This window comes from Pseudomonas sp. PVC-5-1 (assembly GCF_057444345.1).
Genome location: NZ_CM172024.1, coordinates 4,622,294 through 4,849,103 on the forward strand (window position 1 = coordinate 4,622,294; position 226,810 = coordinate 4,849,103).

The 226,810-nt window shown below is 63.1% G+C and carries 211 protein-coding genes, 1 other RNA gene and 1 pseudogene (2 of these 213 cut by a window edge); 92 read left to right on the plus strand and 121 right to left on the minus strand.

The window, feature by feature from the left end; all coding sequences use genetic code 11:
• A protein-coding gene (locus tag AC2T3R_RS21145; protein WP_410951811.1) for an MDR family MFS transporter crosses the window boundary here: on the plus strand, positions 1–1,338 show its 3' portion. It extends 114 nt beyond the left edge of the window; the window shows 1,338 of its 1,452 coding nt (coding positions 115–1,452); the start codon falls outside the window, past its left edge; the stop codon is at positions 1,336–1,338.
• 221 nt (positions 1,339–1,559) lie between these two features.
• On the opposite strand, the gene ttgR is transcribed toward AC2T3R_RS21145, so the two are convergent.
• The gene (gene ttgR / locus AC2T3R_RS21150) at positions 1,560–2,192 is read right to left on the minus strand and encodes an efflux transport transcriptional regulator TtgR (RefSeq protein WP_013974034.1); all 633 of its coding nucleotides are present in this window, start codon (positions 2,190–2,192) and stop codon (positions 1,560–1,562) included.
• A gap of 258 nt (positions 2,193–2,450) precedes the next feature.
• Between ttgR and ttgA the strand changes: the two genes are divergently transcribed.
• The 6 genes from ttgA (at position 2,451) to AC2T3R_RS21180 (ending at position 11,595) form a co-directional block, all read left to right on the plus strand.
• On the plus strand, positions 2,451–3,605 hold the full coding sequence (gene ttgA, locus AC2T3R_RS21155) for a toluene efflux RND transporter periplasmic adaptor subunit TtgA (RefSeq protein ID WP_013974035.1): 1,155 nt from the start codon (positions 2,451–2,453) through the stop codon (positions 3,603–3,605).
• 3 nt (positions 3,606–3,608) lie between these two features.
• Complete coding sequence (ttgB, locus tag AC2T3R_RS21160) at positions 3,609–6,761, plus strand: multidrug efflux RND transporter permease subunit TtgB (RefSeq protein WP_015271645.1); 3,153 nt, start codon at positions 3,609–3,611, stop codon at positions 6,759–6,761.
• Positions 6,758–8,215, plus strand: coding sequence for an AdeC/AdeK/OprM family multidrug efflux complex outer membrane factor (locus tag AC2T3R_RS21165; RefSeq protein WP_013974037.1), 1,458 nt, complete (start codon positions 6,758–6,760; stop codon positions 8,213–8,215). The genes ttgB and AC2T3R_RS21165 overlap by 4 nt, the downstream gene beginning before the upstream one ends.
• 299 nt (positions 8,216–8,514) lie before the next feature.
• Positions 8,515–9,771, plus strand: a complete 1,257-nt coding sequence (locus tag AC2T3R_RS21170; protein WP_015271646.1) for an OprD family porin — start codon at positions 8,515–8,517, stop codon at positions 9,769–9,771.
• A gap of 183 nt (positions 9,772–9,954) precedes the next feature.
• Positions 9,955–10,878: a LysR family transcriptional regulator gene (locus AC2T3R_RS21175; protein ID WP_015271647.1), complete on the plus strand. Its 924-nt coding sequence runs from the start codon at positions 9,955–9,957 to the stop codon at positions 10,876–10,878.
• A 192-nt stretch (positions 10,879–11,070) separates the two neighbouring features.
• A complete protein-coding gene (locus AC2T3R_RS21180) occupies positions 11,071–11,595 on the plus strand; it encodes an Mpo1 family 2-hydroxy fatty acid dioxygenase (protein ID WP_015271648.1) in 525 nt (174 codons plus the stop codon).
• 113 nt (positions 11,596–11,708) lie between these two features.
• On the opposite strand, the gene pcaC is transcribed toward AC2T3R_RS21180, so the two are convergent.
• The 9 genes from pcaC to pcaR form a co-directional block, all read right to left on the minus strand.
• Positions 11,709–12,104: a 4-carboxymuconolactone decarboxylase gene (gene pcaC / locus AC2T3R_RS21185; protein WP_054571991.1), complete on the minus strand. Its 396-nt coding sequence runs from the start codon at positions 12,102–12,104 to the stop codon at positions 11,709–11,711.
• A 10-nt stretch (positions 12,105–12,114) separates the two neighbouring features.
• A complete protein-coding gene (gene pcaD / locus AC2T3R_RS21190; protein ID WP_102083286.1) occupies positions 12,115–12,906 on the minus strand; it encodes a 3-oxoadipate enol-lactonase in 792 nt (263 codons plus the stop codon).
• 11 nt (positions 12,907–12,917) lie between these two features.
• Entirely contained in the window at positions 12,918–14,270 is a 1,353-nt protein-coding gene (locus tag AC2T3R_RS21195; RefSeq protein ID WP_054571992.1) for a 3-carboxy-cis,cis-muconate cycloisomerase, read from the minus strand.
• 9 nt (positions 14,271–14,279) lie between these two features.
• On the minus strand, positions 14,280–15,569 hold the full coding sequence (locus AC2T3R_RS21200) for an MFS family transporter (RefSeq protein WP_013974043.1): 1,290 nt from the start codon (positions 15,567–15,569) through the stop codon (positions 14,280–14,282).
• A 189-nt stretch (positions 15,570–15,758) separates the two neighbouring features.
• Positions 15,759–16,964 (minus strand): 3-oxoadipyl-CoA thiolase, encoded by a 1,206-nt coding sequence (gene pcaF, locus AC2T3R_RS21205; RefSeq protein ID WP_169774743.1) that lies wholly within the window; start codon positions 16,962–16,964, stop codon positions 15,759–15,761.
• Positions 16,961–17,740 (minus strand): CoA-transferase subunit beta, encoded by a 780-nt coding sequence (locus AC2T3R_RS21210; RefSeq protein WP_123084928.1) that lies wholly within the window; start codon positions 17,738–17,740, stop codon positions 16,961–16,963. Before AC2T3R_RS21210 ends, pcaF begins: the two co-directional genes overlap by 4 nt.
• Positions 17,737–18,597 carry a CoA transferase subunit A gene (locus AC2T3R_RS21215; protein WP_015271654.1) on the minus strand — a complete coding sequence of 287 codons (861 nt, stop codon included), beginning with the start codon at positions 18,595–18,597 and terminating at the stop codon, positions 17,737–17,739. The genes AC2T3R_RS21210 and AC2T3R_RS21215 overlap by 4 nt, the downstream gene beginning before the upstream one ends.
• A 230-nt stretch (positions 18,598–18,827) precedes the next feature.
• On the minus strand, positions 18,828–20,174 hold the full coding sequence (gene pcaK, locus AC2T3R_RS21220; protein ID WP_023660978.1) for a 4-hydroxybenzoate transporter PcaK: 1,347 nt from the start codon (positions 20,172–20,174) through the stop codon (positions 18,828–18,830).
• A 328-nt stretch (positions 20,175–20,502) separates the two neighbouring features.
• Complete coding sequence (gene pcaR / locus AC2T3R_RS21225) at positions 20,503–21,393, minus strand: pca regulon transcriptional regulator PcaR (RefSeq protein WP_013974048.1); 891 nt, start codon at positions 21,391–21,393, stop codon at positions 20,503–20,505.
• A gap of 488 nt (positions 21,394–21,881) precedes the next feature.
• On the opposite strand from pcaR, the gene AC2T3R_RS21230 reads away from it, so the two are divergent.
• A complete protein-coding gene (locus AC2T3R_RS21230; protein WP_003259583.1) occupies positions 21,882–22,082 on the plus strand; it encodes a hypothetical protein in 201 nt (66 codons plus the stop codon).
• Between the two features lie 311 nt (positions 22,083–22,393).
• Positions 22,394–23,866: an inorganic phosphate transporter gene (locus AC2T3R_RS21235; RefSeq protein ID WP_013974049.1), complete on the plus strand. Its 1,473-nt coding sequence runs from the start codon at positions 22,394–22,396 to the stop codon at positions 23,864–23,866.
• A 224-nt stretch (positions 23,867–24,090) separates the two neighbouring features.
• Here the strand turns inward: AC2T3R_RS21235 and AC2T3R_RS21240 are convergent, their stop codons facing one another.
• On the minus strand, positions 24,091–25,566 hold the full coding sequence (locus AC2T3R_RS21240; protein WP_015271656.1) for a helicase HerA-like domain-containing protein: 1,476 nt from the start codon (positions 25,564–25,566) through the stop codon (positions 24,091–24,093).
• 169 nt (positions 25,567–25,735) lie between these two features.
• On the opposite strand from AC2T3R_RS21240, the pseudogene AC2T3R_RS21245 reads away from it, so the two are divergent.
• From AC2T3R_RS21245 to gpgF, 5 genes and pseudogenes are all read left to right on the plus strand, one after another.
• Positions 25,736–26,752, plus strand: a pseudogene (locus AC2T3R_RS21245) (cache domain-containing protein); the annotation flags it as partial.
• A gap of 93 nt (positions 26,753–26,845) precedes the next feature.
• Positions 26,846–27,610 carry a methyl-accepting chemotaxis protein gene (locus AC2T3R_RS21250; RefSeq protein ID WP_370464237.1) on the plus strand — a complete coding sequence of 255 codons (765 nt, stop codon included), beginning with the start codon at positions 26,846–26,848 and terminating at the stop codon, positions 27,608–27,610.
• A 251-nt stretch (positions 27,611–27,861) separates the two neighbouring features.
• Complete coding sequence (gpgS, locus tag AC2T3R_RS21255) at positions 27,862–28,983, plus strand: N-acetylglucosaminyl phosphatidylglycerol synthase (RefSeq protein ID WP_015271658.1); 1,122 nt, start codon at positions 27,862–27,864, stop codon at positions 28,981–28,983.
• Positions 28,976–29,740, plus strand: coding sequence for an N-acetylglucosaminyl phosphatidylglycerol deacetylase (gpgD, locus tag AC2T3R_RS21260; RefSeq protein ID WP_015271659.1), 765 nt, complete (start codon positions 28,976–28,978; stop codon positions 29,738–29,740). Before gpgS ends, gpgD begins: the two co-directional genes overlap by 8 nt.
• The gene (gene gpgF, locus AC2T3R_RS21265) at positions 29,737–30,729 is read left to right on the plus strand and encodes a glucosaminyl phosphatidylglycerol flippase (RefSeq protein ID WP_015271660.1); all 993 of its coding nucleotides are present in this window, start codon (positions 29,737–29,739) and stop codon (positions 30,727–30,729) included. The genes gpgD and gpgF overlap by 4 nt, the downstream gene beginning before the upstream one ends.
• A gap of 286 nt (positions 30,730–31,015) precedes the next feature.
• Here the strand turns inward: gpgF and purU are convergent, their stop codons facing one another.
• Complete coding sequence (gene purU, locus AC2T3R_RS21270) at positions 31,016–31,867, minus strand: formyltetrahydrofolate deformylase (protein ID WP_015271661.1); 852 nt, start codon at positions 31,865–31,867, stop codon at positions 31,016–31,018.
• A 284-nt stretch (positions 31,868–32,151) separates the two neighbouring features.
• Here purU and mvaT point away from each other — a divergent pair, with 284 nt between their 5' ends.
• Positions 32,152–32,529: a histone-like nucleoid-structuring protein MvaT gene (gene mvaT, locus AC2T3R_RS21275; protein ID WP_015271662.1), complete on the plus strand. Its 378-nt coding sequence runs from the start codon at positions 32,152–32,154 to the stop codon at positions 32,527–32,529.
• 85 nt (positions 32,530–32,614) lie between these two features.
• Here mvaT and sbcB read toward each other — a convergent pair whose 3' ends face one another.
• The 3 genes from sbcB to AC2T3R_RS21290 all read right to left on the minus strand — a co-directional run bounded on the left by sbcB (position 32,615) and on the right by AC2T3R_RS21290 (position 34,989).
• A complete protein-coding gene (gene sbcB / locus AC2T3R_RS21280; RefSeq protein ID WP_486744223.1) occupies positions 32,615–34,048 on the minus strand; it encodes an exodeoxyribonuclease I in 1,434 nt (477 codons plus the stop codon).
• A gap of 71 nt (positions 34,049–34,119) precedes the next feature.
• Entirely contained in the window at positions 34,120–34,479 is a 360-nt protein-coding gene (locus tag AC2T3R_RS21285) for a PilZ domain-containing protein (protein WP_003259592.1), read from the minus strand.
• Between the two features lie 123 nt (positions 34,480–34,602).
• Positions 34,603–34,989: a tol-pal system YbgF family protein gene (locus tag AC2T3R_RS21290; protein WP_003259593.1), complete on the minus strand. Its 387-nt coding sequence runs from the start codon at positions 34,987–34,989 to the stop codon at positions 34,603–34,605.
• Between the two features lie 179 nt (positions 34,990–35,168).
• On the opposite strand from AC2T3R_RS21290, the gene pyk reads away from it, so the two are divergent.
• On the plus strand, positions 35,169–36,623 hold the full coding sequence (pyk, locus tag AC2T3R_RS21295) for a pyruvate kinase (RefSeq protein WP_013974057.1): 1,455 nt from the start codon (positions 35,169–35,171) through the stop codon (positions 36,621–36,623).
• Between the two features lie 140 nt (positions 36,624–36,763).
• On the opposite strand, the gene AC2T3R_RS21300 is transcribed toward pyk, so the two are convergent.
• On the minus strand, positions 36,764–37,684 hold the full coding sequence (locus AC2T3R_RS21300; RefSeq protein WP_486744224.1) for an iron-sulfur-binding ferredoxin reductase: 921 nt from the start codon (positions 37,682–37,684) through the stop codon (positions 36,764–36,766).
• A gap of 248 nt (positions 37,685–37,932) precedes the next feature.
• Between AC2T3R_RS21300 and AC2T3R_RS21305 the strand changes: the two genes are divergently transcribed.
• Entirely contained in the window at positions 37,933–39,456 is a 1,524-nt protein-coding gene (locus AC2T3R_RS21305) for a fumarate hydratase (RefSeq protein ID WP_013974059.1), read from the plus strand.
• A gap of 121 nt (positions 39,457–39,577) precedes the next feature.
• On the opposite strand, the gene AC2T3R_RS21310 is transcribed toward AC2T3R_RS21305, so the two are convergent.
• Together AC2T3R_RS21310 and AC2T3R_RS21315 are read right to left on the minus strand one after the other, a co-directional pair.
• A complete protein-coding gene (locus tag AC2T3R_RS21310; RefSeq protein ID WP_486744225.1) occupies positions 39,578–40,450 on the minus strand; it encodes a carbon-nitrogen hydrolase family protein in 873 nt (290 codons plus the stop codon).
• A complete protein-coding gene (locus AC2T3R_RS21315) occupies positions 40,447–41,037 on the minus strand; it encodes a GNAT family N-acetyltransferase (RefSeq protein WP_013974061.1) in 591 nt (196 codons plus the stop codon). Before AC2T3R_RS21315 ends, AC2T3R_RS21310 begins: the two co-directional genes overlap by 4 nt.
• Before the next feature lie 115 nt (positions 41,038–41,152).
• On the opposite strand from AC2T3R_RS21315, the gene AC2T3R_RS21320 reads away from it, so the two are divergent.
• Complete coding sequence (locus AC2T3R_RS21320) at positions 41,153–41,551, plus strand: nuclear transport factor 2 family protein (protein WP_015271666.1); 399 nt, start codon at positions 41,153–41,155, stop codon at positions 41,549–41,551.
• A 124-nt stretch (positions 41,552–41,675) separates the two neighbouring features.
• Here the strand turns inward: AC2T3R_RS21320 and AC2T3R_RS21325 are convergent, their stop codons facing one another.
• From AC2T3R_RS21325 to AC2T3R_RS21350, 6 genes are all read right to left on the minus strand, one after another.
• On the minus strand, positions 41,676–42,254 hold the full coding sequence (locus AC2T3R_RS21325; RefSeq protein WP_015271667.1) for a DJ-1/PfpI family protein: 579 nt from the start codon (positions 42,252–42,254) through the stop codon (positions 41,676–41,678).
• Between the two features lie 51 nt (positions 42,255–42,305).
• Positions 42,306–43,463, minus strand: coding sequence for a phospholipase D-like domain-containing protein (locus AC2T3R_RS21330; protein WP_015271668.1), 1,158 nt, complete (start codon positions 43,461–43,463; stop codon positions 42,306–42,308).
• A gap of 1 nt (position 43,464) precedes the next feature.
• Entirely contained in the window at positions 43,465–44,046 is a 582-nt protein-coding gene (locus tag AC2T3R_RS21335; protein WP_015271669.1) for a YceI family protein, read from the minus strand.
• 44 nt (positions 44,047–44,090) lie between these two features.
• Positions 44,091–44,387, minus strand: coding sequence for an amidase (locus AC2T3R_RS21340; protein WP_486744226.1), 297 nt, complete (start codon positions 44,385–44,387; stop codon positions 44,091–44,093).
• Complete coding sequence (locus AC2T3R_RS21345) at positions 44,384–45,463, minus strand: serine hydrolase domain-containing protein (RefSeq protein ID WP_486744227.1); 1,080 nt, start codon at positions 45,461–45,463, stop codon at positions 44,384–44,386. The genes AC2T3R_RS21340 and AC2T3R_RS21345 overlap by 4 nt, the downstream gene beginning before the upstream one ends.
• A 172-nt stretch (positions 45,464–45,635) precedes the next feature.
• Positions 45,636–46,541 (minus strand): acyl-CoA dehydrogenase, encoded by a 906-nt coding sequence (locus AC2T3R_RS21350; RefSeq protein ID WP_486744228.1) that lies wholly within the window; start codon positions 46,539–46,541, stop codon positions 45,636–45,638.
• Between the two features lie 160 nt (positions 46,542–46,701).
• Between AC2T3R_RS21350 and olsB the strand changes: the two genes are divergently transcribed.
• Complete coding sequence (gene olsB / locus AC2T3R_RS21355) at positions 46,702–47,457, plus strand: L-ornithine N(alpha)-acyltransferase (protein WP_015271672.1); 756 nt, start codon at positions 46,702–46,704, stop codon at positions 47,455–47,457.
• On the plus strand, positions 47,457–48,245 hold the full coding sequence (locus AC2T3R_RS21360; protein WP_410951825.1) for a lysophospholipid acyltransferase family protein: 789 nt from the start codon (positions 47,457–47,459) through the stop codon (positions 48,243–48,245). Before olsB ends, AC2T3R_RS21360 begins: the two co-directional genes overlap by 1 nt.
• A 122-nt stretch (positions 48,246–48,367) precedes the next feature.
• On the opposite strand, the gene AC2T3R_RS21365 is transcribed toward AC2T3R_RS21360, so the two are convergent.
• Complete coding sequence (locus tag AC2T3R_RS21365) at positions 48,368–48,952, minus strand: acyl carrier protein phosphodiesterase (protein ID WP_410951826.1); 585 nt, start codon at positions 48,950–48,952, stop codon at positions 48,368–48,370.
• Positions 48,953–49,102: 150 nt separating this feature from the next.
• Here AC2T3R_RS21365 and AC2T3R_RS21370 point away from each other — a divergent pair, with 150 nt between their 5' ends.
• Positions 49,103–49,405, plus strand: coding sequence for an ArsR/SmtB family transcription factor (locus AC2T3R_RS21370; protein ID WP_486744229.1), 303 nt, complete (start codon positions 49,103–49,105; stop codon positions 49,403–49,405).
• 17 nt (positions 49,406–49,422) lie between these two features.
• Entirely contained in the window at positions 49,423–50,472 is a 1,050-nt protein-coding gene (locus tag AC2T3R_RS21375) for an alkene reductase (RefSeq protein WP_013974072.1), read from the plus strand.
• A gap of 108 nt (positions 50,473–50,580) precedes the next feature.
• Here the strand turns inward: AC2T3R_RS21375 and AC2T3R_RS21380 are convergent, their stop codons facing one another.
• The 3 genes from AC2T3R_RS21380 to AC2T3R_RS21390 all read right to left on the minus strand — a co-directional run bounded on the left by AC2T3R_RS21380 (position 50,581) and on the right by AC2T3R_RS21390 (position 53,469).
• Positions 50,581–51,450, minus strand: coding sequence for an ATPase (locus AC2T3R_RS21380; RefSeq protein ID WP_397460946.1), 870 nt, complete (start codon positions 51,448–51,450; stop codon positions 50,581–50,583).
• 87 nt (positions 51,451–51,537) lie between these two features.
• Positions 51,538–52,533: an NAD-dependent epimerase/dehydratase family protein gene (locus AC2T3R_RS21385; protein WP_013974074.1), complete on the minus strand. Its 996-nt coding sequence runs from the start codon at positions 52,531–52,533 to the stop codon at positions 51,538–51,540.
• 45 nt (positions 52,534–52,578) lie between these two features.
• Positions 52,579–53,469 (minus strand): LysR family transcriptional regulator ArgP, encoded by an 891-nt coding sequence (locus AC2T3R_RS21390; protein ID WP_486744230.1) that lies wholly within the window; start codon positions 53,467–53,469, stop codon positions 52,579–52,581.
• A 97-nt stretch (positions 53,470–53,566) separates the two neighbouring features.
• Here AC2T3R_RS21390 and AC2T3R_RS21395 point away from each other — a divergent pair, with 97 nt between their 5' ends.
• Positions 53,567–54,166, plus strand: coding sequence for a LysE/ArgO family amino acid transporter (locus AC2T3R_RS21395; protein WP_003258234.1), 600 nt, complete (start codon positions 53,567–53,569; stop codon positions 54,164–54,166).
• A 309-nt stretch (positions 54,167–54,475) separates the two neighbouring features.
• Positions 54,476–55,072: a superoxide dismutase gene (locus AC2T3R_RS21400; protein WP_013974076.1), complete on the plus strand. Its 597-nt coding sequence runs from the start codon at positions 54,476–54,478 to the stop codon at positions 55,070–55,072.
• A 115-nt stretch (positions 55,073–55,187) separates the two neighbouring features.
• Here the strand turns inward: AC2T3R_RS21400 and AC2T3R_RS21405 are convergent, their stop codons facing one another.
• On the minus strand, positions 55,188–55,937 hold the full coding sequence (locus AC2T3R_RS21405) for a hydroxypyruvate isomerase family protein (RefSeq protein ID WP_247846527.1): 750 nt from the start codon (positions 55,935–55,937) through the stop codon (positions 55,188–55,190).
• Between the two features lie 93 nt (positions 55,938–56,030).
• Here AC2T3R_RS21405 and AC2T3R_RS21410 point away from each other — a divergent pair, with 93 nt between their 5' ends.
• The 9 genes from AC2T3R_RS21410 to AC2T3R_RS21450 all read left to right on the plus strand — a co-directional run bounded on the left by AC2T3R_RS21410 (position 56,031) and on the right by AC2T3R_RS21450 (position 72,052).
• A complete protein-coding gene (locus AC2T3R_RS21410) occupies positions 56,031–56,933 on the plus strand; it encodes a GntR family transcriptional regulator (RefSeq protein ID WP_123085003.1) in 903 nt (300 codons plus the stop codon).
• Between the two features lie 212 nt (positions 56,934–57,145).
• Positions 57,146–59,602: a membrane-bound PQQ-dependent dehydrogenase, glucose/quinate/shikimate family gene (locus AC2T3R_RS21415; RefSeq protein ID WP_486744231.1), complete on the plus strand. Its 2,457-nt coding sequence runs from the start codon at positions 57,146–57,148 to the stop codon at positions 59,600–59,602.
• A 437-nt stretch (positions 59,603–60,039) separates the two neighbouring features.
• Positions 60,040–62,094 (plus strand): putative bifunctional diguanylate cyclase/phosphodiesterase, encoded by a 2,055-nt coding sequence (locus tag AC2T3R_RS21420; protein WP_486744232.1) that lies wholly within the window; start codon positions 60,040–60,042, stop codon positions 62,092–62,094.
• Positions 62,095–62,251: 157 nt separating this feature from the next.
• Complete coding sequence (locus AC2T3R_RS21425; protein WP_013974080.1) at positions 62,252–63,589, plus strand: imelysin family protein; 1,338 nt, start codon at positions 62,252–62,254, stop codon at positions 63,587–63,589.
• Between the two features lie 410 nt (positions 63,590–63,999).
• The gene (locus AC2T3R_RS21430; RefSeq protein ID WP_486744233.1) at positions 64,000–65,427 is read left to right on the plus strand and encodes a di-heme oxidoreductase family protein; all 1,428 of its coding nucleotides are present in this window, start codon (positions 64,000–64,002) and stop codon (positions 65,425–65,427) included.
• A 20-nt stretch (positions 65,428–65,447) separates the two neighbouring features.
• A complete protein-coding gene (locus AC2T3R_RS21435) occupies positions 65,448–66,512 on the plus strand; it encodes an imelysin family protein (protein WP_013974082.1) in 1,065 nt (354 codons plus the stop codon).
• 2 nt (positions 66,513–66,514) lie between these two features.
• A complete protein-coding gene (locus AC2T3R_RS21440) occupies positions 66,515–67,612 on the plus strand; it encodes a DUF1513 domain-containing protein (protein WP_486744234.1) in 1,098 nt (365 codons plus the stop codon).
• Between the two features lie 234 nt (positions 67,613–67,846).
• Positions 67,847–68,995, plus strand: a complete 1,149-nt coding sequence (locus AC2T3R_RS21445) for an efflux RND transporter periplasmic adaptor subunit (RefSeq protein ID WP_015271689.1) — start codon at positions 67,847–67,849, stop codon at positions 68,993–68,995.
• A 12-nt stretch (positions 68,996–69,007) separates the two neighbouring features.
• On the plus strand, positions 69,008–72,052 hold the full coding sequence (locus AC2T3R_RS21450) for a multidrug efflux RND transporter permease subunit (protein ID WP_039612987.1): 3,045 nt from the start codon (positions 69,008–69,010) through the stop codon (positions 72,050–72,052).
• A 168-nt stretch (positions 72,053–72,220) separates the two neighbouring features.
• Here the strand turns inward: AC2T3R_RS21450 and AC2T3R_RS21455 are convergent, their stop codons facing one another.
• The 5 genes from AC2T3R_RS21455 to colR all read right to left on the minus strand — a co-directional run bounded on the left by AC2T3R_RS21455 (position 72,221) and on the right by colR (position 75,933).
• Positions 72,221–72,454, minus strand: coding sequence for a hypothetical protein (locus tag AC2T3R_RS21455; protein ID WP_085721018.1), 234 nt, complete (start codon positions 72,452–72,454; stop codon positions 72,221–72,223).
• Positions 72,451–73,152, minus strand: coding sequence for a lipopolysaccharide kinase InaA family protein (locus tag AC2T3R_RS21460; protein ID WP_013974087.1), 702 nt, complete (start codon positions 73,150–73,152; stop codon positions 72,451–72,453). The genes AC2T3R_RS21455 and AC2T3R_RS21460 overlap by 4 nt, the downstream gene beginning before the upstream one ends.
• A 6-nt stretch (positions 73,153–73,158) precedes the next feature.
• Positions 73,159–73,842 carry a class I SAM-dependent methyltransferase gene (locus tag AC2T3R_RS21465; protein ID WP_410951832.1) on the minus strand — a complete coding sequence of 228 codons (684 nt, stop codon included), beginning with the start codon at positions 73,840–73,842 and terminating at the stop codon, positions 73,159–73,161.
• A 107-nt stretch (positions 73,843–73,949) separates the two neighbouring features.
• Entirely contained in the window at positions 73,950–75,260 is a 1,311-nt protein-coding gene (locus AC2T3R_RS21470; protein WP_182328992.1) for a sensor histidine kinase, read from the minus strand.
• Positions 75,250–75,933 carry a two-component system response regulator ColR gene (colR, locus tag AC2T3R_RS21475; RefSeq protein WP_003255215.1) on the minus strand — a complete coding sequence of 228 codons (684 nt, stop codon included), beginning with the start codon at positions 75,931–75,933 and terminating at the stop codon, positions 75,250–75,252. The genes AC2T3R_RS21470 and colR overlap by 11 nt, the downstream gene beginning before the upstream one ends.
• Positions 75,934–76,116: 183 nt before the next feature.
• Between colR and AC2T3R_RS21480 the strand changes: the two genes are divergently transcribed.
• Positions 76,117–76,845 (plus strand): phosphatase PAP2 family protein, encoded by a 729-nt coding sequence (locus AC2T3R_RS21480; protein ID WP_015271693.1) that lies wholly within the window; start codon positions 76,117–76,119, stop codon positions 76,843–76,845.
• A 201-nt stretch (positions 76,846–77,046) separates the two neighbouring features.
• Here AC2T3R_RS21480 and groL read toward each other — a convergent pair whose 3' ends face one another.
• The 5 genes from groL to AC2T3R_RS21505 all read right to left on the minus strand — a co-directional run bounded on the left by groL (position 77,047) and on the right by AC2T3R_RS21505 (position 81,698).
• Complete coding sequence (gene groL / locus AC2T3R_RS21485) at positions 77,047–78,687, minus strand: chaperonin GroEL (RefSeq protein ID WP_013974091.1); 1,641 nt, start codon at positions 78,685–78,687, stop codon at positions 77,047–77,049.
• A 48-nt stretch (positions 78,688–78,735) separates the two neighbouring features.
• The gene (locus AC2T3R_RS21490; RefSeq protein WP_003260750.1) at positions 78,736–79,029 is read right to left on the minus strand and encodes a co-chaperone GroES; all 294 of its coding nucleotides are present in this window, start codon (positions 79,027–79,029) and stop codon (positions 78,736–78,738) included.
• A gap of 248 nt (positions 79,030–79,277) precedes the next feature.
• The gene (locus AC2T3R_RS21495) at positions 79,278–79,739 is read right to left on the minus strand and encodes an FxsA family protein (RefSeq protein WP_039612990.1); all 462 of its coding nucleotides are present in this window, start codon (positions 79,737–79,739) and stop codon (positions 79,278–79,280) included.
• A 67-nt stretch (positions 79,740–79,806) separates the two neighbouring features.
• Entirely contained in the window at positions 79,807–80,538 is a 732-nt protein-coding gene (locus AC2T3R_RS21500) for a HugZ family pyridoxamine 5'-phosphate oxidase (RefSeq protein ID WP_039612991.1), read from the minus strand.
• A gap of 149 nt (positions 80,539–80,687) precedes the next feature.
• On the minus strand, positions 80,688–81,698 hold the full coding sequence (locus tag AC2T3R_RS21505) for a DUF481 domain-containing protein (protein WP_023662443.1): 1,011 nt from the start codon (positions 81,696–81,698) through the stop codon (positions 80,688–80,690).
• Positions 81,699–81,864: 166 nt separating this feature from the next.
• Here AC2T3R_RS21505 and AC2T3R_RS21510 point away from each other — a divergent pair, with 166 nt between their 5' ends.
• Complete coding sequence (locus AC2T3R_RS21510; protein WP_003260756.1) at positions 81,865–82,218, plus strand: MGMT family protein; 354 nt, start codon at positions 81,865–81,867, stop codon at positions 82,216–82,218.
• 43 nt (positions 82,219–82,261) lie between these two features.
• Complete coding sequence (locus tag AC2T3R_RS21515; RefSeq protein WP_013974096.1) at positions 82,262–83,809, plus strand: AmpG family muropeptide MFS transporter; 1,548 nt, start codon at positions 82,262–82,264, stop codon at positions 83,807–83,809.
• A 115-nt stretch (positions 83,810–83,924) separates the two neighbouring features.
• On the opposite strand, the gene AC2T3R_RS21520 is transcribed toward AC2T3R_RS21515, so the two are convergent.
• The 3 genes from AC2T3R_RS21520 to AC2T3R_RS21530 form a co-directional block, all read right to left on the minus strand.
• Positions 83,925–85,169, minus strand: a complete 1,245-nt coding sequence (locus tag AC2T3R_RS21520; RefSeq protein ID WP_486744235.1) for an MFS transporter — start codon at positions 85,167–85,169, stop codon at positions 83,925–83,927.
• A gap of 245 nt (positions 85,170–85,414) precedes the next feature.
• On the minus strand, positions 85,415–86,257 hold the full coding sequence (locus AC2T3R_RS21525; RefSeq protein ID WP_015271698.1) for a mechanosensitive ion channel family protein: 843 nt from the start codon (positions 86,255–86,257) through the stop codon (positions 85,415–85,417).
• Positions 86,258–86,371: 114 nt separating this feature from the next.
• A complete protein-coding gene (locus tag AC2T3R_RS21530) occupies positions 86,372–86,857 on the minus strand; it encodes a YajQ family cyclic di-GMP-binding protein (RefSeq protein WP_013974099.1) in 486 nt (161 codons plus the stop codon).
• 100 nt (positions 86,858–86,957) lie between these two features.
• On the opposite strand from AC2T3R_RS21530, the gene AC2T3R_RS21535 reads away from it, so the two are divergent.
• Genes AC2T3R_RS21535 through AC2T3R_RS21545 form a run of 3 tightly spaced genes read left to right on the plus strand, consistent with a single transcriptional unit; the run spans position 86,958 to position 90,512 of the window.
• Positions 86,958–87,875, plus strand: coding sequence for a putative 2-dehydropantoate 2-reductase (locus AC2T3R_RS21535; RefSeq protein ID WP_486744236.1), 918 nt, complete (start codon positions 86,958–86,960; stop codon positions 87,873–87,875).
• Between the two features lie 38 nt (positions 87,876–87,913).
• Positions 87,914–89,944: a sensor histidine kinase gene (locus tag AC2T3R_RS21540; protein ID WP_013974101.1), complete on the plus strand. Its 2,031-nt coding sequence runs from the start codon at positions 87,914–87,916 to the stop codon at positions 89,942–89,944.
• A gap of 1 nt (position 89,945) precedes the next feature.
• Positions 89,946–90,512 carry a cob(I)yrinic acid a,c-diamide adenosyltransferase gene (locus AC2T3R_RS21545; RefSeq protein WP_410951835.1) on the plus strand — a complete coding sequence of 189 codons (567 nt, stop codon included), beginning with the start codon at positions 89,946–89,948 and terminating at the stop codon, positions 90,510–90,512.
• 125 nt (positions 90,513–90,637) lie between these two features.
• On the opposite strand, the gene AC2T3R_RS21550 is transcribed toward AC2T3R_RS21545, so the two are convergent.
• The 4 genes from AC2T3R_RS21550 to secA form a co-directional block, all read right to left on the minus strand.
• A complete protein-coding gene (locus AC2T3R_RS21550) occupies positions 90,638–91,582 on the minus strand; it encodes a Nudix family hydrolase (protein WP_410951836.1) in 945 nt (314 codons plus the stop codon).
• Positions 91,579–92,211 carry a glutathione S-transferase family protein gene (locus AC2T3R_RS21555; RefSeq protein ID WP_013974104.1) on the minus strand — a complete coding sequence of 211 codons (633 nt, stop codon included), beginning with the start codon at positions 92,209–92,211 and terminating at the stop codon, positions 91,579–91,581. The genes AC2T3R_RS21550 and AC2T3R_RS21555 overlap by 4 nt, the downstream gene beginning before the upstream one ends.
• Positions 92,212–92,354: 143 nt before the next feature.
• On the minus strand, positions 92,355–93,572 hold the full coding sequence (gene argJ / locus AC2T3R_RS21560; RefSeq protein WP_023662147.1) for a bifunctional glutamate N-acetyltransferase/amino-acid acetyltransferase ArgJ: 1,218 nt from the start codon (positions 93,570–93,572) through the stop codon (positions 92,355–92,357).
• A gap of 154 nt (positions 93,573–93,726) precedes the next feature.
• Positions 93,727–96,462: a preprotein translocase subunit SecA gene (secA, locus tag AC2T3R_RS21565; protein WP_015271704.1), complete on the minus strand. Its 2,736-nt coding sequence runs from the start codon at positions 96,460–96,462 to the stop codon at positions 93,727–93,729.
• Positions 96,463–96,854: 392 nt separating this feature from the next.
• Between secA and AC2T3R_RS21570 the strand changes: the two genes are divergently transcribed.
• Positions 96,855–97,310 (plus strand): DUF721 domain-containing protein, encoded by a 456-nt coding sequence (locus AC2T3R_RS21570; RefSeq protein WP_023661964.1) that lies wholly within the window; start codon positions 96,855–96,857, stop codon positions 97,308–97,310.
• Positions 97,311–97,357: 47 nt separating this feature from the next.
• On the opposite strand, the gene lpxC is transcribed toward AC2T3R_RS21570, so the two are convergent.
• From lpxC to rsmI, 18 genes are all read right to left on the minus strand, one after another.
• Entirely contained in the window at positions 97,358–98,269 is a 912-nt protein-coding gene (gene lpxC, locus AC2T3R_RS21575; RefSeq protein WP_023661965.1) for a UDP-3-O-acyl-N-acetylglucosamine deacetylase, read from the minus strand.
• 112 nt (positions 98,270–98,381) lie between these two features.
• Positions 98,382–99,578: a cell division protein FtsZ gene (ftsZ, locus tag AC2T3R_RS21580; RefSeq protein WP_003260772.1), complete on the minus strand. Its 1,197-nt coding sequence runs from the start codon at positions 99,576–99,578 to the stop codon at positions 98,382–98,384.
• 55 nt (positions 99,579–99,633) lie between these two features.
• Positions 99,634–100,890, minus strand: a complete 1,257-nt coding sequence (gene ftsA / locus AC2T3R_RS21585) for a cell division protein FtsA (protein WP_015271706.1) — start codon at positions 100,888–100,890, stop codon at positions 99,634–99,636.
• Positions 100,891–100,904: 14 nt separating this feature from the next.
• A complete protein-coding gene (locus AC2T3R_RS21590) occupies positions 100,905–101,774 on the minus strand; it encodes a cell division protein FtsQ/DivIB (protein ID WP_012274056.1) in 870 nt (289 codons plus the stop codon).
• 4 nt (positions 101,775–101,778) lie between these two features.
• Positions 101,779–102,735: a D-alanine--D-alanine ligase gene (locus tag AC2T3R_RS21595; protein ID WP_023661967.1), complete on the minus strand. Its 957-nt coding sequence runs from the start codon at positions 102,733–102,735 to the stop codon at positions 101,779–101,781.
• Positions 102,732–104,180: a UDP-N-acetylmuramate--L-alanine ligase gene (murC, locus tag AC2T3R_RS21600; RefSeq protein ID WP_003260781.1), complete on the minus strand. Its 1,449-nt coding sequence runs from the start codon at positions 104,178–104,180 to the stop codon at positions 102,732–102,734. The genes AC2T3R_RS21595 and murC overlap by 4 nt, the downstream gene beginning before the upstream one ends.
• Positions 104,173–105,252: an undecaprenyldiphospho-muramoylpentapeptide beta-N-acetylglucosaminyltransferase gene (murG, locus tag AC2T3R_RS21605; RefSeq protein WP_015271708.1), complete on the minus strand. Its 1,080-nt coding sequence runs from the start codon at positions 105,250–105,252 to the stop codon at positions 104,173–104,175. Before murG ends, murC begins: the two co-directional genes overlap by 8 nt.
• Positions 105,242–106,456, minus strand: a complete 1,215-nt coding sequence (ftsW, locus tag AC2T3R_RS21610; RefSeq protein ID WP_013974112.1) for a putative lipid II flippase FtsW — start codon at positions 106,454–106,456, stop codon at positions 105,242–105,244. Before ftsW ends, murG begins: the two co-directional genes overlap by 11 nt.
• A complete protein-coding gene (gene murD / locus AC2T3R_RS21615; protein ID WP_486744237.1) occupies positions 106,453–107,799 on the minus strand; it encodes a UDP-N-acetylmuramoyl-L-alanine--D-glutamate ligase in 1,347 nt (448 codons plus the stop codon). The genes ftsW and murD overlap by 4 nt, the downstream gene beginning before the upstream one ends.
• A gap of 6 nt (positions 107,800–107,805) precedes the next feature.
• Positions 107,806–108,888, minus strand: a complete 1,083-nt coding sequence (mraY, locus tag AC2T3R_RS21620; RefSeq protein ID WP_023661969.1) for a phospho-N-acetylmuramoyl-pentapeptide-transferase — start codon at positions 108,886–108,888, stop codon at positions 107,806–107,808.
• The gene (locus AC2T3R_RS21625) at positions 108,888–110,255 is read right to left on the minus strand and encodes a UDP-N-acetylmuramoyl-tripeptide--D-alanyl-D-alanine ligase (RefSeq protein ID WP_410951839.1); all 1,368 of its coding nucleotides are present in this window, start codon (positions 110,253–110,255) and stop codon (positions 108,888–108,890) included. The genes mraY and AC2T3R_RS21625 overlap by 1 nt, the downstream gene beginning before the upstream one ends.
• Positions 110,248–111,738: a UDP-N-acetylmuramoyl-L-alanyl-D-glutamate--2,6-diaminopimelate ligase gene (locus AC2T3R_RS21630; protein ID WP_410951840.1), complete on the minus strand. Its 1,491-nt coding sequence runs from the start codon at positions 111,736–111,738 to the stop codon at positions 110,248–110,250. The genes AC2T3R_RS21625 and AC2T3R_RS21630 overlap by 8 nt, the downstream gene beginning before the upstream one ends.
• Complete coding sequence (locus AC2T3R_RS21635) at positions 111,735–113,477, minus strand: peptidoglycan D,D-transpeptidase FtsI family protein (RefSeq protein WP_322491628.1); 1,743 nt, start codon at positions 113,475–113,477, stop codon at positions 111,735–111,737. The genes AC2T3R_RS21630 and AC2T3R_RS21635 overlap by 4 nt, the downstream gene beginning before the upstream one ends.
• Positions 113,477–113,770, minus strand: a complete 294-nt coding sequence (gene ftsL / locus AC2T3R_RS21640) for a cell division protein FtsL (RefSeq protein WP_346642470.1) — start codon at positions 113,768–113,770, stop codon at positions 113,477–113,479. Before ftsL ends, AC2T3R_RS21635 begins: the two co-directional genes overlap by 1 nt.
• Positions 113,767–114,714, minus strand: coding sequence for a 16S rRNA (cytosine(1402)-N(4))-methyltransferase RsmH (gene rsmH / locus AC2T3R_RS21645; RefSeq protein WP_013974118.1), 948 nt, complete (start codon positions 114,712–114,714; stop codon positions 113,767–113,769). The genes ftsL and rsmH overlap by 4 nt, the downstream gene beginning before the upstream one ends.
• Positions 114,711–115,166, minus strand: coding sequence for a division/cell wall cluster transcriptional repressor MraZ (gene mraZ, locus AC2T3R_RS21650; RefSeq protein ID WP_004575120.1), 456 nt, complete (start codon positions 115,164–115,166; stop codon positions 114,711–114,713). Before mraZ ends, rsmH begins: the two co-directional genes overlap by 4 nt.
• A gap of 308 nt (positions 115,167–115,474) precedes the next feature.
• Positions 115,475–115,834: RNase P RNA component class A (gene rnpB / locus AC2T3R_RS21655), an RNA gene on the minus strand.
• A gap of 67 nt (positions 115,835–115,901) precedes the next feature.
• Positions 115,902–116,777, minus strand: coding sequence for a 16S rRNA (cytidine(1402)-2'-O)-methyltransferase (gene rsmI / locus AC2T3R_RS21660; RefSeq protein ID WP_024087707.1), 876 nt, complete (start codon positions 116,775–116,777; stop codon positions 115,902–115,904).
• 186 nt (positions 116,778–116,963) lie between these two features.
• Between rsmI and AC2T3R_RS21665 the strand changes: the two genes are divergently transcribed.
• From AC2T3R_RS21665 to AC2T3R_RS21685, 5 genes are all read left to right on the plus strand, one after another.
• Positions 116,964–118,781, plus strand: a complete 1,818-nt coding sequence (locus AC2T3R_RS21665; protein ID WP_410951841.1) for a penicillin-binding protein activator — start codon at positions 116,964–116,966, stop codon at positions 118,779–118,781.
• Positions 118,781–119,152, plus strand: coding sequence for a YraN family protein (locus AC2T3R_RS21670; protein ID WP_410951842.1), 372 nt, complete (start codon positions 118,781–118,783; stop codon positions 119,150–119,152). The genes AC2T3R_RS21665 and AC2T3R_RS21670 overlap by 1 nt, the downstream gene beginning before the upstream one ends.
• Positions 119,153–119,238: 86 nt before the next feature.
• Positions 119,239–119,832 (plus strand): phosphoheptose isomerase, encoded by a 594-nt coding sequence (locus AC2T3R_RS21675; RefSeq protein ID WP_012274070.1) that lies wholly within the window; start codon positions 119,239–119,241, stop codon positions 119,830–119,832.
• A complete protein-coding gene (locus tag AC2T3R_RS21680) occupies positions 119,829–120,407 on the plus strand; it encodes a BON domain-containing protein (RefSeq protein WP_023662826.1) in 579 nt (192 codons plus the stop codon). The genes AC2T3R_RS21675 and AC2T3R_RS21680 overlap by 4 nt, the downstream gene beginning before the upstream one ends.
• Before the next feature lie 164 nt (positions 120,408–120,571).
• Positions 120,572–120,790, plus strand: a complete 219-nt coding sequence (locus AC2T3R_RS21685) for a YgdI/YgdR family lipoprotein (protein WP_003260792.1) — start codon at positions 120,572–120,574, stop codon at positions 120,788–120,790.
• A gap of 51 nt (positions 120,791–120,841) precedes the next feature.
• Here the strand turns inward: AC2T3R_RS21685 and AC2T3R_RS21690 are convergent, their stop codons facing one another.
• The 7 genes from AC2T3R_RS21690 to rplM form a co-directional block, all read right to left on the minus strand.
• On the minus strand, positions 120,842–121,273 hold the full coding sequence (locus AC2T3R_RS21690) for a ClpXP protease specificity-enhancing factor (protein ID WP_410951843.1): 432 nt from the start codon (positions 121,271–121,273) through the stop codon (positions 120,842–120,844).
• Between the two features lie 10 nt (positions 121,274–121,283).
• Positions 121,284–121,907 (minus strand): glutathione S-transferase N-terminal domain-containing protein, encoded by a 624-nt coding sequence (locus tag AC2T3R_RS21695; RefSeq protein ID WP_486744238.1) that lies wholly within the window; start codon positions 121,905–121,907, stop codon positions 121,284–121,286.
• A gap of 117 nt (positions 121,908–122,024) precedes the next feature.
• Positions 122,025–122,804: a cytochrome c1 gene (locus tag AC2T3R_RS21700; protein ID WP_013974125.1), complete on the minus strand. Its 780-nt coding sequence runs from the start codon at positions 122,802–122,804 to the stop codon at positions 122,025–122,027.
• On the minus strand, positions 122,804–124,015 hold the full coding sequence (locus AC2T3R_RS21705; RefSeq protein WP_003260795.1) for a cytochrome b: 1,212 nt from the start codon (positions 124,013–124,015) through the stop codon (positions 122,804–122,806). The genes AC2T3R_RS21700 and AC2T3R_RS21705 overlap by 1 nt, the downstream gene beginning before the upstream one ends.
• Positions 124,015–124,608, minus strand: coding sequence for a ubiquinol-cytochrome c reductase iron-sulfur subunit (gene petA, locus AC2T3R_RS21710; RefSeq protein WP_015271723.1), 594 nt, complete (start codon positions 124,606–124,608; stop codon positions 124,015–124,017). Before petA ends, AC2T3R_RS21705 begins: the two co-directional genes overlap by 1 nt.
• A gap of 263 nt (positions 124,609–124,871) precedes the next feature.
• On the minus strand, positions 124,872–125,264 hold the full coding sequence (gene rpsI, locus AC2T3R_RS21715) for a 30S ribosomal protein S9 (RefSeq protein ID WP_003260797.1): 393 nt from the start codon (positions 125,262–125,264) through the stop codon (positions 124,872–124,874).
• A gap of 14 nt (positions 125,265–125,278) precedes the next feature.
• The gene (rplM, locus tag AC2T3R_RS21720) at positions 125,279–125,707 is read right to left on the minus strand and encodes a 50S ribosomal protein L13 (protein WP_003260798.1); all 429 of its coding nucleotides are present in this window, start codon (positions 125,705–125,707) and stop codon (positions 125,279–125,281) included.
• A 257-nt stretch (positions 125,708–125,964) separates the two neighbouring features.
• On the opposite strand from rplM, the gene AC2T3R_RS21725 reads away from it, so the two are divergent.
• Positions 125,965–127,005 carry an NADP(H)-dependent aldo-keto reductase gene (locus AC2T3R_RS21725; RefSeq protein ID WP_486744239.1) on the plus strand — a complete coding sequence of 347 codons (1,041 nt, stop codon included), beginning with the start codon at positions 125,965–125,967 and terminating at the stop codon, positions 127,003–127,005.
• Between the two features lie 275 nt (positions 127,006–127,280).
• Positions 127,281–128,201, plus strand: a complete 921-nt coding sequence (locus AC2T3R_RS21730; RefSeq protein ID WP_169774643.1) for a GlxA family transcriptional regulator — start codon at positions 127,281–127,283, stop codon at positions 128,199–128,201.
• A 117-nt stretch (positions 128,202–128,318) separates the two neighbouring features.
• Here AC2T3R_RS21730 and zapE read toward each other — a convergent pair whose 3' ends face one another.
• The 3 genes from zapE to AC2T3R_RS21745 form a co-directional block, all read right to left on the minus strand.
• Positions 128,319–129,413, minus strand: coding sequence for a cell division protein ZapE (gene zapE / locus AC2T3R_RS21735; RefSeq protein ID WP_486744240.1), 1,095 nt, complete (start codon positions 129,411–129,413; stop codon positions 128,319–128,321).
• A 166-nt stretch (positions 129,414–129,579) separates the two neighbouring features.
• Positions 129,580–130,929 (minus strand): tryptophan--tRNA ligase, encoded by a 1,350-nt coding sequence (locus tag AC2T3R_RS21740; protein WP_003257163.1) that lies wholly within the window; start codon positions 130,927–130,929, stop codon positions 129,580–129,582.
• A gap of 25 nt (positions 130,930–130,954) precedes the next feature.
• Positions 130,955–131,590, minus strand: a complete 636-nt coding sequence (locus tag AC2T3R_RS21745; protein ID WP_350012749.1) for an alpha/beta hydrolase — start codon at positions 131,588–131,590, stop codon at positions 130,955–130,957.
• Positions 131,591–131,725: 135 nt separating this feature from the next.
• Between AC2T3R_RS21745 and AC2T3R_RS21750 the strand changes: the two genes are divergently transcribed.
• Positions 131,726–132,160 (plus strand): Z-ring associated ZapG family protein, encoded by a 435-nt coding sequence (locus AC2T3R_RS21750; RefSeq protein ID WP_003257164.1) that lies wholly within the window; start codon positions 131,726–131,728, stop codon positions 132,158–132,160.
• 162 nt (positions 132,161–132,322) lie between these two features.
• Here AC2T3R_RS21750 and AC2T3R_RS21755 read toward each other — a convergent pair whose 3' ends face one another.
• Positions 132,323–133,519 carry a methionine gamma-lyase gene (locus AC2T3R_RS21755; protein WP_486744241.1) on the minus strand — a complete coding sequence of 399 codons (1,197 nt, stop codon included), beginning with the start codon at positions 133,517–133,519 and terminating at the stop codon, positions 132,323–132,325.
• Positions 133,520–133,646: 127 nt separating this feature from the next.
• Here AC2T3R_RS21755 and AC2T3R_RS21760 point away from each other — a divergent pair, with 127 nt between their 5' ends.
• The 3 genes from AC2T3R_RS21760 (at position 133,647) to AC2T3R_RS21770 (ending at position 136,736) form a co-directional block, all read left to right on the plus strand.
• Positions 133,647–134,126 (plus strand): Lrp/AsnC family transcriptional regulator, encoded by a 480-nt coding sequence (locus AC2T3R_RS21760; RefSeq protein ID WP_016488989.1) that lies wholly within the window; start codon positions 133,647–133,649, stop codon positions 134,124–134,126.
• Positions 134,127–134,238: 112 nt separating this feature from the next.
• The gene (locus tag AC2T3R_RS21765) at positions 134,239–136,476 is read left to right on the plus strand and encodes an S-type pyocin domain-containing protein (protein ID WP_486744242.1); all 2,238 of its coding nucleotides are present in this window, start codon (positions 134,239–134,241) and stop codon (positions 136,474–136,476) included.
• The gene (locus tag AC2T3R_RS21770) at positions 136,473–136,736 is read left to right on the plus strand and encodes a bacteriocin immunity protein (protein ID WP_486744243.1); all 264 of its coding nucleotides are present in this window, start codon (positions 136,473–136,475) and stop codon (positions 136,734–136,736) included. Before AC2T3R_RS21765 ends, AC2T3R_RS21770 begins: the two co-directional genes overlap by 4 nt.
• A 218-nt stretch (positions 136,737–136,954) precedes the next feature.
• Here AC2T3R_RS21770 and cysN read toward each other — a convergent pair whose 3' ends face one another.
• From cysN to AC2T3R_RS21785, 3 genes are all read right to left on the minus strand, one after another.
• Positions 136,955–138,856: a sulfate adenylyltransferase subunit CysN gene (gene cysN, locus AC2T3R_RS21775; RefSeq protein ID WP_054573306.1), complete on the minus strand. Its 1,902-nt coding sequence runs from the start codon at positions 138,854–138,856 to the stop codon at positions 136,955–136,957.
• 16 nt (positions 138,857–138,872) lie between these two features.
• Complete coding sequence (gene cysD, locus AC2T3R_RS21780; protein ID WP_013974136.1) at positions 138,873–139,790, minus strand: sulfate adenylyltransferase subunit CysD; 918 nt, start codon at positions 139,788–139,790, stop codon at positions 138,873–138,875.
• Between the two features lie 239 nt (positions 139,791–140,029).
• Positions 140,030–140,788, minus strand: a complete 759-nt coding sequence (locus AC2T3R_RS21785) for a Nif3-like dinuclear metal center hexameric protein (protein ID WP_015271733.1) — start codon at positions 140,786–140,788, stop codon at positions 140,030–140,032.
• A gap of 167 nt (positions 140,789–140,955) precedes the next feature.
• Here AC2T3R_RS21785 and algW point away from each other — a divergent pair, with 167 nt between their 5' ends.
• Entirely contained in the window at positions 140,956–142,116 is a 1,161-nt protein-coding gene (gene algW, locus AC2T3R_RS21790) for a Do family serine endopeptidase AlgW (protein ID WP_015271734.1), read from the plus strand.
• Between the two features lie 315 nt (positions 142,117–142,431).
• Here the strand turns inward: algW and AC2T3R_RS21795 are convergent, their stop codons facing one another.
• The 5 genes from AC2T3R_RS21795 to AC2T3R_RS21815 all read right to left on the minus strand — a co-directional run bounded on the left by AC2T3R_RS21795 (position 142,432) and on the right by AC2T3R_RS21815 (position 147,845).
• Positions 142,432–143,490 (minus strand): IS110 family RNA-guided transposase, encoded by a 1,059-nt coding sequence (locus AC2T3R_RS21795; protein ID WP_085665802.1) that lies wholly within the window; start codon positions 143,488–143,490, stop codon positions 142,432–142,434.
• 197 nt (positions 143,491–143,687) lie between these two features.
• A complete protein-coding gene (locus tag AC2T3R_RS21800; RefSeq protein ID WP_003251792.1) occupies positions 143,688–144,452 on the minus strand; it encodes an amino acid ABC transporter ATP-binding protein in 765 nt (254 codons plus the stop codon).
• Between the two features lie 10 nt (positions 144,453–144,462).
• Complete coding sequence (locus tag AC2T3R_RS21805; RefSeq protein WP_013974139.1) at positions 144,463–145,560, minus strand: amino acid ABC transporter permease; 1,098 nt, start codon at positions 145,558–145,560, stop codon at positions 144,463–144,465.
• Between the two features lie 10 nt (positions 145,561–145,570).
• Positions 145,571–146,749 carry an amino acid ABC transporter permease gene (locus AC2T3R_RS21810; protein ID WP_015271735.1) on the minus strand — a complete coding sequence of 393 codons (1,179 nt, stop codon included), beginning with the start codon at positions 146,747–146,749 and terminating at the stop codon, positions 145,571–145,573.
• Between the two features lie 67 nt (positions 146,750–146,816).
• Positions 146,817–147,845, minus strand: coding sequence for an amino acid ABC transporter substrate-binding protein (locus AC2T3R_RS21815; protein WP_015271736.1), 1,029 nt, complete (start codon positions 147,843–147,845; stop codon positions 146,817–146,819).
• A 331-nt stretch (positions 147,846–148,176) separates the two neighbouring features.
• Between AC2T3R_RS21815 and AC2T3R_RS21820 the strand changes: the two genes are divergently transcribed.
• Together AC2T3R_RS21820 and rhlB are read left to right on the plus strand one after the other, a co-directional pair.
• Positions 148,177–148,833, plus strand: coding sequence for an alpha/beta hydrolase (locus tag AC2T3R_RS21820; RefSeq protein ID WP_013974142.1), 657 nt, complete (start codon positions 148,177–148,179; stop codon positions 148,831–148,833).
• 101 nt (positions 148,834–148,934) lie between these two features.
• Positions 148,935–150,398 carry an ATP-dependent RNA helicase RhlB gene (gene rhlB, locus AC2T3R_RS21825; RefSeq protein ID WP_054573302.1) on the plus strand — a complete coding sequence of 488 codons (1,464 nt, stop codon included), beginning with the start codon at positions 148,935–148,937 and terminating at the stop codon, positions 150,396–150,398.
• Between the two features lie 128 nt (positions 150,399–150,526).
• On the opposite strand, the gene moaE is transcribed toward rhlB, so the two are convergent.
• The 5 genes from moaE to AC2T3R_RS21850 form a co-directional block, all read right to left on the minus strand.
• The gene (moaE, locus tag AC2T3R_RS21830) at positions 150,527–150,973 is read right to left on the minus strand and encodes a molybdopterin synthase catalytic subunit MoaE (protein WP_013974144.1); all 447 of its coding nucleotides are present in this window, start codon (positions 150,971–150,973) and stop codon (positions 150,527–150,529) included.
• Positions 150,974–150,975: 2 nt separating this feature from the next.
• The gene (moaD, locus tag AC2T3R_RS21835) at positions 150,976–151,221 is read right to left on the minus strand and encodes a molybdopterin converting factor subunit 1 (RefSeq protein ID WP_003251777.1); all 246 of its coding nucleotides are present in this window, start codon (positions 151,219–151,221) and stop codon (positions 150,976–150,978) included.
• Positions 151,221–151,691, minus strand: a complete 471-nt coding sequence (gene moaC / locus AC2T3R_RS21840; RefSeq protein WP_013974145.1) for a cyclic pyranopterin monophosphate synthase MoaC — start codon at positions 151,689–151,691, stop codon at positions 151,221–151,223. Before moaC ends, moaD begins: the two co-directional genes overlap by 1 nt.
• 116 nt (positions 151,692–151,807) lie before the next feature.
• Positions 151,808–153,202, minus strand: coding sequence for a PhoH family protein (locus tag AC2T3R_RS21845; protein WP_013974146.1), 1,395 nt, complete (start codon positions 153,200–153,202; stop codon positions 151,808–151,810).
• A gap of 461 nt (positions 153,203–153,663) precedes the next feature.
• On the minus strand, positions 153,664–154,791 hold the full coding sequence (locus tag AC2T3R_RS21850; RefSeq protein ID WP_486744244.1) for a polysaccharide deacetylase family protein: 1,128 nt from the start codon (positions 154,789–154,791) through the stop codon (positions 153,664–153,666).
• Positions 154,792–154,927: 136 nt separating this feature from the next.
• On the opposite strand from AC2T3R_RS21850, the gene yaaA reads away from it, so the two are divergent.
• The 13 genes from yaaA to AC2T3R_RS21915 all read left to right on the plus strand — a co-directional run bounded on the left by yaaA (position 154,928) and on the right by AC2T3R_RS21915 (position 172,783).
• Positions 154,928–155,707 carry a peroxide stress protein YaaA gene (gene yaaA, locus AC2T3R_RS21855; RefSeq protein WP_085721000.1) on the plus strand — a complete coding sequence of 260 codons (780 nt, stop codon included), beginning with the start codon at positions 154,928–154,930 and terminating at the stop codon, positions 155,705–155,707.
• 864 nt (positions 155,708–156,571) lie between these two features.
• On the plus strand, positions 156,572–157,888 hold the full coding sequence (locus AC2T3R_RS21860; RefSeq protein WP_023660654.1) for a nucleotide sugar dehydrogenase: 1,317 nt from the start codon (positions 156,572–156,574) through the stop codon (positions 157,886–157,888).
• A gap of 73 nt (positions 157,889–157,961) precedes the next feature.
• Positions 157,962–159,443, plus strand: a complete 1,482-nt coding sequence (locus tag AC2T3R_RS21865) for a glycosyltransferase family 2 protein (RefSeq protein ID WP_031324250.1) — start codon at positions 157,962–157,964, stop codon at positions 159,441–159,443.
• A gap of 36 nt (positions 159,444–159,479) precedes the next feature.
• Positions 159,480–160,646 (plus strand): alginate biosynthesis protein Alg44, encoded by a 1,167-nt coding sequence (locus tag AC2T3R_RS21870; RefSeq protein WP_013974151.1) that lies wholly within the window; start codon positions 159,480–159,482, stop codon positions 160,644–160,646.
• Positions 160,647–160,811: 165 nt separating this feature from the next.
• Entirely contained in the window at positions 160,812–162,191 is a 1,380-nt protein-coding gene (gene algK / locus AC2T3R_RS21875; protein WP_486745298.1) for an alginate biosynthesis TPR repeat lipoprotein AlgK, read from the plus strand.
• Positions 162,188–163,666 carry an alginate export family protein gene (locus tag AC2T3R_RS21880; RefSeq protein ID WP_013974153.1) on the plus strand — a complete coding sequence of 493 codons (1,479 nt, stop codon included), beginning with the start codon at positions 162,188–162,190 and terminating at the stop codon, positions 163,664–163,666. Before algK ends, AC2T3R_RS21880 begins: the two co-directional genes overlap by 4 nt.
• Positions 163,667–163,681: 15 nt before the next feature.
• A complete protein-coding gene (algG, locus tag AC2T3R_RS21885; protein ID WP_410951853.1) occupies positions 163,682–165,241 on the plus strand; it encodes a mannuronan 5-epimerase AlgG in 1,560 nt (519 codons plus the stop codon).
• A gap of 13 nt (positions 165,242–165,254) precedes the next feature.
• Positions 165,255–166,697 (plus strand): alginate O-acetyltransferase, encoded by a 1,443-nt coding sequence (locus AC2T3R_RS21890; RefSeq protein WP_486744245.1) that lies wholly within the window; start codon positions 165,255–165,257, stop codon positions 166,695–166,697.
• 7 nt (positions 166,698–166,704) lie between these two features.
• Complete coding sequence (locus AC2T3R_RS21895; RefSeq protein ID WP_367244649.1) at positions 166,705–167,808, plus strand: mannuronate-specific alginate lyase; 1,104 nt, start codon at positions 166,705–166,707, stop codon at positions 167,806–167,808.
• Positions 167,809–168,003: 195 nt separating this feature from the next.
• Complete coding sequence (locus tag AC2T3R_RS21900; protein WP_013974157.1) at positions 168,004–169,461, plus strand: MBOAT family O-acyltransferase; 1,458 nt, start codon at positions 168,004–168,006, stop codon at positions 169,459–169,461.
• Positions 169,462–169,471: 10 nt separating this feature from the next.
• The gene (locus tag AC2T3R_RS21905; RefSeq protein WP_023660658.1) at positions 169,472–170,629 is read left to right on the plus strand and encodes an alginate O-acetyltransferase; all 1,158 of its coding nucleotides are present in this window, start codon (positions 169,472–169,474) and stop codon (positions 170,627–170,629) included.
• Between the two features lie 16 nt (positions 170,630–170,645).
• Complete coding sequence (locus tag AC2T3R_RS21910; RefSeq protein WP_013974158.1) at positions 170,646–171,293, plus strand: alginate O-acetyltransferase AlgF; 648 nt, start codon at positions 170,646–170,648, stop codon at positions 171,291–171,293.
• 35 nt (positions 171,294–171,328) lie between these two features.
• The gene (locus tag AC2T3R_RS21915; RefSeq protein ID WP_486745299.1) at positions 171,329–172,783 is read left to right on the plus strand and encodes a mannose-1-phosphate guanylyltransferase/mannose-6-phosphate isomerase; all 1,455 of its coding nucleotides are present in this window, start codon (positions 171,329–171,331) and stop codon (positions 172,781–172,783) included.
• Between the two features lie 81 nt (positions 172,784–172,864).
• On the opposite strand, the gene AC2T3R_RS21920 is transcribed toward AC2T3R_RS21915, so the two are convergent.
• Positions 172,865–174,022 carry an NHL repeat-containing protein gene (locus tag AC2T3R_RS21920; RefSeq protein ID WP_410951855.1) on the minus strand — a complete coding sequence of 386 codons (1,158 nt, stop codon included), beginning with the start codon at positions 174,020–174,022 and terminating at the stop codon, positions 172,865–172,867.
• A 227-nt stretch (positions 174,023–174,249) separates the two neighbouring features.
• Between AC2T3R_RS21920 and AC2T3R_RS21925 the strand changes: the two genes are divergently transcribed.
• Together AC2T3R_RS21925 and AC2T3R_RS21930 are read left to right on the plus strand one after the other, a co-directional pair.
• Positions 174,250–174,714: a hypothetical protein gene (locus AC2T3R_RS21925; protein WP_015271749.1), complete on the plus strand. Its 465-nt coding sequence runs from the start codon at positions 174,250–174,252 to the stop codon at positions 174,712–174,714.
• Between the two features lie 151 nt (positions 174,715–174,865).
• Positions 174,866–175,678, plus strand: a complete 813-nt coding sequence (locus AC2T3R_RS21930; protein WP_486744246.1) for an SDR family oxidoreductase — start codon at positions 174,866–174,868, stop codon at positions 175,676–175,678.
• A 125-nt stretch (positions 175,679–175,803) separates the two neighbouring features.
• Here AC2T3R_RS21930 and AC2T3R_RS21935 read toward each other — a convergent pair whose 3' ends face one another.
• The 5 genes from AC2T3R_RS21935 to AC2T3R_RS21955 form a co-directional block, all read right to left on the minus strand.
• Entirely contained in the window at positions 175,804–176,598 is a 795-nt protein-coding gene (locus tag AC2T3R_RS21935; protein ID WP_410951857.1) for an SDR family NAD(P)-dependent oxidoreductase, read from the minus strand.
• A gap of 139 nt (positions 176,599–176,737) precedes the next feature.
• Positions 176,738–178,189: an efflux transporter outer membrane subunit gene (locus tag AC2T3R_RS21940; protein WP_410951858.1), complete on the minus strand. Its 1,452-nt coding sequence runs from the start codon at positions 178,187–178,189 to the stop codon at positions 176,738–176,740.
• On the minus strand, positions 178,186–179,247 hold the full coding sequence (locus tag AC2T3R_RS21945) for an HlyD family secretion protein (RefSeq protein ID WP_486744247.1): 1,062 nt from the start codon (positions 179,245–179,247) through the stop codon (positions 178,186–178,188). Before AC2T3R_RS21945 ends, AC2T3R_RS21940 begins: the two co-directional genes overlap by 4 nt.
• Positions 179,248–179,275: 28 nt before the next feature.
• Complete coding sequence (locus AC2T3R_RS21950; protein WP_486744248.1) at positions 179,276–180,817, minus strand: MFS transporter; 1,542 nt, start codon at positions 180,815–180,817, stop codon at positions 179,276–179,278.
• A gap of 281 nt (positions 180,818–181,098) precedes the next feature.
• Entirely contained in the window at positions 181,099–182,007 is a 909-nt protein-coding gene (locus tag AC2T3R_RS21955) for a LysR family transcriptional regulator (protein ID WP_015271755.1), read from the minus strand.
• A 272-nt stretch (positions 182,008–182,279) separates the two neighbouring features.
• On the opposite strand from AC2T3R_RS21955, the gene AC2T3R_RS21960 reads away from it, so the two are divergent.
• Positions 182,280–182,729 carry a universal stress protein gene (locus AC2T3R_RS21960; RefSeq protein ID WP_410951860.1) on the plus strand — a complete coding sequence of 150 codons (450 nt, stop codon included), beginning with the start codon at positions 182,280–182,282 and terminating at the stop codon, positions 182,727–182,729.
• Positions 182,730–182,834: 105 nt separating this feature from the next.
• On the opposite strand, the gene AC2T3R_RS21965 is transcribed toward AC2T3R_RS21960, so the two are convergent.
• From AC2T3R_RS21965 to AC2T3R_RS21980, 4 genes are read right to left on the minus strand one after another with little or no spacing between them, the layout of a single operon-like run.
• Entirely contained in the window at positions 182,835–183,695 is an 861-nt protein-coding gene (locus AC2T3R_RS21965) for an efflux RND transporter periplasmic adaptor subunit (protein WP_013974168.1), read from the minus strand.
• Positions 183,696–183,705: 10 nt separating this feature from the next.
• Positions 183,706–183,906, minus strand: coding sequence for a DUF1656 domain-containing protein (locus AC2T3R_RS21970; protein WP_003257154.1), 201 nt, complete (start codon positions 183,904–183,906; stop codon positions 183,706–183,708).
• Positions 183,907–183,910: 4 nt separating this feature from the next.
• On the minus strand, positions 183,911–186,088 hold the full coding sequence (locus tag AC2T3R_RS21975; RefSeq protein WP_015271757.1) for an FUSC family protein: 2,178 nt from the start codon (positions 186,086–186,088) through the stop codon (positions 183,911–183,913).
• On the minus strand, positions 186,085–187,614 hold the full coding sequence (locus AC2T3R_RS21980) for an efflux transporter outer membrane subunit (protein ID WP_486744249.1): 1,530 nt from the start codon (positions 187,612–187,614) through the stop codon (positions 186,085–186,087). The genes AC2T3R_RS21975 and AC2T3R_RS21980 overlap by 4 nt, the downstream gene beginning before the upstream one ends.
• Before the next feature lie 191 nt (positions 187,615–187,805).
• On the opposite strand from AC2T3R_RS21980, the gene AC2T3R_RS21985 reads away from it, so the two are divergent.
• Positions 187,806–188,753: a LysR family transcriptional regulator gene (locus AC2T3R_RS21985; protein WP_015271759.1), complete on the plus strand. Its 948-nt coding sequence runs from the start codon at positions 187,806–187,808 to the stop codon at positions 188,751–188,753.
• Between the two features lie 178 nt (positions 188,754–188,931).
• Positions 188,932–189,906 carry a 2-hydroxyacid dehydrogenase gene (locus tag AC2T3R_RS21990; protein ID WP_486744250.1) on the plus strand — a complete coding sequence of 325 codons (975 nt, stop codon included), beginning with the start codon at positions 188,932–188,934 and terminating at the stop codon, positions 189,904–189,906.
• Between the two features lie 134 nt (positions 189,907–190,040).
• On the opposite strand, the gene AC2T3R_RS21995 is transcribed toward AC2T3R_RS21990, so the two are convergent.
• Complete coding sequence (locus tag AC2T3R_RS21995) at positions 190,041–190,943, minus strand: DMT family transporter (protein ID WP_486744251.1); 903 nt, start codon at positions 190,941–190,943, stop codon at positions 190,041–190,043.
• A 273-nt stretch (positions 190,944–191,216) separates the two neighbouring features.
• Here AC2T3R_RS21995 and AC2T3R_RS22000 point away from each other — a divergent pair, with 273 nt between their 5' ends.
• A complete protein-coding gene (locus AC2T3R_RS22000) occupies positions 191,217–192,092 on the plus strand; it encodes a helix-turn-helix domain-containing protein (protein ID WP_410951865.1) in 876 nt (291 codons plus the stop codon).
• A gap of 117 nt (positions 192,093–192,209) precedes the next feature.
• Here the strand turns inward: AC2T3R_RS22000 and AC2T3R_RS22005 are convergent, their stop codons facing one another.
• From AC2T3R_RS22005 to AC2T3R_RS22030, 6 genes are all read right to left on the minus strand, one after another.
• Entirely contained in the window at positions 192,210–194,600 is a 2,391-nt protein-coding gene (locus AC2T3R_RS22005; protein ID WP_486744252.1) for a TonB-dependent siderophore receptor, read from the minus strand.
• A 136-nt stretch (positions 194,601–194,736) separates the two neighbouring features.
• The gene (locus AC2T3R_RS22010; RefSeq protein WP_486744253.1) at positions 194,737–195,720 is read right to left on the minus strand and encodes a FecR family protein; all 984 of its coding nucleotides are present in this window, start codon (positions 195,718–195,720) and stop codon (positions 194,737–194,739) included.
• Positions 195,717–196,274 (minus strand): RNA polymerase sigma factor, encoded by a 558-nt coding sequence (locus AC2T3R_RS22015; RefSeq protein WP_015271766.1) that lies wholly within the window; start codon positions 196,272–196,274, stop codon positions 195,717–195,719. The genes AC2T3R_RS22010 and AC2T3R_RS22015 overlap by 4 nt, the downstream gene beginning before the upstream one ends.
• A gap of 22 nt (positions 196,275–196,296) precedes the next feature.
• Positions 196,297–196,623 (minus strand): DUF3325 domain-containing protein, encoded by a 327-nt coding sequence (locus tag AC2T3R_RS22020; RefSeq protein WP_015271767.1) that lies wholly within the window; start codon positions 196,621–196,623, stop codon positions 196,297–196,299.
• Positions 196,623–198,197, minus strand: a complete 1,575-nt coding sequence (locus tag AC2T3R_RS22025) for a PepSY-associated TM helix domain-containing protein (protein WP_486744254.1) — start codon at positions 198,195–198,197, stop codon at positions 196,623–196,625. The genes AC2T3R_RS22020 and AC2T3R_RS22025 overlap by 1 nt, the downstream gene beginning before the upstream one ends.
• The gene (locus AC2T3R_RS22030) at positions 198,194–198,499 is read right to left on the minus strand and encodes a DUF3649 domain-containing protein (RefSeq protein ID WP_486744255.1); all 306 of its coding nucleotides are present in this window, start codon (positions 198,497–198,499) and stop codon (positions 198,194–198,196) included. Before AC2T3R_RS22030 ends, AC2T3R_RS22025 begins: the two co-directional genes overlap by 4 nt.
• Before the next feature lie 232 nt (positions 198,500–198,731).
• Here AC2T3R_RS22030 and AC2T3R_RS22035 point away from each other — a divergent pair, with 232 nt between their 5' ends.
• Positions 198,732–199,079 carry an HPF/RaiA family ribosome-associated protein gene (locus AC2T3R_RS22035; RefSeq protein WP_003260689.1) on the plus strand — a complete coding sequence of 116 codons (348 nt, stop codon included), beginning with the start codon at positions 198,732–198,734 and terminating at the stop codon, positions 199,077–199,079.
• Positions 199,080–199,200: 121 nt separating this feature from the next.
• On the plus strand, positions 199,201–199,491 hold the full coding sequence (locus tag AC2T3R_RS22040) for a DUF3509 domain-containing protein (protein ID WP_024087728.1): 291 nt from the start codon (positions 199,201–199,203) through the stop codon (positions 199,489–199,491).
• Between the two features lie 3 nt (positions 199,492–199,494).
• On the opposite strand, the gene AC2T3R_RS22045 is transcribed toward AC2T3R_RS22040, so the two are convergent.
• The gene (locus AC2T3R_RS22045; protein ID WP_025340608.1) at positions 199,495–199,965 is read right to left on the minus strand and encodes a phosphate-starvation-inducible protein PsiE; all 471 of its coding nucleotides are present in this window, start codon (positions 199,963–199,965) and stop codon (positions 199,495–199,497) included.
• 449 nt (positions 199,966–200,414) lie between these two features.
• On the opposite strand from AC2T3R_RS22045, the gene AC2T3R_RS22050 reads away from it, so the two are divergent.
• The 3 genes from AC2T3R_RS22050 to AC2T3R_RS22060 all read left to right on the plus strand — a co-directional run bounded on the left by AC2T3R_RS22050 (position 200,415) and on the right by AC2T3R_RS22060 (position 201,452).
• A complete protein-coding gene (locus AC2T3R_RS22050; RefSeq protein WP_486744256.1) occupies positions 200,415–200,657 on the plus strand; it encodes a hypothetical protein in 243 nt (80 codons plus the stop codon).
• A 157-nt stretch (positions 200,658–200,814) separates the two neighbouring features.
• Complete coding sequence (locus AC2T3R_RS22055; protein ID WP_085617830.1) at positions 200,815–201,078, plus strand: DUF3077 domain-containing protein; 264 nt, start codon at positions 200,815–200,817, stop codon at positions 201,076–201,078.
• 110 nt (positions 201,079–201,188) lie between these two features.
• Entirely contained in the window at positions 201,189–201,452 is a 264-nt protein-coding gene (locus AC2T3R_RS22060; protein WP_003260692.1) for a YebG family protein, read from the plus strand.
• 239 nt (positions 201,453–201,691) lie between these two features.
• Here AC2T3R_RS22060 and AC2T3R_RS22065 read toward each other — a convergent pair whose 3' ends face one another.
• A complete protein-coding gene (locus AC2T3R_RS22065; protein WP_015271770.1) occupies positions 201,692–202,711 on the minus strand; it encodes a Leu/Phe/Val dehydrogenase in 1,020 nt (339 codons plus the stop codon).
• A 124-nt stretch (positions 202,712–202,835) separates the two neighbouring features.
• Between AC2T3R_RS22065 and AC2T3R_RS22070 the strand changes: the two genes are divergently transcribed.
• Positions 202,836–203,642: a SirB1 family protein gene (locus AC2T3R_RS22070; protein ID WP_486744258.1), complete on the plus strand. Its 807-nt coding sequence runs from the start codon at positions 202,836–202,838 to the stop codon at positions 203,640–203,642.
• Here the strand turns inward: AC2T3R_RS22070 and maiA are convergent.
• From maiA to hmgA, 3 genes are read right to left on the minus strand one after another with little or no spacing between them, the layout of a single operon-like run.
• Positions 203,636–204,268: a maleylacetoacetate isomerase gene (gene maiA / locus AC2T3R_RS22075; protein ID WP_486744259.1), complete on the minus strand. Its 633-nt coding sequence runs from the start codon at positions 204,266–204,268 to the stop codon at positions 203,636–203,638. The genes AC2T3R_RS22070 and maiA overlap by 7 nt on opposite strands.
• Positions 204,269–204,280: 12 nt before the next feature.
• Positions 204,281–205,573, minus strand: coding sequence for a fumarylacetoacetase (gene fahA, locus AC2T3R_RS22080; RefSeq protein ID WP_410953148.1), 1,293 nt, complete (start codon positions 205,571–205,573; stop codon positions 204,281–204,283).
• Positions 205,574–205,576: 3 nt separating this feature from the next.
• Positions 205,577–206,878, minus strand: a complete 1,302-nt coding sequence (gene hmgA, locus AC2T3R_RS22085; protein ID WP_039613039.1) for a homogentisate 1,2-dioxygenase — start codon at positions 206,876–206,878, stop codon at positions 205,577–205,579.
• A 173-nt stretch (positions 206,879–207,051) separates the two neighbouring features.
• Here hmgA and AC2T3R_RS22090 point away from each other — a divergent pair, with 173 nt between their 5' ends.
• Positions 207,052–207,834, plus strand: coding sequence for an IclR family transcriptional regulator (locus AC2T3R_RS22090; RefSeq protein WP_061552474.1), 783 nt, complete (start codon positions 207,052–207,054; stop codon positions 207,832–207,834).
• Positions 207,835–208,187: 353 nt separating this feature from the next.
• Here AC2T3R_RS22090 and AC2T3R_RS22095 read toward each other — a convergent pair whose 3' ends face one another.
• The 4 genes from AC2T3R_RS22095 to AC2T3R_RS22110 all read right to left on the minus strand — a co-directional run bounded on the left by AC2T3R_RS22095 (position 208,188) and on the right by AC2T3R_RS22110 (position 211,467).
• Complete coding sequence (locus AC2T3R_RS22095) at positions 208,188–209,102, minus strand: SDR family oxidoreductase (RefSeq protein ID WP_024087730.1); 915 nt, start codon at positions 209,100–209,102, stop codon at positions 208,188–208,190.
• Between the two features lie 220 nt (positions 209,103–209,322).
• Positions 209,323–210,228, minus strand: coding sequence for an alpha/beta fold hydrolase (locus AC2T3R_RS22100; RefSeq protein WP_039613040.1), 906 nt, complete (start codon positions 210,226–210,228; stop codon positions 209,323–209,325).
• Between the two features lie 176 nt (positions 210,229–210,404).
• Positions 210,405–211,091 carry an LrgB family protein gene (locus AC2T3R_RS22105; RefSeq protein ID WP_015271777.1) on the minus strand — a complete coding sequence of 229 codons (687 nt, stop codon included), beginning with the start codon at positions 211,089–211,091 and terminating at the stop codon, positions 210,405–210,407.
• Positions 211,081–211,467 (minus strand): CidA/LrgA family protein, encoded by a 387-nt coding sequence (locus AC2T3R_RS22110; protein WP_015271778.1) that lies wholly within the window; start codon positions 211,465–211,467, stop codon positions 211,081–211,083. Before AC2T3R_RS22110 ends, AC2T3R_RS22105 begins: the two co-directional genes overlap by 11 nt.
• Before the next feature lie 96 nt (positions 211,468–211,563).
• On the opposite strand from AC2T3R_RS22110, the gene AC2T3R_RS22115 reads away from it, so the two are divergent.
• Positions 211,564–212,460, plus strand: coding sequence for a LysR family transcriptional regulator (locus AC2T3R_RS22115; protein WP_486744260.1), 897 nt, complete (start codon positions 211,564–211,566; stop codon positions 212,458–212,460).
• Positions 212,461–212,587: 127 nt separating this feature from the next.
• On the opposite strand, the gene AC2T3R_RS22120 is transcribed toward AC2T3R_RS22115, so the two are convergent.
• Positions 212,588–213,043, minus strand: a complete 456-nt coding sequence (locus tag AC2T3R_RS22120; RefSeq protein WP_013974195.1) for a flavodoxin — start codon at positions 213,041–213,043, stop codon at positions 212,588–212,590.
• A gap of 128 nt (positions 213,044–213,171) precedes the next feature.
• Between AC2T3R_RS22120 and AC2T3R_RS22125 the strand changes: the two genes are divergently transcribed.
• Positions 213,172–213,600 (plus strand): PAS domain S-box protein, encoded by a 429-nt coding sequence (locus tag AC2T3R_RS22125; protein ID WP_486744261.1) that lies wholly within the window; start codon positions 213,172–213,174, stop codon positions 213,598–213,600.
• A gap of 56 nt (positions 213,601–213,656) precedes the next feature.
• Positions 213,657–214,274: a hypothetical protein gene (locus tag AC2T3R_RS22130; protein ID WP_015271782.1), complete on the plus strand. Its 618-nt coding sequence runs from the start codon at positions 213,657–213,659 to the stop codon at positions 214,272–214,274.
• On the opposite strand, the gene AC2T3R_RS22135 is transcribed toward AC2T3R_RS22130, so the two are convergent.
• A complete protein-coding gene (locus AC2T3R_RS22135; RefSeq protein WP_486744262.1) occupies positions 214,259–215,191 on the minus strand; it encodes a MerR family transcriptional regulator in 933 nt (310 codons plus the stop codon). The genes AC2T3R_RS22130 and AC2T3R_RS22135 overlap by 16 nt on opposite strands.
• A 219-nt stretch (positions 215,192–215,410) precedes the next feature.
• On the opposite strand from AC2T3R_RS22135, the gene AC2T3R_RS22140 reads away from it, so the two are divergent.
• From AC2T3R_RS22140 to AC2T3R_RS22155, 4 genes are read left to right on the plus strand one after another with little or no spacing between them, the layout of a single operon-like run.
• Entirely contained in the window at positions 215,411–215,971 is a 561-nt protein-coding gene (locus tag AC2T3R_RS22140; RefSeq protein WP_015271784.1) for a putative antibiotic biosynthesis monooxygenase, read from the plus strand.
• Positions 215,972–216,004: 33 nt separating this feature from the next.
• Positions 216,005–216,742: a dihydromonapterin reductase gene (gene folM, locus AC2T3R_RS22145; protein WP_486744263.1), complete on the plus strand. Its 738-nt coding sequence runs from the start codon at positions 216,005–216,007 to the stop codon at positions 216,740–216,742.
• Between the two features lie 9 nt (positions 216,743–216,751).
• Complete coding sequence (locus AC2T3R_RS22150) at positions 216,752–217,048, plus strand: DUF1244 domain-containing protein (protein WP_003260708.1); 297 nt, start codon at positions 216,752–216,754, stop codon at positions 217,046–217,048.
• Complete coding sequence (locus AC2T3R_RS22155; RefSeq protein ID WP_003260709.1) at positions 217,041–217,382, plus strand: HopJ type III effector protein; 342 nt, start codon at positions 217,041–217,043, stop codon at positions 217,380–217,382. The genes AC2T3R_RS22150 and AC2T3R_RS22155 overlap by 8 nt, the downstream gene beginning before the upstream one ends.
• Positions 217,383–217,507: 125 nt before the next feature.
• Here AC2T3R_RS22155 and AC2T3R_RS22160 read toward each other — a convergent pair whose 3' ends face one another.
• The 3 genes from AC2T3R_RS22160 to AC2T3R_RS22170 form a co-directional block, all read right to left on the minus strand.
• The gene (locus AC2T3R_RS22160; protein ID WP_486744264.1) at positions 217,508–218,416 is read right to left on the minus strand and encodes an alpha/beta hydrolase family protein; all 909 of its coding nucleotides are present in this window, start codon (positions 218,414–218,416) and stop codon (positions 217,508–217,510) included.
• 167 nt (positions 218,417–218,583) lie between these two features.
• A complete protein-coding gene (fabV, locus tag AC2T3R_RS22165; protein WP_015271787.1) occupies positions 218,584–219,795 on the minus strand; it encodes an enoyl-ACP reductase FabV in 1,212 nt (403 codons plus the stop codon).
• 251 nt (positions 219,796–220,046) lie between these two features.
• Positions 220,047–220,907 carry a LysR substrate-binding domain-containing protein gene (locus tag AC2T3R_RS22170; protein ID WP_410953154.1) on the minus strand — a complete coding sequence of 287 codons (861 nt, stop codon included), beginning with the start codon at positions 220,905–220,907 and terminating at the stop codon, positions 220,047–220,049.
• A gap of 135 nt (positions 220,908–221,042) precedes the next feature.
• Here AC2T3R_RS22170 and AC2T3R_RS22175 point away from each other — a divergent pair, with 135 nt between their 5' ends.
• The 4 genes from AC2T3R_RS22175 to AC2T3R_RS22190 are packed head-to-tail and all read left to right on the plus strand — an operon-like array spanning position 221,043 to position 225,177.
• Positions 221,043–222,083, plus strand: coding sequence for an agmatine deiminase family protein (locus tag AC2T3R_RS22175; RefSeq protein ID WP_410953155.1), 1,041 nt, complete (start codon positions 221,043–221,045; stop codon positions 222,081–222,083).
• Complete coding sequence (gene aguB, locus AC2T3R_RS22180) at positions 222,080–222,976, plus strand: N-carbamoylputrescine amidase (RefSeq protein ID WP_123084210.1); 897 nt, start codon at positions 222,080–222,082, stop codon at positions 222,974–222,976. The genes AC2T3R_RS22175 and aguB overlap by 4 nt, the downstream gene beginning before the upstream one ends.
• 2 nt (positions 222,977–222,978) lie before the next feature.
• On the plus strand, positions 222,979–224,064 hold the full coding sequence (locus tag AC2T3R_RS22185; RefSeq protein ID WP_397461990.1) for an extracellular solute-binding protein: 1,086 nt from the start codon (positions 222,979–222,981) through the stop codon (positions 224,062–224,064).
• 3 nt (positions 224,065–224,067) lie between these two features.
• Positions 224,068–225,177 (plus strand): agmatine deiminase family protein, encoded by a 1,110-nt coding sequence (locus tag AC2T3R_RS22190; protein WP_410953156.1) that lies wholly within the window; start codon positions 224,068–224,070, stop codon positions 225,175–225,177.
• Between the two features lie 117 nt (positions 225,178–225,294).
• On the opposite strand, the gene AC2T3R_RS22195 is transcribed toward AC2T3R_RS22190, so the two are convergent.
• Positions 225,295–225,828 carry a cytochrome b/b6 domain-containing protein gene (locus AC2T3R_RS22195; protein WP_486744266.1) on the minus strand — a complete coding sequence of 178 codons (534 nt, stop codon included), beginning with the start codon at positions 225,826–225,828 and terminating at the stop codon, positions 225,295–225,297.
• On the minus strand, positions 225,825–226,091 hold the full coding sequence (locus AC2T3R_RS22200) for a PepSY domain-containing protein (protein WP_191472140.1): 267 nt from the start codon (positions 226,089–226,091) through the stop codon (positions 225,825–225,827). Before AC2T3R_RS22200 ends, AC2T3R_RS22195 begins: the two co-directional genes overlap by 4 nt.
• Positions 226,092–226,267: 176 nt before the next feature.
• On the opposite strand from AC2T3R_RS22200, the gene AC2T3R_RS22205 reads away from it, so the two are divergent.
• A protein-coding gene (locus AC2T3R_RS22205) for an acetyl-CoA C-acetyltransferase (protein ID WP_410953157.1) crosses the window boundary here: on the plus strand, positions 226,268–226,810 show its start. Its footprint extends 636 nt past the window's final position; only the first 543 of its 1,179 coding nucleotides appear in the window; the start codon lies at positions 226,268–226,270; the stop codon falls past the right edge of the window.

The window sequence follows — 226,810 nt, forward strand, 5'->3', positions numbered from 1 at the left end:
TCGGCGCAGTTCAACGATGTCGGCCTGCTGGCCTGGGTCATCTCCGGCTACATGGTGGCGATGACCGTGGCCGTGCCGATCTACGGCAAGCTGGGCGACCTGTACGGGCGGCGCAGGATGATCCTCACCGGCATCAGCCTGTTCACCCTGGCCTCGATCGCCTGCGCCCTGGCCCAGGACATGCAGCAACTGGTGCTGGCCCGGGTACTGCAGGGCATTGGTGCCGGCGGCATGGTCTCGGTGAGCCAGGCGATCATCGGCGACTTCGTGCCCCCGCGAGAGCGCGGCCGCTACCAGGGCTATTTCAGCAGCATGTACGCGGTGGCCAGCGTCGCCGGGCCGGTGCTGGGCGGCTGGCTGACCGAATACCTGTCATGGCGCTGGGTGTTCTGGATCAACCTGCCGCTGGGGCTGGTTGCACTGTGGGCGATCCGCCGCGCCCTCGGCGGCATGCCGGCGCAGCGCCGCGAGGCGCAGGTGGACTACCTTGGCGCCGTGCTGCTGATCCTCGGCCTGGGTAGCCTGTTGCTGGGCATTACCCTGGTCGGCCAGGGCCACGCCTGGGCCGACCCGGCCGTGCTGGCCCTGTTCGCCTGCGCCGCGCTGGGCCTGATGCTGTTCATCGCCCATGAACGCCGCTGCCGGGATCCACTGCTGCCACTCGGCCTGTTCGGCAACCGCGTGGCGGTGCTGTGCTGGGGCGTGATCTTCTTCGCCAGCTTCCAGTCGATCTCCCTGACCATGCTCATGCCGTTGCGCTACCAGGGCATCACCGGTGCCGGCGCCGACAGTGCTGCCCTGCACCTCCTGCCGCTGGTGATGGGGCTGCCCATGGGTGCCTTCACCGGCGGGCGCATGACCAGCCTGACCGGGCGCTACAAGCCGCAGATCCTGGCCGGCGCACTGCTGATGCCACTGGCCATTTTCGCCATGGCGCTGACCCCGCCGCAGTCGGTCTTGCTCAGTGCACTGTTCATGCTGCTGACCGGCATCGCTTGCGGGCTGCAGTTCCCGACCTCGCTGGTAGGCACGCAAAGCGCGGTGGACAGCAAGGACATCGGCGTGGCCACCAGCACCACCAACCTGTTCCGCTCGCTGGGCGGGGCCATGGGAGTGGCGTGCATGTCCAGCATGCTGCTGGCGCTGCTGCACCAGGGCGGGTTCGAGTCGCTGGGTAATCCGTTGCTGGGGAGCCTGAAGGCCGGTGAAGTGGACCTGGTGACACAGGGGCGGTTGCTCGAGACGTTCCGGCAGTTGTTGATGGGGAGTGCCGGGGTAGCCGTGCTGGGACTGTTTGCAGCGTTTGCATTGCCCGACCGGCAACTGCGCGGACGCTAGAAGCTACGCGATCTCTGTGGGAGCGGCCTTGTGTCGCGAAAGGGCCGCGACGCGGCCCCAGGATTTCAGCAGTGATGCACAAATTGCCGGGGCTGCTGCGCAGCCCTATCGCGACACAAGGCCGCTCCCACAGGATCTGTGATTTGTTCAAGGTCATCCGGAAGCATTAATCCCCCCTTAACACAAAGGGGTAACACTCCCTCACAATCCTTAACAAAGTGTCATTTGCGCAGAGCCGGGCTCAAGCGCAGCATATCCAGCCCGGTGTCGACCCATTTTTCGACATCCTTCAACAAATCGACACTGTCAGGCAGCAACAGCCAGCGCCCGATCAGGCCATCGACATAGGCGAACATGGCCACCGCCGCGCGCTCGACATCAAGCTCGCCTGGCAACTGGCCCCGGCGCACGGCATTGGCCAACGCCAGGGTGATGCCCTTGTGGCAATCCAGCACAGCAGCCTGGCGCTGCTGGCGAATTTCACACATGTCATCGGTGAACTCGCACTTGTGATGCAGGATTTCGTTGATACGCCTGGTTCGGGCATCGAGCACCAGCTCGTTGAACACTTGCAGCAACAGCTTGCGCATGCAGCCAAGCGGGTCCACTTCGTCCTCGCTTTCGCTCGCCCGCGCCAGGTGGTCATGGGTTTCATGCAGGCTGTCGAGCAACGCCTGCACCAACTCGGCCTTGTTGTTGAAATGCCAGTAGATCGCTCCTCGCGTCACACCCGCCAGTTCGGCGATGTCGGCCAGGGTGGTTCGCGCAACCCCGCGCTTGTAGAAGGCCTTTTCCGCCGCCTCGATGATCTGGGCGCGGGTTTCCTGGGCTTCTTCTTTGGTTCGACGGACCATGGCAGTACAAACCTCATCTGCCCCGAACGCGCGGCGCGTGCGGGGAACACTCCGGGGGCACCTCTGCAGGGCGCCTCGCGGGGGAGCTAATCAAGAGCTGTGGCAGTACCCGAGTACAACCCAGCGGTATTTACAAACAACCATGAATGTAAGTATATTCCTTAGCAAGCTATTTATCCACCGGATAGCAATTTTTCCAGATCAAGACTCTTCCATTACTCTTGAGCGTCTCCCAGCTCCAGCGACCCGAGGATCCTCATGCAATTCAAGCCAGCCGTTACCGCTCTGGTTTCCGCCGTCGCCCTGGCAACCCTGCTCAGTGGCTGTAAGAAAGAAGAAGCAGCGCCAGCGGCGCAGGCTCCTCAGGTCGGCGTCGTGACCATCCAGCCCCAAGCCTTCACCCTGACCTCGGAATTACCGGGGCGTACCACTGCCTACCGCGTCGCCGAAGTGCGCCCGCAGGTCAACGGCATCATCCTCAAGCGCCTGTTCAAGGAAGGCAGTGAGGTCAAGGAAGGCCAGCAGCTGTACCAGATCGACCCTGCCGTGTACGAAGCCAACCTGGCCAATGCCCAGGCCAACCTGCAGGCCACCCGCTCGCTGGCCGAGCGCTACAAGCAGCTGATCGACGAACAGGCTGTCTCCAAGCAGGAATACGACGACGCCAATGCCAAACGATTGCAGGCCGAGGCTTCGCTCAAAAGCGCGCAGATCGACCTGCGCTACACCAAGGTCCTGGCACCGATCAGCGGCCGTATCGGCCGTTCTTCGTTCACCGAAGGTGCACTGGTGAGCAATGGCCAGGCCAACGCCATGGCTACCATCCAGCAACTCGACCCGATCTACGTCGACGTAACCCAGTCCACCGCCGAACTCCTCAAGCTGCGCCGTGACCTGGAAAGCGGCCAGCTGCAAAAGGCCGGCGACAACGCCGCCTCGGTGCAGCTGGTGCTGGAAGACGGCAGCCTGTTCAAGCAGGAAGGCCGCCTGGAGTTCTCCGAAGTCGCGGTCGACGAGACCACCGGCTCGGTCACCCTGCGCGCCCTGTTCCCCAACCCCGATCACACCCTGCTGCCAGGCATGTTCGTGCATGCGCGGCTCAAGGCCGGGGTCAACGCCAACGCCATCCTGGCCCCGCAACAGGGCGTGACCCGCGACCTGAAAGGCGCGCCGACCGCGCTGGTGGTCAACCAGGAGAACAAGGTCGAACTGCGCCAGCTCAAGGCCAACCGTACCCTGGGCAGCGACTGGCTGATCGAGGAAGGCCTGAACCCGGGCGACCGCCTGATCACCGAAGGGCTGCAGTACGTGCGCCCGGGCGTCGAGGTCAAGGTCAGCGAAGCCACCAACGTCAAGAAGCCGGCCAGCCCTGTTCAGGCCAACGCGGCGAAAGCAGACGCCAAAGCGGAGTAAACCATGTCGAAGTTCTTTATCGATCGCCCGATCTTCGCCTGGGTGATCGCCTTGGTGATCATGCTGGTCGGCGCCTTGTCGATCCTGAAGCTGCCGATCAACCAGTACCCCAGCATCGCGCCGCCGGCCATCGCCATCGCCGTGACCTACCCGGGCGCCTCGGCGCAAACCGTGCAGGACACCGTGGTACAGGTGATCGAGCAGCAGCTCAACGGTATCGACAACCTGCGTTATGTGTCGTCGGAGAGTAACTCCGACGGCAGCATGACCATTACCGCCACCTTCGAGCAGGGCACTAACCCAGACACTGCGCAGGTGCAGGTGCAGAACAAGCTGAACCTGGCTACCCCGCTGCTGCCGCAGGAAGTGCAGCAGCAAGGTATCCGCGTCACCAAGGCAGTGAAGAACTTCCTGCTGGTGATCGGCCTGGTGTCCGAAGACGGCAGCATGACCAAGGACGACCTGGCCAACTACATCGTTTCCAACATGCAGGACCCGATCTCGCGTACCGCGGGTGTGGGTGACTTCCAGGTGTTCGGTGCGCAGTACGCCATGCGTATCTGGCTCGATCCGGCCAAGCTGAACAAGTTCCAGCTGACCCCGGTCGACGTCAAGACCGCCGTGGCCGCGCAGAACGTGCAGGTGTCCTCCGGCCAGCTCGGCGGCCTGCCGGCCATGCCGGGTACCCAGCTGAACGCCACCATCATCGGCAAGACCCGCCTGCAGACTGCCGAGCAGTTCGAGAAGATCCTGCTCAAGGTCAACAGCGACGGTTCGCAGGTGCGTCTGGGTGATGTCGCCCAGGTTGGCCTGGGTGGTGAAAACTATGCCGTCAGCGCCCAGTTCAACGGCAAGCCGGCCTCCGGCCTGGCAGTTAAACTGGCTACCGGTGCCAACGCCCTGGACACCGCCAAGGCCCTGCGCCAGACCATCGCCGACCTGGAACCGTTCTTCCCGCCTGGGGTGAAAGCGGTATTCCCGTATGACACCACCCCGGTGGTCACCGAATCGATCAGTGGCGTTATCCACACCCTGATCGAAGCCGTGGTCCTGGTGTTCCTGGTGATGTACCTGTTCCTGCAGAACTTCCGCGCCACCATCATCACCACCATGACCGTACCGGTTGTGTTGCTGGGTACCTTCGGCATCCTTGCCGCTGCCGGCTTCAGCATCAACACCCTGACCATGTTCGCCATGGTCCTGGCCATCGGCTTGCTGGTGGACGACGCCATCGTCGTGGTGGAGAACGTCGAGCGGGTGATGTCCGAGGAAGGCTTGCCGCCCAAGGAAGCGACCAAGCGCTCGATGGAGCAGATCCAGGGTGCCCTGGTGGGTATCGCCCTGGTGCTGTCGGCGGTACTGCTGCCCATGGCGTTCTTCGGCGGCTCCACAGGTGTGATCTACCGGCAGTTCTCCATCACCATCGTCTCGGCCATGGGCCTGTCGGTGCTGGTGGCGCTCATCTTCACCCCGGCCCTGTGCGCCACCATGCTCAAGCCGCTGAAGAAGGGCGAGCACCATGTGGCCAAGCGCGGCTTCTTTGGCTGGTTCAACCGCAACTTCGACCGCAGCGTAACCGGCTACGAGCGCAGCGTGGGCACCATCCTGCGCAACAAGGTACCGTTCCTGCTGGCCTACGCGCTGATCGTGGTCGGCATGATCTGGCTGTTCGCCCGCATCCCTACCGCATTCCTGCCGGAAGAAGACCAGGGCGTATTGTTCGCCCAGGTACAGACCCCGGCCGGCTCCAGTGCCGAGCGCACCCAGGTGGTGGTCGACCAGATGCGTGAGTACCTGCTCAGCGAAGAGGCCGACACCGTGGCTTCGGTGTTCACCGTCAACGGCTTCAACTTCGCCGGCCGTGGCCAGAGCTCGGGTATGGCATTCATCATGCTCAAGCCGTGGGATGAACGCTCCAAGGAAAACAGCGTGTTCGCCCTTGCCCAGCGCGCTCAGCAGCACTTCTTCACCTTCCGCGATGCGATGGTGTTCGCCTTTGCCCCGCCTGCGGTGCTCGAACTGGGTAACGCCACCGGCTTCGACGTGTTCCTGCAGGACCGCGGCGGTGTCGGCCATACCAAGCTGATGGAAGCGCGCAACCAGTTCCTGGCCAAGGCCGCGCAGAGCAAGATCCTCAGCGCCGTGCGCCCGAACGGCCTGAACGACGAGCCGCAGTACCAGCTGACCATCGATGACGAGCGTGCCAGCGCCCTGGGTGTGACCATCGCCGACATCAACAACACCCTGTCGATTGCCTTGGGTGCCAGCTACGTCAACGACTTCATCGACCGTGGCCGGGTCAAGAAGGTGTACATCCAGGGCGAGCCGAACGCGCGGATGAGCCCGGAAGACCTGCAGAAGTGGTACGTGCGCAATGGCGCCGGCGAAATGGTGCCGTTCTCCTCCTTCGCCAAGGGCGAATGGACCTACGGTTCGCCGAAACTGTCGCGTTACAACGGCGTCGAGGCAATGGAAATCCTCGGTGCTCCGGCCCCGGGCTACAGCACCGGTGAAGCCATGGCCGAGGTCGAGCGCATTGCTGGCGAACTGCCAAGCGGCATCGGCTTCTCCTGGACCGGCATGTCCTACGAGGAAAAACTCTCCGGTTCGCAGATGCCGGCACTGTTCGCCCTCTCGGTACTGTTCGTGTTCCTGTGCCTGGCAGCCCTGTACGAAAGCTGGTCGATCCCGATCGCCGTGGTACTGGTAGTACCGCTGGGTATCATCGGTGCCCTGATCGCCACCAGCCTGCGCGGGTTGTCCAACGACGTGTACTTCCTGGTCGGCCTGTTGACCACCATCGGCCTGGCGGCGAAAAACGCCATCCTGATCGTCGAATTCGCCAAGGAACTGCACGAGCAAGGCCGCAGCCTGTACGACGCGGCGATCGAGGCGTGCCGCATGCGTCTGCGCCCGATCATCATGACCTCGCTGGCGTTCATCCTCGGCGTGGTACCGTTGACTATCGCCAGCGGCGCCGGCGCCGGCAGCCAGCATGCCATCGGTACTGGCGTGATCGGCGGCATGATCAGTGCGACCGTGCTGGCTATCTTCTGGGTACCACTGTTCTTCGTCGCAGTGTCGTCACTGTTCGGCAGCAAAGAGCCGGAAAAAGACGTCACCCCTGAAACTCCACGTTATGAGGCTGGGCAATGACCAAGTCTTTGTTGTCCCTGGCAGTAACCGCTTTCATTCTTGGCGGCTGCTCGCTGATCCCTGACTACCAGACCCCGGAATCGCCGGTGGCTGCGCAGTGGCCGCAAGGCCCGGCTTACTCGCCGACGCAGTCGGCGGAGGTTGCCGCCGCCGAACAGGGCTGGCGTCAGTTCTTCCACGACCCGGCCCTGCAGCAGCTGATCCAGACCGCGCTGGTGAACAACCGCGACCTGCGCGTTGCCGCGTTGAACATCGACGCCTACCGTGCGCAGTACCGCATCCAGCGTGCCGACCTGTTCCCTGCGGTTTCGGCCAACGGTAGCGGCAGCCGCCAGCGCGTACCGGCGAACATGTCGCAGACGGGCGAAGCGGGCATCACCAGCCAGTACTCGGCCACCCTGGGCGTCAGCGCCTATGAGCTGGACCTGTTCGGCCGCGTACGCAGCCTGACCGAGCAGGCCCTGGAAACCTACCTGTCCAGCGAACAGGCGCGTCGCTCCACGCAGATCAGCCTGGTGGCCAGCGTGGCCAACGCCTACTACACCTGGCAGGCCGACCAGGCGCTGTTCAAGCTGACCGAAGAAACGCTGAAGACCTACGAGGAAAGCTACAACCTCACCCGTCGCAGCAACGAAGTCGGCGTAGCCTCGGCACTCGACGTCAGCCAGGCGCGTACCGCCGTGGAAGGCGCCCGGGTCAAGTACTCGCAGTACCAGCGCCTGGTCGCCCAGGACGTCAACAGCCTGACCGTGCTGCTGGGCACCGGCATTCCCGCCGACCTGGCCAAGCCGCTGGAGCTCAATGCCGACCAACTGGCCGAAGTACCGGCCGGCCTGCCGTCGGACATCCTCCAGCGTCGCCCGGACATCCAGGAAGCCGAGCACCTGCTCAAGGCCGCCAATGCCAACATTGGCGCGGCCCGCGCAGCGTTCTTCCCGAGCATCAGCCTGACCGCCAATGCCGGCAGCCTGAGCCCCGACATGGGCCACCTGTTCTCGGGCGGCCAGGGCACCTGGCTGTTCCAGCCGCAGATCAACCTGCCGATCTTCAACGCCGGCAGCCTGAAGGCCAGCCTGGACTACTCGAAGATCCAGAAGGACATCAACGTCGCCAAGTACGAAAAGACCATCCAGACCGCGTTCCAGGAAGTCTCCGATGGCCTGGCGGCGCGCAAGACCTTCGAAGAGCAGCTGCAGGCGCAACGCGACCTGGTGCAGGCGAACCAGGACTACTACCGCCTGGCCGAACGCCGCTATCGCATCGGTATCGACAGCAACCTGACCTTCCTCGACGCGCAGCGCAACCTGTTCAGCGCCCAGCAGGCACTGATCGGCGACCGCTTGTCGCAGCTGACCAGCGAGGTCAACCTGTACAAGGCGCTTGGCGGTGGTTGGTACGAGCAGACCGGGCAGGCCAACAACCAGCAGGCAGCGGTGGAAGCACCGAAGAGCTGATTGAAGCTGTCAAAGCATCAAGCCCACCCTCGCGGTGGGCTTTTTGTTTTGTGTTGCCTGGACCAGCCTCTTCGCGGGCTCGCCCGCGAAGAGGCCAGCACAGGAAAAACAATTAACCAACCAGAACATTCCGTTCGATTATCGCCCGTTTCCGTTTGTGGCGAATTGCCTCACCCCTGCCCTACCCCGCACCATCCTCCCCACGCAACGTTGCCCCGGTTCATCCCAAAAGACCCGCACCTGCAGGCCGCATCCTGCAGCGTACCGGCTCGCCCATAAAAACAAGAGATCCACGACAGATGAGCACTTTGCAACCCGCACGCCAGCTGCTGCCCGGCCTGTTGGCCATGTCCTGCGCACTCCCCGTGTTCGCCGCCGACGAAGGTGGTTTCCTGGAGGACGCCAAGGCCACCCTCAACCTGCGCAACTTCTACATCAACCGCAACTTCGTCGACCCGGCCCACCCGCAGGCCAAGGCCGAGGAGTGGACGCAGAGCTTCATCCTCGACGCCCGTTCCGGCTTCACCCAGGGCACCGTCGGTTTCGGCGTGGACGTACTGGGCCTGTACTCGGTCAAGCTCGACGGCGGCAAAGGCACCACCAACACCCACCTGCTGCCGGTGCACGATGATGGCCGCCCGGCCGATGACTTCGGCCGCCTGGGCGTGGCACTGAAAGCCAAGCTGTCCGAAACCGAGCTGAAAGTGGGTGAATGGATGCCGGTACTGCCGATCCTGCGCTCGGACGATGGCCGCTCGCTGCCGCAGACCTTCCGCGGCGGCCAGCTGACCTCGAAGGAAATCGCCGGACTGACCCTGTACGCCGGCCAGTTCCGCGGCAACAGCCCGCGCAACGACGCCAGCATGGAAGACATGTCGATGAACGGCAAGGCAGCGTTCACCTCCGACCGTTTCAACTTTGGCGGCGGCGAATACACCTTCAACGACAAGCGCACCATGATCGGCCTGTGGAATGCTCAGCTCAAGGACATCTACCGCCAGCAGTACCTCAACCTGGTGCACAGCCAACCCCTGGGCGACTGGACCCTGGGCGCCAACCTGGGCTACTTCATCGGCAAGGAAGACGGCGCCGAACGCGCTGGCGAACTGGACAACCGCACCGCCTCGGCCATGCTCTCGGCACGCTATCAGGGCCACACCATCTACGTCGGCCTGCAGAAAGTCAGCGGCGACGACGCCTGGATGCGGGTGAACGGCACCAGCGGCGGCACTCTGGCAAACGACAGCTACAACTCCAGCTTCGACAACGCCAAGGAACGCTCATGGCAGGTGCGCCATGACTTCAACTTCGCCACCGTCGGCGTGCCAGGCCTGACCCTGATGAACCGCTACATCAAGGGTGACAACGTGACCGCAGGCGGTGTGGACGATGGCAAGGAATGGGCGCGGGAAACCGAGTTGGCCTATGTGGTGCAGTCGGGCAGCTTCAAGGACCTGTCGGTGAAGTGGCGCAACTCCACCATGCGCCGGGACTTCAGCACCAACTCGTTCGATGAGAACCGGTTGATCCTGAGTTACCCGCTGAATCTCCTCTGAATTCTTCGCGGGACCGCACCAGCCTTGAAACCTGTGCGGTCCCTGTGGGAGCGGGCATGCCCGCGAAGAGGCCAGAAGCTACAACAAATAACCCTAAGCTATAAACAAATCAATAAACCTTCTTTGACGACATATGCAGCAACCGCTTGAATAGGCCCCTGATCCCCGCCCCAGAGCTATGACATGGACCTCCGTCAGCTGCGCTACTTCATCGCCCTCACCGAATACCGCAGCTTCGTCCGTGCCGCCGAGGCCATGGGCATCACCCAACCCGCCTTCAGCCGTGCCATACAGAGTCTGGAACACAGCTTCGGCTGCCCACTGGTCGACCGCGCCAGCAAAGCCCTGCCGCCCACCCCCGAAGGCCTGGTGGTGCTGCAACATGCCCGGCGCCTGGTACAAGGTGCCGCGCAGCTGAGCAACGAAGTGCTGCAGATGACCAAGCTCGACGCCGGCGAGTTGCATTTCGGCAGCGGCCCGGCGCTGGCCGTGCGCCTGGTGCCCGATGCCCTGCGCCACTTTCTCGAACGCCACCCGGGCATCCGCACCTCACTGCTGGTAGACAACGCCGAACGCCTCGGCCAGGCCCTGCGCCGCGAGCAGATCGAATTTTTCGTCGACGATATCCGACCGTTCGAAGCCGATCCCAACTTTCACACCGAGCCCCTTTCAACGCGCCCCGGCCTGTTCTTCTGCCGCCCGGGGCACCCATTGCTGGCCAAGGACAGCCTGTCGACCAACGACCTGTTCAGCTACCCGCTGGCCAGCGCCCTGCTCGCCCCCGGTGTGCGCAAGCGCCTGGCCAACCTGAGCGGGCGCAGCGATTTCACCCCGCACCTGCAAACCGAGCACCTGGCCGTGCTGCGCAGTGTGGTGCAGGCCAGCGATGCCATCGGCACCGCCAGCGAGGAAGCAGTTGCCGAAGACCTGGCCAGCGGCCGGCTGGTGCGCCTGCACTGGCGCAACCTGCCACCGGCGCTGGAAGTGCTGAGTGTGCGCTGTGGCGTGGTCAGCCGCAGCGGTTACCGGCTGTCGCCGGCGGCGCGAGCGATGATCGAGACGCTGGTGGGGCTGGATATGCCAGTGCGGGCTGCTGCCATTCGCTGAGCTGATGATGGTGGCAGGAGCGGGCTATCCTGAGCTATATCGGTCGCCTGTACCGCCCCATTCGCGGGTGAACCCGCTCCCACAGGTACAGCGCAGCCCTCAGGAGTTGTAGTGACTCTGTGGGAGCGGATTTACCCGCGAAGAGGCCGGAACAGCAATACACCTCGATCAGGCAACCAGGGAGGCACAACAATGAAAACCCTCGTCGACCACCTGAGCCAATACGCCAGCTACCACCGCGACCCACGCAACATCGCCACCCACTTCGTCGGCATCCCGATGATCGTGCTGGCGGTCACTATCCTGCTGTCGCGCCCAGGCTGGGAGGTAGCCGGCATGTGGCTGTCCCCTGCCCTGCCTGCGGCGGCGGCCTCGGTCTGGTTCTACCTGCGCCTGGACCTGCGCTTCGGCCTGGTGATGGGGTTGTTGCTTGGGCTATGCCTGTGGGTCGGCCAGGTGCTGGCGATGCAGACGACAGCGCTGTGGCTCGGCACCGGGCTGGGAGCGTTCGTGGTGGGCTGGATCATCCAGTTCGTCGGCCATTACTACGAAGGCCGCAAACCGGCGTTTGTCGACGATGTCAGCGGATTGATCATCGGGCCGTTGTTCGTGGTGGCAGAAGCGGCATTCATGCTCGGCCTGTGCCCGGCCCTGAAGCAAGCCGTGGAAAGCAACGCCGGCCCAGTGGCCATGCGGCAGAAGAATGCGGCCATGTAAACATTCCATGGCCCAATCGCCGGCAAGCCAGCTCCCACAGGAACTGCACTGCCCTCAAGCCTGATGCAATCCCTGTGGGAGCTGGCTTGCCGGCGATTGGGCCGGTACAGCCATTACTGCTGTCGCGACTCCACACCCAGCTCATCCCACACCGACTCAGCCATGTGGAAGGTGGCATTGGCCGCCGGAATGCCGCAATAGATCGCGCTCTGCATCAGCACTTCCTTGATCTCGTCGCGGGTCACGCCGTTGTTGGCCGCCGCGCGCAGGTGCAGCTTCAGCTCGTCGTTGCGGTTCATGCCAATCAGCATGGCGATGGTGATCAGGCTACGGGTATGGCGCGGCAGGCCCGGGCGGGTCCAGATGTCACCCCAGGCGTGGCGGGTGATCATCTCCTGGAACTCGCCGTTGAATTCGTTGAGCTTCTCCAGGCTGCGGTCCACGTGGGCATCGCCAAGCACTGCGCGGCGTACTTGCATGCCGGCGTCGTAACGTTGTTTCTCGTCCATGGCGGTATCCTCAGTGAGCCAGCAGGAAGTCGAGCACACGGCGGCTGAACGCCTCGCCGATCTCGACGTTGGACAGGTGCGCCGCCGGGAAGTCGACGTACTCGGCACCCGCGATACCGGCCTGCATGAAGCGGCCGTGCTCCGGAGTGGTCACCACGTCCTCGGTACCGGCAACGATCAGCGCCGGCACCTGGATACGGCCCAGTTGCTCGCGGTAATCGGCATCACGCACCGCCGCGCAGTTGCCGGCATAACCTTGCGGGCTGGTTTGCGCCAGCATCTGGCAGATGCGCTGGGCCTGCGCTGGCTGGGCCTGGGCGAAGCCTGGGGTGAACCAGCGGGCGATGGAGGCATCGCGCAGGTCGACCATGGCCTGCTGCCCGCCCTTGAGCACGGTGTCGATACGGGTGTTCCACACCTCGTCGTTGGCGATCTTGGCGGCGGTGTTGCACAGGGTCAGGCTGTGCAGGCGCTCGCCTGCGTTGATGCCCAGCCACTGGCCGATCAAGCCGCCCATCGACAGGCCGACGAAGTGCGCCTTGGCGATATCCAGGCCATCGAGCAGGGCCAGCACGTCACGGCCCAGCTGTTCCATGCTGTAGGGGCCTTCAGTGACCAGCGACCCACCGTGGCCACGGGTATCGTAGCGCAGCACGCGCAAGTGCTGGCTCCACAGTGGAATCTGCGTGTCCCACATGCCCAGGTCGGTGCCCAGCGAGTTGGACAGGACCAGCACCGGGGCGTTTTCCGGGCCATCGATCTGGTAATTCAAAACGCCATCGGCCAGTTGCAAGTGCGCCACAGCGGTCTCCTTCAGGCAGTGAAACGTTGATGTTCGGACACGGCGCGCGCCACCCAGACGCGGGCCTGGCCCAGGTAATGGGCAGGGTCGAGCAAGCGATCGAGTTCTTCGGCAGACAGCTCGGCACTGACCTGCGGCTCTTCACCCAGCACGGTGCGCAGGTGGCGCTGTTCGGCCACAGCGCGCTGGCAGCACTGCTCCAGCAGGTGATGGGCGTGGTCGCGGCCCAGGCGCTGGGCGAGGACGATGCTCACCGCTTCGGCCAGCACCAGGCCCTGGGTCAGGTCGAGGTTACGGCGCATGCGCGCGGCATCCACTTCCATGCCCTCGGCAATCACCTGGGCCTGGCGCAGCGCACCAGATACCAGGCAGCAGATGTCCGGCAGGGTTTCCCATTCGGCATGCCACAGACCGAGGCTGCGCTCGTGCTCCTGGGGCATGGCGGCGAACAGCGTAGAGACCAGCCCCGGCACGCGGGTCGCGGCGCCGATCAGCACCGCGGCGCCGACAGGGTTGCGCTTGTGCGGCATGGTCGAAGACCCACCCTTGCCCGGCGCGGAAGGCTCGAACAGTTCCCCCGCCTCGGTCTGCATCAGCAAGCTGACATCGCGGCCGAACTTGCCCAGGCTACCAGCGATCAGGCCCAGCACCGAGGCAAACTCCACCAGGCGGTCGCGCTGGGTGTGCCAGGGCTGCTCGGGCAGGGTCAGCTTGAGCTGCTCGGCCAGGGCTTCGGCTACCGGCATCGCCTTGCTGCCCAACGCCGCCAGGCTGCCCGAGGCGCCGCCGAACTGCAGCACCAGCAAGCGTGGGCGCAGCTCCTGCAAGCGCTGGCGGTGACGGGTCAAGGCGCCCAGCACGCCGGCCAGTTTCATCCCCAAGGTCACGGGGGTGGCGTGCTGCAGCCAGGTGCGCCCCACCAGCGGCGTGTCGGCGTGCTGCAAAGCCTGGCGCGACAGGGTATCGGCGAGCTTGCCTAGATCGGCTTCGATCAGGTCGAGGGCAGCACGCAGCTGCAGGACCAGCCCGGTGTCCATCGCGTCCTGGCTGGTGGCGCCCAGGTGCACATAGCGCTCGGCTTCGGGCACGCCACTGGCAATCACCTTGCCCAACGCCTTCACCAGCGGGATCGCCGAGTTGCCAGCAGTGGCGATGGCATTGGCCAGCGCGCCAACGTCATAGCGCTCGGCGTGGCACGCCGCCTCGATGGCCGCTACAGCGCTATGCGGGACCAGCCCGGCAGCAGCCTCGGCCCGCGCCAGCGCCGCCTCGAAATCGAGCATGCCCTGCAGGCGGCCACGGTCGGAGAAGATCTCGCGCATGGCCGGTGCGGTGAAGTAGGCGTCGAACAGTTGGTTGGTCATGCCACGTCCTTAATTATCGTGGTGCAGGTACGCGGCCTGCTTCGGCAGGCGCAGGCTGAACAGGAAGGCAATCGCCATCATCGCCGTCACGTACCAGTAGAAAGTGTTTTCCATGCCCAAGGTCTTCAGGCCCAGGGCCACGTACTCGGCCGAACCGCCGAACGCCGCGTTTGCCACTGCATAGGCCAGGCCCACACCCAGTGCGCGCACCTGCGGCGGGAACATCTCGGCCTTCACCAGGCCGCTGATCGAGGTGTAGAAACTGACGATACACAACGCCAGGGAAATCAGCACGAAGGCCATGAAAGGGCTGCTCACGGTCTTCAGCGCCATCAGCAACGGCACGGTGAACAGCGTACCCAGGGCACCGAACAGCATCATCGAGTTACGCCGGCCGATGCGGTCGGAGAGCATGCCGAAGAACGGCTGCAGCACCATGAACAGGAACAGCGCGCCGGTCATCACGTAGCTGGCGTTTTTTGCGGTCATGCCAGCGGTGTTGACCAGGTACTTCTGCATGTAGGTGGTGAAGGTATAGAAGATCAGCGAACCGCCCGCGGTATAGCCGAGCACGGTGATGAAGGCCGCCGCATGGTCGCGGAACAGGCCCTTGATGGTGCCTGCATCCTTGTCCTGGCGGGTTTCGGCGCTGCTGGTCTCATGCAGCGAGCGGCGCAGCATCAGCGAGATCAGTGCAGCAATGGCACCGACCACGAACGGAATGCGCCAGCCCCAGGCGCGCAGCTCTTCTTCGGTGAGCAACTGCTGCAGGATCACCACCACCAGCACCGCCAGCAACTGGCCGCCGATCAGGGTCACGTACTGGAACGAGGCGAAGAAACCGCGCTGGCCGCGCAGGGCTACTTCACTCATGTAAGTGGCAGTGGTGCCGTACTCGCCGCCTACCGACAGGCCCTGGATCAACCGGGCCAGCAAAAGCAGCGCCGGGGCCCAGGTGCCGATGCTGGCATAGGTAGGCAGGCAGGCGATCATCAGGGAGCCGAAGCACATCATCAGCACCGAGATCATCAGGGAATTCTTGCGACCATGGCGGTCAGCGAGGCGGCCGAAGATCCAGCCACCGATGGGGCGCATCAGAAAGCCCGCGGCGAACACGCCTGCCGTGTTCAACAACTGCACGGTGGGGTCGTCGGAGGGGAAGAAAGCCGGGGCAAAGTAGATCGCGCAGAAGGCATAGACGTAGAAGTCGAACCATTCCACCAGGTTGCCTGAAGAGGCACCAACGATAGCGAAGATGCGTTTGCTGCGTTCTTCGCCGGTGTAATAGGTTGAGGTCATGGTGAGTTTACTCCTGGAGGGTCGCAGGTAATTCTAGACACACCTGGTAACACACTCGTTCCGCTATCTGGCTGGCATCTGGCCTTGAGTCTGGCAGGACCGGCCTCTTCGCGGGCAAGCCCGCTCCCACAGCGGGAGGCGTGGTTCCCCCTGTGGGAGCGGATTTACCTGCGAAGAGGCCGGTACAAGTCAAACCCGCTCGATGGCCAGCGCCAAACCTTGGCCTACGCCCACACACATGGTCGCCAGGCCCTTACGCCCACCGCTCTTCTCCAGCTGGTGAAGCGCAGTCAACACCAGGCGCGCACCGCTCATGCCCAGCGGGTGGCCCAGGGCGATGGCACCGCCGTTGGGGTTCACCTGCGGTGCATCGTCGGCCACACCCAGCTCACGCAGCACCGCCAGACCTTGGCTGGCAAAGGCTTCGTTGAGCTCGATCACATCGAAATCATTCACCGCCACACCCAGGCGCTCGGTCAGCTTGCGCACTGCCGGCACCGGACCAATGCCCATCACTCGCGGTGCAACACCGGCGCTGGCCATGCCCAGTACGCGGGCACGTGGGGTCAGGCCGTGTTTCTTCACAGCCTCGGCCGAAGCCAGGATCAACGCCGCGGCACCGTCGTTCACGCCCGAGGCATTGCCAGCGGTGACGGTCTTGTCCGGGCCGTTGACCGGCTTGAGCTTGGTCAAGGCTTCCAGCGTGGTTTCCGGGCGCAGGTGTTCGTCACGCTCGACGATGGTCTCGCCCTTCTTGTGCGCGATACGCACCGGCACGATCTCTTCGGCGAAGAAGCCGGCAGCCTGGGCCGCAGCTGCCTTCTGCTGGCTGCGCAGGGCGAAGGCGTCCTGGTCGGCACGCGAAACCTGGTAATCGTCGGCCACGTTGTCGGCGGTTTCCGGCATGGAGTCCACACCGTACTGGCTCTTCATCAGCGGGTTGATGAAACGCCAGCCGATGGTGGTGTCTTCGAGCTTCATGTTGCGCGAATAGCCGCTTTCGGCCTTGCCCATGACGAACGGGGCACGCGACATCGACTCGACGCCTCCGGCAATCGCCAGCTCCATTTCGCCGCTGGCAATGGCGCGGAAGGCAGTGCCGATGGCATCCATGCCCGACGCGCACAGGCGGTTCAAGGTGACACCCGGAATGCTCTCCGGCAGGCCGGCCAGCAGCAGCGCCATGCGTGCCACGTTGCGGTTGTCTTCACCTGCCTGGTTGGCGCAGCCGAAGAACACTTCGTCAACCTGATCCCACTGCACGGTCGGGTTGCGCTCGATCAGCGCCTTCAGTGGCACAGCGGCCAGGTCGTCGGCCCGCACGCCGGCCAGGGCGCCACCGAAGCGGCCGATCGGGGTGCGAATGGCGTCACAGATGAATACGTCGCGCATCAGGCTTCTCCTGCGACCTGGCCATGGGCCGCGGCGGTACGGGCTTCGAGGTCACGCAGGGCGGACAGCTCGACTTCGGTCGGTTCGGCGGTGGTCTGCACATTGTCGGCAAAGCGGATCGCCCAGCCAGTGGCGGCGATGATTTGCTCGCGGGTCACACCCGGGTGGATCGCAGTGACGACGAATTCGTGGGTGCCGGCTTCCGGCTCCATGATGCACAGGTCGGTGATAATGCCGACCGGGCCGTCGCCTGGCAGGCCCAGGCGTTTGCGCGAGTCGCCGCCTTCACCGTGGCCAACCGAGGTGATGAAGTCCAGCTTGTCGACAAAGGCACGCGGCGACTGCTTGAGGATGATCAGTACCTGCTTGGCGGAACCAGCGATTTCCGGTGCGCCACCAGCACCTGGCAGGCGGGTTTTCGGGGCGTGGTAATCACCGACGACGGTAGTGTTGATGTTGCCGAAGCGGTCGACCTGGGCAGCGCCGAGGAAGCCGACGTCGATGCGCCCACCTTGCAGCCAGTAGCGGAAGATCTCGCCAGTCGGCACCACGGTGTCGGCGGTTTCGGCCAGCTCGCCGTCGCCGATAGACAGCGGCAGCACGCTTGGCTTGGCGCCGATCGGGCCGGATTCGTAGATCAGCACCACGTCTGGCGAAGATGTCAGGCGCGCCAGGTTGGCAGCCTTGGACGGCAGGCCGATGCCGACGAAGCACACAGCACCGTTGCGCAGGCGACGGGCTGCAGCGACGGTCATCATTTCGGAAGTGGAGTAGCTCATTGTGCGGCCTCCGCAGTGCTGGCCAACTTGGCCTTGAATTCGTTGAAATCGGCAGTGCCACGGATGTAGGTGTCGATCCAGGCGGTGAACGATTCGCGGCTACGCGCGATCGGGTCCCAGGCCTGGTAGAAGCGGTTGTCACGCTCGTAGTAGCCGTGGGCATAGGACGGGTGCGCACCGCCAGGTACCAGGCACACCGCGCTCAGGGCCCAGGTCGGCAGCACACAGGCGTTCATCGGGGCCTGCAGGTCGTCGACGATTTCCTCGACGGTGACGATGCAGCGCTTGGCGGCCAGGGCGGCTTCCTTCTGCACGCCGAGGATGCCCCACAGCAGCACATTGCCTTTGCGGTCGGCCTTTTGCGCGTGGATCACGGTCACATCCGGGCGCACCGACGGCACGGCTGCCAGCACTTCACCGGTGAACGGGCAGGTGACGCTCTTGATCAGCGGGTTGACCTTCGGCAGGTCGGAGCCGGCGTAGGCACGCAGCACGGCGAACGGCAGGCCAGAAGCACCGGCGACATAGGCGTTTGCCAGGTCGGCATGGCTGTGTTCTTCGATTTCGATGGCGTGTGGCCACTGCTTCTCGACGGCATCACGCAGGCGGTGCAGCGAACCGACACCTGGGTTACCACCCCAGGAGAAGATCAGCTTGCTGGCGCAGCCGGCGCCGATCAGCTGGTCGTAGATCAGGTCCGGAGTCATGCGCACCAGGGTCAGGTCGCGCTTGCCCTGACGGATGATCTCGTGGCCGGCGGCAGTCGGGATCAGGTGGGTGAAACCTTCGAGGGCGACGGTATCGCCATCCTGGATGAACTGCTTCACGGCTTCGTGAAGCGGGAGAATTGCAGCCATTTGGAGACTCCTGGTCAGGGTGCTTCGGTGAGCTCAGATTAAGGAGACTGGTGGGTGGCTTACAATCCGATAATCGACTATTTGTGCGATTATCGAACCATTTGTTGTCCTGCTACTCATTCACTAACGTGTCGAATTCTTCGCAGCACAAGGCTGCTCCTACAGCGGGCGGCGTCGCCTTTGTAGGAGCAGCCTTGTGCTGCGAAGGGCCGCAAAGCGGCCCTCGGGCTTCAGGTCGCGTCAGCGTGGCTCACCAGCCCTTTCACGATCACACCCACGGTCGCCAACCCCGCCGGCACCAGCAATGCCGTCAGCACCTGTTCGAAGTTCCAGCCCAGCCCGAGCAGCGTCGCACCACTCCAGGCCCCGAGAATCGCACCGAAGCGGCCGATACCCAGCATCCACGATACCCCTGTGGCGCGGCCCTGTGTCGGATAGAAGCGCGCCGCCAGCGAAGGCATCGCCGATTGGGCACCGTTCACGCACATGCCGGCAACCAGCACCAGCGTGGCCAATACGGTGATGTTGCCCAGGCTCTGCCCCACGGCGTAGGCGAACACCCCGGCCAGCAGGTAGAAAATGCCGATCACCTTGTGCGGATTGAAGCGGTCCATGGCCCAACCCACACCGACGGCGCTCAGCACGCCACCGAACTGGAACAGTGCGCCGATGAAGGCAGCCTGTTCCATGCTCGCGCCGCTGTCGCGCATCAAGGTTGGCAACCAGCTGGTCAGCAGATAGACGATCACAAGGCCCATGAAATAGGTCAGCCACAACAGCATGGTGCCCATGCCGTAGGTACCGGAGAAGATCAGCGCAAACACGTTGCGCGCAGCCACTGCCTTCTGCTCCGGCACGCTGAAGCTGCCCGCCTCGGCCACCACCTGTGGCGCGATGGGCGACAAGGTCTTGCGCACCTTGTCGGTCCCCCGGTTGCGCACCACCAGGAACCGCGCTGACTCCGGCAGCCACACCATCAGCACAAGCGCCAGCAGCAACGGCAGCACGCCACCGATCACCAGCAGGCTGTGCCAGCCGTAGGCCGGGATCATCTTGGCGGAAATGAAACCACCACCGGCCATGCCCAGGTTGAAGCCGCAGAACATGCTGGTCACCAACAGCGACTTGAGGCGCTCGGGGGTATATTCAGACAATAGCGTGGTGGCGTTGGGCATACCTGCACCAAGGCCCAGGCCAGTCAAGAAGCGCAAAACCAGCAACTGATCGACGTTGGTGGCGTAGGCCGAGGCCAGGCTGAAGCCACCGAATACCAGCACTGCGCCCACCAGCACGCCCTTGCGGCCAAAACGGTCCGCCAGCGGGCCGGAGCCGAGGGCACCGAAAACCATACCGATCAATGCAGCACTCATGACCGGGCCGAGGCTGGCGCGGTCTATCCCCCACTCCTGCGAAAGGGCCGGGGCGATGAAGCCCATGGCGGCGGTGTCCAGGCCATCGAGGAAGACGATCAGGAAGCACAGCAACACTACCCGCCATTGGTAGCGGGACAGCGGCTGCTGATTGATGAACGACTGGACGTCGAGGCTATTGCCGACGTTGGTTTGCGCTTGATTCATTATTGTTTTCCAGAATGAGGGGCACAGCCAGCCCACTGCACGCGATCAAACGGTACAGAGGACGATGATTTGGGGAATGCAGCCGGCGTCAGCCTGGATATAACGGTACTGCGCGCGGGTGCGGCCGCGGCAGCGAGGGGACAGTATTCATGTTAAGTGCCTCTTATGTTTTTCTTGTTCGGTCGGCACAGCCGACCGTTGCGAGAGACATTAATCAGCGAGCGGAGGCGGCGCAATTCACCGCGAACGACACTGTGCGTTTATCGCACAGGAAAGGGTTTTGCCTGTTCTAAATTTGAAAGTGGCGCGCTGTACGCCCCCGCGGGGCTCAGCCAAACAACTGATGGCAAAGGTCCCGGCTGGCTGCGAGCAGGATCGGCAAGAACCGCTGCTCCAGCTCACTGCGCGTCACCCGCCCGACATGGGTACTCACATTCAACGCCGCCAGCACCTGCCCCGAGGCGTCATACACCGGCACCGCAATCGAGCGCAGCCCCTGCTCCAGCTCCTGGTCTACCACGCACCAGCCCTGGGCACGCACCTGCTGGATACAGGCGAACAGCGACTCGGGGTCGTGCAAGGTACGGCTGGTACGCGCCTTCAGGTCGGCACGCTCCAGGTATTCACGCAGGCTGGTGTCGTCCATGGCCGCTAACAGAATACGCCCCATCGATGTGCAATAGGCCGGTAGGCGCCCGCCCACCGACAGGTCGACCGAAATCAACCGCTCCACGGTCGCCGAACGGGCTATATAAAGGATGTCGTCACCTTCGAGCGTGGCCATGTTGGCCGCCTCGTGCAGCTGGTCGCTGATGCGGTCCAGGTAAGGCTGGGCAGAAATCGCCAGCGGCGTCGACGACAGGTACGCATGCCCTAGCGTCAGCACCTTGGGCAACAGCGAATAGGTACGCCCGTCGGTGGTGGCGTAACCCAGCTTGATCAACGTGTGCAGGCAACGCCGTACCGCCGCACGGGGGATTTCGGTGCGGTGGCTGATCTGGGCGATGGTCAGGTGGCGCTTGCGTTCCTGAAAGGCCTGGATGACTGCCAGGCCTCGCGCCAGGGAGGTCATGAAGTCCGGGTCGCCGGTAAAGGCCTGGATGCGCTTGGCCGGTGACGCCACGATCGGCGGTGCCAGGGCTGCCGAGGCAGGTCGCCCCTGCTCCAGGTTGACCGACTCTGGATTGACGGAATCGCTGGCCAAGGTTTCGTCACTCATCGCACACCTCAAAAAAAACGCCCACTCGTGCGATTATCGAACAAACGGCCGATAATCGCAATTGACCGCTGACACTTTTACTTATACCTTTCTCATGCCACTTGTGGCTTCTTTGGAGAGACTGGTCAGGTACCCACCGTAGAAGTCCCCAGGCAACGGCCTCGCCTTTTGGCGAGGCCGTTTTTCATTACCCTCCCGGTCGACGGTCCCGCTGCTGCACTGCAACGAACTTTTGTCCGTATTGCCTTTCAAACTTGTACGAAAGGCCCAAACTGTCATCGAATGCATTCCCTTACTTGCGTCTTGTGATGTCAGGGTTGGGTAAATTACGATGTTCGGCGAATATCGATTGCTATAATCGATTGCGCAGGCCTCGACGATGCCGTGGTAATGGAACCCTCCGCTGTATCAAGCCGTTGCGGCCAGCAAGGCATGTGCACGCTGCACAACGCATAACAACTGTCATCAAACTTAATTCAGGTACTACTGTGACGAAAGATGAACTGCGCGCGGAACTCGAGCGCCAGGCTGAACGTTACAAGGATGTTTATGGTGGTGAAGTCACCACTTACGCCGCACAACCGGATCCGGAACGCAAACCTTGGCGCAAGCGCGCCAGCGTGCGCGACCAGGCCTTCAGCCAGGAACTGGAACGTATGGAAAAGGAACTGCGCAGCGACACTCCCTGACCCGGGACCACGCCAGCGCGTCGTCGCCCGGCCAGCCCGGGCGCGGTCGATCTTTACTGTCCGGCCGAAGGTGAAATGGAATTACACAAATTTCATACGCCCGTTTGAAAAGAAGCGAAGCGGCTTTTTTTCCAGCTTTTTGCCGGTTTTCGCCAGCTTTTACGCGCTTTAGCGGATATTTCCCTGCCGGCACGTCGCACCGTGCACATCACGCTCGCGTCAGGAAGATTGCCGTCGGTCTGTCGCAAATGCATCGATTGCCAACGTTTTCTGGCATAATCCCGCCCCCCTAAGACCGCCAGACAACCTTCATGATCGAATTATTCAGCGGACTGGATGCCTGGGTGTTGGTGAGCCTGCTGCTCGCCTTGACCTTCGTGCTCGCCTTCGAGTTCATCAATGGCTTTCATGACACCGCCAACGCGGTAGCTACCGTCATCTATACCAAAGCCATGCCGCCGCACCTCGCCGTGTTCTTCTCCGGCGTGTTCAACTTCCTTGGCGTTCTGCTCGGCGGTGTCGGGGTGGCCTATGCCATCGTGCACCTGCTGCCAGTAGAGCTGCTGATCAATGTGAACACCGGACACGGCCTGGCCATGGTCTTCTCGCTGCTGGCTGCGGCCATCACCTGGAACCTGGGCACCTGGTACTTCGGTATCCCCGCCTCCAGCTCGCACACGCTGATCGGCTCCATCCTCGGCGTCGGCCTGGCCAACGCCCTGATCAACGACATCCCGCTGGGCGACGGTGTCAACTGGCAGAAGGCTATCGACATCGCCATGTCGCTGGTGGTCTCGCCGATGGCCGGCTTCGCCGTTGCCGCTATGGTGCTGATCGGCCTGAAGTGGTGGCGCCCGCTGTCGAAGATGCACAAGACCCCCGAGCAGCGCCGCAAGCTCGACGACAAGAAGCACCCACCGTTCTGGAACCGCCTGGTACTGGTGGTTTCGGCCATGGGTGTGAGCTTCGTGCACGGCTCCAACGACGGCCAGAAAGGCATCGGCCTGATCATGCTGGTGCTGATCGGTATCGTCCCGGCCAAATTCGTCCTCGACCTGAACAGCACCACCTACCAGATCGAGCGTACCCGCGACGCCACCTTGCACATGAGCCAGTTCTACCAGCGCAACGCCGCCACCCTGGGCGAGTTCCTGGCACTGGGCAAGGCCAAGTCCAGCGACCTGCCGGAGCAGTTCAGCTGCAACCCGCAGCAGACCGAGCCGACCATTGCCGCGCTGCAGTCCTCGCTGCAGGGCGTGACCGACTACCACAGCCTGAGTGCCGACAAGCGTGTCGAAGTGCGCCGCTACCTGCTGTGCCTGGACGACACGGCGAAGAAGGTCGGCAAGCTGCCAGGTCTGGAAGCCCGTGAAAAGGCCGATCTGGAAAAACTGCGCAAAGACCTGACCGCCACTACCGAGTACGCCCCGTTCTGGGTGATCGTGGCCGTCGCCCTGGCCCTGGGCCTGGGTACCATGGTCGGCTGGAAGCGCGTGGTACTGACCGTTGGCGAGAAGATCGGCAAGCAGGGCATGACCTATGCCCAGGGCATGTCGGCACAGATCACCGCGGCCTGTGCCATCGGCATGGCCAACATCTTCGCCCTGCCGGTATCGACCACCCACGTGCTGTCGTCCGGTGTGGCCGGCACCATGGTCGCCAACAAGAGCGGCCTGCAAGGCGGCACCGTGAAGACCATCCTGCTGGCCTGGGTACTGACCCTGCCTGCGTCGATGGGCCTGGCGGCCGGCCTGTTCTGGCTGGCGTCCAAAGCCATTGGCTGAGTGATACCGCAATAAGAAGAAGGCGCCCTCGGGCGCCTTTTTCGTATCCGCAAACACACACGCCTCTTGTAGGAGCGGCCTTGTGTCGCGAAAGGGCTGCAGAGCAGCCCCGGCAATTTGCGCATCTGCGCTGAAATCCCGGGGCTGCTTCGCAGCCCTTTCGCGACACAAGGCCGCTCCTACAGGTACAGCGCAGGCCTGTGGATGGGGCCGGTACAGGCAACCTACCTTTTCTTGCCCCCCAGCAACGACCCCATCAACCCTCGCACCAACTGCCGCCCCAACTGGTTGGCCGCCTGGCGCACCGCCGACTTGATTGCCTGCCCTGCCGCACTCTGCAAGAACTCACCAGCCTTGTCGGCAAAGCTCTCTTCATCCGCCTTGGGTTGCGGCACGGGCTCCACCGGCTCGCCCTTGCGCTGGGTCAGCATCTCATACGCCGACTCACGGTCCACCGGCTTGTCGTAACGCCCCGCCAGCGGCGAATTGGCAATCAGCGCACTGCGCTCAGCCGCGCTCAACGGCCCGATACGCGACTGCGGCGGTGCAATCAGCACACGTTGCACCATCGCTGGCGTGCCCTTCTCTTCCAGTGTCCCCACCAGCGCCTCGCCAATACCCAGATCGGTCAGCACCGCCAGGGTGTCGAACACCGGGTTGGGGCGGAAGCCATCAGCCACCGCCCGCAGCGACTTCTGCTCCTTGGCGGTAAACGCCCGCAAGCCATGCTGAATGCGCAAGCCCAACTGGGCCAGCACCGCATCTGGCAAGTCCCCCGGCGACTGGGTGACGAAGTACACACCCACGCCCTTGGAACGAATCAGCCGCACCACCTGCTCCAGGCGATCCTGCAATGCCTTGGGTGTATCGTTGAACAACAAGTGCGCTTCATCGAAGAACAACGCCAGCACCGGCTTATCGGCATCACCGCGCTCGGGCAGTTGCTCGAACAACTCGGCCAGCAGCCACAACAGGAAGGTCGCGTACACCTTCGGTGCATCGTGAACCAACCGGCTGGCGTCCAGCAGGTGGATACGCCCACGGCCATCCGGGTCTGGCCGCAGGAGGTCCTCGAGCTGCAACCCCGGTTCACCGAACAACGCCTCGGCGCCCTGCTGCTCCAGGGTCGCCAACCGGCGCAAAAGCGCCTGAGTGGAGGCCGTTGTCATCAGCGCGCTGTCTTCGCCCAGCAGTTGCGGGTTGTCCTTCAGGTGCGCGAGCAGCGCCTTGAGGTCCTTGAGGTCCAGCAGCAGCAGGCCTTCACGGTCGGCTACCTTGAACGCCGCATACAGCGCCGCCTGTTGGCTGTCGGTCAGTTCCAACAGGTTGCCCAGCAGCAGCGGCCCCATTTCACTGAGGGTGGTACGCAGCGGGTGGCCGGACTGCCCGGCAATGTCCCACAGGCTCACCGGGTAAGCCTGGGGCCTGTGCCCCAGCCAGGGCATGCCGGCGATGCGCTCGGCCACCTTGCCTTGCGGCGCACCAGCAGCGCCCAGGCCGCACAGGTCGCCTTTGACATCGGCGGCGAACACCGCAACCCCCGCGTCACTGAACGCTTCCGCCAGATGCTGCAAGGTGACGGTCTTGCCAGTACCCGTAGCGCCCGCTACCAGGCCATGGCGGTTGGCCAACCTCATAGCTTGCCCAACCGGCTGGCCATCCGGGCCAGCACCTACAACGATGGTCGAAATTTCCGACATCTCTTAAATCCTCTGCTCAAGCTTTACCGTAATTCGGCCGATACCTGTGGGTGATATTCGCCTTAATAGAGAGGAACAACCGAAAAGGGACTTTTCGGGATATTGCACTGCTTTGCGACTCCACGCGTGCAAACGCCTGATATGAAACCTTAGCGGAACCGATTACGCCATGAACAAAAGCCTTCGTTTCAGCCACAAGATTCTTTTGGCAGCATCACTGATCGTGATACTCGCCTTCAGCCTTTTCACGCTCTACAACGATTACCTCCAGCGTAATGCGATCCGCGAGGACCTCGAGAACTATCTGGCTGAAATGGGCGCTTCCACTTCGACCAATATCCGCAACCTGTTCGAAGGCCGTATCAAGCTGGTGGAAAACCTGGCACAGAACATAGCCCAGGACCCGACCAACGCCGAAACCCTGATGGGCCAGAATGCGCTGATCTCGAGCTTTCTCACGGTTTACGTGGGCAAGGTCGACGGTGGCTTCAGCGTGCGTCCTGACACGAAGATGCCTGACGGCTACGACCCACGTATCCGTCCCTGGTACAAGGACGGCATGAACGCCGCAGGCCCGATCCTGACCGAGCCATACATCGACATGGCCACCAACAGGATGGTCATCGGCATCATCAACAAAGTGTCCGGCAGTGTCGGTGTCGTCGGTGGCGACCTGGCCCTGGACGGCCTGGCGCAGATCATCAACTCGCTGAACTTCGGCGGCATGGGCTATGCCTTCCTGGTCAACGATCAAGGCAAGATCTTGGTGCACCCGGACAAAGACCTGGTGATGAAGTCGCTGTCGGACCTGTTCCCGCAGCACACGCCGAAACTGAGCGGTGAGCTGACCGAAGTGCAGAGCGACGGCCAGGCCCGCCTGCTGACCTTCACCCCGATCACCGGCCTGCCGTCGGCCAACTGGTACATCGGCCTGTCGGTGGACAAGGACAAGGCCTTCTCGATGCTGAGCACCTTCCGCACGTCAGCGGTGATCGCCACGCTGGTGGCGGTGGTGATCATCATCGGCCTGCTCGGGCTGCTGATCCGCGTGCTGATGCAGCCGCTGCACACCATGACCCGTGCCATGGAAGATATTGCCGAGGGTGAAGGCGACCTGACCAAGCGCCTGCGCATCCACAACCATGACGAGTTCGGCGTCCTGGGCAGCGCCTTCAACCGTTTTGTCGAACGTATACACAGTTCGATCCGCGAAGTGTCCTCGGCCACCGAGCAGGTCAACGAAGTTGCCCTGCGGGTCATCAGTGCCTCGAACTCGTCGATGACCAACTCCGACGAACAGTCCAACCGTACCAACAGCGTGGCCGCCGCCATCAACGAACTGGGCGCCGCCGCCCAGGAAATTGCCGGCAACGCCGCCCAGGCCTCGCAGCACGCCAGTTCGGCGCGGTTGCTGGCCGAAGAAGGGCAGCAGGTGGTGGAACGCAACATTGCGGCAATGAACCGCCTGTCCGACCTGATCGTCACTTCCAGCGCGCACATCGAGACGCTGAACAGCAAGACCGTCAACATCGGTCAGATCCTTGAGGTGATCACCAGCATTTCCCAGCAGACCAACCTGCTGGCGCTGAACGCGGCCATCGAAGCGGCCCGTGCCGGTGAAGCCGGGCGTGGTTTTGCCGTAGTCGCCGATGAAGTACGCAACCTGGCGCACCGCACCCAGGAGTCGGCGCAACAGGTGCAGACCATGATCGAAGAACTGCAGGTCGGCGCGCGCGAATCGGTCGAGACCATGGACCAGAGCCAGCGCCACAGCCAGGACAGCATGCAGATCGCCAACCAGGCCGGTGAACGGCTGGACAGCGTTACCGTGCGCATCGGCGAGATCGACGGCATGAACCAGTCGGTAGCCACCGCCACCGAAGAGCAGACCGCCGTGGTCGAAGCGATCAACATGGACATCAACGAAATCAACATGCTCAACCAGGAGGGCGTGGAAAACCTGCAGGCCACCCTGCGCGCCTGCTCCGACCTGGAGCAGCAGGCCGGCCGCCTGAAGCACCTGGTGGGCAGCTTCCGCATCTGACAAGTGCTACTCCTCTCTTTGTAGGAGCAGCCTTGTGCTGCGAAGAGGCCAGTACAGGCAATACAACTGTGTTGCCTTCTCTGGCCCCTTCGCAGCACAAGGCTGCTCCTACAACGCTTGTGCAGCCTACCCTCTTCCCAACCCCACCCAACCCCGATCGAACAAACTATCCTTCTGATAGGTCAACCTTTAGGCGCGTCATCGCCGGCCCGTTAACGCCGGATGACAGACCCGAAGACGATCCCGGAGGGATGCTGATCGTGCACATCGCCGACATCACCATGTTCTACGCCCCCGCCAGTGGTGGCGTACGTACCTATCTTGATGCCAAACACCACCGCCTCGACGCCATCCAGGGCGTCCGCCACAGCTTGCTGATACCCGGTGCCAGCGCCCAGCACGCCGATGGCATATACCAGGTGCCCGCACCGCCACTGCCGTTCGGCAATGGCTACCGCTTCCCGGTACGCCTGGCCCCTTGGTGCAATGTGCTGCGCAGGCTCAAGCCCGACCTGATCGAAGTCGGCGACCCCTACCTGACCGCCTGGGCTGCGCTGGAAGCGCGGCGCAAGCTCGATGTGCCGGTAATCGGCTTCTACCATTCCGACCTGCCGCTGCTGGTCAGCAACCGCATGGGCAACTGGTTCACCCCCAATGTCGAGGCCTATGTCAGCAAGCTGTACGGCAATTTCGACCGGGTCCTGGCCCCCAGCCAGGTCATGGCAGACAAGTTGCGCCGCCTGGGCGTGCGCGATGTGCACGTGCAGCGCCTGGGCGTCGACCTGGCCACCTTCCACCCCAACCAGCGCGACCCGCAGCTGCGTGCCGAACTGGGTATTGCCGAAACCAGTCGCCTGCTGATCTACGCCGGCCGTGGCTCGCGAGAAAAGAACCTGCCGGTGCTGCTCGACTGCATGCAGCACCTGGGCCACCCCTACCACTTGCTGTTGGTGGGTTCGAACATGCCGGCCAACGTACCGCGGAACGTCAGTGTGATCGATCACTTCTGCCCGGCACCGGAAGTCGCCCGGCTGATGGCCAGCGCCGACCTGCTGGTGCATGCCGGTGACCAGGAAACCTTCGGCCTGGTCATTCTCGAAGCGATGGCCAGCGCCACGCCGGTAGTGGCCGTGCGCGCAGGTGCTTTCGGCGAAATCGTCAACGAACAATGCGGGCGCTTGTGCCGCCCCAACGATAGCCAGGCCATGGCGACGGCCGTGCAAGAGGCGTTCGAAGCCGGTGTGCGCACGCTTGGGGTACAGGCCCGTCGCCATGCCGAGCAGCACTATTCGTGGGACAACGTCGTCGCCGGCCTGCTGCAACACTACCAGGCTGTGCTCGGCCACCAGCCACAGGTACGTGCCCATGGCTGAGCCGCTACCGGCATCGCGCAGCCTGATGCTGGTGCTGCACGATGTCGCGCCCGAAACCTGGCCCGACTACCAGCCCTTCGTCCAGGCCGTCGACGCCATCGGCGGCATCCCCATGACCTGGCTGGTGGTGCCGGACTTTCACCACCGCAACCCGCTGCAACGCTCGCCTACCTTCTGCCGCTTGCTCGAACGGCGCCTGGCCCAGGGCGACGAGCTTGCCCTGCACGGCTTCTACCATGCCGACAGCGGGCCACCACCGCGCACACCCGGCGAATACTTCATGCGCCGCATCTATACCCACGAAGGGGAATTCTACGCCCTTGACCAGCAGCAGGCCCTGCAACGACTGGAGCACGGCCTGGCACTGTTCGCCCAGCAGGGCTGGCCAGTGGCAGGCTTCGTCGCGCCTGCCTGGCTGATGAGCGAAGGCACCCGCCAGGCACTGCGCCGTCTGCCGCTGCGCTACACCAGCACGCCACAGCACCTGTATCGTTTACCGGACTTCACCGCGATCAAGGCCCCAGGGCTTGTCTGGAGTGCACGCAGCGCCTGGCGCCGTGGCCTGTCACGGGTGCTGTGCGACTGGCAATGCCGGCGCTGGCGCGACGCCCAGACCCTGCGCCTGGGCCTGCACCCGGTGGACATGCGCCATCGCGCGTCCCGCGACTATTGGCTGAACACCTTGCACACGCTACTGGCACAGGGCCGAGAGCCGCTGACCAAATCCACCTGGCTCGACCGCCAGGCCAGCGTATGAACCGCCTGGCCTGGCTGGCCCTGGCACTGCTGGGTGCCATGCTGGTACCGGCACTGCTCGGTGGCAGCGAGCTGCTACCGAGGCTGCAGCGCTTCGCCCCCAGCCTCATGCTGACCCTGCTGGGCATGATCCTGCTTTGCTGGGTCATCAACGCCATCCGCTTGCGCCTGTTGCTCGGCCAGCAAGGAGCAAGGCTTGGGCGCCTGCGCAGCCTGGGTGTGGTGATGGCTACCGAGTTCGCCATCTGTACCACCCCCGGCGGCAGCGGCGGCCCCTTGACCCTGATGGCCCTGCTGGCACGTGACCGGATAGGCCCGGCGCGCAGCGGCGCGGTGTTTGCCATGGATCAGCTGAACGACCTGGTGTTCTTTTTCTGCGCGATGCTGGCTATTGCCGGTTATGCACTGTTCCACAGCCTGGGCCGCAGCCAGGAGAGCATGTTGCTGGGCAGCGCGTTGCTGCTGTGCACGGCACTGGCCGGAGTGATCGGCCTGCTGCGCTACCGGCGCACGGTGATGCGCGTGAACGGCAGGTTGCTGCGCCGCCTGGGCATGAGCCGCCAGCGCAAGCGGCGCTGGGCACGCAAACTGCTACGCTTCATCGATGCACTGGCGCAGACTTGGCGCCTGCCCAAGCGTACGCTGACCTTGGTGTTCACCCTGACCTGCGCCCACTGGGGCCTGCGCTACAGCGTGTTGTACCTGGTATTGAGGGGGTTGGGGGTAGACCTGGCGTGGATCCCCAGCTTTTTGGTGCAGATGCTCTCGCTCAGTGCCGGCCAGTTCAGCCTGCTGCCTGGCGGTGCCGGTGCCGCCGAGCTGACTTCGGCCAGCTTGCTGACGCCACTGGTGGGCAGTTCGACCGCGGCTGCGGCGATCCTGATATGGCGGGCGGTCACTTACTACTTTTATCTGCTGGCGGGTGGGCCGGTGTTTGTGTGCCTGCTGGCGCGCCCGCTGCTGGCGCGTTGGCGGCGTCAGGCGGGTTGAGCTGCTGCCAAAGTTCCGCAGCGCCGGGGAAATCGGTGCCATCGGTGTCGGCCAGGGCTTCGGGGTCGTAGCGGGCCAGGCAGCCTTCACCGAGGGTGGGTGGGGGTGAGGCGGTGGGGTTGTTGCGAGTCTTCGCCATTACGTATCCCTCAAGATTGCCGGGGGGCGCTTTGCGCCCCTTTCGCCGGCAAGCCAGCTCCCACACCGACCGCATCGACCTCAAGCCATGTGCAAACCTGTGGGAGCTGGCCTGCCGGCGATGGGCTGCAAAGCAGCCCCAAGGCCGTCAATCAAAAACTACAGTCTTGTTGCCATGCACCAGCACCCGGTCTTCCAGGTGATAACGCAGGCCACGGGCCAACACCATCTTCTCCACATCACGGCCAAAGCGGACCATGTCATCGATGCTGTCGGCATGGCTGACACGCACCACGTCCTGCTCGATGATCGGGCCGGCGTCCAGCTCTTCGGTAACGTAGTGGCAGGTCGCGCCGATCAGTTTCACACCACGCAGGGCCGCCTGGTGATACGGCTTGGCGCCGACGAACGACGGCAGGAAGCTGTGGTGGATATTGATCACCTTTTCAGCATAGTCCTGGCACAGTTGCGGCGGCAGGATCTGCATGTAGCGGGCCAGCACCACCACGTCGGCGGCGTGCTCCTGCACCAGGCGCGAAACTTCGGCAAAGGCCGATGCCTTGTCCTTGGGGTCGACCGGTACATGGAAGAACGGAATACCGTGCCACTCGACCATGCTGCGCAGGTCGTTGTGGTTGGAGATCACGCAAGGGATCTCGCAGTCCAGTTCATCGGTGTGCCAGCGGTGCAGCAGGTCCGCCAGGCAGTGCGACTCGCGGCTGGCCATCAGTACCACGCGCTTTTTCTGCGCCGAGTCGGTAATGCGCCAGGTCATGGAGAACTCTTCGGCGATCGGCGCAAACGCCTCGCGGAAGGCTTCGATACCGAACGGCAGCGATTCGGCGCGGATTTCATGGCGCATGAAGAACCAACCGCTCTGCTCATCGGAGTGGTGGCTGGCTTCGTTGATCCAGCCATTGTACAAGGCCAGGAAATTACTGACTTTCGCCACGATGCCAACACGGTCGGGGCAGGCGATCACCAGACGATAGGTGCGCATGAATGAGACTCCAGAACTTCGCAAAGGCGCTCATTCTAGCGGCCCGCCAGGAAAAACGCAGTATTGATCGCAGCGGCCGTGGCCTGTGTTCCTGACGAGATGCACTACCGGCATTCTCTGACAGACATGACGAAATGCAGGGTTAATTGTAAATTTTTGTTCACGTAGAGAAATGGTTGTCACAGCTTAGTTAACAGTTAATTGCCCAACAATATGTTTACTTGCGAGTATTGCCTGTCTATTATTGCCCCACACATTTCTGAACACGCATTAAGGAACACTCCATGTCCCTGATCAACGAGTACCGCGCTACCGAAGAAGCCATCAAGGAACTTCAGGCCCGCCTGGCCAACCTGTCGCAGGATGACAAGCTGAAGAAAGAACTGGAGTTCGAAGGCAAATTGCGCGCACTGATGGGCGAGTACTCCAAGTCGCTGCGCGACGTGATTGCCCTGCTCGACCCAGAGTCGAAACTGAGCAAGGCCCCTCGTGGTGCAGTCAAGACTACCGCCACCAAGCGTGCGCGCAAGGTCAAGCAATACAAGAACCCGCACAACAATGAAGTGATCGAAACCAAAGGCGGCAACCACAAGACCCTGAAAGAATGGAAAGCCAAGTGGGGTGGCGATGTGGTTGAAAGCTGGGCGACCCTGCTGGACTGATTGTCCGCACACGCCTGCTGCTTATCGCAACAAGAACGCCGGCATATTGCCGGCGTTTTTGTTTGTCCGCGTTTTGTGTCAGCGCTCAGCCAACTGCATACTGTGCCTGCAATTGCCGGGCATGTACCTGCCAGGCATCCAGCACCAGCCGCCCCGCATCGTCAGCGCCCTCCCAGGCCTGCTGCCGCGCCTGTTCGAAGTCGCCCAGCGTATTCGGCGCGCCCCACTGCGGGTCGCTCAGGCGCTGCTGGCAGAAGCTGAACCAGCGTTGCCGCTCTTCGCCGGTCAGGGTCTCGGGGAAGTTGCGTGCCCTATAGCGGAACAACAATTCAGGCAAGCGCAGGTCATCGAACATCCACTGCCCATGGCTCAACTGCGCCGGTTCCAGTGCACGAACTTGCTCGCATAAGCGGCGGTCACGGTCCCCCAGAAAACCGTCATACAACTGTTGTTCCGGGTCTTCACTCGGGGCGAAGTCTTCCTTGCCGTAGATGTGTTCCAGCTTGTCTTGCCATTGCGCCTGTTGCTCGGCCAATTCTTCGCCGCGCAATTGTAACAACGTCAAGTCCAGACCCAACCGCTGTTGATCGGCCGGGCGTAATACCGAAAGTGGCGCCACTACCGGGCAGCGATTGACCTGCACCAATTTGAGCGGCACGGGTAATTCGCCTTCGGCCAGTTCTTCATGGCGGGTATACAAACGCCGGCGTAGAACTTCAGCACTTTCCCGTAGTAACGGTAGGGTTTCCTGATGCAGGTCGCACACAATCAGTGCATTGCGATTACGCGGGTGCCAGGCCAGCGGCAATACGACACCAAGGTAATTGCGTGCCGCCGAGAAGCGCCCGGATATATGCACCAGTGGCTGCAACAAACTGATCTGCTCCATCACTTTATGCTTGCTGCGCAACTGGAACAGCCAGTCATACAACTTGGGCTGTTTCTGTCGGATCAGGCGGGCCAGGGCGATGGTTGCCCGCACGTCGGAAAGCGCTTCGTGGGCATGCCCGTGGTCGATGCCATTGGCCTTGCTCAGCAGTTCAAGACGCAGGCTGGTGCGCCCGTCCTGTTGCGGCCACTCGATGCCGTCCGGGCGCAGTGCATAGGCCGTGCGCACGATGTCGATCAGGTCCCAGCGGCTGTTGCCGCCCTGCCACTCTCGGGCATAAGGGTCGAAAAAGTTGCGGTACAGGCTGTAGCGGGTCACTTCGTCGTCGAAGCGCAGGGTGTTGTAGCCGGCACCGCAGGTACCAGGGTGCGCGAGTTGCGCATGCACCCGGGTCATGAACTCCGCTTCGCACAAACCCTGCTCGGCCAGCAGGTGCGGGGTGATGCCGGTCACCAGGCAAGCCGCCGGGTGCGGCAGGATATCGTCGGAGGGCCGACAATAAAGGCTGATCGGCTCGTCGATTTCGTTGAGGTCGAAGTCGGTGCGCACGCCGGCCACCTGCAGCGGCCGGTCGCAACGCGGGTTGATGCCGGTGGTTTCGTAGTCGTGCCAGAAAATGCTGGAGGTCACGGGGTCGTCCTGTATCGAGGTCGACCCGATTCTAGCGCGATTCCAGTAGCTGGGCCCGGGGCTCAGCAGGTTCAGGCAGATGCGTTGGCGGGGCGGAAACTGAAATAGTCGCGCAACGAACGGACGAATTCATCGTACTCGCGGGGGGCCTGCAGCAGCATGAAACCGGAATCGTAGTGCCCGGGAGTCTGGTCTTCACGACACCACAGGCAGCTGGCGGTAAGGTTGACGAATTGATGCCCGCCACCAAGCAGCGGCAGGCGTAATTGCAGATCGTAGTCGGGCCCGACCAGCACAGGTAGCTGGCTTATCAGCATCAGCCCGTCTTCAGAGGCGTTACCCAGCTGGCCGATGGCCTGGCCGGTAATGCGATTGAACACCTTGAGTACACAAGGCAGCTGATGGCGTTCGATGTGGCGCTTGTTGAACATGATCGCAAGTGCAGTCCGTATCCGATGCCAGGAATACGTGGAACTGGCGGTTGTTGTAACAACTGAGTTACAGATTAGCGCAGCGCGCGCGGCAAATCCCGTGAAATAAATCACACCTTGGTGTTAACGCCAAGGTGCGGCGGTCACCGGGTTCGCCACGGCGGCTTCGGTGCCGCGCAAATGGCCGAGTTTCTCCAGGGTCTGCAGGCGTGCCTGGGCACGATAGGCGTATTCATTGCCCGGGTACTGCTGGATCAGGTACTGGTAGGTCTGCGCCGCATCCACGTACAAGGCCTGGCGCTCCAGGCACTGACCGCGCAGCAGCGACACCTCGGGGTGGATGAACGGTCGTGCACGGCTGGTGCGGTCGACCTGCGACAGCTCGAGCATGACCCGCGCGCAATCGCCACGGTCGTAGGCACGGTAGGCATTGTTCAGGTGGTGGTCCATGGACCAGCGGGTGCAGCCGACGGCGCTGGCCGCCAGGGCTAAAACGATCAGGGCTCGCATGGGGGTCTCCTTTGATGCCAGTGTATCGGCCTTTGCCGGCAAATCTTCACACCCTTTTGCAAGGATGCCCTGCCCGTTCAAATGCCACCCTGCCTCGGTCGCAGGTAGTGCAACGGAACAATGACTACAGCGAGATTCAGGAGTAGCCTTTCGCTGCGCTTCACTATAGGAGTCTGTGCATGAGCATCCGCCGTACCAAAATCGTCGCCACCCTTGGCCCCGCCAGCAACTCGCCGGAAGTGATCGAACAGCTGATCCTCGCCGGCCTGGACGTGGCACGCCTGAACTTCTCCCACGGCACTCCGGACGAGCACAAGGCCCGCGCGCGCCTGATCCGTGACATCGCCGCCAAGAACGGCCGCCATGTTGCACTGCTGGGCGACCTGCAGGGTCCGAAGATCCGCATCGCCAAGTTCGCCAACAAGCGTATCGAATTGAAGATCGGTGACAAGTTCACCTTCTCCACCGCCCACCCGCTGACCGAAGGCAACCAGGACATCGTCGGTATCGACTACCCCGACCTGGTCAAGGACTGCGGCGTTGGTGACGAACTGCTGCTCGACGATGGCCGCGTGGTGATGCGCGTCGAGACCGCCACCGCAGATGCCCTGCACTGCGTGGTGATCATCGGTGGCCCGCTGTCCGACCACAAAGGCATCAACCGTAAAGGTGGCGGCCTTACCGCACCGGCCCTGACCGAGAAAGACAAGGCCGACATCAAGCTGGCCGCGGAAATGGACCTGGACTACCTGGCCGTGTCCTTCCCGCGTGACGCCAGCGACATGGAATACGCGCGCAAGCTGCGTGACGAAGCTGGCGGCAGCGCCTGGCTGGTGGCCAAGATCGAACGCGCCGAAGCGGTGGCCGACGACGAGACCCTCGACAAGCTGATCCTCGCATCCGACGCCGTCATGGTCGCCCGTGGCGACCTGGGCGTGGAAATCGGCGACGCCGAGCTGATCGCCATCCAGAAGAAGATCATCCAGCACGCCCGCCGCAACAACAAGGCAGTGATCGTGGCGACCCAGATGATGGAGTCGATGATCCAGAACCCGATGCCGACCCGTGCCGAAGTGTCCGACGTAGCCAACGCCGTGCTGGACAACACCGACGCGGTGATGCTGTCGGCCGAGAGCGCCGCCGGTGCCTACCCGATCGAAGCTGTCCAGGCCATGGCCCGCATCTGCCTGGGTGCCGAAAAGCACCCGACCAGCCAGAAGTCCAGCCACCGCCTGCACACTACCTTCGAGCGCTGCGACGAGAGCATCGCCCTGGCGGCCATGTACACCGCCAACCACTTCCCGGGCGTGAAGGCGATCATCGCCCTGACCGAGAGTGGCTACACCCCGCTGATCATGTCGCGCCTGCGTTCGCACGTGCCGATCTTCGCCCTGTCGCCGCACCGCGCCACCCAGGCCCGTGCCAACATGTTCCGCGGCGTGTACCCGATCGCCTTCGATCCGGCCTCGCTGCCGGCCGACAAGGTGAGTCAGGCAGCGGTCGACGAACTGCTCAAGCGTGGCCTGGTGGAGCAAGGTGACTGGGTAATCCTGACCAAGGGTGACAGCTACCACACCATCGGTGGCACCAATGGCATGAAGATCCTGCATGTCGGTGATCCGCTGGTCGGTTGATCTGCTCCAAACGGGGCCGCACTGCGGCCCCATCGCCGGCAAGCCAGCTCCCACAGGGTTAGCAACAAGCCTGAGGCTAGCGCTGTACCTGTGGGAGCGGGCGTGCCCGCGAATGGGCCGGCACGATCAACACAAATGCCTCAGGCATGCTCGACAAACACATCGGCAAACACCTGCCCCCGTGGCACCCCGGCAATGAACAACCGCCGGGCAAACCGCTCGACACTCCCCGGCGCCCCGCACACCAGCGCTACCGTCTGCCGCGATGACGGCCGCAACCCGGCCAACGCTTCATCCAGCCGCTCTGCCAGTACCAACTCGACACTCACATCCGCCATCTGGCGCAACGGCTCGGCCAGATAATGCCCAACGCCCTCGCGCGCCACATGCATGACCCTGATTTCCCCTTGGTGCCCCTGCCGCAGAGCCTCGCGCAAGATGCCCCACAACGGCGCCAGCCCGGTCCCCGCCGCCAGCAACCACAGCGGCCGCTGTTGCCAGTCCGGGTCGTAGTGCAAGGCCCCTCCCCTGAGCTCGCCCAGGCGCAGCACATCACCCAGCTGCAAGCCACGGGCCTTGTCACAAAAGGCGCCGGGGTGCTGGCAGTCGATATGAAACTCGAGGAAATCATCTTCGCCCGGCAGGCTGGCCAAGGAGTAAGGCCGCGCCACCGCGCCATTCCACAACACCACATGCTGCCCCGCCTGGTAACGCATTGCCCGTTCGGGCCGCAGCCGCACGCGCAGCACATCGCCGAACCAGTCCAGGGCACAGACCTGCGCCGGCAGGCCATCCTGCTGCGGGTCGAACAGCGCCACGCGCAGATCTTCGACTACCCGACACTGACAGGCCAGCCGCCAGCCCTGGGCATGCTTGTCCGGCGCCAGGGCCTCGGGCATGGCATCCAGCGGTTGCCCGCCCAGGCAGTGCACCAGGCAGGCATGGCAACTGCCGGCGCGGCAACTGAAGGGTACGTTCAGCCCGGCCTCGTTCAAGGCATCGAGCAGGTTGCTGCCGGTCGGCACCGCCCAGCGGCGCTCGCCCACGCAAAGTACGGGCATGGTCGGTCTTTCTCCACATATTACAGTGCACTTTAAGCCAAGCACGCAACGGCAGCAAAAAGGATGCCCAACCACTGCCGACCATGGTCCAGACCGACCGCAGGTGTGCCCGGCACGGATGCGCGCTATACTGCCGCGCCTTTTTCCGTCGGCCTGACCTGCCGGCGCCTTGCAAGGCGCTTCGACACGCTGGTCGGCACCGTCGAGCGCCGTAATGAATGTTCCCGTCTTTAAGAGGAGCGCGCTGCATGACCGTGATCAAGCAAGACGACCTGATTCAGAGCGTCGCCGACGCCCTGCAATTCATCTCGTACTACCACCCCGTCGATTTCATCCAGGCCATGCACGAGGCCTATCTGCGTGAAGAATCGCCTGCTGCGCGCGATTCCATCGCCCAGATCCTGATCAACTCGCGCATGTGCGCCACTGGCCATCGCCCGATCTGCCAGGACACCGGTATCGTCACCGTGTTCATCCGCGTGGGCATGGACGTGCGCTGGGACGGCGCCACCATGAGCGTCGACGACATGATCAACGAAGGTGTGCGTCGCGCCTACAATCTGCCTGAAAACGTCCTGCGCGCTTCGATCCTGGCCGACCCGGCCGGTGCCCGCAAGAACACCAAGGACAACACCCCGGCAGTGATCCACTACTCCATCGTCCCCGGCGACAAGGTCGAGGTCGATGTCGCAGCCAAGGGCGGCGGCTCGGAGAACAAGTCGAAGATGGCCATGCTCAACCCGTCCGACTCGATCGTCGACTGGGTACTGAAGACCGTCCCGACCATGGGCGCTGGCTGGTGCCCGCCTGGCATGCTCGGCATCGGCATCGGCGGTACCGCCGAGAAGGCCGCCGTCATGGCCAAGGAAGTGTTGATGGAGTCCATCGACATCCACGAACTGAAAGCCCGTGGCCCGCAGAACCGCCTGGAAGAAATCCGTCTGGAGCTGTTCGAGAAGGTCAACCAGCTGGGCATCGGCGCCCAGGGCCTGGGTGGCCTGACCACCGTGCTCGACGTCAAGATCATGGACTACCCGACCCACGCCGCTTCGCTGCCGGTGTGCATGATCCCCAACTGCGCCGCCACCCGCCACGCCCACTTCGTGCTCGATGGCTCCGGCCCGGCCGAGCTGGAAGCGCCGTCGCTGGACGCCTACCCGGAAATCGTCTGGGAAGCCGGCCCGAGCGCCCGTCGCGTCAACCTCGACGCCATCACCCCGGAAGAAGTCGCGAGCTGGAAGCCGGGCGAAACCATCCTGCTCAACGGCAAGATGCTGACCGGCCGCGATGCCGCGCACAAGCGCATGGTCGAAATGCTCAACCGTGGCGAAGAGCTGCCGGTGGACCTGAAAGGCCGCTTCATCTACTACGTTGGCCCGGTCGACCCGGTCGGTGACGAAGTGGTAGGCCCAGCCGGCCCGACCACCGCCACCCGCATGGACAAGTTCACCCGCCAGATCCTCGAGCAGACCGGCCTGCTCGGCATGATCGGCAAGTCCGAGCGCGGCCCTGCCGCCATCGAAGCGATCAAGGACAACAAGGCCGTGTACCTGATGGCCGTCGGCGGTGCTGCCTACCTGGTGGCCCAGGCCATCCGCAAGTCGAAGGTCCTGGCCTTCGCCGAGCTGGGCATGGAAGCGATCTACGAGTTCGAGGTCAAGGACATGCCGGTGACCGTCGCCGTGGACAGCAACGGTGAGTCGGTACACATCACTGGCCCTGCCCTGTGGCAGAGCAAGATTGCCCAGAGCCTGGCAGTCGAAGTGAAGTAAGCCTGATGTAACAGCGGCGGCCTCTTCGCGGGCTTGCCCGCTCCCACAGGTAACGCGTAGCCCTCGGGCTTGCGCTGTACCTGTGGGAGCGGGCAAGCCCGCGAAGAGGCCGCCGCTGTTTTCACAGGACTCTGTCAAACTGCTCCGGCCAGTCCCTGCGGGTAAACACCTGCCCTTCCCGCCTCACCCGCCGTACTTCCTCAAGGTCCACCTCACAGACCAGCCACTGACTAGTGGCAGGGCTCGATTCTTCACTCAAGGCCACCACCCCATCCCCCGGCATCCCATGATCCGGCGGCACGAACAGCCCTGCCCGGCCGATATTCTCGTCCAGCGCCGGCGACCAGGGCGCCAGCCCGACCGTGGGGCTCTGCAACACCGCAATCTGGTTCTCCAGCGCCCGCGCCTGGGCACCGATGCGCACCCGGTGGTAACCCGCCTCGGTGTCGGTACAGCTCGGCGCCAGGATCAGGTCGGCACCACCCTCCGCCAGGCGCCGCGCCAGCATCGGGAATTCGTTGTCGTAGCAGATCAGGATCCCCAGGCGCCCCAGTTCGGTGTCGAACACCTGCAGCCCCTGGCCCGCGGCTATGTCCCACTGCTCCCGTTCGAAACGGGTCATCATCAGTTTGTCCTGGTAGCCCAGCACACCTTTGGGGCCGAACAGCCAGGCACGGTTGCGGTAGCGCCCATCGCTGTCCAGCACCGGTACGCTACCCGGTTGCAGGTAGATACCCCAGCGCCGGGCAAGGCTCTCGCACAAGGCCCTCCAGGGTTCGATCAGCGGCTGGATACCGGCGATGGAGGCCTTCAGGTCACCCCGCTGCTCGGCACTCAGTTGCCCGCTGAGCACCAGGCCGGCGTACTCCGGCAACAGCAGCAAGCGGGCCCCCGCGTCCACCGCCCCGGCGCACAGGGCTTGCAGATGATCGGCGTAGGCCTCCCAGGTTTCATGCAGCTCGATGGCGTACTGGCAGGCCGCCAGGCGGATCATATCGGCAGTTCCTTGAGCCAGAACGACATCAGCTTGTCGGAGCTTTCCTGCTCGTCCAGGTCGCGCCAGGCGTAGCTGGTGCGCAGCGACGGGTCGTGCAGGAAGCCGCGGTTACGCCAGAAGCCATGCAACGGCTTGTAGTCCGCAGGCCGCCGCGGATGCACACCTGGCCGCTCGACCGCACAGAACGCGCAATAGTCGAACTCGGCCAGCTTGTGTGCGTAGGACTCGCGCTCGATGAAAAAGCGCACCCCCAGGCCCTGGCCACGGTACTCGGGCAGTACCACCGATTCACCGAAGTAATACACGCTGGCCGGGTCGCGCCCCTGGGCCAGGAACGGCTGCTGGAACTCGGGGGCGACATCCACCAGCGGCAGGCCGGTGGAGGCGCCGACCACCTTGCCGTCGTCCAGCGCCAGCACCACCAGGCTGCGACCGGAGCGGGCATAAGTGGCCAGGTAGTCGGCCTCGTACTCCGGGGTGCCGTCATAAAGGTAGGGAAACTCGCGAAACACGGTAAGGCGCAGGCGAGCGAGGTCATCGATGTAAGGCGCGATAGCGGCGCCGTGCAACAGGCGTATTTCCATGCTTGGCGGTCGTTTTGTCGATGTGGATGACGCGCTCGGCTAAGCCGGGCTTGAGGGGAAACCCTATCATCCGGAGCGACGACCCGCCTTTTCCCTCCACGACAGGTATTGTTCCATGACCGCTACCGAACTGGTAAATGCTTACTACGCCGCCTTCAATGCGGGCGACATGCCGGCCTTTCTCGCCCTGCTCAGCGAGGATGTGATCCACGACATCAATCAGGGCGAGCGGCAGATGGGCAAGGCCCGGTTTGCAGCGTTCATGGACAAGATGAACCGCTGCTACCGCGAGCGCCTGGCCGATATCGTGGTGATGCAGAACGCCGACGGCAGCCGCGCGGCGGCGGAGTTCACCGTGCATGGGGAATATCTGGCCGATGACGAAGGGTTGCCGGCGGCCAACGGGCAAACCTATGTGCTGCCGGCAGGAGCGTTCTTCTATATCCACTGCGGAAAGATTGCCCGGGTGACCAACTACTACAACCTCAATGACTGGGTCGAGCAGGTGGGTTAAGCCTGGTTGAGCTGTGTTGCCTGCACTGGCCTCATCGCCGGCAAGCCAGCTCCCACAGGTACTCCACAGGTCTTGAAACCTTCGCTAAACCTGTGGGAGCTGGCTTGCCGGCGATAAGGCCGTATCAGGCAATACGGGTACCAAGCACCTTGAGGAATGCCGCCAACCACGCCGGATGCGCCGGCCATGCCGGTGCCGTCACCAGGTTGCCGTCCACATGCGCCTGGTCCACCGCGATATCGATGAATGTCCCGCCCGCCAAGCGCACTTCCGGGGCGCACGCCGGGTACGCACTGCATTCGCGCCCTTCCAGCACGCCGGCCGCCGCCAGCAACTGGGCACCATGGCAAACCGCCGCGATCGGCTTGCCGGCCTGGTCGAACGCCCGCACCAGCTCCAGCACCCGCTCATCCAGGCGCAGGTACTCCGGTGCACGACCACCCGGGATCAGCAGCGCGTCGTAACTCTCGGGCCGTACACGCACGAAGTCATAATTCAAGGCAAAGTTGTGCCCCGGCTTTTCGCTGTAGGTCTGTTCGCCCTCGAAATCATGAATCGCGGTACGCACCGTCTGCCCCGCGACCTTTTCCGGGCATACCGCATGCACCGTGTGCCCGACCATGCTCAGCGCCTGGAACGGCACCATGACTTCGTAATCTTCGACGTAGTCGCCGACCAACATGAGAATTTTCTTTGCCGTCATCGCACCCACTCCTTCGATTGCCTTGAGCCAATCACTGCACGATAGCTGGTCTCAGTCGCGACGGTCGAGCAAGTTGACCACCAACCGGTCCAGCCACCCCCACAACCGCTGCTTCACCCGGCGCCACAGCGGCCGGGCATTCCAGTGGCCCAGGTCGACCACCTCGCTCAAGGCGAAATCACGCTCGAAACTGGCCTGCACGGCAGCCGTCAGCGGCGGGTCGAGTGCCTCGATATTGGCCTCGAGGTTGAAGCGCAGGTTCCAGTGATCGAAGTTGCATGAGCCGATACTGACCCAATCGTCGATCAACACCATCTTCAGGTGCAGGAAACACGGCTGGTACTCGTAGATACGCACCCCGGCGCGCAGCAGACGCGGGTAATAGCGATGCCCGGCGTAACGTACCGATGGGTGATCGGTGCGCGGCCCGGTCAGCAGCAGCCGCACATCGACCCCCTTCCCGGCAGCCCGGCGCAGCGACCGACGCACGCTCCAGGTCGGCAGGAAGTAAGGCGTGGCCAGCCACACTCGCTGCTTGCCGCTGTTGATCGCGCGCACCAGCGAATGCAGGATGTCCTGGTGCTGGCGGGCGTCGGCATAGGCTACCCGGCCCATGCCCTGCCCCTGTGCAGGCACCTTGGGCAGGCGCGGCAGGCCAAAGCCCTCGGCGGGGCGCCAGGCTGTGCGACGGTTGTTGGCGTGCCACTGGCGGTCGAACAGCAACTGCCAGTCGCTTACCACCGGCCCCTGCATCTGCACCATCACCTCGTGCCATTCACTGGTCGCCTCGCCCGGCGTCCAGAACTCGTCGGTGACGCCCGTGCCGCCCACCACTGCCCAGCGTTCGTCCACCAGCAGCAACTTGCGGTGATCGCGGTACAGGTTGCGCAAGCCACGCTTCCAGCGCAGGCGGTTGTACCAGCGCAGGTACACACCTGCGTCCAGCAGGCGCTGACGCAACTTGCTGTTGAAGGCCAGCGAGCCATAGTCGTCGAACAGGCAGCGCACCCGCACGCCACGTCGGGCGGCCTGCTCCAGCGCTTCGACCACCGCATCCGCGCAGTCACCGGCCTCAACCAGGTACAGTTCCAGGTCGACCTGGAATTCGGCGCGCATGATCGCCAGGAGCATGCGCGGAAAAAACTCGGGGCCGTCGATCAGCAGTTCGAACTGGTTGCCATCCCGCCAGGGAAAGACCGGCCCCGGCATGTCAGCGGGCGGTGAAGATCAGCACCGCGCTAACCGGCACCGACGGGTTGATGGACTTGAGCCCGGCGAACTTGCGCAGGCGTTGCAGCCCCGGCAGCAGGCCGAAATCCTCGGCGCGCAGCACCAGGGGCTCCAGGGTCACCACCTGGAAGCGTCGCTCGTCCAGGCGGGTGGCCAGCAGCAGGGCGTTGTAGCTGTGGGACTGGCCATGCAGGGTCACGGTCAATGGCAGGCGCAGTTCGATCTGGGCACCGTTGGCCAGGTCGTTGATCGGCCGTAGGTCCAGTTGCGCCTGCACCTTGGCTTCGGCAAAGCGCTCGACCTCGAACAGGTCCTCGCGCATGCGTTCATCACGCAGCGGAATACCGCTGCTCACCGAGTCCATCTCGATGCTCAACGCGGCCACTCCCTTGCGGTCGACCGTGCCATGCAGCACCAGGAAGCGGTGCACTTCGGCGGTGTTACCGTTCTTGCCGGTAATGAACGAAAGGCGCGAAGACTCGCCATCGAGGTGCCAGTTGGCGTGGGCGGGCAGGCAAAAAGCCAGCAACAAAGCGGGCAGCAGGCGGGGCAGCTTGAACATGACAGATCTCGTGAAACCAGGCCGCCAACCTTACCCGCCCGCCTTCACGGCAGCAAGCGGCAGCCCTCGCGCGGGCCTTGCCAGGCAGCCTGATTGCGACGGCCCAGGCCTTCGGCGGTGACCTGCCGCTGTTGGCTGTCTTCCTCCAGCAGGCTCAGCGGCAGCCATTGCTTCACGTAGCCTTGGCAATACGCCGGCTCGAACCCCATGACGAAGCGGCACGAGCAATATTCCTTGGCCGAGTAGGCCGAAAGGATACCGGGGAAGTCCGCCAGGGCCTGGCGCTCATGCCAGGCCCAGTAGACCACCCCCAGCAACACCACCAGCAGCGCCCGCTTCATGCCCCCTCCCCAGCCAGCGCCGCGAGTATCCGCTTGAGCAGTTCATCGTGCTGGTAGCTGCCGTCGCGGTCATCGGCGTAACGCACGATCACCAGCTTTTGCGCGGGCAGCACGTACAGCGCCTGGCCCCAGTGGCCAAGGGCGGCATAGGTGTCTGCGGGGGCACTCGGCCAAGGCCGGGCAGCACCGGGCAGCGGCTGGTTGAGCCACCAGTGGCCACCGGGGTTGGCCTCGCCGGGCAGTGCTTCGGCTTCGGCAAACGGCGTGCGGTTGAAAGCCACCCAGGGCATGGGCAGCAATTGCCGATCCTGCCAACGCCCGTCGCGCTGCATCAGCAGGCCGATGCGCGCCAGGTCGCGAGCGCTGAGGTACAGGTAGGACGAACCCACATAGGTACCCGCGCGGTCCCGCTCCCATACCGCGCTGTCGATCCCCAACGGAATGAACAGCGCATGCCAGGGGTAGTCTGGGTACTGACCGGCATCGAGCATGCCGCGCAACGCGGCGGCCAGCAGGTTGCTGTCGCCACTGGAATAGAGAAACCGCTGGCCCGGGCTGGCCACCGCTTCCCGCGCCGCCGTATAGGCCGCCATGTCCTCGCGGCCACGGGTATACAGCATGGCCACCACCGAGGACTTGAGCGGGGCGTACTCGTAGTCTTCCTGCCAGTCCAGGCCGCTGGCCCAATGCAGCAGATCGGCCATGCGCACGCCGGGATGGGCGTGCATGGCCGGGTAGAAACGGGTCACCGGGTCCTGCAGCTGGAAGCGGCCTTCGCCCTGGGCTACGCCCAATAGCGTGGCGAGTACGCTCTTGCTGATCGACCAGGTGAGGTGGGCGGTGGCGGCAGTGCTGGGGGCGGCGTAGCGTTCGTGGAGGATGCGGCCGTCGCGGATGATCAGCAGGGCGTCGGTGCGGATGCCGCTGCGTTCGGGGGTGGTGCGTGCGGGGAAGGCGTAGGCGTCGACGGCTTGCCAGTCGAGGGGGGTGTTGTCGATTGGCCAGTCGGGTTCAGGCCAGTCTTCGGCCCGGGCACAACCCGCAACCATTATCAGGATGATCAACAGTACCTTCATCGTGATCGCCGTTATTGGGGCCGCTGCGCAGCCCTATCGCGACACAAGGCCGCTCCTACAGGTACAGCGTCAGCCTGAACTTGACGCGTTCCCCTGTAGGAGCGGCCTTGTGTCGCGAAAGGGCCGCAAAGCGGCCCCAGGATTCATCGGATCACACAAACCTATCAGGCATTCATGACAATCCCGCAGCAGCCCAAGCCTTGTTCAGCCGCTTCTCCCGCGCCGCCGCCGCCAGCGCCATCACCCCCTGGTCACGCTGCCAGATCTGCGCCCACTGCGCCGGCCCCGCCGCCAACGCGGCATCGATCTCCCCTCGCAGCGCCTGGAACTGTGCAAACAATCCCCCCAGCAACAAATGGCAGCCAACGCTATCGGCACACTGCCGACTACCCTCGGCACACCCGGCCAGCAGCCCAAGCAGCTGCAGGCGCAGGGCCTGCGGCCAGGCGCACTCCTGCCCCACGCCATATAACCAGGCGGTCAACGCCGTAAGCACATACAAGTCCTCCAGCGAACGGAACGGCTTCACATAGGCATCCCAACCATCACCGGCCAACAACTCGCACGCCGCGTGCTCCAGCACCAGTCGCCCATGGCCTACCTCCGGCATCAGCGGCAGCGTCGGCAGCGTCGGCAGCGTCGGCAGCGCTTCCAGCGTCACACCTGGCTCCCCGGGGTAGACCACCGCCAGGTTCAACTGCGGCGCCGCGCCCGTCGCCTCGCAGCGCGCCGCCACCAGCAGCCATTCCGCCTCCAGGCCGGCAGTGACGAAGTCCTTGCTGCCGGTCAGCCGCAAGCCGTCCAGGCGCGTGCGCATGTCCGCCGGCCGCACGCTACGCCGTTCGGTGGCGCACAGGGCGCCGAGGCTGGGTGGAGCACTGGGCCACAGCACGCGCAAGGCGGCCTGGTAGCCGACCAGGAAGGCCAGGCCGGGGGTGGCCATCGCGCGCCCACCGAGCACCGCCAGCTCAAACGGGGCAACAGGGCCAAGGCGCTCGAGCAGCGCGGCATAGGTTTCGCCCAGAGTGCCCGCCAGCGCTTGGCGAAGCGGGTCGTTGAGTCGTTGCAACCAGGCCATCGGTCGGCTCCTTGCTGAAGGGCTTTCAGTTGTGGCTCAGGGGGTGTCACGCAAGCATCACCAAAGATTCACAGGGGTGACACCCCATCTACCTAGGCTGACTTTGCACAACAAAGCCGACCGGCCGCAACCCTTCATGGCTGGCTTATGGAGACTCGTAATGACTCGGATCGCTCACGCTGGCGACAACAGCACCGAACGCCGTCTGCAAGCCGAACGCCTGGTTGGCGCCGCGGCCCTGCAGGAAGCCCAGGCCCTGCGCTACAAAGTGTTCAGCGCCGAATTCAAGGCCAAGCTCAAAGGAGCCGAGCAAGGCCTGGACATGGACGACTACGACGTGCACTGCCGCCACATTGGCGTACGCGACCTGAGCACCGGCGAGCTGGTTGCCACCACCCGCCTGCTCGACCATCAGGCCGCCAGCAGCCTGGGCCGCTTCTATAGCGAAGAAGAATTCAGCCTGCATGGCCTGTTGCAGCTGCAGGGCCCGATCCTGGAGCTGGGCCGAACCTGCGTAGCTCCCGACTACCGCAACGGCGGCACCATCGCCGTGCTCTGGGGCGAACTGGCCGAAGTGCTCAACGAAGGCCGCTACAGCTACCTGATGGGCTGCGCCAGCATCCCCATGCAGGATGGCGGGGTACAGGCCCATGCGGTGATGCAGCGCCTGCGTGACCGCTACCTGTGCACCGAGCACCTGCGCGCCGAGCCGAAGAACCCATTGCCCAACCTGGCACTGCCGAACAACGTCATCGCCGAGATGCCACCGCTGCTCAAGGCGTACATGCGCCTGGGCGCGAAGATCTGCGGCGAGCCGTGCTGGGACGAAGACTTCCAGGTGGCCGACGTGTTCATCCTGCTCAAGCGCGACGAACTGTGCCCACGCTACGCCCGCCACTTCAAGGCAGCGGTCTGATGCCGAAGCTGCGGGTAATGGCCCGCCTGACTCGACTGCTGCTGGTACTGCTGCTGGGCATGCTGATGGCCAGCGTGATCGCCCTGGGCGAACGCCTGGGGTTCAAGACGCCCATCGAGCGCCGCCAGCGCTGGACCTGCCTGTTCATGAAGCGCCTGGTCGCGGCCCTGCCCTTCGATGTGCGGGTGATCGGAGAGCTGCCCCACCGGCCAATGCTGTGGGTCAGCAACCACGTGTCCTGGACCGATATCCCGTTGCTTGGCATGCTGCTGCCGCTGTCGTTCCTGTCCAAGGCCGAAGTGCGGCACTGGCCGGTGGCCGGCTGGCTGGCGGAAAAGGCCGGCACCTTGTTCATCCGCCGTGGCGGGGGCGACAGCCAGCGCCTGCGTGAGCAGATCGCCAGGCAACTGGGTCTTTCCCGGCCGCTACTGATCTTCCCGGAGGGCACCACCACCAGTGGCCGTACCCTGCGCACCTTCCATGGTCGCCTGCTGGCAGGTGCCATCGACCGTGGCGTGGCGGTGCAGCCGGTCGCCATCCAGTACCTGCGCGATGGCCAGATCGACCCGATTGCACCGTTTATTGGTGACGATGACCTGGTGTCGCACCTGATGCGCCTGTTTGCCCTGCCGCGGGGCGAGGTATGCATTCACCTGCTGCAGCCGATCGGCAGCGTGGGCAAGGAGCGAGCGGTGCTGGCGTTGCAGGCGCAGCAGGCGATTCACCTGGCGTTGTTCGGGGTTGAGGAAGTTGAGCTGGCGCCACGGCGGCAGGCGCGGGCTGCCTGAACTCTTGCACTGCCAGTACCGGCCTCTTCGCGGGCTTGCCTGCTCCCACAGGGACCGCGCATATCTTGAGAACTGCGCCAACCTGTGGGAGCGGGCAAGCCCGCGAAGAGGCCTGCGCAGGACTAACTGCCAGACAACCGGCCAGCCGCTGCAAACGCCTGCAACTGTGGATAAAACTCCCTGAAGTCCGCCAGCAATGGCTCATACAGCCGCTCCAGCTCCCCCATCACCCCAACCATGCCCTCCGGCCTCGACAAGCGCCGCGCAATACCGTTGAACACCTGCTCCAGCGTGGCAAAATCGCCATACGCCCCCAGCCAGTCATCCGCCGCCATGAACGGCGCTATCCGCGCCAGCCGCCCCGGCAACTCGGCCTCCGCAAGCAATACCCGATAAAAGTCCCCGGTGAACTGCTCCAGCGGCTGCTCGGCATAATCCTGCCAATGCCGGGCCAGGCAATGGTCGAAAAACACATCCAGAACGATGCCGGCAAAGCGCCGCCGCTCCCGCGGAAAACGCGCAAGAGCCGCCAACACCAACGGGTGCTGGTCGGTGTAGCTATCGATATGCCGGTGCAGCCGGATGGCCGCCTCCAGCGCTGGCGGGAAGCGCCCTTCCAGCGAGCCTTTGACGAAGTCGCCATACAGGCTGCCAAGCAGTTGTTGCGGCGCCGGGCCGCCAAGGTGCAGGTGTGCGAGGTAGTTCATGAGCGCAGTCTAGCACCGCCGGCCCATATATCGTTATAACGCGATATAGCGATTCGTGCTCAGCTCAGAACCTCTTCATATTTGTATATCGGGAAAACACGATTTACATTTCGTCCTATCGCGATATACCGCTACAACGAGCCTCAACCCATGCCTCTCGATCTCGACGAAATCATAAAAGCGCTGGCCCACCCGGTCAGGCGAGAAATCCTCAGCTGGCTGAAGGACCCGGCAACGCAATTCCCCGATCAGTACCACAGCACCGAGAACGGTGTGTGTGCCGGGCAGATCGACCAACGCTGCGGCCTGTCGCAGTCGACCGTCTCCGCCCACCTGGGCACCTTGCAGCGCGCCGGGCTGATCAGCAGCCAGAAGATCGGCCAATGGCATTTCTTCAAACGCAACGAAGCCACCATCCAGGCGTTTCTCGAACAACTGCGCCAAGCACTCTGAACAGGCAGGTAACCGTAATGACCACGCTTTTCGATCCGATCACCCTGGGCGACCTGCAACTGCCCAACCGCATCATCATGGCCCCGCTCACCCGCTGCCGGGCCGACGAAGGCCGCGTGCCCAACGCGCTGATGGCCGAGTATTACGTGCAGCGCGCCAGCGCCGGGCTGATCCTCAGCGAGGCGACCTCGGTCAGCGCCATGGGCGTCGGCTACCCGGATACCCCTGGTATCTGGAACGACGAACAGGTGCGTGGCTGGAACAACGTGACCAAGGCCGTGCATGCCGCCGGCGGGCGCATCTTCCTGCAGCTGTGGCATGTTGGCCGCATCTCCCACCCCAGCTACCTGAACGGCGAGCTGCCGGTGGCCCCCAGCGCGATCCAGCCCAAAGGCCATGTAAGCCTGGTGCGCCCGCTCAGTGACTACCCCACCCCACGTGCGCTGGAAACCGAAGAAATCATCGACATCGTCGAGGCCTACCGCAGCGGTGCCGAGAATGCCAAGGCTGCCGGTTTCGATGGCGTGGAAATCCACGGCGCCAACGGCTACCTGCTCGACCAGTTCCTGCAGAGCAGCACCAACCAGCGCACCGACCGCTACGGCGGTTCACTGGAAAACCGTGCGCGGCTGCTGCTGGAAGTGACCGATGCGGCCATTGAGGTGTGGGGCGCAAACCGCGTGGGCGTGCACCTGGCGCCGCGGGCCGATGCCCATGACATGGGCGATGCCGACCGTGCCGAAACCTTTACCTACGTGGCCCGTGAGCTGGGCAAGCGTGGTATTGCCTTCATCTGCTCGCGGGAAAAGGAAGCCGATGACAGTATCGGCCCGCTGATCAAGGAAGCGTTCGGCGGCCCGTACATCGTCAACGAGCGCTTTGACAAGGCCAGTGCCAATGCAGCCCTGGCCAATGGCAAGGCCGACGCCGTGGCGTTTGGCGTGCCGTTCATCGCCAACCCTGACCTGCCGGCGCGGCTGGCGGCGGATGCGCCGTTGAACGAGGCGCGGCCAGAGACTTTCTATGGCAAGGGGCCGGTGGGGTACATCGACTATCCGCGGTTGTGATTCAAGGCCATTCGCGGGCACGCCCGCTCCCACAAGTACAGCGACAAGCTTGAAGATTGTGCTGACCCTGTGGGAGCGGGCGTGCCCGCGAAGAAGGCCCAGATGATCTCACGGCCGGGCATTGATCTGCTGCTGCAGGTTCTGGATCTGGCTCTGCAAGGTATTCAGGTTGCGTGTCGTCTGCGCCCGGAAGGCGTCGAATTCCTGCACCGAAGCACCACTGGACGCCGCCGCGGCCGGGCGGTTGTCGATCTGGCTCTTGAGCACCAGGATGTCCTGCTCCAGGTCCTGGATGGCCGCGCTCGGGTTACCCTGCTTCTTCAGCGCAGCAACCTCGCTGCCCAGGCTCTTGAGCTGCGCATCCAGCTTGGCGCCATCCACCTGTGCGGCCTTCAGCGCAGCAACCTGTTCGTTCAGGCCCTTGAACTGGGTATCCAGCTTGCCACCATCGACCTGGCCCGAGCGCAACGCGGCCAGCTCGCCATTCACCGCCTTCAACTGCGCCTGCAACTGGGTTTGCAGTTGGGTCACGACCTTCTGCTGTTCACGGGTATCAGCCAGTACCTGCTCCAGGCGCTTGCCCAGGTCGCCGGTCTGCCCGGCCACACCCTTCTGCAACTGGCGCAACTGCAGCTTCAACGCCTCGCTGTTGGTAGTCGCGCCGGATTCGCTGGCCGCCACCTTGCCGCTGATCGCCTGCAGGCGCCCGGCAGCCTCTTCGCTGATGCGAGCGAAGCTTTCCTGGGTCGCCACCAGTTGCTGCTCCATCAGCGAGATCTGCTGGAAGCTCCACCAGCCAAGGCCCGCCAAGGCGATGAACGAGGCCCCGAGCAATGCCCACAGCGGCGCCGTGCTGGCACCGCGAGCGGCCTTCTGGCGGCTGCGCACCACGTGCGCCGGCATCAGTTCGTCATCGTCATGGGTGCCCGCCCGCAGGCTAGGCACGTCATCGTAGTCATCGTGAGCATGGTTACGCATGGATACATTCAACCGCGGTAGTCGCAAAGAGGCACGAGTATAAACCGCCAGCGCGGCGCGTTGATGACCATTGTCGGCCGGCCGGCTTTACTGCCCCGGCGGCTGGTGCTTCCACCAGGCACAGAATTCATCCAATGCCGTCCACAGGCTGACCTTGGGCTGGTAGTCCAGGTACTGTCGGGCGCGGCTGATATCCAGGGTGAAATCGCGGCTCATCACCTGCATCCCCAGGCGCGACAGGGTCGGTTGCGGGCGTCCCGGCCACAACATGCAGGCCGCCTCGTTCAGCGCGGCCAGGCTGTAGGCCAGGCCGTAGGAACGGTAACGGGTAACCTGCGGCAGCTGCATCTGGCGCATCACGTAGTTGACCACATCCCACAGCGGCAGCGGCTGGCCGTTGCTGATGTTATAGGCTTGGCCCAGCGCCCGGTCATCGGCGAACAGGGCACTGAGCAGCGCTTCGTTAAGATTGTGCACGCTGGTGAAATCGACTTTGTTCAGGCCATTGCCGATGATCGCCACGCGCCCCTTGCGCTGCATCTGCATCAGCCGCGGGAAGATACTGGCATCGCCAGCGCCGGTGACGAAGCGTGGGCGCAGCGCCAGCACCTCGAGGCCGAACTCCTGGGCACCGAACACTTTCTGCTCGGCCATGTACTTGGTCTGCCCGTAGTGGTCGTGGAAGCGGCGCGGCACCTGGTCTTCACGGATTTCCAGGCGCGAGCGGCCATTGAAGTAGATCGACGGCGACGACAGGTGTACCAGCCGCCGTACGTGCTCCTTCAAGCAGCCCTCGACCACGTTTTCAGTGACCACCACATTGCCTTGATAGAAGTCCTGGTAGCGCCCCCAGTTGCCCACTGCGCCGGCGCAGTGCACTACCGCCTCGACGCCCTGGCACAGGCGGCGGGCCAGCTCGGCATCCCCCAGGTCGCCGGGGATGAACTGGGCGCCGCGCTTGACCAGGTGCTCGACCCCTTCGGCTCGACGGCCGCTGACCCGCACGTCCAGGCCCTGCTCCAGGGCAAAGCGCGCAAAGCGCCCGCCAATGAAGCCACTCGCGCCGGTGACCAGAATTCGCATGTAAGACTCCGTCTAGATTTCAGATGCAACTGACGCCAGCCGTGGCTACAAGGGCACCAGCCATTGCCGTGCGGTGTGCCGCAGGTGGTCGGTCAGTTGCGCGAGCAGTTGCCCGCCATTGCGCCAATGATGCCAGTACAGCGGCACATCGATGGGGGTATCGCTGCAGATTTCCACCAGCCGGCCGCTGGCCAGTTGCTCGCGGGCCTGCAGTTCAGGCACCAGGCCCCAGCCCAGGCCAGCTTCGGTCATGCGCAGGAAGCCTTCGGACGACGGGCACAAGTGGTGCAGGAAGCCATCCTCGATGCCCAGCGATGCCAGGTAGCGGTGTTGCAGGAAGTCGTCCGGGCCGTAAACGATCGCCGGGGTACGGGCCAGGCGGCTGGCAGCGAAGCCCTGCGGAAAATGCCGCGCCATGAACCCGGGGCTGGCCAGCGCCCGGTAGCGCATGGCGCCCAGCGGCAGGCTGCGCGCGCCGGCCACCGGCCGCTCGCTGCCACACAGGCAGGCCGCAACTTCGCCCGCACGCATACGCTTCAGACCCACTTCCTGGTCTTCCACCACCAGGTCGGTCAGCACATTCTGCTGCGCGCAGAAAGTGCCCACTGCCCCGGCCCACCAGGTGGCCAGGCTGTCGGCATTGAGAGCAATGCGCAGGCGCTCCGGCATGCCCTCCTCGTCCAGTGCCGGCACCTGGCGCTGCAGGTCGCGTTCGAGCAGGCGCACCTGCTGCACATGGTTGAGCAACTGGCGGCCGACTTCGGTCGGGCTTGGCGGTGTGGCACGCACCAGCACCGGCTGACCGACCCGCGCCTCGAGCAGCTTGATGCGCTGGGAAATGGCCGACTGCGATAAGCCCAGCACCTGCGCCGCGCGTTCGAAACCACCCTGCTCGATCACGGCGGCGAGGGCGGCCAGCAGCTTGTAGTCGAACATCGATTTTCCTAATGACGGATCAGCTCTATTTGTTTTTCTTATACAGCGTGGTTCATCACAATGGCCAGCATCTTTTAGACGCTTTGGAGAGCGCGCCATGTGGCAAAGCTATCTCAACGGCATGCTCGTGGCCTTCGGCCTGATCATGGCCATCGGTGCACAGAACGCTTTCGTCCTCGCCCAGAGCTTGCGCCGCGAGCATCATTTGCCGGTGGCGGCACTGTGCATCGTCTGTGACGCCATCCTGGTGGCTGCCGGAGTGTTCGGCCTGGCCACCGTGCTGGCGCACAACCCGACCTTGCTGGCGATCGCCCGCTGGGGCGGCGCGGTGTTCCTGATCTGGTACGGCGCCAAGGCTTTGCGCAGCGCCTGCTCCAGGCAGAGCCTGCAGCACCAGCAAGGCCAGGGTGCGCGCTCACGCCGCGCGGTGTTGCTCAGTGCCCTGGCGGTGACCCTGCTGAACCCGCACGTGTACCTCGACACGGTGCTGCTGATCGGCTCGCTGGGCGCCCAGCAGGCTGCGCCTGGCGCCTACGTGGCCGGCGCTGCCAGCGCCTCGCTGCTGTGGTTCTCGACCTTGGCGATCGGTGCGGCCTGGCTGGCACCGTGGCTGGCCCGGCCGGCGACCTGGCGCATGCTCGACCTGATGGTGGCGGTGATGATGTTCGCGGTGGCGGCGCAGTTGATCTTCAACTGACATCAAGGGCCCTATCGCCGGCAAGCCAGCTCCCACAGAGATGACACCAGGCCTGAGGGCGGTGATATCCCTGTGGGAGCTGGCTTGCCGGCGATGAGGCCCTTGCAGGCAATAGCTGACGCCACTGGTCGGCACAGCCCAACCGCTCTGGAACCTCTATTCCCTATCTTTGTTGCGTGGTTATGCGCCGGGCCCGGTGCTATGATCCAGCCCTTGCGTCGCAAAGAGTACAAACTCGCCGACGCTCATCGGGCCGCCCGTGATCGGCCTTGCGCAAACCGCAAACAGACCTGAATCAGGAGATCCACCATGGCTTTTGAATTGCCGCCGCTGCCGTACGCCCACGATGCCCTGCAGCCGCACATCTCCAAGGAAACCCTGGAGTATCACCACGACAAACACCACAACACCTATGTCGTGAACCTGAACAACCTGGTCCCAGGCACCGAATTCGAAGGCAAGACCCTGGAAGAGATCGTCAAGAGCTCTTCGGGCGGCATCTTCAACAACGCCGCTCAAGTCTGGAACCACACCTTCTACTGGAACTGCCTGGCACCAAACGCCGGTGGCCAGCCGACCGGTGCCCTGGCTGACGCCATCAACGCCGCTTTCGGTTCCTTCGACAAGTTCAAGGAAGAGTTCACCAAGACTTCGGTTGGCACCTTCGGTTCCGGCTGGGGCTGGCTGGTGAAGAAGGCTGACGGTTCCCTGGCCCTGGCCAGCACCATCGGCGCCGGCTGCCCGCTGACCAGCGGCGACACCCCGCTGCTGACCTGCGACGTCTGGGAACACGCCTACTACATCGACTACCGCAACCTGCGTCCGAAGTACGTCGAGGCGTTCTGGAACCTGGTCAACTGGGCCTTCGTTGCCGAACAGTTCGAAGGCAAGACCTTCAAGGCCTGAGTCATCCAGCCTTGAGACAGAACCCCGGCGCCACGCCGGGGCTCTTCGAAAATCCGATGCCAGTCCCCTGGTATCGGATTTTTCTGGGCATGCGAGGGGCCAGAACGCCCTGTTTTCAGGAAGCGTACCGATCAAGCCAGCCAAGGCTATCTACGGTGGCACCCGTAGGCCGATACTCACATCCAACCCACCCCGCATACCCGCGCTGCTCCAGCGCCGCCAACAACCCCGCAACATCCATCTGTCCCGTTCCCGGCTGATGCCGCCCCGGACAGTCGGCTACCTGCACATGCACCGTCCGCTCAAAGAACTGCGCCAACACATCGGCAGCATTTCCAGTCAGCAACTGTGCATGATAAAGATCAAGGATCAGCCCCATACCGGGATGCGCCTCCAGTACCTGCTGCGCCTTGCCGAAATCGGACATGTAATACCCCGGCATTGCCTGCGTGCAGATCACCTCGATCAATGGCCGCAGCCCCTGGTCCTCAAAATACTTCACGGCATAGTCCAGATTGCTCGCATACACCTTGTCGGCGCCATCCTCGTGGGTTACCCCAGACATCAGGTGCACATCCGCACACGCCAGTGCGCGGGCATAGCTGACGGCCTGGCGTAACCCGTCACGGAATTCGAGCTCCTTGCCCGCCACAGCAGCAATGCCCTTGGAAACGCCGGCCGGCGCGGCAAACTGGACCAATGGCAACGCATATTGCGCCAGTTGATCAGCCAACAAACTCGCGTCGAATTCATAGGGTGACGGGAATTCCACCGCGCGAAATCCGGCGGCGGCAGCGGCTTCGATACGCTGCAGAAAAGGCAGTTCATTGAACTGGAAGCCGAGATGAGCATTGAATTTGAGCATACGTATAGATCCATCCGTGTGTGGTATTTTCCTGTCCCCAGTCCGACCCGAATCTGCTGGATCGACTGAAGATAACCATTCGGAATACAGCCTGTGATAAAGAAAGATCTCGCCCTGCAGTTGGCCCCTCGCGTCATCGAGATGATCCGCGCCCGGTCGATGAAGGCCGGCGAGCCATTGCGCGAGCAGACCTTCGCTCAAGCCTTCGATGTCTCCCGCTCCCCCATTCGCAGGGTATTTGCCCTGCTCGCCGAGTGGAACATCGCGGTGCAGGAGCCCAATCGCGGCTACTTTCTGAAACAGGACGCCGGGCAGATCCAGGAAACCACTGTACCGCCCACCTGCGACCCATTCGAAGACTTCTACCTGCGCGTGGTGGACGACATCCTCAGCGGAGAAATCCCTGCCGAATTCTTTGAGGCCCAATTACTGCGACGCTACTCCGTGCCCCGCGGGCAACTGCTCAAGGTCCTCAACCGGCTGGCAAGCGAAGCCATGGTCGAGCGCAAGCCCGGGCAAGGCTGGAGCCTTAACGAATTCGTACACAACGCCCAGACCCACATCCAGAGCTACCGCTTCCGCATGGCCATCGAGCCGGCCGCACTGCGCGAACCAGGCTACAAGGTCAACCAGGCCGCATTTGCCAAAGCCCGGGAGCAACAGCAGGCCATGCTCGACGGCGAAATTCACCAGCTGTCACGTGCCCAACTGTTCGAAATTGGCGCCCAGTTTCACGAAATGATCGTGCAGTGCTCGGGCAATCTATTCTTCATAGATGCCATACGTCGGCAAAACCAGCTCAGACGCTTCATGAGCTACAAAGCCAACGTCGACCGCAGTCGCCTGATGACGCAATGCCTGGAGCACCTGCACCTGCTCGACTTGATCGAGTCCGGTCGGCGTGAAGAAGCCGCTCAGTTTCTCTGGAAACATCTGGACGAAGTCGGCCGGCTCAAGACCCGTCAGGATGCCTTGCTGGAAAGCCAGCAGGCGTAACCCCTTCCCCCGCCTACCTTTCATTACCCGCGCGTTCAGATCAGGGAAGGCAGCTTAGACATTGCCTTCTTTTTACGCAAGATACAAAACCGCCCTGAGATTCAGCGCCAGAAGTAAATTTCGCGCCACTTATTGTATTTCATTGTAAGAATAAGCAATTATGCGCGCCGCTCGGACGCACTGTGGCACCGAATCACACAGGGATGATTGCAATGAAACAAGGAACGTTGGCTAACGGGACGGGGGTCTCCAGCCTGCTGTTCGGGGTGTACACGATTCTGCTGGCCCTGCTTGGCCTGACGCTGGCCTGTCAGGGAAGCACGCTGGTCAGTGCCGGCGGCTCGCCTTACTACGCAATGATGGGTACCGCATTGCTGCTGTCAGCCGCACTCATGGGCCTGAAGAAGTCGCTCGGCATCTATCTCTACGGTGCAGCATCCCTGGCCACCTACGGCTGGGCAATCTGGGAATCCGGCTACAACGGCTGGGCCTATATCCCACGTCTGGCATGGCTGGTACTTCTCAGTGTGATCTTCCTGGCCTTCTGGCCTCTTGTCCGGCGCGACTTTGCCAAAGTCAACAAGGCACTGTATTTCAGCATCATGGGGGGGCTGCCGCTGCTGATGGCGGCCACCATCCTGACACCGCTGTTCTTCCCCAACACCGTTCAACTGGCCGACTCGCCCGCTATCACCGCGCATACACAGCAACCCTTCAGCCGCAGTACCGTGACCTCACCGGACGCCAATGTCGCCGCGTCCCACGACAAGACCAGCTGGACCGCCTATGCCGGCTCCAACCTCGGCAACCACTATTCCGCTGCGGCGCAGATTACCCCAAGCAACGTTTCCGGCCTGGTCAAGGCCTGGGAGTATCATCATGGCGATGTGAAACAGCCTGGCGAAAAAACCAAGTATCTGAACGAGGCCACGCCAATCAAGGTTGGCGACTCGCTGTATACCTGCACGCCCAAGCAAATCATCATTTCGTTGAGCGCCACTACCGGCAAAGAGAACTGGCGCTACGACTCGAAAGTCGACCCGGACTATTTCGCCAACGGTGGTGCCTATTGCCGTGGTGTCTCGTACTACGAAGTACCCAATGCCAGTGGCCTATGCGCCAAACGCATCATCTGGGGCACCAACGACATCCGCCTGGGTGCAGTTGATGCGCTCACCGGGCAGGCCTGCCCAGATTTCGGCACGGCAGGCTTTGCCGACCTCAAGGACGGCCTGGGCACGTTCCGCAAAGGCTCCACCGGCATCACTTCTGCACCACTGGTAATCCGCGGTGTGGTCATTACCGGTGGCCGCGTGCTTGATTCGGATGTGCGCCCAGCGCCATCAGGTGTGGTTCGCGCCTACGACGCAGTCAGCGGCAAACAGAAGTGGGCCTGGGACCTCGGTCGCCCCGACAGCACTGCGCCTGCCGACGCCGATGAAACCTATACGCTCAGCACGCCCAACTCATGGGCGCCGATTTCCGCCGACGACGAACTGGGGCTGGTCTACATCACCACCGGCAATGCTGCAGGCGACTTCTATGGCGGTACCCGTACCGAACAGGAAGACAAGTTCAGCTCTTCACTGGTGGCCCTGGATGCGCTCACCGGCAAGGTCAAATGGCATTTCCAGACCGTCCATCACGACCTCTGGGACTACGACCTGAGCCCACAGCCGGCGCTGATCGATTTCCCCACGAGCAGCGGCCCACGCCCGGCCGTCATTCAAGCGACCAAATCGGGCCAGTTGTTCGTCCTCGACCGCGCCACCGGCGCACCGCTGGTCGACGTGGTGCAGGCTGCCGTCCCGCAGGGTACTGCCCCTGGAGACTACACCGCGGCGACGCAGCCGCTGTCACCAAGCATGCCGAGCACCATGGGCCGCCCATCGAAAAGACCGGAAGTGCTGAACGAAGCCGACGCCTGGGGCCTGACGCCGTTCGATCAGTTGCAATGCCGCATCGAGTTTCGCCAGGCGCGTTACGAAGGGATCTTTACACCGCCGGTAGTCGGCCAGCAAAGCCTGATCTTTCCCGGCCATCACGGCGGCCTGAACTGGGGCGGAGTGATGGTGGACCTGCAGCGAGGCCTGCTGATCATCAATAACCAGCGGTTGCCGTACATGCAGGGGCTGGTTCCACGCGAACAGCTCGATGCGATCAATGCCAAGTCGTTCCAGGAGTCGCCGGGCAATAACCAGGGGTTCCGCGTCCAGGCCGGTCTGCCGTTCGGGGCAATCAAGGACCCATGGATGTCAGCGCTGGAACAGCCGTGCATCGCACCACCCTGGGGGTTCATCTCCGCTATCGACCTGCGCACACGTGAAGTGCGCTGGAGCCGCCCGTTCGGCACCGGCTATGACAGTGGGCCCTTGGGCATCCCCTCGAAACTGCGCTTCGAAATCGGCACTCCGAGCGACGCCACTGGCGTAGCTACAGCAGGAGGCGTGACCTTCATTGGCGCTGCCATCGACCGTTTCATGCGCGCCTACAACAGCGAAAGTGGTGAATTGCTGTGGGAAGAGCGCCTACCGGCCGGCAATCAGGCTTCGCCCCTCACCTACATCAGCCAAGGACGCCAGTACGTGGTTGCCGTGGTTGGCGGGCATGACCGGATTCCGACCAAGCTGGGTGACAGCATCATTGCCTGGGCGCTGCCGGAAAAATAGCGCGCGCGCTGCCTAAAGGCGCTGGTCGGCACTGAAGGCCAGGCGCCGCCATACCCGCATTCAACCAATCATCGACAGCCGATGGCGCGCCGTGCGCCGTCGGGTGGTAGTTGCCGTTCATCGCAGGGACCCGTCCGCTTCTCCAGCGGCGTGCAAATCAGACCCGCCCCACAGGCGCTACTCTATTTGGAGGAATGTGCCATGCCTGAGGGGGCGGGCTTGCCCGCGAAGCGGTCGACACGGTTTTCATCCACGCCCCACCCGCAAAACGCTTGCTCAGCCCGCATACCACGCTAACATCAAACCTCTGGAAGATTGTCACGGCGCATTCAAGTTGCGGGGTCAGGCAACCGATACACTTCTGATGGTCGGCCGATAGTGTATCGTCATCGTTGATGGCAAAATGATGCCATGCGCATGGATTAAGGAAACCCCCATTGAAGCTGGAATTGCGGAACAGCTTGTCGGTCAAGTTGCTCAGGGTCGTGCTGCTGTCGGCGCTAGCGGTCGGTGTCGTGCTCAGCTGTGCGCAAATCGTCTACGACACCTACAAGATCCGCCAAGCCGTGAACAGCGATGCCCAACGCATCCTCGACATGTTCCGCGACCCCTCGACCCAGGCGGTATATAGCCTCGACCGCGAAATGGGCATGCAGGTGATGGAAGGCCTGTTCCAGGACGAATCGGTACGCATGGCCTCCATTGGCCACCCCAACGAAACCATGCTCGCAGAAAAGTCCCGCCCGCTGCAGGACATGTCCATGCGCTGGCTGACCGACCTGATCCTCGGCCAGGAACGTACCTACAGCACGCAACTGGTCGGCCGCGGCCCCTACAGCGAATATTACGGCGACCTGAGCATCACCCTCGACACCTCGTCCTACGGCGAAGACTTCCTGATCAACGCTGTGATCATCTTCATCTCCGGTGTGCTGCGGGCCCTGGCCATGGGCCTGGTACTGTACCTGGTCTACCACTGGCTGCTGACCAAACCGCTGTCGAAGATCATCGAGCACCTCACCCAGATCAACCCCGACCGCCCAAGCCAGCACCAGCTGCCGCTGCTCAAGGGCCACGAGAAGAACGAGCTGGGCCTGTGGGTAAATACCGCCAACCAGCTGCTGGCCTCGATCGAGCGCAACACCCACCTGCGTCACGAGGCGGAAAACAGCCTGCAACGCATGGCCCAGTATGACTTCCTCACCGGCCTGCCCAACCGTCAGCAACTGCAGCAGCAACTGGACAAGATCCTCGTCGACGGTGGCCGCCTGCAACACCGCGTGGCGGTGTTATGCGTAGGCCTGGACGACTTCAAGGGCATCAACGAGCAGTTCAGCTACCAGGTCGGCGACCAGTTGCTGCTGGCCCTGGCCGACCGCCTGCGCGCCCACAGCGGCCGACTGGGCGCCCTGGCACGCCTGGGTGGTGACCAGTTCGCCCTGGTGCAGGCCAATATCGAGCAGCCCTACGAGGCCGCCGAACTGGCGCAGAGTATCCTCGACGACCTGGAAGTGCCGTTCGACCTCGACCACCACCAGCAGATCCGCCTGCGCGCCACCATCGGCATCACCCTGTTCCCGGAAGACGGCGACAGCACCGAGAAGCTGCTGCAGAAAGCCGAACAGACCATGACCTTGGCCAAGGCCCGTTCGCGCAACCGCTACCAGTTCTACATCGCCAGCGTCGACAGCGAGATGCGCCGCCGTCGCGAACTGGAAAAGGACCTGCGCGAAGCCCTGCCACGCAACCAGCTGTACCTGGTGTATCAGCCACAGATCAGCTACCGCGACCACCGCGTGGTCGGTGTCGAAGCACTGCTGCGCTGGCAACATCCGGAGCTGGGCATGGTGCCCCCGGACCAGTTCATCCCCCTGGCCGAACAGAATGGCAGCATCATCGGCATCGGCGAATGGGTGCTCGACCAGGCCTGCCGGCAATTGCGCGAATGGCACGACATGGGCTTCAGCGACCTGCGCATGGCGGTCAACCTGTCCACCGTGCAGCTGCACCACAACGAGCTGCCGCGGGTGGTCAACAACCTGCTGCAGGCTTACCGCCTGCCACCACGCAGCCTGGAGCTGGAAGTCACCGAGACCGGCCTGATGGAAGACATCAGCACCGCTGCCCAGCACCTGCTGAGCCTGCGCCGCTCCGGAGCACTGATTGCCATCGACGACTTCGGCACCGGCTACTCGTCGCTCAGCTACCTGAAATCGCTGCCGCTGGACAAGATCAAGATCGACAAGAGCTTCGTCCAGGACCTGCTGGACGACGATGACGACGCCACCATCGTCCGCGCCATCATCCAGCTGGGCAAGAGCCTGGGGATGCAGGTAATCGCCGAAGGCGTGGAAACCGCCGAACAGGAAACCTACATCGTCGCCCAGGGCTGCCACGAGGGCCAGGGCTACCACTACAGCAAGCCGCTGTCGGCCCGTGAGCTGACCAACTTCCTCAAGCAGGCACAGCGAAACCAGGTTTCGATGTTCTGAGCCGCCTGCCCGATTACAGCCCGTGACCGGCATTTACACGAATTGCATGCCCGCCCCCTTTACAGCAAATGCAAATCTTTCGCATGATGTTGTCGTTTCGCGTGCCACGGCGCACCGTCCACCCCTTGGTCCAACCACACGACGCAGGAAACCAATAATGATTCGAATGCCTCTGGCCTCCGCCAGTCTGCTGGCCATTGCCATCGCTCTCGCCGGTTGCGGTGAAGGCAAGGACGACAAGGCCGCCGCGCCGCAAGCCCAGGCACCTGCTGCCGCCAGCACCACCGCTGCAGCGCCCGGGGCTGTCGACGAAGCCGCCGGCAAAGCCGTGGTCAAGCATTACGCTGAGCTGGTCTACGCCGTGTACAGCGACTCGCTGAGCACCGCCAAGACCCTGCAGACCGCAGTCGACGCGTTCCTGGCCAAGCCGAACGACGAAACTCTGAAAGCAGCCAGGGAAGCCTGGGTCGCCTCGCGCGTACCGTACCTGCAGAGCGAAGTATTCCGCTTCGGCAACACCATCATCGACGACTGGGAAGGCCAGGTGAACGCCTGGCCGCTGGACGAAGGCCTGATCGACTACGTCGACAAGAGCTATGAGCACGCCCTGGGCAACCCGGCGGCCAACGCCAACATCATCGCCAACACCGAGATCCAGGTGGGCGAAGAGAAGATCGACGTCAAGGACATCACCCCCGAGAAGCTGGCCAGCCTGAACGAACTGGGCGGCTCTGAAGCCAACGTCGCCACCGGCTACCACGCCATCGAGTTCCTGCTCTGGGGCCAGGACCTGAACGGCACCGGCCCGGGCGCGGGCAACCGTCCGGCGTCGGACTACCTGGAAGGCAAAGGCGCCACCGGTGGCCACAACGACCGCCGCCGTGCCTACCTGAAAGCGGTCACCGACCTGCTGGTCAAGGACCTCGAAGAGATGGTCGGCAACTGGGCACCGAACGTTGCCGACAACTACCGCGCCAAGCTGGAAGCCGAGTCGGTCAACGACGGCCTGCGCAAGATGCTGTTCGGCATGGGCAGCCTGTCGCTGGGCGAACTGGCTGGCGAGCGCATGAAGGTTTCGCTGGAGGCCAACTCGCCGGAAGACGAGCACGACTGCTTCAGCGACAACACCCACTACTCGCACTTCTACGATGCCAAGGGCATCCGCAACGTCTACCTGGGCGAGTACACCCGCCCGGACGGCAGCAAGGTGACCGGCCCGAGCCTGTCGTCGCTGGTGGCCAAGGTAGACCCGGCTGCCGACGCCACCCTCAAGGCCGACCTGGAAGCCACCGAAGCCAAGATCCAGGTGATCGTCGACCACGCGCTCAAGGGCGAGCACTACGACCAGCTGATCGCTGCCGACAACGCAGCCGGCAACCAGATCGTGCGTGACGCCATCGCCTCCCTGGTCAAGCAGACCGGTGCGATCGAGCAGGCCGCGGGCAAGCTGGGCATTGCCAACCTGAACCCGGATACCGCGGATCACGAGTTCTGATCCTGCTGTAGCGGTTCTGAAAGAGGCGGCCTTCGGGTCGCCTTTTTTGCTTCCGGCCCTATCGCCGGCAAGCCAGCTCCCACAGGTTCCCAACTGGGCTCAGAGGCTGTGGGGTACCTGTGGGAGCTGGCTTGCCGGCGATAGGGCCCAACCAGGCAACCACAAACCATGGCCAACTGACACCGATTTCATCCAGCAATTGCAAATTGCTCCCACAGGTTCCCCACTGGGCTCAGAGGCTGTGGGGTACCTGTGGGAGCTGGCTTGCCGGCGATAGGGCCCAACCAGGCAACCACAAACCATGGCCAACTGACACCGATTTCATCCAGCAATTGCAAATTGCTCTTATTCAAACTCCCTCACCCTGCTAAGCTTGCACGCCGGTTTTTCGCTCACGCCCAGGATTTTCGATGTCCTTGTCGCTGTCCCGACTCTCCCCCCTGCTGCTGGCCTTTGCCCTTGCCGCCTGCGATGACGCCCCGCGTTTCACCCAGGCCGAGCCCGGCGAAGCGTTGTCGGGCGGCAAAGCCACCGTGCAGCGCACTGACCGCAATGCCTATTCCCTGCCCTCGGCCAACCTCTCGCCCGAGCGGCGCCTGGATTTCGCCGTAGGCAACAGTTTCTTCCGCAACCCCTGGGTGATCGCCCCGTCCACTACCACCGCCCGTGACGGCCTGGGGCCGCTGTTCAATACCAATGCCTGCCAGAACTGCCACGTGCGCGACGGCCGCGGCCACCCGCCAGAGCCGGGCGACAGCAACGCCGTATCGATGCTGGTACGCCTGTCGATCCCCGACCAGCCCTACCTGGCCAAGGTGGTCGAACGCCTCGGCGTGGTGCCGGAGCCGGTCTATGGCACCCAGCTGCAGGACATGGCCATCCCCGGCGTGACGCCGGAAGGCAAGGTGCGGGTGAGCTACACCAGCGAAACGGTGTCGTTCGAGGATGGCCACCAGGTCGAGCTGCGCAAGCCGGCCCTGCAGATCACCCAGCTCGGCTATGGCGTGATGCACCCCGACACGCGCTTTTCGGCGCGGGTGGCGCCGCCGATGATCGGCTTGGGCCTGCTCGAAGCCATCCCCGAAGCCGACCTGCTGGCCAACGAGGATCCCGACGACCGCAACCGCGACGGCATCCGCGGCCGGGCCAACCGGGTGTGGGATGACGCCCAGGGCAAAACCGTGGTCGGCCGCTTCGGCTGGAAGGCCGGGCAGCCCAACGTCAACCAGCAGAACGTGCATGCCTTTGCCGGCGACATGGGCCTGACCACCACCCTGCAGCCCAACGACGACTGTACCCCGGCGCAGGCCGACTGCCTGGCCGCGCCCAACGGCGACGGTGCCGATGGCGAGAAGGAAGTCAGCGATAATATCCTGCGCCTGGTCACTTTCTACACCCGCAACCTGGCCGTGCCGGCCCGCCGCGATGTTGGCTCGCCGCAGGTGCTGGCGGGCAAGAACCTGTTCTACCAGGCCGGCTGCCAGGGCTGCCATACACCGCAGTTCACCACAGCCGCCAATGCCGCCGAGCCGGAGCTGGCCAACCAGTTGATCCGCCCTTACAGCGACCTGCTGTTGCATGACATGGGCCCGGGCCTGGCCGACGAGCGCACCGAATTCGCCGCCAACGGCCAGGACTGGCGCACCCCGCCACTGTGGGGCATCGGCCTGAGCGAAACGGTCAGTGGCCACAGCCAGTTCCTGCACGACGGCCGCGCCCGCAACCTGCTCGAGGCCGTGCTCTGGCACGGTGGCGAGGCCGAGTCGGCACGCAATTTCGTACTCACTTTCAATGCCGAGCAGCGTGCCGCGTTGCTGGCTTTCCTGAACTCACTTTAAAAAGCGCAAAGGAGCCGGGCATGTTCCGACCCAAACTGTTGTTCACCAGCCTCGCCGCACTCGCCCTCGGCGCCTGCTCGCCGCAGGACCCGCAAGCCGTGACCTCCGCTGCCATCGCCAAGCAGGTGATCCTGCCCACCTACAGCCGCTGGGTCGAAGCCGACCGCACGCTGGCCGCCAGCGCCCTGGCCTACTGCGAAGGCAAGGAAACCCTGGACAAGGCCCGTGCCGACTTCCTCAACGCGCAAAAGGCCTGGGCCGAGCTGCAACCGCTGCTGGTCGGCCCGCTGGCCGAAGGCAACCGCGCCTGGCAGGTACAGTTCTGGCCCGACAAGAAGAACCTGGTCGGCCGCCAGGTCGAGCAGCTGGTCAACGCAGACCAGCCGGTCGATGCCGCGGCCTTGGGCAAGGCCAGCGTGGTGGTGCGTGGCCTGTCGGCCTACGAATACATTCTGTTCGACAGCAAGCCGGACATCGCCACTGCCGAGCAGAAAGCCCGCTACTGCCCGTTGCTGGTGGCCATCGGTGAACACCAGAAAACCCTGGCAGAAGAGATCCTCAAGGGCTGGAACAGCACCGACGGCATGCTCTCGCAGATGACCAAGTTCCCCAACCAGCGCTACGCCGACTCCCACGAGGCCATCGCCGACCTGCTGCGCGCCCAGGTCACCGCCCTGGACAGCCTGAAGAAAAAGCTCGGTGCGCCGATGGGCCGCCAGAGCAAGGGCATTCCACAGCCACTGCAGGCCGAAGCCTGGCGCAGCCACAGCTCGCTCAAGAGCCTGGAGGCCAGCCTCAAGGCCGCCGAAGCGGTCTGGGTCGGGGTCGACAACCAAGGCCTGCGCGGCTTGCTGTCCAGCGATCAGAAAGCCCTGGCAGACAAGATCGACGCCGCCTACGCTGCCTCGCTCAAGCTGCTGGCCGACAACCAGAAAACCTTGGGCGAGCTGCTGGCCGACGACGCTGGCCAGCAAACCCTGAACCAGATCTACGACAGCCTCAACGCCGTCCACCGCCTGCACGAAGGCGAGCTGGCCAAGGCGTTGAACATCCAGCTGGGCTTCAATGCCAACGACGGTGACTGATCATGCTGCGACGCCAGGCCCTCAAACTCGGTAGCGTATTGCTCAGCGCCCTCACCCTGGGCGGCTGGAGCCTGTTCCGCAACAAAGGCAGCGAGCCCCTGCTGCTGTCGGCGCGTGACGACGGCGACGGCAAGCACTATGCGGTCGGGTTCCGCCTGGACGGCACCCAGGTGTTCAGCACCCAGGTCGCCCAACGTTGCCATGCCATCATCCATCACCCGGACCTGCCGATCGCCCTGTTCGTCGCCCGCCGTCCCGGCACCGAAAGCTACCTGGTCGACCTGCGCGACGGGCGCCTGCTGCAAACCGTCACCTCGCAGCCGAACCGGCACTTCTACGGCCACGCGGTCATCCACAAGGGTGGCGAATGGCTGTATGCCACCGAGAACGACACCACCGACCCGGGGCGTGGCGTACTCGGCGTGTACCGCTTCGAAGGCGAGCGCCTGGTGCACAGCGGGGAGATTCCGACCCACGGCATCGGCCCGCACGAAGTGGCCTGGCTGCCGGACGGCGAAACGCTGATCGTGGCCAACGGCGGTATCCGCACCGAAGCCGAAAGCCGGGTGGAGATGAACCTCGACGCCATGGAACCGAGCCTGGTGCTGATGCAGCGCGACGGCACCCTGCTGAGCAAGGAAACCCTGGCCCAGCAGATGAACAGCGTGCGCCACCTGGCGGTGTGCAGCGATGGCACCATCGCCGCCTGCCAGCAGTTCATGGGCGATGCCGATGAAACCGCCGAATTGCTGGCGATCAAGCGCCCTGGCGAGCCGTTCAAGGCCTTCCCGGTACCGGAGCGGCAGTTGCAGGCCATGGCTCAGTACACCGCCAGCGTGGCTATCCACAGCGAGCTGCGGCTGGTCGCGCTGACCGCGCCACGGGCCAACCGCCTGTTCGTCTGGGACCTGGACAGCGGCGCGGTGCGGCTGGATGCGCCAATGCCCGATTGCGCGGGGGTGGGCGCGGTACAGGACGGCTTTGTCGTCACCTCCGGGCAGGGCCGCTGCCGGTTCTATGATTGCCGCAAGGCCGAGCTGGTCGGGCAACCGATGAACCTGCCGTCCGGTTTCTGGGACAACCACCTGCATCTGGTCTGATTTTTCTGCTGCCTTCATCGGCCTCTTCGCGGCTAAAGCCGCTCCCACAGGGGGCCGCGCAACCCACTGACTGCGCGGTCCCTGTGGGAGCGGCTTTAGCCGCGAAGGGGCCGGCCCAGGTATTCCGCTCCCCTTCCCTCCAAAAACAGTCAATACTTCCCCCATCCACACGTGGGCAGGATCGCCCGTTGTCGTGTCTAAGCGAATAACAACCGCATCCAAGGAACCGGACCTATGCTGCGCCGCCGCATGCTGATCATGTTGGCCGTGGTTCTGCTGATCGTGCTGGCCCTGGGGGGCTACAAAGCCTTTTCGATCTACCAGCAGATCCAGATGTTCACTGCCCCCAAGCCGCCCATCACCGTGGCGGCCGCCTTGGCCGAACAGCGCCCGTGGCAAGAGCGCCTGCCCGCTGTCGGCAGCCTCAAGGCGCTACAGGGCGTTGAGCTGAGCCTGGAAGTGGAAGGCATCGTCAAGGCCCTGCATTTCGACTCAGGCCAGCAGGTCAAGGCCGGGCAACTGTTGCTGCAACTCAACGACGACCAGGAAACCGCCCTGCTCGGCACCGCCCAGGCCGACCTGGGCCTGGCCAAGGTAGATTTCGGCCGTGGCAGCCAGCTGGTCGGCGACTCGGCCATCTCCCGCGGCGAATTCGACCGCCTCACCGCCCAGTACCGGCGCAATCAGGCGGTGGTCGACCAGCTCAAGGCATCGAAGACCAAGAAGAGCATCAGCGCTCCGTTCAGCGGCACCATCGGCATTCGCCAAGTGGACGTCGGCGACTATCTGGCCGCCGGCACGGTGATCGCCACCCTGCAGGACACATCCAGCCTCTACGTCGACTTCAACGTACCGGAACAGGCCCTGCCGCACCTCAGCCTGGGCCAGCAGGTGCTGGTGCAGGTGGCCGCCTACCCGGGCCAGACCTTCCCCGCCAGCCTCAGCGCCATCAACCCCAAGGTCGAGGAAACCACGCGCAACCTGCTGGTGCGCGCAACCATGGCCAACCCGGACAGCAAGCTGCTGCCGGGCATGTTCGCCAGCCTGCTGATCCTGTTACCCAACCCGCAGCCACAAGTGGTGGTGCCGGAAAGCGCCATCACCTACACCCTGTATGGCAACTCGGTGTATGTCGCAACGCCGAAAAAGGACAAGGACGGCAAGCCACTAAACGACGACAAGGGCCAGCCGCAGCTCACCGCCGAGCAGCGCGCGGTGCAGACCGGCGAGCGCCGTGACGGCGTGGTGGTGGTCAGCAAGGGCCTGCAGGCCGGGGAACAGGTGGTCACCGCCGGCCAACTGAAGCTCACCCCCGGCGCCGCGATCCGCATCGGCCAGGACAAAGCCCTCAAGCCCGCACAGGGCACGCCGGGCAAGGACTGACAGGAGGCTGGCATGGCGTTCACCGACCCGTTCATCCGCCGCCCGGTGCTGGCCAGCGTGGTGAGCCTGCTGATCCTGCTGCTGGGCTTCCAGGCCTGGAACAAGCTGCAGATCCGCCAGTACCCGCAAATGGAAAATGCCCTGATCACGGTAACCACCGCCTACCCCGGCGCCAACGCCGAGACCATCCAGGGCTATATCACCCAGCCGCTGCAGCAAAGCCTGGCCAGCGCCGAAGGTATCGACTACATGACCTCGGTGAGCAGACAGAACTTCTCGATCATTTCCATCTACGCCCGCATCGGCGCCGACAGCGACCGGTTGTTCACCGAACTGCTGGCCAAGGCCAACGAAGTGCGCAACAAGCTGCCCCAGGACTCCGAAGACCCGGTACTGAGCAAGGAAGCCGCCGATGCTTCGGCGCTTATGTACATCAGTTTCTACAGCAAAGAGATGAGCAACCCGCAAATCACCGACTACCTGTCGCGGGTGATCCAGCCCAAGCTGGCGACCCTGCCGGGCATGGCCGAAGCGGAAATCCTCGGCAACCAGGTGTTCGCCATGCGCATCTGGATCGACCCGGTGAAACTGGCGGGCTATGGCCTGTCTGCCATCGACGTGACCAATGCCGTGCGCCGCTACAACTTCCTTTCCGCGGCCGGCGAGGTGAAGGGTGAATACGTGGTCACCAGCATCAACGCCAGCACCGAGCTGAAGTCGGCCGAGGCGTTCGCCGCCCTGCCGGTCAAGACCAGTGGCGACAGCCGCGTGCTGCTTGGCGATGTGGCGCGGGTCGAGATGGGGGCGGAAAACTACGATACGGTCAGCTCGTTCGACGGCACCCCATCGGTGTACATCGGCATCAAGGCCACACCAGCCGCCAACCCGCTGGACGTCATCAAGGAAGTGCGGCGCATCATGCCCGAGCTGGAAAGCCAGCTGCCCTCGGCGCTGAAGGTATCGATCGCCTATGACGCCACGCTTTTCATCCAGGCCTCCATCGACGAAGTGATCAAGACCCTCGGCGAAGCTGTACTGATCGTCATCGTGGTGGTGTTCCTGTTCCTCGGTGCCCTGCGTTCGGTGCTGATTCCGGTGGTGACCATTCCGCTGTCGATGATCGGCGTGCTGTTCTTCATGCAGATGATGGGCTATTCGCTCAATCTGCTGACCCTGCTGGCCATGGTGCTGGCCATCGGGCTGGTGGTGGACGACGCGATCGTCGTGGTGGAGAACATCCACCGGCACATGGAAGAAGGCAAGTCGCCGTTCGACGCCGCCCTCGAGGGCGCCCGCGAAATCGCCATGCCGGTGGTGTCGATGACCATCACCCTGGCGGCGGTGTATGCACCGATCGGCTTCCTCACCGGGCTGACCGGCGCATTGTTCAAGGAATTTGCCCTGACCCTGGCGGGTGCGGTGATCATATCCGGCATCGTTGCCCTCACCCTGTCACCGATGATGTGCGCGCTGCTGCTGCGTCAGGAACAGAACCCCAGCGGCCTTGCCCACCGCCTGGACGTGCTGTTCGAACGCCTGAAGGTGCGCTACCAGCGCCTGCTGCACACCACCCTCGACAGCCGGCCCGTCGTGCTGGTGTTTGCCGTGATCATTCTGTGCCTGATTCCGGTACTGCTGAAGTTCACCCAGAACGAACTGGCGCCCAACGAAGACCAGGGGGTGATTTTCATGATGAGCAGTTCGCCGCAGCCGGCCAACCTTGATTACCTCAACGCCTATACCGACGAATTCACCCCGCTGTTCAAGGCTTTCCCGGAGTATTACTCGTCGTTCCAGATCAACGGTTTCAATGGCGTGCAGACCGGCATCGGCGGCTTCCTGCTCAAGCCCTGGAACGAGCGCGAGCGCACGCAGATGGAGCTGCTGCCGCTGGTGCAGAGCAAGCTCGAAGAAATCAGTGGCCTGCAGATCTTCGGCTTCAACCTGCCGTCGCTGCCCGGCACCGGCGAGGGCCTGCCATTCCAGTTCGTGATCAACAGCGCTGGCGACTACCCGGCACTGCTGGATGTGGCCCAGCGCATCAAGGCCCGCGCCCAGGAATCCGGCAAGTTCGCCTTCCTCGACATCGACCTGGCCTTCGACAAGCCCGAGGTGGTGGTGGATATCGACCGGGCCAAGGCGGCGCAGATGGGGGTGTCGATGGACACCTTGGGCAGCACCTTGGCGACATTGCTGGGCGAGGCGGAAATCAACCGCTTCACCCTCGAAGGCCGCAGCTACAAGGTGATTGCCCAGGTCGAGCGGCCTTACCGCGACAACCCCGGCTGGCTGAACAACTACTACGTGAAGAACGACCAGGGCCAACTGCTGCCGCTATCCACCCTGATCACCCTTACCGACCGCGCCCGCCCGCGCCAGCTCAACCAGTTCCAGCAGCTGAACTCGGCGATCATCCAGGGCGTGCCCATGGTCAGCCTGGGCGAGGCGCTGCAGACCGTACAGGGCATCGCCCGCGAGGAGGCTCCGGAAGGTTTCGCCTTCGACTATGCCGGCGTGGCGCGCCAGTACGTCCAGGAAGGCAGCGCGCTGTGGGTGACCTTCGGCCTGGCATTGGCGATCATCTTCCTGGTGCTGGCGGCGCAGTTCGAAAGCTTCCGCGACCCACTGGTAATACTGGTGACGGTGCCGTTGTCGATCTGTGGCGCGCTGCTGCCACTGTTCCTTGGCGTATCGAGCATGAACATCTACACCCAGGTCGGGCTGGTGACACTGATTGGGCTGATCAGCAAGCACGGCATCCTGATTGTCGAGTTCGCCAACCAGTTACGTGAGGAGCGCGGCATGAGTGTGCGCGAAGCGATCGAGGAAGCCGCGGCGATTCGCCTGCGGCCGGTGCTGATGACCACGGCGGCGATGGTTTTTGGCATGGTACCGCTGATCCTGGCGACTGGTGCGGGGGCAGTCAGCCGCTTTGACATCGGTACGGTGATTGCCACCGGGATGTCGATCGGCACGCTGTTTACCCTGTTCGTGTTGCCTTGTATCTACACCCTGCTGGCGCACAAGGCGGTTGCCAGGGAAACATCGGTTGCCTGAACAGGCCTCTTCGCGGGCTCGCCCGCTCCCACACGTGCGGCACCAGTTTCAGGACCGGTGCCATACCTGTGGGAGCGGGCAAGCCCGCGAAGAGGCCGGCGAGGCAAATGCAAAAATGCCAGAGGCCCCGCAATCCCGAGGCCTCTGGCATTTCCATCTACACCGGGTTCAACCGAACGGCCGCAACCCCTGGCGCATGCCGAACAGGAACAGCAACAGGTCCTGATCCGGCGCGGCCTCGGCTTGTTGCTGCGGTTTCATTTCCCGCGGCAACGCGCACTGGTCGGCCAGTTCGGCCTTGCTGAACACCGTCGGCCTCGGCTCCTCCCAGGCAGCCACCGCCACGGTGGTCACCGCCAGGCCAGCTACCAGGAACAAAGCTCGAGCTATTTCTAGTTTCATTGCCCTAACCCTTTGACAGCGCTGCCAAACGCCATCTGGTAAAAATAGAGCAGTGTTTGCCATTCCGCGTCATTCATCGACGAATGGCGGCGCAGCTGGCGCAGGTCATTGCCCGCCGCACGCTGGCAGCTGATGCGCCGACGGCATTTTTCCAGGTCCAGCAGCGCGACTTCGACCCGGGCCTGCTCGCCCTCGCCAATCACCTTGACGAACACATGCTTGCCATACAGGCAACCGTGCTGCCAGTGCCCCAGGTGCATGCGCGCCAGGTTGTCCGCCAGGTCCTTGAGCATGCGCTCATGCACCACCTGCGGGTAACGCTCGCGGGCACCTTCGGCATGCCAGGTATCGAGTTCGACGAAACCGTCGAGTGCTTCGCTCACCAATAGCGCACGCCACTGCTTGTCGGCACCACGTTCGGCGCCACAGAAGACGATGCGTGGTACACGCACGCCCAGTTGCTCGAAGCTGTTCAACGCATCGAGCTCACGCAATACGGTCGGCCGGCCGAAAGGGTGCAGCAGGCTACGGTAGATATGCCCGACCTGGCGCTTGGCATACAGCAGCTTGCCATTGCCATCGTCGAGGCGTTGCACACCGCTCTCGCCACCACGGCGCTGGTTAGGCTCCTCGACCCACTCGCCCTGCTGGCGCCAGTAAAAATCGAACCGCGACTCCCCGCTCTGGGCTACAGCCATCAAACACTACCCCTTACGCAATACATATACCCGCCACATGGCATAGAACGGTAGGAAGTCGAGGCGTTCCTGGATTCTGAAGCCGGCGGCTCGGAATTCTTCTTCGACCGTGTCGGCCGGTAACACAAACCGGTTCTGGTAATTGTCCTCGTCGCCCTTCCTGGACCTGCGGCGCTGTTCCAGTTTTTTCCGGCGCCATGCTTTGAAATTACCATCCACCCACAATGACAGGATCACACTATCACGGCTAACCCGTTGAAATTCCGAAAGAATGGTCTTTCTGTGCGCCGCTTCGCCGATGTGGTGGAACAAGCGCATGCAGAAGATGCTGTCCACCGAATTGTCCGGCAAGTCGATGGCAAATGCCGAAGTCTGCAAAGGGCGTACCCGTGCCACCACCTCTGGCGCTTGCGCGGTACAGGCTGTCTCGATCATCGCTTCTGAGTTGTCGGCGCCGATGATTACCCGGTTGGGCTTTTCTGCCAGCAACGGCCAGAAGCGGCCAGCACCGCATGGCAGGTCGAGGACCAGCCCAGGCTCACCAGCCAATGCCAAGGCACGACGCGCCAGTTGCTCATCACGCTTGTGAGAAAGGCGTCGCGCAAGGCCATCCTGGTGCTTGAGAAAGTACTCGCGGGCATGTTCTTTGTCGTACTTCTCGGAAAATTCAAGCTTGATGGGGCTACGCATTGGGCATCTCCTGACTCCATTCCACCCACATTAGGTAAGTAAGCGTAGGAATCAGGTCATGCTGATGTGAAAAATATGTTGAGCGGCGAATGGCCTGTAACAACAGATTACTCGACCAAAGCCTCCGGATCGCCCTTGACTGCGGTATTGCTCAGGTCGACCACGAAACGGCAGCCGTGTGGCAAGGTTGATGTCAGGGTGACATGCCAACCTTGGTCATCGCAGATGCGCTGTACCAACGACAGGCCCAGGCCCAGGCCCTCACCGCGCCGCTCATCGCCGCGCACGAACGGCCGGAACATCGCCTCGCGCTGTTCCTCCGGGATACCCACGCCACTGTCCTCCACGCTGAAGCCGTTGGCTTCCAGGCTCAGGCGGATGTAGCCGCTGTCGGTGTAGTGCGCGGCATTACGCAGCAGGTTGCCCATTACCGACTGCAGGAAGGTGGCGTTGTACAGTACCGGGCTGGCACTGACGCGGCCATCGTAATACAAGGCCAGGCCCTTCTGCTCGATGGTGTCGCGCCAAACCCCGACCAGTTCGTCAGCCACCTCCCGCAGGGTGGCCCGCGATGCCACCGCACCCTCGTCGCGCTGTGCCCGGGCCAGCATCAGGAAGGTCTTGACCAGCTCGCGCATTTCTTCCGTGGCCCGCGCCACACGCTCCACCTGGCTGCGCGAGCGGGCGTCCAGCGTCGGGTTTTCCATCAGCAGCTCACACGAGGTGGCCAGCACCATCAAGGGTGTGCGCAATTCATGGCTGACGTCGCTGGTGAACAACCGTTCGCGGGTCAGGGCATCGCGCAGGCGGCCCAGGGTATCGTCGAAGGCTACCGCCAGCTGGCCGACTTCGTCCGCGGCATAGTCCGGTGCCAGCGGCGGGGCCAGCCCCAGCAACTGGTCACGGTGGCGTACCTGGCGCGCCAGGCGGATCACCGGCGCCATCACCCGGCGCGCCACCAGCCAGCCGAGGATCACCGCCAGTACCAGGCTGAGCACGAAGCCCACCACCACCACAGCGAACAGCAAGCGCTCGCGCTCTTCGAAGTCGCTCTGGTCCTGCAACAGCACATAGCGACGGCCATCAACGATCTCGACCATGGCGTGGTACGACAATTGATCGCGGAATACCTCGTGGAAGCCGCGGTCAAGATGGCGCAGGTCCTTGGGAAGTTCGAAGTCGTCGCGCCCGCCGCTGAAATAGAACAGCTGGTCGGGGCGGGGGCGGTGGCTCCAGTCGCTGACGCTGTCCATGCGCAGCAGGCGCTGCAGGTCACCGCCCAGCACCGACGAAATCAGCCGCTCTTCGACCAGGTGCACGGTGCCGACGATGCCAAAGGCGAAGGCCCCGGCCACCAGCGCGCTCATCAGGGCAAAGGCGATGATGATGCGCTGGGCAAGGCTTTGCTTAAACTCCATCACGGCCCTCGGCGAGGCGATAGCCGACGCCATGGACGGTATGCAGCAGCGGTTTTTCAAACGGCTTGTCGATCACCTGGCGCAGCTGGTGCACGTGGCTGCGCAGGCTGTCGCTGTCAGGGCAATCATCTCCCCAAAGGGCTTCTTCCAGCACTTCGCGACGCAATACGTGCGGGCTTTTCTGCATCAGCACCGCCAGCAGCTTGAGGCCGACAGGGTTGAGCTTGAGCAGGCGGCCCTGGCGGGTGACTTCGAGGGTGTCCAGGTCATAACTGAGATCGGCCACCTGCAAGGTGCGGCGCCCGCCGCCCTGGGCCCGGCGCAACACCGCTTCGATGCGGGCAGCCAGCTCCGACAGGGCGAAGGGCTTGAGCAGGTAATCGTCGGCACCGGAGCGGAAGCCCTGCAGGCGGTCGTCCAGTTGGTCGCGGGCGGTGAGCATGATCACCGGCGTGTCGCGGCGGGCGTCTTCGCGCAGGCGCTTGCACAGGGTGTAGCCGTCGATGCCCGGCAACATGATGTCGAGCACGATCAGGTCGTAGTGCTCGGTGGCAGCCAGGTGCAGGCCGGACAGGCCATCCTGGGCGCAATCGACGGTGTAGCCCTTCATGCCCAGGTAATCGGCCAGGTTGGCCAGGATATCGCGGTTGTCTTCAACCAAAAGAATGCGCATCGGTTTCTCCTGTGCGGCGCTTCTCGCTGTGGTGCGCGGCAGGCGCAGCTTAAGGCCTATGCCTGCAGGGTGCCAGCCCCAGGGAAAATTCAGCGCACTTGACGGTTTTTTCACTGATCCTTCACGGACACAGGATAGCGGGCGGCCGACAATGCCCGATCTTTTTCGCGCCCTGGAGCCGCCATGCAGCAACCAAATCGCCCCCGCCCGATCAATTTCTGGCTTTACCTGGGGCTACCCCTGGCGACCGCAATCGGCCTGATTCTGCTGGAACTGACATCGGTCGACATGGACATTGCCAACCTGTTCTTCGACCCTGCTGCCGGGCAGTTCATCGGCCGCCACAGCTATTTGCTGGAGAACATCCTGCATGACCGGGTCAAGCAGGGGGTGATCCTGCTGGGGGTGATGTCACTGGTGACCTTTGCTGCCAGCTTCTTCTGGAAGCGCCTGTTCGGCTGGCGCCGTGAGCTGGGCTGCCTGGTGCTGGCACTGGGCCTGTCCACGGCGTTTGTCACACCGCTGAAGAAAGTGACCCAGGTGCAATGCCCGTGGAGCCTGACCCAGTTTGGCGGCAAGGAAACCTACAGCAAGCTGCTGGAGCCGCGGCCGGCGACCGACAAGCCCGGGCTGTGCTGGCCGGGCGGGCATGCCGCCACCGGGTTCTGCCTGTTCGGGCTGTTCTTCATGTTGCGTGATCGCAAGCCGAGGCTGGCGCGGGTGGCGTTGACGGTGGCCTTCGTCGCCGGGTCGGTGCTATCGCTTGGGCGGATGATGCAGGGGGCGCACTTCCTGTCGCACAATGTGTGGACGGCGGTGTTCTGCTGGTTGATCGGCTTGGGGTCGTATTACCTGGTTCTGTATCGTCGGGGAATGGCTGAGGTGCCTGCTGCCGAGCGTAGCGTCGCCTGACCCAGGGGCCGCTTTGCGGCCCTTTCGCCGGCAAGCCAGCTCCCACAGGTACAGCGCAAGTCCCAGTGTTGGCGCAATCCTGTAGGAGCGGCCTTGTGTCGCGATGGGCTGCAAAGCAGCCCCAATGGCCCTCACAGGAAAACAAAAAAGCCCCGGTTCTCGCGAACCGGGGCTTTTCATGGTGCAGGGGGTAAGGCTGGCTTACATCATGCCGCCCATGCCACCCATGCCGCCCATGTCAGGCATGCCAGCAGCTGGCTTGTCTTCTGGCAGGTCAGCAACCATGGCTTCGGTGGTGATCATCAGACCGCCGATCGAAGCAGCAGCTTGCAGCGCCGAGCGGGTCACCTTGGCTGGGTCCAGGATACCCATCTCGATCATGTCGCCGTATTCGCCGGTAGCAGCGTTGTAACCGAAGTTACCCGAACCTTGCTTGACCTTGTCAGCGACAACGCTTGGCTCGTCGCCGGCGTTGGCAGTGATCTGGCGCAGCGGCGCTTCAACAGCGCGACGCAGCAGGGCGATACCGACGTTCTGGTCTTCGTTGTCGCCTTTGAGGTTGGCAATGGCAGCCAGGGAGCGAACCAGGGCTACACCACCGCCAGGTACCACGCCTTCTTCAACGGCTGCACGGGTAGCGTGCAGGGCGTCTTCAACGCGGGCTTTCTTCTCTTTCATTTCAACTTCGGTGCCGGCACCGACCTTGATCACGGCAACACCGCCAGCCAGTTTGGCCAGACGCTCTTGCAGCTTCTCACGGTCGTAGTCCGAGGAAGTCTCTTCGATCTGGGCACGGATCTGCTTGACGCGTGCTTCGATCTCGGTGTCGGCGCCAGCGCCGTCGATGATGGTGGTGTTTTCCTTGGACAGGATGACGCGCTTGGCGTTACCCAGGTGCTCCAGGGTAGCGGTTTCCAGCGACAGGCCGATTTCTTCGGAGATGACCTGGCCGCCAGTCAGGACGGCGATGTCCTGCAGCATGGCCTTGCGGCGGTCGCCGAAGCCCGGAGCCTTGACCGCAGCAACCTTGACGATGCCGCGCATGTTGTTGACTACCAGGGTAGCCAGGGCTTCGCCTTCAACGTCTTCGGCAACGATCAGCAGTGGGCGGCCGGCCTTGGCAACGGCTTCCAGAACTGGCAGCAGCTCACGGATGTTGGAGATCTTCTTGTCGACCAGCAGCAGCAGCGGGCCTTCCAGCTCGGCAACCATGGTGTCCGGCTTGTTGACGAAGTACGGGGACAGGTAGCCGCGGTCGAACTGCATGCCTTCAACGACCGACAGTTCGTTTTCCAGGCCCGAGCCTTCTTCAACGGTGATCACGCCTTCTTTACCGACTTTTTCCATGGCTTCGGCGATGATTTCACCGATGGAGTTGTCGGAGTTGGCGGAGATGGTACCTACCTGGGCGATGGCCTTGGAGTCGGCGCATGGCTTGGACAGGTTCTTCAGCTCGGCGACGACGGCAGCGGTGGCCTTGTCGATGCCGCGCTTCAGGTCCATCGGGTTCATGCCGGCAGCGACGGCTTTCAGGCCTTCGTTGACGATGGCCTGAGCCAGGACGGTAGCGGTGGTGGTGCCGTCACCGGCAGCGTCGTTGGCCTTGGAAGCAACTTCCTTGACCAGCTGGGCGCCCATGTTCTCGAAGGCGTCTTTCAGCTCGATTTCCTTGGCGACGGAAACGCCGTCCTTGGTGATGGTCGGAGCGCCGAAGCTCTTGGCCAGCACCACGTTACGGCCTTTCGGGCCCAGGGTCGCTTTTACCGCGTCAGCCAGAACGTTGACACCAACCAGCATTTTCTTACGAGCGGAATCGCCGAATTTTACGTCTTTAGCAGCCATGATCGTTTAATCCTTGGAATTCTTTGGAGTAACGGGAAGTCGGGGAAATCAGCCTTCGATAACGGCGAGGATTTCGTTCTCGGCCATGACCAGCAGGTCTTCGCCATCGACTTTCACGGTGTTGCTGCCCGAGTAAGGGCCGAAAACCACTTTGTCACCCACTTTCACGGCCAGTGCGCGAACTTCGCCGTTGTCCAGGATGCGACCGGTGCCGACGGCGACAACTTCGCCGCGGTTTGGTTTTTCAGCGGCCGAACCCGGCAGGACGATACCGCCAGCGGTTTTCGATTCTTCTTCGCTGCGACGGATAACGACGCGGTCATGCAGAGGACGAAGCTTCATTGTCGATCTCTCCCAAATTGTGGTTTTCATCGGCCGGTGTCGACACCGGCGGGTTGTTGCTGTCCGGCGTTGCCGGGGTGGCCCGCAATGGGCGAACCACCTGAGTTATGCCTGGTGTTGCCACCAGAAACCTTGCGGTGACCACATACATGAGGCCGCCATATTCAATTACAAGGCTTGCTTCAGAAAATTTTTCATTAGCGCCTTGGCCCCGCAAAAAGCTGGGGCCGCAAAGCGGCCCCCGGTTATTACTTGTCGCGGCGCTCGTACTCGCCTTCGATCACATTCGGCCTATGCCCGCCATCACGCGGCCGGGCCTGGAACGGGTCGTCCTGGAAGGCGCGCTGTCGCATGGCCTGGGCCTCGGCACGCTCGCGCATCTTGCGCGCGGCCAGATGACGGGTGAATGGCAGCAGGCACAGCAGGCCCAGCACGTCGCTGATGAAACCTGGCAGCAACAGCAGGCCACCACCAACGGCCAGCATCATGCCCTGGAACATGTCCTCGGCGGGCAGTTCGCCACGCTGCAGGCTTTCACGGGCGCGCAGTGCGGTTGCCAGCCCGGCCACGCGCATCACCAGCACACCCAGGGCGGAGCCGGCGATGATCAGCAGCAGTGCCGGGAAGAAACCGATGGCGGCACTGACCTTCACGAAGACGAACAGCTCCAGCACGGGAAACAGGAGAAACAGCAGTAGAAAAGCACGCATCAAAGCATTCCTCGTCGGAAGAGAACCTTCCTGTAAGACCAACAGATGGATGCGTGCGCTCGGGTTTTCAACCCTCGACCTCCGTCGCAACCGGCCACTGGTCGGCGCGAGCCAGCAAAACCAGGGCTTCGCGGACTTGTGTCGGCGTGTTGCAAGTACTTGGGAAGGGCAACCAGTAAACCGCCTGGCCAATACGCAGGTGCATGCCTTCACTGTCCACCCCGACCATCTGTGCTGGCGCATGGCGTGGCAAATCGGTCAGCTCCACATAATGGGCGATGGCGTTGGCGTGGTCGTTGTTCATGTGCTCGACCATGCTCGTCTCGGCCTTGCCGGCGAACGGGTTGGCCAGGGTCACCTGATCGAGCCAGTGGATCGCGCCGAAGCCGCCGATGTAGCGGTGGCGCACCGGCTGCAGCACCCAGAAGTCGAAGTCGTGGGCCTTGTGGTAGTTGGCCGCGTCCGGGAAATAGCGGTAGTAACGCTCGGCGGCAGCCTCGATGGCGGCCTCCTCCACCAGCTTGTGCGCCTCGGCCATCACCGTCAGGCGCCCCACGGCCTGCACGTCCTCGGCTTCGCGCTCACCTACCAGCAGCGAGCACTTGGGATCCTTCTGCAGGTTGTGCGTGTGCTGGGCGATGCGGCTGATGAGGATCAACGGGTTGCCTTGGGCGTCCAGGCAGTACGGCACGACCGAGCCGAAGGGGTAGCCGGGCATCGACTTGGAATGGGTCGAGAGCACGCCGCGGTATTCCTTGAGCAGCAGCTCCCGGGCGGGACGGATGGCATTGGTACTCACTTGGGGGCGGCTCCTGATATCGGGCTGGATGGGACAAGATAAGCATTATCAGATCCAGTGCCAATGGGGCTGCTTTGCAGCCCATCGCGACACAAGGCCGCTCCTACAAGGGATCGCGTACATCCTGTGTCGCGATGGGCCGCAAAGATTTACCAGGTAACGCCGAAGCCTGCGGTATAGCGGGTCTTGTCCAGGTCACTCTCACGGGTACCGGTGATGATGTCCTTCTCCGCCTTGAGGTTGAGCGAGGCCCATTCAGTGACCTTGTAGCGCAGGCCAACCTCGGCATCCAGCGCGTAATCGGCCACGCCACCCAGTGGCTTGGCGAACTCGCCGTTGGTGAACAGTTGCACATTCTTGCCAATCAGGTAGCGGGTGTAGTCCCACTTCACCGCCGCAGAATAGAAGTTGTCCTTGGCGCCATCCTGGTATTCGAAGTCGGTGCGGTTGATCAGCGACCCCAGCGAAAACGCGCCCAGTTCGTTGTCCCAGAACTGGTAACCCGGGCCGGTACCCACGGTGCGCTGGCGAGCAAGGTCTTCGATGCGGTCGCGCTTGTACTCCATGCGCCCTTGCCAGAACCACTTCTCGGTGAGGAAGCGGTCCAGGGCATACTCGGCACTCCAGTTGTCTGTGGTGGTGACGTCGTCCTTGGTCTCGCGGTTGTATTCGCCTTCGGCATTGTGCCGCCAGCGGCCATGGCGGGCGCTGGTCTTGAAGCCGACGTCGTAGTCGTCGGTGTCGTTCTCGGCGCGCTTGTAGTCCAGCGCCACGTCGACGTTGCCCTTCCACACGAAGTCCTCGACCAGGGGCTTGGGCTTCATGATCTGCTCGATGCTGGCCAGCTCCACGGTCTTTGGCGCCTCGCCATTGGCCAAGGTCACCTTGCCGGGCTCGGCGGCCTTCAGCGACTTGGCGCGCTCACCGCTGTAGGCGTCCTGCTTGACCAGCATCTCCTGGTCGCTCTCCAGGGTCTGGACCTCTTTCCAGTCCAGGGCGATGGAACCGCCATAGGGGGTTTCCAGCAGCAGCTTGCCGCCGTCGAAGACTTTGATCTTGCCGCTGAGACGGTCACCGTTCTTCATCCATACGGTGTCGGCGAACACCGGGGAGGCGCAGAGGGAAACAGCAAGCAGGCACAACAAGGATCTAGAATACATAAGCGGGCTATGATTTTCGGACTACAGGTTCGATTTGGCGAAAAAAGCCGGGCATTATCCGGATAACGACGACCAGAGCAAGAAAAGACCGGGAGCATGCCGTTGAGTTCAACTCTCATTTGCCAGACCGCCGGTCCGGTTTCATCTGCAGCCCAGAGGGGGCCTGATGTCTGACGGATATGAGCACGCCCTCGACTCCGCCGAGGGCCGACGGACGGTGCTGTATTCGGTACTTGGCCAAGTTCCGGCCGGCAAGGTGGTCAGCTATGGCCAACTGGCCGAACTGGCAGGGCTTGGGCGGGCGGCACGCTGGGTCGGACGTACCCTCGGGCAACTGCCCGCGGACACTCGCCTGCCCTGGCACCGGGTGCTCGGCGCAGGCGGCCGCCTGAGCCTGGCACTGGGTACCCCGTCTGGGGATGAACAACGGGCGCGCCTGCGTGCGGAGGGTGTAAATGTAACCAACAATCGTGTGGATATGACGCGCCATGGCTGGCGCCCGATGGAGCACAGCGGTTAGAGTGCGCGCTTTGTTTTCGCAAACTTGAGGCAGATGTTGGCCCATGCCCCGTAAAACCTGGCGCGCTGCGCTTGCTGCCTATGCCAGCCCGTCAACCTTGGTACTTTTGCTGCTCGGCTTCGCCGCCGGTCTGCCCTACATGCTGGTGTTCTCCACCCTTTCGGTGTGGTTGCGCGAAGCTGGCGTGGCCCGCGAGACCATTGGTTACGCCAGCCTGATCGGCCTGGCGTACGCCTTCAAGTGGGTGTGGTCGCCACTGCTCGACCAATGGCGCCTGCCGCTGCTCGGCAGCCTGGGGCGCCGGCGTTCGTGGTTGCTGCTGTCGCAAGCGCTGGTGGTGATCGGGCTGGTCGGCATGAGCCTGTGCGACCCGCAGCAGCATCTGTCTTGGCTGATCGCCCTGGCGGTGTTGGTGGCCTTCGCTTCGGCCACCCAGGACATCGCGGTCGATGCCTACCGCCTGGAAATCGCCGACGACCAGCGCCAGGCTGCACTCGCCGCCAGCTATATGGCCGGCTACCGCGTGGCGGCCCTGCTGGCCACGGCTGGTGCCCTGTTCTTCGCCGAGTGGTTCGGCTCCACTGGCTTCAGCTACCTGCACAAGGCCTGGGCCGGCACCTACGTCATGTTCGCGGTGATGATGCTGCCCGCCGTGTTCACCACCCTGATCATGCGCGAACCGCCCGTACCCATGCGTACCCAGCTGTCGGCAGCGCGCTATGGGCTGGTGCACCAGCTGGCCTCGGTGTTCGTGCTGATAATCTTGCTGGTATCGGTACCGGCCAGCTTCACCCAGATGTTCAATACCGGCTGGTCCAGCGTCATCTCCGGTGATGCAACGCCACTGGACCTGCTGCTGGAAGACCGCGCCTTCCTGCGCCTGATCCTCTATGTGCTGCTGACATGGGCGTGCCTGTCGAGCCTGGGCCGTCGCGGCCTCGCGCCGGTGCTGACCCCGGTCAACGACTTCATCGCCCGCTACCGCTGGCAGGCCCTGCTGTTGCTCGGCCTGATCGCCACCTATCGCATGTCGGACACGGTAATGGGCGTGATGGCCAACGTGTTCTACATCGACATGGGCTTCACCAAGGACCAGATCGCCAGCGTCAGCAAGATCTTCGGCCTGATCATGACCCTGGTCGGCGCCGGTGTTGGCGGCCTGCTGATCGTGCGCTTCGGCATCATGCCGATCCTGTTCATCGGCGGTGCGGCCTCCGCGGGCACCAACATCCTGTTCCTGATGCTGGCCGACATGGGCCCGAACTTGCAAATGCTGGTGGTGACCATCTCGCTGGACAACTTCAGCTCCGGCCTGGCCACCTCGGCCTTCGTTGCCTACCTGTCGAGCCTGACCAACCTGAAGTTCTCGGCTACCCAGTACGCGTTGCTCAGCTCGATCATGCTGCTGTTGCCAAGGCTGATCGGGGGTTATTCGGGGGTCATGGTGGAGAAGTTCGGTTACCACGACTTCTTCCTGATCACTGCCCTCCTTGGCGTGCCGACCCTGATCCTGATTGCCCTGCAGTGGCGCCAGGAAGCCGGGCCGGGCAAACCGGTTGCAGAGGAAGGTTCGGCGGCCGAGCGGCCCTGACAGGTTTGTATTGCCTGTACCGGCCTCTTCGCAGCACAAGGCTGCTCCTACAGATACACCACAGCTCTGTAGGAGCAGCCTTGTGCTGCGAAGAGGCCGGTACAGGCAATAAAGTTTACTGAGCAACAGCCCCCTCACCAGGCCGTCCACCCACCACAAACCACAGCGGCCACAGCGCCAAGGCCCCCACCACACCCGCCGCCAGGGCAAAGTGCAGCAAGCTGGCCCCGGCCCCAATCATCGCCAGCAGCGCCCCACCCAACCCCAGCAAGGCAATGGTGATCATCCCCAGCATGGCCGAGACCAGGCCCTTGCTCTGCTCGCTGGCGAACAGCGTCATGCGATACAGCACCGCGTTGGCCACGCCCAACCCCAGCGCGTACAGCGACATGCCCGCCACCACGCTGGTCACACTCGGCCAGTACCATGTCGCCAATCCCATCAGGCACAGGCCGGCCAGGTATGGCCACAATGCACCACGCACCAGCGCCGCCAACGGATAGCGATCGGCAATGCGGTTGATGATCAGGTTGCCCAGGATCAGCCCGCCAAACACCGGCAACTGCCACAAGGCGTACTCCATGGTGCTCAGCCCCTCGTCGTGGATCAGCAGCACCGGCGACAGGCCGATCCAGCCAATCAGCGGCAGACCGACCAGGCCCAGGGCCGCGCTGCCAGCGACAAAGCGGCGGTTGCCCAGCAACTGGCCGTAGCCGGCCAGCAGTGGCAGCAGGTGGATCGGCGTGAATGCCAGGCGCGAGCCGTCACGGCGCTCCACGCCCAAGGTCTCCGGCATCAGCCGGTACAGCAGCAGCCAGGCCACAACCGCACCAATGGCGAAGGCCACGAACAGCCAACGCCAGTCCAGCCACTGCAGCAGCAAGGTGCCCACCAACGGCCCGAGCAAAGGCGAGAGCAAGGCGATATTGGCCAGCAGAGCCATCATGCGCACGGCGTCGGCTTCGCTGAAGGCTTCGTTCAGGGCCGGGTAGCTCACCGTGACCACAAACCCCAGGCCGATGCCTTGCAGCAGGCGCAGCAAGTTGAACAGGCCGATGTCGTGGACCCAGAAGGTGGCCAGGCAGGCCAGGCCGAAGAACGCGCAGCCGATCAGCAGCAACGGGCGCCGGCCATAGCGGTCGGCCAGCGGGCCGATCAGCCATTGCAGCACCACGCCCCCCAGCAGGTACAGGTTGAGGGCGTGGGGAATGTATTCGGGGCTGGCATTCAGGTCGCCGACCACCACCGGCATGGCCGGCATGACGGCATCGCTGGCCAGGTAGGTGAGCAGCTCGAACAGGGCCAGGGTCAGGCCGAACAGCAAGGCACGCAGGGGGGTGATGTACAGCAGTGGTTTCATGATGGCGTATCGGGTGTGGCAGGTGGGGTCAGGCTATATGCCAGAAATGGCGGGGTATTGCTGTGAACAAGTGTAATCAGGGCAGAAAAAGCTGGGGCCGCTTTGCGCCCCTTCGCGGCGGTTCGGCGTCCCGACGCGCCCGCTCCCACAAGTTCGGCGCCGCTCTCGAACCCGGCGCTCGACCTGTGGGAGCGGGCAAGCCCGCGAAGGGGCGCGAAGCGGCCCCAACCGATGACAACGCGGTATTACTGCGCTGCAGTCTCCTGCACCACGCGAATCACCCGCTGCGGGAACGGAATGTCGATCCCTTCGGCCTTCAACCGGTCACGCGCATGCTCGTTGAGCATGAACATCACATCCCAGTAATCGGCGGTCTTGGTCCACAAGCGCAAGGACACTGTGATCGAGCTGTCGCCCAGGGTCGCGACCACCGCCTGCGGCGCCGGGTCGGGCAGCACGCGCGGGTCCTGCGCCAGCTCCAGCAGCACGTTGCGGGCCTTCTGCAGGTCTGCCTCGTAGTCCACGCCCACATCGAACACCACCTTGCGCGTCGGCTGGCGGTTGGTGTTGGTGATGATGCCGTTGGACAGGCTGCCGTTGGGCATGATCACCGTCTTGTTGTCACCAGTGCGCAGCACGGTGTGGAAGATCTGGATGCTGTCGACGGTGCCGGCCACGCCTTGCGCCTCGATCCAGTCACCGATGCGGAACGGGCGAAACATCAGGATCAGCACACCGCCGGCGAAGTTCGCCAGGCTGCCCTGCAAGGCCAGGCCGATGGCCAGGCCCGCGGCACCGATGGCGGCAACGAACGAGGTGGTCTCGATACCGATCATCGACGCCACGCTGACGAACAGCAGCACCTTCAGCACGATATTCGACAAGGTGCTGATGAAGCCCTGCAGCGCCAGGTCGGCGTTGCGCAGGCCAACCAGCTTGCCCAGGCGGGCGCTGACCTTGTTGATGATCCACCAGCCGACCGCCAGGGTCAGCAGCGCCAGCAGCACACGGCTGCCATATTCCATGATCAAGGGGATCCAGGTCTGGGATTGGCGGACCAGCTGATCGACTTCAGCGTTCAAATCCATATTCATCTCCTGATGCCGAGCGGCAAGTACACGGTAGAACTGGCCACGCGCGATGGCGCAGCCCCGGTCCCCATGGACATCATTTGGCCATCGGGGTTCCGGGCGATGCCCACATCAGTCGCGGAAGTTGTTGAACTGCAATGGCATGTCGAATTCCTTGGTACGCAGCAGCGCAATGGCTTCCTGCAGGTCGTCGCGCTTTTTGCCGGTAACGCGTACCTGCTCGCCCTGGATGGCGGCCTGCACTTTCAGCTTGGCATCCTTGATGGTGGCGACGATCTTCTTCGCCAGATCCTTGTCGATACCTTCGCGGAACTTGGCTTCCTGTTTCTTTTCCTTGCCCGAGGCGTACGGGTCCTTGGTTTCCAGGCACTTCACGTCGATCTTGCGCTTGACCAGCGCCAGGCGCAGGATTTCCAGCATCGCTTCGAGCTGGAACTCTTCCTCGGCGGTGAGCATCACGGTCTGCTCTTTGTCCTTGAACTCGAAGGTGCCCTTGCCCTTGAGGTCGTAGCGACGGTCCAGGTCCTTGATGGCGTTGTCGACCGCGTTCTGCACTTCGTGCTTGTCCAGTTCCGATACCACGTCGAACGAAGGCATGGTTGTTCTCCCAAAATAAAAGCGCGCTCAGGCTGAAGATGGAGCGCGCTGGGTTTGACGGTTAAAATGCGGGCTCATTATAACGGGTTGCGAAACGCATATGAGCAGCACCTGGCATATTCTCGGCGCCGGTAGCCTGGGCAGCCTGTGGGCTTGCCGCCTGGCGCGCGCGGGCAAGGCAGTGCGCCTGATCCTGCGTGACGGGCAGCGGCTGCAGGCCTACCAGCAGGCCGGCGGCCTGACCCTGGTCGAACAGGACCAGTCCCGCCACTACGCCATCCCCGCCGAAACCGCGCAGGCACACGGCCCGATCCATCGCCTGCTGGTGGCCTGCAAGGCCTACGACGCCGCCCAGGCCATCGCCGGCGTGGCACCTCGCCTGGCCGCAGACGCCGAGGTGGTTCTGCTGCAGAACGGCCTGGGCAGCCAGGACGAGGTCGCCGACCTGGTGCCCCATGCACGCTGCATCTTCGCCTCCAGTACCGAAGGCGCGTTCCGCGAGGGAGATTGGCAGGTACGCTTTGCCGGCCACGGCTTCAACTGGCTGGGTGACCCACGCAACCCGACGGTCCCGGCCTGGTTCGATGACCTGCATCAGGCTGGCATCCCTGCCGAGTGGACGGTGGATATCCTTACCCGTCTGTGGCGCAAGCTGGCACTCAATTGCGCCATCAACCCGCTGACCGTGCTGCACGACTGCCAGAACGGCGGGCTGCTGGGGCACCTGGGCGAAGTGGATGCGCTGTGCGCCGAACTGGCCCAACTGCTGCGCCGCTGTGGCCAGCCAGAAGCGGCAGACGGGCTGAACGAAGAAGTGCAGCGGGTGATCCTCGCCACTGCGGCCAACTACTCTTCCATGTACCAGGATGTACGCGCAGGCCGGCGCACCGAGGTGCACTACCTGCTTGGCCATGCCTGCCGCGCCGCCGGCCGTCATGGCCTGCAACTGCCAGAGCTGGAACGCCTGCTGCAGCACCTGGTCGATAACCTGCGTGTGCGTGGTTTGCCCTGCGACTGACGCAGCCCTTTCAACCGGATACGGATATTGCCTAGCCCATGACCTTGCGCCAACGCCTGGAAAACCTCCCGGTCGGGCAGAAGCTGCTGGCAGCCCTGCTGGTGTTGCTGGTGACTATCTTGTTGGTGGCCAACCTCACCTTCATCAGCGCCGCCTACTGGATCACCCAGGAAAGCATGGCGCCACAGGCGCTGCACACCATCGGCCGGCTGGTGGCCAACCCGCAACTGGCGGCGCGCGCCGGCGATACACCGGACACCGCCAGCGCCCTGCTGAAAGAGCTGGACAGCTACACGCCGCTGCGCGCCGCTGCAGTCTACGGTGGCGATGGCCGCATGTTGGCGCAGCTGCAGCATGGCGAGCCGCTGGCACTGCCCAAGCGTTTTCGCAACATCGACGGCTGGCGCCTGATGGAGTTTCGCAGCACCCAGCTGATCCGCATGCCACGTGACGCCAACCCGCCCGCACACCTGCTGCTGGTGGCCAGCAGTGAACTGCCCACGGCTTTCTATACCGGCACCCTCAGCGCCAGCCTGGGCATCCTGGTGTTCAGCATCCTGCTGTGGATCGTCATCGCCCGACAGATAAAACGCCTGATCACCCAGCCGATCAACCAGCTCGAAGAGCTCAGCCGCCAGGTCACCCGCGAAGAGAGCTATGCCTTGCGTGCGCAGCGCGGTAACGACGACGAAATCGGCAGCCTGGCCGAAGCGTTCAACACCATGCTCTCGCGCATCGAAGCCCGCGAACAGCAACTCAAGCGCACCCGCGACGAGTTTCAGGAGGCCTACGACCAGGCCCAGGGCCTGGCCGAGGAAACCCGCCACACCAACCGCAAGCTGGAGCTGGAAGTCCAGGTGCGCAGCAAGATCGAGAAAAAACTCACCGGCTTCCAGAACTACCTCAACAGCATCATCGACTCGATGCCCTCGGCACTGATCGCCCTCGATGAGCAGCTCTACGTGACCCAATGGAATCACGAAGCCACGGTACTTTCCGGCACGCCTCTGGACGAGGCTCTGAATCAGCCGATCTTCATTGCCTTCGAACCGCTCAAGCCGTTCCTGCCGCAACTGAAGGAAACAGTGGAAAAGCACCGGGTGGCGAAGATCGAGCGGGTCACCTGGCCCAAGGGTGACGACCTGCGCCACTACGCCCTGACCTTCTACCCGCTGACCGGTGGCGGCGGCCGTGGCGTTGTCATCCGTATCGACGACATCACCCAGCGCCTGTCGCTGGAAGAAATGATGGTGCAATCGGAAAAGATGCTTTCGGTCGGCGGCCTGGCCGCCGGCATGGCCCACGAGATCAACAACCCGCTGGGCGCGATCCTGCATAACGTGCAGAACATCCGCCGGCGCCTGTCACCAGAACTGCCGCGCAATCAGGAACAGGCAGAGGAGCTGGGCATCGACCTGCCCACGGTCAACCGCTACCTGGAGAGCCGCGAAGTGCCACAATTGCTCGACGGCATCCAGCAGGCGGGTGCCCGGGCAGCGAAGATCGTCACCCACATGCTCAGCTTCAGCCGCCGCAGCAACCGTCAACTGGCGCCGTGCGACCTGCCGGCGCTGATCGATCAGGCGGTGGAAATTGCCAGCAACGACTTCGACCTGGCCATAGGCTTCGATTTCAAGGGCCAGGCCATCGTGCGTCAGTTCGACCCCGACCTGGGGCCGGTGCCGTGCACCGCCAACGAATTGGAGCAGGTGCTGCTCAACCTGCTGAAAAACGCGGCCCAGGCCATCCACCAGCGGCCGCAGCCGAGCGAGCCCGGGCGCATCACCCTGCGCACCCGCTTGAGCCCGCCATGGGCGGAAATCCAGGTCGAGGATAACGGCGTCGGCATGCCCGAAGGGGTGCGCAAGCGCACCTTCGAGCCGTTCTTCACCACCAAGGAAATCGGCCAGGGTACCGGGCTGGGGCTGTCGGTCTCGTACTTCATCATCACCAACAACCACAAGGGGCAGATGGAAGTGCAGTCCACTCCCGGCCAGGGCACCTGCTTCACCCTGCGCCTGCCCCTTGGCCAGCCGGCAGCGGTGGCGCCGGCCAAAATGGAGAAATGACATGGGCTACCGCCTGTCGAAGATCTACACCCGCACCGGCGACAAAGGCGAAACCGGCCTGGGCGACGGGCGCCGGGTGCCCAAGGATCACCCGCGGATCGAGGCGATTGGCGAGGTGGACAGCCTGAACAGCCAGCTGGGTTTGCTGCTGGCGGGGCTGGCCGAACAAGGGCTGGATGAAGTGAGCGCGGTTTTGGCGCCGTGTCAGCACCGTCTGTTCGACCTGGGCGGTGAGCTGGCGATGCCCAGTTATCAGGCGTTGGACCTGGCGGAGGTGGCGCGGCTTGAGGCAGCGATCGATGTGTGGAATGAAGAGCTGGGGCCGTTGAAAAACTTCATCTTGCCCAGTGGCTCGGCGCTGGTGGCGCAGGCGCATGTGTGCCGGAGCCTGGCGCGCAGTGCGGAGCGGCGGTGCCAGCAGCTGAATGCGCTGGAGCCGTTGGCGGGCGTTGGTTTGGCGTATATCAACCGGCTTTCGGATCTGCTGTTCGTGGCGGCGCGGATCATTGGGCGGCGGCAGGGGGTGGCTGAGGTTTTGTGGCAGCCTGCTGAAAAGCCGCAGGGCTGATATTTTTGGGGCTGCTGCGCAGCCCATCGCCGGCAAGCCAGCTCCCACAGAGCCCGGTCTGTGCTGTCTCTGTGGGAGCTGGCTTGCCGGCGATGGGCCGCAAAGCGGCCCCAATTTCAGGCGGCTCAGATCTCAGGCCAGAACGCCCGGATCCCGGCCACACCCTGCGCCCCTGCTTCCCAGGCCTGCTCGCGCTCACCCGGCCCTACCCCACCCAACAGGTAGACCGGCTTGTTGAACCCGGCAATCAAACGTTGCGCCTCGTCCCACCCCAGCGGCACCGCCTCAGGGTGCGTCCGGGTCGCCTGCACCGGCGACAAGGTGACGAAGTCCACGCCCATCTGCTCCGCCAGCGTCAGCTCTTCGGCACTGTGGCAGGACGCCGCCAGCCAGCGCTCCTTGGGGAACGGCCGGCCGTTGGCGGCATACTTGCGCAGTTGTGCAGCCGTCAGGTGCCAACCCGCGGCTGGGAAGTCACCCAGCCACTCCAGCGGCCCCTTGAGCATCAGCTGCGCCTTGCCCGCGCAAAGGCCGACCGCATCCACCGCCACATCACGATACTTGGGATCGTACATGTCGGGGGCACGCAACTGGATCAGGCGAATGCCACTGGCCACTGCCTTCTGGATGCCCTTGAGCATCTGCGGCACTTCCAGGCCATCGGGGGTGATCAGGTACTGGTCCGGCAGGCGCGCGGCTGCAACGATCGGCTTATTGGCCTCGGGGAATTCGTACTGGGGCAAATCACGTGGGGCAACCCATTCCAGCGGCTGGCCCTCGGCTCCATGCGGCTCTCCAGTGAACGCCTCGACTTCGCGCACGTCCAGCAGCACCTGCTTGTCCGGGTAGTCGTGGCTGACCTTGATCAGCGCGCGCGAACGGCTCACCTCGATGCCAAGCTCCTCGCGCAGCTCGCGGGCCAGCGCCGCCTCGACGCCCTCACCCTCTTCTACCTTGCCGCCCGGGAATTCCCACAGACCGCCCTGGTGCTGGGTATCGGCGCGCCGCGCGATCAGAATACGGCCGTCAGTACCGCGAATGACAGCAGCTACAACATGAATCCGTTTCACCCTTCACGCTCCGCCAGGCCAGCCTTTTGCCAGGCCTGGAAGGCTGGCCACTGATAAATGGTTTCGATATAAGCCGCTGCCTCTGCAGGCACTTCCACACGGTAGGTGCGCAGGCGCACCGCCACCGGGGCGAAGAAGGCATCAGCCAGGCTCGGCCTGCCGAACAGGAACGGGCCGCTGTCCTTGGCCGCAAGGCGACATTCCGACCATAGTGCAACGATACGGTCGATATCGATTTGAACCTCCAGCGGCACACCGTCCAGCGCCTGGTCGCGGGACAGGTCGAACGGCATCGCGCCGCGCAGGGCGAAGAAGCCGCTGTGCATCTGCGCGCAGGCCGAACGGGCCTGGGCCCGGGCCGCCACGTCGGCAGGCCACAGCTGCGCGTCGGGGTGGCGTTCGTTGAGGTATTCGGCAATGGCCAGCGAGTCGGCGATCACACCGTGCTCTGTCTTGAGCAGCGGTACCTTGCCGGTAGCCGAGAAAGCGAGGATGCGCTGACGGGTGTCAGGCTGGTTCAGCTTGATCAGTGTTTCTTCGTAAGGCACGCCAGCCAGCTCGAGGGCCAGGGCGCCACGTAGCGACCAGGAGGAATACAGCTTGTCGCCGATGATCAGGTGATAGCTCATGGTTCGGCTCCATCGTTTGGGAATTCTGGGGCTGCTCTGCAGCCCTTTCGCGACACAAGGCCGCTCCCACATGGGGCGGTGTACGCAGGTCCTTGTGGGAGCGGCCTTGTTTCGCGATGGGCCGCAAAGCGGCCCCAATTACATCAGGTACGGTACTCGGCGTTGATCTTCACGTACTCGTGGGACAGGTCGGTGGTCCAGATGGTTTCGCTGCACTGGCCACGGCCCAGCTCGATACGGATGGTGATCTCTTCCTGGGCCATTACCTTGGCACCCTGGTCTTCGGTGTAGCTCGGGCTACGGCCGCCTTTGCTGGCAATGCACACGCTGTCCAGGTACACATCGATCAGGCTCACGTCCAGCTCCGGTACGCCGGCACGGCCGACGGCGGCGAGGATACGGCCCCAGTTGGGGTCGGAGGCAAACAGCGCAGTCTTGATCAGCGGCGAGTGGGCCACGGCGTAGCCGACGTCCAGGCATTCCTGGTGGTTGCCACCGCCGTTGACCTGCACGGTAACGAACTTGGTGGCGCCTTCGCCGTCACGGACGATGGCCTGGGCCACTTCCATGCACACTTCGAACACTGCCTTCTTCAGCGCTTCGAACAGTGCGCCGCTGGCTTCGGTGACTTCCGGCAGGTTGGCCTTGCCAGTGGCAATCAGCATGCAGCAGTCGTTGGTCGAGGTGTCGCCATCGATGGTGATGCGGTTGAACGACTTGTTGGCGCCGTCCAGCATCAGGTCCTTGAGCACCGCCGGGGCAACCTTGGCGTCGGTGGCGATGTAGCCGAGCATGGTGGCCATGTTCGGGCGGATCATGCCTGCACCCTTGCTGATGCCGGTGACGGTAACCGTCACGCCATCGTGCTGGAACTGGCGGCTGGCCCCCTTGGGCAGGGTGTCGGTGGTCATGATGCCGGTGGCAGCTTCAGCCCAGTGGTTTTCCGACAGGTTGTCGAGGGCGGCCTGCAGTGCGCCTTCGATCTTCTCGACCGGCAGCGGCTCGCCGATCACGCCGGTGGAGAATGGCAGTACCGACTCGGCCGGTACGCCGGCCAGTTCGGCCAGCTTGGCGCAGGTGCGCTCGGCGGCGGCCAGGCCTGGCGCGCCGGTGCCGGCGTTGGCGTTACCAGTGTTGGTCAGCAGATAGCGCACAGTGCCCTGCACACGCTGCTTGGACAGGATCACCGGCGCTGCGCAGAAGGCGTTGAGGGTGAACACGCCAGCCACGCTGGAGCCTTCGGCGCAGCGCATGACCACCACATCCTTGCGCCCCGGGCGCTTGATGCCGGCAGAAGCGATGCCGAGTTCAAAACCCGGAACCGGGTGCAGGGTGGGCAAAGGACCAAGACCAACAGCCATTAGAGCGCTCCTAGAAAATACGGTTGAGTTGCAAAAAGCGGGGCCGCTTCGCGCCCCATCGCGACACAAGGCCGCTCCTACAAGAGTACTGCGATTCCTGTAGGAGCGGCCTTGTGTCGCGACAGGGCCGCAAAGCGGCCCCATTCAGGTCAGATCACTCGATCTGCCCGTGGCAATGCTTGAACTTCTTGCCCGAACCACACCAGCACGGCTCGTTGCGGCCCAGCTTCTGCTCGTTGCGCACCGGTGCCGAGGCAACAGCCACTTCGGCGCCCTCCTCGTTCAGCTGCTCGCTTTCCAGGCCCGGAGCAGCGGCATGCTGGAACTGCATGCGGCTGGCCAGTTCCTCGGCCTCGCGGCGCAGGCGGGCTTCCTCTTCGACCGGGTCTTCGCGGCGTACCTGAACGTGCGACAGCACGCGGATGGTGTCGCGCTTGATCGACTCGAGCAGCTCCTGGAACAGGCTGAAGGATTCGCGCTTGTACTCCTGCTTCGGGTTTTTCTGCGCATAACCACGCAGGTGGATACCGTGACGCAGGTGGTCCATGGTCGACAGGTGGTCTTTCCACAGGTCATCCAGCACACGCAGCAGGATCTGCTTCTCGAAGGTACGCAGGGCTTCGATACCGGCCTGGTCTTCCTTCTCGGTGTACGCGGTGGTGATTTCGTTCAGCAGCTTCTCGCGCAGGGTCTCTTCGTAGAGGTGATCGTCCTCGTCGAGCCACTGCTGGATCGGCAGCTTCATGGCGAAATCGCTGGCCAGCGAAGCCTCCAGGCCGGCCACGTCCCACTGTTCCGGCAGCGACTGCGGCGGAATGTGCTGGCTGATGGTAGCGTCCAGGACTTCCTTGCGGAATTCGACGATGGTGTCGCCGATGTTCTCGGCGGCCAGCAGGCTGTTGCGCATGTGGTAGATCACCTTGCGCTGCTCGTTGGCCACGTCGTCGTATTCCAGCAACTGCTTGCGGATGTCGAAGTTGCGGCCTTCGACCTTGCGCTGGGCCTTCTCGATGGCGTTGGTGACCATGCGGTGCTCGATGGCCTCGCCGGACTGCATGCCCAGCGCCTTCATGAAGTTCTTCACCCGGTCAGAGGCGAAGATACGCATCAGGCTGTCTTCCAGCGACAGGTAGAAGCGGCTGGAGCCCGGGTCGCCCTGACGGCCGGAACGGCCACGCAGCTGGTTGTCGATACGGCGCGATTCGTGGCGCTCGGAAGCGATCACGTGCAGGCCACCCGACTCGATCACCTGCTGGTGACGCTTCTGCCAGTCGGCCTTGATCTGGGCGATCTGCTCGGCGGTCGGGTTTTCCAGGGCTGCCACTTCGGCTTCCCAGTTACCGCCCAGCAGGATGTCGGTACCACGGCCGGCCATGTTGGTGGCGATGGTCAGGGCACCTGGCGCACCGGCTTGCGCGATGATCTCGGCTTCCTTCTCGTGGTACTTGGCGTTGAGCACCTTATGGTCGATACCTTCCTTCTTCAGGAGGTTGGACATGTGCTCGGAGGTTTCGATGGTCGCAGTACCCACCAGCACCGGGCGACCCTGCTTCATGCTTTCTTTGATGTCGGCGATGATCGCGGCGTATTTCTCGTCGGCGGTCAGGTACACCAGGTCGTTGAAGTCTTTACGTGCCAACGGTTTGTTCGGCGGAATGACCATCACGTTGAGACCATAGATCGACTGGAACTCGAACGCTTCGGTGTCAGCGGTACCGGTCATGCCGGACAGCTTGGTGTACAGGCGGAAGTAGTTCTGGAAGGTAGTCGAAGCCAGGGTCTGGCTCTCGGCCTGGATGTTCAGGTTCTCTTTGGCTTCGATGGCCTGGTGCAGGCCTTCGGACAGACGGCGGCCCGGCATGGTACGGCCGGTGTGCTCGTCGATCAGCAGGACCTGGCCGTCCTGGACGATGTACTCGATGTTGCGGTGGAACAGCTTGTGCGCGCGCAGGCCAGCATAGACGTGGGTCAGCAGGCTCAGGTTATGCGCCGAATACAGGCTCTCGCCCTCGGCCAGCAGGCCGGACTGGGTGAGCATCTCTTCGATGAACTGGTGACCGGCTTCGTTCAGCTCGACCTGACGGCTCTTTTCGTCAATGGTGAAGTGGCCTTCCTGGGTGACCTGGCCTTCCACTTCCTCGATGTGCTGGGTAAGGCGCGGGATCAGACGGTTGATCTCGATGTACAGCTTGGAGCTGTCCTCGGCCTGGCCGGAAATGATCAGCGGGGTACGCGCTTCGTCGATGAGGATGGAGTCGACTTCGTCGATCACGGCGAAGTTCAGTTCACGCTGGAACTTCTCCTCCTGGCTGAACGCCATGTTGTCGCGCAGGTAGTCGAAACCGAATTCGTTGTTGGTGCCGTAGGTGATGTCGGACGCGTAGGCGGCACGCTTTTCTTCCGGAGGCTGGAAGGCCGAGACGATGCCGACCGACAGGCCAAGGAACTCGTACAGCGGGCGCATCCAGTTGGCGTCGCGGCGGGCCAGGTAGTCGTTGACGGTGACCACGTGCACGCCCTTGCCGGACAATGCGTTGAGGTACACGGCCAGGGTACCGACCAAGGTCTTGCCTTCACCGGTACGCATTTCTGCGATCATGCCCTCGTGCAGGGTCATGCCACCGATCAGCTGCACGTCGAAGTGGCGCATGCCCATCACGCGCTTGCCGGCCTCACGGGCCACGGCGAAGGCTTCAGGCAGCAACTGGTCCAGTGTCTCGCCTTTGGCCAGGCGCTCCTTGAACTCTGCGGTCTTGCCCCGCAGTTGCTCGTCGGAGAGGGCCACCATCTTCTCTTCGAGAGCATTGACGATGTTCACCGTCTTGAGCATGCGTTTGACTTCACGCTCGTTCTTGCTTCCAAAAAGTTTCTTTAACAAAGGCGCAAACATATCGGCAGGATCTTCCACACGTAGGGATGGAGGGCGGCCCCATGAGTCGCCCGTGCAGCCCTGAGGCCGCATGCGAACGAGCATTCTACCCGGAAACGATGGTGAGGAAAGTGGTGGATTTCCACGATGCTTGGACAGCGTTTTGGCGGGGGCTTGTTTTAGATAGGGGCATTTTCCCTGAGTTCAAGGTTCGGGAAGATGAAACGTATCGAGAATGAGTCTTGTCCTTGGTTGCCTGTGCCAGCCTCTTCGCGGGCTTGCCCGCTCCCACAGGATCACCACAGGTCTCAAGTGTTGCGTAATACCTGTGGGAGCGGGCAAGCCCGCGAAGAGGCCGGTGCAGGCCACAAGAGGTGTTAAACTGCCGATCTTGTAACCTCATGCACATACCCATGGCCTACAAACCCTCCCCCGCCCAGCCGCCCTCGGCCCTGCTCCGCCAGGTCCGCCCGCTGCGCCTGCTGCTGAACCAGGCCGAACGCCTGGAGCACCTGCAGCGCCTGCTAGAAAGCCAGCTGCAACCGGCCGCCCGCGAGCATTGCCATGTGGCGTCGTGGCGCGATGGCACATTGTTGCTGGTGGTGACAGACGGCCATTGGGCAACCCGCCTGCGCTATCAGCAGAAACGCTTGATGTCTGCATTACAGGCCATGGAGGCATTCGCCAACCTCAGGCGCATCCTGTACAAGGTCCAGCCACCGCTGGTGCCAGCCAAGCGTGGTGGCAATGCCGCAGAACTGTCCAATAACGCAGCCGAGAGCCTGCGCGATACCGCCGAGGGCATCACTGACCCCAAGCTGCGCGCAGCACTGGAACGATTGGCCGCCCACGCCCGGGACAAGCCATAAAAAAGGCCACCCGAAGGTGGCCTTAATGAACTAGAGAGTGTTCGAACTTACACGGCCGCAACAGGGCGCATGTACGAGATCGGTGCCGTGCTGGCATCTTCGAAGGTGACCACTTCCCAGGCATCGGTTTCGGCAATCAGCTTGCGCAACAGCTGGTTGTTCAGCGCGTGGCCGGACTTGTAGCCCTTGAACTCGCCAATCAGGCTGTTGCCCAGCAGGTAGAGGTCGCCGATAGCGTCGAGGATCTTGTGCTTGACGAATTCGTCTTCGTAACGAAGGCCGTCTTCGTTGAGCACGCCGTCCTCATCGACCACGATGGCGTTCTCGACACTGCCACCCAGCGCAAGGTTGTGCTTGCGCAGGTACTCGATGTCACGCATGAAACCGAAGGTACGCGCGCGGCTGACTTCCTTCACGAACGAGGTGCTGGAAAAGTCGACGCTCGCGCTCTGGGTCCGGTTGCGAAGCACCGGATGATCGAAGTCGATCTCGAAGCTCACCTTGAAACCGTCGAAAGGCAGGAAAGTGGCGCGCTTGTCGCCCTCTTCCACGGTTACCTCACGCAGGATGCGGATGAACTTCTTGGCTGCGTCCTGTTCTTCCAGGCCGGCAGACTGAATCAGGAATACAAAGGGTCCGGCGCTGCCATCCATGATCGGCACTTCCGAGGCGGAGAGCTCGACGTAGGCGTTATCGATGCCCAGGCCCGCCATGGCGGAGAGCAGGTGCTCGACCGTATCGACCTTGACGTCACCGTTGACCAGCGTCGTCGACATGGTTGTCTCGCCGACGTTGGCCGCGCGCGCCGGGATTTCGACCACAGGGTCGAGGTCGGCGCGGCGGAAGACGATGCCGGTGTCAACAGGTGCAGGCTTGAGGGTCAGGTAAACCTTCTCCCCGGAGTGCAGACCGACACCTGTGGCACGGATGGTATTCTTCAGGGTGCGTTGTTTAATCATGGCATTGGCCGCTTCAGCGCAAATTGCGAACAGGTATCAACAAAGGCTGGGGATGATAACAGACCCAACCTTTGATGAATACCAATCACCTTTATACCCCTGATAAATTCCATTAATCAGCCTGACGACGCAGGAATGCCGGGATATCGAGGTAGTCCAGGTCATCCTGAGGGTTCAGTTTAGCGGCTGCAGCAGCACCTGCATGGGCCTGGTTGCGCATTACGGTCGGGCGCTCCAGGTCACGGTAGTTGACCGCAGGCTGCTCCTGGCGAACCGGCGCCGGGTTGGAGGCCTCGTACACCTGCTGGGCAGTCTGCAGGGTGTTGTCGACCACCTTCACAGGCTTCTCGATGCGCGCGCCCAGGCCAGTAGCCACCACGGTCACGTGCAGCTCGTCACGCATGTCCGGGTCGATCACGGTGCCGACCTTGACCATGGCGTGGTCGGAGGCGAAGGCTTCGATGATGCTACCCACATCGGAGTACTCACCCAGCGACAGGTCAGGGCCTGCGGTGATGTTCACCAGGATGCCGCGGGCGCCCTGCAGGTTGACGTCTTCCAGCAGCGGGTTGCGGATCGCTGCCTCGGTGGCTTCACGCGCACGGTTCGGGCCGCTGGCACAGCCAGTACCCATCATGGCCATGCCCATTTCACCCATCACGGTACGCACGTCGGCGAAGTCGACGTTGATCATGCCCGGGCGCTTGATGATATCGGAGATACCGCGCACGGCACCGGCCAGTACGTCGTCGGCCTTGGCGAAGGCGGACAGCAGGCTGGCATCCTTGCCCAGGATGGTCAGCAGCTTCTCGTTGGGGATGGTGATCAACGAGTCGACGCTTTCGGCCAGCATGCGGATGCCTTCATCGGCGATCTGCATGCGCTTGCGGCCTTCGAACGGGAACGGACGGGTCACCACGGCAACGGTGAGAATGCCCATTTCCTTGGCCACTTCGGCGATGATCGGCGCTGCACCGGTACCGGTACCGCCGCCCATGCCAGTGGTGATGAACACCATGTTGGTGCCCTGCAGCACTTCAGCGATGCGCTCACGGTCTTCCAGCGCGGCCTGGCGGCCGACTTCCGGATTGGCACCGGCACCCAGGCCCTTGGTCACGCCAGTGCCCAATTGCAGGATGGTGCGCGCGCCGATGTTCTTCAGCGCCTGGGCATCGGTGTTGGCGCAGATGAATTCCACGCCTTCGATGCTGCTCTTGACCATGTGGTTGACGGCGTTGCCGCCACCACCACCAACACCGATCACTTTGATGACCGGGCTTTGCGGGACGTTGTCTACGAGCTCGAACATTTTCCCTCTCCTTACAGTTCTCTAGTTGTCGCGCCTACCACTACTGCTTTGAAACTTAGAAATTGCCCTGGACCCAGCGCTTGAAGCGTTCAAGCACTGGAGCCTTCGGTTCATCGCCATAGCTGTTGTTGCTGCTGTTACCGGTCAGGGGCAGGTCTTCGGTCTGCTTCTGCAGGCCGTAGGTGAGCAAGCCCACGCCGGTGGAATAGATCGGGTTGCGAACCACGTCGCTGAGCCCCCGAACGCTGTGCGGTACGCCCAGGCGTACCGGCATGTGGAAGATTTCCTCGGCCAGTTCCACGGCGCCTTCCATCTTCGCGGTGCCGCCGGTGAGAACGATGCCGGCCGGCACCAGGTCCTCGTAGCCACTGCGGCGCAGTTCGGCCTGGATCAGGGTGAAGAGCTCGTCGTAACGTGGCTCCACCACCTCGGCCAGGGCCTGGCGCGACAGCTCGCGCGGTGGGCGATCGCCCACGCTCGGCACCTTGATGGTCTCGCCGGCGCCAGCCAGTTTGGCCAAGGCGCAGGCGTAGCGGATCTTGATTTCTTCGGCGTACTGGGTCGGGGTACGCAGGGCCATGGCGATGTCGTTGGTCACCTGGTCGCCGGCAATCGGGATCACCGCGGTGTGACGGATCGCGCCCTCGGTGAAGATGGCGATGTCGGTGGTGCCACCACCGATGTCCACCAGACACACGCCCAGCTCTTTTTCATCGTCGGTCAGCACCGAGTAGGCCGAGGCCAGCTGCTCGAGGATGATGTCGTCGATTTCCAGGCCGCAACGGCGTACGCATTTCTCGATGTTCTGCGCCGCGTTTACCGCGCAGGTGACCACGTGGACCTTGGCTTCCAGACGTACGCCAGACATGCCCAGCGGCTCGCGCACGCCTTCCTGGTTGTCGATCACGTAGTCCTGCGGCAGGGTGTGCAGCACGCGCTGGTCGGCCGGGATGGCAACGGCCTGGGCGGCGTCGAGTACGCGCTCCAGGTCGGCCAGGCTGACTTCGCGGTCGCGGATGGCGACGATGCCGTGGGAGTTCAGGCTGCGGATGTGGTTGCCGGCCACGCCGACGAAGGCCGAGTGGATACGGCAGCCGGCCATCAGCTGCGCTTCTTCCACGGCGCGCTGGATCGACTGCACGGTGGACTCGATGTTCACCACCACGCCTTTTTTCAGGCCGCGGGACGGATGAGTACCAATCCCGACGATTTCCAGGGTGCCGTCCTCGCCCACTTCACCCACCAGCGCCACCACCTTGGAGGTGCCGATGTCCAGCCCGACGATCATTTTGCCGCTATGCGCGTTTGCCATGGTCCTGCCTCTCTCTAATTCTTCGCAACGGCGGGTTGGGCCGTCGTCGGTGCAATCGGTTCCCGCCAACCAACGGCAAGTCCGTTGGAGTAACGCAGATCAATGCGGGCGATAGTGGTGATCTGGTCTTTGAGTGTCTTGTCGTAAATGGCAATGAAACGGCGCATCTTCTCCACCAGATGGTCGCGCCCCAGCAGCAGCTCGATGCCCGGCCCGGCGCTGCTCGCGCCCGTGGTCAGGAACCAGCTGCCTCGCTCGCGCAGCTCCAGGCGAGCGATGGAAAAGCCCAGGGGGCGCAGCATCTGGCTCAATACCTGATACTGCTGCATGACTTGTTGCTGAGCACGCTGCGGCCCGGCCAGCTGCGGCAGGTGCTCGTAGTTGGCCAGTTCGCGCGGGGTGAAAGCCTGGCCCTGGTTGTTGAGCAAGGCTTCGTCACCCCAGCGCGCCACCGGCAACTGTTCTTCCAGGCGGATCACCACCTCGTCTGGCCACACCCGGCGCACTTCTGCATGGGCGATCCACGGCATCTGCTCGAGTTCTGCGCGCATCGCCGGCAGGTCGACGCTGAAGAAGCTCGCTGCCACGTAGGGCGCGATACGCTGCTGCACCGACTGCTGGCTGATGTAGCTGAGGTCGCCCTGCACGTCGATCTTGGTGATCGGCCGGTCGGCATATGGCATCAGGCGAATGGCGCCCTCGTAGGCGCCAAAACCGGCCGCCACCAACAGCACTGGCCACAACAGGCGCTTGAGGCCACCCAGGCTTGGCCGCGGCAGGCGCGCCGATACGGGCTCGTCGGCCACCAGCCTGCTGGCACCACGCGGCACCGGCTTACTACGGCCGGTAACGGGTTGCTGCTGACGTATCATCGCGCCTTGCATGGTTTTAACCTCGCGTCGCCACGCTCTCGGCCAGGATTGCCAGCACTAGTTGCTGGAAGTCCAGGCCGGCCGCGCGGGCCGCCATGGGCACCAGGCTATGGTCGGTCATGCCGGGTGCGGTGTTGACTTCGAGCAGCCAGAACCGGCCCTGCTCGTCCTGCATCACGTCCAGCCGCCCCCAGCCTTCGATACCGATGGCATCGCAGGCACGCGCGGTCAGGTCGATCAGTTCTTGTTCCTTGACGCTGTCCAGGCCGCACGGAATGCGGTACTGGGTATCGTTGGCGATGTACTTGGCGTCGTAGTCGTAGAACACGTGCGGCGTACCCAGGGCGATCGGCGGCAGCACCTGGCCGCGCAATACCGCGACGGTGAACTCCGGCCCGTGGATCCACTGTTCCACCAGTACCTGGGAATCGTATTTAGCTGCGTCCTGCCAGGCGGCGACCAGTTCCTGGGCGCTGTTCACCTTGGCCATGCCGATGCTGGAACCTTCATGGGCGGGTTTGACGATAAGCGGGAAGCCCAGTTCCGTACTGGCCTGCAAACAATCGCTTTCGCTCGCCAGCACCGCGTGGCGCGGGGTCGGAATACCCAGGCTTTGCCACACCTGCTTGGTGCGCAGCTTGTCCATGGCCAGTGCCGAGGCAAGGATGCCACTGCCGGTGTAGGGGATGCCCAGGCACTCGAGCAGGCCTTGCATGCTGCCGTCTTCACCGCCACGACCGTGGAGGATGATGAAGGCGCGGTCGATCTTCTCGCTTTGCAGGCGGTCGAGCAGGTCGTCACCCACGTCGATGGCGACCACGTCGACACCGGCGGTGGTCAGCGCGTCGATCACTGCGGCACCGGACTTGAGCGACACTTCGCGCTCGGCGCTCTTGCCGCCGTACAGCACCGCGACGCGGCCGAACGCCTTGACGTCCAGGGTCGAGTGCAGCTTGTCGTAGGCGCTGGTCATTTCGACTTCTCCTGCTTGGCGCCAGCGAACAGCGGGCTTTTCATCAATTGAGGGGCCAGGCCGCCGACATCACCGGCACCTTGGCAGATCAGGATGTCGCCAGCGCGCAGCAGTGGCTTGACCAGCGGCGCAAGGTCGACACCACGTTCGATGTAGATCGGGTCCAGCTTGCCGCGCTGGCGGATGCTGTGGCACAGCTGGCGGCTGTCGGCGCCGGGGATCGGCTCTTCGCCAGCCGGGTAGACTTCCATCAGCAGCAGCACGTTGGCATCGCCCAGCACCTGGACGAAATCGTCGTACAGGTCGCGGGTACGGCTGTAGCGGTGCGGCTGGTAGACGATCACCAGGCGACGGCTTGGCCAACCGCCGCGCACGGCCTGGATCACCGCAGCCACTTCGGTCGGGTGGTGGCCGTAGTCGTCGACCAGCATCACGCTGCCGCCTTCGACCGGCAGTTCGCCGTACACCTGGAAGCGGCGGCCGACGCCCTGGAACCCGGACAGGCCCTGGACGATGGCTTCGTCGGTGATGCCTTCGTCAGTGGCGATGGCGATGGTGGCCAAGGCGTTGAGCACGTTGTGGTTACCGGGCATGTTCACCGACACCTCCAGCGGCTCGCGATCACGACGCAGCACGGTGAAGTGGGTCTGCATGCCCATCTGGCGAACGTTGATGGCGCGGACGTCAGCCTCGTCGCTGAAGCCATAGGTCACGGTCGGGCGCTTGACCTGTGGCAGGATCTCGCGCACCACCGGGTCGTCCAGGCACATAACGGCCAGGCCGTAGAACGGCAGGTTGTGCAGGAATTCGACAAAGGTTTTCTTCAACTTGTTGAAGTCACCTTCGTAGGTCGCCATGTGGTCGGCGTCGATGTTGGTGACCACGGCCACCATCGGCTGCAGGTGCAGGAAGCTGGCATCGCTCTCGTCCGCTTCGGCAATCAGGTAGCGGCTGGTACCCAGCTGGGCATTGGTGCCGGCAGCGGTCAGGCGGCCACCGATGACGAAGGTCGGGTCCAGGCCACCGGCGGCGAACACCGAGGCCAGCAGGCTGGTGGTGGTGGTCTTGCCATGAGTGCCGGCAACGGCCACGCCATGGCGATAGCGCATCAGCTCGGCGAGCATCTCGGCACGCGGCACCACCGGAATGCGCCGCTCGAGAGCGGTGGCGACTTCCGGGTTGGCCGGGTTGATGGCGCTGGACACCACCAGCACATCGGCGGTGGCGGCGTTCTCGGCACGGTGGCCGACGAAGATCTCGGCGCCGAACGACTCCAGACGCTCGGTGACCGGCGAAGCCTTCAGGTCGGAACCGGACACTTCATAGCCCAGGTTCAGCAACACTTCGGCAATGCCGCACATGCCCACGCCGCCGATACCGACGAAGTGGATACGGCGGATACGGCCCATCTTTGGCTGGGGCATGGCTTTCTGGCTTTCAACCATGGGCCACCTCCAGGCAGATATCGACCACGGTGCTGGTTGCGGCAGGTTTGGCCAGGCGCCGTGCGGTGCCTGCCATGACGTTGAGTTTCTCGGGTTGCATCAGCACCTCGTTCAGGCGTTCAGCGAGCTGCGCTGCGCCAGTTGTCGCTTGTGGCATCAGGAAGGCAGCGCCTTCCCGGGCCAGATATTGGGCGTTGTGGGTCTGGTGGTCGTCGATCGCATGGGGCAATGGCACCAGCATCGAAGGCAGGCCCGCTGCCGCCAGCTCACTGACGGTCAAGGCGCCGGCCCGGCACACCACAATGTCGGCCCAGCCATAGGCTTGGGCCATGTCCTTGATGAAGGGCTCTACCTGAGCCTCGACGCCCGCCTCGCGATAACGCTCGGCGGTGGCTGGCGCGTGTTGCTTGCCGGCCTGGTGGAATACCTCTGGCCGCAGCGCGGGGGGCACTTCGGACAGGGCCTTAGGCAACAATTTGTTCAATGGTTCCGCCCCCAGGCTGCCGCCCATCACCAGCAGGCGCGCACGGCGCTCGGCCAGCGGCGCGCGCAGGGCGTCCATGAACAGCTCCGGGCGCACCGGGTTGCCGGTGGTGCGCAGTTTGTCGCTGGCGGCGAAGGTGGCCGGGAAGGCTTCGCAAACACGCGCAGCCAGCGGCAGCAGCAGGCGGTTGGTAGTACCGGCGCGCGCGTTCTGCTCGTGGATCACCAGCGGTACGCCGCACAGGCGTGCGGCCACGCCGCCTGGGCCGGTCACATAGCCACCGAAGCCGACCACGCATACCGGCTTGAGCTCACGCACGATACGCCGCGCCTGCAGCACGGCCTTGACCAGGGTGAACGGCGCCTTGAGCAACGACAGCTTGCCCTTGCCGCGAAGGCCGCTGACCTGGATCAGATGCAACGGCAGGCCGGCCTGGGGCACCAGTTCGTTCTCGATGCCACGCGGGGTGCCCAGCCAGTGCACGCTGTAACCGCGCGCCTGGAATTCACGGGCGCAGGCCAGGGCCGGGAATACGTGGCCCCCGGTGCCGCCCGCCATGATCAGTACGTTCCTGCCGTCAGCGGCCATGATTGGTCTCCTCGGCAAAATCGCTTTCGCTGAATTCGTGCTCCTCACTGCCCAGGTGCGTACGGCTTTCCCACTCGATACGCAGCAACAGGCCCACGCAGGCACAGCAGATCACCAGCGAGCTGCCCCCGTAGCTGAGGAACGGCAGGGTCAGGCCCTTGGTCGGCAGCAGGCCGACGTTCACACCGATGTTGATCAGGAACTGGCCGATCCACAGGAAGGCCAGGCCGAACGCAACATAAGCGGCAAAGAACTGTTTGGCTTTTTCCGCCCACAGGCCGATATACAGGGCACGCACAGTCACGAATACGAACAGCGCGATAGTCAGCAGCGAGCCGACCACGCCGAGTTCTTCGGCCAGAACCGAGAACACGAAGTCGGTGTGCGCTTCAGGCAGGTAGAACTGCTTCTGCACGCTGTTGCCCAGGCCAACGCCCAACCACTCGCCACGGCCGAAGGCAATCAGCGCCTGGGTCAGCTGGTAGCCCGAGCCGAACTGGTCGGACCACGGGTCGGTAAAGGTAATCAGGCGCGCCATCCGGTAAGGCTGCGCCTGTACCAGGACGAACACCGCGACCACCGCCAATACCACCATCAGGCTGAAGCGGAACAGCCCCACCCCGCCGAGGAACAGCATGGCCGCCGCCGCACCCATCATCACCACGGTGGCACCGAAGTCCGGCTCCATCAGCAGCAGGGCAGCCATGGGCAGCAGCACGATGAATGGCTTGAAGAAGCCCATCCAGGTTTCGCGTACCTCGGTCTGCCGGCGCACCAGGTAGCCGGCCAGGTAGATGACCACGAACACCTTGGCAATTTCCGAAGGCTGCACGTTGAAGAAGCTGAAGCCGATCCAGCGCATGGAACCGTTCACTTCGCGGCCGATACCCGGCACCAGCACCAGCACCAGCAGGCCGAAGGCCCCCAGCAGCATCAGGAAGCCCATGCGCTGCCAGGTGGCGATCGGCACCATCATGGTGGCGCCACAGGCGACCAGGCCGAGGAACACGTACACCAAGTGGCGGAACATGTGGTAAAGCGGGTTGCCAGACTGCACCGCAGCCACTTCCGAGGACGCCGAGGTGATCATCACCAGGCCCAGGCCCAGCAAAGCCAGGCAGCCGGCGAGCATCGCGAAGTCCAGGTCGATGCCACGGCCGCTGATCAGCGGCGACGGATAGGGCTTGAGGATGCCAAAGATCATGCAAGGCCTCCCGCTGCCTGGGCGAACAGGCGCCCGCGCTCTTCGAAGTTCTTGAACATGTCGAGGCTGGCGCACGCCGGCGACAGCAGCACGGCATCACCCGCCCGGGACAGTTCGGCGCATTGCTTTACAGCCTCGTCGAGAGACTTAACGCGGACCAGTTGCACGCCATCACCCAGGGCTTCGGCCAGGCGCTCGGCATCACGGCCAAGCAGCACCACGGCGCGGCAGAAGCGCTTGACCGGCTCGCACAACGCGGCGAAGTCGGCGCCCTTGCCGTCGCCACCGGCGATCAGCACCAGTTTGCCTTCGATGTCGGAACCCAGGCCTTCGATCGCGGCCAGGGCAGCACCGACGTTGGTGGCCTTGGAATCGTCGTACCAGTTCACGCCGTTGCGCTCGCGCACCCACTGGCAACGGTGGGCCAGGCCGCCGAACTCGCGCAGTGCCTCGAGCATCGGTTCAAACGGCAGGCCGGCAGCGTGCCCCAGAGCCAGAGCCGCCAGGGCGTTGCTCTGATTGTGGGCGCCACGAATCTTCAGCTCACGTGCCGGCATCAGCGCCTGGAACTCGAACGCCAGGTATTTTTCGCCGTCCACTTCACGCAGGCCGAAGGCCTTGAAATCCGGTTGGTTGAGACCGAAGGTCCAGCATGGGCGGCCTTCCACCGGCAGTGGCCGGGACAGGGCATCCTGGCGGTTGACCACGACCTGGCGGGCACCACGGAAGATCCGGTGCTTGGCCAGGTGGTAGGCCGGCAGGCCGCTGTAGCGGTCCATGTGGTCTTCGCTGATGTTCAGCACGGTGGCCACTTCGGCGTTGAGCTGATCGGTGGTTTCCAGCTGGAAGCTGGACAGTTCCAGCACGTACAGCTCGACATCATCGGCCAACAGGTCCAGCGCCGGGGTACCGAGGTTGCCGCCCACCGCCACGCGCTTGCCTGCCTTGGCGGCCATTTCACCCACCAGGGTGGTGACGGTGCTCTTGGCGTTGGAGCCGCTGATGGCAATGATCGGGGCCTTGGCGTGGCGGGCGAACAGTTCGATGTCACCGGACAACTTCACCCCACGCGCGGCCGCCTGCTGCAGGGCCGGGGTGGCAAGGGCCAGGCCGGGGCTGACGTACAGCTCGTTGGCGCGGCACAGGAAGTCCACGTCCAGTTCACCACAGCGCACTTCCACCTGCGGGTAATCACGGCGCAGGGTGTCCAGTTCCGGCGGTTGCTCGCGGGTGTCTGCGACCGCAAAGGCAATGCCCCGGCTCGCCAGGAAGCGAACCAGGGACATGCCGCTCTTGCCGAGGCCGACAACGATGCGGAATTGGTCGGAAGCGATCAAGGACACGCTCATCTACCTCAGTTTCAGGGTTGCAAGGCCGATCAGCACCAGGATCACGGTGATGATCCAGAAGCGGACGATCACCCGTGGCTCTGGCCAGCCCTTGAGTTCAAAGTGGTGGTGGATCGGCGCCATGCGGAACACGCGCTTGCCGGTCAGCTTGAAGGAGGCAACCTGGATCACCACCGACAGGGTTTCCATGACGAACACGCCGCCCATGATGAACAGCACGATTTCCTGGCGGACGATCACGGCGATGGTGCCCAGCGCGGCGCCCAGCGCCAGCGCACCGACGTCACCCATGAATACCTGCGCCGGGTAAGTGTTGAACCACAGGAAGCCCAGGCCGGCACCGATCAGCGCGCCGCAGAACACGATCAGCTCGCCCGAGCCCGGCACATAGGGGATCAGCAGGTATTCGGCGAACTTAACGTTGCCCGACAAGTAGCAGAAGATGCCCAGAGCGCCGCCGACCATCACCGTCGGCATGATCGCCAGGCCGTCGAGGCCGTCAGTGAGGTTGACCGCGTTGCTCGAACCGACAATGACGAAGTAGGTCAGCACGACGAAGCCGATGCCCAGCGGAATGGTGACATCCTTGATGAACGGCAGGATCAGCGTGGTTTCGACGCTGGTCGGCGCGGTCTTGTACAGGAAGATGGCTGCAGCCAGGCCGAATACCGACTGCCAGAAGTACTTCCAGCGACTTGGCAGGCCACGCGAGTTCTTTTCGATCACCTTGCGGTAGTCGTCGACCCAGCCGATGGCACCGAATGCCAGGGTAACGATCAGCACCACCCACACGTAGCGGTTGGTCAGGTCGGCCCACAGCAGCGTGCTGACGGCGATGGCGGACAGGATCAGCGCCCCACCCATGGTCGGGGTGCCGGACTTGGACAAGTGCGATTGCGGGCCGTCGTTACGCACGGCCTGGCCGATCTGGCGGATTTGCAGGGTACGGATCATCCACGGCCCCAGCCACAGCGCCAGGGACAACGCGGTCAGCACACCCAGAATCCCGCGCAGGGACAGGTACTGGAAGACCGCGAAGCCTTTGTGGAACTGTTGCAGATACTCGGCCAACAGCAGCAGCATTAATGTTTCTCCCCGCTGGCACCGCACAATGCCGCCACGACGTTTTCCATCGCAGCGCTGCGCGAGCCCTTGATCAAGATAGTGGTGTCGCTGGCATTCTCGGCGCCAACCGCGTCGATCAGCTCAGCTTGAGTAGCGAAATGGCGGCCATTGGCTCCGAACGCCTTGACCGCGTGTGTCATGTTGGAACCCACTGCGTACAGGGCGTCGACCTTGCCACGCGCGTAGTCACCCACCTGACGGTGGCCTTCTTCCGCCCATTGCCCCAGTTCGCCGATATCCCCAAGCACCAAGACGGTGCGCCCGGAAAAGCCGGCGAGTATATCAATGGCCGCGCACATGGAGGTGGGATTTGCGTTGTAACTGTCGTCGATCACCCGCACGCCGTTCGGCGCGATCTGCGCCACGGTACGGCCCTTGACCGGTTGCACGGCAGCCAGGCCTGCGGCGATGCCGCTCAGGCTCAGACCAACGGCATGGGCAGCGGCAGCGGCGGCCAGGGCATTGCTGACGTTGTGCTCACCGAGCACATTGAGTTGCACGTCTACCGTGTCGCCAGCGCCATGCAGCTTGAACGAAGGGCAACCACGGGCATCGCGGCCGATGTCAGAGGCATGGAAATCGGCCTTTGGATTGTTGCGGGCAAAGCTGAAGACCTTGTGCGCGCCGGCACGTGCCTTCCATATATCAAAGGCCTTGTCGTCCAGGTTGAGGATGGCGATACCCCCCTCGCCCAGGCCTTCGAGAATCTCGCCCTTGGCTTCGACGATCTTTTCCGGGCCGCCGAACTCGCCAACGTGGGCGGTGCCGGCGTTGTTGATGATGACCACCTGGGGCCGGGTCAGGCCGACGGTGTAGCGGATCTCGCCAATGCGCGAGGCGCCTAGCTCGATCACCGCGGCGCTGTGCTCGGGAGCGATCTCCAGCAGGGTCAGCGGCGCGCCGAGGTCGTTGTTCAGGTTGCCGCGGGTGGCGTGCACCAGGCCACGGGTGCGCAGGATGCTGGCGAGCATCTCCTTGACCGTGGTCTTGCCGCTGGAACCGGTGATGGCCACCACCGGCTTGTCGAAGGCAGCACGGTTCAGCGCGCCAAGCTGGCCGAGGGCCAGGCGGCAATCGGTGACCAGCAGCTGCGGCAAGTCGACATCGGCTACTTCACGCTCGACCAGGGCCGCGACAGCGCCCTTGGCCTTCACATCGGCCAGGTAGTCGTGGCCATCGAAGCGCGGGCCGGCCAGGGCGACGAACAGTTGCCCGGCGCCAACACTGCGGCTGTCGATGCTGACGCCGGTGAAGGTGGCGTCAGCACCGATTTGTTGACCACTCAGTGCTGTGGTCAGCTGGCTGAGTGACATCGGCTTAAGCATGTGGAGCCTCCCAGGCTGCAAGTGCCTTTTCGGCCTCGGTCAAATCGGAGAAATCATGGCGCTCGCCATTGATCTCCTGGTAATCCTCGTGCCCCTTGCCGGCCAGCACGATCACATCGTCGGCAGCGGCGGTGGCGATCAGGTGCGCGATGGCTTCGCCACGACCGGCAACGAACTCGACTTCGACAGGCTTGGTGAAACCCGGGCGGATGTCGTCAAAGATGCGCAGCGGGTCTTCAGTACGCGGGTTGTCGTCTGTTACCAGCACGCGGTCGGCCAGGCGCTCGGCCACTTCAGCCATCAGCGGGCGCTTGCCGCGGTCTCGGTCGCCGCCGCAGCCGAACAGGCACAGCAGCTTGCCGTGCGCATGCGGGCGCAGGGCTTCGAGCACTTTCTCCAGGGCGTCCGGGGTGTGCGCATAGTCGACCACCACCAACGGCTTGTCGCCCCCACCCAGGCGCTGCATGCGGCCGATCGGCCCCTGCAGCTGCGGGGTAACCTTGAGGATTTCGTCCAGCGCGTAGTCCAGCGCCAACAGAGTCGCCACGGCGGCGAGCATGTTGCTCAGGTTGAAGCGGCCCAGCAACTGGCTGCGCAGGGTACGTTCGCCCTGGGCGGTGACCAGGGTGGCGCGCACGCCATCGTCATTGAACAAGGCTTCACGGCAGTAAAGCGAGGCCTCCGGGTTCTCCAGGCTGTAGCTGAGCAACCGGGTCTCGATATGGTCGACACTCGGGCGGCGGGCAAAATCGGCGGCCAGGCGACGGCCGAAATCGTCATCCAGGTTGACCACCTGGCAACGCAGGCTCGGCCAGGCGAACAGCTTGGCCTTGGCGGCCTCATAGGCCTCCATGCTGCCGTGGTAGTCCAGGTGGTCGCGGGACAGGTTGGTCATGACCGCGATGTCGAATTCCAGAGCGGCGACCCGGCCCTGCTCCAGTGCGTGGGAGGAAACCTCCATGGCCACGGCTTTGGCGCCACCTTTCTTGAGGTCATTGAGGGTCGACTGTACGGCGATCGGGTCGGGCGTGGTCAGGCGGCCACTCTGCAGCTCACCATAGAAGCCGGTACCCAAGGTGCCGATCAGGCCACAACGCTGGCCAAGCAAATCCAGCGCCTGAGCCACCAGCTGGGTGACGCTGGTCTTGCCGTTGGTACCGGTAACGCCCACCAGGTTCAGCTGGCGGCTTGGTTCGCCATAGAAGCGACCTGCGATATCCGAAAGCTGGGCGATCAGGCCCTTGACCGGGATGAGCGGCACATCGGTGATTGGCAGGACGCTCGCGCCCTGCTCTTCATAGGCTACGGCGGCAGCGCCACGCGCCAGGGCATCGGCGATATGCTCGCGGCCATCGACCTTGGCACCCGGAACAGCCAGGAACAGATCACCCGGGCGCACATTGCGGCTGTCCAGCGTCAGCTCACGGATCAACGGGTCACGGCTGGCGTGAGCGAAAAGCTTGCTCAATGGCATTGTCATCATCCACGCCCTCCCTTGGCGGTTGCAGCTGCATTGACTTGCGATTGTTCGACGGGTGCCGGTGGCGGCAGGTTGTCTGGCGGAACGTTCATCAGGCGCAGGGTGCCGGACATGACCTTGCTGAATACCGGTGCCGAAACCAAGCCACCGAAGTAACCGCCCTTGCCAGGCTCATCGATCACCACGACGATGGCGTAGCGCGGGTCGCTCATCGGCCCGAAGCCGGCGAACAGCGAGCGGTAGGCGTTTTCGGTGTAGCCCTTGGAGCCCACGGTGGCTTTACGCGCGGTACCGGACTTGCCGGCCACGTGGTAGAACGGCACCTGGGCGCGGAACACGCCGCGCGGTGCTTCGATCACCTGTTGCAGCATGCCCTGAATGGTTTCGGCGGTTTCCTTCGGAATGGCCTGCACCGCTTCCGGGGCCTTGTCGACCTTGAGGATCGACAGCGGCACCATCTTGCCGTCGTTGGCCAGCGCCGCGTATGCATGCACCAGCTGCAGAGCGGTCACCGACACGCCATAGCCATAGGACAGGGTCGCAGTCTCGGCCTTGCGCCACTCGCGATGGTTGGGCAGGTTGCCGACGCGCTCGCCGGGGAAGCCAAGGCCGGTGTACTGGCCCAGGCCGACCTGGGACATGACCCGGTAGATGGCCTCGCCGCCGATGTCGAAGGCGATCTTGCTCATACCGACGTTACTGGAGTTGATCAGGATACCGGTCAGGTCGAGGATCGGGCCTTCGCTCTTGGACACGTCCTTGATGGTGTAGCGACCAATTTGCAGGCTGCCCGGGTACACCTCGACCTTGTCGGTCGGCTTCCAGCGACCACTTTCCAGAGCCGCGCTCATGGAGATCGGCTTGACCGTGGAGCCCGGCTCGAACACGTCGATGATCGCGCGGTTACGCATGGCGGCCGGGAACATGCTGCGGCGGTTGTTGGGGTTGTAGGTCGGCTGGTTGACCATGGCCAGGACCTCACCGGTCTTGACGTCCATGATCACCAGGCTGCCGGCCTTGGCGTCCTGTTCGGCAATGGCGTTGCGCAGCTCGCGGGTGGCCAGGTACTGCAGGCGCAGGTCTATCGACAACGCCAAGGTCTTCCCGGCCTTGGCGTTCTTGGTTACCTGGATGTCCTTGATCAGCCGGCCGCGCCGGTCCTTGATCACCTGCCGCTTGCCGGGTACGCCAGCCAGCCATTCGTCATAGGCCAGCTCCACCCCTTCGCGACCGTGGTCGTCGAGGTCGGTGAAGCCGACCATGTGCGCGGTGACATCACCGGCCGGGTAGAAGCGGCGGAATTCTTCCAGGCCATACACGCCCGGCACTTTCAGGTCGAGCACATGCTGGCCCTGCTCCGGGGTCAGGCCGCGGACCAGGTAGATGAACTCTTTGCTGGCCTGCTGGGTCAGGCGCTCGGTCAGCTGCTGCGGGTTCTGCCCCAGTGCTGCTGCCAGCTGCGGCCAGCGGTCCTTGGAGGCCTGCATTTCCTTGGGGTTGGCCCACAGGGTGGTGACCGGGGTACTGACCGCCAACGGTTCACCGTTACGGTCGGTGATCAGGCCGCGGTGAGCCGGGATAGGGATGTGACGCAGGCTGCGCGCATCGCCCTGCCCCTTGAGGAAGTCACGGTCGACTACCTGCAGGTCGATGATGCGCCAGCAGATGGCACCGACCATCAGCGCCAGCAAGCCGATCACCACGCGGAAGCGCCAGGGGTAGAGTGCGCCTTCGAGCTTCATCATGGCGCCACCATCCGCACTTCGTCAGCCGAAGGTACGCGCATCTTCAGTTGCTCGGAAGCCAGGTTCTCGATGCGACTGGCGGCGGTCCAGGTGCTTTGTTCGAGGATCAGCCGGCCCCATTCGGCCTGGGCCTTGTCACGTTCGCTCAATTCGCCGTACAGCGTGTTGAGCAACTGACGGTTCCAGTGCGCGCTGTAGGACACGGCGATGGCCGAAACCAGCACAGCAACGAACAGCAGAAGCATCAGGAAGCTTCCGCCTGGCAAAGGTTTGGCAAACAGCCTGCTCACCGCAGTTTCTCCGCCACCCGCATCACGGCGCTGCGCGCCCGCGGGTTGGCCTTGAGCTCGGCGTCGGAAGCGAACTGAGCCTTGCCGATGAGCTTGATTTTCGGCTCGAAGACCTTGTGCTGTACTGGCAGGTTGCGCGGCAGGTTGTCAGCCTCGCCCTTGGCCAGCTTGCGCATGAACAGCTTGACGATGCGATCTTCCAGCGAATGGAAGCTGATCACTGCCAGGCGGCCGCCCACTTCCAGCGCATCGATCGCGGCCTCCAGGCCTGCCTCGAGATCACCCAGTTCGTTGTTGACGTGAATGCGCAGACCCTGGAAGGCGCGGGTCGCCGGGTTCTTGCCCTTCTCCCAGGCCGGGTTGGCCACCTTCAGCACCTCGGCGAGGTCGCCGGTGCGCGTGAACGGTTGCTGTTCGCGGCGCTGCACCACGGCACGAGCCATGCGCTTGGCGAAACGCTCTTCGCCGTACTCCTTGAACACACGGGCTATTTCTTCTTCAGGTGCAGTGGCGATGAACTCGGCGGCGCTGATGCCCTGGTCCGGGTTCATGCGCATGTCCAGCGGGCCATCATTGAGGAAGCTGAAGCCCCGCTCGGGGTCATCCAGCTGCGGCGAGGAAACGCCCAGGTCCAGCAATACGCCGCTGACCTTGCCATCCAGGCCACGCTCTGCCACTTCCGCGCCCAGCTCGGCAAAGCTGCGCTGCACAATGACAAAGCGGCCGTCTTCGGCCGCCAGCGCTTGCCCCGTGGCAATCGCCTGTGGATCTTTGTCGAAACCCAGCAGCCGCCCTTGCGGCCCGAGCTTGCTGAGAATCAGCCGGCTGTGCCCGCCACGGCCGAAAGTGCCGTCCAGATAGCAACCGTCGGCGCGCAGGGCCAATGCCTCGACAGCTTCGTCGAGCAGGACGGTAATGTGGTTGAAGCCGCTATCTATGGTCACAGGATCAGATCACGCAATTCGTCGGGCATGGCGCCCGGTTGTTGAATAGCTGCAAGGTCGGCTGCCGAAACCGCGTTCCAGGCATCTTCATCCCACAGCTGGAATTTGTTCAGTTGCCCCACCAGCATCGCCTTCTTGTCGAGCTTGGCGTACTCACGCAGACGGGGCGGCACCAGGAAACGCCCACTGCCATCGAGCTCCAGGTCAACCGCGTTACCGATCAGCAAACGCTGAAGGCGGCGGTTTTCCTCACGCAACGATGGCAAGGCACGCAACTTGGCTTCTATCTGTTCCCACTCATCGAGGGGATAAACACACAAGCAGGGGTCAACGGCGTCGATGGTCACGATCAGCTGACCATTGCAACGCGAATCGAGCTCGTCACGGTACCGGCTCGGCATGGCGAGACGGCCCTTGGCATCGAGGCTGACGGCGTTGGCTCCGCGGAACACGGCTGCGATTCCCCACAATGTTAGCTTTTTTGTGTCAGAAAACCCACTTCATCCCACTTTCTGCCACTTGCGCACACTATAGGAATCCGCCCGCAGCACCGTCAAGGCACGTTCGGAAGGAAAAGCCTTACAGGACCGAGATTTAGCGCAATAAAGGAATGCGGAAGGACTACCGAGCAGAAAAAAATACGAGAAAAATCAAACCCACGCAGGCGAATGGAGTTCGAAGTTAAAGTGATTTATTAAGAGTAAGATTTTTTCGGTATTACCAGAGGGCATCTGCTATCGAATAAAGCAGGGAGGGAAAGGTGGAGAGTCGATCTGTAAGCCGGGTTTTGTCGAGGACAGTCATTCCTCTACGACGGCCATCACTGGACGCCTCTAGCAACCTACCCGGTTCCGACGCGGGCCACGCCTGATGGAACCCTATTTGGTCTTGCTCCGAGTGGGGTTTACCTAGCCACGAACTGTTGCCAGCCGTGCGGTGCGCTCTTACCGCACCTTTTCACCCTTACCGGCACCGAAGTGCTTAGGCGGTTATTTTCTGTGGCACTTTCCGTAGGCTCGCGCCTCCCAGGCGTTACCTGGCACTCTGCCCTATGGAGCCCGGACTTTCCTCCCCCTGCTATTGCGGAACAAAAGCAGGCAGCGACTGTCCGATCGACTCTCCGCCGCCAAGATTAACGGCACGCGCGCCCAAGAACAAGCAATACCGGCATTTATATCAATATGCCACTATTCGGCTTTCTGCTTTTCCAGTGCAAGTTGATACAGCAGGTTCTTGCGCACCCCGGTAATTTCCGCAGCCAGCGCCGCCGCCCGCTTGAGTGGCAGCTCGGCCAGCAGCAGGTCGAGCACCCGTTGCGCCTCGGCACTGACCGCCTGTTCGCCCTCCGGCGCACTCCAGCCACCAACCAGTACCACGCACTCACCGCGCTGCTGGTTGCTGTCACCAGCAACGAACGCGCGAAGCTCGGCCAGGGGCAGGCCCTTGAGGGTCTCGAAGGTCTTGGTCAGTTCACGCGCCAACAGCGCCGGGCGCTCGCCACCGAATACCGCCTCCATGTCTTCAAGGCATTCCAGGATACGGTGCGGGGCCTCGTAGAAGATCAGCGTGCGCGGTTCTTCCTTTACCTGCTCCAGGCGCGCCCGCCGTCCCGCCGCCTTGGCCGGCAGGAAGCCTTCGAAGATGAAGCGGTCCGACGGCAGGCCGGCTGCCGACAGCGCGGCGATCAGAGCGCAGGCGCCCGGCACCGGCACCACATTTACCCCCGCAGCACGCGCCTGGCGCACCAGGTGGTACCCCGGATCGGAAATCAGCGGCGTGCCGGCATCGGAAACCAACGCCACGTTCTCGCCCGCCAGCAGCTTGGTGAGAAAACGCCCGCCCTCGTCACGCTCGTTGTGCTCATGGCATGCCGCCAGCGGCGTGTCGATGCCGAAGTGCTGCAGCAGACGGATCGAATGACGGGTATCTTCCGCCGCGATCAGGGCCACGTCCGCCAGCACCTTCAGCGCCCGGGCACTCATGTCGTCGAGGTTGCCGATAGGGGTTGCGACCACATACAGCGTCCCCACCGTGGATTTCGAAGCCCCTGCCACATCAGTCACTGCGCACACCTGTCGTTCGGATCAAAGGCGCCATTGTAGCCCGAGCGCCTGCAACAGGGCGCAAAGAACTTCGCCGGCGACCGATGGCAGGCCTCCTATAGTGAAGGATCGACACGGCAACATCGCGCCCCGGCCATCGCTTGGGTACAATTGCCGGCCACCTTGATCGAGTAACAGGACCTTTACATGATCGCTTGCCTGCGGCTGTTCACAGCCCTCTGCCTTGCTGCCTTGCTGGCAGCCTGCGCCAGCTCGCCCTCATCCAGCCTGGGCGAACTGCCACGCACCCCGGACGCCAGCATCGAGCAACTGCTCGAAAAGGCTGCTTCCAGCAAGTCCGCGGAAGACGCCGCCCTGCTGCGCCTGAGCGCAGCCGACCTGGCCTACAGGCAGAAGGACTTCCCACGCGCCGCACGCATCCTCGAGCAGGTGCCGCTGGACACGCTCAAGCCGGCCCAGCAAGTGTTCGCCAGCACCCTCGGTGCCGAGCTGGCCATGAGCCGCAACCAGCCCAAGGCTGCCCTGGCCGCCCTGGCCCACCCCAGCCTGCAGCGCGTCGCCGAACTGCCGGAAGAACAGCAAGCGCGCACCTACAGCGTGCACGCGGCTGCCCTCGAAGCCGATGGCCAGGCTCTCGCCGCCGCGCAACAGCGCGTGCTGCTGGCCCCGCTGCTCAGCGGCCAGGCCGCCAGCGCCAACAATGACGCCATCTGGGCACTGGTCGCCGCGCTGCCGGCAGAGCAACTGCAGCAGCCTGGCAACGACCAGACCCTTGCCGGCTGGACCAGCTTGGCCTTCGCGGTAAAAAGCGCCGGCACCCTGGAGCAGCAGCAAGCGGCGATCGACGCCTGGGTCAAGCAGCACCCGGACCACCCGGCCGCCCAGCAACTGCCGCAGGCTCTGACCAAGCTCAAGGAGCTGGCCAGCCAACCGCTGACCAAGATTGCACTGCTGCTGCCTCAGGAAGGCCCGCTTGCTGGTGTTGCCCGCGCCCTGCGTGACGGTTTCATGGCTGCACACTTCCAGGCCCAACAAGCCGGCCAGCAGGCGCCAGCCGTGCAGGTATTCGACAGCTCGCGCATCGGCTCGCTCGACGACTTCTATCGCCAGGCCCAGGCCGCAGGCGTACAGCTGGTCATCGGCCCGCTGGAAAAACCGCTGGTCAAGCAACTGGCTGCCAAGCCACAACTGCCGATCACCACCCTGGCCCTGAACTACGCCGACGCCGGCCAGAAGGCTCCACCGCAGCTGTTCCAGTTCGGCCTGGCTGCCGAAGACGAAGCCCGTGAAGTAGCCCGCCGCGCCCGCGCCGATGGCATGGTCCGCGCAGTTGCCCTGGTACCGAGCGGCGAATGGGGCGATCGCGTGCTTGCCGCCTTCCGCCAGGACTGGGAAGGCAACGGTGGCACTCTGCTCGCCGCCGAACGCATTGCCCAGCCGGTCGCACTGGCCCAGCAGATTGCCGACCTGTTCCAGCTGCGCCAGAGCGAAGGCCGCGCCAAGAGCCTGCAGAGCACGGTAGGTGGCAGCATCGCCGCGCAGCCGTCGCGCCGCCAGGACATCGACTTCATCTTCCTCGCCTCGACCCCGCAACAGGCCCAGCAGATCAAGCCGACCCTGAACTTCCAGTACGCCGGTGACGTACCGGTCTACGCCACCTCGAACCTGTACAGCGCCAGTGGTGACGTCAACCAGTACAACGACATGAACGGTATCCGCTTCTGCGAAACCCCGTGGCTGCTGGACACCAGCAACAGCCTGCGCCAGCAGGTCGTGCAGCAGTGGCCGCAAGCGGCCGGCAGCCTGGGCCGCCTGTATGCCATGGGCGTCGACGCCTACAGCCTGGCGCCGCGCCTGGACCAGCTGAAAGCACTGCCGGACAACCGCGTACTGGGCCTTTCAGGCAGCCTGAGCATGAACGCCAACCAGCGTGTCGAGCGCCAGCTGCCTTGGGCCGAGTTCGTCCGCGGCCAGGTCCAGCGCCTGCCTGACACCGCCCGCTGATGGCAGCAGCGTCGCCCACCAGCGCCGGGCAGGCAGCGGAAGCCCAGGCCCTTGAGTACCTTCAAGGGCAAGGCCTGCAACTGCTGGCGCGCAACTGGCGATGCAAAGGCGGTGAGCTTGATCTGGTCATGCTCGACGCCGATACAGTAGTATTCGTCGAAGTCCGCTACCGGTTGCACGCGGGCTTCGGTGGCGCCCTCGGCAGTATCGACGGGCGCAAGCAGAAACGGTTGGTGCTCGCCGCCAGCCTGTTCCTGCAGAAGGAGCCCCACTGGGGCAACCACCCCTGCCGCTTCGACGTAGTCGCCCTGCAGGGCAGCCACCATGCAGGCAGACCGCTTCAATGGCTGAAAAACGCCTTCGAATGCTGAACCCATTCCGATTTTTTTGCTCTATGTTTCGCGGGCTGGTCGTTGTTGCGCGTAGCAAAGGCCACCGCCCCATTTAAGGTCACCAGATGGACATGCAATCCCGAATTCGCCGGCTATTCCAGGCCAGCATCGATACCAAGCAACAGGCAATGGACATCCTGGCACCGCACATCGAGCAGGCCAGCCTGGTCATGGTCAACGCGCTGCTCAACGAGGGCAAGATGCTCGCCTGTGGCAACGGCGGCTCGGCCGGCGATGCCCAGCACTTTTCCTCCGAGCTGCTCAATCGCTTCGAGCGCGAACGCCCGAGCCTGCCGGCCATCGCGCTGACCACCGACAGCTCGACCCTGACCTCGATCGCCAACGACTACAGCTACAACGAAGTCTTTTCCAAGCAGATCCGCGCGCTGGGCCAGCCCGGTGACGTTCTGCTGGCGATCTCCACCAGCGGCAATTCGGCCAACGTGATTCAGGCGATCCAGGCCGCACATGACCGCGAAATGATTGTCGTAGCATTGACTGGTCGCGATGGCGGCGGCATGGCTTCGCTGCTGCTGCCCGAAGACGTGGAAATCCGCGTGCCTTCGACGGTTACCGCGCGTATCCAGGAAGTCCACCTGCTGGCGATCCACTGCCTGTGTGATCTGATCGACAGCCAACTGTTCGGGAGTGAAGAATGACCCCTACGCGCCTCGGCCTTATGGCCCTGACCCTATGCCTGAGCGTCACTGGTTGCAGCTCGGTGCTGACCTCTACCCGCAATTCGCCGATCGAGGACGATCGCGGAACGCGCACCATCGGCAGCAAGATCGACGACTCGCTGATCGAAACCAAGGCCTCGGTCAACATCGCCAAGGCCAGCCCTGACCTGGACAAAGGTTCGCACATCGTTGTCAGCAGCTACAACGGCATCGTCCTGCTGGCCGGCCAGACACCGCGCGCCGACCTCAAGAGCCTCGCCGAGCAGACTGCCAGCCAGGTACAGCGCGTCAAGAAAGTGCACAACGAGCTGCAGGTGATGCAGCCCTCCTCCATCCTGGCGCGCAACAACGACGCCTGGCTGACCACCAAGATCAAGACCCAGATGCTGACCGACAATGCCGTGCCCAGCTCGCGCATCAAGGTAATTACCGAGAACGGCATCGTTTACCTGCTTGGCCTGGTGACCCAACAGGAGGCCAACTCGGCCACTGCCGTGGTACAGGGCGTTTCGGGTGTGCAGAAGATCGTCAAGCTGTTCGAGTACATCGACTGATTCACTGATTACCTGCACCGGCCTCTTCGCGGGTAAACCCGCTCCCACACGAATCTCACAGCGTTCGAGGCTTGTTGTATTCCTGTGGGAGCGGGTTTACCCGCGAAAAGGCCAGCACAAGCAACAACACTGCCCCACGTTTCAGAAAACCCAGGAAACACCGCATGAAAAAGCTTCTGCTGCCTGCCCTGCTGTTCGGCACTTTCGCCACCCTGGCCGGCTGCTCTACACCAAGCCTGATCACCCTCAACGATGGCCGTGAAATCCAGGCCGTCGACGTACCGAAGTTCGACCGTGACGCCGGCTTCTATGAGTTCCAGCAACTCGACGGCAAGCGTACCCGCATCAACAAGGACCAGGTACGTACCATCAGCGACCTGTAAGCAGGGCTGGCGTAATTAAAAAAAGGCGATCCGGTTGGATCGCCTTTTTTATTACTTGACCACTTTCAGACTTGGTCGACCAGTCGGGCGTGGCGGCTGGCCACCCCCCTCTGGCGGGCCATCGTCATCGGGCTGCACATCATCATCTTCCTGCTCATCGTCCTCCATCGAGGACGACTCCAGCTCGAAGACCATACCCTGGCCATTCTCGCGGGCGTAAATACCCAGGATGGCGCCAACCGGCACGTACAGCGAGTGAGCCACACCACCGAAGCGGCCCTCGAAGCTGACCGCGTCGTTGTCCATGTGCAGGCTGCGCACGGCACTTGGCGAGATGTTCAAGACGATCTGGCCATCACTGGCGAAACCGTCCGGCACCTGGACCTTCGGGAATTCGGCATTGACCAGCATATGGGGCGTGCAATCGTTGTCGACGATCCACTCGTACAGTGCTCGAACCAGATAGGGGCGACTGGAGTTCATCAACGGCTCCTTAAAGCTTGCGCATTTCACGTTCTACGGAGGACAGGCTCGCCTGGAAAGGCTCGCGGGCAAACTGCCGCTCCATGTAATCCAGCAGCGGCTTGGCTTGCCGCGGCAACTCGATGCCCAACACCGGCAGACGCCAGAGTATGGGCAGTAGACAACAATCGACCAGGCTTTGCTCCTCACTCATGAAGCAGGCGAACTCGCCGAACAACGGCGAGACCCCGGTCAGGCTTTCACGCAATGCCTTACGCGCTTCGGTTCGGGTAGCCTCGCTACTGCGCGGGTCGAGCACAATATCGGCCAAGGAGCACCAGTCGCGCTGGATGCGGTGCATCAGCAAGCGACTGTTCCCCCGCGCAACCGGGTACACCGGCATTAGCGGCGGATGTGGATAACGCTCCTCGAGGTACTCCATCACCACGGTCGATTCATATAGCGTCAGGTCACGGTCGACCAGGGTCGGCACGCTGCCGTAAGGGTTCACTTCGACCAACTTGGGCGGCAGGCGGCCGGGATCGACATCGATGACCTGAACGCTGATGCCCTTCTCGGCGAGCACGAGGCGTACCCGATGAGAATAGTAATCAGCGGGGTCGGAATAGCAGGCTAACCTGTTGGTTGCGCCCATGTAGCGCCTCCTCGCACGGGATGCTTGTAAAACTGTAAATGAAAACGCGCCCGTGGGGACCTGGCAGATCTGCCAGGCCACCACGGGCGCGTTCAACAACCAGAAACTACTGCGTGATCAGTGCACGTCCTTCCAGTATTCACGCTTGAGCAAATAGGCGAATACGAAGAAGAAAGCCAGGTACAGCAACACGTAGGTACCGATGCGCTGGCTTTCCAGTTTGACCGGGTTGGCCGAATAGGCCAGGAAGGTCACCAGGTTCTTGACCTTCTCGTCGAACTGCTCGGTCGTCAGGGTACCGGAATTCGGCGTAATGGTCAGCTGGTCGCAGGCTTCATGGGTCAGCGGGCTACCAGTCAGTGGGTCGAATTGCTTCTTGCCATCGGTTACGGTCTGCACCTGCTTGCAGCCAACCACCTGGTTACCCTGCAAGCCGACCAGCACGTTAGGCATGCCGACGTTCGGGAACACCTTGTTGTTCACCCCATAAGGCCGCGACGGGTCCTCATAGAAGCTGCGCAAGTAGGTGTACAACCAGTCGGTACCACGCACTCGGGCCACCAGGGTCAGGTCGGGCGGTGCAGCGCCGAACCAGGTCTTGGCGTCACTGGGCTTCATGCCGATCTGCATGTGGTCACCGATCTTGGCACCGGTGAACACCAGCTTCTCGAGCATCAGCTCGTGGGGGATGCCCAGGTCATCAGCAACCCGCTCGTAACGCTGGAACTTCGCGCTGTGGCAACCCATGCAATAGTTGGCAAAGGTACGCGCACCGTCCTGCATGGCGGCCTTGTCACTCAGGTCGATGTCGACCTTGTCCAGCTCCAGGCCCGTTTCGGCAGCGAAGGAAAAGGCAGGCATCACTGCCAGCAAAAATACTGCAATCAACTTTTTCATCAGCCAGTCACCCTTTCCGGAACCGGTTTGGTCTTCTCGAGCCTTGTGTAGAACGGCATCAGCAGGAAGTAGGCGAAGTACAACACCGTGCACACCTGCGACAGCAAGGTACGCCCAGGTGTCGGCGCCAGCACGCCCAGTATGCCGAGGATGACGAAGGCCACACAGAACACCAGCAGGAAGAGCTTGCTGATCCAGCCCTTGTAGCGCATGGAGCGGACCGGGCTGCGGTCGAGCCAGGGCAAGACGAACAACACGGCAATGGCCGCACCCATGGCAATGACGCCCATCAGCTTGTCAGGCACCGCACGCAGGATCGCGTAGAACGGCGTGAAGTACCACACAGGCGCAATGTGCTCGGGGGTCTTGAAGGCGTTCGCCTGCTCGAAGTTAGGTTTCTCCAGGAAGTAACCGCCCATTTCCGGGAAGAAGAACACCACGGCGCAGAACACGAACAGGAACACCACCACGCCGACAATATCCTTGACGGTGTAGTACGGGTGGAACGGGATACCGTCCAGCGGGATACCGTTTTCGTCCTTTTTCTTCTTGATGTCGACGCCATCGGGGTTGTTCGAACCCACTTCATGAAGGGCGAGGATGTGCAGGACCACCAGGCCGAGAATCACGATCGGCAAGGCAACCACGTGCAGGGCGAAGAAGCGGTTCAGAGTGATACCCGAGATCAGGTAGTCACCACGGATCCACTGGGTGAGGTCGCCACCGATCACCGGAATGGCACCGAACAGCGAGATGATCACCTGGGCACCCCAGTACGACATCTGGCCCCACGGCAGCAGGTAGCCCATGAAGGCTTCGGCCATCAGCGCCAGGTAGATCAGCATGCCGAACAGCCACACCAGTTCACGCGGCTTCTGGTAGGAACCGTAGAGCAGGCCGCGGAACATGTGCAGGTAGACGACGATGAAGAACGCCGATGCACCGGTGGAGTGCAGGTAGCGCAGGATCCAGCCGTATTCCACATCCCGCATGATGTACTCGACCGAGGCGAACGCCTCTTCTGCCGAGGGCGTGAAGCTCATGGTCAGCCACACACCGGTGACGATCTGGTTGACCAGCACCAGCAACGCCAGCGAGCCGAAGAAGTACAGGAAGTTGAAGTTCTTGGGTGCGTAATACTTGCTCAGGTGGTCTTCCCACATCTTGGTCGCGGGGAAGCGAGCATCAATCCAGTCCATGAACTTGCTCATCATGCGTTCTCCTGGTCAACGCCGATGACGACGATCTCGTCCGACTCGTAAGAGTGCGGTGGCACGGGCAGGTTGAGTGGCGCCGGCTGCGACTTGTAGACACGGCCGGCCAGGTCGTAGTGGGAACCGTGGCACGGGCAGAAATAGCCACCGACCCATTTCGGGCCAAGGTCGGCGGGTGCGACTTCCGGGCGGAAGGTGGGCGAGCAGCCCAGGTGTGTGCACAGGCCAACAAGGATGAGGATTTCCGGCTTGATCGAACGAACCTGCGGATCGACGTAGGTGGGCTGCACCGAGGCCTTGGACTCGGGGTCAGCCAGATCACCTACGACCTTTTTCAGGTTACCGAGGATCTCGTCCGTTCGCCGCACGATGAACACTGGCTGACCGCGCCACTCGGCCACCATCTGCTGCCCGGCCTCGACCTTGGCGATATTGACCTTCACCGGTGCACCCGCGGCTTTCGCCTTGGCACTGGGAAACCATGACCCCACGAACGGTACCGCAGCCCCCACTGCCCCCGCCGCCCCGACTACGGATGTCGCGGCTACGAGGAAGCGGCGCCGGCCTGCGTTGACGCCGTCATTGCTCATTCAGTCCTCTCCCATCAGCTTGCTTGACCAGTTGGACCTGGCCTGTACTTAGGTAATGTCTGTGGCACTAAAAATTGGCCGCCATGGTAAGAAACAAATCCACACACTGACAAGGTGATTACCCGGGGAACGGGCTACAACCCTCGCTTTGCTTGATCTGCGTCTATGCGGCAAGTCGTCACGGACATGCTGACAGGTTAGTTCAAGACATAAAAAAAGCCCGGTTCCAAAGAACCGGGCTTTTTTCGACTGCCGAAGCGGTATTAACGCTTGGAGTACTGAGGACGCTTACGCGCTTTACGCAGACCCACTTTCTTACGCTCGACTTCACGAGCGTCGCGGGTGACGTAGCCAGCACGACGCAGAGCGCCACGCAGGGTTTCGTCGTATTCCATCAGAGCGCGGGTGATACCGTGACGGATCGCACCGGCTTGACCGCTGACACCACCACCGGAAACGGTGACGTAGATGTCGAACTTCTCAACGGTTTCGGTCAGCTCGAGCGGCTGACGAACAACCATGCGAGCGGTTTCGCGACCGAAGAACACGTCCAGAGAACGGTTGTTGATGGAAATGTTACCAGTACCCGGACGCAGGAATACGCGAGCGGTTGCGGTCTTGCGACGGCCAGTGCCGTAGTTTTGAGTCGCCGACATAATGAACTATCCCGTTAGATCTTCAGTTCTTGAGGCTGCTGAGCAGTGTGTGGGTGAGCAGCACCCGCGTACACTTTCAGCTTGCGGTACATGTCGCGACCCAGCGGGTTCTTCGGCAGCATGCCTTTGACCGCAGTTTCGATAACACGCTCAGGGGCCTTGGCGATCAACTTCTCGAAGTTGATTTCCTTGATACCGCCCGGGAAACCGGAGTGGGAGTAGTACATCTTGTCGGAAGACTTGGCACCAGTCACACGAACCTGCTCGGCGTTGATAACGACGATGTAGTCGCCGGTGTCAACGTGAGGGGTGTATTCTGGCTTGTGTTTGCCACGCAGACGGCTAGCGATTTCGGTAGCCAGACGACCCAGGGTCTGGCCAGCGGCGTCGACTACGAACCACTCGCGCTTTACTGTTTCCGGTTTAGCAGTAAAAGTTTTCATTCTCTAAAGCCTCAGAGGCCGCCCAGCGAAAAATAGACGGCGAATCTTACTGGATAGTGCACAGCTTGCCAAGGGCAAGCGCGCAGCCGAACGCTGACGCTTTTGGGGGCTCGGGTCAGGCACGCCAATGTTCGACGGGGTTCTTCCTGCGTGGTGGTGCATCACTTCCGCCACACGGAGAGGTGCCGAATTATCCAGATTGCGCGAAAAATTTCAACCTGCTTTGATGGGCTTCTTTGCCAAGGAGTGTCTATCCGATGGAATACCGCCAGCTCGGCCGTACCGACCTCAATGTCAGTGCCCTGTGCCTTGGAACCATGACCTGGGGCGAGCAGAACGTTCAGGCCGAGGCCTTCGAGCAGATTGCCCGGGCCAAGGCCGCCGGGGTCAACTTCATCGACACCGCCGAAATGTACCCGGTGCCGCCCCGCCCCGAAACCTACGCCGCCACCGAGCGCATCATCGGCAACTGGTTCCGTGACAATCGCGATCGCGACGACTGGGTGCTGGCCAGCAAGGTCGCCGGCCCCGGCAACGGCATCAGCCACATTCGCGACGGCCAGCTCAAGCACAACCGCCAGCATATCGTCGCGGCGCTGGACGAGAGTCTCAAGCGCCTGCAGACCGACCGCATCGACCTGTACCAGCTGCACTGGCCCGAGCGCAGCACCAACTTCTTCGGCAAGCTAGGCTACCAGCATTTGCCACAAGGCCACTTCACCCCGCTGGAAGAAACCCTCGAAGTGCTCGACGAGCAGGTACGCGCGGGTAAGATCCGCCACATCGGCCTGTCCAACGAAACGCCGTGGGGCACCATGAAGTTCCTGCAACTGGCTGAAAGCCGCGGCTGGCCGCGAGCGGTATCGATCCAGAACCCTTACAACCTGCTCAACCGCAGTTTCGAGGTGGGCCTTGCGGAAGTGGCCATCCGCGAGCAATGCGGCCTGCTGGCCTATTCGCCGCTGGCGTTCGGCATGCTCTCCGGCAAATACGAGAACGGCGCACGCCCGGAAAACGCACGCCTGACCCTGTTCAGCCGCTTTGCCCGTTATTCCAACCCACAGACCGTGGCGGCCTGCAGCCGCTATGTGCAGCTGGCCCGCAAGCACGGCCTGGACCCGGCACAGATGGCCCTGGCGTTCGTTACCCGGCAGCCGTTCGTGACCAGCAATATCATTGGCGCGACCAGCCTCGAACAGCTGGACAGCAACCTTGCCAGCCTCAAGCTGAGCCTGAGTGATGAACTGCTGGCGGCGATCGAGGCGATTCACCAGGAGCAACCGAACCCGGCGCCTTGAGCCGGACCCTGTGCTGGTTTCTTCGCGGGCTCGCCCGCTCCCACAGGGACCGTACACAGTTCAGGGCCTATGCAGTACCTGTGGGAGCGGGCGAGCCCACGAAGAAGCACGCGCGGTCCGGCAGGCTAGACACAATCGCCAAAAAATAAGACGATCCAGCCGGTGATTGACCACTCTACCCTATAAGAACAATGACAATGATGTTTACCCAACCCTCCGCGTCGCTGCGGCGCGTCAGCATCCTGGCCATTGACAAGGTGTTCGCTTCGACCTTGATGCAGGCCAAGGATTTCTTCCACCTCGCCAGCTTGCGCTACAGCAAGCAACTGGGCCTGGGCCTGCAGCCCATGTTCGAGATTCGCCTGGTGAGCCCGGACGGCCAGCCCGTGGACAGCTTCAGCAATGTGCAGTTGCCAGTCGAAGGCGGCCTTGACGACGCAGACGTGATCATCCTTCCGGCCTTCTGGGATGACTTCGACAACCTGCTGCAACGTTATCCACAGGTACTGCCTTGGCTGCGTGAACAGCATGCCCGTGGCTCGGTGCTGTGCGCCGAGGCCAGTGGCGTATTCTGGCTGGCCGAGTCCGGCCTGCTCGATGGCAAGGAAGCGACCACCTACTGGCGCTTCTTCAACAGCTTTGCCGAACGCTTCCCGAAGATCCGGCTGAACCAGGACAAGCATCTGACCGATGCAGACAACCTCTATTGCGCCGGCGGGACCACTTCAGCCTGCGACCTGTACATCTACCTGATCGAACGCTTCTGCGGCGCCAACGTGGCCCGCGCCGTGTCCCGCGACATCCTCTACGAAGTGCAGCGCAATTACACCCCGGGACGCATGGGCTTTGGCGGGCAGAAGCTGCACCAGGACCTGATCATCCTGCAGATACAGCACTGGCTGGAAGAACACTTCGCCGACAAGTTCCGCTTCGAGGACGTGGCTCGCAACCACGGCATGAGCATTCGCAATTTCATGCGGCGTTTCCAGAGCGCTACGGGTGACAAGCCGCTGCACTACCTGCAACGGTTGAGGATCGAGACGGCCAAGGGCTTGTTGTCGAGCACGCGCAAGAGCATCAAGACCATCAGTTATGAGGTGGGCTATGACGATGCCAGTTTCTTTGCGCGGCTGTTCCGTCAGCATACCGAGCTGTCGCCGAACCAGTATCGGCAGCAGTTCATGCAAGAGGCTTGAGGCCAATGGGGCTGCCCTGCAGCCCATCGCGACACAAGGCCGCTCCTACAGGGAATCGCTTAATCCTGTAGGAGCGGCCTTGTGTCGCGAAAGGGCCGCAAAGCGGCCCCGGCAATTTCAAGGCTTGTGCGCCCGCGCCAGGAACTCGTGCGACTGCATCTCCAGCAAGCGGCTAAGGGTACGCTGGAACTCGAAGGCCAAGCGCCCACCGGTATACAGGTCCTTCAGCTCCACCTCGGCCGAGATGATCAGCTTGACGTTGCGGTCGTAGAACTCGTCCACCATGTTGATGAAGCGGCGGGCGATGTCGTCGGTGGTGACGCCCATCTGCTCCACGTTGCTCAACAGCACGGCATGGAAGATCTTGCCCAGTTCGATGTAGTCGTTCTGGCTACGAGGGCCGTCGCACAGGGCGCGGAAGTCGAACCAGGCCACGTCGTCACAGGTAAGCAGGGCATTGATCGGGCGATTCTCGATCATCAGCACGTCGTTCTGGACCGCCTGGGTGCACTCGGGGGTCAGTGCCTTGAAGCTTGCGCGCAGGCTCTGGTGAGCCGCTTCATCGAGCGGGTAATGGTAAAGCTCGGCCTGCTCCAGGTGACGCAGGCGGTAGTCGACCCCGCTGTCGACGTTCACCACCTCGGTGTACTGCTTGATCATGGCGATGGCCGGCAGGAAACGCGCGCGCTGCAGGCCGTCCTTGTACAGGCCGTCCGGCACGATGTTGGAGGTAGCCACCAGCGATACGCCGTTCTTGAACAACTCTTCCATCAGGGTGCCGAGAATCATCGCGTCGGTAATGTCCGACACGAAGAATTCGTCGAAACAGATGACCTTGGCTTCTTCGCTGAAGCGCTTGGCAATGATGGTCAGCGGGTTCTTCTCGCCCTTGAGGGTTTTCATTTCCTCGTGCACACGCTTCATGAAGCGGTGGAAGTGCGTGCGCATCTTCTGCTTGAACGGCAGCGCCTCGAAGAAGGTATCGACCAGATAGGTCTTGCCGCGCCCTACCCCACCCCAGAAGTACAGGCCCTTGACCGGGGTCTGCTCCTTCTTGCCGAACAGCTTGCCGAACATACCCGGCTTGTTGTTCTGCGCGTGTACCAGGTCATCGTACAGGCGCTGCAGGTGACGCACCGCAGTTTCCTGCGCCGCGTCATGGAAGAAGTCGGGACGTTTCAGATCTGCTTGATATCGTTCTAGGGGCGTCATGATTCGTTAGCGGGGCAACAAAAAACGGGCCGTCACTGTAGCGACAGGCCCGCTTAATGGCAATCAGTCTGTGGGAGCGGGCGTGCCCGCGAACACCGGCAAAGCCGGTGCCATGCAACGCGGCGCCTGTTTCGCGGGCACGCCCGCTCCCACAGTTTCACCATCTTCAGTCCGGTTGTGGCGCAAGCGCTGCACGCAGGCTTTCGATGGCCGAATCACGGGCTTCGGCGCTGTCGAACTGCGGCCCCTCGGCAACCTGTTCACCGTTCAGCCACAGACCGAAACCCAGGCCTTCGACGCGTACATCCGCCTCGCCACCTTGCTGCAGCTGCTTGCTCACGGCGCCGGCGCTCTTGCCGTCGGCGAAGCTGCGCGACAGCAGCAGTTGCTCGCCATCAGCGGCAAGCAGGCGGAAGCGGAAGCTGCCGTCTTCATCGCGGAAGCTGACGAAACGCGCACTCTTGGCGGCCTTCTTCTTCACTTCGGTGCTGGCCTGCACGCTGCTACGGAACGAACGCAGGCCAACGGCCTCGCGCAGCTGCTCGAGGAATGGCGTGGCGATCTTGCGAGCCTTGGCAGCGCCGGCCAGCAGGATGTCTTCCAGGTCCGCCGGGCGGGCGATCAGCTGGTGGTAGTACTCGCGCTTCTCGGCCAGCTGGCCGTCCAGCAGCTGGAACAGCCGCTGCTTGGCCTCGCCCCAGCCTAGGCCCTGCAGCAGCTCTTCACGGAACTCGGCGCACTGCGCCGGCGTCGAGAAGGCCTGGAACAGGGTGAACAGGTGAGCGTTGTCCGGGTCTTTCGCCTCGCCAGGCGCACGCGAGTCGGTGACGATGCGCGAGATGGCGTCTTTCATCTCCTTGGCGCTGGTGAATAGCGGGATGGTGTTGTCATAGCTCTTGGACATCTTGCGCCCGTCCAGGCCCGGCAGGGTCGCGACGCTCTCCTCGATCACCGCTTCCGGCAGGGCGAAGAAGTCCTTGCCCTGGCCGAACAGGTGGTTGAAGCGCTGACCGATGTCGCGGGCCATTTCCACGTGCTGGATCTGGTCACGACCGACCGGCACCTTGTTGGCGTTGAACATCAGGATGTCCGCAGCCATCAGCACCGGGTAGCTGTACAGGCCCATGGTCACGCCGGCATCCGGGTCCTCGCCATTTTCCAGGTTCTTGTCCACCGAGGCCTTGTAGGCGTGTGCACGGTTGAGCAGGCCCTTGGCGCTGACGCAGGTCAGCAGCCAGGTCAGCTCGGGGATTTCCGGGATATCGGACTGGCGGTAGAAGGTCACCTTGTCCGGATCTAGGCCACCGGCCAGCCAGGTGGCGGCAATTTCCAGGCGCGAACGCTGGATACGCAGCGGGTCGTCGCACTTGATCAGGGCGTGGTAGTCGGCCAGGAAGTAGAACGAGTCGACACCGGGCTGCTGGCTGGCACGGATCGCCGGGCGGATGGCGCCGGCGTAGTTGCCCAGGTGCGGAGTGCCGGTGGTGGTGATACCGGTGAGAATGCGCGTGGTCATGGGTGTTCGCTTATTCAGGCTTGGCTCAGTTCGAAAGGCGCGGCAGCAGCAGATCCTTCAGATCGGTCAGCTTGCCATGGAAGAAGTGTCCGCATTCTGCCACTTTCAGCAGCTCATGGGGGCGCGACAGGCTGTCGGACCAATCGTAAACCAGCTGCGGCGCGACGACTTCGTCGGCGTCCGGCTGCACCACGGTGATCGGGCAGCGCTGCGGCAGCGGGAAATCCGCCGTCAGGCGCATGACCGCCGGGGCGATCATGAACAGCTGTTGCAGCTCTACTCCAGTAGCCTCCAGGCGGCCGGCCAGGCTGGTGGCGACGAAGCCGCCGAACGAGAAACCCATCAGCACCAGCGGCAGGCCCAGGTGCTTTTCGCGCAGCCAGGCCGCAGCGGCTTCGGCATCAGCCACCTCGCCAGCGCCCATGTCATGGGTGCCTGCGCTCTGCCCGACGCCACGGTAGTTGAACCGCAAGGTCACGTAGCCGGCGTCACGGGCGGTGCGTTGCAAGGTCGAGACCACCTTGTTGAGCATGGTGCCGCCCTGGACCGGGTTGGGGTGGCAGATCAGCACCGCGCCACGTGCATTGGCCACGTCCAGGTACAAGGCTTCCAGCTGGCCGCTGGGGCCATCGATGAACAAGGGGGTTTCGCGGACAAGCAAGGCACTACTCCGTGACCTCGGGAGGGGTCGATTCGTCTAGATGAGGAATTCTGTTCTGATTTGCGATCGCTCGCGGTATACAGCGCAGGTCTGAGCCGTTAACGTAAAGCAAAGCCGTTTATAGAGGAAGGACTCGTGGAACTCTCGCTCCTTGTTTGGTTGTTGCCGACCCTGGCCCTGGTCATCGGCGTGGTGGTTGGGTTCGTCGTCGCTCGCCTGCTGCCCAATGCCGCGCCGAGCAGCACCCAGCGTCAACTGGATGATATCCAGAAGCGCTTCGACAGCTATCAGAACGAAGTGGTTACTCATTTCAACAGCACTGCCGTGCTGGTCAAGAAACTGACCCAAAGCTATCAGGACGTGCAGGACCACCTGGCCGAAGGCGCCAACAGCCTGGCCCTGGACGACGTCACTCGCCAACGCTTGCTGGCAGCCCTGCACTCCGAGGCAGCGCAAGGCCCACGCGACCGTTTGACCCCGCCGAAGGACGCCGAAGTGCCACGCGACTACGCGCCGAAAGCACCGAACTCGCCGGGCATGCTCGACGAGAGCTACGGGCTCAAGCGCTGATCTGCAGAAAATGACAAAGGCCTCGCAAGAGGCCTTTTTCATGGGCTGGATTCACTGGCCTCTTCGCGGGTGAACCCGCTCCCACAGGGGCGGCGCAGGTTTCAAATACTGCGCCTGACCTGTAGGAGCGGGTTTACCCGCGAAGAGGTCGGCCCAGGCAACCTAGCTGCAGGCCTGCAATGCCTGCTCGACATCCGCCAGCAGGTCCTCCACGTCCTCCAGCCCCACCGACAGGCGCACCAGCCCCTCCGATATCCCGTGATGCGCCCGCTCCTTCGCGGTATAGCTGGAGTGCGTCATGCTCGCCGGATGCTGCGCCAGCGACTCGGCATCGCCCAGGCTCACCGCCCGCGCAAACAGTTGCAGGGCATTCATGAATCTGCGCCCGGCCTCGATCCCCCCCTTGAGCTCGAACGCGATCATCCCGCCCGGCAAACGCATCTGCCGCTGCGCCAGCTCGTACTGGGCAAACGACGGCAAACCCGGGTAGTGAATCAGCTCCACCTGCGGCTGCCGCGCCAGAGCCTCGGCCACCTGCTGGGCATTTGCGCAATGGCGGTCCATGCGCAGGGCCAAGGTCTTGATACCGCGCATCAGCAGCGACGCATCGTGGGGTGACAGCACAGCCCCGGTCATGTCCTTCAGCCCTTCCAGGCGAATGCGGTCGACCAGCGCCTTGCGCCCCACCACCAGACCGGCAGTGATATCGCCGTGGCCACTCAGGTACTTGGTCGCCGAATGCACCACCAGGTCCGCTCCCAGCTCCAGCGGCCGCTGCAGGTAGGGCGTGCAGTAGGTGTTGTCGACCACGACATGCACATCATGCCCGCGCACCGCCTCGGCCACCGCGGCGATATCCACCAGCTGCATGTTGGGGTTGGCCGGCGTTTCGAAGTAGATCATCCGCGTCTTGCTGTTGATCGCCGCTTTCAGGGCCTTGGCATCGTTCAGGTCGACATGGCGGATTTTCACGCCGAATTCGCCAATGCCATGGTGCAGGAAAGCAAAAGTGCAGCCGTACAATGTGCGCCCGACGATCAGCTCATCACCAGGGCGCAACAGGGTCCAGATCGTCGAGGTGATGGCCCCCATGCCCGACGCCAATGCCAGCCCCGCCTCGCCGCCCTCCAGCGAGGCCATGCGCTGCTCCAGCAGAGCCAAGGTAGGGTTGGAAATGCGGCTGTAGAAATGCCCCGGCTCCTCCCCGGCGAAGCAAGCAGCACCGTATTCGACTGTGGGGAAGGCATAGGTAGCGGTCTGGTACACCGGCGGCACCAGGGCGCCACCGTGGGAAAGCGGATCGTAGCCATGGTGAATGGCCCGCGTGGAAAAACCGGTGTTGTTATGGGAGTCGCGCATGGCAACAGCCTCTTGTGGTTTGCTATAAGCTTATGCCACCGAGCTGCCCGATTTTTTCCAAAATGGCCCACGCATACGCGTGCTTGTTGGAACAAAAATAATAATTACCGGACCAGGAGGGCAAAACATGCCTTCAAGCCTCGACCGCACCGACCGCGCCCTGCTCGCTGCCCTGCAGGACAATGCCCGCCTCACCGTTGCCGAACTTGCCGACCAGGTAGCGCTGACCACCTCGCCGTGCTGGCGGCGGGTCAAGTTGCTGGAGGACAACGGCTACATCACCGGCTACCAGGCCATCCTCTCACCCAAGTCGCTGGGATTTGGCGTGACCGCGTTCGTCAGCATCATGATGGACTCGCACACCAAGGACATGGCACTGGCGTTCGAGCAGCGGTTGATGGAGATTCCCGAGATCGTTGCCTGCCACAACATTTCCGGGAGGTATGATTTTCTGCTGGAGATCCTGGCGCGGGACCTGGAGTCGTTCGGCGAATTCACCCGCGAAGTGCTGCAGCGGTTACCGGGGGTGAAGGAGATCTATTCGAGTTTTTCGTACAAAGCGGTGAAGGAAAAACGGGTGATACCGGTGTCGGAAAAACATATCTAGGACAGGTCTTTCAGCACGCCAGGAACGGTCCTACTGATTACCGAACCGCAGCCGACATACAGCGAGTTACATTTACGGAAAGCTAGCCCATGTAGCGATCAGGAGAACCTACATGGCTAAAGACAACGCATATTATCTCGATGAAGCGCTATACATCAGTGCGCAGCCACCAACGGGCATTGAGCTGCATTATATTGGCGGTGGTGGTGGGCCGGGGGGAGGTGGCTGGGGGCTTAGCGACGGGTATCCTCGCGGGACCAGTCCAACCAAAAGCGATATTGCACGCGTAATTTCCACTCGAAAGGTGTTCGCAGAGGAATACCATATTGTTGAAAAAGATTATTTGGAAAAATACCGTCAAGAGACGAACCAGCTGCCAAGCACAATTGCAGCATTGAAGTCCCAAATAAAAGCGGAAGCGAGCCAGGCAGGCGCCCCTCTGACAGCGGCATCAGCCGAGCAGGTCATTCTCACCACACGCATCAATCAGATGCGTGATCTTTATCTACAGATCCTGCCCGACGCCAACAGTTATTTCGGTGCACCCGCGTTCTATAAACGCGGTGATTCAATGATGAGCCGATTTCTCGACCCGGGCTTTTTCGCCGCAACAACGGGTGAAGAACTGGGGGCAGAATGGGGCGCCAAACTGCACAGTTCATGGGATGGCGCCTATCGCCTGCATCTTGAAGCACTCAAGATTCAGGCACTGGCAGATGACCTGGAAAGCCTGGCAACACAAGTGGATCAGGATGAGCTGAGTCATCAGCCAATGGACTTGTCGCAGGCCATTGCCCGAAGAACAGCGCAAATCCATGCAGAGCGGCAAATTCATTTCAACTGCTTGCCCAGTGTTATTCAGCACGAGTTGGGGCAGACAGTCATTGACGACGCACTCTCGCTCGTTCAGGCACTCAGTGCTTATCTAGCCACTGCTGTTGCCCTGATCCAGGGCAAACAATCGCAAATCCCGTCATACCCGGACCAAAACCCTCAAATCAACGGCCCTCTGTCAAAGCCGCAACTCGAAGGGCTTCTGCACCTCGTGGATGAGCAGCGGTTACGGCGTGCCGGTCCACGCTGGAAGGAGTATCACCAGGCGCTTGCTCTGACCGAATCGATCCGGTTTCTGGGTGTCTACACAAGTGCCACGCAAAACCTGGTGCAGCGCGCCGTTGAGGTAGAGAGCCTGCAAGGGCAACTCGCCGCACAAGAAGAAGCTGCGCGCCAGCAGGCCGAAGCCGAGCAACAATGGCAGGAGGCTATACGCCAGCGCGTGTGCTATAACCACCAGGCGCAGTTTGCAGGATCAGCGCCAGCCGTAATCCCCATCGGCGCTGCAACCTTTGCAATTGCCGAAACATCGTACACAGCATTGAGCAAAGCAATAACTTCGGCGATCAGTCGTCTGGTTGCTGTTTCTCTTCGCTCGCTTTCCGTTGGCACCCTCGCAATGGCCTGGCCATCGACACTGGGCAACAGCGAACGCCACTACCTCATTAGCACCCCACTATCCAGCCTGGTACCGCCTGACGGGCCAGACATTGCCGCGCTGGCCGCAACATCCACCAGTATCGACTTACCGTATCTCATGGCAGGGGCCGAAAGCGAAGACACCCTAGACCTGTATGTGGTGCCAGGCGGCAAACCGGTAGCGGTTCGTGCAGCAACGTTCGACACGGAACGGCAGGTGTACAGCCTGGCGCTGGACAATCCTCAGCGGATTCTGACGTGGACACCTGCCAGTGCTCCGGGTGGTGAGCAAGGAAGTTCCACCAGCCTTCCGCAACTACCCCCAGGCACCATCGTCTATGCCGGTAGCAGCCTGAACCCTGTGAATAACGAACAGGAAGGCTACCCCGCGCTTGATCTGCTGGATCAGGAACGGCTGATCATTACCTTCCCCATGGACTCGGGATTACCGCCTATTCTGGTGGTGTTCAAGAGTCCGCGATATGAGCCAGGTATTGTCATGGGCTCAGGGGCGGAGATCGATGGCATCTGGCTTGGGGACATAACCAGAGGGGCCGGAGCAAAAATCCCGACACAAATTGCAAATGCGCTGAGGGGAAGAGAGTTTCGAGACTTCGATGAGTTCAGAACCGCATTCTGGAAGGCGTTATCCGATACCCCAGAGCTTTCTAGCCAATTCAATGATGCAAACAAGAGTCTCATCGCCAAAGGGCGCGCGCCCAGAGCGCGTGACAAAGATCACCACAAAGGTCACGCAACCTTCATACTCCACCACGTGATTCCAATTTCCGAGAGCGGGGCTGTATACGACGTAGACAACTTAAGAGTAGTTACACCAGCGGCGCATCATGCCATTCACTATGGGGCCTCCGAATGACTCAAAAAGCCACGATCTCCGAATATACAGAACTTGACTTCTTGAATTTCATCAAATCAATAATCAACCCACCAGACAACATAAGCGATCAAGAACTTGATGCACAAATCATGGCATTCAAGACTCTGAGCGAACACCCCAACGGGTCAGACCTAATTTATTGGCCTGAAGCAGACGGCCTTGACACGCCTGAAGAAATTCTACGCATAATAAAAGAGTGGCGTGCAGCCAACGACAAGCCAGGATTCAAACCAGAATGAATTCGACACCCCGCTCACGCGGGGTGTACCACCAAAGCGCAACTCAGTAAAAATTTCCAAACATCCACAGGAAGGCTGCGCCAAGCGCGTTTTGGGCAATGGCCGCAACGGTCGCCTATTTACCGACCAGTATCTCAAGGCCGCTGGCTTTGGCGGCTATAAATAGCAGGATAAAAAAACCCGCCGAAGCGGGGTTTTTCTTGCAGGCAGCCTGGCGCTTAGATCGCGCCACGCTGACGCAGCACGTCCAGCACCTGCTTCACGCCCTCATCCACGCTCGTGGCCTGGGTATCGATCACAAGGTCGGCATCCAGCGGCACATCGTACGGGAAGCTTTCGCCCGGGATGTTGTCGCCACCAGCAGCGTACAAGCCTTGCGGGTCACGCTCACGGCAGGCCAGCGGCGAGGCCTGGACGTAAACGGTCACCAGGCGCTCCTTGCCGATCAATGCCTTGGCCTGTTCGCGGCCTTCTGCATCCGGGGCCACGAACGCGGCCAGAGTCAGCAGACCGGCTTCGTTGAACTGGCGCGCCACATGGGCGGCGCGGCGCCAGTTCTCGGTGCGGCCGGCACGGTCCTGCGGCAAGCCCTTGTTCAGGTCATGGCGCAGGTTCTGGCCGTCGAGCACGTACACTGCACGGCCCATGTCGAACAGCTTGCGCTCCACGGCGTAGGCCAGGGTGCTCTTGCCAGCGCCGGACAGGCCACTGAACAGCACGGTGGCAGGCTGCTGGCCGAAGCGCAGGGCGCGCTCTTCGGTGGCCACATGGCACAGCTTGCCATGATGGCCGGTGCTGCCGTGCGGCAGGACTGGCGGAGCGATGATCATGCCGGCGCCGACCGTGCCGTTGGTCAGCCGGTCGATGACGATGAACGCACCGGTGGTGCGGTTGCTTTCGTAACCGTCCAGGGCAATCGAGGCGTCCAGGGACACCTTGACGCGGCCGATCTCGTTCAGTTGCAACGCGCTGGCAGCGCCCTGCTCCAGGGTGTTCACATCGACCTTGTGGGTGATGCTGGCAATCGAGCCCGGCACGTAGCTGGTGGCGCGCTTGATGTCGTATTTCTTGCCCGGGAGCATCGGCTCCTCGGCCATCCACACCAGCATGGCGTCGAACTGGTCGGTGACCGGCGGGACGTTGTCGGCATGCACCAGCAGGTCGCCACGGGAGATGTCGATCTCGTCTTCCATGGTCAGGGTCACGGCCTGGCCGGGGCCTGCGTTTTCCAGCTCGCCTTCGTAGGTGACGATGGACTTGACGCGGCTGCTCTTGCCCGACGGCAGCACGACGATTTCGTCACCCTTGTGCACCACGCCGCTGGCGATGGTGCCGGCGAAACCGCGGAAGTTCAGGTTCGGGCGGTTGACATACTGCACCGGGAAGCGCAGGTCGGTGAAGTTGCGGTCGGCCGACACTTCGACGGTTTCGAGGATTTCCATCAGCGTCGGGCCGGCATACCACGGCGAACGCTCGCTGTGGTTGACCACGTTGTCGCCCTTGAGCGCCGACATCGGCACGAAGTGCAGGCTGCTCGGCACCAGGTTGATGGCTTCGGCGAACTTCAGGTAGTCGGCCTTGATCGACTCGAACACGCCCTGGTCGAAGCCTTTGAGGTCCATCTTGTTGACCGCGACGACGATGTGCTTGATGCCCAGCAGCGAGGCAATGTAGCTGTGGCGGCGGGTCTGGGTCTGCACGCCGTAGCGGGCATCGACCAGGATGATCGCCAGGTCGCAGGTGGACGCGCCGGTAGCCATGTTGCGGGTGTACTGCTCGTGGCCCGGGGTGTCGGCAATGATGAACTTGCGCTTGGCGGTGGAGAAATAGCGGTAGGCGACATCGATGGTGATGCCCTGCTCGCGCTCGGCCTGCAGACCGTCGACCAGCAGCGCCAGGTCGACTTCCTCGCCGGTGGTGCCGACCTTTTTCGAATCGCGGGTGATAGCCTCGAGGTGGTCCTCGTAGATCATCTTCGAGTCATGCAGCAAGCGCCCGATCAGGGTGCTCTTGCCGTCATCCACGTTGCCGCAGGTGAGAAAACGCAGCAGTTCTTTGCGCTCGTGCTGAGCCAGATAAGCGAGGATGTCTTCGCTGATCAAATCGGATTGGTGCGACATGGAGTAACCCTGAAAATTAGAAGTAGCCCTGACGTTTCTTGTCTTCCATGGAACCGGCGCCATCGTGGTCGATGACTCGGCCCTGGCGCTCGGAAGTGCGCGTCAGGAGCATTTCCTGAATGATGTCGGTGAGCGTCTCGGCTTCCGACTCGACAGCGCCCGTGAGCGGGTAGCAGCCAAGGGTACGGAAACGCACCTTTTTCTTGACGATGCGCGCTTTCTCTTCATCGGTGAGATGTTCGAGGATGCGCTCGTCGTCGATCATGATCAGGGTGCCGTTCTTCTCGATGACTTCACGCTCGGCGGCGAAGTACAACGGCACGATCGGGATGCCTTCGAGGTAGATGTACTGCCAGATGTCCAGCTCGGTCCAGTTCGACAGCGGGAAGACGCGGATCGACTCGCCCTTGTTGACCTTGCCGTTGTACACGTTCCACAGTTCCGGGCGCTGGTTCTTCGGGTCCCAGCGGTGCTTGCTGTCACGGAACGAGTAAACGCGCTCTTTGGCCCGCGACTTCTCTTCGTCGCGGCGAGCACCACCGAAGGCGGCATCGAAACCATGCTTGTCCAGCGCCTGCTTCAGGCCCTGGGTCTTCATGATGTCGGTGTGCTTGGAGCTGCCATGGGTGAACGGGTTGATGCCCTGCGCCACACCCTCGGGGTTGACGTGGGTGATCAGCTCCAGGCCCATTTCCTCGACCATCTTGTCGCGGAAGCTGTACATCTCCTGGAATTTCCACTGGGTGTCGACGTGCATCACCGGGAACGGCAACTTGCCTGGGAAAAAGGCCTTGCGCGCCAGGTGCAGCATCACGGCGGAATCCTTGCCGATCGAGTACAGCATCACCGGGTTGTCGAACTCGGCGGCCACCTCGCGGATGATGTGGATGCTCTCCGCCTCCAGCTGTTTCAAGTGCGTCAGTTTGTCGACCATGGCTACTCACGAAAAACGATCTTATGGACGGCCTGCGGGCCGTGTTCGAGCGAGCCACTTTATCACAGCGGCTGCTTCTATTTAGGAGGCCGGCTAGATCGAAAAAGTCTAACGATATGACTGGGGGTTTGGGCTGGAATAGGGGCCGCTCTGCGGCCCTTCGCGGGCACGCCCGCTCCCACAGGTGCAGCACAGCCCTTGTGGGAGCGGGCGCGCCCGCGAAGAAGGTGACGCCGATGTCAGATCGGGTTCGGGCAATCGATGAACAGGTGCTCCACGGCAAAGCGCCGCGCCAGGTAATCACCCAGCGCCTGCACCCCATACCGCTCGGTGGCATGGTGCCCGGCGGCAATGAAGCTGACGCCATTTTCGCGGGCGCTATGGTAGGTCTGTTCCGACGCCTCGCCGGTCAGGTACAGGTCCACCCCGGCCGCAATCGCCGTGTCGATGTAGCCCTGCCCGCCCCCGGTACACCAGCCGACCCGCCGGATCATCTGCTCACCCTCTACCAGCAAAGGCTCACGCCCCAGAACCTCCCGCACTCGCCGGGCGAAGTCGAGCGCAGTCATCGGCTCGGCCAGCGAGCCGACCAGGCCGACCACCTTGGGGTTCTCCGGGTCCAGCGGCCCTTCGACGGTGATGTCCAGCTGCCGCGCAAGTTGCACGTTGTTGCCCACGTCCGGGTGCACGTCCAGCGGCAGGTGGAACGCCAGCAGACTGATGTCGTTGTTCAACAGGGTCTTCAGCCGGCGCTGCCGGATGCCGGTGACGCAAGGGTTCTCTCCCTTCCAGAAGTAGCCATGGTGCACCAGCACCAGGTCGGCCTCGGCTTCGACTGCCGCATCCAGCAACGCCTGGCTGGCGGTAACGCCGCTGACGATGCGGCTGACCTGCGGCCGGCCTTCGACCTGCAGGCCGTTGGGGCAATAATCCTGGATCTTCGCGCTGCCCAGGTAACGCTCGGCTTCCTCGACCAGGGTGTTCAGAGCGACGGCCATGAAAATCTCCTCGAAATCTGCGTTTTTCTCGGGCACAACGCCCATGCAACGCCCGTATAATGCCGGCCATTATGGGCCGTCGCCGGCACTGGGGGAACCGGTGTATGATCGCGCGCGCTCATGCCCACCGCACGGTCATCGTCCCCGGCTATTTCCAGGATTCATTCATGTTCAAGGCTTTGCGTTATTTTGGCTGGCCCCTGCTTACCGGCGTACTGATCGCCATGCTGATCATCCAGCGCTTCCCGGAGTGGGTAGGCCTGCCCAGCCAGGACGTCAACCTGCAGCAGGCACCGCAGACCACGCGGATCATGCAGGGCCCGGTATCCTACGCCGACGCCGTGACCCTGGCCGCCCCGGCGGTGGTCAACCTGTACACCACCAAGGTGGTGAACAAGAGCGCCCACCCGCTGTTCGAAGACCCGCAGTTCCGCCGTTTCTTCGGCGACAACCTGCCCAAGCAGCGCCGCTGGGAGTCGAGCCTGGGCTCGGCGGTGATCATGAGCCCCGAAGGCTACCTGCTGACCAACAACCATGTCACCAGCGGCGCCGACCAGATCGTCGTGGCCCTGAAGGATGGCCGCGAGACCCTGGCCCGGGTCATCGGCAGCGACCCGGAAACCGACCTGGCGGTGCTGAAGATAGACCTGAAGAGCCTGCCGGCAATCACCATCGGCCGCTCCGACAACATTCACATCGGCGACGTGTCGCTGGCCATCGGCAACCCGTTCGGGGTCGGCCAGACCGTGACCATGGGCATCATCAGCGCCACTGGCCGCAACCAGCTGGGCCTGAACAACTACGAAGATTTCATCCAGACCGACGCGGCGATCAACCCGGGTAACTCCGGCGGTGCGCTTGTGGATGCCAACGGCAACCTGATCGGCATCAACACGGCGATCTTCTCCAAGTCCGGCGGTTCGCAAGGTATCGGCTTCGCCATCCCGGTGAAACTGGCACTGGAGGTGATGAAGTCGATCATCGAGCACGGCCAGGTGATCCGTGGCTGGCTGGGCATCGAAGTACAGCCACTGAGCCAGGAACTGGCCGAATCGTTCGGCATGAAGGACCGCCCGGGCATCGTGGTGGCGGGCATCTTCCGCGAAGGGCCGGCGGCAAAGGCCGGGCTGCAGCTGGGTGACGTGATCCTGAGCATCAACGGCGAGCCGGCCGGTGACGGGCGCAAGTCGATGAACCAGGTGGCGCGGATCAAGCCCAACGAGAAGATTACCATCGAGGTGATGCGCAATGGGCAGCAGTTGAAGCTGATCGCCGAGGTGGGCCTGCGGCCACCACCGGCGCCAGCAGTCGCCAAGGAAGAGAAGTAAGGCTGCGATCTGGTCTCTGGGGGGCTGCTTCGCAGCCCATTCGCAGCACGAGGCTGCTCCTATGTATGGACTCGCCCACACTGTCTAGCTGCTTTTGAACATAGGAACCCGGTTGCATCTATGTATCAGGCCTGTTCGAGGAAGCTTTTTGCTTCTGGCCGACATCGTGGTGAGCTCGCAGCGTGCCGTTTACATTGAGGCCACTGCATCGGGCCTGTAGGAGCGGAGGCATCAGTCTGCGACGGTCTTACCAGGGGTCAATGTTCACTAGCAGGGGTTGGAGCGCTTAGCGCCCCGGTGGCATTACTCGGTTGGTCAGAGGCTCATGGCAGCCTCCGGGTTGCTGTTCGGTTTGTGTTGATAAACCTGGTCGTTCTGTAACAGGGCCCAGATAATGCGCAGATTTCGATTAGCCAGTCTGATCGCCGCTTCCTTGCGCCCAAGGCGGGATAGCCAGCGCAAGAGGCGGCGATCGTCTGGCTGATCGGAATCAGGCCTTAGCTGACTCAAGACAGCATGTGCGCCCTGGATCATCAGGCTACGTATGTAGCCGTCACCTCGCTTGCTCATCCTGCCCAATCTGACTTTGTTTCCACTGCTGTGCTGATCGGGCACGATACCGAAGAAGGCGGAATACATTCGGCCACTGGCGAAGCGGCTGGGCTCGGTCTGTTTCGCCACGATCGCCGTGGCGATGATAGGGCCTACGCCACGAATGGTGACCAGTCGCTGTGCGACTTTATCCTCCCGGGCTGTCGCTTCGAGCCGTCTACTGAGCCCCGCAATGCGTTCACCCAGAGACAGCCAGTCCGTCAACAGCTCATCGAGCAACTCACGCAATAGGTCGGGCAAAGGTAAAGAGGCATCCTCAAGAGACCGCGGCACATGCTTACCAATCGCAGCGTCGCCCTGTGGCATGGATACGCCATGCTCAAGCAGCAAACCACGTATCTGGTTACCCAGCGCGGTATGCCGCTTGATGTTGCCGCGGCGGATACGGTGCAGTGCTTGAATAGCCAGTGCTGTGGTGCTCTTGATCGATATCGAGGCAATACTGGTATCGCGACCGGCGCGCAAAATGGCATGGGTGTCGTTACGGTCGTTCTTCGCGCCGCTGCGGTGTTCGGCGACTCGTTGCGCAGGCAGGATGCGAACCGCATTACCTTTGGCCTGCAGCAGCCTTGCCCAGGCTTGTGCACCTGGGCCGCACTCCATCAAGACGGTCACTGTCGCTGGCAACCTGAGCAGGAAATCATGAAAGGCCTGACGGGATTTGATGCGATCTTCGTAGATCACCCGACCGGTAGCATCCTCGCCTGCTAACTGAAAGACCTGCTTGGCCAGGTCTACACAGATGGTTGTGCAAAGCTCCACATCAGTGGACGACAGGGAACCTTGCTTGGAACTATGCTTTTTCATGGTCTCGCCCTCGCTGCCGTTGGCTTCTTAGAACGCCACCGTGGCACTGTGATGCCTCGGCGGGGGCGAGTCCATCGATTACAGGAGATCGCATTTCCCTTGTAGGAGCAGCCTTGTGCTGCGAATGGGCCGCAAAGCGGCCCCCGGCTACATCAATGCAGGATCTGGCTCAGGAACAACTTGGTCCGGTCACTGCGTGGCCGGTCGAAGAAGTCATCCGGCGCCGCCTGCTCGACGATCTCGCCCTTGTCCATGAAGATCACCCGGTTCGCCACGGTCCGGGCAAAGCCCATCTCGTGGGTCACGCAGAGCATGGTCATGCCATCCTCGGCCAGGCCCACCATGGTATCGAGCACTTCCTTGACCATTTCCGGGTCCAGCGCCGAGGTCGGTTCGTCGAACAGCATGATCTTCGGTTTCATGCACAACGCGCGGGCAATCGCCACACGCTGCTGCTGACCACCGGACAACTGCCCCGGGTACTTGTGCGCCTGCTCCGGAATACGCACCCGCTCCAGGTAGTGCATGGCGATTTCCTCGGCCTTGCGCCGCGGCATCTTGCGCACCCACATCGGCGCCAGGGTGCAGTTTTCCAGGATGCTCAGGTGCGGGAACAGGTTGAAGTGCTGGAACACCATGCCCACTTCGCGGCGGATGGCCTCGATCTGCTTGAGGTCGTTGGTCAGCTCCACACCATCGACCACGATGCGCCCCTGCTGGTGCTCTTCAAGGCGGTTGAGGCAACGGATGGTGGTGGACTTGCCAGAGCCGGACGGCCCGCACAGCACGATGCGCTCGCCCTGGCGCACGTTCAGGTTGATGTCCTTGAGCACATGGAACTGGCCGTACCACTTGTTCACGCCCTGCATCTGGATGATGCCTTCGGGGCCGGCAGGCTGCTTGATCGCTTCACTCATTTCGAAACTCCTAACGCTTGTGGCCAGTGTCCAGCTTGCGCTCCAGATGCATGGAGTAGCGGGACATACCGAAACAGAAAATCCAGAAAACCAGGGCGGCGAACACATAGCCCTCGGTAGCCATGCCCAGCCAGGCCGGGTCGGCAGCAGCTTGCTTGACGCTGTTCAGCAGGTCGAACAGGCCGATGATGATCACCAGGCTGGTGTCCTTGAACAGGGCAATGAAGGTGTTGACGATGCCGGGAATTACCAGCTTGAGCGCCTGCGGCAGAATCACCAGGCCCATCGCCCGCCAGTAGCCAAGGCCCATGGCCGCGGCAGCTTCGTACTGGCCCTTGGGGATGGCCTGGAGGCCGCCACGCACCACCTCGGCGATATACGCCGACTGGAACAGGATCACGCCGATCATCGCCCGCAGCAGCTTGTCGAAGCTCATGCCCTCAGGCAGGAACAACGGCAGCATCACCGATGACATGAACAGCACGGTGATCAGCGGCACGCCGCGCCAGAACTCGATGAAGGTCACGCACACCACCTTCACCGCAGGCATTTTCGAGCGCCGCCCCAGGGCCAGCAGGATTCCCAGCGGCAATGCGCCGACAATGCCCACGGTGGCAATCACCAGGGTCAGCATCAGCCCGCCCCACTGGCTGGTAGGTACGCTTTCCAGGCCCAGCATGCCCCCGTGCAGCAGGGTGTAGGCCAGCAGCGGGTACACCACCAGGAAGCCAAGGCCGTAGAAGGCCTTGCGTGGGAAGCGTTTGATGAACAGCGGGGCGGCGCCAAGCACGGCAAGCCACACGGTCAGGTCCACGCGCCAGCGCAACTCGGCCGGGTAGTAGCCGTACATGAACTGGCCGAAACGCTGCTGCACGAACACCCAGCAGGCGCCCTCCTTGGTGCAGTCGGCGCGGGTGGTGCCGACCCAGTTGGCATCAAGCAACGCCCACTGCAGCAGCGGCGGCACGATCAGCCAAACCAGGTAGATGGCAAACAGGGTCAGCAGCGTATTGAGCCAGCTGGAGAACAGATTGGCACGCATCCATGCGAGCACGCCGACGGTTTTCACCGGTGGCGGCATGTCGGGTTTGAAAACATGGGCATTCACGGGCGTATCCTCACCGCTCGATCAGCGCAATGCGCTTGTTGTACCAGTTCATCAGCAGCGAAATACTGATGCTGATGGCGAGATAGACACTCATGGTGATGGCGATCACCTCGATGGCCTGGCCGGTCTGGTTGAGCACGGTACCGGCGAACAGCGAGACCATCTCCGGATAGCCGATACCGGCCGCCAGCGACGAGTTCTTCGCCAGGTTCAGGTACTGGCTGGTCAGCGGCGGAATGATCACCCGCAGTGCCTGGGGGATGATCACCTTGCGCAGGGTCGGCCCCTCGCGCAGGCCCAGCGAACGCGCGGCCTCGGTCTGGCCATGGCTGACCGAACGGATACCGGAGCGCACGATCTCGGCGATGAACGCAGCGGTGTAGATGGTCAACGCCAGGGTCAGCGCCAGCAGCTCGGGGATCAGTACCCAGCCACCGACGAAGTTGAATCCTTTCAATTGCGGCACTTCCCAGTGCACCGGGCTGCCGAACAGCAGTGCGCAAACGCCTGGGATGGCGATGAACAGCGCCAGCCCCACCCAGAACTTGTGGAATGGTTCACCCGTCTCGTCGAAGCGCTTGTTGGCATAACGCACCATCACCACGATGGCCAGCAGCGCCAGGACCAGGGCCACGACGAACGGCCAGAAGCCTTCGGCCATGGACGCGCCGGGCATGTTCAGGCCACGGTTGCTGATGAAGAAGGTGTCGTCGATATTGATGCTGCCCCGCGGTCCCGGCAGGGTCAGGAACACGGCGAAGTACCAGAACAGGATCTGCAACAACGGCGGGATGTTGCGGAAGGTTTCCACATACACGGTCGCCAGCTTGTTGATCATCCAGTTCGGCGACAACCGCGCCACACCGATGATGAAGCCAAGGATGGTCGCCAGCACCACGCCGATGAACGTCACCAGCAAGGTGTTGAGCAGGCCGATGACGAACACCCGCGCATAGCTGTCTGATTCCACGTAGGGGATCAGGTGCTGGGCGATGCCGAAGCCGGCACTGCGGTCGAGAAAGTCGAAGCCCGAGGTGATACCCCGGTGTTGCAGGTTGGTTTGCGTGTTGTGGAACAGATACCAGCCCAGACCGACCACGAAGACTATCGTGAGAATCTGGAACAGCCACGCGCGCACACGTGGATCGCTCAGGGATAAACCCTTTTGTGCGCCGATTCGATTTTGCATGAAGTGCCCCGGAAAGTAGGGTTCCGAACAGCCTGCGGCGGCGGGATGCCGCCGCAGGGTGCAGCCATCAGCGCACAGGTGGCGCGTACTGGATGCCGCCGTTGTTCCACAGGGCGTTCATGCCACGGTCGATCTTCAGGTCGGTGCCCTGGCCCAGGTTCTTCTCGAACACTTCGCCATAGTTGCCGACTTGCTTGACGATCTGCACTACCCAGTCCTTGGGCAGCTTGAGGTCCTTGCCATACTCGCCGTCCGCACCCAGCAGGCGAGCGACGTCCGGGTTCTTGGTGCCTTTGGCCTCGGCCTCGACGTTCTTCGAGGTGATGCCTGCCTCTTCGGCGTTGAGCATGGCGAACAGGGTCCACTTGACGATGCTGAACCACTCCTCATCGCCTTTGCGCACCACCGGGCCCAGCGGCTCCTTGGAGATGGTTTCCGGCAGTACCACGTATTCGGTCGGCGCGGCCAGTTTGGAGCGTTGGGCGAACAGCTGCGACTTGTCCGAGGTCAGCACGTCGCAACGGCCGGACTCCAGCGACTTGGCGCTTTCGTCGGAGGTATCGAAAGTGATCGGCGTGTACTTCAGACCATTGGCGCGGAAGAAGTCCGACACATTCAGCTCGGTGGTGGTACCGGCCTGGATGCAGATGGTCGCGCCATCAAGCTCCTTGGCGCTGGAAACACCGAGTTTCTTGTTGACCAGGAAGCCGACGCCGTCATAGTAGGTAACACCGGCGAACACCAGGCCCATGCCGGCATCACGCGAGCTGGTCCAGGTGGTGTTGCGCGACAGTACGTCGACTTCGCCCGACTGCAGCGCGGTGAAGCGTTCCTTGGCGTTGAGCTGGCTGAACTTGACCTTGGTCGCGTCGCCGAATACAGCGGCGGCTACGGCGCGGCACACGTCGGCGTCGATACCAACGATCTTGCCCTGCGCATCAGGTACCGAGAAGCCTGGAAGACCGTCGCTCACGCCACACTGGACGAAGCCCTTCTTCTTTACCGCATCCAGGGTGGCGCCGGCCTGGGCGTTGCTCACGGCGCCCAGCGCGGCGGCAGCGGTCAGGACTGCCAGGGTGGTTTTCAACATCTTCATTCACAACCTCCAAATCGCTCTTGTTGTATCGAGCCGGAATTGCACCGCACCCTTTTGAGGCGTATCCGACCCGTATTGGCTTGTTATTGGGTCAATGGCGCAATGGACTGTTCTGTGACAGCCTTCGCGTGCAAAGGGTGTTACCGTCACGGCCTGCCCTTTGCATCATTGGGTGAATTGCAAAGCGCGTACCAAAATTTGCGGCTGTAGCGTTTAAGCGCTCGTCAAGTAGGGAAAGTTGTATCGTTGCGACATTCTTTTTCCGACAATCATTTCCAGCGCCTTCTTTTCACGCACGCCATAACAAGACCCGCACACTTTCGGAGCAGTCATGACCAACCCACTGATTCTCGAACCGCAGAAAACCGCAGACGCCTGTGTGATCTGGTTGCACGGCCTGGGTGCCGACCGTTACGACTTCCTACCAGTGGCCGAATTCATGCAGGAACGCCTGCTCAGCACCCGTTTCGTCATGCCCCAGGCTCCCACCCGCCCGGTAACCATCAACGGCGGCTACGCCATGCCCAGCTGGTACGACATCAAGGCCATGACCCCGGCCCGTGCCATCGACGAGGCGCAGCTGGAGGAATCGGCCGAACAGGTCATTAGCCTGATCAAGGCCGAGCAGGCCAAAGGCATCAGCCTGTCGCGGATTTTCCTGGCTGGCTTCTCCCAGGGTGGCGCGGTGGTTCTGCACACTGCCTATATAAAGTGGCAAGAAGCGCTGGGTGGCGTGATCGCCTTGTCCACCTACGCCCCCACCTTCAACGACCAGCATCAGTTGAGCGCCTGCCAGCAACGCACCCCGGCCCTGTGCCTGCATGGTGTGCACGACCCGGTGGTGATCCCTTCCATGGGCCGCACCGCCTTCGAGTACCTCAATACCTGGGGCGTTGCCGCCCGCTGGCACGAATACCCGATGGAACACGAAGTGGTGGTGGAAGAGTTGAGCGACATCCACGACTGGCTGAGCAAGCAATTGCAATAAGCCAGGGCTGTCTGTAGTTGTAAGGCTATTCCACTACGCCGCGCCTGAATCTTGCATTACACTGCCCGGCGTACATTCCTTAACCAGTTGATGAGACGATCGTGCTCAAGGCACTCAAGAAAATTTTCGGCAAGGGAGACGCCGCGCCACAGGCCGTCGCTCCTGCTGCCAGCGTGACGCCGCCTGCGCCCGCACCCACCAGCGAGGCCCGGCCTGCGGAAAAACCGGCCGCACCACGCGCCACCCCCACTCCCCAGGCCGAACAGCCTGCCGCCGTTACGCCAGCCGCCGACAAGCCGGCCAAGGACAAACCGCGTCGCGAGCGCAAGCCCAAGCCGCAGGCCAGCCTGTGGAAACCGGAAGACTTCGTGGTCGAGCCACAGGAAGGCAAGACCCGCTTCCACGACTTCAAGCTGTCCAACGAACTGATGCATGCCATCCACGACCTGGGCTTCCCGTACTGCACGCCGATCCAGGCACAGGTGCTGGGCTACACCCTGCGCGGTCAGGACGCCATCGGCCGGGCCCAGACCGGTACCGGCAAGACTGCGGCGTTCCTGATCTCGATCATTTCCCAGCTGCAGCAGACGCCGCCGCCGAAGGAACGCTACATGGGCGAGCCACGTGCGCTGATCATCGCGCCCACCCGTGAGCTGGTGGTGCAGATCGCCAAGGACGCCATCGCCCTGACCAAGTACACCGGCCTGAACGTGATGAGCTTCGTCGGCGGAATGGACTTCGACAAGCAGCTCAAGGCCCTGGAAGCGCGCCATTGCGACATCCTGGTGGCCACTCCGGGGCGCCTGCTGGACTTCAACCAGCGCGGTGAGGTGCACCTGGACATGGTCGAAGTGATGGTGCTGGACGAAGCCGACCGCATGCTCGACATGGGCTTCATCCCCCAGGTGCGCCAGATCATTCGCCAGACGCCGCCGAAAAGCGAGCGCCAGACCCTGCTGTTCTCCGCCACCTTCACCGACGACGTGATGAACCTGGCCAAGCAGTGGACCACCAACCCGGCCATCGTCGAGATCGAGCCGGAGAACGTTGCCAGCGAAACGGTGGAGCAGCACGTCTATGCGGTGGCCGGCAGCGACAAGTACAAGCTGCTGTACAACCTGGTGACCCAGAACAAGTGGGAACGGGTGATGGTGTTCGCCAACCGCAAGGACGAAGTGCGGCGCATCGAGGAAAAACTGGTGCGCGACGGCATCAATGCCGCGCAGTTGTCGGGTGACGTGCCGCAGCACAAGCGTATCCGTACCCTGGAGAACTTCCGCGAAGGGCGCATCACCGTGCTGGTGGCCACCGACGTGGCGGGGCGGGGCATTCATATCGATGGCATCAGCCACGTGATCAACTTCACCCTGCCGGAAGACCCGGACGACTACGTGCACCGCATTGGCCGGACAGGCCGTGCTGGCACCAGTGGTGTGTCGATCAGCTTTGCCGGTGAGGATGACTCGTACCAGCTGCCAGCGATCGAAGAGCTGCTGGGGCGCAAGATCAAGTGTGAAATGCCGCCGGATGAACTGCTGAAGCCGGTACCGCGCAAGCACCACTGAGTGGTGTTGGATTCTTCGCGGGCTTGCCCGCTCCCACAGGGGCTCCACAGCTTCCGGAAGCTGTGGAGCCCCTGTGGGAGCGGGCAAGCCCGCGAACCGGGGCAAAGCCCCGGCCAGCAATACTCTGTCTACCAGCGCTCCGCCGCATCCTGATCACTCTGCTTCCCTTCCACCCACCGTGCCCCTTCCTGGGTATTTTCCTTCTTCCAGAACGGCGCCCGCGTCTTCAGATAGTCCATGATGAAGTTGCAGGCATCGAACGCCGCCTGCCGATGGGCACTGGCCACGCCGACGAACACGATCGGCTCACCCGGCTCGAGCGCACCGATGCGGTGCAGCACCTCCACCTTGAGCAACGGCCAGCGCTGCTCTGCCTCCACCACGATCTTGGCCAAGGCCTTTTCGGTCATGCCCGGATAGTGCTCGAGGAACATCCCCGCCACCTCGCGGCCATCGTTGAAATCCCGCACGTAGCCGACAAAACCGACCACCGCGCCCACACCGACATTGGCCGCGTGCATGGCATTGGTCTCGGCTCCCGGGTCGAACGCGCCCTCCTGTACTCGCACAGCCATGTTCAGCCTCCGGTCACCGGCGGGAAGAACGCCACTTCATCGCCCTCTTCCAGCGGCTCATCGAGCTTGCACAGTTCTTCGTTGCGCGCACACATCAGGTTCTGCTCGGCCAGCACTTCATACTGCCCGCCCTTGGCCACCAAGGCCTGGCGCACATCGTCGAGCACCTTGAACGCACCCTCCACCCGCTCGGCATCCACGCCCAACAATTCGCGGTAACGGGCGAAGTACATCACCTTGACCTTCATCACGCCTCCACCTTGTAGTGGCCACTCTTGCCGCCGAGTTTTTCCAGCAGGCGCACCTGCTCGATGACCATACCTTTATCCACAGCCTTGCACATGTCATAGATCGTCAGCGCAGCCACGCTGGCTGCAGTCAGCGCCTCCATCTCCACGCCGGTCTGCCCGGCCAGCTTGCAGCGGGCGACGATACGCACGGCGTCCTGCCCCTCGGCACTCAGTTCGACCTTGACGCTGGTCAGCATCAGCGGGTGGCACAGCGGGATCAGTTCGCTGGTCTTCTTCGCCGCCTGGATCCCGGCAATGCGCGCCACGGCGAACACGTCGCCCTTGGGGTGTTCACCGTCGACGATCATCTGCAAGGTCTGCGGCAACATGCGCACCCGCGCCTCGGCGGTGGCCTCGCGCTCGGTCACGGCCTTTTCAGTGACGTCGACCATGTTGGCCCGCCCCTGGGAATCAAGATGTGTCAGCACTGCTCTGCTCCTGTGAAGGGAACTCGCAGTGTAAACCTGTGAGTCAGGTTTGAGCAGAGGGGTGCGTCAACGGTGCCCGCGAAAAAGCCGGGCGGCGAACCGCCCGGCGGAGAGGGTTACAGATGCGACTCGGCGTACTCGGCCAGCACCGAGCGTGGCACGCCCTGCAGGGTGATGTGCACGCCATGGGGGAAGTCCTTGAAGCGCTCGGTCAGGTAGGTCAGGCCCGAGCTGGTCGCGGACAGGTAGGGGGTATCGATCTGCGCCAGGTTGCCCAGGCAGACCACCTTGGACCCGGAGCCGGCACGGGTGATGATGGTTTTCATCTGGTGCGGCGTCAGGTTCTGGCACTCGTCGATCAGGATCAGGCTCTGCTGGAAGCTACGGCCACGGATGTAGTTCAGCGACTTGAACTGCAACGGCACGCGCTCGAGGATGTACTCGACGCTGCCATGGGTGCTTTCGTCATCCATGTGCAAGGCCTCGAGGTTGTCGGTGATGGCGCCCAGCCAAGGTTCCATCTTCTCGGCCTCGGTGCCCGGCAGGAAGCCGATCTCCTGGTCCAGCCCCTGCACACTGCGGGTGGCGATGATGCGCCGGTAGCGCTTACTTACCATGGTCTGTTCGATGGCTGCGGCCAGGGCCAGGATGGTCTTGCCGGAACCGGCGGCGCCGGTCAGGTTGACCAGGTGGATATCCGGGTCAAGCAGGGCGAACAACGCCAGGCTCTGGTGGATGTCCCGCGGTTTCAAGCCCCAGGCTTCCTGGTGCAGCAGCGGTTCCTGGTGCAGGTCCAGCAACAGCAGTTCGTCGTTGCGGATACCCTTGATCCAGCCGACGAAGCCCTGTTCATCGATGATGAACTCGTTGACGTGAACCGCCGGCAGGTTGTCGATCAATTGCACGCGGTGCCAGGTGCGGCCGCGCTCCTGGCGGGTATCGACCTTGCTCACCCGGTCCCAGAACGAGCCGGTGACCGAATGGTAGCCCTTGGACAGCAATGACACGTCATCGACCAGTTGGTCGGTGCTGTAGTCCTCGGCCGCGATGCCACAGGCACGTGCCTTCAGGCGCATGTTGATGTCTTTGGTGACCAGCACAACGTCCAGGTCGGTGCGCCGGGCCCGTACTTCGAGCAACTGGTTGATGATGATGTTGTCGTTGAGGTTTTCCGGCAGCAGCTTGTTCGGCTCGTTGCGCGGAGTCATCAGGATGGACAGGAAGCCCTTGGGCCCGCTCTTGCCACGCTGGATCGGCACGCCCTGCTCGACATCGCTGGGCGAGGCGTCACCAAGGGTCTGGTCGATCAGGCGAATGGCCTGGCGGCATTCGGCGGCGATGGTCTGTTTGCCGGTCTTGAGCTTGTCGAGTTCCTCCAGCACCGTCATCGGGATGGCGACATGGTGCTCCTCGAAGTTCAGTAACGCGTTGGGGTCGTGAATCAGGACGTTGGTATCGAGCACATACAGGATAGGCTTGCTGGAGGAAGGGTTGCGTCCTTGGTCATCCATACTCGGTCACCTTATGTCGAAGCCACACGGCGTGGTCTGTTACGCCGCAGAGTGACTGCCGCTGTCCCCGTATCCGCGTTGTTACGGGCGGGAAGCGAACCTGGCTAGGTGGGCCTGGATGACGCCACCTGTGCTGCAGGAATCGGCTGTCTGGTTTCTTCATACCGCAAAAATGATGACTAAAAAAAGTCTTTTTACGTGCAGGTGAAGTTTATTTTTCCAAATGACGAACAGGGGTTGGCGAGGGGGCGCGTGAGGACTACAGTCAAAAATCAGGCTGCCATTGCATGGGTCAACGCCAGCAAGCCATGCACCTAACCTGTAAGAGCAACTGTGTTGTGTTGCCTGTACTGGCCTCATCGCCGGCAAGCCAGCTCCCACAGGGACAGCGCATGGCTTGAGGCCGATGCGGTCGAGGTGGGAGCTGGCTTGCCGGCGATGGGCTGCGCAGCAGCCCCCTCTCACCCCCGGTTGGCATATCCCTGGCAATCTTCCCAACCAATCCCGCTCTGCGCCGTATTGCGCAACAACCACTCCACCGCCGGCTGCGCCTTGGGCAGGCTGTCATGGAACTGGATCACCCCCTTGCGCCATAGCAACATCAAGGTCAGCACCCGCTGGGCAGAGGCCTCGGCGCTCAGTGCGCCATCATCCTGGGCATCGATGTCCCACAACGATACCTGCAACTGCTGGCTGGCCATGAACGCCTCGCCATCGGCCCGACGCTGCCCGTAAGGCGGCCGAAACAACGGCACATACTGCTCCGGCAGGTCGGCCTGCACCCGCGCCTGGCTACGCCGCAGCGAGTCCTGCCAGCCTGTCCACTGCGCATGGGAGCGGTACTCCCAACCCTGTATCCCCACGCACTGCCCGCCATAGAGCTGGCGCAAGGCATCTGCCGCCCCGGCGTCGCGGCGTTGCTGCAGGCGGTTGCCGAGCACGAAGAACGTGCCTTCAAGCTTTTGTCGGCGCAGGTAATCAGCCAGCAGGTCGGTACTGCCGCCATCCGGCCCGGGGCCGCCGACGAAGGTCAGCAGGAACATGCGGTCGTTCAGTTCATCCCCATTGCGCTCGCGTGAGGACAGCCGCTCCACCTCGCTGCTGGTCTGCGGCAGCAACGCCGCCTTGCGCAGTTGTTCGTCCAGGTAACGCACATGGAACTGGTGGCTCGGCTCGATCCAGCCCGTATAGAACGTGCCGACATCGGCAGCGAACGTCGCTGCCTGTGTGCGCAACTCCGCCATCGACGTAACCGGATAGCAGAACGACGCATCCTGTTCGCAACTGCGCTGCGCCTGTTGATAACCTTCCCACAACCGCTGCCACATGCGCGCCCGCACCAGGCGCACCTTCTGCAGGTTGACCTGCCGTAGCCCCAAGCGTGCCGCCAGCGCCGCGTCGTCCAGCAGTTCGCTTTCATGCAGCACCTGGGCGAACGAGAGGATCTCGGCCCGCGAGGCCACATCGAACAACGCCGGGCTGTCCAGCTTTTCGGGCCACAGGCTGCGGTCCAGGCTCACCTGGGTTGAAGGGGCGGCTTGCACGGCCAGGCTCAGCAGAGCGGCCAGCAAGGCAGAGGCAATACGCACGGTTGAAGCTCCGCAACGGCGAAACGCGCACTATAGCCTCTGCACCGGCCATGGTCTGTGACTATCGTCGCCATAGTTTGGACTTGCACCGCCCAGCCCGTAGAATTCCCGGCCTACGATGCCAGGAGCCGACCCGATGCTGACGGTGATATCACCCGCCAAGACCCTCGACTACGAAACCCCGCCGGTGACCGAGCGTTTCACCCTGCCCCAGTACCTGGACGACTCTCAGGAGCTGATCCAGCAGTTGCGCGACCTGTCGCCAGCGCAGATCAGCGAACTGATGCACCTGTCCGACAAGCTCGCCGGCCTGAATGCCGCGCGCTTCGGCAGCTGGACCCCGGACTTCACCCCGGCCAATGCCAAGCAGGCGCTCCTGGCGTTCAAGGGTGACGTGTATACCGGCCTCGACGCCGAAAGCCTGGGCGAGGACGATTTCAGCTATGCCCAGCAGCACTTGCGCATGCTTTCGGGCCTGTATGGCCTGCTGCGCCCGCTCGACCTGATGCAACCTTACCGCCTGGAAATGGGCACCAAGCTGGCCAACGCCCGCGGCAAGGATCTGTATGCGTTCTGGGGCACGCGCATTAGCGAATGGCTGAACCAGGCCTTGGCCGAACAGGGCGATGACGTGCTGCTGAACCTGGCCAGCAACGAGTATTTCAGCGCGGTGAAACGCAGTGCGCTCAAGGCCCGGGTGATCAACGTCGACTTCAAGGACCTGAAGAACGGCCAATACAAGATCATCAGCTTCTACGCCAAGAAAGCCCGCGGCATGATGAGCCGCTTCGTGATCCAGCAGCGCATCAGCGACCCGGAGCAGCTCAAGCAGTTCGATGTGCAGGGGTACTACTACAGTGCCGAGCAGTCGAAGCCGGACCACCTGGTGTTCCTGCGCGATCATCCCACCGAGTAAGCCTGTAGCACCGCTTTCGCGGGCACGCCCGCTCCCACAGGTATGCCACTGAATTCAAGGTCAGTGACCAACCTGTGGGAGCGGGCGTGCCCGCGAATGGGCAAAATCATTTCTCCCCGCCTTTGCCCTGCAACAGGGCACGCTTCATATCGCCATCACGCCACAAATCCGACGCCAAAAAAACGGCATGCCGCGACTTATAGCCAAGCGCCATAAGACCGTTCGTAGCTTTTTTGACGAATTTTTCAAAATATTTTTCGATGCTGGCATAAAAATATCTCGCAACAGTTTCGCCCTTTATATATCGGGGCAAACCCCCCGAGTGCTATCAGATTGAAATTGTCCGCCACTGAAAAAATATTTAGAAATCTTTCATCCACGCCGAACCCACCCCGGAACTTCTGCTACGACGAATCGCTCATAGTGCCGTAACGATTTTCCTGCCCTCGGGCCGTGAGAGATGACTTACAGATGACAACGGCAGGTATCCACTACCCGCCCCAACAACTTCGACAGGTATGACGGGAACCCCCGAAAACCCTGTCCATGCAGGAGAGAAGCGTCCCTTTCAATTCGTCCTAGTGGTTGATTTCAAAGGATTTTTCCACTTGAAAAAACAAGCACAGCAAAGCGCCACGTAGCGCATTGCAATAAAGACGGCTGCATTCCAGGGCACGTTTTTTAATTAATGGCTTTTTACTGCCACATTTGAGTGCATAACTTTTTGCGCTCCGGATTTATTTTGCCTGCGCTCGGCGAAGTGTGCATTTCGCCATGGATCCGTGCGCCCGAAAACTGTTGTTAATCAACCCAGTCCGGCTCTCTCCGGAGGTGCCGGCGTGATAAACACATGAGGTGATAGCGATGCGTATCAGCATCTTTGGTTTGGGTTATGTGGGTGCAGTCTGTGCTGGCTGCCTGACGGCGCGAGGCCATGAAGTGATCGGTGTGGATGTGTCCAGCACCAAGATCGACCTGATCAATCAGGGCAAGTCGCCCATCGTCGAACCTGGCCTGGAAGCACTGCTGCAACAGGGCATCGCCAACGGCCGCCTGCGCGGTACTACCGATTTCGCCGAAGCCATTCGTGCCAGCGACGTATCGATGATCTGCGTGGGAACCCCAAGCAAGAAGAACGGCGACCTGGGCCTTGAGTACATCGAGTCGGTGTGCCGCGAAATCGGCTACGTGCTGCGTGACAGCGAGCGCCGCCACACCATCGTGGTACGCAGCACCGTGCTGCCGGGCACCGTGAAGAACGTGGTGATCCCGATCCTCGAAGACTGCTCGGGCAAGAAAGCCGGCGTCGACTTCGGCGTCGCGGTCAACCCGGAATTCCTGCGTGAAAGCACCGCGATCAAGGACTACGACCAGCCACCGATGACCGTCATCGGCGAACTGGACAGCGCCAGCGGCGACATCCTGCAGGCCCTGTACGAAGAGCTCGACGCGCCGATCATCCGCAAGCCGATCGAAGTGGCCGAGATGATCAAGTACACCTGCAACGTGTGGCACGCCACCAAGGTCACCTTCGCCAACGAGATCGGCAACATTGCCAAGGCCGTAGGCGTGGATGGCCGTGACGTGATGGACGTGGTCTGCCAGGACAAGGTATTGAACCTGTCCCAGTACTACATGCGCCCTGGCTTCGCCTTCGGCGGCTCGTGCCTGCCCAAGGATGTGCGCGCCCTCACCTATCGCGCCGCCAGCCTCGATGTGCGCGCACCGCTGCTCGACTCGCTGATGCGCAGCAACGAATCGCAGGTGCAGAACGCCTTCGAGCTGATCGAAGCCCACGACAAGCGCAAGGTCGCCCTGCTCGGCCTGAGCTTCAAGGCCGGCACCGACGACCTTCGTGAAAGCCCGCTGGTGGAACTGGCCGAACGCCTGATCGGCAAGGGCTACCAGCTGGATATCTACGACGACAACGTCCAGTACGCCCGCGTCCACGGCGCCAACAAGGACTACATCGAATCGAAGATCCCGCACGTGTCGTCGCTGCTCAACGCCGACTTCCAGAAGGTGATCGACAACGCCGACGTCATCGTCCTGGGCAACCGTGACGAGCAATTCCGTGCACTGGCCCAGCAAGCGCCGGCCGGCAAGCACGTGATCGACCTGGTCGGCTTCATGAGCAAACCGACCTGCGCCACCAGCCGTACCGAAGGCATCTGCTGGTAAGTGCTGGCCGGGCAGCGGGGGCCTCCCCACCCCCGCTGCCCACCTTTTCCCGAATTCTCGACGGATGCTGAACATGCAAAGGATCCAGACAGTGCTGTTGCAGTGCGCCGGTTGGCTGCTCTACGTGAGTCTGCTCATGCTGATCGCCCTCGCCCTGCCAGCCGATATCTTCGACTCGCAGTCGAAGCACTTCATCTTCCTGGTCGGCGCAGTCGGCATCTGGCGCTACTCCATGGGCGCCACCCATTTCATCCGCGGCATGATCTTCCTCTACGGCGTATACCCGTACCTGCGCCGCAAGGTTCAGAAAATGGGCAAGGACGCCGACCCGTCCCACGTGTACCTGATGGTGACCAGCTTCCGCATCGAAGCACTCACCACCGCCCAGGTGTACAGCTCGGTGATCCGCGAGGCGATCAACTGTGGCTTCCCCACCACCGTGGTCTGCTCGCTGGTGGAGATGTCGGACGAACTGCTGGTGAAAAGCCTGTGGGCCAAATACAACCCGCCAGCCCACGTGAAGCTGGACATCGTGCGCATCGCCGGTACCGGCAAGCGTGACGGCCTGGCCTACGGTTTCCGTGCGATCTCGCGCATGCTGCCGGACGAGAACGCCGTGGTGGCGGTAATCGACGGTGACACCGTGCTGGGCGATGGCGTGGTACGCAAGACCGTGCCGTGGTTCAAGCTGTTCCCCAACGTCGGCGGCCTGACCACCAACGAGTTCTGCGAAGTGCGTGGCGGCTACATCATGAGCGAGTGGCACAAGCTGCGCTTCGCCCAGCGCCACATCAACATGTGCTCGATGGCCCTGTCCAAGCGCGTGCTGACCATGACCGGACGCATGTCGATGTTCCGCGCCAGCGTGGTGACCAACCCCGAGTTCATCGCCGACGTCGAAAGCGACTCGCTGATGCACTGGCGCCTGGGCCGCTTCAAGTTCCTCACCGGTGACGACAAGTCCAGCTGGTTCAGCCTGATGCGCCTGGGCTACGACACCTTCTACGTGCCGGACGCCGCCATCAACACGGTCGAGCACCCGCCGGAGAAGAGCTTCCTCAAGGCCAGCCGCAAGCTGATGTACCGCTGGTACGGCAACAACCTGCGGCAGAACTCCCGCGCGCTTGGCCTGGGCCTGCGCCGCCTGGGGCTGTTCACCAGCATCGTGCTGTTCGACCAGCGCGTGTCGATGTGGACCAGCCTGCTGGGCCTGACCGTGGCGGTGATCGCCAGCCTCAAGTTCGGCCTGGGCTTCCTGCTGGTGTATCTGCTGTGGATCGGCATCACCCGCCTGATCCTCACCATCATGCTGCTGTGCTCCGGTCACAACGTAGGTCCGGCCTACCCGCTGATTCTCTATTACAACCAGATCATCGGCGCGCTGATGAAGATCTACGTGTTCTTCCGCCTCGACAAGCAGTCCTGGACGCGTCAGCCCACTGCCCTCAAGCGTGACCTCGCCAGCTTTCAACAATGGTTCAACACCTGGTCCTCGCGGACCATGACCTTCTCGGCTGCCAGCATCTTCGTTGCTGTGCTGTTCATGGTCGTGTGAGCCCAACCCGGATCGGAACTAACAGGAACAAACCACATGAATACCGCCGTGAACGTCAACGTCGTGCATGAGTCCGAAGCCCAGCGCCAGCATGCCCGGGTACGCATCCCCGCCAAGCTGCGGTTCCTCGACCCTCAGCGCCAGGCCCACGATGTGAAGGTCGACGACCTCTCCGCCGGTGGCCTGAGTTTCCACACCAAGCAACAACTGTCGGTTGGCGACGTGCTCCGCGGGCGGCTGCAGTTCACGGTCGACAACCTCGGCCTGTCGATGGACATCGAGTTCCAGGTGCGCTCCTACAATCCGGGCAGTGGCCGTACCGGCGCGCAGTTCCAGAATCTCGAGCTCCGCGACATCGCCACACTGCGCCACATCATCACCTCGCACCTGTCGGGTGAGCTGATCACTGCTGGCGATGTGCTCAGCACCCTGCAGCGCGACAACTTCACCAAGGCGCGCAAGCAAAAGGACGGCGGTGCCGGCCTGAGCGCCTTCGGCCGCCTCAAGGCGGTCACCGTCACCCTCGGCGTGTTCGTGGTCGGTGTCGCCGCCTTCGGCTTCATCGCCAAGTCGCTGTACGGCATGTACTTCGTCAGCCATGCCGAAGCCGGCGTGGTCGCGGTACCCACCACCAACGTCACCATGCCGCGCGACGGCACCGTGAACAGCCTGGTCGAAAGCGGTGGGCAGATCGCCAAGGGCGCGCCACTGGCCAGTTTCACCACCAGCATGCTGGACATGCTCAAGGGCAACCTGGAAGACGCACAGCTGGAGCCGGCGAAGATCGAGGAACTGTTCGGCAAGCAGTTGTCCGGCACCCTCACCAGCCCGTGTGATTGCGTGGTTGCCCGCCAGCTGGTGGACAACGGCCAGTACGCCGCCAAGGGCCAGCCGATCTTCCAGCTGATCCCGCGCACCACCAACCCGATGGTCGAGGCGCGCTTCACCTACCGCCAGTTCGACGAGGTCAAGCCAGGCACCCGCGTCAACTTCCAGGTAGCCGGCGAAGACGAAGTGCGCACCGGCCAGATCGTCAGCAGCGCCAGCCTCAACAGCGAAGACCTGGCCGCCGACATCCGCGTGCAGATCAAGCCCGACAGCGCCCTGCCCGCCGAACTCGCCGGCCGCCCGGCTTCGGTCAACAGCGACCGTGGCCCATCGCTGAACTGGCTGATCGACAAAGCCATGGCCCGTGGTCTGTAAGAGGACAAGCCTATGACTAGCAGACAACCCGATACCTGTGGGAGCTGGCTTGCCGGCGATCGAGTGCGCAGCACTCGCCCAGCAGATGTATCGCCTGCACTGGCCAATCGCCGGCAAGCCAGCTCCCACAGGGTTCGTGTGAACCTTGGTTTGTGTGGCCTGGCCATGGCCATCGCCTTGGCCGGCTGTGCGGGCCTGCCCGACCAGCGCCTGGCCAACGAAGCCATGAAGCGCGGTGACACGGCACTGGCCGAGCGTAACTACAAGGCGCTGGCCGACCTGGGCTACAGCGAAGCGCAAGTGGGCCTGGCCGACATCAAGGTCGCCACCCGCGATCCGGCGAAAATCAAGGAAGCCGAGGCCACCTACCGCGCCGCGGCCGCCATTTCGCCGCGTGCCCAGGCGCGCCTTGGCCGCCTGCTGGTGGCCAAGCCCGACAGCACCCAGGCCGAGCGCGAAGAAGCCGAAACCCTGCTCAAGCAAGCCGCCAAGCAGGGCGAAAGCAACACCCTGATCCCGCTGGCGATGCTCTACCTGACCTACCCGCAGAGCTTCCCCAAGGTCAACGCGCAGCAGCAGATCGACCAGTGGCGCGCCGCCGGTAACCCGGAAGCGGGCTTGGCCCAGGTGCTGCTGTACCGCACCCAGGGCACCTACGACCAGCACCTGGGCGAAGTGGAGAAAATCTGCAAGGCCGCCCTGAGCACCACCGACATCTGCTACGTCGAACTGGCCACCGTGTACCAGAAGCGTGGCCAGGCCGACCAGCAGGCTGCCCTGCTCGGCCAACTCAAGGCTGCCTACGCCCGTGGCGCAGTGCCGGCCACCCGGGTCGACAGCGTTGCCCGGGTACTGGCCGACCGCAGCCTCGGCCAGACCGACGAAAAAACCGCCAAGGACCTGCTCGAGCAGGTGGCCCCGGCCAACCCGGCGTCCTGGGTCAGCCTGGCGCAACTGGTGTACGACTTCCCCGAGCTGGGTGATACCGACCAGCTGATGGCCTACATCGACAAGGGCCGCGAAGCCGAACAGCCACGCGCCGAACTGTTGCTGGGCCGCCTGTACTACGAAGGCAAGACCGTGCCTGCGGACGCGCCCAAAGCCGAAGAACACCTGCAGGCTGCCGCCGACGCCGGCGAAGTCAGCGCCCATTACTACCTGGGCCAGCTGTACCGCCGCGGTTACCTGGGCAACGTCGAGCCGCAGAAGGCCGTCGACCACCTGCTGGCCGCCGCCCGTGGCGGACAGAACAGCGCCGACTACGCCTTGGCCCAGCTGTTCAGCGAAGGCCACGGCATTCGCCCGCAACCAGGTAACGCCTGGGTATTCGCCCAGCTGGCCCAGGCCAACCCGTCGCCGCAGTCCGCTGAACTGTTGCAGCAGCTCGATCAGCAACTTACGCCTGACCAACGCAGCCAGGCCCAGCAACTGCTGGCACAAGAGAAGCAGGCGCGCGGCAGCATGGCGCAAGGCGCAAACAGCACCCTGGCCATCGAAGCCCTGCAAGACGACGAAAAAGAAGTAACCGGTGAGGACTCGCTATGACGCTCAATCCCTTCGTGAAAGCTGGCATCGGCCTGAGCTTCGCCCTGTTGTGGTCCTGCCCGACTCTGGCGGAAATGACCGCTGAAAAGAACTTCGGCCTGGATGTGAAGATCACCGGCCAGTCGGAAGACGACCGTGACCTGGGCACCCGCTCCGGCGGCGACGTCAACGGCCTCGGTCTTGATCTGCGCCCTTGGGTATATGGCGAGCGTGGCAACTGGAGCGCCTATGCCATGGGCCAGGCAGTTACCGCCACCGACACCATCGAAACCGACACCCTGCGCCAGAATGACGACGGCACCAGTACCGATACCGCTGCCGACGGCCGTGAACAGGACAAGAGCTACCTGGCCATGCGCGAATTCTGGGTCGGCTACAGCGGCCTCACCGCCTACCCTGGCGAGCAGCTGCGTTTCGGCCGCCAGCGCCTGCGCAGCGACGATGGCATGTGGCGTGACACCAATATCGAGGCGCTGAACTGGACCTTCGACACCACCCTGCTCAAGGCCGACCTGGGCGTGGCCCAGCGCTTCAGCGAATACCGCACCGACCTCACCGAGCTGGCCCCGGAAGACAAGGACCGCACGCACCTCTACGGCAACGTCGCCACGCAGTGGACCCCTGGCCACTGGGTCGGCGTACGCGCCCACCACACCCACGACGGCGGCAGCCTGAAGAACCCGGGCGAAACCGTCGATGCGCTGGACAAGACCCGCACCGGCGACCTCACCTGGCTGGGCCTGGAAGCCAACAGCGACGCCTACAACTGGCGCAACGACCACACCGTCAACTACTGGGGCAGCGTCACCTGGCTGACCGGTGATCGCGACACCCTCAGCAGCCAGGTCGTCGGTGACGAAACCGTGGCCACCGGCAAGCAGAGCGGTGATGTCAACGCCTGGGCCACCGACCTCGGCATCCGCCTGCGCCTCGACCCGCAATGGCAAGTCGGTGCGGCCTATGCCCGTGGCAGCGGCGGCGGTGGCGACGACGGTTCGAGCAACTACGAGCAGACTGGCCTCGAGAGCAACCGCTCCAACTACACCGGCACCCGTTCGCGCGTGCACCGCTTCGGTGAAGCCTTCCGTGGCGAGCTTGGCAACCTGCAGGCGGCCACCCTGTTCGCCTCCTGGCAGCTGCGCGACGACTACGACGCCAGCTTCATCTACCACAAGTTCTGGCGTGTCGATGGCAACCAGAACATCGGTTCCAGCGGCATCAACGCGGTAGTCAACGACAACGGCGTGAACCGCCCGCTGGTCGATGGTGAAAAAGACCTTGGCCAGGAAATGGACGTGGTCGTGACCAAGTACTTCAAGCAAGGCCTGCTGCCGGCTTCGATGAGCCAGGCCATCGACGAGCCATCTGCCCTGGTGCGCCTGCGCGCCGGTGTGTTCAAGCCGGGTGACGCCTACGGCAAGGAAGCGGACTCGTACATGCACCGCGCCTTTGTCGACGTGATCTGGCGCTTCTGAGGCCGGGAGACCCTGATGAACCTTCACCCGCACTTACGTCACAGCCTCCTGGCCAGCGCCCTGCTGCTGGCCAGTGGCCTGGTCGCTGCCGCAGAGCCCAAGGTGATTGCCAAGGAACTGCAGCAGGCCAAGACCTACACGGTCTCCAGTGCACCGGTCGAGCCGCTGCACATGGACCCGCCGAAGCTGCCTGACCTGACCGGCTACACCGCCGAGGCGGTGCAGAAGAAAATCGACCGTCGCCACAAGGGCAAGGTCAGCCTGCGCCGCATGTTCCAGGAGGACACCCTCAAGGAATTCGTCGGCGGCGACAACAAGGCGGCCGAGTGGGTCCAGCGCCAGCATGGCATTCCGCAGGCGATCTTCGTCGATGACGGCCATGTCGACCTGGTCGAGCTGAGCAAGAAGGTACCCAAGCAGTACCTCAGCGAAGTCGAGCCGGGCGTATACCTGGCGCGCCTGCCGATCGTGGTCGGGCAGAAGGGCATCCTCGAGATCGACGGCAAGGTCAAGCAACTGCGCCTGTCCGAGGAAGGCGGTTCGTTCCTGGTCAACGACGGCAAGCTGTTCGTCACCGACACCCAGGTGACCGGCTGGCGGGAAAAGGAAAACGGCCCGGCGACCTTCCGCTCGCCCAAGGAGTTCCGCCCGTTCCTGCTGTCGTGGGGCGGTACCGAGACCTACATCGTCAACACCAAAATGGCCAGCTTCGGCTACGCCAAGTCCAAGTCGTACGGCGTGAGCATCTCGCAGTACACGCCGAACATGGCCAAGCGCATGGGCCGCCCGGAACCCACCGGCTGGATCATCGGCTCTGAGTTCAGCGACATGTGGTACGGCTTCTACTGCTACGAGACCCAGGACTTCGTGGTCAAGGACAGCACCTACCGCGACAACATCGTCTACGGCATCGACCCGCACGACCGCTCGCACCGGCTGATCATCGCCGGCAACACGGTGTACGGCACCAAGAAGAAGCACGGCATCATCGTCTCGCGTGAGGTCAACGACAGCTGGATCATCAACAACAAGAGCTTCGACAACAAGCTCTCGGGCGTGGTGATCGACCGTAACAGCGTCAACAACCTGATTGCCTACAACGAGATCTACCGCAACCACACCGACGGCATCACCCTGTACGAAAGTGGCGACAACCTGATCTGGGGCAACAAGCTGATCAACAACCGCCGCCACGGCATCCGCGTGCGTAACAGCGTGAACATCCGCCTATACGAAAACGTCGCAATGGCCAACGGCCTGGTCGGCGTGTACGGCCACATCAAGGACCTGTCCAACACCGACCGCGACATCGCCCTCGACCCGTTCGACACCAAGGTGTCGCTGATCCTGGTTGGTGGCGAACTGGCGGCCAACGGCTCGGGCCCACTGTCGATCGACTCGCCGCTGTCGGTCGAGCTTTACAAGGTATCCATGCTAGCCCCGCGCAAGGCCAACGGCATCAGCCTCAACGGCATCCTCGGCGAACGCCAGGACGAAATCCTCGACCTGCTGGTACGCCAGCAAAAGGCTGTGCTGATCGACCCGGTCGAACGCCAGACCGAAATGATCGATTAAGGAAGCCCAGACCATGACTCCACATCTGATGAAACTGCTGGGCCTGTCCGCCGCCCTTCTGGCGATCAGCCAGGGCGTGCGCGCCGAAGACGTCAAGGCCCCCACCTTCAGCGCCGAGCCTTGCTGCCAGCTGTGCCCTGAAGCGCATGACCCAAGCCGCTACACAACCCGTTACCAGCAGAACTTCACCACGCTGGTGCAGGCGAAGGGCGACTGGCTGTTCCGTACCCGCGAAGACCTGCGCACCGAGTTCAATACCACCCCGGCCGGCTACAAGCGCCTGCAGCAAGTGCACGACGCATTCAAGAAGCGCGGCGTGGAACTGGTGGTGGTGTACCAGCCGACCCGCGGCCTGGTGAACCGCAACATGCTCAACCCGGCGGAAAAAGCTGCCTTCGACTACCAGAAGGCCCTGGGCAACTACCAGGCCATGCTCAAGCGCTTTGCCAGCATGGGCTACAACGTGCCCGACCTGTCGCCGCTGACCAACGAACAGCTGGCCGCTGCCGACCAGGGCAAGGACTTCTACTTCCGCGGCGACCAGCACTGGACGCCTTACGGCGCCGAGCGTGCGGCCAGGATCGTGGCCGATACCGTGCACAAGATGCCGGCTTTCGAAGGCATCCCGCGCAAGGAATTCGAAACGAAAAAGTCCGGGCGCATGGGCAAGACCGGCACCCTGCATAACGTGGCCGGCCAGCTGTGCGGCACCAGCTACGCCGTCCAGTACATGGACCAGTTCGCCACCGAGCCGAAAGGTTCCACCGGCGGCGGCGACGACCTGTTCGGTGTCGGCGGCAACGCGCAGATCACCCTGGTCGGCACCAGCCACAGTGGCAAGAACTACAACTTCTCCGGGTTCCTCGAGCAGTACATCGGCGCCGACGTGCTCAACGTGGCCTTCCCTGGTGGTGGCCTGGAAGGTTCGATGATCCAGTACCTGGGCAGCGAAGAATTCCAGAAGAACCCGCCGAAGATCCTGATCTGGGAATTCTCCCCGCTATATCGCCTGGACCAGGAAACCATCTGGCGGCAAATCCTTGGCCTGCTCGACGACGGCTGCGATGACCGCCCGGCCCTGATGAGCGCCAGCGCCACCCTCAAGCCCGGCAAGAACGAGCTGATGGTCAATGGCAAGGGCGGCGTGATCAAAGACCTGATCAACCGCAACATGCAGATGGACATCAAGTTCGAAGACCCGTCGGTGAAGGTGCTGCAAGCGACCCTCTGGTACCTCAACGGCCGCCACGAGGACATCAAGCTGGAAAAACCGGAAACCTCCGACACCGACGGCCGCTTCGTCTTCCAGATGCGCGAAGACGAGGACTGGGCCAGCCAGAGCCTGCTGGCGTTCGAGGTGCAGGGGCCGGAAAGCGGTACCCAGAAGGTCGAAGCCAAGCTCTGCAAACGCAACAACTTCGCCGTGCCTGCGCAGACCGCGCAGGCCGGCCAGTGAGGCGACCATGATCCTGTTCAAGCGAATTTCCCGCCCCGCCCTGCTCGCCTTGGCGTTGTGCGGCGGTGCCGCGCACGCCGCGCTGGTACCGCCCCAGGGTTACTACGAGGGGATCGAAAAGCTCAAGACCGGCGACGGTAACTTCCGCTGCGAAGCTGCCCCCAAACCGTATACCGGTGCCCTGCAGTTCCGCAGCAAGTACGAAGGCTCGGACAAGGCGCGGGCAACACTCAACGCCGACTCGGAAAAGGCCTTTCGCAAGTCCACCGAAGACATCACCACCCTTGAGAAAGGCGTGAGCAAGATGATCGGCCAGTACATGCGTGACGGCCGCCCGGCGCAACTCGACTGCACCCTGGCCTGGCTGGGCAGCTGGGCCCGCGCCGATGCGCTGATGTCCACCGACTACAACCACACCGGCAAGTCGATGCGCAAATGGGCGCTGGGCAGCATGAGTGGTTCGTGGCTGCGCCTGAAGTTCTCCAATTCGCAGCCGCTGGCCGCGCACCAGGCCGAGGCCGAGCTGATCGAAAAATGGTTCGCCCGCCTGGCCGAGCAGACCGTGCGCGACTGGAGCGACCTGCCACTGGAGAAGATCAACAACCACAGCTACTGGGCTGCCTGGGCGGTAATGGCCACCGCCGTGGCCACCGACCGTCGCGACCTGTTCGACTGGGCCGTGAAGGAATACAGGGTTGGCGCCAACCAGGTAGACGAGCAGGGCTTCCTGCCCAACGAACTGAAGCGCAAGCAACGCGCCCTGGCCTACCACAACTACGCCCTGCCGCCGTTGACGATGATCGCCAGCTTCGCCCAGGTCAATGGCGTGGACGTGCGCGGCGAGAACAACAACGCCCTGCAGCGCCTGGCGCAGCGGGTACTGAACGGTTCGAAGGACCCAAGCGCGTTCAAGGCCCGCAATGGCGAGAAACAGGACATGAAAGACCTGAAGATCGACAGCAAGTACTCGTGGATGGAGCCCTATTGCAGCCTGTATGCGTGCAGTGGCGACACCCTGCAGCGCAAGCGCGGTATGCAGCCGTTCAACAGCTTCCGGCTGGGCGGCGACCTGACCCGGGTCTATGACCCGAGCGCAGAGAGCAAGAAATGAGTTGAACCCCTTTTGGGGTCGGAACCTGTGGGAGCGGGCATGCCCGCGAAGAAAGCACCGCGGTGCATGGCAAGGGCTTCGCCCTTGTTCGCGGGCATGCCCGCTCCCACAGGTACCAAGGCTTCCCCCACTTTTTGAGTGGGGGGTTTGGGGGGCGCTTTGCCCCGGATGCTGTGAACAAAAAGGAGAACCGGGATGGTCTTCTCGTCCAACGTGTTCCTGTTCCTGTTCTTGCCGATCTTCCTCGGCCTGTACTACTTGAGCGGGCAACGCTATCGCAACCTGCTGCTGCTGGTCGCCAGCTACATCTTTTACGCCTGGTGGCGGGTCGACTTCCTCGCCCTGTTCGCCGGCGTGACCCTGTGGAACTACTGGATCGGCCTGAAAGTCGGCGCCGCCGGCGTGCGTACCAAGCCGGCCCAGCGCTGGCTGCTGCTCGGCGTCGGTGTGGACCTGGCGATTCTCGGCTACTTCAAGTACGCCAACTTCGGCGTCGACAGCCTCAACGCGATCATCTCCTCGTTCGGCCTGGAGCCGTTCATCCTCACCCACGTGCTGCTGCCGATCGGTATCTCGTTCTACATCTTCGAGTCGATCAGCTACATCATCGACGTGTACCGCGGCGACACCCCGGCCACCCGCAACCTGATCGACTTCGCGGCGTTCGTGGCGATCTTCCCGCACCTGATCGCCGGCCCCGTGCTGCGCTTCAAGGACCTGGTCGACCAGTTCAACAACCGCACCCACACCCTGGACAAGTTCTCCGAAGGCTGCACCCGCTTCATGCAGGGCTTCATCAAGAAAGTGTTCATCGCCGATACCCTGGCGGTAGTGGCCGACCACTGCTTCGCCCTGCAGAACCCGACCACCGGGGATGCCTGGCTCGGCGCTTTGGCCTACACCGCGCAGCTGTACTTCGACTTCAGCGGCTACAGCGACATGGCCATCGGCCTCGGCCTGATGATGGGCTTCCGCTTCATGGAGAACTTCAAGCAGCCGTACATCAGCCAGTCGATCACCGAGTTCTGGCGGCGCTGGCACATCAGCCTGTCGACCTGGCTGCGCGACTACCTGTACATCACCCTGGGCGGTAACCGCAAAGGCACCTTCAACACCTACCGCAACCTGTTCCTGACCATGCTGCTGGGTGGCCTGTGGCACGGCGCCAACTTCACCTACATCATCTGGGGCGCCTGGCACGGCATGTGGCTGGCCATCGAGCGCGCGCTGGGCATCGACACCAACCCGCAGCGTTTCAACCCGGTGAAGTGGGCATTCACCTTCCTGCTGGTGGTGGTTGGCTGGGTAATCTTCCGTGCCGAGAACCTGGAAGTGGCCGGTCGCATGTACGGCGCCATGTTCAGCTTCGGCGACTGGCAGCTGTCGGAACTCAACCGTGCCCAGCTCACCGGCCTGCAGGTAGCCACCCTGGTGGTCGCCTACATCACCCTGGCGTTCTTCGGCCTGCGCGACTTCTACCGCAACGCCCGGCCAACGCCCAAGGCCACCCCGGTGGAGGTCAACAGCGACGGTTCGATCGGCCTGGACTGGACCCGGGTGATGACCCGCGCCCTGGTGCTGCTGCTGTTCGTTGCCTCGATCCTCAAACTTTCGGCGCAGAGCTACTCGCCGTTCCTCTACTTCCAGTTCTGAGGTTGATGACATGACCCGGACATTACGCATTACCTATTCGCTGTCGTTCCTCGGCCTGCTGGTGGGCATGGGCGTCTGGTCCACCGGTGGCCTGCAAAGCTTCCAGCGTACCGAGCAGATGACCCTGCTCAACGGCAAGCTGGCCAAGGCCGCCGAGACCCACTACGACGAGCAGTTCCCGATCAAGCGCCTGGGTACCAACCTGTGGGCGGCGATGGACTTCAAGCTGTTCAACGAAGGCCGCCCTGGCGTGGTGCTGGGCCGCGACCAGTGGCTGTTCAGTGACGAAGAGTTCAAGCCCACCGCAGGTGCCGAGCAGCTGATGCAGGAAAACCTGGCGCTGATCCGTGGCGTGCGCGACACCCTGCAGCAGCACGGCAGCCAGCTGGTGCTGGCGATCGTGCCGGCCAAGGCGCGGGTGTACGCCGAGTACCTGGGCAAGGAACTGCCGACCAGCCTGCATGACGACCTGTACAACCAGTTCCATGCCCAGGCACGCCAGGCCAACGTGTTCGCCCCGGACCTGATGGCACCCATGGAGCAGGCCAAGGCGCGCGGCCAGGTGTTCCTGCGCACCGACACCCACTGGACGCCGATGGGCGCCGAAGTGGCTGCGCAGGCACTGGCCGAAGCGGTCAGCCGCCAGAGCCTGCTCAACGGCGACCCGCAGGCGTTCATCACCGAAGCCGGCAGCACCGCGCCATACAAGGGCGACCTGACCAACTTCCTGCCACTGGACCCGCTGTTCAGCAACCTTCTGCCGGCCCCGGACAACCTGCAGCAGCGCACCACTCGCCCGGTCGAGGCCGAAGGTGAAGCCGGTGACGCACTGTTCGCCGACACGCAGATCCCGGTTGCGCTGGTGGGCACCAGCTACAGCGCCAACCCGCACTGGAACTTCCTCGGCGCGCTGCAGCAGGCCCTGCGCAGCGATGTGGCCAACTACGCCGAAGACGGCCATGGCCCGCTGCTGCCGATGCTCAAGTACCTGCAAAGCGATGCCTTCAAGAACGCCGCACCCCAAGTGGTGGTGTGGGAATTCCCCGAACGTTATCTGCCAATGAAGAACGACCTCAGCAGCTTCGATCCACAGTGGATCGCCCAGCTGAAGAACACCCGTAAATCCGAAGAAAACCTGGCTTTGTCGTCCACCCGGACTAACCACTAATCAGAGGAACATACATATGACTACCAAGACTTCCATTGCCAAAGCCCTCACCCTCGCTGCCGGCCTGTCCCTGGCCTCCATGCAGGCCTTCGCCGGCGCCGACGCCGCGCTGTATGGCCCGAGCGCGCCGAAAGGCTCGACCTTCGTGCGCCTTTACAACGCTTCCAGCGCACCGGCGGCAGCTTCGGTCGGCAACACCCAGATCAAACAGGTTGGTGCACAGGGCAGCAGTGACTTCAGCTTCCTGCCAGGGGGTGACTACACCGCTCAGGTCGGTGGCAAGAGCGTGCCGGTCAAGCTGGCTGCGGACAAGTACTACACCCTGGTCAACAGCGCCAGCGGCAACCCGCAGTTGATCGAAGAGCCGCCGTTCAAGAACAAGCAGAAAGCCCTGGTTCGCGTGCAGAACCTGAGTGACCAGCAACTGACCCTGAAGACCGCCGACGGCAAGACCGAAGTGGTCAAGCCGGTGGCCGCCAACGGCCGCGGCGAACGCGAAATCAACCCGGTCAAGGTCAACCTGGCGCTGTTCCAAGGAGACAAGAAAGTGGGTGACGTCAAACCCGTCGCCCTGGAGCGCGGCGAAGCCGCAGTGCTGTACGTAACGGGTTCCGGCAACGCCTTGTCGCCGGTGTGGGTAACTCGCCCCGTGGCTAGCAACTGATTCCACTGCCTCTCAACGACTATTGGAGAAACATGATGATCCCGGTAATTCTTTCTGGTGGTAGCGGTTCCCGTCTGTGGCCTCTGTCGCGAAAGCAGTTCCCCAAGCAGTTCCTGGCCCTGACCGGTGAACACACACTGTTCCAGCAAACCCTGGAACGCCTGGTGTTCGAAGGCATGGACACACCGATCGTGGTCTGCAACAAGGACCACAAGTTCATCGTCCAGGAGCAACTGGCCGCGCTGAAGCTGGAAACCCAAGGCATCCTGATGGAACCGTTCGGCCGCAATACCGCGCCGGCCGTGGCCATGGCTGCCATGAAACTGGTCAACGAGGGCCGCGACGAGCTGATGCTGGTGCTGCCCGCCGACCACGTGATCGATGACCAGAAAGCCCTGCAGCGCGCATTGGCCCTGGCCACCGTGGCCGCCGAGCGTGGCGAGATGGTGCTGTTCGGCGTGCCGGCGACCAAGCCGGAAACCGGCTACGGCTACATCCGTTCCAGCCAGGACGCCCTGCTGCCTGAAGGCGTGGCGCGCGTGGCGCAGTTCGTCGAGAAGCCCGACGAAAAACGCGCCGCCGAGTTCGTCCAGGCCGGCGGCTACTTCTGGAACAGCGGCATGTTCCTGTTCCGTGCCAGCCGCTTCCTCGAAGAGCTGAAAAAGCACGACGGCGACATCTACGACACCTGCGTACTGGCCCTGGAGCGCAGCCAGGAAGACGGTGATGTGCTGAGCATCGACGAAGCCACCTTCGCCTGCTGCCCGGACAACTCCATCGACTACGCGGTGATGGAAAAGACCCAGCGCGCCTGCGTGGTGCCGATGTCGGCTGGCTGGAGCGACGTGGGCTGCTGGTCGTCGCTGTGGGAAGTGCACGAGAAGGACGACAACGGCAACGTCACCAAGGGCGATGTGGTGGTGCAGGACAGCCACAACTGCATGATCCACGGCAACGGCAAGCTGGTGTCGGTGATCGGCCTGGAGAACATCGTGGTGGTCGAGACCAAGGACGCCATGATGATTGCCCACAAGGACAAGGTCCAGGGCGTCAAGCAGATGGTCAAGACCCTCGACGAGCAGGGCCGCAGCGAAACCCAGAACCACCTGGAAGTGTATCGCCCGTGGGGCTCGTACGACTCGGTGGACATGGGCGGCCGCTTCCAGGTCAAGCACATCACCGTCAAGCCGGGCGCCAGCCTGTCGCTGCAGATGCACCACCACCGTGCCGAGCACTGGATCGTGGTGTCCGGCACCGCCGAGGTGACCTGTGACGAGAACGTGTTCCTGCTGACCGAGAACCAGTCCACCTACATCCCGATCGCCTCGGTGCACCGCCTGCGCAACCCGGGCAAGATCCCGCTGGAGATCATCGAAGTGCAGTCCGGCAGCTACCTGGGCGAGGATGACATCGAGCGCTTCGAGGATGTGTACGGGCGTACCTCTACACCGATCGAGCGTGGTATTTCGGTGAAGACCATCGCGCAGTAAAAGTCGCATCCCAGCCATTGCACCAGGCAATGGCTGGGAACCACCCAGGCCAGGGCTGCCCGAGCCTTGCTCAGCTGTGATCTATTCGATCCGGTGACGCAAGAGATAACGGCCACCCAATACTTCCACAATCCTGGAGCCTTCATATTCCCTTATGGTCAACGATACGGGATCCATGTATTTCACGGGCATGTTCAACCAACCGCCCTGGCCGAAAGACAGGTCTCTTTTACCAGCGGCATCGTATCGAATAACCCCACCCGTCGCTTCAACACCCCATACCCCGATGAGAATGCCGTCGCCGTCTTGAACCAGGTGAAAAGCCTTGGCCTTTCCAACTTCCAAAAATACTGGCTCACCATCGTTATAACTTTCATCTATTCTGCCATCCCGATGCAGACGGTAGATGAAATCTGGATACAGCTCACGCCCTCCACTGCCAGCCACATACAGATAATCGTCGACCTGCAACATCGGCTCCATTACCAGATTAGTGAGCTCATGATCTGGGAGCTTCATGAAATGGACTTCACCATCGCCACCGAAATCGCGCAACAATTTACCTTCGCTATCAATGGCTCCCACCCATCCACGGCCATAGCCTCCAAGGTTGAAGACACCACTCATCAAGAAACCTTCATGCTTACCGGCACTCATGTAAGGCATGATATTCATTGTCTGATATTCGTAACTTGACTTGGGAAAACTTCTCAGCACCCCACTCTCGTTGAATGCTGGGTCCAATTCACCTGTCAACTCAAATTGAGCCATCCCACGAGATACAAGTTGTCGATGCTTACCGTCCGGTAACTGCGGGGCTTGATTGACACTTGAGCCGACAATATCGGCCTGGTTCGCCTGAGGTATCGGTACAACTTTTACACCGTTATCCCCGAAGCTCGGATCCAACGCCCCGGTATCGGCGTCAAGTTTGCAGAGCAGAAAATTACTATAATTACCAGCTTCACCCGCCAGACAGGACAGCATGACCACATTTTTTTGCAGACTGAAAGAAAATTTAGTACCAAAACGATCAGGGTTTGGGAATTTCACTATGCCTTGCTCGCCGAAGGATATATCCAGACTTCCTCGATCGTCATACCGCAGCACACAAATTTCCCACTGCAATGATGCCGCCACATAATATTTTCCATCTAACAACCTTGCCGCCCCGTACCCAACAGCTCCCTCAGGAATAGCGAATTCAATCTCAGTCCAGTTTTCGCGAATATTTTCCATTTCTTCCACTCCGATTATAGATACATACAGATTGAAACTAATCAATAATCGAGAAGTTGTAACCTATCAAAAATACCAGGTAACACCTGAATCAATATCCCTACCCAGGGTCATAACCCATCAAACTCTCCTGCTGGCTGATTGATCTAAACGAATCAGGCTTTTGAAGTTTTGTTCTTATGGGCTACGATGGTCTGACCCCGCGCAACCAAGGTTTGCCCGCTTTCATGATCATCGGTGCCTTCCTCATCCTCACCTGGCTGGTGCTGCTGTTGCGCTACCCGGCCAAGGCCCTGCCGATCTCGCTGGCTGCCGTTTGTGGCCTGGGCCTGGTGGCCCTGTTCGTCGTCTGGCAGGACACCCGCGAAACCTCGCAACTGGCCCGCCTGGACCTGCGCCTGACCTACGCCCCCGAACACTGCCCCGCCGACCGCGCCCTGCAGGTGCGCATGAAGAACGGTAACGACGTGCCGCTGACCGAGCTGCGCTGGCGGGTGGCGGCGTATGCGCCGGGCGATACCGTGAACCTGGCAGAGAACACCTACAACGCCCCGCGCTACCGTGGGCCGGGTGAACTGCAGCCAGGGGCCGAGTGGAAGGACTGCCTGCCACTGCCGCCACTGCGCTCCGGGTACCGGCCGCAGACCCTGGAGTTTCGTGCAGAGCATCTGCAAGGTACGTTTGCCAACTAATGTATCGCCTGTGCCGGCCCTTTCGCGGGCTTGCCCGCTCCCACAGGTACTGCACAGTGCTCAAGAACTGTGGAGTACCTGTGGGAGCGGGCAAGCCCGCGAAAGGGCCGGCACAGGCAACACCAACTTCCCCTGACAACAGGCCCCAACCATGCCCACCGTCCTGATCACCGGTTGTTCCAGCGGCATCGGCCGCGCCTTGGCCGACGCCTTCCGCGATGCCGGCCACCACGTCTGGGCCACCGCCCGCAAACCTGAGGATGTCGAGCAACTGAACGCCGCCGGCTTCACCGCCCGGCAACTTGATGTGAACGACAGCGAGGCGCTGGGCCGCCTGGCCGAGGAACTGGAAAACCTCGATATCCTGATCAACAACGCTGGCTACGGCGCCATGGGCCCGCTGCTCGATGGTGGTGTGGATGCCCTGCGCCAGCAGTTCGAAACCAACGTATTCGCCGTGATCGGCGTTACCCGCGCATTGTTCCCACAGCTACGCCGCTCACGGGGCCTGGTGGTGAACATCGGCAGCGTATCAGGCGTGCTGGTCACGCCGTTCGCCGGCGCCTACTGCGCCTCGAAAGCCGCCGTGCATGCCCTGAGCGATGCCTTGCGCCTGGAACTGGCGCCGTTTGGTGTGCAGGTTATGGAAGTGCAGCCAGGGGCGATTGCCTCGCAGTTCGCCAGCAATGCCCAGCGCCAGGCCGAGCAGGTGCTGGCGGCGGATTCGGCGTGGTGGCCGTTGCGCGAGCACGTGCAGGCACGGGCACGGGCTTCGCAGGACAAGCCCACCTCGGCGGCGGTGTTTGCCCAGGGCGTGTTGGCAGCGGTCGGGAAGTCGCCGGTGCCAGCGGTGGTGCGGTTGGGGAACGGCAGTACGGCGTTGCCGTTGATGGCCCGGTTACTGCCGCGGCGGGTGCTGGATTGGGCGTTGCGCAAGCGGTTTGGCCTGCTGCGCCCGCTCTGATTGATTGCCTGTGCTGGCCTCTTCGCGGGCTTGCCCGCTCCCACAGGGATAGTGTGATCCCGAAGATTGCACTGTACCTGTGGGAGCGGGCAAGCCCGCGAAGAGGCCGGTACAGGCAATACAGATCAGGCAATGGAACGCAGCACCCCGCCATCAACCCGCAAGGCAGCCCCGGTAGTGGCACTGGCCTGCATCGATGCCAGGTACACCACCATGTTCGCCACCTCCTCCACCGTCGCCAGCCGCTTGATCAGCGAGGTCGGCCGGTGCTCGGCCAGGAAGTTGGCTTCCAGCTCTTCAGTCGACACCCCCTGCTCCTCGGCCAGCTTGGCAAAGAAGTCGCCCACACCTTCCGAACGCGTAGGCCCCGGCAGCACCGAATTCACCGTCACCCCGGTGCCGGCCAGGGTCTCGGCCAGCCCGCGCGACACCGCCAGCAACGCAGTCTTGGTCATGCCGTAATGAATCATCTCGGTCGGAATCTGCAGCGCCGACTCACTGGACAGGAACACCACTCGCCCCCATTTGCGCTCGGCCATGCCTTGGGCATAGTGGCGCGACAGGCGAACGGCGCTGAGCACATTGACGTCGAAGAAACGCTGCCAGTCCTCATCCTCGATCTCGAAGAACGGCTTGGGCTCGAAGATGCCCAGGTTGTTGACCAGGATGTCGGTGTGCGGCACCTGCTTGAAAAGCGTCTGCACACCGGCCTGGGTGCCCAGGTCGGCAGCGATGCCGATGATGCGCGACTGCGGCAGGCGCTCGCGCACAACTTTGAGGGCTTCGTCGACCCGGGCCTGGGTGCGACCGTTGAGGACCACTTCGGCCCCCGCCTCGGCCAGGCCGATGGCGATGGCCAGGCCGATGCCGGCTGTGGAGCCGCTGACGATGGCGCGCTTGCCGTTCAGGGAAATGTGCATCTGTGCCTCCTCGGTAATCAGGACAATTGCCGGGGCTGCTTTGCAGCCCATCGCGACACAAGGCCGCTCCTACATGCGGACGCGATCTCCTGTAGGAGCGGCCTTGTGTCGCGATGGGCCGCAAAGCGGCCCTCAAAAATCACACTTTCTTCACAGGCTGCTCATCAAACGCCTGCCAGCCACCACCCAGGGCCTTGTACAGCCCCACCAGCGCCTGCGACACCGCCGCAGAACTGTCGATCCACTGCTCCTCGCTTGCCAGCAAAGCCCCCTGCACCGTCAGCACATTGAGAAAGTCCACCGCCCCTTCGACATACTGGCGCTGGGCAGTTTCCAGGGCGATGCGGTTCTGCCGCACCGCCTCGGCCAAGTGGTCGCGGCGCAGCTGACTGGCGTTGTACAGGCGTAGCACATCGTCGATTTCATGCCAGGCACCCAGCACCACCTTGCGGTAGTTCAGCGCCGCTTCCTGCTGCTGCGCCTCGCGCAGCTCCAAGGTGCCCTTGAGCCGGCCACCCTCGAAGATCGGCAGCGACAGCTGCGGCCCGAAGGCGAAGCGGCGTGAATCCCAGGCGCCGAAATCGGACAGCTGCATGGCCTGGAACCCGACACTGCCCGACAGCCGGATGCTGGGATAGAAGTCCGCCTTGGCCACGCCAATGCTGGCGGTGGCAGCATGCAAACGAGCCTCGGCCTGGCGAATGTCCGGGCGGCGTTCGGCCAGTTCGGACGGCAGGCCAATGGCGAACTTCTGCTGTGGCGCAGGCAGTTCGCCGCCCTGCAGCAACTCGGCCTGCAGGCTGCGCGGTGGTTCGGCCACAAGCAGGCTGAGGGCGTTGATCAAGTCGTCGCGCCGCGCTTCCAGGCTAGGCAGGCGTGACTCGATAGAGGCGACCTGGGCACTGGCCTGAGCCACGTCCAGGCGCGTGGCGACACCTTCGGCCTGGCGGTTTTCTGACAATTTCAGGCTGTGCTGGGCGACCTTGAGGTTGTCGCGGGTCACATCGATGGTGTGCTGCACAGCGCGCAGCTGGATATAGTTGCCTGCGGTTTCCGAAAGCAATGCCAACAGCACGCCGCGGCGGTCGTTCTCGGCCACTTCGACCGTGGCATCGGCTGCCTCGACCTGGCGCCGCACACGGCCCCACAGGTCCAGCTCCCAGCCGGCAACAAGGTCACCCTGCCAGAGGTTGAAGGCTTCCTTGCCCGCCTTGCCGGACGGGTCACTCAGGCCTTCGGCACTATTGCGCGCACGGCTGTAGCCGGCGTTCACGTCCACTGACGGTACTTCGTCGGCAGCTACGGTGCTGCGCAGGGCGCGGCTTTGCAGCAGGCGGGCGCTGGCCATCTGCAGGTCGAGATTGCGCTCGGCAACGCGTTGGATCAAGGCACTCAGGCGGGCGTCGTGGAAGCTCTCCCACCAGCGCAGTTCCAGCGGTTCGGCCTGCGGCTGGCTGGCCGCCGCCTCGCCTTGCAGCGGCGCCCACTGTTGCGGGGCCTGGCTGTCAGGGCGCTGGAAGTCAGGGCCCAAGGTGCAGCCGGCCATCAACACGGCCAGCAGCAACGGGCTCAAGCGTAATGCCGCTTTCATCGTGCACTTACCTCTTTGCCGTCCAGCTTGTCACCACGGGTGTCGATGGTCGCTTCCACCGACATGCCCACGCGCAGGCGGGCAAGCAGCGGCTGGCCGTCATCGAAAACGATCTTCACCGGGATGCGCTGCACCACCTTGGTGAAGTTGCCGGTAGCGTTGTCCGGCTTGACCGCGGCGAAGGTCACGCCGGTGGCCGGGGCGATGCTTTCCACATGGCCTTGCAGCTTCTCACCGGCAAAGGTGTCGACGCTGATGCTCACGGCCTGGCCAGGCTGTACGTGGGTCAGCTGGGTTTCCTGGAAGTTGCCGACCACGTAGGCCTGCTGCAACGGCACCACCGACAGCAGGCGGGCGCCCGGGTTGACGTAGGCACCGACACGCGAGGCACGCTCGCCGACCATGCCGTCCACCGGTGCGGTGATGCGGGTGTAGGACAGATCGAGCTGGGCCTTTTCCAGCCCTGCCTCGGCCCGCTTAAGCTGGCCGTCGGCACTGGCCACCTGCGCGGTAAGGATATCCACCTGCTTGCGCGCCGCGACCAGTGCCGCCTGGGCATTGGCCAGGCGCGCACGGGCCTGGTCGACCCCGCTGCGTGCCTGCTGGGCGTTCTGCACGGTGCCGGCACCTTGCTCGGCCAGGCGGCTGTAGCGGTTGACCTCATGGTCGGCGAACGCAGCTTCGGCCTGGGCCGCTTTCACTGCAGCCTCAGCCTGGGCAATCAGCGACGCCTGGCGCTCGAGGGTGGCACGGGCATCGGCACTTTGCGCCTGGGCCACCAGCAACTGCGCCTGCGCGGCATCCAGCGCGGCCTGGTAGTCACGGGCATCGATGGTAGCCAGCAACTGGCCAGCCTTGACCTGCTGGTTGTCCTCCACCAGCACTTCCTTGATGAAGCCGGCGACCTTCGGCGCGACCACGGTGTAGTCGGCGACAACATACGCGTCATTGGTGCTCTGGCGGTGGTCGCTGCCAAACATCCACGGGCCGACGATGGCAGCCAGGACGGCCACGGCAAGCACCGAGCCGATGAACAGGGTTTTGCGGTTGTTGGTCATTTAAGTGGTTCTCGAATTCATCCAGGGTTCAGGCCACCGCGCGCGGCGGATAGACCCGGGTAGGCACGAAAGGAATCAGGCAGATCAGGGCCACGGCAATGCAGGCCATGACCAGGTAAAGATCGGCCGAGGTCAGCACCAGCGCCTGGTCGTGGATGCGCCTGGCCAGGCCGGCTGCGCTACCGTCGACCAGCGGGGCGTTGCCCAGGCTGTCCACCAGGTGGTTGGAATGAAAGTGCCGGCGCAGTGTGCCAAGGGCGTCCAGCAGGCCACCGGCGATCACCGCGGCCAGGCCTTTGACAGTGTTGAACCAGCTGGAGGCGAACGGGCCTTCCTGTGGGGTCATGCCGTTGGTGGACAGCATCAGCAGCGGCAGCACTGCCATTGGCTGGCCGAACACCTGCAACAGGTAGAACGGGTAGAAGTCACCACGGATCCACTCGCTGGTCAGCAGGCTGCTGCCGACACAGGACACCGCCAGCATCGCCAGGCCGATCCCTAGCACCCAGCGGCAGTCCACTGCGCGGATATTGCACAGCGCCGCCGTCAACGGCAGGGCGACCAGCTGCGGCATGGCCACCAGCATCATCAGCGGGCTGGTCTGCGCCGGGCGGTAGCCCTGAATCTGCGCCAGATAGGCCGACGGAATGCTGCCCACGCCCGAGAGCACGATCAGCACACCGGCCAGGGTCACCAGAGCGAAACTCAGGTTGCGCCGCGACAGCATGCGCAACTGGAAGAATGGCAACGGCTCGGACCATTCGTTGTACATGAACAGCACCAGCAACAGCAGGCCACCGCCGAGCAGCCAGCAGATCAGCGGGGAATCGAACCAGCCCCAGCGGTCACCCAGCGACAGGCCCAGCACGATGCAGCTGATGGCGGGCAGGCCGAGCAGCACGCCGCGCCAGTCGAACTGCTTGAAGCGCTCCAGGCGCAGCGGGTCCTGCGGCAAGCCCCAACCGACGCAGAACATGGCCAGCAGCGAGGGCAGGATGATCTGCCAGAACGCCCACTGCCAACCGACGTATTCGGTCCACAGCCCTGCCAGCGGTGTGCCGAGGTTGGGGCCGAAGGTGGCGGTGAGGGCATAGCAGGCCAGGCCATAGACCTTGATGCCCGGTGGCAGGAAGCGCAGGGCCACGCTCATCAACATCGGCGGCAAGGCGCCAGAGGCGAAGCCCTGGAGCACACGCAGCAGCATCAGGCTGTGCAGGTTGGGGGCGAACGGTTGCAGCAGGCCGAGCACGGCGAACAGGCCGATGGCGCTCATGGTGAAGCGCCGCAGCGAGAACGTGGTGGCCAGCCATGGCGCGAAGGCCATGGCCGAAACCGAGGCGGCGCTGTAGGCCGCCAGCAGCCAGGCGCCTTCGTCGGCACCGATGCCCATGGCCCCACGGATATCGGCCAGGGAGATCTTGGTCACCGACTCGTTGAGGCCCGCGCACAACACGGCCAGCAGCACACCGAACAGCCCGACCACTACCTGCAGGCCGAACGCAGTCTGCGCAGGCGCGGCCGGCGCGGGGGCGGCGGCAATCGCGGCAGACGGGGCGGGCAGGGAACTCATGGGCAGACATCTCCAGCAACAAATTTGCGACTGGAGCAAGTCTAAGAAGGTCGAATGCTGACGAAAACTGACTTATCGGTAGGTTTATGTTGCGCTGGACGCAATCCACCTTTTGCAGGTCTGGCCCTATCGCCGGCAAGCCAGCTCCCACAGGTACTGCGCAGGTTTCGAAATGTGCACAAATTCTGTGGGAGCTGGCTCCCACAGGTACTGCGCAGGTTTCGAAATGTGCACAAATTCTGTGGGAGCTGGCTTGCCGGCGATGAGGCCCTCACAGGTAATCAAGGGTCGACACTGCAGCAAGCCTTCAGGGTCTGCCGCAACCACCGATGTGCCGGGTCATTGTGAAACCGCGGGTGCCATGCCTGCAGCACGGTCACTCGCTCCAGCGGCACCGGGATCTCGAACGAGCGCAGCGGCAGCCCGAGCTTGTGCACGCTGTTGAGGATGTTGGCCGGCATCGGCAGGATCAGGTCGGAATCCGGCAGCGAGAAAAGCGCCGAGTGAAAACTCGGGGTAATCAGCGCCACCCGCCGCTGCACCTTGAAGTTGGCCAGCTCCACATCGATCGGCCCATTGGCCCGTCCACGGCGGGACACGCTGATCTGTGGATAACTGGCAAAACTGTGCGCCGTGATCGGCTGCTCGAAGATCGGGTGGTCGCGCCGCGCCAGGCCCACATAGTAGGTCTGGAACAGGCTCTGCACCTTGATCTCCGGCCCCAGGTCCACGGTCGAGCTGATGATCAGGTCGGTACGCCCGTCGCGCAGCACGCTATCGTCATCGCCGCCGGGGCTTTCCGGCACGAAGCGCAGCACCGTGCGCGGTGCCTGTTCGTGCATGCGCCGCAGCAACTGGGCACCGTACAGGGCGATGAACAGGTCGTTGGTGCGGATGTTGAAGGCCCGGTCAAGCTTGGGCAGGTCGACCTCGTCGCCACTGCGGAACACCTCGCCGGCCTGCTCCACCAACGCCGCCACCTGCTCGCGCAGGGCCAGCGCCCGCGGCGTCGGCACCAGGCCACGGCCGGCGCGCACCAGGATCGGGTCACCCAACGCATCGCGGATACGGCCCAGGGTCCGGCTCATCGCCGCCGGGCTGAGGTTCATGCGCTGCGCCGCGCCGACCACGCTGCCTTCGTCGAGCAGGGCATCGAGGGCGACGAGCAGGTTCATGTCCGGGAGTTGCATGGCCGTTTTCCGTTACAGCTGTGGGGAATGGCGATGGTAGCAGGTTGCTGGATTGCACCAGACGCAATGCGCTCGTGCGTGGTGGGGCATTTATTCACTGGCAGTGTTCGGCCTTAAATGAAGCATCGGCAGGTCTGACCCTTTCGCGGGCACGCCCGCTCCCACAGGAACCCCACAATGCTCGAGTGATGTGCGGTACCTGTGGGAGCGGGCATGCCCGCGAAAGGGCCGCCCCTGCAGATACATCACCCAGCTTTTGCCAAGGACCCCACATGCCCAGCCCCGTCCTGATCGCCATCGACGCCTCCCCTGCATCCACTGCCCTGCTCACCCTCGCCCGCCGCTATTGCAGCCCCGGCGAGCACGAACTGCATGTGCTGCTGGCCATCGACTCGACCTTCGCCGTCCACGACCAACCCGCGCCTTACACCGCAGAAGAACTGGAAGAATACCCCGCCGCCTGCGAAGAGCAGCACCAGGCCGACCAGGCCGTGGCCGAGGCGGTGCGCGAGTTGCAGCAAGCCGGCTTCGCCAGCCGGGGCTGCATGGTGGCCGGGCAGCCGGTCGAGGCGATCGTGGCCAAGGCGCAGGAACTGAATTGTGAACTGATCATCATGGGCCACCGCCACCTGTCGCGGCTGGGGCGGATGCTGGACCCGTCGATCAGCGCGAAGGTGATTGATCGGGTGAGGGTACCAGTGTTGGTGGGGGCAGCGAGCTAACTGCGCCGCTCCCACAGGATTTGCGCCAGCCCCAAGAGCAGCGCACCACTTGTGGGAGCGGGCAAGCCAGCGAAGAGGCCAGTAGCTGCACCACCTCACCCCGGCTCAGCCCTCGCTCGGCTTCACTACCACCGTACAAGTCGTCCCCGCCGCCAGCAAAAACCCGTCCGGCACTTCATCGATATGAATGCGCACCGGCACCCGCTGCGCCAGCCGCACCCAGTTGAAGGTCGGGTTCACATCGGCGATCAACTCGCGGCTTTGTGGGTTGTCGCGGTCGTAGATGCCGCGGGCGATGCTCTCCACGTGGCCCTTGATGCGCTCGCCGCTCATCATCTGCAGCTCGGCCTGGTCACCCACCTTCACATGCGGCAGCTTGGTCTCCTCGAAGAACCCGTATACCCAGAACGAATTCTCGTCGACCACCGCCATCACCGCTTCACCGGTACGCGCATAGTCACCCTTGTGGATATTCAGGTTGGTCACGTAGCCGTCCACCGTGGCCACGATATGGGTGCGCTTGAGGTTCAGTTCGGCGGCAGCCAGCTCGGCAAGGGCCTGCTGGTAGTCCGCCTGGGCGGAGTTGGCGATGTTGCTGGCGTCGTCGCGGTTTTCCTTGGAGATCACCAGGTTGTCCATGTCGGCACGGCGCTTGGCGTTGACCTTGCGCATCTCCCAGGTGGCCTTGCGCGATGCAACCTGCGCCTTGGCCTGGTCGACCGCCAGTTGGTAATGCTCGGGGTCGATCTGGATCAGCAGGTCGCCCTTCTTCACCCGCTGGTTGTCCTTGACCGGCACGTCCACCACATAGCCAGGCACGTCGGCAGCGACGTTGATGATGTCGGCACGCACACGACCGTCGCGAGTCCAAGGCGTGGTCATGTAATGCAGCCACAACTGGCGACCGATCACCACCGCAGCGGCAAGCACCAACAGGGTGGCGATCAGGCTGAAGAACTTTTTCATCGAAGGATTCTCACCAGTAGAGCGACAGCGCCAGGGCGCCGAACAGGCAGACGAACAGGCTCAGGCGCAGCAGCGCCGGGTGCCAGAAGAAGCGGTAGCCATCATGGCTGGCGATGTACCGGTCCAGGCCCCAGGCCAGGCCCAGGGCGAACAGGAACATCAAGGTCATGGTGGGCATGTACACGCCATGGAAGGCGATTTCACGGGGCATGGTTTCACGGAGCATCGTGCAGTCCTTTCGCCGGTGCCAACGGCGACTGTGGGTCGAGCAGGGAAGATCGGATGAAGTGCAGGTAGCTTTGCGCGCGGCGCAGCACCGAAGTGTCGAAGTGGCGGGCGAAGGGCTCGTCGGTGGCCTGCACGCGGGCGATGGCGTGGTCCACTGCCACCAGCGCGCGTTCGTGGTTGCTGGCGCTGGGCTGCAGGAACAACCGGGCCAGGGCACGGCCCATCACGCGGATCGCCTGGCGCCAGGGCTGCGACTCGGCGTAGGCCGGGTGCACCGGCGCGCGGGCCTGCTCCTTGCGCAGCTCGATGATGGCATGGCCGATTTCCAGCACGGTGAACATCCAGCCCATCAACTGGCTCTGTACCTGCGGCTTGCCGGCTGCCAGGCCATAGGCCTGGTGCAGCAGGTCACGGGTGCGGCTTTCGAAGGCTGAACCCAGGCCGCGCAGGCGCCCGCTGATGGCGAACAGCACCTGCTCGCGCAGTTCCTGCTCCAGGCGGCTCCACAGCCAGCGGCTGTTGGGCGGCAGGATGATCGCCCCGGCAGCGGCACAGACGAACATGCCGATGACCATGCCGATGTAGTCGTTGATGAAGGTGTACGGGTCATACACGGTGAGGTTGTTCGGCACCGAGCCGATGGCGAAGAACACCAGCAGGCCGATGCCGTAGCCGGCATACGCCGGCCGAGACGAAAGGAACGCGCCCAGCACGAACACCGGCGCCAGGACCATGCAAAGCAGTGGGAAACCGTCGATCCAGGGGAACACGAAGAAGGTTTCGAAGAAGCCGACGACGGCACCAATCGCCGTGCCGCAGGCCATCTGGAACGACATGCGCTTGGGGTTCGGCGAGGCCGCCGACAGGCCCACGGTGACGGTGGCGATCAGGGTCATCATGGCGCCGCTGGGCCAGTCGCTGAGCAGCCAGTAGCTGCCCAGCAACAACAGCACCGCCGAGGCGCGCACACCGGCGGCCAACGATACCAGCCAGCTGGTCTGCGCTACGTAGGGCTCATCCCACTGCTCGCGTTCGTGCCGGTGCGCGGCTAGCGAGGCATGGGTTTCGGCATAACTGTACATCTCGTCGACGAAGCGGTAGAGCAGCTCGAAGGCAGTATGGAAGTCGAGCAGGTCGGACTCGCTCGGCTCGGTTGCCAGGTACTCGGCGCGCAAGCCGCGCACCTGTGCCTGCAAGCCTTCCTTGTAGGCGGCCAGCTCCAGGGTCAGGCGCAGCGCATCGGCGTCGGTCAGCGCCCGGCCCACGTAAGGCTGCAACAGCTCCACCAGGGTGTTCAGGCCTGGCTCGATGGCGCCGACGATCTGCAGCGGGCCGCGGGCGCGAAGGCGTTCCAGCAAACGGTGCAGGGCATTGAAGCGCGTGGTGATGGCCATGAACTCGCTATTCATGCGCACCAGGCGACCAGAGCGCCGGCGCATGTGCGGGTCTTCGAAGGCGGTGACGTTGCGCAGGCTCTCGAGGCCCACTGCTTCAGCGACGAAGCGCACGTTGCTGCTCTCGAAGCGGTCCCGCTGGCTTTCGCCGCGCAGGGCCTCGACCACCACCCCCGCGAAAACGCCAAAGCGCTGGTACAGGGCGTTGCGCATGGCGGCACTGGCCGACTGCGGCAGGATCGCGGCGCTGACAAAGGTCGACACCAGAATGCCCAGGGCAATTTCCAGCACCCGCCATACCGCCGCCATGAATGCCTGGTCGGGGTGCTGCAGCACCGGCAGGCCGATCATCGCCGCTGTATAGCCGGCCAGCACGAAGCCATAGGCGCGGAAAGTGCGGTAGCGCATGGCACCGGCCGAGCACAGGCCTACCCACAGGGCCAGGCTGGGCAGGAACAGCTCGGTGTTCTGCGGGAATATGGCGATCAGCGCCACCATCATCGCCGAGCCGGCCAGGGTGCCGAGCACCCGGTAGAAGCTCTTGGCGAACACATGCCCGCTTTGCGGCTGCATGACGATGAACACGGTGATCATCGCCGTGCGCGGTTGTGGCAACTCCAGGCGCATGGCCAGCCACAGGGTGATGAACGCAGCGGCCAGCACCTTGAAGATGTACACCCAGGTCACCCCGTCGGTGCGCGCCCAGGCAAAGAAGCCCCGGCGCCATTCCAGGCTCTGCAGCCAGCGCACGGGCAAACTGGAAGTGCTCATTCGGCGTTATCCGGCTTCTTGTCGAGAATGGCCAGGGTGGCCGGGGTTTTCGGTGCGGCCTGGCGCTCCTCTTTCGGCACATCCTGACCAGCCTGCAAGCCACCGCCCAGGGCGGTGACCAGCTCGGCATGGGCAATCAGGCGGGCAGCCTGCACCTGCTGTTGCACCTGCTGCTGGCGGAACAGCAAGGTCTGGGCGTTGAGCACGTTGAGGTAGTCGGTAAGACCACGCTGGAAGGCGACCATGGCGATGTCGTAGGTTTTCTGCGCGGCCGCTACCGACTCGGCGGCGAAGTGCGACTGCTCCTTCATCGACTCACGGCGAATCAGCTGGTCGGAGATGTTCTTCAGCGCACCGACCACAGTCTGGTTGTAGCGCGCCACGGCCACGTCATAGCCCGCCGAGGCCACGCCCAGCTGCGAGCGCAGGCGGCCACCGTCGAAGATCGGCAGGCTGATGGCCGGGCCGACGTTGTAGTTGAACTTGCGCCCGGTGAGGAATTCCAGCGGGCCACCACCGGTTGCCATGAAGCCAAGGCTGCCGACCAGGTCGACGTTGGGGAAGAAGCCGGCGTGGGCGACATCGATGCCCCGCGCCTGGGCGGCTACCTGCCAACGGCTGGCGACCACGTCGGGGCGCTGGCCGACCAGTTCGGCCGGCAGGTTCGACGGCAGCTTCAGCGGCGCGGCCAGGGCCAGGCTCGGGCGCTGCAACTGCGCGCCCTCCCCCGGGCCCTTGCCGGCCAGGGCGGCCAGCTGGTTGCGGGCCAGGGCAATTTCTTCGTCCAGGCTGTCGAGCTGGCGGTGGGTTTCCGGCAACGGCGCTTCAGCCTGGCTGACTTCGAAGTGGGTGCCGATGCCGGCATCCAGACGGCGCTTGGCCAGGGCCAGGATCTGCTCCTGCTGTTCCAGCTCGGCCTTGACGATATCGCGCTGGGCGAAGTGCAGGCTCAGCTGGATGTAGGCGCGCACCACGTTGTTCTGCAGCTCCAGCTGCGCCTGGCGGGCTTCGGCCACGCTCATGTGCGCCTGGTCCACGGCCTGCTCGCTGGCGTTGCGTTCGCGGCCCCACAGGTCGAGTGCATAGCTGAAGCCAATGGCGGCGTTGTTGTCCCAGGTATTGGCGCCGGACAGCGCGCCCGGGCCATAGAACTGGTCTTCAGGCCAGTTGTGGCGCTTGAGCGTGGCCTGGCCGTTGGCCTGGAGCTTTTCCGCCGATTCGACCACGCCGGCCATGGCCTTGGCTTCGCGTACCCGCGCAGCAGCCATGGCCAAGCTCGGGCTGCCGGCCACGGCCAGGGCAACCCAGCGGTCCAACTGTGGGTCGCCATAGGCGTGCCACCACTGCTGGTCGGGCCAGTGGGCGTCGGTCGCGGCTTCGCGTATGGCCGCGTCGGTGGTCAGGGTATTGGCTTGCAGCGTCTTGCTTTGCGGGGCAATGCCCCAGGTTCCGATACAGCCGCTCAAGGTGAGGGCAAGGGCACAGGCACTGAACGCTTTGAGCGTTCTGATGATGCGACGCGGCACAGCTGCGATTTCCCGAGGAAGAGGTGAAGGGGCCGGGCAATTCTAGGGGGCGGCAGCACTGGCGATAAGCGTGGATTCCTGCGAATCTTTGTTACCAAAACAGCGATAATCCGCCTTTGGTCGAAGGCAACTTTTCATCTTTTTTACGTTACTTCGTGACACAATTTTGTCCTCTACATCGAGAGTGACCCATGGACACCCTGCAAAACATGCGTGCTTTCAGTTGCGTAGCCCAACTCGGCAGCTTTACCGCTGCCGCCGGGCAACTGGATACGACCACCGCGAACGTGTCGCGGGCGGTCTCCAACCTGGAAGCCCATCTGCAAACAAGGCTGCTCAACCGCACCACCCGCCGCATTGCGCTGACCGAAGCCGGCAAGCGCTACCTGATGCGTTGCGAACAGATTCTTACCTATGTCGAAGAAGCCGAGGCCGAGGCCAGCGACGCCCATGCCCGCCCGGCCGGGATGTTGAAGGTGCACTCGATGACCGGTGTCGGCCAACATTTCGTGGTCGATGCCATCGCCCGCTACCGCGAATCGCACCCGGACGTGACCTTCGACCTGACCATGGCCAACCGCGTGCCCGACCTGCTCGACGAGGGCTATGACGTGTCCATCGTGCTGGCCACCGAACTGCCCGACTCGGGGTTCGTGTCCCAGCGCCTGGGTATCACCTACAGCATCGTCTGCGCCTCGCCCGCCTACATTGCCCGCCACGGCGTGGCGCACAAGCCTGCCGACCTGCTCAAGCACGCCTGCCTGCGCATGGTCAGCCCGGTGATCCCGTTGGAGAAATGGCTGTTCGACGGGCCGGAAGGCCAGGAAATGGTCAACATCACCAGCTCGCCGTTCATGGTCAATACTGCCGATGCCATGAAGACCGCCATCCGCAGCGGCATGGGCGTGGGCGTGCTGCCGATCTATTCGGCCATCGACGGCCTGCGCGATGGCAGCCTGGTACGGGTGCTGCCCGAGTACCGGCTGCAGGAGCTGAACCTGTACGCCATCTACCCGTCGCGGCAGTACCTGGATGCCAAGATCAAGACCTGGGTGGAGTACCTGCGCAACTCGCTGCCGGAGATTCTGGCAGCCCATGAGGCGGACCTGAAAACCCATCAGGTGATGATCGCCAACTAAAAAGCTGCTGCATTGCGGGGGCGGACAATGGTAGGTTGCTAACCATTGTCAGGCCATTCGCGGGCACGCCCGCTCCCACAGGTAATGCACAGGCCTTCAATCTGTGCGGTACCTGTGGGGGCGGGCGTGCCCGTGAAGAAGCCCCCACCGCCCCACCGCCTTGCAGAGAAGTTGCCCGATGAAAAAGACCGTCCTGGCCTTCAGCCGTATCACCCCGGCCATGGCCGAACGCCTGCAGCAAGACTTCAACGTGATCGTGCCGAACCCCAAGCTCGGCGACATCAATGCCCAGTTCAACGAAGCCCTGCCCGAGGCCCATGGCCTGATCGGCGTTGGCCGCAAGCTCGGCCGGGCGCAGCTTGAAGGCGCGACCAGGCTGGAGGTGGTATCCAGCGTGTCGGTCGGCTACGACAACTACGATCTGGACTACTTCAACGAACGCGGCATCGCCCTGACCAATACCCCCGACGTGCTGACCGAAAGCACCGCCGACCTGGGTTTCTCGCTGATCATGGGCTGCGCCCGTCGCACCGCCGAGCTGGATGCCTGGACCAAGGCCGGCAACTGGCAGGCCACCGTCGGCCCGGCCCACTTTGGCAGCGATGTGCACGGCAAGACCCTGGGCATCGTCGGCATGGGCAACATCGGTGCCGCCATTGCCCGCCGCGGCCGGTTCGGTTTCAACATGCCGGTCATCTATTCCGGCAACAGCCGCAAGAACGCGCTGGAGCAAGAGCTGGGCGCGCAGTTCCGCAGCCTGGAGCAACTGCTGGCCGAAGCCGACTTTGTCTGCATCGTGGTGCCGTTGTCCGATGCCACCCGCAAGCTGATCGGTGCGCGTGAGTTGCAACTGATGAAGCCGAGCGCGTTCCTGATCAACATCGCCCGCGGGCCGGTGGTGGACGAGGCGGCGCTGATCGAGGCACTGCAGAACGGCACCATTCGTGGTGCGGGCCTGGATGTGTACGAAAAAGAACCGCTGAGCGATTCGCCGCTGTTCAAGCTGCCCAATGCCCTGACCTTGCCGCACATTGGCTCGGCCACTGCCGAAACCCGCGAGGCCATGGCCAACCGGGCAATCGACAACCTGCGCGCGGCGCTGCTGGGTGAGCGGCCGCGGGACCTGGTGAACCCGCAGGTGTGGAAGGGCTGATCGCCCCCTGCTGCCTGCCCTGGCCCTTTCGCGGGCTCGCCCGCTCCCACAGGTACACCACCGCCCTAAAGGCCTGTGCAGTACTTGTGGGAGCGGGCGAGCCCGCGAAAGGGCCGGCACAGGCAACCCATCACCTATTTGGCCACCACAACACCCTCAGCCACCCTGGCCTTGGGCTTGCGAAACACCAGCACATTCCCCGCCATCACCGCCACCAGCCCCAACAAGGCCGGCGCTGTCCACTGATACCCCTCGGCCACCGCCGACACATTCAGCGCCACCAACGGGAACAGCACCGTGCAGTACGCTGCCCGCTCCGGCCCCATGCGCCCGACCAGGGTCAGGTAGGCGGTAAAGGCGATTACCGAGCCCGGCACCACCAGGTACAGCAACGAACCGATGTACCGCACGTTCCACTCCATGCTGAATGGCACGCCGCTGACCACGCAGAACACCGCCAGCATCACCGCCCCGTAGACCATGCCCCAGGCATTGGTGGTCATGGGCTTGAGCCCGGCCTTCTGCTGCATGCTCGACAGCATGTTGCCGGCCGAAAAGCACAGCGTGCCGAGCAGGGCCAGGCCAAGGCCGTACAGGGTTTCTCGGCTGGCCGCGTGGTGGGACAGCTCGGGCCAGAACAGCAGCCCCAGGCCAAGTAGCCCCAAGGCGCCGCCGCCGAGCACGTTGCTGACGATCTTCTGGCCGAAGAAGATCCGCGCGTTGAGCGCATTCCACAGGGTGGCGGTGGAGAACACCACGGCGATCAGGCCGCTGGCGATCCACTGGCTGGCACTGAGGAAGCAGATGAAGTTGACGCAGAACAGGCACAGGCCCTGGGCCAGACAGATCTGGTGGCCACGCCGGTTCATTGGCTGCAGGCGGCGGGTGAGCAGCAGGAAGGCGAACAGGATCAGCCCGGCCAAGGCGAAGCGGTAGACGATCGAGACCGGAATGGCGACCACGCCCAATTGGAGTTTCAGGGCGATCCAGGTGGTGCCCCAGATCAGGACGGTTAGCAAGTAGAGTGACAGGTTCATCGGTGGGGCTCCTCAGGCGATCGACCATGCATCCCGGGGCCGCGATGCGGCCCATCGCCGGCAAGCCAGCTCCCACAAGTACAGCGCCAAGCTCGAGGCTGGCGCGGTTGCTGTAGGAGCTGGCTTGCCGGCGATCGAGGGCGCAGCCCTCGCCGAGGCCTCCAGTTTCTTCCGGGGGCCCCTCCCCGGCTTGCACAAACTTGCGCATTTGTCCCGCGGGTAGCTGTAAGCCTGGCCAAGGCGCAGTAGGATGGCTGGCAAGAGGAACCGCCCATGACGCCACTCACCCAGCTGCAAGTGTTCAACGCCATGCACGCCTCGCCCCACGCCCGGCTGGAGCTGAGCGCGCACCTGGGCGACGGGCTGGCGGCGGCGTTGTGGAGCAACCGCGACGATGCCCGCGACTACCAGGCACCGAGCCATCACACCCTGTCGTGCTACATCGCCGACGGCACCGGCACCTTTCGCCGCCAGCGCCCCGGCGATAAAGGGGCGCCCGACAAGCTGTGCGTGATGCCGGCCGGGCAGGAATCGAACTGGGTGGTCAATGGCGCGATCCGCCTGGCGCACCTGTATGTCAGCGAAACGCAATTCGCCCTGGGCTGCGTGCGCCTGCTCGACCGTGAACCGCGTGAGCTGCAACTGCGGGAAGCGACCTTTCTCGACGACCCGCAGCAAGCCAAGCGCTTTCGCCAGCTGATAACCCTGGACTGGGATGAACCTGGCGAACGCTTGCTGGCCAGCAGCCTGGCGCACGAGATCGTCGACCATGCGCTGCTCAACCAGGTTGGGCTGCGCCAGGGCCTGCGCCTGAAAGGCGGGCTGGCACCGAGCCTGCGCCGGCAAATGGTCGACTACATCGAAGCGCATCTCGACCAGCCCATCACCCTGGGTGAACTGGCCTTGCGCTGCAACCTGTCCGAATACCACTTTGCGCGCATGTTCCGCGCCAGTTTCGGGCTGCCGCCGCACCAGTACCTGCTGGCCCGGCGGCTGCATCGGGCCTGCCAGCTACTGCGGCTGGGGGTGATGCCGCTGGGGGAAATTGCCCTGTTGTGCGGGTTTGCCAGTGCCAGCCATTTCAGCAACCGGTTCCGCCAGGCGGTCGGAGCAACGCCTGGCGAATACCGTAGTGCTTTCTGTTCGTGATATTGGGGCCGCTTTGAGGCCCTTCGCGGGCACGCCCGCTCCCACAGTGACCGCGGCGCTGCCCATACTTGTGGGAGCGGGCGTGCCCGCGAAGGGCTGCAAAGCAGCCCCAAATGCCTAGAACTCGAAGGTACTGGACAAGCTCACCTGCCGCGCATCGCCAATGGCCACAAAGTACTGGTTCACCGCCGAGCTGTAGTAAACCTTGTCGAACAGGTTCTTCACGTTCAGCTGCAGCAGCACCTTGTGCTCGTCGAGCCTGGTCTCGTAGCTGGCAAAGGCATCGGCCACGGTATAGGACGGCAGGTCGAAGGTGTTGGTCGAGTTACCCGCGCGCTCGCCGACATACCTTGCACCGGCACCGAGACGCAAGCGGTCGCCACCGAACAGGCTGCCGTAGTCATACACCGCCGACAGCGAACCACTGTGCCGGGCCACGTTCTGCAGGCGGTTGCCCTGCAGGGCCGGGTCCTTGGTCACCTTGGCATCGGTGTAGGCATAGCTGCCAATCAGGCTCCATCGCTCGCTCAGCTGGCCAGTCAGGTCCAGCTCAACGCCCCGTGAACCGACCTCCCCGGCATTGCTGTACACCGTTTCACGAGTACTGGTATCAAAGTTGGAAACCAGCACGTTGCGCTTGGTGATATCGAACAACGCCAGAGTGCCCGTCAGGCGGCCCGGCATGTCGAGCTTGGCGCCCAGTTCCCACGATTTGCCCTCCTCCGGCGCCACCGACGAGTCGAGCACCACATTGCCGACCAGCGGCGCGATAGTCGAGTTGGGCTTGAACGACTCGCTATAGCTGCCATAAAACGACAGTTGGTCATCGACCTTGTAGACGATACCTGCATGCGGCACCCACGCCTGGCCATTGATGTCGGTGTTGGCCTTGAAAGGGCGGCCACGGCCAGCGTACTGGTCGAACTGCTGGAAGCGCGCACCAGCCACCAGGATCCAGTGATCATCCAGGTGCAGCGCGTCCTGCACGAACAACGCGTCGGTGCGCAGCTTGTCGGTCTGGTCGCTGTCACTGGCTTTGACAGTGGTGCCCTCCACTTCCTGCCCGTAGACCGGGTTCATATAGCTGAAGGTGGATTGGGCGGTCTGCCGGATCATGTCACCGCGGAAAATCTTGCGGTCCTCGTGATCGATGCCGAACAGCAGGTCGTTCTGCATCCCGGCCAGTTGCACATTACCGGCCAGGCTCAGGGTGGCGAACTGGTCACGGCTCATGGCGTTGTGGGTGCCGTCGATGCTGCGCGACAGCGTGCCGCTATTTTCATTCACGCCGGTCACCCGCACCTGGCTGGCATCATAGGTTTCGCGGTTGAAGCTGTAGCCGAAGTGCAGCTTCCAGTCATCGGCAAGCTGGTGGTCGACTTCCAGACGGTACAGGTCGGAGCGCCCTTCCATGTCGTTGAAGGGCTCGTCCAGGCGTCGCGTGGCTGGGATGTCCAGCGGGTGGCCGTTGTTGCCGAACGCCGTGCCACGGTCGAAGGGGTAGAGAAACTCGCGATGCTCGTAGGCCAGCACCACTTGGGTATCCTCGCCCAGCCAGGCCAGCGATGGCGCTACCAGCGACTCACGGTGCACGCCGTAGTTGCGCCAGTAGTCCTCATCTTCGTGGTCGACGATCAGCCGATAGGCGAAGTTGCTGTCGCCCAGTGCGCCGGTACTGTCAAACCCGCCACCGCTGCCGTTCTTGCCGCTGCCGTAGGTCGACCCGCGCACGGTCAGGGCGTTGTACTGCTCGAGTTGCGGGCGCTTGCTGACCACGTTGATCACCCCGCCCGGGTCCTGGATGCCGTACAGCAGCGAGGCGGGGCCCTTGAGCACTTCGACCCGCTCGGTGCTGGCGTTGAGGCTGCGGCCCTGCACGATGGGCATGCCATCGCGCATGATCGAGCCGTCGCGGTTGTCGCCGAAGCCGCGTTTCATCACGGTATCGGAGGTGCCACCGAAATTGTTGCCCTGGGTGATGCCGCTGACATTGGCCAGAGCGTCATCAAGGTTGCGTGGGGCCTGGTCACGGATGACCTGGGCCGGTACCACATTGATGGCCTGGGGGATGTCCTGGCTCGGGCCCTGCCCGCGCATGATCGAGGCGGTAGCGGGGGGCTGATAGCTGTAGTCGTCCAGTTGCGAGGTCACGGTGATGGCCTGCAGGTTGAGGGCGCCGGAGGTGTCCACTGCTTCGAGGGTGAGCGTGCGTGCATCGACGCGGCGCCAGGCCAGCCCGGTAGTGCCCAGCAGCTGTTGCAGGGCCTGTTCGGCGCTGAACCTGCCGTTCAATGCCGGCGCCTGCACACCTGGCAGTTCCAGGGTGTAGACCACGCTCTGGCCGGTGGTGCGGCTGAAGGCGCTGAGTGCCTGGGCAAGGGGTTGCGCCGGCTGGGCGAAGGTATACGCCTGCTGCTGCTCGGCGGCACAGGCCAGGGGGGCGACAGCGAATGCCGGGAGCGCGGAAAGGCCGAGCCAGAGAGGGACGCAACGCGGGGTGAACTTCATGGACGCTGACCTGTGAGAGGGATATGACTGCGAATGAATCGCACTTCCACTCATTACACGGATGCCACGTCCTGTTACCTCACCCGTTGCCTGAAAAATTTTTTCCCTGTGCCGGCCCCTTCGCGGGCACAGGCGACTAACGGATGACAGTCAACCGCCCCAGCAAAGTCTGCCGCGAAAAGCCCATCACCTTGCCCAGCGAATCCAGCGCCAGCAACGGCTCGGCCACGGGGAAACTGCCACTGACCTTGCGCTGCCCCAGTTCACCATCAAGCAACAGTATGCGCCCCGGGCAATAACGCCCCAGGTCCTCGACCACCTGCGCCAGCGGCACCTGGTAGTAATTCAGCCAGCCCTGGCGCCAGGCCAGGCGGTTGTCGCTGTCCACCGTCAGGGTGTCGCCGACTCGGCCGGCAGCGTAGGCCGCCTGCTGGTTGGCCGTCAGTTCACGCGCTGCGGCGCCCGGTGCCGGGCTCACCGCCACCCGCCCGCTGCTCACAGTGACCTGGGCCCCCTCGTCCTGCTCGCGCACTTCGAACTGGGTGCCAAGCACGCGCACCTCGCCACCGGCAGCTTCCACTACGAACGGCGTGCCGGTATGCGTGACCTGGAAGTACGCCGCGCCATGCAACAACCGCACGCGGCGCTCGCCCTGCACAAAATCGACTGCAATCGCGCTCCCCGCATCCAGCGTCACCTGCGACTGGTCGGCCAAGGTCACCTGGCGAACTTGACCGGCACTGCTGTAGTCGGCCTGCAGGTCCTGCAGCCACAGGGCCGGGTGCCAACCACCGGCAACGCCCACGGCCAGTACCAGGCACGCAGCCACCGCCAGCGCCGCGGCCCGCTGCCGCCAGGGGTGCCTGGCCGGTGGCGTGGCCATCGCATCCAGGTAACGTTGCAGGCTTGCCTGTTCTTCAGCGGCCAGGCGCGCCGCCGGGGCGGCGCTGTTCTGCCACAGCGCCTGGGCCTGGGCGTAGGCCTCACGGTGCCCAGGTTCGGCCAGCAGCCAGCGCTTGAACGCCGCGCCCTCGGCTTGCGCAGGCTGCTCGTTGATGCGGCTGAGCCATTGCAGTGCAGCCCGGGACTGCGCCTCGGTGATCGGCGGTAATCGGCTCATCGACGGGCACTCCCTGGCCGGCGTGGGGTGGACGCGGGCTCGGCAACACTCGCCTTGCACGCTTCGAGGGCGCGCATCATATGCTTTTCCACAGCACTCTGGGACAGTTGCATGGCCTTGGCGATCTCGCCGTACTTGCAGCCGTGGATACGGTTGAGCAGGAAGATCTGCCGGGTGCGCTCGGGCAAGGCGCGCAAGGCAGCGTCGATGCGCTGCAAGTCGTGATCGACCTCCACGGCCTGTTCCGGGGCCTGGGCCATGGCCGCTTCATCCAGCGGCAACACAGCTTCGGCTGCGCGCTCGCGGCTGCCTTCGCTGCGCAGGTGGTCGATGGCGAGGTTCCCGGCGCAACGCAGCAGGTAGGTATCCAGCGCCTCGACCTTGACCTCAGGGCGACGCCAGAAGCGCAGGAACAGCTCCTGGACCAAGTCCGATGCCGTCGCCCGGCAGCCGACCCGGCGGCTCACCAGGGCCTCCATGCGTGCCCGCTGGGCCTGGAACACCTGGACGAAACGCGCACGCCCGCCGCCGCTTTCGGCATCCGCCTCGATCATGTCGCCCGGCTCGCTCACCTGGTCACTCGGCGAACACGGCCAGCAACGGCCCCAGCACCACGCTGGCGGCGGCCAGGCCCAGCAACAGGCGGGGCTGGTATGGCAGGCCGAACACCCACAGGGTCACCCCCGCCATCATCACTGCGGTCCATTCCACCAGGCCATGGGCCCAGCCCCGCAGGTGCACGCTGAGCACCAGCGACAGCACCAGCAACAGCCAACCGGCACTGCGCAACAGGCGCAACTGCCCGGGGCGCGGCTTGCGCCCGAGCAGGTCGACGAAGTGCTTCTCCATGGCCAGGCACAGGGCAACGAAGCCGGCGTAAGCGATCAGTGCATTACCCAGCATCAGCTCGCCTCCGCCGTCTCAGTGCTCGGCTTTGCTGCACGCGAGGCACGCTTGGCCACAGGTTTCGGGCTGTGCAACATCTTGCCGGCCAACCAGGCCAGGAACAGGCCGGTGCCCAGCGCTGTCAGGTCGAAGCCGGCCATGGTCCAGTCACCCGCCGACAGCGAATGGTTCAGGCCTTGGCCGGTGGTCAGGCCGTTGAGCAGCGGCAGCAAGGCGAAGGCCAGCGCGCCCAGCGCCAGTTGCTCGCCCCATGCCCGGCGCCCGCTGCGCAGAACGGCGTGCACCAGCGACAGGCCCCAGGCGGTGAAGAAGGCGTTGACCTCCCAGTCGGCCCGGCCTTCGACACCCATCGGGATCAGGCGGTTGGCCCAGAAGAAGCCCGCCACGGCCAGCAACAGGCCGCTCATGCTGGCGATATTGAGCACCTCGACCAGGCGCAGTTCGCCCGGCAGGCGTTCGCTCCTGGCATGCTTGAGCTGACGCTTGCCCAGCCACATCACCAGGCCGGTGCCAATCACCGCAGTACCGGCCACGCCAAAGAAGAAGTACAGCCAGCGCAGCCAGGGCCCGGCGAAATTGCCCATGTGCAGGCCGGCAAAGCTGAAGGCAGTCATCATTGCCCCGCTCTCCGGTTTGCCCTGGCCCAGCAGAGCACCGCTGACGCCATCGAAGGTCCAGTTGGCGCTACGCCGGTAAGCCACGTGGTCGGCAGCCGATTGGGTGAAGGTAACGCGGGCATTGCTGTCGCCGGCATTTTCCACCTGGATACGGCCGATACGCGCGCCCGGTTGCAGGTCCTGCACCTTGGCATAGAGGCTCGGCAACGGTACCAGCGGCGCGGCCACATGGGCCGCCTTGGGCGCATTGTTACGGCCGAACAGTTCGTTGAAGTACTTGCCGGTGTCATTGCCGTAGCTGGCCATGATGCCCGCCGGCATCACCATGTACATGAACAACACCAGGCTGCTGTAGCTGATCATCAGGTGGAAGGGCAGCACCAGCACGCCAATGGCGTTGTGCCCGTCCAGCCAGGAGCGCTGGCCCTTGCCTGGACGGAAAGTGAAGAACTCCTTGAAGATTTTCTTATGGGTGATGATGCCGGTGACCAGCCCCAACAGCATGATGAAGGCGCACAACGTCGATAGCCATCGGCCGAAAGGGTGTGGCATCTGCAACTGGAAGTGGAAACGGTAGAAGAACTCGCCACCGCGACTGTCGCGTGCCGCCACCGGCTGCCCGGTCTGGGTATCAAGGGTCTTGGTGACGAAACCGCGTGGCCCGCCATTCGGGTCGCGATAACCCACGTTCAAGGCGGCCTCGCGTGCGTTGGGCATACGAATCAGCCAGGTGCCCGAATGCCCTGCATTGTCCTGCAGATAACGCTGGGCCACCTCCAGGCTATGGCTCGGGTCCAGCGCATGGCTTCGTACTTCTGGTTGCGTCCAGTGCGTGATTTCTTCCTTGAAATACGACAGCGTGCCAGTGAGGAAGATGGCGAACAAAAGCCAGCCGAAGATCAGGCCGGTCCAGGTGTGCAGCCAGGCCATGGCCTGGCGGAAGCCTTCTTTCATGGGGTTTTCATCCAGTATGCCAACCCGGCGATCGCCCCCAGCAGCACGCTTGGCGCCAGTACGCCCAGCCAGGCGCGCAAAGCGCTGCGGCAGGCAAAGCACCAGATGAACGCCAGCAGGTAGAAAACGAATGACAGCAGCAGGCCGGTGAGCGTGGCATCGACCCGTGGCAGCGGCGCTACCAGGGAAATGCAGACGCTGGCCACGGACGCCAGCAGGTAGCCACCCAGCAGCGCGGCAAGGCTGCGTGACGTCACGGCCAGGCGATAGCTGAGCGAGAGACCGGCGGTTTTGCGCGTCATGGCGATGGTCCGGGCGTTTTCGGGGCTGCAATAATAATGATTTCAATTCTCATAAGCAAAGGCCACGCGATGAGTCGCCTGCTGCCTTGAATGCAACAAGAAATTTATTTTCAAAAAGGGCTTGAATTCGTTTCGCCGTTGCCTGACCTTAGAGTCAAGAGACGCAGAAATACCAAGGGTCTCAGAGGCCTAGGCGCGTCTCCATGCGAGCAAGCTGAATAAGGATTGAATCATGCAAATCCAGGTCAACAGCAGCAACCATTTCGAAGGCAACGCCCGGCTCGACCAGTGGGTCCGCAGCACACTGCAGAACTCGCTGGAACGTTACGAAGACGACCTCACCCGCATCGAGGTCCACCTGCGCGACGAGAACGGCGCCAAGCCCGGACCGCATGACAAACGCTGCCAGATGGAGGCTCGCCCCAAAGGCCATCAACCGATTTCCGTGACCCACACCGCCACTTCGCTGGACCAGGCGGTCGATGGTGCCGCCACCAAGCTCAACCACGCGCTGGAACACTTCTACGGCAAACTGCGCAGCAAGCGCGGCGCCCTGGAACTGAGTGACCCAGACGCCTGATCGGCAACGCAAGACGCCCGGCCTGATGCCGGGCGTTTTCGTTTGTATCGATCGATGGCGCTGAACCAACAGGTAATTTCCCCGGTCAACTTCTGCATTCATTCACCGCAGAAGCATGACCATGAACAACCCATTCGAACGAATCAGTGCTGCATTCGCCCCCGAATACCGGGTCAACCTGAGCATCGCAAACCTCGACGGCAGCATCATGCTGACCCTGTCCGACGACGCTGGCGTGGTCGCCAAGCGCCTCATCACCCAGGCCCAGCGCAATGATCCGGTGCGCCTGCAGCGGGTGATCGACAGCATCCGCCTGGGCCTGGCCATCGAGCACAACCAGAACCCCCTTCAGGTGCTGGCCGCGCTGACCCGTGACGCCCGCCACGAGCCGCGCCATTTCATCGCCAACTGAGGGCTACTTGCCCTCCTCCACTTCCTTGCCGTTGGCATCCAGCACCTTGGTCGAGGGGTAGCGGTACGAAGCGTAGCGCACCACCAGGATCGCGAACGCCAGCAACAGGATGCCACCGCACACGTACAACAGCCCTACGTCCGGCGCCTTGTGGTGCGAAACGTCGCCGATCAGCAGGCGGGTCAGCGCGGTGATGGCCACGTACAGCAGGAAGCGGATCGGCATGTGGTTGGTCTTGAAGTAGATACCGACCATCGCCCCCAGCTCCAGGTAGATGAACAGCAGCAGGATGTCATCGACACTGACACCGCCCTTGCCGAGCATGTCCAGGAACGTCATCACTGCCGCATAGGCGGTGATCGCGCCAATGCCGAACAGCGCCAGGTAATGGAATGCCTCGACGCACAGGTTGCCCAGCGAGTCGGCCGAGCCGTGCAGGCCCTTGCGCAGCTTTTCTGCCCATTTGATGTTCACGATGTTCCATTCCCCGATACGTCTTGAAGGATGATGCGTCACCGGCGTGACGCTTGTGCCATGCAGTTAAAAGGCCAGGCCCCTGCCTTGGAAGGCGACCGATTGCCGCAAGGCACCTTCAGGCGTGGCAAGTTGCCAGAAACACGACCATGCGCTGGGGAAAAATCAGATTTAACCACTTCCTTGCAGGGCATTTCCCAAAGATACTCCCTGCCATTGTGCTGTTCGGGGATGAGCACTAGTCTCGGACCGTCGCTGCCAAACAGCGACCGGCTTTGACAGGCCGCCCTGAACTAACCACATGGCTTTGCCTTTATGGCAGCTGTCATGGGGCACCTCGTGTGCGCCGGCTTTTGGTTCTGTTCACCGGTCTGTCAACCCATGCACAGCTGCCGCCTTCCTGTTTGACAGCAGGAGGCGGTGGCCCCAACTTTGAACAGGCCTTAATCATGCTGAAAGTAGTCCCCGATCCACCCCACACACCCCATTCCCTTGAAGACACCCTGATCCAGGCTACGGACTATGCGTTGTGCGCAGCCACCGTGGTGCATCAGGCCTTGTTGCTTCAGCCCAAGTCGCCAGCATCGATTTTGATGATGACCTCAATGCATGAGCTGGAGGCGTTGCGGGCTTTGCTTGAGTCGGCATTGGTTCAGGTGCAGATGCCCGCTGAGCCTCGGACTTTGCACTGAGGTTTGAGTGTTGCGTTGTCTGGGCTGGCCTCTTCGCGGGTAAACCCGCTCCCACAGGATCTCCACAGGCCTTTGAGGTAGATGCAGTACCTGTGGGAGCGGGTTCACCCGCGAAAGGGCCCGTCCAGGCAGTCGAGAACTTTCAGGGGATTCAAAAATGACCACAGAAGACACCCAATTCACTGTCGGCAAAACCACCTTCTACCAAGGCGAACACGGCACCCATCCACTGTTCCGCATCGAGCCCGGCATCCCCTGCCGCGATGCCCGCGAGCAGTCCTCAGAATTGATGGGCTATGTCCGCGAACTGACCATCACCGGCCTGATGGACGAGAAGCCGATGATGATCTGGGCTGCGCACTACCTGAGCGCGATGGCCAAGGCGCTGATGGATGATGCTGAGTTGGGCATGAAGCAGTAAGCCCTCTGCACCACGCTACAATTTCTGCTTGCGAAGCAATCAACATTGCCATTACTGTATATAGATACAGTAAATCGAAACGCAACCAGCAAAAGGCATAGAGGTGATGAATGGCCGTCGAAGTGGTGTACCGCAGCAGCCGCGACCCGGAGCGCTTGTTCATGGATAAGGCCGAAGCAGACCGTCACGACAAGATGCTCGAACTGGCCGAGCGCCTGGCCGAAGTACTGCACAAGGCAGTGCCCTCGCTGAGCGAGAAACAGGTCGAGGAAGCCGGTATCTACATGGCCAAAAACCGCGATGTATTCGCCCGGGCGTTCAAGAGCCAGCCGGATGCGCTGGCCGAGTTGCTCGAAGCGCCAGCGGCCGAGTAATTACCTGCACTGGCCGCTTCTGCAAGGATTGCGCATGGCTTGAGGTTCAGCGCGGTCAAGGTGGATGGCACGGGCTGCGCCCGTGTTCGCGGGCACGCCCGCTCCCACAGGGACCGCGCAGGTTTTCAGGGTTTTGGGCAGAACAGTTGCTGCAGGTACGGCACAAACGCTGGGCTCGGGCGCTACCCCTGTGGGAGCGGGCATGCCCGCGAAGAGGCCAGCAAAGCCGGTATCGCCCCTCAGCCGTAGAGCAACCGCTCTGCCAACATCTGCGCCACCCGCGCCGGCGAGCGCTTCTCTGCCTGTGCATGGCCAAACACTTCGGTCAGCCGTGAAGGTATCCGCGCCAGGTGCGCGGTGATGGTGCCCAGGTCTTCGCCACGATGGGTAAGTGCCACGTAGATCAACCCACCGGCATTGATCACGTAATCGGGCGCATACAGTATCCCGCGCGACTCCAGCTGGTCGGCTACCTGCAAGGTGGTCAGCTGGTTGTTCGCCGCCCCCGCCACGGCCGCACAACGCAACTGCATCACGCTCTGCCCGTTCAACACCGGCCCCACACCGCAAGGGGCAAAGATGTCGCAAGGGGTGCTGATCAACGCATCGTTGGTCACCGGATGGGCATTGAACTGCTCCACCGCCAGCCGCACTCGTCCAGGGTCCAGATCGCTCACCAGCAGGTCCGCCCCTGCCGCATGCAGCTGCTCCGCCAGCGCATAACCGACATTGCCCAGCCCTTGCACCGCAACCCGAAGCCCTTGCAGGTCATCACTGCCAAGGCGGAACGAAGTGGTGGCACGAATGCCGGCAAAAACTCCCATCGCCGCATGCGGGGAGGGGTCACCCGAGGCCGTGGTGCTGGTCACATGCGGTGTGCTCTGGGCAATGCAGTCCATGTCCAGGGTCGAGGTGCCGCTGTCCACGGCGATGATGAAGCGCCCTTGCAAGGTGTCGATGAAGCGGCCGAAGGCCTCGAACAGCGCGGCACGGTTTTCCACATGCGGGTTGCGCATGATCACCGCCTTGCCGCCCCCCAATGGCAGGCCAGCCAGCGCCGCCTTGTAGCTCATACCCTGGGCAAGGCGAATGGCGTCTGTCATGGCGCTTTCATCATCGGCATAAGGCAGGTAGCGGCAACCGCCCATGGCGGGGCCCAACTGCTCGCTGTGGATCACCACCACAGCCTTCAGGCCGGTAGGCGGATCGGTGAACAAGTGCAGCGACTGGGTACGGGTGCTTTGCATCAGCGCGAACATCGACAGGCTCCCCTACGAGGTGCTCTTTCCAGTATAGGCACGGCCCTTGGGCTGGTAGCGCCGCCGGACCACTGGACGAAACCGCGCGCCACGGCTAATACTCAAGCGTGTGTGGAGAAGCCCCATGAAGCCACGTCAAGCCTGCCTGGCCTGCCTGGAACGCGAGCCCGTCGCCCTGCTGGAAGCCGCATTATGGATTGCCGCCGAGCACGACCGAAGCGTCGAGCCCGCGGCCAGCCTTGCCAAGCTGCATGACCTGCAGCGTGAAATAAGCACCAATCTGCCGATGCTGCCGCTGTGCGAACTGGCACAGCCACTGCTGCGCCAACTCAATGCCCTGGGCTTCCAGCAGGATGAATATCACCCGCTGCGCCCGCATGCCGCGATGATGGACAAGGTGCTACAACGCCGCCGTGGCCAACCGCTGACACTCGCCATCCTCGCCCTGGAACTGGCCCGGCGTCTGTCCATACCCCTTGAGGGCGTAGGCTTCCCTGGCCATTTCCTGCTGCGCGTGCCGGGTGCCGATCACCTGCTTGACCCCTGTGGCGGCCGGCGTCTCTACCCCAATGACTGCCGTGAGCTGCTGGCTCGCCAGTTCGGTCCGCATGTAGCGCTGACTGCCGAGCACATGCGCAGTGCCAGCCCGCCGCAGATGCTGCAACGCCTGTCACGCAACCTGCGCCAGTTGCATATAAGCAACGACAACCACCTGGCGGCACTGATTGATGCCGAGCGGGTCATGCAACTGGGCCCGGTGCAGGTCAGCGACTATGTGACTCGCGCTTCGCTATACCAGCATCTGGATTGCCCGCAGGCCGAGCGCTTTGATCTGGAGCATGCGCTATTGCTGACAGAGGACCCGGTCCAGCGCCTGAAGCTTTCCGAACGTATCGGCAAGCTTCCGGCGGCGAACCGTTCCATTCACTGAGCCGGGCTGTCCGGCTGCCGGGCGGGGTGGGCCTGGGCGAACGCCGCGTGTTCGGCCGCAAGGGCGGCAACCCGAAGGATGCGCGGGAAGCTGTCGAGGTCGATGTTGAAGCGTTCGGCCGCGTACAACTGCGGGATCAGATAGACATCCGCCAGGCCCGGCTCATCGCCGAAGCAGAAGCCATGATCGCCTATCAGTTGCTCAACTGCCGCCAACCCTTGGCTGATCCAGTGACCAATCCACTGGTTGACCTGGCTTTCGTCCTGGCCGGCCTGGCGCAGTCGGTTGAGAACGCTGACGTTGTGCAGCGGGTGGATGTCGCAGCCGATGATCGCCGCCACGCCCCGCACCTTGGCACGCGCCTCGGCCGTGGCCGGTAACAGCGCGGGTTTGGGATAAGCCTCCTCCAGGTACTCGATGATCGCCGGCGACTGCACCAGCAATTCACCGCTGTCAGTGCGCAAGGCCGGCACGCGGCCCTGCGGGTTGACCGCGTTATAGGCGGCCCCGCGCTGCTCGCCCTGCAGCAGGTTGACCGGCAGGGACTGGTAGGCCAGCCCCTTCAGCGCCAGGGCAATGCGCACCCGGTAGGACGAGGTGGAACGGTAATAGGTGTACAGCTCCATGCCCTTGCCTCCTCAGTTGGCCGCGATGACCGTGCCGCGGCATTCACCGAAACCGATGCTGGCCACGCCATCACGCACGCAGCGGGCACGCAGGATGATCTCGTCGCCGTCTTCGAGGAACTTGCGCACCTCGCCACTGGCCAGCTCCACCGGGTGCTTGCCACCTTCGGTTATCTCCAGCAGGCTGCCGAACGAACCTGGCGTGGCGCCCGACAGCGTGCCCGAACCGAACAGGTCGCCCGGTTGCAACTGGCAGCCGTTGACGCTGTGGTGCGCGACCAGCTGCGCCACGGTCCAGTACATGCTGCGGGTGTTGCTCAGGGTCAGGCGGTGCGGGGCAAGATCCTGCTCGCGCATGCGCTCGGTCAGCAGCAGTACCTCGAGCTCGATATCGAATGCACCAGCGGCCTGGTCGCGCTTGTCCAGCAGGTACGACAGTGGCTGCGGGTCGCCTTCCGGGCGTGACGGCTGGGCACAGCGGAACGGCTCAAGCGCTTCGGCGGTAACTACCCAAGGCGAGATGGTGGTGATGAAGCTCTTGGACAGGAACGGCCCCAGCGGCTGGTATTCCCAGGCCTGGATATCGCGCGCCGACCAGTCATTGAGCAGGCACAGGCCAGCCACGTGCTCGGCGGCATCGCCTACCGGGATCGCCTGGCCAATGTCGTTGCCCTGGCCGATCCAGATACCCAGCTCCAGCTCGTAGTCCAGGCGCGCGCAGGGGCCGAAGCTTGGCTCGGTGTGCCCGGCCGGCAGGGTCTGGCCCTTGGGCCGGCGCACATCGGTGCCGGATGGGCGGATGGTCGAGGCGCGGCCGTGATAACCGATCGGCACGTACTTGTAGTTGGGCAGCAGCGGGTTGTCGGGGCGGAACAGCTTGCCCACGTTCTTGGCGTGCTCGATGCCCACGTAGAAGTCGGTGTAGTCACCGATCTGCGCCGGTACATGCAGCTGGCAGGCGGTTGCCGGGTACAGTGCGGCCTGCAGTGCCGCCTTATGTTCACTGTGTTCGCCCAGCAGCACCAGAAGGCGCTCGCGCAGGGCGACGCGGGCACCGCGGCCGAGGGCGAAGAATGCGTTCAAGACCCCACCACGGGTGGCCTCGACCGCGGCCTTGGCGGCACCGTCGAACAGGCCGGTGGCCAGCACCGCCTCCAGGTCCAGGATCGCGTCGCCGATGGCCACGCCACAGCGCTTGGCTTCACCCGGCCGGCTGAAGATGCCCAACGGCAGGTTCTGCAGCGGGAAGTCGCTGTGCCCGTTGGCGTGCTCGACCCAGCTACGGGCAATGGCGGTCTGATTCATGGGTTATCTCCGGTTCGGGTTGAAGGTGCTCGGCAAGGTGGCCCAGCAACTATCGTAGTCGGCCTGCAACTGCGGGCATTCAAGGGCTTGCAGGCTCGGGCGCAGCACCTGGCTGGTCTCGAACATAAAGGCCATGGTGTTGTCGATCTTGTGCGGTGCCAGGTCGGCAGCAATAGCCTTTTCGCAAGTTTCGGCGTCGGGGCCATGGGCGCTCATAACCCCGTGCAGCGAGGCGCCACCCGGCAGGAAGCCCTCGGCCTTGGCGTCGTAGGCACCATTGATCAGGCCCATGAACTCGTTCATCAGGTTGCGGTGGAACCATGGTGGACGGAAGGTGTTCTCGGCCACCATCCAGCGTGGCGGGAAGATCACGAAGTCCATGTTGGCCATGCCATGCACGCTGGTCGGCGAGGTCAGCACAGTGAAGATCGACGGGTCCGGGTGGTCGAAGCTGACCGTGCCGATGGTGTTGAAGCGACGCAGGTCGTACTTGTACGGCACGTTGCTGCCGTGCCAGGCGACCACGTCCAGTGGCGAGTGCTGCAGTTCGCAGGCCCAATGTTCGCCCAGGAACTTCTGCACCAGCTGCACCGGGCCATCGGCCTCTTCGTAGTGCGCCACAGGGGTGAGGAAGTCGCGCGGGTTGGCCAGGCCGTTGCTGCCTATCGGGCCCAGGTCCGGGATGCGCAGCGGTGCGCCGTGGTTTTCGGCGATATAGCCGCGGGCCTCGCCGTCGAGCAGTTCGACGCGAAACTTCATGCCACGCGGGATGACCGCGATTTCCAGCGGCTCGACTTCCATCACCCCCAGTTCGGTGGCAATGCGCAGGCGGCCCTGTTGCGGCACCAGCAGTAGTTCACCGTCGGCGTTGAAGAACACCCGCTCCATCGACCGGTTGGCGCGGTAGATGTAGATGCTCACGCCTGCCGGTTTTTCCGCAGCGGCGTTGGCCACCATGGGCAGCCAGCCCTCGATGAAATCGGTCGGTTCGACGGGGATCGGCTGGGGGTTCCAGCGCAGGCGGTTGGGGGTGATGGCCCCCAGCGGGCCGGTCAGCGGCTGGCGCGCCAGGCGCTCGAAACGGGGATGCAAGGCAGATGGGCGAATACGGTACAGCCAGGTGCGGCGCAGTTCGCTGCGGGTCATGGTGAACGCCGTCCCCGAGAGCAGCTCGGCGTACAGCCCATAGGGCGCCTTCTGCGGCGAGTTCTGCCCGACCGGCAAGGCCCCTGGCAGCGCTTCGCTGGCAAACTCGTTGCCGAAGCCGCTGAGGTAGTGAAGGTCGGGTGACGTATCGCGATTCATCGATGCCTCCGGGCTCTGGCCGAGCCGTTGCTGGCAGCTGGCTGCTGGCCCGGGCGGGCTGGCAGCGCGTCTGCATTGTTTTTATCGTAATCAGATTACGAATAACGTAATTTGCTACGGGCAATGCGTCAAGCTATAAAGGCGCGACTCGAAGAATCCGGAAGAAGATGTCCATGGCAAAAGCCAGCTCCCCCGCCGACAACGGCAAGCAGAAAGTCCGCTCGGCGGAGGTCGGCACCGACATCCTGAAGGCTCTTGCCGAGCTCTCCCCGTCCACCTCCCTGTCGCGCCTGGCGGAACATGTGCAGATGCCAGCGAGCAAGGTGCACCGTTACCTTCAGGCGTTGATCGCCAGCGGTTTTGCCGAACAGGATGCGGCCACCAACCATTACGGCCTTGGGCGCGAGGCTCTGCGGGTAGGGCTGGCGGCGCTGGGTAGTATCGATGTGCTGAAGATTGCCGCGCTGCCGTTGTCACAGCTGCGCGATGAACTGAACGAGAGCTGCTTCGTTGCCGTATGGGGCAACCAGGGCGCGACAGTGGTCAGCATCGAGCCGGCAGTACGCGCGGTCACGGTGGTAACGCAGATCGGCTCGGTTCTGCCGCTGCTCACTTCGTCCACCGGGCTGGTGTTCGCCGCCTATCTTCCCGAGCGCGAGACCGTGGAGTTGCGTGACCGGGAACTGGCCGCCCTGCAGCATAGCGCCGCCGACTACCAGGCAGTACTGGCGGGCATTCGTGAACGTGGCCTGCACCATGTGCACGGGCTGTTGATGCCGGGCGTGGATGCGCTGTCGGCCCCGGTGTTCAATGCCATGGGGCAGATCGCCGCGGTGATGACGGTGGTCGGGCCGACCTCGATCTTCCATGCCGACGAGCATGGTCCGGCGGCGCAACGGTTGCTGGCAGCAGCACGGGAAACCAGCTGGCGCATGGGCTATTCGCCCGCCGACTGAGCGCCTTCGGCACTATTGCCCGATACGTAAAGGTGAATGTCATAAGCGGCTATTTTTCCTGCAGGATCAGGCGCTTATTCTTACCTCACTGGCCGGCATGAAGGGCTCTCCCCCCCGCCTTTCAGGCCTGCGAGGTTCACCGACGTAGATTTTGAAGCTCCTTGATCTGACGTCTCGATTGGCCGCTGCGGCTTGCAGCGGCCTTTTTTATTTGCCCTGAAAATTTCCGTCGCCTGTGCTGGCCTCTTCGCGGGCTTGCCCGCTCCCACAGGGATATCACCAAGCCTGAGGGCAGTGATATCCCTGTGGGAGCGGGCAAGCCCGCGAAGAGGCCAGCACAGGTAGTACAAAGCTCAGCCCAGCGGATACTTCTGCAAGTTCGCCATCATCTGCTGCAACGCCTGCAAGCTGTCCTGTGGGTGCACTGCCCCGTCGAAGTCGCCAATCCGTGCCCAGTTCTCCGCCACCTGCTCCGGAGTAAAGCCTTCACGCGGATCGAAGCCTACCCCCAGGCTGCGCTCCCAACGCACCTTGCCCACCCAACCGCCACCCACTTCGAACAGCTCACCACTGCCCTGGCACTGCTCGCTGCCCAGGTACACAACCAGCGGGCTGACCAGCTCAGGCTTGAGCCGCTCGAACACCTGGGGCGGGATCAACCCTTCGGTCATGCGGGTGCCACCCGTGGGGGCGATGGCGTTGACCAGGATGCCGTGCTTGCGCCCTTCGATTGCCAGGGTACGTGTCAGCCCATACAGGCCCAGCTTGGCCATGCCGTAATTGGCCTGGCCGAAGTTGCCATAGATGCCGGACGTGGAAGCGGTGAAGATCACCCGCCCCCAGTTCTGCTCGCGCAGGTGCGGCCAGGCGGCGCGGGTGACCTTGTAAGCCCCCTCGACATGCACCTGATACACCTGCTCCCAGTCGCTGTCTTCCATCTTGTGGAAGGTTTTGTCACGCAGGATGCCGGCATTGTTCACCAGCACATCGACCCGGCCGAAGCTGTCCAGGGCCTGCTCGACAATACGCGCGCCTTGGCTTACCGAATCATGGTTGGCAATGGCACTGCCACCAGCGGCGCGGATCTCCGCTACAACTCGGTCGGCGGCGGAGGCGCTGGCACCTTCACCGTGGGTGGACCCGCCGAGGTCGTTGACCACCACCCGCGCACCACGGGCAGCGAACAGCAGCGCATGGGCACGGCCCAGGCCGCCCCCGGCTCCGGTGACTATCACCACGCGATCTTGCAGACAGACAGGCTCGCTCATGCTCATGGCTCCAGGCAGGTTCAGGTAGGCCGAGTGTCCGCCGCCAGCGGCGGGCGGACAATCAAGCTCACGCAGGCTGAATGCCTGGCAATAACGCAGCACGATGGTTATGGGGCCGCTTTGCAGCCCATCGCCGGCAAGCCAGCTCCCACACCAACCGCGCCGGCCTCCAGGCATGCGCTGTACCTGTGGGAGCCGCCTTGCCAGCGATGAGGCCCTGTCAGGACCACGCCACTTTCTGCTGGAAACAGCTCAGCGGTTGTTCACGAAAGGCCAGGTAATGGCGCAGCACCTGCACCGGCGCTTCGGTATGCGGGTAATGGCCGATGCCCTGCAACTGCACGGTGTCCGGCTCCGGCACCAGTTGCCGGTAGCGCTCCACCATGTGTGCGCCGGAAAGCGGGTCGTCCACGCCATTGATGAAGCGCAGCGGCACGCCTTCGTGCTGCATCGCGCCAACCCAGCGGTCCCGGTGCAACCTGCGCTCTGGCATATAACCCACCAGCTTGTGCAGGATGCGCGTGCCACGGTTGGCGGCTATCAGGCTCCAGAAGTCATCCAGCGCACTTTCACTAGGGTGGGTGCAAGGGCCGTAGACCTGAGTCACGTTGCGCACCAGGTCGTCGCGACCGAACGAGCGCCCTACCAGCCAGCCCAGGCGGCTGAGCAACAGCTTCTGTACCAGCAGCATGCGGCAGCTTTCGGGGAACAGCCCGCTGTTGAGGAACACGCAGCTGGCAATGCTGGCGCGCTGTTCATGATGCCGCGCCAGCATTTCCTGGGCCACACTGCCGCCGTAGTCATGGGCCAACAGATGCACCGGCTGGTCGACCTTCAGCTCGGCGAGCAAAGCCTGCTGCAGGTCGGCCTGCTCCATCAGGCTATACACGTGATCGACCGGTTTGGCCGAATCGCCAAAGCCGAGCATGTCACAGGCGATAACCCGGAAGCGCTGGGCTAAAGGCCCCCAAAGGTAGTGCCAATCCCAGCTGGCGGTGGGGAAACCGTGCAACAGAAGCAGGGGCTCTCCTTGCCCTGCGGTCCAGTAACGGATGCTCTGGCCCCGGAAGCTGAAACTCTGTCCCCGGGTACGCCAGACGCACAATGGAATTTCGGCCATGGGCATCAGAACGGTCCCGGTGAAGTGGTGTTGGCGGAATAGAGCAAGGCTGCGGTCATTGCATGTCACCTCGGCACTTACATGTGCTCTCTATGTCGAGGCTGAGTCTAGCCAGCAGCCCATGGGCTGGAACTTGCGTTGCCAGCCAGCTTGATGACTTGGCGAGTCAGTGGCACGAATGGTCAGAGCAGCACAGCCAGCAGCGGTGCCGCGAACAGGTTCAACAGCCCGGTCAGGACCATGACCAGGCCGGCCACCGAACCCTCCTCGCGGCCTACCTCCTGTGCCCGGCTGACACCGGCACCATGGGCGCCCACACCAAACAGCGCGCCCCGCGCCAGCGGCGTGCGCAACGGCAACCAGCGCAGTAGCACGCCGCCGAGCATGGCGCCCAGTACGCCGGTGAACATCACGAACACCGCCGTGAGCTCCGGTACGCCACCCAGGTCATGGGCCAGTGGCATGGCAAAGGGCGTGGTGATCGAACGCGGCACCAGCGACAGGCTGGTCGCGCTGTCCAGCGCCAACATATGAGCCAACCCCCAGGAACTGGCGATCGAAGCGCTACTGCCGGCGACCATACCCATCATCAGTGCCGGCCAGTGGCGCGCCAGCATGGCCCGTTGCTGCCAGATCGGCACCGCAAATGCCACGGTCACCGGGCCAAGCACACTCATCAGCCAGTGGGTGTTGCGGGCGTACTCGGCATAAGCGGTGTGCAGCGGCACGGCCACCGCCAGCAACAGTACCGGCACCAGGATCAGCGGCGACAGCAGGTAGCGCCCGCTGCGCCGGTACAGCCAGCGGCTGCCCAGGTACGCCAGCAAGGTCAGGGCCAGCCAGAACAGCGGCATGGGTTCAAGGCTCATGGCGCAACCTCCAGCGGCACACCAGTTCCACGGTCAACGCGGTCACCACCATTACCGTCAGGGTGCTCACGGCAATCACCAGCAGGATGCGCCAGCCCTCGTCACGGATCAGAGCGCCATAATCGAGCAGGCTCATCAGCGCCGGAATGAAGAACAGCAGCATCTCAGCCATCAGCCAGCCTGCGCCCAGTTGCAACATGGCTGGCTTGAGCACACCTGAGGCAAACAGCAACAGCAGCAATGCCAGGCCCATCACTCCGCCAGGAATCGGCCAGCCCAACCAAGTGGCAAGCTGGCCACCGAGCAGGAACAGTGCACAGAGGATCGCCAGCTCGACGAGCAGGCGCAGGGCTTTTTTTAACAACGCGGGTTTCATGGGGGGTTCCTCTACAGGCCCTCATTTTAAGTTTTGGCTGCCTAGGCCAGAAGCGAATTGTTAGACTGAACATCATTCCAGAATGGAATTGTGATCATGGAATTCAAACAGCTGCGCAGCTTTATCGAAGTGGTCCACCGCGGCGGTTTTACCCAGGCCGCGCAGACCCTGCACATCAGCCAGTCGGCGGTGAGCAAGCAGGTGGCTCAGTTGGAGCAAGATGTGGGCCAGCCGCTGCTGGAGCGCCAGGCCTCGCAGTTGCACCTGACCGCTGCCGGGCGCATCGTCCTGGAGCGCGGCGAAGTCTTGTTGCGCCAACGTCAGGCATTGCTCGGCGAACTGGACGACCTCAGCCAGATGGGCCGCGGCGAACTGCGGCTGGGCCTGCCGATGCTGGGCAGCGACGCGCTGTTCGCCGGGTTGTTCGCCGAATATCGGCGGCGTCACCCGAACATTGCGATCCACTTGCTCGAAGGTGGCAGTCGCAGCATCGAACAGGCGGTCAGGAGTGGCGAACTGGAACTGGGGGGCAGCCTGACGCCCAGTGACGAGGCGTTCGACTACCAGCCGTTCTGCAACGAGCCAATGGATGCACTGTTGCCTGCCGGGCACGAGCTGGCAGGCCAGGAAGCGGTAGATCTGTGGCAGCTGGCCGATACCCCGTTCCTGCTTTACCAACGCAGCTTCGTGCTCAATGACCGGCTGCTGAAGGCGTGCCAGCAGCAGGGTTTTACCCCCAAGGAAGGCGGTCGCAGTGGCCAGGCGGATTTCCTCGCGGCGCTGGCAGCGGCGGGCCAGGGTGTGGTGTTGCTGCCCCGTGTGGTGGCGAAAGCCCTGGAGCGCCCCGGTGTGGTGCGCTTGCCGCTGCGCTCGCCGGGGGATTTGCGTTGGGATATCGCGTTCATCTGGCGGCGCGGGGCGTATCTGTCACGGGCGGCGCAGGCGTGGTTGGCGCTGGTGAGCGAGTGGCCGGTGCTCGGCAGCAAGGGATGAGTTGCCCTTGCCGGCCTCTTCGCGGGTAAACCCGCTCCCACAGGAACACCACAGCCTCTGAAATCTGTGCAGTACCTGTGGGAGCGGGTTCACCCGCGAAGAGGCCGGTACAGGCGAAAAATACCCGTCAGGCTTTAAGTGTACTCACCAACTCAGCCAACCAAGGCTCTGCATCCGCCTCCGGAGTCACCGTCTCGCTGGCATCCAGGCGCAACATCGGTTGCACTTCGCGCACGCCCAGTTCGGCAAAAAGTTCGCGCATCTGCTCGCCTCCACCGCAATAGGTATCGCCATAACTGCTGTCGCCCAAGGCAATCACCGCACCCGGCAGGCCACGCCAGGCCGCAGGCAGGGTATCGCGAATGCTGCAATACAACGGCATGAGGTTGTCCGGCAGTTCGCCCATGCCAGTGGTCGAGGTCACGGCCAGCAAGGCGTCGGGGGCGAAACCTTCAAGGTCCTGCAAGGTGGCGCGCGCCGCATGCCAGGCCTCCAGGCCAGCAGCCTTGAGCAGCGATTCAGCGTGACGGGCGACTTCTTCGGCGGTGCCGTAGACCGATCCGGAAATAATGGCGACTTTCATCGGGTAGTGGATTCCGAAACTGAGTGAAAACGTAGGATACTAGCATCCGGCGCTGGCAAAAGGCCGCCTCTACCAAAGTCACCATCCTCAACCCTGCTTCGCACCTTTGTTCACTCAATGGCCCGAACATGATCAATGCGCAACTACTGCAATCCATGGTCGATGCGTCCAACGACGGCATCGTGGTCGCCGAACAGGAAGGCGACGACACCATCCTCATCTACGTGAACGCGGCCTTCGAACGCCTGACCGGCTACGGCCGTGACGAAATCCTCTATCAGGATTGCCGCTTCCTGCAGGCCGACGACCGCGACCAGCTTGGCCGCGCCCGCATCCGCAAGGCCCTGGCCGAAGGCCGACCGTGCCGCGAAGTGCTGCGCAACTACCGCAAGGATGGCAGCGCTTTCTGGAACGAACTGTCGATCACCCCGGTAAGGCACGACGCCGAACAGCGCACCTACTTCATCGGTATCCAGAAAGACGTCACTCGCCAGGTCGAACTGGAGCGGGAACTGGCGCAACTGCGCGTTCGTCCGAAACCCGACGAACGCACCTGAACCAAGTACGCCACGCACGGTCAATCCCGTTGAAGAAATCGCCATCGAGTTCGATCATGCAAGCAGAAGCGCTCCTGACCCAGGACGAGCTGGATTTCATACAGAACATGCAGCATTCGCCGCAGTTGAACCTGGCCGACCCCATGTCGAGCCTGCTGGTCAATGGCGACCGCCGCATCCAGAGCTTGCTCACCCGCTTGGTGGCCAACGAGCAGGTAACCCTGCAGGCCCAGTTCAACAACCAGCAAATAAGCTTCCCGCTGCAACTGGTGGAAGACGAGTTCCACGCCCTGCACCTGCAACTGGGCTCACCGGAAATCTACGAGGACGGCCCCATGCTGCGCCCCTGGCGCCTGTCGATGGAGAAGCCGAGTGCACTGCTCGATGCCCATGGGCAGGAAACTGGCCTGTGGGTTCGCGAGATCTCGTTCAAGGGCACATTGCTGGAAGTCCGTGGCCTGCCAGCGGCACCAGCCCACTTCGAATTGCGCTTCGCCCCTGATGGCATCCCCCCCATCGAGCTGCATGGCGTGCTGGGCAGGCGCATCGGCCCGGACCTGGCAGCCTACGACCTCAGCCAAAGCCCGGCCGAAGAGATCGAACGCCTGCGCGACTACATCCTCCAGGCCCATCGCCGGGCCCACCCCGAGCTACACACTCAGGTATCGAACTGACCGGCCAGAAACTGCCGCAAACGCTGGCGCATCACGCTACCCTGCGCACCCAGGCAAGCGATCGGGCTGCCAGCCAGGCTGTCCTGTGCCAGTTCCGCCGCTTCACCCGCCAGTAACAACGGGCATTCCAGCCCTGCCACCAGGCGCGTCAGGCGCCGGGTGAGTTCCGCCGTGGGCGGCTGGTGGGAGAACAGCACCAGGGCATCCGGTTTCAGGCGCTCGCAGACCAGTGCCAGTTCTGCCAGCGGCTGCCCGCTCGCCAGTGGCGTCACGCCAACTTCATCGCAACCCAAGGTCAGGCTGGTCACCAGCAAATCCAACTCGTGGCACTGCCCCGGCAATGGCGCCAGCAGCACCATGCGGCTGCGCGGCGTACGGGCGAGTTGCAAGCGGGTATACACCCGGCCACGCAGGAACTGATCGAGGAACAGCCACTCGCTGGCCTGCCCGTAGCCGCCCTGACCGGCCGCCAGGTCATGCCACACCGGCATGAACACTTCACTGAATACCTGGTCCAGGGTGCAGGCGGCAAATACCTCGTCGAACAGGCGGTCCAGGCCGACAAGGTCAAAACGTTGTAACGCCTGGCGAATCTGCTGCTGCCAGCGCCCCCAGGCGCCCGTCGCGCCACCTGCCTGCCCGGCACGGGCATGGTCGCGCGCGAGGATGCTGGCAACCTTGCTTACCGCCACGCCGCGCTCCAGCCAGCCAAGGATGCGGCGGATGTCATCGATGTCGGCCTGGGAATACAAGCGGTGACCGCTGTCGGTGCGGGTTGGCTGGATCAGACCGTGGCGGCGCTCCCAGGCGCGCAAGGTCACGGCATTGACGCCGGTCAGGCGGGAAACCTCACGGATCGGAAACAGGTCCTGCGCGAGGCCCGCATCGATTACCGGATTCAGTCCCTGTTCGTTCATCTGCACGGGGTTCCCTGTGTGTCCAAGTTGAACACCTAGTCTACTACGGCAATACCAGACGCTGGGGCGCAACCGTTTGCCGGCTTACAGTTGCCGAAGATCGCGGATGGGCGATAATCCGCGCCCGATTCTTGCATGCATGCCTGTGTCGCCCACCACCCCGGGCCACTCAGCCAAAGGGGCCGGCTACCCGCCAGCCCCGTTGCCAGGAGATACACGATGTCTACCCCACCCGTCACCTTGATGGTGTCGCGCCGCGCCGCCCATGGCCGCTACCAGGACCTGCTGGCCTGGCTGCATGAAGGCGAGCAGTTGGCCACCGACTTCCCCGGCTACCTTGGCTCGGGCATCCTCGCGCCCCCCCGCGACAGCGACGAATTCCAGATCATCTTCCGTTTCAGCGACGAGCCGACTCTACATGCCTGGGAACATTCCGCCTCGCGTCGGGCCTGGTTGCAACGCGGCAACGGCCTCTTCGAACGCCCCAAGGAAGCGCGCGTGAGCGGCATCGACGACTGGTTTGGCACCAACATGGTGCAAAAACCACCACGCTGGAAGCAGGCTGTGGCCATCTGGCTGGCCTTCTTCCCGGTCTCGCTGGTGTTCAACCTGGTGTTCGGCCACTGGCTCGCTGCGCTGGACCTGGTACCACGGGTATTGCTCAGCACCCTGGGCCTGACGCCGGTGATGGTCTACCTGTTCATCCCCCTGTCCACCCGTCTGCTGGCCGGCTGGCTGCATGCGTCCCCCGCCCCTGCCGGCGCCCTGCGCAGCCGCTGAGGCCAGGCCGTACACGCGGTAGACAGTTCGGGTATGCTGGGCGGCAACCAAAGGACAGACAAGTTGACCGCCCCGAACATGAACAGCCCCATTCTCGTTACCGGAGCCAGCCAGCGCGTCGGGCTGGCCCTGGCCCTTGACCTGGCGCAGGCCGGCCATACGGTGGTCAGTGCCAGCCGCAGCATCCAGCCACAGGCGGCCCACCCGAACATCGTGCAGTTCCAGGCCGACCTGTGCCAGCTGGCCGATCGACAGGCCCTGATCTACTACTTGCACAACCATTACGACGGCCTGCGCGCGATCATCCACAACGCCTCGTTGTGGCTCGACGATGGCCTCGACAACCTCGAGACCATGTTCCGCCTTCACGTCGAAGCGCCCTACCACCTCAACCTGGCCTTGGGCGACCTGCTGGCCAAGGTGGAAAAGGCCGACATCATCCACATTTGCGACGAAACCTCTTCGCGCGGCAGCAAAAGCCACATCGGCTACGCCGCGACCAAGGCCGCGTTGCAGAACATGGTGCTGTCTTTCGCCGAAAAATATGCGCCCAAGGTGCGTGTGAACGGTATCCTGCCTGGGCTGCTGATCCTCAAGGAAGGGGGTGACGAAACCTACCGCCAGCAGACCCTGAAGAAGGCCCTGCTGGAGTTCGAACCCGGCGCCGGCCCGCTGATCGAGACGGTCAAGTACCTGCTCGCCAGCCAGTACAGCACCGGCAGCCAGGTGGTCATCAACGGTGGCCGCCACCTGAAGAACCGCATGACCTGAGAGAAGCCCATGACCCCACAGCAACAGCTCGAACTCGAGGCCGCCGCGTTCCGGCGCCTGGTCGAACACCTGCAGAAGCGCACCGACGTGCAGAACATCGACCTGATGAACCTGTCCGGTTTCTGCCGCAACTGCCTCTCCAAGTGGTACAAGGCCGCGGCTGACGAGCGCCAGCTCGACCTGAGCCTGGATGACGCCCGCGAAGCGGTGTACGGCATGCCTTACGCCGAGTGGAAAGCCCAATACCAGAAAGAAGCCAGCGCCGACCAACAAGCGGCGTTCGAAAAAGGAAAACCTCGTGACTGACCTGAACACACTGCGCGCCAGCCTGGCCAGCGGCCAACACGTGTTTGCCGACACCCTGGCGTTCATTGCCGACAACTACAGCTACCAGCCACAGGCCTTCGACAATGGCGGCGTGGCGAATGCAGCCGGGCAGAACGAAGGTTCGTGCAAGACCCTGGGCCTGGCGCTGCTGGAAGGGCTGAGCGACCAGGAAGCGCTGCTGGCCTTTGGCGAGCACTACCGTGACGTGGTGGCCACGCCCGAGGGCAGCGACCATGGCAATATCCGTGCGCTGATCAAGCATGGGCTGGCGGGCGTCAAGTTCGCCGAGCTGCCGCTTGCGCGCAAGGCTTGAGATTTTGGGGCCGCTCCGCGGCCCTTTCGCCGGCAAGCCAGCTCCCACAGGTACCCCGCTGCCTTCAAACTGATCATCCCCCTGTGGGAGCTGGCTTGCCGGCGATGAGGCCGGCGCAGACAGCATCAACCCATGATCCTTCCTGGGACCTCACCCGCCAACCCTCCCTGCTGCAACCACTGCAAGGCCACCGGCCACAAACTTTCGCGAAAGCGGTCATGGAAGAACGCGAAATGGCCAATTTCATCGACCGAGATATCCACAGGCGCAATACGCAGGTGCTGGCGCTCGGCGCCCTGCAGATAACCCAGCAAACGCTCGGTCGCCGCCACGGTACCAAAGGGATCATCGGTCAGGCTGATGGCCAGCGTCGCCGCTCGCACCTGGGCGAACGGTAGTGCCTCCAGTGCACGCCCGCTGGGTCGGTGCTCATAGCGCGGGGTACGGGTGGTCCAATCGTGCACCACGCCGGATGGCGTGTCCTCCAGCCAACCCAGACGCTTGCCGGGAAAATAACCGCACACGCGGGTGAGCAGCGGCATTACCACATGCCACTTGCAGAACAGCTGCCAACGCTGGTCAGCCGCATAATCGCGCCAGTAGGCGAATTGCGCGCCAACCATTACCACCCGGCGTACCTTGTGCGCCGACGGTGCCAGCCCCACTGCGCAGCCGCCAAAACTGTGCCCCACCACATCCACCGGCTGACCGGGGAAATGTTCTGCTGCATGCACCAGCATGGCTTCGAAATCCAGCCGGCCCCAGTCGCTCCAGGATGCCTGAAAGCCACGCAGCGAGGCCGGGCGGGATTCGCCAATGCCACGGTAGTCGTATGTCAGCACATCGCAACCTTGGGCGAACAGGTAGTCGGCGAAACGCGAGTAGTAGTGGCAGCGTACCGAAGTGGCAGCGTTGATGATCACCAGCGGGCGCTGGGGGTCAGGTCGGGCGTGGCGCCAGCGGAAACCGCCGAGGCTGTAGCCGTCGGCTGTGGTGTGGCGAAAGGCAGTGGCGGGTTGGGTGAGGCTGCTCATGGCACATTCCCTGTTGTTGTGCGCCAAAGCTAGCAAAGATTTTATAGCCTGTACCGGCCTCTTCGCGGGTAAACCCGCTCCTACAGGTACTCCATCTCCCTCAAGTTAAAAGGGATCCCTGTGGGAGCGGGTTTACCCGCGAAAGGGCCGGTACAGGCCGGCAGCGATTACAGCTCGATGCAGTCGAACTTCACATCGGTAGCCACGTCTTCGTCGTAGTTGACGTCAGCGCGCTCGAAACCGAACAGGTTGAGGAACTGCTTCTTGTAACCGGCATAGTCGGTCAGCTCGAACAGGTTCTCGGTGGTCACCTGTGGCCACAGCGCCTTGCAAGCGTCCTGCACGTCATCACGCAGTTCCCAGTCGTCCAGGCGCAGGCGGCCCTTCTCGTCGACCTCGGCCGGCGCGCCGTCGGCACGGTACATGCGGTCGCGGTACATGCGGTCCAGCTGGTCCTGGGTGCCTTCGTGAACCCCCTTCTCCTGCATGATCTTGAACACCATCGACAGGTACAGCGGCATCACCGGGATGGCCGAGCTGGCCTGGGTAACCACCGACTTCAGCACCGCCACGTTGGCGCCGCCCTTGACTTCACCGGCCAGTTTCTTGTCCAGGCGCAGGGCGGTTTCGTCCAGGTCCTGCTTGGCCTGGCCCAGCGCACCGTGCCAGTAGATCGGCCAGGTGATGTCGCTGCCGATGTAGCTGAAGGCCACGGTGCGGGCGCCTTCGGCCAGCACGTTGGCGCCAGCCAGGGCGTCGATCCACAACTGCCAGTCCTGGCCACCCATGACGGTGACGGTGTCGGCGATTTCCTGCTCGGTAGCCGGCTCGATGCTGGCCTCGATGATGGTGTCCTTGTTGGTGTCGATGGCGGTCGACTTGTACGGCTGGCCGATCGGCTTCAGGGCCGAACGCACCAGTTCACCGGTCTGCGGCAGCTTGCGCACTGGCGAGGCCAGCGAGTAGATGACCAGGTCGACCTTGCCGCCCATTTCGTTCTTGATCAGCTCGATGACCTTGGCACGGGCTTCGTCGGAGAAGGCGTCACCATTGATCGACTTGCTGTACAGGCCCTCGGCCTTGGCGAACTTGTCGAAGGCTGCAGCGTTGTACCAGCCAGCGGTGCCGGCCTTGGTCTCGGTGCCTGGCTTTTCGAAGAACACGCCCAGGGTGTCGGCCTTGAAGCCGAACGCCGCGGTGATGCGGGCTGCCAGGCCGTAGCCGCTGGAAGCACCGATGACCAGGACCTTCTTCGGGCCATCCTCGCGCACGCCCAGCTTGCGGGTGGCTTCAATCTGGTCACGGACGTTGAGCTCGCAGCCCTTCGGGTGAGTCGTGGTGCAGATGAAACCGCGGACCTTAGGATGAATGATGGCCAATGTCTGTACCTCGTCAGGTTTATGCCGGGGGAAGCGCCGCCATGGGCGATTCCGGTTGATCAGAGGGTGAGACTACCCCCGCAGGTTATCCGACACATATTACGGGGTGATCTTGGGGATGCAAAACGGTGGATTACCTGTACCGGCCCTATCGCCGGCAAGCCAGCTCCCACAAAGACGGCGCAAAACTTGAGCCCTGTGAGGGACCTGTGGGAGCTGGCTTGCCGGCGATAGGGCCAGTGCAGGCAACGTCAATCTGACAAGAGAGCCTCTTTCAGCCATTCCAGGAACTGCCGGGCCAGCAGATCATCCTGGCTGTCCCGATGCACCAGGCAAGCCCACGCCGGCCCACGCACGCGCTGCGCCGACATAGCCTGCAAACGCCCCTCCTCCACCGCCCGCCGCGCCAGCAATTGGCTGACCAGGGCCACCCCCAACCCCTCGCTCGCCGCATCCAGCAGCAGCCCGGGGTCGGAAAAGTTCAGCCCCTTGCCCTGCTGCCCCACATCCTCGCCACCCTCCAGCTGCCAGTGGCTCCAGTCCATTTCGCGCTCGCCATGCAAGGTGGTGCGCCGCGACATCGGCGTTTGCAGCAACGCCGGGTGGCAGGCCGGGTACAGCTGGTCCTGGTGCAGCACGTTGAAGCTGCACTCGGCCTGGGCACTGAGGTCATCGCGGATGGCCAGGTCAATGGTCTCGGTCGCCATGTCCGGCACTTCGAAACTGGTGAACAGCCACAAGTCGACATCCGGGCAGCGCTGGTGAAAGTCGGCCAGCCGCGGCAGCAGCCAGTGCCTGGCAAAGGCCGGGCTGGTGTTGACCACCAGTTGATTGGGCTTGCGGTACTGGTCGAGCCGGCGAATGCCCACCGCCAGGTGCTGCAGCAGCGACTGCGTGGTGCTGAGCAGGTCGTGCCCGGCGTCGGTCAGGCTCACGCTGCGGCCACTGCGATGGAACAGCGGCTGCTCCAGGTAGGTTTCCAGGCTGCGAATCTGCTGGCTGATGGCCGACTGGGTCAGGTTCAGCGCTTCAGCGGCCTTGTGGAAGCTGCCCAGCCGCGCAGCGGCTTCGAAGCCGCGCAGGGCATTCAGGGGTGGCCAGTGTTTGAGCATGATTGATAAGCCTTGCTGATCAGATGTCCGCTAAATCTATCGTTTGTCGCAGGCCAAGCCTAGCCATAGCATGGACATCAACACCCGCGACGGCGGGCTTCGTTGATAAAAATCCTTAATTGATCGGAGTTCTCTATGCACCTGTCCCTCGACAGCGGCTGGCGCATGCCCGCCGAATGGGCCCGCCACGCTGCCACCTGGATGGTCTGGCCACACAACCAGGCCCTGTGGGAAAGCGGCTGGCACGTGCGCCTGGCCGACGTACAGCAGGACTACGCCCGGGTCGCGGCAGCCATCGCCCGTTTCGAGCCGGTGAAGATGGTGGTCGACCCTTCGGCCTGGCAAAGCGCACGTGCCCTCTGCGGCGCCAATATCGAACTGGTCGAAATGGCCGTGGACGACAGCTGGTGCCGGGACAGCGGCCCAAGCTTCGTCTGCCACCCACAGCATGGCCTGGCCGGCCTGAGCTGGCGCTTCAACGCCTGGGGTGGCAAGTCGCAGCACGGCCAGGACCGCAGCCTCGGCCGGCGCATCCTCGACCACCTGGGGCTGGACGGTTTCAGCACGGCGCTGTGCAACGAAGGCGGGGCGATTCATGTGGACGGCGAAGGCACCTTGATCACCACCGAGTCGGTGCTGCTCAACCCCAACCGCAACCCTGGCGTGAGCAAGGCTGAGTTCGAGGCCTGCTTCGCCCGTTGCCTGGGCATCCGCAAGACCATCTGGCTACCGGGCGACCCACAATACATCACCGGCGACATGACCGACGGCCACGTCGACGGTATATGCGCCTTCGCCCGCCCCGGCGTGCTGCTGGTCGATGCCACCCATGACCAGCATTCGGTGTACGCCGAAGTCGTGCGGGAAAACCGCCGCGCCCTGGAACTGGCCACCGACGCGCAAGGCCGGCACTTCGAGCTGCTCGACCTGTACGAAGCCAGCGCCGCAGTCGACCAGGACGCCGAAGTATTCTGCGCCTCGTACACCAACTTCTACATCGCCAACGGCGCGATCATCATGCCGGCCTATGGCATCGCCGCCGACCAGGAAGCCGCCTCGCAACTGGCCCACGCCTTCCCGGGCCGGGAGATCGTACCGGTGCGCATCGACCACATCGCCCATGGCGGTGGCGGCATCCATTGCATCACCCAGCAACAACCCGAGGTGCAGCCATGAGCCTGCTGCGCATCGCCACCACCCAGATGCCGTGCAGCTGGGACCTGCCTGGCAACCTCGAGCGCGCCGAACAACTGGTTCGCCAGGCTGCCGCCAAGGGAGCCCAGGTGATCCTGCTGCAGGAGCTGTTCGCCACCCCGTACTTCTGCATCGAACAGGACCACCAGCATCAGGCACTCGCCCAGCCCTACCCTGCCAGCCCGATCCTGCAGCGCTTCGCCGCACTGGCCGGCGAGCTGGGCGTGGTGCTGCCGCTGAGCTGGTACGAGCGCGCCGGCAATGCCTTCTTCAACTCGTTAACCGTGGCCGATGCCGATGGCCGCCTGCTTGGCGTCTACCGCAAGACCCACATCCCCAACGCCATCGGCTACCAGGAGAAGGAATACTTCAGCCCCGGCGATACCGGCTTCAAGGTTTGGGACACCGCCTTCGGCCGCCTGGGCATCGGCATCTGCTGGGACCAGTGGTTCCCCGAGACCGCCCGCTGCCTGGCACTGATGGGCGCCGAAGTGCTGCTGTTCCCCACCGCCATCGGCTCCGAGCCCGGCTGTGCCGAACTGGACTCGCGCGACCACTGGCAGGTAGCCATGCGCGGCCACGCCGCCGCCAACCTGTTGCCGGTGGTGGCGGCCAATCGGGTGGGCGAGGAAGTCGCAGCCAGCGACGCATCGTTGGCCATGCGCTTCTATGGCTCGTCGTTCATCTGCGACCACAAGGGCGCCATGCTCACCGAAGCCGACCGCGACAGCAGTGGCATCTGGCTGCACGACCTGGATCTGGCCGGCATGCGGGAAGACCGCCTGAGCTGGGGCATCTACCGCGATCGCCGCCCGGAGATGTACACACCGCTGCTGACCCTGGACGGCACCCACCCACACACCCTGAGGGCATGAGCATGAAACGCCACGTTCTGGCCGCCTTGGCGCTGGCTGTCTGCGCCTGCCAGGCTCAGGCCGAGCAGCCCGTGCTGCGCCTGTACAACTGGGCCGACTATTTTGCCGAGGACACCCTCAAGCAGTTCACGGCCGAAACCGGCATCCAGGTGATCTACGACGTGATGGATGGCAGCGAAGTGCTCGAGGCCAAGCTGATGTCCGGGCGCAGTGGCTACGACCTGGTCTTCCCCGGTGATACCGTCGCCGAGCGCCTGATGCGCGCCGGCAGCCTACAGCCACTGGACCACAGCCGCCTGCAGGCCCTGGACGACATCGAGCCCGGGCTGCGTCAGCTGCACGCCCGGTACCCCAAGGCCAGCCAGGCGACCGTGCCCTACACCTGGGGCACCATCGGCCTGACGGTGAATGCCGACAAAGTCCGCCAGCGCATGCCAGATGCACCGCTGGACAACCTCGACCTGCTGTTCAAGCCGGAGCTGGCCGCCAAATTCGCCGACTGCGGTATTTCAGTCATCGATTCACCCGACGAAGTGCTGGCAGTGGTCCTCAACTACCTGGGCCGCGAGCCCCGCAGTGCCAAGCGCGAGGACCTGGCCGCAGCCAGCGAACTGCTCAAGGCGATTCGCCCGTACGTGCGCAAGTTCCAGTCGCAACCAGTGACCGAACTGGTCAACGAGAACCTGTGCCTGTCACTGGGCTACAGTGGCGACGTGATCCAGGCGCAGCGTACCGCCGAAGCCGCGGGCAAGCATCTCGACTTCCAGTACCGCGTGCCGCGCCAAGGCACCACGGTGTGGATGGATACCATGGCCATCCCGGCCGATGCCAAGCACCCGGAATACGCCTATCGTTTCATCAATTTCGTCATGCGCCCGGCGAACATGGCGGCCATCAGCAATTTCACCGGTTACCCTACCGCCAGCGCCAAGGCACGCCAGGCAGTGGATCCGCGCATGCGCGACAACCCCGATATCTACCTCGACCAAGCCACCTATGCCCGGCTGATCCCGGGCCGCGATATCCCACAGGCCGACATGCGTGCACGCATGCGCGTGTGGACCCGCTTCAAGACTGCACAGGACTGAGCCATGCCAAGCCGTAGAACCTTCCTGCAACTTTCGCTGGCCGCCGGCCTCGGTGCCAGCCTCGGCCTGCCGCTGGGCCTGGCCCGCGCCGAGGAACCGGGGCGCTGGTTCATGCCGGACGAAGGCGAGCCGCAGCAACGCGCATTCATCGCCTTTGGCGCCCAGGATGCGATCTGGGAGGACTTCACCGCCGATGTGCAGGCCGCCCTCGGTCGCATCGCCCAGGCCATCGCGCGCTATCAGCCAGTGACGGTGTTCTGCCGGGCCAGCGAGCGCGAGCTGGCCGAGCAGCACTGTGCCAGCCAGCGCACAAGTTTCGTCGAGTGCGAGCTGGACGACATCTGGATGCGCGACATCGGCGCCAACTTCGTCGTCGATGATGACGGAGCTCTGGCGGCGGTGGACTTCAACTTCAATGGCTGGGGCAACAAGCAACGTCACCGCAACGATGCCCAACTGGCCAGGCGCGTAACCACGCTGGCCGGCGCCCGCTACCAGCGCAGCGACCTGGTGGGTGAAGGCGGCGCCATAGAGGTGGACGGCCACGGCACGGGTATCATGACCGAGAGCAGCTGGGTCAACGCCAACCGTAACAAAGGCTGGAGCAAGGCCGAGATCGAGGCGGAGCTAAAGGAAAGGCTGGGGCTGAGCAAGATCATCTGGCTACCGGGCATCGCCGGCCAGGACATCACCGACGGGCATGTGGACTTCTATGCCCGCTTCGTCAGGCCGGGGGTGGTGATTGCCAACCTGGATAACGATCCGGACTCGTATGACTACGCCGTGACGCGCAAGCACCTTGATACCCTCAAGCGGGCCACCGATGCCGAGGGCCGCAGGCTTCAGGTGCACGTCGTGTCGCCGCCGCTGCACGGGCGGCGCAACAGGTTCAGCAAAGGCAATGATGACTTTGCCGCTGGGTACATCAACTACTTCGTGATCAATGACGCGATCATTGCGCCACAGTTTGGCGATGGGGCGGCGGACGAGAAAGCGCGGGGGCTGCTGGAGGCGTTGTATCCGGGGCGGGATATCGTGCAGCTGGATATCGATGCCATTGCTGCGGGGGGCGGGGGGATTCACTGTGTGACCCATCAGTGCCCGGCTGTGTAGCAGAGTTGCCTGTGCTGGCTTCTTCGCGGGCTTGCCCGCTCCCACAGGCACTCCACAAGACTCAAGATTTGTGCAGTTCCTGTGGGAGCGGGCAAGCCCGCGAAGAGGCCGCCACAGTCAATCGCGGTGCCGACGGCGCCCCGTGATCATCGACCACGGCAGGTTTTCCCGCATGCGCACGCTCTCGTAGATGGCCGCCAGCACATGGACGCAAACCAGCACCAGCAGCGCGTTGGCCAGCCAGCTGTGCAGGTCCATCGGCCAGTCGACACCAAACAGCGCGTCCACCTCCTGCGACGCCCACCCGGTAAGGCCCAGGCCGGCGATGCAAGTCAGCATCAACAGCATCACCAGGGCGCCAATCGGCGAATGCCCCATATGATGGTCAAGCCCCCCATGCAGCAGCGCACGGGCATGTCCGACCAGGCTTGCCGGGGATGGCCAGAAATCGGCCCAGCGCGCGCTGCGTGGCCCGACAAAGCCCCAGACCACACGCACCACCACAACGGCTAGTGCGTAGTAGCCCAGCCACTGGTGCCAGTCTTCACCCTCTTCGTTGAAGAAGTAGTTGGCGAAGAACACCACGGCGATCGACCAGTGGCACAGCCGCAGCAGGGGGTCCCACAGCTGTACCGTGCCGTCGCTGTTCAATCGTGGTACTCGGTCTTGACTGCCTTGCCCGTCACTGGGTCATGGTAGATCTCGACCTTCTTGCCATCCTTGTCGAAACCGTAGATCTCGTAGCAGTTACCCTCGGTGACCTTGAACTTGTTGATCTTGTAGCCCTGCTCCTTGAGCTGCGCCTGGAATTTTTCCTGATCCTGCCAGGTGCTTTTGTCAGCGGTGGTGCATTCGGTGGCGGCGAATGCAGCGCTGCTGCCGATCAGGAGGGTCATGGCGATCAATGTACGCATGGGCATGTGCTCCCATCCAGATGAGTGTAATAGCGCATCCCTGAGCATAGTTCCGCAGGTCGCTTCGCGCTCATTCATTTGCTTTACACATCAATCGCAAAGAAAAACAAACTTAACAAATGAGCCAAAGCCACCGATGCTTGAGGCATTACGCCCATCGCACGGAGAACAACAACATGAACGACGTGGTCATCGTCGCCGCAACCCGTACCGCCATCGGCAGCTTCCAGGGCGCCTTGGCCACTGTGCCTGCAGTAGACCTCGGTGCCGCCGTGATCAAGCGCCTGCTGGAACAGACCGGGTTGGCCCCGGCGCAGGTCGATGAAGTCATCCTCGGCCAGGTGCTTACCGCCGGCGCCGGGCAGAACCCGGCACGCCAGGCCGCGATCAAGGCCGGCCTGCCCTTCAGCGTGCCGGCAATGACCCTGAACAAGGTCTGCGGCTCGGGCCTGAAGGCACTGCACCTGGCCGCTCAGGCCATTCGCTGCGGTGATGCCGAGGTGGTCATCGCCGGTGGCCAGGAGAACATGAGCCTTGCCCCTTATGTGATGCCGGCGGCCCGCACCGGCCAGCGCATGGGCCATGGCCAGCTGATCGACAGCATGATCAGCGACGGCCTGTGGGATGCCTTCAACGACTACCACATGGGTATCACCGCCGAAAACCTGGTGGACCAGTACGGCCTCAGCCGTGAGCAGCAGGATGCCTTTGCCGCCGAG

Coding starts and splice junctions, on each gene's coding strand:
- AC2T3R_RS21900 (WP_013974157.1), top strand. CDS start 168,004: ATGGTCTTCTCGTCCAACGTGTTCCTGTTCCTGTTCTTGCCGATCTTC.
- AC2T3R_RS21665 (WP_410951841.1), top strand. CDS start 116,964: ATGATCGCTTGCCTGCGGCTGTTCACAGCCCTCTGCCTTGCTGCCTTG.
- AC2T3R_RS22005 (WP_486744252.1), bottom strand. CDS start 194,600: ATGAAGTTCACCCCGCGTTGCGTCCCTCTCTGGCTCGGCCTTTCCGCG.
- AC2T3R_RS21860 (WP_023660654.1), top strand. CDS start 156,572: ATGCGTATCAGCATCTTTGGTTTGGGTTATGTGGGTGCAGTCTGTGCT.
- AC2T3R_RS21905 (WP_023660658.1), top strand. CDS start 169,472: ATGACCCGGACATTACGCATTACCTATTCGCTGTCGTTCCTCGGCCTG.
- AC2T3R_RS21385 (WP_013974074.1), bottom strand. CDS start 52,533: ATGCGAATTCTGGTCACCGGCGCGAGTGGCTTCATTGGCGGGCGCTTT.
- AC2T3R_RS21815 (WP_015271736.1), bottom strand. CDS start 147,845: ATGAAGATGTTGAAAACCACCCTGGCAGTCCTGACCGCTGCCGCCGCG.
- AC2T3R_RS21705 (WP_003260795.1), bottom strand. CDS start 124,015: ATGAGCAAGTTCATGGACTGGATTGATGCTCGCTTCCCCGCGACCAAG.
- AC2T3R_RS22105 (WP_015271777.1), bottom strand. CDS start 211,091: ATGAGCCTTGAACCCATGCCGCTGTTCTGGCTGGCCCTGACCTTGCTG.
- AC2T3R_RS21800 (WP_003251792.1), bottom strand. CDS start 144,452: ATGAGTGAAGCGATCAAGCAGCCTGCCGGCCCCGAAGGCATCATCCAG.
- AC2T3R_RS21955 (WP_015271755.1), bottom strand. CDS start 182,007: ATGCAACTCCCGGACATGAACCTGCTCGTCGCCCTCGATGCCCTGCTC.
- AC2T3R_RS22120 (WP_013974195.1), bottom strand. CDS start 213,043: ATGAAAGTCGCCATTATTTCCGGATCGGTCTACGGCACCGCCGAAGAA.
- AC2T3R_RS21555 (WP_013974104.1), bottom strand. CDS start 92,211: ATGAGCTATCACCTGATCATCGGCGACAAGCTGTATTCCTCCTGGTCG.
- AC2T3R_RS21810 (WP_015271735.1), bottom strand. CDS start 146,749: ATGCAAAATCGAATCGGCGCACAAAAGGGTTTATCCCTGAGCGATCCA.
- AC2T3R_RS22020 (WP_015271767.1), bottom strand. CDS start 196,623: ATGCTGGGTAATGCACTGATCGCTTACGCCGGCTTCGTTGCCCTGTGC.
- AC2T3R_RS21400 (WP_013974076.1), top strand. CDS start 54,476: ATGGCTTTTGAATTGCCGCCGCTGCCGTACGCCCACGATGCCCTGCAG.
- AC2T3R_RS21520 (WP_486744235.1), bottom strand. CDS start 85,169: ATGAAACCACTGCTGTACATCACCCCCCTGCGTGCCTTGCTGTTCGGC.
- AC2T3R_RS21770 (WP_486744243.1), top strand. CDS start 136,473: ATGACTCAAAAAGCCACGATCTCCGAATATACAGAACTTGACTTCTTG.
- pcaK (WP_023660978.1), bottom strand. CDS start 20,174: ATGAATCAAGCGCAAACCAACGTCGGCAATAGCCTCGACGTCCAGTCG.
- AC2T3R_RS21285 (WP_003259592.1), bottom strand. CDS start 34,479: ATGTTCAACAAGCGCCACATCGAACGCCATCAGCTGCCTTGTGTACTC.
- AC2T3R_RS21930 (WP_486744246.1), top strand. CDS start 174,866: ATGCCCACCGTCCTGATCACCGGTTGTTCCAGCGGCATCGGCCGCGCC.
- AC2T3R_RS21325 (WP_015271667.1), bottom strand. CDS start 42,254: ATGACGGCAAAGAAAATTCTCATGTTGGTCGGCGACTACGTCGAAGAT.
- AC2T3R_RS21465 (WP_410951832.1), bottom strand. CDS start 73,842: ATGCGTAGCCCCATCAAGCTTGAATTTTCCGAGAAGTACGACAAAGAA.
- AC2T3R_RS21450 (WP_039612987.1), top strand. CDS start 69,008: ATGGCGTTCACCGACCCGTTCATCCGCCGCCCGGTGCTGGCCAGCGTG.
- AC2T3R_RS21180 (WP_015271648.1), top strand. CDS start 11,071: ATGAAAACCCTCGTCGACCACCTGAGCCAATACGCCAGCTACCACCGC.
- AC2T3R_RS21170 (WP_015271646.1), top strand. CDS start 8,515: ATGAGCACTTTGCAACCCGCACGCCAGCTGCTGCCCGGCCTGTTGGCC.
- AC2T3R_RS21925 (WP_015271749.1), top strand. CDS start 174,250: ATGATCATCGGTGCCTTCCTCATCCTCACCTGGCTGGTGCTGCTGTTG.
- AC2T3R_RS21530 (WP_013974099.1), bottom strand. CDS start 86,857: ATGCCTTCGTTCGACGTGGTATCGGAACTGGACAAGCACGAAGTGCAG.
- AC2T3R_RS21215 (WP_015271654.1), bottom strand. CDS start 18,597: ATGGCTGCAATTCTCCCGCTTCACGAAGCCGTGAAGCAGTTCATCCAG.
- yaaA (WP_085721000.1), top strand. CDS start 154,928: ATGCTGACGGTGATATCACCCGCCAAGACCCTCGACTACGAAACCCCG.
- AC2T3R_RS22040 (WP_024087728.1), top strand. CDS start 199,201: ATGAACAACCCATTCGAACGAATCAGTGCTGCATTCGCCCCCGAATAC.
- AC2T3R_RS22115 (WP_486744260.1), top strand. CDS start 211,564: ATGGAATTCAAACAGCTGCGCAGCTTTATCGAAGTGGTCCACCGCGGC.
- AC2T3R_RS21970 (WP_003257154.1), bottom strand. CDS start 183,906: ATGCCCCGTGAAATCGCCTTCCATGGCGTGTACATGCCCACCATGACC.
- algK (WP_486745298.1), top strand. CDS start 160,812: ATGGCCATCGCCTTGGCCGGCTGTGCGGGCCTGCCCGACCAGCGCCTG.
- AC2T3R_RS21235 (WP_013974049.1), top strand. CDS start 22,394: ATGATCGAATTATTCAGCGGACTGGATGCCTGGGTGTTGGTGAGCCTG.
- AC2T3R_RS21590 (WP_012274056.1), bottom strand. CDS start 101,774: ATGCAAGGCGCGATGATACGTCAGCAGCAACCCGTTACCGGCCGTAGT.
- mraY (WP_023661969.1), bottom strand. CDS start 108,888: ATGCTGCTGCTGTTGGCCGAGTATCTGCAACAGTTCCACAAAGGCTTC.
- algW (WP_015271734.1), top strand. CDS start 140,956: ATGTTCAAGGCTTTGCGTTATTTTGGCTGGCCCCTGCTTACCGGCGTA.
- folM (WP_486744263.1), top strand. CDS start 216,005: ATGCTGGGCGGCAACCAAAGGACAGACAAGTTGACCGCCCCGAACATG.
- petA (WP_015271723.1), bottom strand. CDS start 124,608: ATGAGCAATGACGGCGTCAACGCAGGCCGGCGCCGCTTCCTCGTAGCC.
- AC2T3R_RS21540 (WP_013974101.1), top strand. CDS start 87,914: ATGACCTTGCGCCAACGCCTGGAAAACCTCCCGGTCGGGCAGAAGCTG.
- secA (WP_015271704.1), bottom strand. CDS start 96,462: ATGTTTGCGCCTTTGTTAAAGAAACTTTTTGGAAGCAAGAACGAGCGT.
- AC2T3R_RS21470 (WP_182328992.1), bottom strand. CDS start 75,260: ATGGAGTTTAAGCAAAGCCTTGCCCAGCGCATCATCATCGCCTTTGCC.
- AC2T3R_RS21675 (WP_012274070.1), top strand. CDS start 119,239: ATGGACATGCAATCCCGAATTCGCCGGCTATTCCAGGCCAGCATCGAT.
- AC2T3R_RS21685 (WP_003260792.1), top strand. CDS start 120,572: ATGAAAAAGCTTCTGCTGCCTGCCCTGCTGTTCGGCACTTTCGCCACC.
- AC2T3R_RS21940 (WP_410951858.1), bottom strand. CDS start 178,189: ATGAAAGCGGCATTACGCTTGAGCCCGTTGCTGCTGGCCGTGTTGATG.
- AC2T3R_RS21670 (WP_410951842.1), top strand. CDS start 118,781: ATGGCAGCAGCGTCGCCCACCAGCGCCGGGCAGGCAGCGGAAGCCCAG.
- AC2T3R_RS21360 (WP_410951825.1), top strand. CDS start 47,457: ATGCCGAAGCTGCGGGTAATGGCCCGCCTGACTCGACTGCTGCTGGTA.
- zapE (WP_486744240.1), bottom strand. CDS start 129,413: ATGACGCCCCTAGAACGATATCAAGCAGATCTGAAACGTCCCGACTTC.
- hmgA (WP_039613039.1), bottom strand. CDS start 206,878: ATGAATCGCGATACGTCACCCGACCTTCACTACCTCAGCGGCTTCGGC.
- AC2T3R_RS21680 (WP_023662826.1), top strand. CDS start 119,829: ATGACCCCTACGCGCCTCGGCCTTATGGCCCTGACCCTATGCCTGAGC.
- AC2T3R_RS21935 (WP_410951857.1), bottom strand. CDS start 176,598: ATGCACATTTCCCTGAACGGCAAGCGCGCCATCGTCAGCGGCTCCACA.
- AC2T3R_RS22140 (WP_015271784.1), top strand. CDS start 215,411: ATGTCTACCCCACCCGTCACCTTGATGGTGTCGCGCCGCGCCGCCCAT.
- AC2T3R_RS21310 (WP_486744225.1), bottom strand. CDS start 40,450: ATGATCCGCCTGGCGGCCTGCCAGTACGCCATCGAGCTGCATGAAACC.
- moaE (WP_013974144.1), bottom strand. CDS start 150,973: ATGGCTGTGCGAGTACAGGAGGGCGCGTTCGACCCGGGAGCCGAGACC.
- ftsA (WP_015271706.1), bottom strand. CDS start 100,890: ATGGCAAACGCGCATAGCGGCAAAATGATCGTCGGGCTGGACATCGGC.
- AC2T3R_RS22160 (WP_486744264.1), bottom strand. CDS start 218,416: ATGAGCAGCCTCACCCAACCCGCCACTGCCTTTCGCCACACCACAGCC.
- AC2T3R_RS21545 (WP_410951835.1), top strand. CDS start 89,946: ATGGGCTACCGCCTGTCGAAGATCTACACCCGCACCGGCGACAAAGGC.
- AC2T3R_RS21380 (WP_397460946.1), bottom strand. CDS start 51,450: ATGCGTAACCATGCTCACGATGACTACGATGACGTGCCTAGCCTGCGG.
- AC2T3R_RS22135 (WP_486744262.1), bottom strand. CDS start 215,191: ATGAACGAACAGGGACTGAATCCGGTAATCGATGCGGGCCTCGCGCAG.
- AC2T3R_RS21445 (WP_015271689.1), top strand. CDS start 67,847: ATGCTGCGCCGCCGCATGCTGATCATGTTGGCCGTGGTTCTGCTGATC.
- AC2T3R_RS21455 (WP_085721018.1), bottom strand. CDS start 72,454: ATGAAACTAGAAATAGCTCGAGCTTTGTTCCTGGTAGCTGGCCTGGCG.
- AC2T3R_RS21700 (WP_013974125.1), bottom strand. CDS start 122,804: ATGAAAAAGTTGATTGCAGTATTTTTGCTGGCAGTGATGCCTGCCTTT.
- AC2T3R_RS21165 (WP_013974037.1), top strand. CDS start 6,758: ATGACCAAGTCTTTGTTGTCCCTGGCAGTAACCGCTTTCATTCTTGGC.
- AC2T3R_RS22015 (WP_015271766.1), bottom strand. CDS start 196,274: ATGATCGAGGCGGATGCCGAAAGCGGCGGCGGGCGTGCGCGTTTCGTC.
- AC2T3R_RS21915 (WP_486745299.1), top strand. CDS start 171,329: ATGATCCCGGTAATTCTTTCTGGTGGTAGCGGTTCCCGTCTGTGGCCT.
- AC2T3R_RS21480 (WP_015271693.1), top strand. CDS start 76,117: ATGCAGCAACCAAATCGCCCCCGCCCGATCAATTTCTGGCTTTACCTG.
- AC2T3R_RS21635 (WP_322491628.1), bottom strand. CDS start 113,477: ATGAAGCTCGAAGGCGCACTCTACCCCTGGCGCTTCCGCGTGGTGATC.
- ttgA (WP_013974035.1), top strand. CDS start 2,451: ATGCAATTCAAGCCAGCCGTTACCGCTCTGGTTTCCGCCGTCGCCCTG.
- ftsZ (WP_003260772.1), bottom strand. CDS start 99,578: ATGTTCGAGCTCGTAGACAACGTCCCGCAAAGCCCGGTCATCAAAGTG.
- gpgD (WP_015271659.1), top strand. CDS start 28,976: ATGGCTGAGCCGCTACCGGCATCGCGCAGCCTGATGCTGGTGCTGCAC.
- AC2T3R_RS22060 (WP_003260692.1), top strand. CDS start 201,189: ATGGCCGTCGAAGTGGTGTACCGCAGCAGCCGCGACCCGGAGCGCTTG.
- mvaT (WP_015271662.1), top strand. CDS start 32,152: ATGTCCCTGATCAACGAGTACCGCGCTACCGAAGAAGCCATCAAGGAA.
- pcaR (WP_013974048.1), bottom strand. CDS start 21,393: ATGAGTGACGAAACCTTGGCCAGCGATTCCGTCAATCCAGAGTCGGTC.
- AC2T3R_RS21425 (WP_013974080.1), top strand. CDS start 62,252: ATGATTCGAATGCCTCTGGCCTCCGCCAGTCTGCTGGCCATTGCCATC.
- AC2T3R_RS21570 (WP_023661964.1), top strand. CDS start 96,855: ATGGCCTACAAACCCTCCCCCGCCCAGCCGCCCTCGGCCCTGCTCCGC.
- cysN (WP_054573306.1), bottom strand. CDS start 138,856: ATGTCGCACCAATCCGATTTGATCAGCGAAGACATCCTCGCTTATCTG.
- AC2T3R_RS21740 (WP_003257163.1), bottom strand. CDS start 130,929: ATGACCACGCGCATTCTCACCGGTATCACCACCACCGGCACTCCGCAC.
- AC2T3R_RS21250 (WP_370464237.1), top strand. CDS start 26,846: ATGACCAACTCCGACGAACAGTCCAACCGTACCAACAGCGTGGCCGCC.
- AC2T3R_RS21890 (WP_486744245.1), top strand. CDS start 165,255: ATGACTCCACATCTGATGAAACTGCTGGGCCTGTCCGCCGCCCTTCTG.
- moaD (WP_003251777.1), bottom strand. CDS start 151,221: ATGAAGGTCAAGGTGATGTACTTCGCCCGTTACCGCGAATTGTTGGGC.
- AC2T3R_RS22010 (WP_486744253.1), bottom strand. CDS start 195,720: ATGAGCCGATTACCGCCGATCACCGAGGCGCAGTCCCGGGCTGCACTG.
- AC2T3R_RS22185 (WP_397461990.1), top strand. CDS start 222,979: ATGAAACGCCACGTTCTGGCCGCCTTGGCGCTGGCTGTCTGCGCCTGC.
- AC2T3R_RS21415 (WP_486744231.1), top strand. CDS start 57,146: ATGAAACAAGGAACGTTGGCTAACGGGACGGGGGTCTCCAGCCTGCTG.
- AC2T3R_RS21375 (WP_013974072.1), top strand. CDS start 49,423: ATGACCACGCTTTTCGATCCGATCACCCTGGGCGACCTGCAACTGCCC.
- AC2T3R_RS22090 (WP_061552474.1), top strand. CDS start 207,052: ATGGCAAAAGCCAGCTCCCCCGCCGACAACGGCAAGCAGAAAGTCCGC.
- AC2T3R_RS21960 (WP_410951860.1), top strand. CDS start 182,280: ATGCCCAGCCCCGTCCTGATCGCCATCGACGCCTCCCCTGCATCCACT.
- AC2T3R_RS22070 (WP_486744258.1), top strand. CDS start 202,836: ATGAAGCCACGTCAAGCCTGCCTGGCCTGCCTGGAACGCGAGCCCGTC.
- pyk (WP_013974057.1), top strand. CDS start 35,169: ATGAGCATCCGCCGTACCAAAATCGTCGCCACCCTTGGCCCCGCCAGC.
- AC2T3R_RS22150 (WP_003260708.1), top strand. CDS start 216,752: ATGACCCCACAGCAACAGCTCGAACTCGAGGCCGCCGCGTTCCGGCGC.
- AC2T3R_RS22100 (WP_039613040.1), bottom strand. CDS start 210,228: ATGCCCATGGCCGAAATTCCATTGTGCGTCTGGCGTACCCGGGGACAG.
- AC2T3R_RS21435 (WP_013974082.1), top strand. CDS start 65,448: ATGTTCCGACCCAAACTGTTGTTCACCAGCCTCGCCGCACTCGCCCTC.
- maiA (WP_486744259.1), bottom strand. CDS start 204,268: ATGGAGCTGTACACCTATTACCGTTCCACCTCGTCCTACCGGGTGCGC.
- AC2T3R_RS21945 (WP_486744247.1), bottom strand. CDS start 179,247: ATGACCAACAACCGCAAAACCCTGTTCATCGGCTCGGTGCTTGCCGTG.
- AC2T3R_RS22125 (WP_486744261.1), top strand. CDS start 213,172: ATGATCAATGCGCAACTACTGCAATCCATGGTCGATGCGTCCAACGAC.
- AC2T3R_RS21595 (WP_023661967.1), bottom strand. CDS start 102,735: ATGACCAGCGCCTACGACAAGCTGCACTCGACCCTGGACGTCAAGGCG.
- AC2T3R_RS21920 (WP_410951855.1), bottom strand. CDS start 174,022: ATGGAAAATATTCGCGAAAACTGGACTGAGATTGAATTCGCTATTCCT.
- AC2T3R_RS21290 (WP_003259593.1), bottom strand. CDS start 34,989: ATGCGAGCCCTGATCGTTTTAGCCCTGGCGGCCAGCGCCGTCGGCTGC.
- algG (WP_410951853.1), top strand. CDS start 163,682: ATGAACCTTCACCCGCACTTACGTCACAGCCTCCTGGCCAGCGCCCTG.
- AC2T3R_RS21630 (WP_410951840.1), bottom strand. CDS start 111,738: ATGATGACAATGCCATTGAGCAAGCTTTTCGCTCACGCCAGCCGTGAC.
- AC2T3R_RS22035 (WP_003260689.1), top strand. CDS start 198,732: ATGCAAATCCAGGTCAACAGCAGCAACCATTTCGAAGGCAACGCCCGG.
- AC2T3R_RS21390 (WP_486744230.1), bottom strand. CDS start 53,469: ATGTTCGACTACAAGCTGCTGGCCGCCCTCGCCGCCGTGATCGAGCAG.
- AC2T3R_RS22030 (WP_486744255.1), bottom strand. CDS start 198,499: ATGACGCGCAAAACCGCCGGTCTCTCGCTCAGCTATCGCCTGGCCGTG.
- lpxC (WP_023661965.1), bottom strand. CDS start 98,269: ATGATTAAACAACGCACCCTGAAGAATACCATCCGTGCCACAGGTGTC.
- AC2T3R_RS21365 (WP_410951826.1), bottom strand. CDS start 48,952: ATGAACTACCTCGCACACCTGCACCTTGGCGGCCCGGCGCCGCAACAA.
- gpgF (WP_015271660.1), top strand. CDS start 29,737: ATGAACCGCCTGGCCTGGCTGGCCCTGGCACTGCTGGGTGCCATGCTG.
- AC2T3R_RS22110 (WP_015271778.1), bottom strand. CDS start 211,467: ATGAAACCCGCGTTGTTAAAAAAAGCCCTGCGCCTGCTCGTCGAGCTG.
- murG (WP_015271708.1), bottom strand. CDS start 105,252: ATGGCCGCTGACGGCAGGAACGTACTGATCATGGCGGGCGGCACCGGG.
- AC2T3R_RS21340 (WP_486744226.1), bottom strand. CDS start 44,387: ATGAAGCGGGCGCTGCTGGTGGTGTTGCTGGGGGTGGTCTACTGGGCC.
- argJ (WP_023662147.1), bottom strand. CDS start 93,572: ATGGCTGTTGGTCTTGGTCCTTTGCCCACCCTGCACCCGGTTCCGGGT.
- AC2T3R_RS21765 (WP_486744242.1), top strand. CDS start 134,239: ATGGCTAAAGACAACGCATATTATCTCGATGAAGCGCTATACATCAGT.
- AC2T3R_RS21535 (WP_486744236.1), top strand. CDS start 86,958: ATGAGCAGCACCTGGCATATTCTCGGCGCCGGTAGCCTGGGCAGCCTG.
- AC2T3R_RS21725 (WP_486744239.1), top strand. CDS start 125,965: ATGGAATACCGCCAGCTCGGCCGTACCGACCTCAATGTCAGTGCCCTG.
- AC2T3R_RS21440 (WP_486744234.1), top strand. CDS start 66,515: ATGCTGCGACGCCAGGCCCTCAAACTCGGTAGCGTATTGCTCAGCGCC.
- AC2T3R_RS21820 (WP_013974142.1), top strand. CDS start 148,177: ATGACCAACCCACTGATTCTCGAACCGCAGAAAACCGCAGACGCCTGT.
- ftsW (WP_013974112.1), bottom strand. CDS start 106,456: ATGATCTTTGGCATCCTCAAGCCCTATCCGTCGCCGCTGATCAGCGGC.
- AC2T3R_RS21690 (WP_410951843.1), bottom strand. CDS start 121,273: ATGAACTCCAGTCGCCCCTATCTGGTTCGAGCACTGTACGAGTGGATC.
- AC2T3R_RS21845 (WP_013974146.1), bottom strand. CDS start 153,202: ATGGATGACCAAGGACGCAACCCTTCCTCCAGCAAGCCTATCCTGTAT.
- AC2T3R_RS21350 (WP_486744228.1), bottom strand. CDS start 46,541: ATGGCCTGGTTGCAACGACTCAACGACCCGCTTCGCCAAGCGCTGGCG.
- AC2T3R_RS21305 (WP_013974059.1), top strand. CDS start 37,933: ATGACCGTGATCAAGCAAGACGACCTGATTCAGAGCGTCGCCGACGCC.
- AC2T3R_RS21200 (WP_013974043.1), bottom strand. CDS start 15,569: ATGACCTCAACCTATTACACCGGCGAAGAACGCAGCAAACGCATCTTC.
- AC2T3R_RS21865 (WP_031324250.1), top strand. CDS start 157,962: ATGCAAAGGATCCAGACAGTGCTGTTGCAGTGCGCCGGTTGGCTGCTC.
- AC2T3R_RS21995 (WP_486744251.1), bottom strand. CDS start 190,943: ATGAACCTGTCACTCTACTTGCTAACCGTCCTGATCTGGGGCACCACC.
- groL (WP_013974091.1), bottom strand. CDS start 78,687: ATGGCTGCTAAAGACGTAAAATTCGGCGATTCCGCTCGTAAGAAAATG.
- olsB (WP_015271672.1), top strand. CDS start 46,702: ATGACTCGGATCGCTCACGCTGGCGACAACAGCACCGAACGCCGTCTG.
- AC2T3R_RS21785 (WP_015271733.1), bottom strand. CDS start 140,788: ATGGCCGTCGCTCTGAACACCCTGGTCGAGGAAGCCGAGCGTTACCTG.
- AC2T3R_RS21880 (WP_013974153.1), top strand. CDS start 162,188: ATGACGCTCAATCCCTTCGTGAAAGCTGGCATCGGCCTGAGCTTCGCC.
- AC2T3R_RS21430 (WP_486744233.1), top strand. CDS start 64,000: ATGTCCTTGTCGCTGTCCCGACTCTCCCCCCTGCTGCTGGCCTTTGCC.
- AC2T3R_RS21895 (WP_367244649.1), top strand. CDS start 166,705: ATGATCCTGTTCAAGCGAATTTCCCGCCCCGCCCTGCTCGCCTTGGCG.
- AC2T3R_RS22065 (WP_015271770.1), bottom strand. CDS start 202,711: ATGTTCGCGCTGATGCAAAGCACCCGTACCCAGTCGCTGCACTTGTTC.
- AC2T3R_RS21395 (WP_003258234.1), top strand. CDS start 53,567: ATGTGGCAAAGCTATCTCAACGGCATGCTCGTGGCCTTCGGCCTGATC.
- AC2T3R_RS21315 (WP_013974061.1), bottom strand. CDS start 41,037: ATGGAAATACGCCTGTTGCACGGCGCCGCTATCGCGCCTTACATCGAT.
- rplM (WP_003260798.1), bottom strand. CDS start 125,707: ATGAAAACTTTTACTGCTAAACCGGAAACAGTAAAGCGCGAGTGGTTC.
- AC2T3R_RS22095 (WP_024087730.1), bottom strand. CDS start 209,102: ATGAGCGAGCCTGTCTGTCTGCAAGATCGCGTGGTGATAGTCACCGGA.
- AC2T3R_RS22130 (WP_015271782.1), top strand. CDS start 213,657: ATGCAAGCAGAAGCGCTCCTGACCCAGGACGAGCTGGATTTCATACAG.
- cysD (WP_013974136.1), bottom strand. CDS start 139,790: ATGGTCGACAAACTGACGCACTTGAAACAGCTGGAGGCGGAGAGCATC.
- AC2T3R_RS21370 (WP_486744229.1), top strand. CDS start 49,103: ATGCCTCTCGATCTCGACGAAATCATAAAAGCGCTGGCCCACCCGGTC.
- AC2T3R_RS21950 (WP_486744248.1), bottom strand. CDS start 180,817: ATGAGTTCCCTGCCCGCCCCGTCTGCCGCGATTGCCGCCGCCCCCGCG.
- pcaC (WP_054571991.1), bottom strand. CDS start 12,104: ATGGACGAGAAACAACGTTACGACGCCGGCATGCAAGTACGCCGCGCA.
- rpsI (WP_003260797.1), bottom strand. CDS start 125,264: ATGTCGGCGACTCAAAACTACGGCACTGGCCGTCGCAAGACCGCAACC.
- AC2T3R_RS21990 (WP_486744250.1), top strand. CDS start 188,932: ATGAAAAAGACCGTCCTGGCCTTCAGCCGTATCACCCCGGCCATGGCC.
- AC2T3R_RS21525 (WP_015271698.1), bottom strand. CDS start 86,257: ATGGATTTGAACGCTGAAGTCGATCAGCTGGTCCGCCAATCCCAGACC.
- purU (WP_015271661.1), bottom strand. CDS start 31,867: ATGCGCACCTATCGTCTGGTGATCGCCTGCCCCGACCGTGTTGGCATC.
- AC2T3R_RS21965 (WP_013974168.1), bottom strand. CDS start 183,695: ATGAAAAAGTTCTTCAGCCTGATCGCCACCCTGTTGGTGCTTGCCGCT.
- AC2T3R_RS21335 (WP_015271669.1), bottom strand. CDS start 44,046: ATGTTCAAGCTGCCCCGCCTGCTGCCCGCTTTGTTGCTGGCTTTTTGC.
- AC2T3R_RS21195 (WP_054571992.1), bottom strand. CDS start 14,270: ATGACCAACCAACTGTTCGACGCCTACTTCACCGCACCGGCCATGCGC.
- AC2T3R_RS22025 (WP_486744254.1), bottom strand. CDS start 198,197: ATGAAAGAAGGCTTCCGCCAGGCCATGGCCTGGCTGCACACCTGGACC.
- AC2T3R_RS21330 (WP_015271668.1), bottom strand. CDS start 43,463: ATGCCGGGGCCGGTCTTTCCCTGGCGGGATGGCAACCAGTTCGAACTG.
- AC2T3R_RS21460 (WP_013974087.1), bottom strand. CDS start 73,152: ATGGCTGTAGCCCAGAGCGGGGAGTCGCGGTTCGATTTTTACTGGCGC.
- AC2T3R_RS22170 (WP_410953154.1), bottom strand. CDS start 220,907: ATGCTCAAACACTGGCCACCCCTGAATGCCCTGCGCGGCTTCGAAGCC.
- AC2T3R_RS21300 (WP_486744224.1), bottom strand. CDS start 37,684: ATGCCCGTACTTTGCGTGGGCGAGCGCCGCTGGGCGGTGCCGACCGGC.
- AC2T3R_RS22055 (WP_085617830.1), top strand. CDS start 200,815: ATGACCACAGAAGACACCCAATTCACTGTCGGCAAAACCACCTTCTAC.
- AC2T3R_RS21405 (WP_247846527.1), bottom strand. CDS start 55,937: ATGCTCAAATTCAATGCTCATCTCGGCTTCCAGTTCAATGAACTGCCT.
- AC2T3R_RS22190 (WP_410953156.1), top strand. CDS start 224,068: ATGCCAAGCCGTAGAACCTTCCTGCAACTTTCGCTGGCCGCCGGCCTC.
- AC2T3R_RS21345 (WP_486744227.1), bottom strand. CDS start 45,463: ATGAAGGTACTGTTGATCATCCTGATAATGGTTGCGGGTTGTGCCCGG.
- AC2T3R_RS22000 (WP_410951865.1), top strand. CDS start 191,217: ATGACGCCACTCACCCAGCTGCAAGTGTTCAACGCCATGCACGCCTCG.
- murC (WP_003260781.1), bottom strand. CDS start 104,180: ATGGTTGAAAGCCAGAAAGCCATGCCCCAGCCAAAGATGGGCCGTATC.
- AC2T3R_RS21510 (WP_003260756.1), top strand. CDS start 81,865: ATGTCTGACGGATATGAGCACGCCCTCGACTCCGCCGAGGGCCGACGG.
- ttgR (WP_013974034.1), bottom strand. CDS start 2,192: ATGGTCCGTCGAACCAAAGAAGAAGCCCAGGAAACCCGCGCCCAGATC.
- AC2T3R_RS21985 (WP_015271759.1), top strand. CDS start 187,806: ATGGACACCCTGCAAAACATGCGTGCTTTCAGTTGCGTAGCCCAACTC.
- AC2T3R_RS21975 (WP_015271757.1), bottom strand. CDS start 186,088: ATGAGCACTTCCAGTTTGCCCGTGCGCTGGCTGCAGAGCCTGGAATGG.
- AC2T3R_RS21695 (WP_486744238.1), bottom strand. CDS start 121,907: ATGGGCGCAACCAACAGGTTAGCCTGCTATTCCGACCCCGCTGATTAC.
- AC2T3R_RS21320 (WP_015271666.1), top strand. CDS start 41,153: ATGACCGCTACCGAACTGGTAAATGCTTACTACGCCGCCTTCAATGCG.
- AC2T3R_RS21755 (WP_486744241.1), bottom strand. CDS start 133,519: ATGCGCGACTCCCATAACAACACCGGTTTTTCCACGCGGGCCATTCAC.
- ttgB (WP_015271645.1), top strand. CDS start 3,609: ATGTCGAAGTTCTTTATCGATCGCCCGATCTTCGCCTGGGTGATCGCC.
- AC2T3R_RS21490 (WP_003260750.1), bottom strand. CDS start 79,029: ATGAAGCTTCGTCCTCTGCATGACCGCGTCGTTATCCGTCGCAGCGAA.
- AC2T3R_RS21730 (WP_169774643.1), top strand. CDS start 127,281: ATGCAGGCCAAGGATTTCTTCCACCTCGCCAGCTTGCGCTACAGCAAG.
- AC2T3R_RS21910 (WP_013974158.1), top strand. CDS start 170,646: ATGACTACCAAGACTTCCATTGCCAAAGCCCTCACCCTCGCTGCCGGC.
- AC2T3R_RS21760 (WP_016488989.1), top strand. CDS start 133,647: ATGCCTTCAAGCCTCGACCGCACCGACCGCGCCCTGCTCGCTGCCCTG.
- AC2T3R_RS21495 (WP_039612990.1), bottom strand. CDS start 79,739: ATGCGTGCTTTTCTACTGCTGTTTCTCCTGTTTCCCGTGCTGGAGCTG.
- colR (WP_003255215.1), bottom strand. CDS start 75,933: ATGCGCATTCTTTTGGTTGAAGACAACCGCGATATCCTGGCCAACCTG.
- AC2T3R_RS22200 (WP_191472140.1), bottom strand. CDS start 226,091: ATGCGTACATTGATCGCCATGACCCTCCTGATCGGCAGCAGCGCTGCA.
- AC2T3R_RS21240 (WP_015271656.1), bottom strand. CDS start 25,566: ATGTCGGAAATTTCGACCATCGTTGTAGGTGCTGGCCCGGATGGCCAG.
- AC2T3R_RS22175 (WP_410953155.1), top strand. CDS start 221,043: ATGCACCTGTCCCTCGACAGCGGCTGGCGCATGCCCGCCGAATGGGCC.
- gpgS (WP_015271658.1), top strand. CDS start 27,862: ATGCTGATCGTGCACATCGCCGACATCACCATGTTCTACGCCCCCGCC.
- AC2T3R_RS21210 (WP_123084928.1), bottom strand. CDS start 17,740: ATGAGCTACTCCACTTCCGAAATGATGACCGTCGCTGCAGCCCGTCGC.
- AC2T3R_RS21625 (WP_410951839.1), bottom strand. CDS start 110,255: ATGCTTAAGCCGATGTCACTCAGCCAGCTGACCACAGCACTGAGTGGT.
- AC2T3R_RS21505 (WP_023662443.1), bottom strand. CDS start 81,698: ATGTATTCTAGATCCTTGTTGTGCCTGCTTGCTGTTTCCCTCTGCGCC.
- fahA (WP_410953148.1), bottom strand. CDS start 205,573: ATGAATCAGACCGCCATTGCCCGTAGCTGGGTCGAGCACGCCAACGGG.
- AC2T3R_RS22050 (WP_486744256.1), top strand. CDS start 200,415: ATGCTGAAAGTAGTCCCCGATCCACCCCACACACCCCATTCCCTTGAA.
- AC2T3R_RS21870 (WP_013974151.1), top strand. CDS start 159,480: ATGAATACCGCCGTGAACGTCAACGTCGTGCATGAGTCCGAAGCCCAG.
- AC2T3R_RS21515 (WP_013974096.1), top strand. CDS start 82,262: ATGCCCCGTAAAACCTGGCGCGCTGCGCTTGCTGCCTATGCCAGCCCG.
- AC2T3R_RS21175 (WP_015271647.1), top strand. CDS start 9,955: ATGGACCTCCGTCAGCTGCGCTACTTCATCGCCCTCACCGAATACCGC.
- aguB (WP_123084210.1), top strand. CDS start 222,080: ATGAGCCTGCTGCGCATCGCCACCACCCAGATGCCGTGCAGCTGGGAC.